Here is a 230686-nt window from a genome sequence, read left to right as displayed (position 1 = left end):
CGCTCGTGCGCCGGCTGGGTTTCGTGGCGGGTCTGCTCACGCGCAACAACGTGGCGGTGCTGGTTCCCTGCGTGAGCCCCTACAAGGCGGCCCGTGAGGAGAATCGCCGGACGATCGGCCGTTACATCGAGGTGTACGTGGACTGCCCGACCGAGAAGCTCATCGAGCGGGACAGCACGGGGCGCTACAAGAAGGCGCTGAGCGGGGAGATCCCCAACTTCATCGGCATCACCGAGCCGTATGAGCCGCCGGCCTCGGCCGAGGTGGTGATCCACTCGGATCAGGAGAGCGTGGAGGAGGGGGCGGGGAAGATCTTCCAGTCGCTGCTGGACCTCGGGTACGTGACGTCCGAGGAGCTGAAGATCATCACGGGCAAGAAGATGAAGGCGCAGCCGCCCACGAAGACGCCGGTGACGCGGGTGTCGTCGGCGAAGCCGGCCAAGGCGGCGAAGACGGCGGCCAAGGCGGGCAAGGGTGCCAAGGCGCGTCCGGCGGCGCGGGCGGCCCGGGTGGCCAAGCCGGCCAAGAAGGCGGCGGCGACCAAGCGCAAGGCCCGCTAGCCGGGCTTGCCTCTTCCTTTCGAGGGAGGGTCGGACCCCCAGGTTGCATGAGCAACCCGGGGGTTCTTCGTTTATAGAGGTGCCCCCATGCTGACGCCCGAGCGGATCCAGGCCCTGTGTGACTCCTCCCGTCCCAAGCTGGAGGCGATGCGTGCGGCGTTGCGCGCGCACGGTTCGGCGCTGGTGGCGTTCTCGGGAGGGGTGGACTCCACGTTCGTCCTGAAGATCGCGGTGGAGGAGCTGGGGGAGCGGGCGTTGGCGCTGACGGCGCTGTCGGCGTCGGTGGCGCCGGAGGAGGAGCGGGAGGCTCGGGAGCTGGCGGCGCGGATGGGGGCGCGGCACGTGGTGGTGTCGAGCGACGAGCTGGCCAACCCGAGCTACGCGGCCAACCCGACGAACCGCTGCTACTTCTGCAAGACGGAGCTGTACGACCTCTGCGAGGCGAAGCGGAAGGAGCTGGGGCTGGAGGTGGTGCTGGACGGCTTCAACGCGGACGACTTCAAGGATCACCGGCCGGGGCACCAGGCGGCGAAGGAGCACGCGGTGCAGTCGCCGCTGGCGAAGGCGGGGCTGACGAAGGAGGAGATCCGGGCGTGGAGCCACGCGCTGGGGCTGCCCACGTGGGACAAGCCGCAGATGGCGTGCCTGGCGTCGCGGATCCCCTACGGGACGTCGGTGACGAGGGAGCGCCTGTTCCAGATCGCGGGGGCGGAGTCGGAGCTGCGCAAGAGGGGCTTCCGTCAGTTCCGGGTGAGGTACCACCAGGAGATCGCGCGCATCGAGCTGTCGGCGGACGAGTACGAGCGCTTCCTGTCGGCGGAGGTGAGGCGCGAGGTGGACGCGGCGCTGAAGGCGCTGGGGTTCAAGTTCGTGGCCCTGGATCTCGAGCCATTCCGTTCGGGACGGATGAACGACGCGGCGGGAATCCAGCGCCCGGCGGCGGACAGCCACCCGCTTCCCGTGGTGAGCTGATCAACCCTCCCTCTCCCCCCCGGGAGAGGGTCGGGGTGAGGGTCTGTCGCCCCCGGGTTCTTCCCATGCGCCACCTCCCGCTATCGCTCCTGTTCGCGATACTCCCCACGCTGGCCCTGGCGGAGACCTGGATCATTCCACGCCGGCCGCTCCGGACACCGGCGCTGCAGGCCGGACCGGTGCTGACGCACACGGAGGGCTTCCAGGGCACGGAACTGAATCGGGGACTCAGCGGCCTGCTGGAGCTCGGGGGCAGCATCCCGGTGGGATACGAGGAGGACGAGCTCTTCCTGCTGGGGCGAGTGGGAGGAGGAGCGCCGGGCTTCAGCCTGTCGGCGCACGGGGGCTGGAGGAGCGTCTTCGAGATCACGGACGTGTGGCGCAGCTACACGGAGGTGGGCGCCGGGGTGCACGTCCGACCGGGCTTCTGGGCGGGTCCGCGGTTGAGCCTGGGGGCCCGGCGCACCCTGACGGAGCGCATTTCCCTCTACGGAGGGCTGGGCGCGCAGCTGGGATTTGGATCCGGACTCCGATTGGACGTAGAGCTGTGCACCGGCGTGCGCTGGGGCCTGTGATCCGTTTCTGATCCACGGGTGATCCAACGGGTCTGATGATTTTCTTGCGATCCGATGCGTCTGTGAGACGTTGTGCGCACCTGTAGGAGACAACGCACATGGACATGAATCCTCGTCTCACCTCGGTGGTGTTCCGTCTCAACCGCGAGAAGCTGGATGCGCTCAAGGAGCTGTCGCGGTCGACGAGGATCCGCCAGAGCGAGTACCTCCGGGAGGCGATCTCGGATCTGCTGACGAAGTACGAGGAGCGGCTGGTCGACTAGGCGGCCTGGGCGTCCGCTTCGGCCGGGAGGCGGAAGGGGGGCGCCGAGGGGAGACCCGGGGCGAGGGCCCGCTCCTCGGGCGGGAAGGGCTCCTTGTCGGACGGGTAGTGCACCTCCCAGAGCAGGAGCCCCTGGGCGGGGGCCTTGAGGCCGGGGATGGTGGTGCCCGAGTCGAGCGCGGCGCGGAAGCGCTCCTCGGAGAGGGCGCCCGAGGCGGTGAGCAGCGTGGAGCCCACCAGGTAGCGGACCTGGTAGCGGCCGAAGCCATCTCCCCGAAGCCGGAACTCGAAGAGACCGCCCCCCAGCTCGTGCAGGGTGGCCGACTCCAGCGTGCGCGGCTTGCGCTGACTGGAGTGCTCGTGGAAGGCGTAGAAGTCGCGGCGGCCCACCATGGCGCCGAGCAACTCCGAGATCCGCTCCGGCTTCAGCACCGCGCCCTCCAACCGGGGCTCGCGCGAGGGCTCCATCACGAAGGGCCGCCACGCCTCGGACGGGGTGCCGCCGAGCTGGACGCGGTAGCGGTACTCCTTGCCGACGGCGCTCCATTGGGAGTGGAAACCATCGGGAGCACGCCTGGCCACGCACAGCCCGAGATCCGGCGGGAGCTGTGGGGGGAGCCGCTCGGCGAGCATCTCCGGGGTGTAGCAGGGAGGAAGCCGGACACTCACCACCTGCATGCGCGCGTGGACGCCGCGGTCGGTGCGGCCGGCGGGCATGATGGGGTAGGGGACCCCGGCCCTGCGCATGGAGTCCTCGAGGGCCTCCTGCACGGTAAGGCCGCCTGGCTGGCGCTGGAAACCGATGAAGCGGGTGCCGCGGTACCAGATCCACAGGGTGGCGGGGGTTCTTTTCACGGAGGGTGGGGGGTTGAGGGGCGTTGTAGTGGCCCGTGTGGCCTGGGATACTTCCCGGCCCATGTCGGCCGCACAAGATCTCCATGACCTCGAGAGGGCGCAGCTCGATTCCCAGTGGCTTTACCGTCAGGGGGACCTCGTCCTCGGACCCCTGACCGGGCACCAGGTGGTGGAGAAGCTGTACACCGGGGAGCTGACCGGTGAGACGGACGTGTCCGCCTCGGGCCCGAGCGGCTTCCGCAAGCTCAAGGACCTGGACGCCTTCAAGCTCCACGTCTCCAAGGCGGCGGTGAAGCTGCGGGTGGAGGCCGAGGCCCGGGCCGCGCGGGCCCGGCGCAACCGCGCGCGACTCATCACCGGCGGCGTGGCGGCGGTGGTGCTCGGAGGGCTGGGGCTGGGCGCGTGGCAGATCGCGCGCTATTCGGTCGTGTACCTGCCGAGCGTGGATCGCGGGGAGCTCGCCATCCAGGTGGACCCGCCCGTCATCACCGTGGCGAAGCGCTCCGTGCCCGAGGAACTGTTCGACTACCCGGGCGGACCGAAGCCGGAGAAGCTCCCCAGCAAGCCCACCGAGACGCCGCCGGACAAGACCGGGAAGACGGAGAAGGTGGCCTCGGCCTCGCTGTCGCAGAAGCCGGATCGCCGTCCCTCGGGAGGGCGTCCGACGGGCAGGGTGACCACGGACGCGGACGGCCTGTCGACGGAGGTCAACTACGATCAGGCGGCCATCAACCGGGTGGTGAAGAAGTCCCAGAGCACGCTCTACCACTGCTTCAAGGAAGAGGCCGAGCGCCGTCCAGGGTTCGCCGCCAAGGTGCCGCTCGAGTTCACCATCGGCAACGATGGCCGGGTGGCGCAGCTCTGGGTGGACCACCCGCAGCTCAAGAAGGGCCCGCTCTTCGACTGCCTGCTGAGCGAGATGAAGAAGTGGCCCTTCAAGCCCTACACGGGGGAGCGCGCCACGGTGAACCTCGCGTTCACCATCGGTAGGAAATAGGCGGAGGATGTTGGGGGGCAGCGGGCCGCTTTTTTGCCCCCTCGGTTTTCCTGCCCGATACAGGGGGCATGGTGACCGCTGCAGAAGTCGACATCGAGAAGAAGGCCGCGTCCGTGCCCCCGGGCACCTTCCGCCACACCGTCCTGGTGGCGGCCAAGCGCTTCAAGTCCACCTGGGCCGAGCTGGGCAAGCTGCTCGTCCAGGTGCGGGACGAGAACCTCTGGGAGCCCTGGGGCTACGCCTCCTTCGAGGCCTACTGCCTCAAGGAGCTCCACATCAAGAAGCAGACGGCCCTGAAGCTGACGCGCTCGTTCAGCTTCCTGGCCAAGCACGAGCCCGCCGAGGATGTGGCCCAGCCGGACTTCCCCCAGAAGGCCCCGGCCTTCGAGGTCATCGAGGTCCTGGCGGACGCCGAGGAGCGTGGCCAGCTCTCGCCGCAGGAGTATCGTTCACTGCGTGACAGTATCTGGGACCCCGAGAAGCCGCCGAACGAGCTCAAGAAGGAGATCGTGGAGCGCTTCCCCCGGCCGCCGCCGGAGCCCCCTCCGGAGAGCTTCCAGGTGCGCAAGCTGGCCCAGATGGCCCGTAAGCTGGCCGCCGAGGTGTCCGGGTGCCGCCGGGTTCCCCATGCCATCGCCGAGCGGGCGGGCGCCCTCGCCCAGGATCTGGAGGAGCTCGCTTCGGGCGTGAATGACGCCTGAACGAGTGTTACTCAACGCTGACCCCGTCCGACGGTGCACAGCCCGTTGGACGACACATTCGGGATGGGCTTCCTGTGGATTCAACCGGGGCCTATATTTTGGCGGAAGGCTGTTCGAGACGTGGGCAGCCAAACGACTTGGGTGTGGTGGTGTCGGCTGATAGGCTCCGGGGAACCGGGGTCGGTGAACTCGGAGGCGGCAGTGAAGAAGGAGCACCACGTCAACCTGTCCTGCTCGTTCTGCGGCAAGTCGCAGCGCGAGGTCCGCAAACTCATCGCGGGCCCCACGGTCTACATCTGCGATGAGTGCATCAAGCTCTGCAACGACATCATCGCGGACGAGAACGAGCGAGAGGAAGGCAAGCCGCAGGTGAGCTTGCCGACGCCGATGGAGATCAAGGCGTTCCTCGATGACTATGTGATCGGCCAGGACCAGGCGAAGAAGGTCCTGTCGGTCGCGGTCTACAACCATTACAAGCGCATCTACCAGAAGAAGCCGACGACACGGCCGCGCCCGGGGATGAAGCCCTCGGGCTCGGAGGACGTGGAGCTGAGCAAGAGCAACATCCTGCTCGTGGGCCCCACGGGAAGTGGCAAGACGCTGCTGGCGCAGTCGCTGGCGCGCTTCCTCAACGTCCCCTTCACCATCGCGGACGCCACCAGCCTCACCGAGGCCGGCTACGTGGGTGAGGACGTGGAGAACATCATCCAGAACCTGCTCCACAACGCCGACTACGACGTGGAGAAGGCGGCGCGGGGCATCGTCTACATCGACGAGATCGACAAGATCGCGCGCAAGGGTGACACGCCGAGCGCCACGCGAGACGTGGGCGGCGAGGGCGTGCAGCAGGCGCTCCTGAAGATCATCGAGGGCACGCGGGCCAACGTCACGCCGAGGGGCGGGAAGAAGTACAACCAGCAGGAGTACGTGCAGGTTGATACGACGAACATCCTGTTCATCTGCGGCGGCGCGTTCCACGGCATCGACGGGGTGATCAAGCGCCGTGTGGGCGAGAAGGGCCTGGGGTTCGGGGCGAAGATCACCCACCGGGAAGACCGGAGCGTGGGCGAGCTGCTGGCCATGGTGGAGCCGGAGGATCTGATGAAGTTCGGGATGATTCCCGAGTTCATCGGGCGTCTGCCGGTGGTGGCGACGCTGAACGATCTGAAGGAAGAGGATCTGATCACGATCCTCACGCAGCCGAAGAACGCGCTGATCAAGCAGTACCAGAAGCTCTTCGAGATGGAGAAGGTGAAGCTGACCTTCACGAAGGAAGCGCTGAAGGCGATCGCGCGGGAGGCGATGCGTCGCAACTCGGGAGCGCGCGGACTGCGTGCGATCCTGGAGGACGCGATGCTGGACATCATGTACGACGTCCCGTACCGGGATGGGGTGAAGGAGTGCAAGATCACCGAGACGGTGGTGACCAAGCACGAGCCGCCCCAGTTGGTGATGGAGAAGGAAAAGAAGTCGGCGTAGAGGCCCACTTCATCTTCCACAGGGGAAACCCCCGTTGCCCGCCGAGGCACGGGGGTTTTTCATTTCAGGGGGTAATCTCCCGGTCCGTGGTACGCACCTCTCCCTCTCCCCTCGGGAGAGGGTCGGGGTGAGGGTACGTGCATCGCGCGTCACACGGTGAACTGAGTCAACTCGGGTTGCTCGATCTGTGTCGGCGGCTCCGGGCGAACACCACGGATGCGGAGTCCCTGCTGTGGAGGCTGCTGAGGGCCCGTCAACTCATGGGCGTGAAGTTCCGGCGCCAGCATCAGTTCGGCCCCTACATCCTCGACTTCTACGCACACGAGGCGAAGCTGGCCCTCGAACTGGACGGGGACGGCCATGCGCGGCCCGAGCAACAGGCCCGAGATGCGGCGCGCACGGAGTTCCTGGAGGCGCACGGCCTCACGGTGTTGCGGTTTTCCAATCGGGAGGTGCTGCAGGAGACCGAGGCCGTGCTCACACGGATCTGGAACCAGATGAGCACGTCCCCTCACCCCGTCCCTCTCCCGGCGGGAGAGGGGAAGTAAAGGTCAGCTGCTCACGCGGACCGTGGTGTTCATCTCCCGGCCGGTGGCCGGATCCCTGGCGCGCATGGTGAGGATGCCTTCCACGTTCACGTCGAAGGTGATCTCCACCTGCACCGAGCCCGCTCGGGCCGGGCGGATCCCCGAGAACGTGAACTCGCCCAGCAGATCGTTCTTCACCACCTGCTCGTGGTCGCCCTGGTAGATGCGCATGGCCAGCTCGGTCTGGTTGTCCATGCTCGTGGTCGCCACCAGCTGCCGGGCGTTGGGGATTGGCGCGTTGCGCGGGAACACCGTGTGGAACGCCCCGCCCGCGCGCTCCAGGCCGATGGCCATCGGGATCACGTCCAGCAGCTGCAGCCGCAGGCTCGAGTTGTCCTCCAGGGACTTCGCGTACAGCGCCGCGCCCACCGCCACCGCCTCGTCCGGGTGCACGCCCTTGCTCGGCGTCTTGCCGAAGAACTTCGTCAACCGGTCCTGGACGATTGGCATGCGCGTCTGCCCGCCCACCAGCAGCACCTCGTCGATGTCCTTGGTGCTCAGCCCCGAGTCCACCAGCACCCGCGCCACCATCTGCAGCGTCCGGTCCACCAGGTGGTTGGTGAGCTGCTGCAGCATCTTGCGCGTGAACTTCATCTCGATGTTCAGCGGCTGGCCCTGCGCCGTCATCGTGATGAAGGGGATGTTGAACTGCACGTCGTCGCGCGCCGACAGATCGATCTTCGTGCGCTCGGCGAGGTCCTTGATGCGCTGCATGGCCACCGGATCCGTGGCCAGGTCGATGCCCGTCTTGGCGGCGAAGTCCTTGAGGACGTGGTGGATGATGGCGTTGTCGAAGTCGATACCGCCCAGGAAGACGTCACCGCCGGTGGCCTTCACCTCGAAGACGCGGTCGCGGATCGCGATGATGGACACGTCGAAGGTGCCGCCGCCCAGGTCGTAGACGAGCACCTTCTTGTTGACGCCCTTGCCCGCTCCATAGGCGAGCGCCGCCGCGGTGGGCTCGTTGATGATGCGCACCACCTCGAGGTCGATGAGCTTGCCAGCCTCCTTGACCGTCTGGCGCTGCCGGTCGTTGAAGTACGCCGGCACCGTCACCACCGCGCGCTTGATGGGCGTCTTCAGGTAGTTGGCGGCGACGTCGCGGATCTTGTTGAGGATCTTGGCGCTGATCTCCTGGAGGGTGAACTCCTTCTTGCCCACATCCAGGACGACGTCGTTCTTCTTGCCGGGGCGCACCGAGTACGCCACGACCTTCTTCATCGCCTCGACGATGTCGCTCTGGAAGGGCCGCCCCACCAGCCGCTTGGCGCCGTAGATGGTGTTCTTCGGGTTGAGCTGCCACTGGCGCTTGGCCTCGTAGCCGATCAGCTCGTTGCCCTTGTCGTCGATCGCGAAGATGGAGGGGATGGTGTACTCGCCGCCCTTGTAGGGGATGAGCTTCACGTTCCCACCGTCCTCGACGATCGCGGCGCACGAGTTGGTCGTGCCGAGGTCGATGCCGATGATGGGATCCTTGTGCATCTTGCGTGGACTCCGAGCGAAGTGGGGCTCGAGGCGACCGGGGCCTACCTCGACCAGGGTCCCGGGAGGTTAGTTCAAGTTCACTGGGGTCGCGAGCGCGAGTAGGTGTCCAGCACGATCAGCGGCTGGCGCAGGTCCGCCCCGGGGGCGTCCAGCCAGCGGATCGCCGAGGGTGGGAAGGCACGGCTCCCGGCCGTGTAGGAGCCAGTGGGCCTGGACGCATGGCGAGGGCCCGCACTCCGGGTGTATCCTGCCTCCACGACCGCGTCGAACCCGGCTGGCAGCAGGGGGAGCGGCACCCTCGTGTGTGCGGAGAGCACTGCCAACGACACAACGGAAACGAGGGCCCTGGACATCCCGCTCCCCGAGGGGAAAGTTCCGGGGGGCCGCGTGTTGCGTGTGCATGGCGGCGGCTGGCCGGCGTGGTTAGTGGGTTCCTGAACTACAGCACAGAGGAGTCATCCCGTGGAAGCCAAGCGATACCTGCAGGAAGTGGGCGCCCAGGTGTCCGACGACTTCGTCAAGAATCGCTCCATCCTCTCCTTCGAGGAGTACCTCACGCTCTTCATGGGGGATCCACGGGGGCAGTCGCGCAACGCCGCCCAGTACCTGCGCGACGTGATGGACCACTTCGGGACGGAGACGGTGCCTCACCCCACCGGGAAGCTGCGTCGCTTCAAGGTCTTCGACGTGCCCGCCACCGACCGGGATGGCCGGGTCGGGGTCGCGGGCCAGGAGGAGGTGCAGAACGCCATCTACCGGCTGCTCGGCAACTTCACGCGCGCCGGCCGCATCAACAAGCTCATCATGCTGCACGGTCCCAACGGCAGCGCGAAGTCGACCCTGGTCAACGCGCTCAAGGCCGGCATGGAGGACTACTCGCGCCAGCCCCAGGGGGCCCTCTACCGCATCAGCTGGATCTTCCCCTCGGAGAAGCTCGTCAAGGGCTCCATCGGCTTCGGTGGCGAGCGCGCGGCGACGGCGGCGGCGACGGCGGCGGCGGGCGGAGAGCTGTCCTCCTACGCGCACCTGGACGCCGAGTCCATCGACGTGCGCATCCCCTGCGAGCTGCGGGATCACCCGCTCTTCGTGATTCCTCCCGCCGAGCGCCAGCGTCTGCTCGAGGGGGCGCTGAAGAAGAAGGGCCTGGGCAACGGGGACGGGCAGGGGGACGGTGACTTCGTCCTCTCCGACTACGTGCTGCACGGAGAGATGTGCCACAAGTGCCGCAGCATCTACACGGCGCTCCTGGCCAACTACAAGGGCGACTACCTCCAGGTGCTGCGCCACGTGCGCGTGGAGCGCTTCTACATCTCGCGCCGCTACCAGGTGGGCTCGGTGACGGTGGAGCCGCAGATGAGCGTGGACGCCATGTACCAGCAGGTGACGGCGGACCGGGCGCAGCTCCTCAACATGCCGCCCTCGCTCCAGAACGTGGCCCTCTTCGAGCCCCATGGCCCGCTGGTGCACGCCAACCGCGGTATCATCGAGTACTCGGATCTGCTCAAGCGCCCGCTGGAGGCCTTCAAGTACCTGCTGGGCTTCAGCGAGACGTCACAGGTGCCCCTCGAGCACTTCGTGCTGCAGCTCGACGAGGTGCTCATCGCCTCGTCCAACGAGAAGCACCTGGGCGCCTTCAAGGAGCTGCCGGACTTCGCCTCCTTCAAGGGCCGCATCGAGCTGGTGCGCGTGCCCTACCTGCGCCGCTACAAGGTGGAGCAGGAGATCTACGACGCGCAGATCACCCCCACCACCGTGGGCAAGCACGTGGCCCCGCACGCCACCGAGGTGGCCGCGATGTGGGCCGTGCTCACGCGCCTCAAGAAGCCCATCCCCGACCGCTACCCGCCCGAGGTGAAGGAGCTCGTGGATCAGGTGACGCCGGTGGAGAAGATGCACCTGTACGAGGAGGGCGTGGTGCCGGATCGGCTCAGCCTCTCCCACGGCAAGGAGCTGCGGAAGCTGCGCACGGACATGTACGAGGAGTCCGACGCCTACCCCAACTACGAGGGCCGCAGCGGCGCCAGCGCCCGGGAGATCAAGACGGCGCTCTTCAACGCCGCGCAGAACCCCGACTACAAGTGCCTCAACGCCCTGGCGGTGCTCGAGGAGCTCGAGGCCATCTGCAAGGACAAGAGCGTCTACGAGTTCCTCCTGCAGGAGGTGGTGGACGGCTACCACGATCACGAGGAGTTCGTGCGCGCGGTGGAGGCCGAGTACCTCGACCGGGTGGACGAGGAGGTGCGTGAGTCCATGGGGCTCGTCTCCGAGGGCCAGTACCGCGAGCTGGTGGAGCGCTACGTCTACAACGTGAGCCACTGGGTGAAGGGCGAGAAGATCCGCAACCGGATCACCGGCGCCATGGAGCGCCCGGACGAGCAGCGCATGGCGGAGATGGAGGCCATCGTCATGCCGCGGGGCGAGGATCCGGGTGAGTTCCGCCGCGGGCTCATCTCGCAGATCGGCGCGCACAAGCTGGACAATCCGGACGCGGAGATGGACTACCCGCGCATCTTCCCGGACATGTTCCGCCGCCTGCGCGACCACTACTTCGAGGAGCGCAAGCGGGTGCTGCGCCGCAACAAGGAGAACGTCCTCAAGTACCTCTCCGAGGAGCGCGCCACGCTGTCCTCGCGCGAGCAGAGCCAGGTGGAGAGCACCTTGAAGACGATGCACGAGCGCTACGGCTACTGCGAGCACTGCGCCAAGGACGCCATCCTCTTCCTCATGAAGAAGCGCTACGGCTGAGCCCGCGAGGGCGGACGAGCGAGCGAGGGCCCTCCAGGTGTGGTGCTTTCCGAAAATGCATCGCAAGTGGAAGATGGGAACTCAATAGAAGTTGAGGGTTTCCGTTCCCCTTCCTCTTCCTCGCTTCGGAGCGTCGATGATCCGTTTCTCCCTGGGCCTGCCCGCTCTCTTCGCCATGCTGTCCTGTGCCGCCGCGCCGAACTCGCAGGTCGTCCCGGAGAGTCCGGGCACCGGCGGAGCCGGCAGTGCGCCGGTGGTGATGCAGCAGGTGGGCGCCCCTACGCCGCGGCTCTCGCGCAAGGAACAGGTGCAGCGGATCCTCCCGCACAACGTCCGGCTCGCCGTCATCGAGGGTGGCAAGGCGAAGCGCACCGCCTCGGGCGTGGTCATCGGTAACGAGAAGACCGCCGGGGGGCTCGTCAGCTACGTGCTCACCAACGCGCACGCGGTGGAGATGGCCGAGCTGAAGGACCCGAGCCTCGTCGTCATCGTGGATGATCGCGCCGACTCCACGGAGTACGGGGCGCAGGTGGTGGCCACGGGCTCGGTCCCGGACATGGACCTGGCGCTCTTGAAGGTGCCCGGCCTGCCGCTCGCGCCCGCGCAGCTCGCCGCGGACTCGGAGCTGGAGCTGGGCGATGACGTGGTGGTGGCCGCCTCGCCCTTCGGCCGGGCCCTGTCGCTCTCCGGCGGCATGCTGTCCCAGGTGGAGTGGGACAAGGAGAGCAAGAAGCCGCGCATGGTGAAGACGGACGCGCCCATCGGTTACGGCGCCTCCGGTGGCGGCATCTTCAGCCTCGAGACGGGCAAGCTGCTCGCCATCGTCGAGGGCTATCGCACCGCCAAGGTGGGCTTCGCCGTGGCCGAGCAGAACTACAGCTTCGACGTGCCCATGCCCGGAGAGACCTTCGCCGCGCCCAGCGGCAAGGTGCGCCAGTTCCTCCAGCAGAAGGGGTTCGCCCGGCTGCTCGGCGGCACCGCCGGAGCGGGCCCGGCCACGGACGGCTCTCAGACGGCCAGCCGCTAGCCGCGCGCTCCCCGGGCGCCTCCGGCTGGAAACTCGACAGCGGTCCCTCTCACGGTACATCCCGGGGAGGGGAGGTACGTATGAGCAACCGGAGCTCCTGGGATCAGTACTTCATGGACATCGCGCGTCAGGTGGCCAGCCGCGCCACGTGCGACAGGAAGCACGTGGGCGCGCTCCTGGTGCGCGACAGGACCATCCTCTCCACCGGCTACAACGGCTCCATCCGCGGCCTGCCCCACTGCAGCGACGTGGGCCACATGATGGAGAACGGACACTGCGTGGCCACCGTCCACGCCGAGGCCAACGCCATCATCCAGGCGGCCAAGAACGGCGTGCGGATCGACAGCGAGCGCGACAAGCCCACCACGCTCTACACCACCGCCAGCCCCTGCTGGCCGTGCTTCAAGCTGATCGCGAACGCGGGCGTGCGCCGCATCGTCTACGGCGAGTTCTATCGTGATCCGCGCATCTTCGAGTTCGCGGCGCGGTTGGACATCGAGCTGGTGGGACCGGGTCCGGAAGAGCAGCCGGCCGAGCGCTGAGCCCCATTTCGATCACATGCTTCCGTGAAGCACTGTTGGCGGGTTCACGAAACGCGCGTGGACTCGTTCTCCAGTACAAGTGAAGCGTCATCTCGGGAACACCTGATGCGCCCGATGGAAGACGCTTCGCTGTGGGAATTCCTCGCAGCCAGCAAGAATTACCGCCCCAGGGTTGACGGTACCTACAGGGCTCCCTAAATCCTCGCAGCGACAGGGCGGCGGGAATGAAGGGCGCCGGTCAAACCTCTAGGAGCATTTGTGATCAACTCCACGGCTGCGAGCAGCAGTGCGCCCCCACTGCGTGAAGGGGCGGATCCGGTAGTGGACGCCGCGCGTTATGGCGCGGTTCCCACGCTGATGGACAGCCTGCTTCACGACGTGCGCAACCCCTTGAACGCGCTCTCCATCCACCTGGAGGTGCTGACGGAGAAGCTGAAGGGCGAGACGGGGCAGGTGCCGCCCTCGCAGGAGAAGAACCTCAAGGCCATGCGCGATCAGATCCAGCGCGTGGACGGCATCATGCGGCGCTTCGCCGAGTTCATCGTGAGCCGCCCGGGCACGCCCGGCGAGGCGGAGCTGTCCGAGACCGTGACGCGCGCCATGGAGGTGCTGGCGCACGAGGGCCGCAAGCGGCGCCTGCAGGTGCGTCAGACGATTGCCCCCGGAGTGCGGGCCCGTCTGTCGGACACCGGCGAGCTGGGCTTCCTGGTGGTGCAGTCCCTGATGAGGGCCTACGGCCGCTCGGAGCAGGGCGCCGAGGTGACCGTGGCGGTGCGGGCCGAGGGCTCGCGAGCGGTGCTCGAGGTGGTGGATGCCACCTCCTCTCCGGCGGAGACCGTCCCGGAAGCGGCGGCGGCGCTGGAGTTGCGGTGTGGGCAGCTCGGCGTGGAGTTGCTGATGCGTGCCGGCACGTGCCGGTTGTCCTTTCCGCTCGTCTGAGTGGGCGAGCGGCTTTCGGAACCCTTTCCCTACCCGAAGTGTCTGAAGTCTGGAGGTTCTCACGTGGGCAGCGCGCGAATTCTGACCGTGGACGACGAGCGCGATACTTGCGAAGCGCTGGCGGAGATGTTGACCGCCTGGGGCCACAAGGTGGAGACCGCGTTCGATGCGCACGACGCCCTGCGCAAGGCCGGCGAGTTCCGGCCGGACGTGGTCCTGTCCGACCTGGCCATGCCGGAGACGGATGGTCTGGGTCTCCTGCGGGCACTGCGTGACGAGTTGCCGGATTGTCCGGTGGTGTTCCTCACGGGCCATGGGACCATCGATGGCGCGGTGGAGGCGATCCGCGAGGGCGCCTATGACTTCATCGTCAAGCCGCTCGACACCGCGCGGTTGAAGGTCTGCATCGACCGGGCGCTGGAGAAGAAGGAGACCATGCGCGAGGTGCAGGGGCTGCGCCGGCGCCTCAAGCAGCTCGGCTCCTCGGACTTCATCGGCCAGTCCTCGGCCATGCGCAAGGTGTTCGAGCTCATCGAGAAGGTGGCCCCCTCCAAGGCGAGCGTGGCCATCACCGGTGAGTCCGGTACGGGCAAGGAGGTGGTGGCGCGCGCCATCCACAACCTGTCGCAGCGCCGCGACAAGCCCTTCATCGCCATCAACTGCGCCTCCATCCCGGCCACGCTGATCGAGTCGGAGATCTTCGGCCACGAGAAGGGCGCCTTCACCGGCGCGGATCAGCGCCGGCCCGGCGTCTTCGAGCTCGCCCACGGCGGCACGCTCTTCCTGGACGAGCTGGGTGAGATTCCCATCGAGCTCCAGGCCAAGCTCCTGCGCGTGCTGGAGGAGAGCAAGCTGCGGCGTCTGGGCGGCAAGGTGGAGCTCGAGGTGGACGTGCGCGTGCTGTGCGCCACCAACCGCGATCTGCGCAAGGAGATCGAGGCCAAGCGCTTCCGCGAGGATCTCTACTTCCGCCTCAACGTCTTCCAGGTGCACCTGCCGCCCCTGCGCGAGCGGCGCGAGGACGTGCCCATCCTGGTGCAGTACTTCGTGGAGAAGTTCCGCGGGGACTCGGCCAAGCGCGTGACGGGCGTGCACCCGGACGCGATGGAGATCCTCAAGAACCACGAGTGGCCGGGCAACATCCGCGAGCTGCGCAACGCCGTGGAGCGCGCCGTGATCCTCTGCGATGGCGAGCTCATCATGCGCGAGCACCTGCCCCCCGACATGGCGGGCAAGAGCCCCGAGCGCCACACCTTCCGCCTGCCCTACGGGCTGTCGCTCGACGCGGTGGAGCGCGAGTACATCCTCGGCAGCCTCCAGCGGAACGGGAACAACAAGGCCCGGACGGCGGAGATCCTCGGCGTGAGCGAGAAGACGCTCTACAACAAGCTCAACCGCTACGCGGCCGAGGCCCGGGGGCAGGCTCCCGGCTCCAAGGGCTCCGAGGGGAACGCTTTATCCAGCCACGCGGGCCCCTCGCTGGGCAACACCCCGGAAATCCGCTGAATCCTCGTCCCACCACGACTCCTGCCTACTCCTGAAGAGTCCCTACCGGAGCCGACCTTCCGAGTTGGCTCCGGTGTGCATTCCCGGTTCACATCTACATACCGGGAGAGCGGATGCTCGTGCGCATGTCGCTCATGAGAGCGAGGCGTGACGCACTGCGCAAACGGGAGGTCGAAGACCCCGTCTTCGCTTGACTCACAGGGTCACTGCGGGCGATCCTGCGGGTCACACACACCCACGGGGCACCCGGTGTTACAAATCCCTACCCAGGGACACTTCCGGTGTGCCCTCTCCGAGGTTGTCCGAAAAAACGGAGACCGGCCACGCCGGGGGGCGTCAAGGAAGGTCACGTTTTCATGAGCGACGCGCGAGTTCTTCACTTCTTCGGCGGCAAGGGCGGGGTGGGCAAGACCACGCTCGCGGCGGCGTACGCGCTGCGGCTCGCGGATGAAGCGCCCAAGGAGAAGGTGCTGCTCGTCTCGTTGGATCCAGTGCGCTCGTTGTCGGATCTCCTGAAGAAGAAGCTGACGGGAAAGCCGACGAAGGTGGAGGAGGAGGGGGAGGCCGCCAAGGAGCCCAAGCCGGAGACGAAGGCCAAGGGCAAGGCGGTGAAGGGCAAGGCGGACGGGGGCGTGTGGGCGATGGAGGTGGAGCCCGCCGCGCTGGCCAAGAGTTTCCTGGCGAAGTACGTGCCCGCGCTGCAGAAGGTGGCGATGAAGGGCACGCATCTGTCGGACGAGGAGCTGGGCAAGCTGTACGGCCAGGCCACGCCGGGGCTGGAGGAGCTGTTGGGGCTCCTGCACGTGTTGGAGCTGCTGGAGAGCGGTGAGTTCGATCGGGTGGTGGTGGACACGGCGCCCACCAGCCACACGCTGCGCCTCTTCGACATGCCGGTGGGGCTGCGCAAGTTCCTGGGCCTGGTGAAGGCGGGGGCGGATCGAGCCGCGGGCGGCAAGGGCAAGAAGGCCCCGGTCGCGGCGGAGGAGCTGGCGTTCCTCGAGGAGTTCGCGGCCCGGGCGGAGAAGCTGCTGGCGGCGCTGAAGGATCCGGCGCGCTTGGCCTTCCACCTGGTGGCGCTGGCGGAGCCGGTGCCCGAGGCCCAGACGCGCATGTACTTCGCGCAGCTGCGCGAGCGCGGCATTCCGGTGGTCGAGGTGGTGGTGAACCAGGTGGAGGACAAGGAAGGCTGTACGGCCTGCCTGGGTCGCCGCGGGCTTCAGGCGCCACACGTGCGCAAGTACCAGGCGATGGACAAGAACGTGCCGGTGCACCTGGTGGGCCGGCGCGAGGTGGCGCCCCGGGGCCTGGAGCTGCTCAAGCCGTTCGCGAAGGAGTGGGCGAGCGGCAAGGAGACGAAGTCGCTGGAGTTCGCCGCGTCCGAGGGCCCGCCGGCCCTGGTGCGCGCCCCGTCCATGCCGCCCATCGCGGCGCCGCCGCTGCCTCCCACGCGGCTCATCTTCTTCGTGGGCCAGGGTGGAGTGGGGAAGAGCTCGTGCGCGGCCGCCGCGGCGGTGACGCTGACGGAGAAGGAGGGGCCGGTGCTCCTCATCTCCACGGATCCGGCGCACTCGCTGTCGGACGTGCTGCAGAGCCGGCTGACGGACGTGGAGACGCAGGTGAAGGGCACCAAGGGCCTGTACGCGCGCGAGCTCGACATGGCCGGCTGGTTCAACAACCTGCGCAAGCGCTGGAAGGAGAAGGCGGAGAAGGCCTTCGAGGGCGCGCCGAAGACGGGCAACGACGTGCCGTTGGATCTGCTGCTGTTCCGCAACCTGCTGGACGCGGCGCCTCCGGGCATCGACGAGCTGGCCGCCATGTCGTGTCTGACGGACGCACTGGTGCAGGAGCGCTTCAAGCGGATCGTGGTGGACTCGGCGCCCATGGTGAGCTCCATGCGCGTGGTGGAGCTGGCGGACACGGCGAAGGCCTGGTTCACGGCGCTGCACGGCGTGCTGTCCAAGCACAAGGCGAAGGGCCTGGGCGAGCTGGCCGACGACATGGCCGCCTTCCTCAAGCACGTGAAGCGCTTCGAGGACGCGCTGGCCTCGCCGAACGAGTCGCGCTTCGTGGTGGTGACGCGGGGTGAGGAGCTGGCGACGGCGCGCTCGGAGCGGCTGGTGGAGTACCTGAAGGAGCGCAAGCTCCAGGTGGAGCGCGTGCTGGTGAACCGGGTGGGTCCGAAGGCGGACTGCCCCAAGTGCGAGAACCGCCGGAAGAACGAGCTCAACGCGGCGAAGGCGATCGAGAAGAAGATCGGTCTGCCCGTGACGGTGGCACCCGCCCTGGGTCGTCACCCAGCGGGTCTGCGCGAGCTGAAGGCCTTCCGCACGGCCTGGTACGCGCTGAGCGCCACCGCGAAGACGAAGGCGGCCTGACCTCCCTCTCCCCCTGGGAGAGGGCCGGGGTGAGGGTATATGCCCCGCCCGGGTTCACCCCCCGTGTCTCCCTTCACCGGGGATTGACCCGGGGCAGGGTCGGGAGCACCCGGGGCAACTGCTGCCGGAGAATGCGCTGCGCCAGCTCGCGAGGTGTGTGGCGCTGCTCCCGGCCAGGCAGCACCGCCGCGCCATGCTCCAGGCGCAGGGCGAGCGCCGGCCCGGCGAGGAGCAGGCAGATCGCGGGGACGATGCACAGCCCCACGGGAACGAGCGACGCGAAGGTCATCCCGAGCACACGGCGGACCGGCGAGGTGGCGAATCCGGGCGAGTGCGCCAGTGTGCTCAATCCGCCCGCGAACAGGGCACCGCCGAGCAGTCCCAGGAGCGCGGCCAGCAGCCAGCTCGCGCCGCCGATCGCCGTTCCGAGCACGGGCTCGACGAGGCCCGGCGATCGGGCCGCCAGCAGGAAGGCGAAGAAGAAGGGGGTCACCGCCACGATCGCGACCAGCCCCCACTGCCGATTCTCGAGTCGCACCATCCCCCGCAACCTCCTGGAGAGGAGGGTGGACAGGGGGGGCTCGGTCGCCAAGTGCCTCGGGGGGAATCCGTCCTACGCCTCGCACTCGGAGGGTGAGTCGAGGAACGTTCCCAGCTCCTCGAATTGCAGCACCCCCTTGGGTGTCATCTTCCCAGCAAGGGGCTTCCTTCCCGGGAAGGTCAGGGTGATGGCGCGCCCCTTGAGGGTGTACGTCCCGGACACCTCCTCGGTGCGGCCCGGGTTGGCGTCGTCGTCGATGATCCTCCGCCACAGGACGACGCGCTGCCCGTCGGAGAAGGTGAGCTTCCGGGTGGAGCCGTAGACGCCCTCGCCGGGGGAGTACCAGGTCACCCGGCGGAGGAGCTCCGGCACATCGCGCTGCTTCGCGGGGGAGCGGCCCAGGAGGCGCTGCCAGCCCACCGTGTCACGGATGGGCTCCAGGTCCGCGTCCTCCTTGGCCCGGGCGAGCCGGCGGGGATCCAACCGGATGGAGGTGTTCAACCGCTCGAGGATCGTCTCCCGGTGAGCGGAGTACTGGCAGATCTCCCCCCTCTTGCGCAGCACGCCCAGGGTGGCGGCCACGTTGTAGTGGGCCAGGGCGTGCTTGGGGTCGGCCCTGGCGGCGGCCTCGAATTTCTCCAGTGCTTCGGGGTACTTACCCTCCTGATAGAGGCGGAACCCCTCGGTGTTGAGGGCACGGGCCGACTGGGCGGACGAGGGGAGGGCGAGGACGAGGGCGAGCAGGAGCAACAGGCGGTGCATGGAACTCCGACGGGCGAGAGAAGTGGGGATTCTACGCACCGCGTAACGGGTTGCGCGTTGTAAAGGCCTGGGGGCAGGTGATAGGGGTCCGGCGCCATGGCGAACGGCATCAACTATCCACTCGATTTCGAGCGACCGCTCATCGAGCTGGAGAAGAAGATCGACGAGCTCAAGGCCCTCTCGGCGAGCGGCTCGGTGGATTTCACCTCGGAGATCTCCAAGCTGGAGAAGAAGGCCAAGAAGCTGCAGACGGAGATCTTCAGCGATCTCTCGCGCTGGCAGGTGGTGCAGCTGTCGCGCCACAGCTCCCGGCCGTACTTCCTGGACTATGTCCAGCACCTCTTCACGGACTTCTTCGAGATGGCGGGGGACCGCCTCTTCGGGGAGGACCCGTCCATCGTGGGCGGCTTCGCGCGCTTCGAGGGACAGGTGGTGATGTTGATTGGTCACCAGAAGGGGAGGAACACCAAGGAGAACATGGCGCGCAACTTCGGCATGCCGCGCCCCGAGGGCTACCGCAAGGCGCTGCGGCTGATGGAGCTGGCCGAGCGCTTCGAGAAGCCCATCCTCACCTTCGTGGACACGCCGGGCGCCTACCCGGGCATCGGCGCCGAGGAGCGCGGCCAGGCGGAGGCCATCGCGTACAACCTGGAGGTGATGAGCCGGCTGAAGGTGCCCATCGTCTCCACGGTGATCGGCGAGGGCGGCTCCGGCGGCGCGCTGGCCATCGGCGTGGGCAACCGGGTGCTGATGATGGAGAACAGCATCTACTCGGTCATCTCGCCCGAGGCCTGCTCGTCCATCCTCTACCGCGACGCCTCCAAGGCGGAGAAGGCGGCGGACGCGCTGAAGCTGACGGCCAGGGATCTCAAGGAGATGAGCGTCATCGACGAGATCATCCCCGAGCCGGCTGGCGGCGCGCACCGCGACTACGCCAAGGCCGCGGAGAACCTGGCCAAGGCGGTCCGCAAGCACCTGTCCGAGCTGTCCGAGCTGACGGGCAACGAGCTGGTCCAGGACCGGTACCAGAAATTCCGCGCGCTCGGCGTGTTCTCCGGGCGCTAGCCGTCAACCAGGAAGCCAGATCCGCATGAGACCGCTCGTTCCGCCCTACATCGAGACGCTCAAGCCCTACGTTCCGGGCAAACCCATCGAGGAGACGGAGCGGGAGTACGGTCTCACGGGGGTCATCAAGCTGGCTTCCAACGAGAACCCGCTGGGGCCCTCGCCCAAGGCCATCGAGGCCATGCGCGAGGCGGCGCAGAAGGTTCATCTGTACCCGGACGCGAGCAGCTTCACGCTCGTGGGCCGGCTGGCCGAGCACCTCGGGGTGAAGCCCGAGGAGGTGGTGCTGGGCAGCGGCTCGAACGAGCTCATCGAGCTGCTCATCCGCACCTTCACCACGCCCGAGGACGAAGTGCTGCTGTGCAAGGGCTCGTTCCCGGCGTACCGGATCTCCGTGCAGGCCCATGGCCGGCCCTTCGCCGAGGTGCCCATGCGCGAGGGGCACCGGTACGATCTGGAGGCGATGGCGAAGGCGATCAACCCGCGCACGCGGATGATCTTCATCGCCAACCCGGACAACCCGACGGGGACGGCGTTCGGCCGCCAGGAGTGGGAGGCCTTCCTGGCGAAGGTTCCGGAGCACGTGCTGGTGGTCCACGACGAGGCCTACTTCGAGTTCGTGGACTGGCCGGAGTACTTCAGCGCGGTGGAGTACTTCCGCGCGCACCCCAACGTGGTGGCGCTGCGCACATTCAGCAAGATCTACGGCCTGGCGGGCATCCGGCTGGGGTACGGGGTGATGGACGCGCGGCTGGTGGCGTACCTGCAGCGCACGCGGATGCCGTTCAACCTGACGATCCCCGCGCAGATGGGCGGGCTGGCGGCGCTGGGTGACGTGGAGCACGTGCGGCGCACGCGCGAGCTCAACGGTGAGGGGCTGCGCTTCTTCGAGGCGGAGCTGCCGAAGCTGGGGGCGCGTCTGACGAAGAGCCACGCGAACTTCGTGCTGGCGGACCTCGGGCAGCCGGCGGTGGAGTTGTACGAGAAGCTGCTGCGCAAGGGCGTCATCGTGCGGCCGGTGGCGGGCAACGGTTACCCCACGTCGCTGCGCATCTCGGTGGGCACGCGCGAGGAGAACGCGCGCTGCGTGACGGCGTTGAGGGAGGTTCTCGCTTCATGAGTCAGCGTCCCTTCATCGTGGCCATCGACGGCCCGGCGGGTGCGGGCAAGTCCACCGTGTCGAAGGTGCTGGCACGGCGGCTGGGCTTCGCGCTGGTGGACACCGGAGCCATCTACCGCTGCGTGGCGCTGAAGGCGCGGCGGGAGGGCATCGCGTTCGACGACGACGTGAAGCTGGGCGAGCTGCTGGCCCGGGTACACGTGTCCTTCCAGGTGGTGGGTGAGGACAACCACGTGTTCCTGGATGGCGAGGACGTGTCGGGGGAGATCCGGACACCGGAGAACTCGATGGCGGCCTCGCAGGTGTCGAGCCGGCCGGTGGTGCGCGCGGGCCTGCTGTCGCTGCAGCGGCGGCTGGCGCTGGAGACGCCCAAGGGCGCCATCCTGGAGGGCCGCGACATCGGGACGGTGGTGTTCCCGGACGCGGACGCGAAGTTCTTCCTGGAGGCCAACCCGGACATCCGGGCCCGGCGCCGGTACGAGGAGCTCTTCCAGAAGGGCGTGGAGCGCTCGCTGGAAGAGGTCCTGGCGGATCAGATCAAGCGGGACGAGGACGATGCATCGCGAGCCGTGGCTCCGCTGAAGCCGGCGGAGGACGCGATGCGGATCGATTCGAGCTCCTTGCCGCTGTCCGAGGTGGTGCACCGGCTGGAGCAGGACATCCTGGCGAGGATGTCCAAGCGGTAACTCGCTCTCCCGGCTACTTGCGCCGGGAGAACCACCCCACCAGCTCTTCCAGGGCGCGGCGGTCCACGTCGTCGAAGGTCGCCTTGTGCTCGGAGTCGATGTCGAGCACGGCGATCAGCTCCCGGTTGGGACCGAACACCGGGACGACGATCTCCGAGACCGAGCGGCCGTCACAGGTGATGTGGCCCGGGAACGCGTGCACGTCCTCGACGACGACGGTCTCCCCCTTGGCGGCGGAGGTGCCGCAGACGCCCTTGCCGAAGCGGATCTCCAGGCACCCGAGGGTCCCCTGATAGGGACCAACTCGCAGCAGCTTGCCGGGCTCCACGACGCGGTAGAAGCCGGTCCACAGGTGCCCGAAGGCGTGGTGGAGCAGGCAGCTCATCGTGGCCATGCCGGCCACGTCGTCGTTGATGCCCTCCAGGACGGCATCGACGTGCTTCTTGAGCTCGGCGTAGGCCTCGGCCTTGGGCCTACCGCGCAGATCCAGGGTGACTTCAGCCATGGTGTGATCCTCGAGTCAGGGGCCGGAGCGAGGTCGCGCCGACATCAGGCGCATCTTTAACCTGAACCCGATTCAGCCGCGACACTCGAGGGGGTGAACTTCGCGAGTCGCCTCCGAGTGAACCCTGGAGCTACTCGAAGATGGGGACGGAGTCGTCCTTCTCCCTTTCCTTGCCCGGCCTGGCGGGGCGCGAGGTCCTGGAGGAGGGCTCGACGGGTGCCGACTTCACGGGCTCCAGCGTCACGCTCACTTCCTGCGGCGCATCCGACGGCACGCCACTGAAGTCCAGCTTGCGCTTCACGTCTTCGTGATTGGCCAGGCGGAAGGTGAGCTCGTGCAGCTCGTTGCGGCGCAACGGGCGATCCTGGGGAGTCGTGCCGAGCTGCACGTCACCATCGAACACGGTGGCTCCGGAAGGCGTCGAGCGGAGCCGCACCAGGATCATGCTGTCCGCGACGGGGGCGGCGGGCTTCTGCACGGGGGCCGAGCTGCTCGCCTCCACGTTGGGAGAAGGGGCCCTGGCCGGAGCAGAAGGGCGCAGCACGACGAACGCGCCTCCCGCGGCGAAGAGTGCCAGCGGGATAGCCACGAGCGCGATCTTCTTGCCCTGGAATTGGCTCTGCGTCGCTTCCAGGAGCTCCTCGGCGCGCGGGGGGACCGCGGGGGCCGAGGGACGCGGAGTCGCCTGGCGCACGGCCGCGCCACCTCCCCGCGCGGGGCTCGGGTTGGATGGCTGGGCACTCCGGGAGCCCGACCGGGCCGCCGGAAGAGCCGAAGTCCGGGAGTTACCGGCACTCGGAGACGAGCGGCCCGGCTTCGACACGCTGCGTTGGCTCGGCTTGCTGCCGCCCCCCGCCTCGGGCGCCGAGTTGGTGGGGAGCGCATCGAGCTCCTCGGACGACAGGTCCGCCACCGCGTCCAGCATGGCGTCGATGAACTCCTGGGCGTTCTGGAAGCGGTCCTCCTGCTCGCGGGCGAGTGCCTTCTCGAAGAACTCCTCCAGGGTCTGGGGCACGGGCGCGCCCTGGCGCTTGGAGGCCACCGTGGGCACGGGCTGCGTCAGCGCGGCGGTGAGCGCCTTGCGCACCGTGTTGGCCCCGTACGGCGAGGTGCCGGTGAGGCAGTAATAGAAGACGCCGCCCATCGAGTAGAGGTCGGAGCGGTGGTCGACGCCCTCTCCGCCGGCCTGCTCGGGCGGCATGTACTGCGGCGTGCCGAGCACCTGACCGGTGGAGGTGAGTTGCTGCTCATCGTCCTGCTCGAGCGCCTTCACCAGCCCGAAGTCCAGCACCTTGACGAAGTCCCGCCCGTCGAGCTGCTGCACCATGATGTTGTGCGGCTTGATGTCGCGGTGGACGGCGCCCTGCTCGTGGGCGTGGGCGAGGCCGCGGCAGGCCTGCTCGATGATGTCCACCGCGCGGCGCAGGGACATGGGCCCGTCGCGCTTGACCTGCTCGCGGAGGCTCTCGCCCTCCAGGAGCTCCATGACGTAGTAGCAGGTGCCGTCCTGGGCGCGACCGAAGTCGTAGATGGTGATGACGTTGGGGTGGCGCAGGCGGCTGGCGATCTCCGCCTCGCGCCGGAAGCGCTCGAAGAACTGGGGTGCTGCCGCCAGCGAGGGGTTGAGCGTCTTGACCGCCACCGGCCGCTGCACGGACGTCTGGGTCGCGCGGAAGACCATGCCCATGCCGCCCTGGCCGAGCACGTCTTCGATCTTGTAGCGGCCGTCGAGCACCTGGCCGATGAGCGCCATCTGGGGGGCGCTGCAGGGATGATCGGGGCCTTCGGCGCTACCGCAGTGCGGGCAGGGGGGAGCCATCGGGGCCCGAGTATACAAACCCAGGAGGTGGGAGGCAGGGGTCCTGACAGGGGGTTGGCCCGGGCTCGGGGGCCGGGGAGGAAGCGGGCGGGCATCTCCGTCGTTCCCGGAAGGCCGCCGGACTGTTACATCCCCGGTCCCGATATGAGCCTCGTCATCGCCCAGGACATCTGCCTCTCCTACGGGAAGAAGGTTCTCTTCGACAACGAAAGCTTCACCATCGGACCGAAGGATCGCATCGGTCTGGTGGGAGCCAACGGTACGGGGAAGAGCTCGTTGATGAAGATCCTGGCCGGGGTACAGCACCCGGACTCGGGGACGCTCACCTACCGCCGCAAGTCACGTATCGGTTACCTGCCCCAGGAACTGGCGGGCCTGCCCGAGGGCTCGGTGGTGGACGCGGTGATGAGCACCGTGCCCGGCCGGGACTCACTGGAGACGCGCCTGCGGGAGACCGAGGAGGCGCTCGGCAACGCGTCCTCCGAGGAGGAGCAGCTCGAGCTGGCGCAGACGCTCGCGGACCTGCACACGGAGCTGGATCACTTCGAGGATCACTACGGACGCCACCACGCCGAGCGCATCCTCAAGGGCCTGGGCTTCCGGGAGGCGGACCTGGCCAAGCCCACCGGGGCACTGAGCGGCGGCTGGCGCATGCGCGCGGCGTTGGCGGGCCTGCTGCTCCAGGATCCGGACCTGCTGCTGATGGACGAGCCCACCAACCACCTGGACGTGCCGACGCTGGCGTGGTTCGACGGCTTCCTCAAGCGCTCGAACAAGTCGCTGGTGCTCATCTCCCACGACCGTGACTTCCTCAACCGGCAGGTGGGCCGCATCCTCTCGCTGGAGATGGAGGGGCTGCGCTCGTACGTGGGCAACTACGACACGTACAAGCGGCAGCGCGCCGAGGAGATGGAGCAGCTCAAGGCCCAGGCCGAGCGCGTCGAGGCGCGCAAGGCGGAGCTGCAGGCCTTCATCGATCGCTTCGGTGCGAAGGCCACCAAGGCCCGGCAGGCGCAGAGCCGCGCGAAGATGCTGGAGAAGATGGAGGACGTGCAGGTGATCGAGGAGCGCGCCACCATGCACTTCCGTTTCCCGGAGGTGGAGCGCTCGGGGCGCGACGTGGTGACGCTGGAGGGCATCCAGAAGCGCTACGGGGACGCGGTGGTGTACTCGGGGCTGGACGCGCGGGTGGAGCGAGGCCAGCGCATCGCCGTGGTGGGCGCCAACGGCGCGGGCAAGACGACGCTGCTGAAGATCATCGCGAGCGAGCTGGTGCCGGATGGGGGCACGGTGAAGCTCGGGCACAACGTGGTGATGGGGTATTACGCGCAGCACCACGCGGACAAGCTGAACAAGCAGAACACCATCATCGAGGAGGTGCGCCCGCTCGCGGCGGACAAGCCGGAGAGCTTCATCCGCGGGGTGCTCGGATCGTTCATGTTCTCGGGGGACGACGTGGACAAGCCCGTGGGCGTGCTCAGCGGTGGAGAGCGGGCGCGCGTGGCGCTGGCGAAGCTGCTGCTGGTGCCCTCGAACCTGCTGCTGATGGACGAGCCGACGAACCACCTGGACCTGGACTCGACGGAGATGCTCATCGAGGCCCTGCAGGGCTACGGCGGCACGCTGGTGTTCGTGTCGCACAACCGGAGCTTCGTGAACGGGCTGGCGACACACGTCTGGGACGTGGTGGGCGGCAAGGTGGAGACGCACCCGGGCAACCTGGACGACTACCTGTACCACCAGGAGCAGCAGCGACTGGCGGCGGAGGCCGCGGGGTTGGGCGAGAAGCTGTCGGAGAAGACGCCGACGGCGGGGATGACGGAGAAGGAGCGCAAGCGGATGGAGGCCGAGGCGCGGCAGAGGCGCAGCGCCGTGGAGGGCCCCATCAAGAAGGAGATCGCGAAGCTGGAGGAGGCGATCTCCAAGCTGGAGGCTGCGCAGAAGGAGCGCGAGGCGCAGCTGGCGGATCCGGTGCTCTACAACGACTTCGCGAAGGCCAAGCCGCTGATGGACACGCACCGAGAGGGCAAGGAGCAACTGGAGCAGCTCTACGCCCAATGGGAGGCGGCACAGGAGAAACTCGCCGAGGCCTCCGCGTCGCTCTGAGTCCGCCCCCTCTCCCTCTGGGAGAGGGCTGGGGTGAGGGTATTCACTTCCGTGCCACTACCTGTGATGCCGGCCGCCCCAGCGGAGCTCTCGGGAGGGGCTTGCGTCATGGTAGCGGGGGCCGCGATGGCGGACGGGAGCTGACCAGCCCCTGTAGTAGTGGTGACGCACCATCGGGTAGCGCCGCCACGTGTGGAAGAAGTAGTGGGGATGCCCCCACCTCACGGTGATGCCCGCGTGCCGGTACTCCGGAACGACGACCCGGACCGAGCCACGCACGGCCCATCCGCCATCGACGAAGACCCACAAGGGCCCACGCCGCACCCATCTCGGGGCAACGAAGACCAGACCTGGCCGGGGCGGCGCGACCCAACTCCCACCCACCCAGGCCCACTGCGTGCCGGACCAGAACCAATAACCGGGCGCCCACGTGAGGTTCGGAGCGGGAGCGGGCGGAGGGGTTTCCACCTGGAGTTGGGGAGGAGCCTGGGTCGTCGTGACCTCTTCGCTCGTCAGATCGATGGGGATTTCCACCTCCATCGAGCCGGGACTCGCCCATCCCCCTGAGATCCAGCGCCAGACATATCCGTCCTGCTGCCAGTAGCCGTTGACGAACTGGTAGCCCGGCATCTTCGCGATCCACGCCCCCGGCTTGAAGCGCCACTGACCGTCATCCCAGTACCAATGGCCCGAGGTCCACACGGCATCGGCGAAGGGACGCGCTGTCGGCGTCTCCTCGGGGAGTGGCGGAGGAGGGGAGGGGGCCGTGGGCGCCAGTTCCACATCCTCTTCCATGTCTCCGGCGAACTCGGAACCTGGCGCGGCGACCGGGGCCGTCTGTGCATGAACGACCGGGGTCGCCAGGCCCAGAACCAAACAGACCAACCATCGAGGACTCATGACGCGTCTCCGTGTCTGCTGCCGAACCATCCACTGACACGCAGGCAAAGGTGTGCCTCGTCGCCAGGGTTTTCACGCATGGACGGTCATGACCCCGATTGATTCATGCCACTTCTCCTCACGGCTTGGGTCCGAGAGGGAGGCCCCGTCTCCTGGTCACCTGGCAGCCAGGCGAACCAGATCCTCTTCCTACCGGCGCCGTCTCGTGGCGAGGTGTGCTCCCAGAAGCATCGCCCACAGCAGGAGATTGCCGGCCGGAAGCCCCGAGGTGCATCCGCACCCTCCGCTCGGTTTTCCCGGGTCCGAGCCCGCATCCGGTTCGGTGCCCGCGTCCAGGGGGCTCCCTGCATCCGGCGCCGAGCCCGCATCCGGTGGGGTGCCGCCATCCGCGGTGCCGGCATCGGCGGGGTCTGGAGCCTCGGTCACTGTGAGCATGAAGCTCTGGGTGGCGGTGCCATGGTCGTTGGTGGCGACCACGGGAATCTCGTAGGTGCCCGGGGTGCTCGGAATCCAGGAGATGACCCCGGTCCTCGGATCGATGCTCATTCCGGAGAGCTCCTCGCTCAAGGAGTAGGTCGGCGGAGGATTGCCGAGGGTCTTCACCTCATAGCGATAGGGTGCTCCGACGACGGCGGCCGTCACGGGCTCGGACAGGATGAGGGGAGGGGCCGTGTCGGTGTTCTGGATGGTGAGCGCGACCGTCCGGGTGAGTGCTCCCGCTCCCTGGAGCTGGAGGGTCCCGGTGGTGTCCTTCGCATCCGGAGCGTAGAGACCCTGGATGACCACGGCTTGCGGCGTGGCATGGTTGGCCGGCGTGAACGTCAGGGTTTCGCCCGAGGCGATGGAGAAGCGCTCTCCCTCCCAACGGGTGGCCTTGAGCACCACGTCTCCCGGGGGCGCGCTGGCGAGAGACACGTACAGCGTGGCGCGTGCGGTTTCCTCCAGGCTCATGGCCGTGCTCGAGAGGACCAGGTCGACTCCGTCATCATCGAGGAGCTGGACATCCACGGACCGAGGCTCCATGCCAGGACCTCCGACGAGAACCGTGACGGTTACGTGGCGCGCATCCTCGTCCGAGCTCGCGAACAGGGTGACGGTCTGGGGCGTAGCGAAGTTGTCCGGCGTGAACGTCAGCGACCCGCCATCGACCACGGACAGGCCCATGCTTTCGGCGCCCAGGAAGGTGGTGGTGAGGGTGATGGGGGCGGTGGGCGCATCCTCCAGGTGGACGGAGAAGGACGTGGTCTGCCCCTCGTCGACGGAGAGGCGCGTCCTGGAGACGCCGACGCGCGGGGCCGGGGCCGACCAGGTCACCCGGTGGATGATGCCGCTGGAGAACTCAGCGTAGTAGAGCGCCCCATCGGGCCCCGTCGCGACGGCCACTGCCTCCGGGACATCGGTGGCGAAGGGATCCACGCGGGTCACGGTACCGTCCGCTCCGAGCGTCGCGCGGATGATCTGCCCGGACACGAAGTCTCCGAAGAAGAAGTTGCCGCGGTACGGGGGCGGGAAGGTGGTGCCCGTGTAGAAGGCTCCGCCCGTGATGGAGCCTCCCAGGTAGTGGGAGGAGACCGTGCCACCGCTACTCCTGACATCCGGACCCTTCTGGGCGACGGTGAACGACGTGGAGCTGGTGACGGAGGCGATGTAGAAGTCTCCGTGGAACGCCACGTCGCCTACGTCGAACACGGAAATCCGCTCTCCCGGGTGGAAGCCGTGGGGCTGTGAGGTCGTGAAGGTCACGACGTTGTCCCGGCGTTCCGCGCCCTGTGGGGTGAGCTGGCGGACGTCATTGCCATGGGTGCGGTAGTTGATGACGGGCGTGAGGAATCCCTCGGGCTGGTAGTTCTCGTAGGTATTCCAGCCCGCATGATCTCCGGCCCGCGGGACGAAGACCTGCTCGTAGGCGTCTCCAGCGACGTTGACCCACAGCCTTCCGGTGCCGGGCTCGAAGGTGAGGCCGAAGGGATTCCGGAAGCCTCGCGCCCAGATGTAGTCGTTGTTGGGTCCTGGGCCGTCGAAGAACGGATTGTCCTCGGGGGCAGTGCCGTCGCGGTTGACCCGTCCGATCTTGGAGCCGAGGGTCGCCAGGTCATCGTTGGCTCCCAGACTGGTCCCCGTATCGCCGACGCCGAAATAGAGCCTTCCATCGGGGCCGAACGCGAGACCTCCGCCGTCATGGTTGGCGCCCCGGGTGGGCAACCCTCCGAGAATGACGGTCTTGTCGGTGCCAATCCCGTCGACGTCGGTGTACCGGATGATCTGCTGCTCGCTCTCGGAGACGGTGACGAAGACGTAGAGGTACCGGTTGCTGGCGAAGGCCGGATCGATGGCGATGCCGACCAGGCCGCACTCGCACCAGTCATGCGTCTGGATGGGGCTCACCTTCGCGAAGAGCGTGGGTTGGAGCACGCCGTCCTTCACCAGATGGATCTCTCCCGACTTGCGCGTCACGTAGAGCCGGTTGGAGCCATCCGTGGCCCAGGCCATGCCCGTGAGTTGGCTCAGGCCGGAGGGGACGAAGACCGTGTCGGTGAAGCCGCGCTCGAGCACGGTCGCTGATTCGGCTCGGGGCGCCAGGGCCAGGAGGCCGAGAAGCAAGAGGATGGATGTTCGCATGGGGCGGAGACTTCATGAGGGCCCTGGGCTTGTCCATTTCGGAGGAGCGCCGCTAATCGATGACGCGTCCGCGCGGGTGCGATAAGCGATCGGCCATGAGACCCACCACCGCGCTTCTCAGCCTCGTCCTGCTCGCGGGTTCGGCGTGCACCCACGGCACGAGCACCCAGCAGGGCACCCCGGCAACCCCTTCGTCCACGGACCTCGCCGAGCGCGCACACGAGCTCGCCAGGCGCGTCATCATCGTCGATGGCCACATCGACGTGCCCTACCGGCTCAAGGCGAAGGCTGGTCCCGATGGGGAGCCCACCGAGGATATCTCGCAGCGCACCACCGAGGGTGACTTCGACTTCCCGCGCGCCGTGGAGGGCGGGCTCGACGTGCCCTTCATGTCCATCTACATCCCCGCCGAGTACCAGGAGAAGGGCGGCGCCAGGGCGCTCGCGGACTCGCTGATCGACATGGTGGAGAAGATCGCCCGGAAGTCCCCCGAGAAGTTCGCCATGGCGTACTCGGTCGAGGAGGCCCGACGCAACTCCCAGGAGGGCAGGGTCTCCTTCGCGTTGGGCATCGAGAACGGTGCCGCCATCGAGGACAAGCTGGAGAACGTCGCGCACTTCCAGCGGCGTGGCGTGCGCTACATCACCCTCACGCACTCCAAGGACAACCTGCTCAGTGATGCCTCCTTCAACACGGGCAAGCGCACCTGGAATGGCCTCAGTCCCTTCGGCAAGCAGGTGGTCGCCGAGATGAACCGGGTGGGCATCATGGTGGATGTCTCGCATCTCTCGGATGACGCCATCCGTCAGGCGGTGGAGACGAGCCAGGTGCCCGTCATCGCCTCGCACTCCTCGTGCCGCCACTTCACGCCCGGCTTCGAGCGCAACATCAGCGATGAGCTCATCCGCGCCGTGGCCGCGAAGGGTGGGGTGGTGATGATCAACTTCGGCTCCGCCTTCCTCACCCAGGCCGCCAACGCGTACCAGGAGCAGTTCCACAAGGACATCACCACCTTCGCCACGACGCGTGGCCTGAAGCAGGACAGCCCCGAGCTGAAGGCGTTCGTCGAGTCCTATCTGCGCGAGCACCCGGCCCCGCTCGCGAAGGTGGAGGACGTGGCCGATCACATCGACCACGTGGTGAAGCTGGTCGGGATCGAGCACGTGGGCCTCGGCTCCGACTTCGATGGCGTGGGCCCCACGCTTCCCATCGGGCTCGAGGACGTGTCCAAATATCCCAACCTCTTCCGCGTGCTCCTCGAACGCGGCTACAGCGAGGCGGATATCGAGAAGATCGCCTCGGGCAACGTCTTCCGCGTGTGGCGGCAGGTCGAGGCCCACGCCGCGAGCCGCTGAGCGCCTCAGGCTCCCGGAAGCGGGTGCGATGACGGGGCCGGGCGTACCTTCCGCCGGGCCAGCAGCGAGGGGCCGAGGAGGAGCACCACGCTCAGCACCAGGGCGGTGGGGCCTGGCCAGTCACCCCAGGCCACCATCAGCGTGGGCAGGTGCGGGGTCTGGGGAACGGTCATGGCCACGCTTCCTCGGTGGTCGTCCGGCACCTCGGTGAGCACCTCGCCCGTGGGGCTGATGAGGGCGGAGATGCCCGAGTTGGTGACGCGCACCTGTGGCAGCCGCGTCTCGATGCTGCGAAACGCCGCGTGCATCAGGTGCAGCTTCGGCGCGGGCGTCCCCGAGAACCACGAGTCGTTGGACAGCGTGACGATGAGCTCGGCGCCCCGGCGGGCCTCCTCGGCGACGTAGCCGGGGAAGATGGACTCGTAGCAGATGAGCGGCGCGATGGTGAGCGTCCGGCCCTCGCGCAGCGGGAGCGCCAGGGCCTGGGGTCCGGGGCCCCGCTTCCAGTAACCCGTCCAGGGCATCCGCTCGCGCAGCCATGGCGAGTCGATTGCCTCGGGGACCCACTCGGTCAGCGGGAAGAGCATCGTCTTGCGGTACGCCGAGCGGGTCAGCGTTCCGTCCCGTCCCGGACCCACGAACATGGCGGCGTTGTACTCGCGCTCCTGCTCCAGGTCGTACGTGCCGAAGAGGAGCGGCACCTGGCGTCGCGAGACGAATTCGGAGATCTCCGCGTCGAACTCGGCGCCCGCCTCGCTCTTCGGTGTGCCGAAGGTCGTCGGGTACACCGTCTCGGGCCAGACGAGCAGATCCACCTTCCGGTCCTGGAGCAGCTCGTCCGAGAGCCGGTAGTGCGTGTCCAGGATCATCCGGACGACGTCGTACATGCCCATCTCCGCCGCGAGCTTCTCGTACTTCGTGATGTTCGCCTGCACGACGCCCACCACGAGGTCTGGCCGCGAGGCCCTGGCGTCGGCTACCTGCCGGTAGCGGAGCTGTCCATACCCGAGCCCGCCCAGCACGATCGCCGCCAGCACCGCCAGGGGCGCCAGCGCGCGCTTCCAGCCCTCCCCGGGCCCGTGAGCCACGAGGGCCTTCCCCGCGGCGAGTACGCACTCGTTGGCGATGATGATCACGAACGTGAGCCCGTGCGCTCCGGCGATGTCCGCGCCCTGGCGCAGGAGCTCGGACGCGTAGAGGCCTTGTCCGAGGGTCTCCGCGAAGAGCTTGGGACACAGCCACTCGGTGCCCACGTACACGAGCGCGCTCGTGAGCGTGACGCGCCAGAAGGCCCACGGGCCTGCTCCCGAGGTGCGCCGCAGGTGGTCGCGCACCAGCGCGAAGGCGATGAACTGGAGCTCCATGAAGGGGGCCAGCACCCACAGGGCGAGCCAGCACACCGCCAGGGGCGCCTGGGAGTAGCTCTGTATCGCCCCGGGGAACCATCCGAAGACCGCCGAGGTGAAGGCGAGGCTCAGGGCCACACCGGCCAGCACGGCCTCGCGCCAGGATCCGGCCCGGTCCAGCACCCACAACCAGGGCACGAGCGACACCCAGACGACCGCCACCCAGCGAGCCTCCAGGCTCGAGAACAGCCACGCGAGGGCCGTGGTGCCCGCGACGCCGAGCAACAGGCCCGCCAGGCGTCGCGCGCGTGCCGCACCCGCGCTCACGGAATGGGCTCCACTCCCTCGGGTCCCGCCGGGACGTCCAGGATGTCGATGGGCATGCCCGGGGGCGCCATCTCGGGCGGGACGACTCGGTTGGAGGGCAGCTCGACGGGGTTGCCGTTCGAGTCGGTCGGCTTGTAGTCCGGATGGAACATGAGGATCGGCTTCACGCGCTCACCGTTGTCCGTGGCCTGGTAGTGGCGCACGTAGCCGGGAGGCAGCTCGAAGTCCTCGGGCACGATGATGCCCTGTTTGATGGGCTTGGTGCCCGGGCGGTACAGGTTGATGCCCTCCGCCGGTCCCGAGGGCGTGGCGTCCTGCGTCATGGGCTCCTGCGCGGGGGCGGGCTCGGATGGGGACGGTGCTCCCGAGAGGGCCACGCTCTGCGCCATGGGCCGTGGGGCCACCTTCGGGGCGGGCCGGTAGGAGATGGAGGAGGTGGGGTTTTCCGCGCGCCTCTCGGGCGCGGCCTCTGGTGTGTCCGGCACGGGCCCTGGTGATGACACGAGCCAGGCACTCAAGAGCAGACACACGACCGTGAAGCCGAGTGCCAGCCCGATGATCCACGTACCACTGCCCGCGCGCTTGCGCTGGATGTGCGTCACGCCGTCACTGTCGACGCGCCGCCGCTCGTCATTGGGAGGCTGCGAACCCATTCTCGCCCCTGTTCTCTGGGCCTCGTATGCTACGGGCCCCCTGCCGCCCGGGCAATCCGTCGAGAGCCCGGTGGATGACTCCTGCTCCAAGTGAATGCCATGCACGCTGCCGATGCGTCCGCCGCGCCCTCCGTCGAGGGTCGAGCCGTTGCCCCGAGCTTCCAGGTCCACGCCTACGCACCGGTGCCGCGAATCCTCGGTGCCGTGCTTCAGGTGCTGATCGTCGCCGATCTCCTCTACCTCTCACAGCTCATCGTCTTCGACACCTTCACCGGGGCGTTGAACCCCACACCGCCCGCCCTGTCGGGCTGGCTCGCCCTGCTCGCGCTCGTCCTGTTCGGCTTCCTCCAACTCCTCCGTTGGTTCTCCGCCGCCACCTTCTCCGTCGAGCCGGAGCGGTTCGTACTGGATCGCCGCGGGGATCGATTCGAGATTCCCCTGAGCTCGGTGGCGTCCCTCCAGATCTGGCGGGTGCCCCTGCCGGGGGCGGGCCTGTCGTTGCGGATGAAATCGGGGCGCACCTTCCAGTACTCCCCGCAGGTGTCGGACCCCCTGCCACTGCTGGAGGCGCTGGGCCGCCACAACCCTGAGCTCTCCGCCACGGCGCATCCTTCGCTCGCCGCGTTCGCGCACGCCCGGGCGGTGATCGTCCGCCGGCGCTGGTACCACCTGGCGTTCAAGTTCGTCCTGTTCCCGCTGCTCCCCGCGGGTGTCATGTTCCGGGCGAACCAATACATCACCTACGGTGGGGCGTTCGGCCAGTACCAGATGTACGGACTCGGGCCCTACCTGCAGAGCCTTGGCACCTATTGGACCGTCTTCACGGCGGTGCTCGTGCTGCTCGCGGCCCTGTGGCGCGTCCCGTCCGAGTTGATTGCCTTCATCGGGGCGTGGCTCTCACCGCCGCGAGCGCGAGGCGTACGGCGGTTCGTGGAAGTGGCCAACGCGGTGCTCTATTACGTGGGCTTTCCCGCGCTCATGGCTGCGCGGTTCTTCCTGTAGGCGTCAGCGGTACGGCGTTGTGGGCTCGAAGTTGGGAGAGGGCTGGCTTCGGCGCTACCGCTCAGGAAGAGACACAATGCGCGAAATCACGGTCGAGACCCAGGGGTCGCGTGGCCCGAGGGAGAGGAGCCGTGCTTGCATGAAGTCATGCGATCGAGCGTGTGGCAGGCTTTGATGTGCACGGGGCTCGTGGGCTGTGCTGGTGGCCAGCAGGTGCTGCGTCAATCCGTGGGACCGGGACCCGGACCGGGCTGTGCGAGCACGATGGATTGTGCATGCAAGAATGGTTCGGCAGCCGCCTGCGAGCAGCTGGGGACGGCGCCCAGGCCCCCCAATCCCCCGGCTCCTGGACCTGTGATGCCACCCGGTACGGGCAAGGTGCTTGACAAAGGCTCCAAGGACAGCTGCGTGGATTACTACGACAGGTGCGTGGACGCAGGCGGTGGAAGTCTACCGGGTCGTATCGAGGGCGAGAGCCGCTGCGCATCTTGCTTGGAGTACTGCACGTCCAATGGTTTCTGGCCACAGGCGCTCTACACATGGAACGGGGTCAGGCTGCCATGCCCGGGCATCTGACAAGGGAAGAGGGCGAGCGGCTGTCTCTCCTGGCTCGAGAGTGGGATCGTCTCTACCTCTCGCTTCGAGAGGCTTCCCTCGCCGAGAAGGTCCAGGCGTTCAAACGACTCGAGCGGCGGTTTCTAAAGGAGATGCGTACCGCGGCCGGGAAACGAGAAGTGCGCAGGCGGATCACCAAGAGCCTGCTCATGGAGAACCGTACCGGTCCCTGGAGGCGGTTCTCGCCGTACCTGCGGCGAATGGAGAAGCTTGGCTACTCCTCGATGGACTGTCGCTTGTTGGTTTGTTGCTGGGCGGCGCAGGCCGCCAGCGGTTCTCGAGTGGGGCTGCGCAGGGCTGCTACGCTCATCGCTGACTTCGAGCGGCGGGCTCGAATTCGGCCACCGCATCCCGCCGCGCGGGAGCAGGTCGAGCTCATGTTGGCGCGAGCCCGGACATTCGCTGGCCTCGACACCGATGGTGTTGCCGCCCAAGAGCGCAAACGCCGCAAGAGGGCGGATGCGCGGAGCTCGCGCTCGGACGAGTAACCGATGACGGCGCTCGCCGGTCCTGGCGGCTTCTTCCTCAGCTCGCGCGGCGCTTCTTCTCTCGCTTCGACTTGCGCTCGGACCTCGGCGGCGGCGTGAGCTCCGGGTTGCTGTTTTCCAGCGACAGGGACTCGGCGGACCTCGTGGCGGGGAAGGGCGTCCCGTCCACGATGAGCCGCTCCGGGTGCTGGGCCGGCTCGGATGGGGGCACGGGCATGCGGATGATGAACGTGGCGCCTTCGCCCGGCTTGCTCTGCACCAACATCGTCCCGCCGTGGTTCTTCACGATGCGCTGGCTGATGGCCAGCCCCAGTCCCGTGCCCTTCTGCTTCGTCGTGTAGAAGGGCACGAAGATGTGCTGCTGTTGATCCTGCGGAATCCCGGGGCCCGTGTCCGACACGTGCAGCTCCACGACCGAGTCCCCCGCCGGGGATCGGAAGTCGTTGAAGCGATCCGGCCGCACCGTCTTCACCGTGATGCTCCCCCCGGCGTCGCCCATGGCCTGCATCGCGTTCTGCACCAGGTTGATCAACACCTGCTTGAGCTGCTCCGCGTCCGCCTCCACCCGCGGCAGGGACTCCTCCTGCTCGACCTTGAGCTCGATGCCCCGCGGAATCTCGTTGTGGATGAGCTTCACCGTCCGAGTCACCACCTCGTTCAGGTCCGTGGGGCCGAAGTTCTGCTTCAGCGGGCGCGAGTAGTCGAGGAACGCCGACACCACGCCGTTGAGCCGGTTCACCTCCTCGACGATGACCTCCACGAACTCGCCTTCCTCGCCCGGCAGCCGCTTGGGATCGAGGCACTGCGCCGCGCCCTTGATGGCGCCCAGCGGGTTGCGGATTTCATGGGCCAGACCCGCGGCCATCTCGCCCAGGGCCGCCAGGCGGTCGCGCTCGCGGATCTTCTCGTACAGCTTCGAGTTCTCCAGGGCCGTCGCCAGCCGCTCGGCCACTTCCAGGATGAGGGCGATCTCATCCGAGGCGTAGGCCTCCGGCACGCGCTCGTCCCACAGGTTGAGGAAGCCGATGACGCGGTCATTTCCCAGCAGCGGCACGGTGATGCCGCCCTTCATCTGCAGGAGCGCCGCGCGCGTGTCGTTGAGCCGCTTGAGCTCGTCGCGGAAGCGCTTGCCCTCCACGGCCTGCTGCCGCAGCACCGCGATGCGCCGCTCCACGTTCTCCAGCAGCACCGCCTTCTGTCCCGAGGCCACCGCGAACAGCACGCCACGCGCCGCGCCCGTGTCCAGGAAGGTCACCGGCGCCGGTCCCCGCGCGTCCAGCAGCCGGTAGCCCGGCCGATCCTCCGCGAGCAGGTACAGCGAGGCATGGGTGATGCGTCCCGATTCGTGCAGCGCATCCAGCACCATGCGCGCCAGCTCGGAGATCTCGATGACGCCCGCCATCCGCGCGCGCACGTTGCTCAGTACCCGCAGCAGTTCGAAGCGCTCGCGGAAGAAGATGGCCACCACCTGCTCCTCCACCTTCACCCGCAGCGGCTCCAGGAGGATGAGCACCACGAAGGCCGCCACCACCGTGTTGAAGAGGAAGAGCGAGGTGTTGTTCTCGTCCACCCACACCGTCAGCACGGTGAAGACCGCGGCCAGGATGCTGGCCAGCACCGTCTGCGAGGCGATCTTCCCCAGCAGCTCGTGCAGGTCCATCAGCCGCAGCCGCAGCAGCGTCTGGGCCAGGAAGAACAGGTAGAGCGTGGTGAAGACCGGGCCCAGGGTGGGGAAGGGCAGCCCGTAGCGCTCCAGCAGGTCCAGCGCGCTGAAGAGGATGGCCGCCCCCGCTCCGATGGCCAGGTACGTCAGCCGCAATCGTTCGATACGTGACTCGGAGGTGCTGACCCGTCGGAGCAGCAACGAGATGGAGGCGAGCAGGGCACCGAGCACCCAGGCGCCCATGGCCACCCGGGCCCACCGGTTCTCGGCGAGGGGAGAGACGGCCACGGCCAGGCCGAAGATGGAGGAGAGGAAAGCGAGCCGCCGGCCGAGCAGATGCGTGCCCTTGCTCACCCCGAGGAATTCGAGGAAGAAAGCCACTGCCGCGCCAGGAACCAGCGAAGCCAGTAGAATGGTGGCACCCACGGTCACCCGCGTCACCCACGGGTACTCCGCGCGCTCGAACAGGCTGTGCAAGAAACTGGACAGGTAGTACCCGCCCACCGTCAACGCGAAGACGGAGTAGAGCGTGAGCACTCGAGGGCGTCCCGCCCGCAACAACATGGAAACGCCAAGCGCCAGCCCGATGATGGATGCGAGAAGAGCGCTCTGTGTCCGGATGTCCATGCGTGGTGGCCAGTCTAACCTCCGTTCGTTCGCGGAAATTTTTTCCCTGCATCCAGTTGTCTCCCGGGCTGCCCAGGCGCATCACCTGAGGGCCCATCCCGTATGAAAGCCTTCGTCCCCCTGCTCGCCGCTGCCGCCGCCGCCACGTCGCTGGCCTTCACCCAGGCGCCTCTCTCCGAGGAGCCCTCCGCGGCTCCCCAGGCCCTCACGGGCAGTGCCCCGTCCGAGGCCCAACTCTCGCCGCCTCCCGACTCGGAGAAGGCCGTCGTGCCTCCCGGCTTCGTGGAGGTACTCAACCCGGCGTTCCCGGATGGACCTCCGCCCGCGCCCGCGCAGCCGAGGATCTTCAAGGGCCGCGCCTACGGCCTGGACGACCTGGCGCCGTACTTCGGCGAGGGCAAGCGCAAGGAGGCCAAGGAGGCCTTCGACAAGGGCTTCTACGTCCGCGCCCGGGAGTTGCTGGAGAAGGAGGGGAGCTCGCTCCCCGTGCGCTACCTGCGCGCCCTGAGCGCCGTGCGTGCCGGGGATGACAAGCGCGCCGCCGAGGAGATGACCGCCCTGGCCGCGGACTACCCCGCGCTGCGCGATCGATGCCTCACCCATGCCGGCGTGGCCCTCGAGTCGCTCGGGCGTTTCGCCGAGGCGGCCGAGCTGCTCGCCCAGGTGCCCGACAGCTCCCGGCTGTACGCCGATGCCCGCCTGGCGCTCGGCCGCGTCCTGCGCAAGGCGAAGGATCCCGAGGCCGCGCTCGCCGCGCTCGCGCCCCTGTCCAGCCGCACCTCGCCCTCGTGGGGCCGTAACGTGGGCGCCGAGGCCCTCATGGCCAGCGCCGACATCGCCGCGGAGAAGAAGGACAAGACCCGCGAGCGCGAGTTCCTCTGGCGCCTGTGGGCCAGCCATCCCCTCACGCCCCTGGCTCAGCAGGCCGAGAAGCGCCTCAAGGGCCAGCAGGCGCCGATGGAGATGAAGGTGCTGCGCGGCGAGCAGCTCATCGAGCTCAACCGCAACCGCCAGGGCCTCGACGTGCTCGAGCCGCTGCTGCCCAAGCTCAAGCTGCCCGACGCGCTCGCCTGCCGCGCGCACTTCGTCTACGGCAAGGGCCTGCGCAAGGAGCGCCAGCACACCCGCGCCATCGCCGCGCTCACCCCCGTGGTGGACAAGTGTCAGGAGCGGGATCTGCTGCCGCGCGCCCTCTACGTGCTCGGCTCGTCGCGCTCCATCGTGGATCAGGTGAAGGGCCCCGATACGTACGAGCGGCTCGCCCGCGAGTACCCGGATCACTCCTTCGCCGACGACGCGCTCTTCTTCGCCGCGGATCTCTACGTGAAGACGGGCCGCCTGGAGCTGGCCTCGCAGCGGCTCAAGGAGCTCGCGAAGCTCTATCCCCAGGGCGACTTCCTGGGCGAGGCGCTCTTCAAGGACTTCTGGATCTCCCGCACGCTGAAGACCGCGGACGGTGGCCTGCCCATGCTCGAGGAGATCGAGAAGCGCTTCGCCGACGCGGACGAGACGTACGACGTGGAGCGCGCGGCGTACTGGCGGGCTCGCACCCTGCAGGACAGGGGTGACACGAAGGCCGCCGCGGACATCTTCGAGAAGCTCGCGGTGGAGCACCCGGCCACCTACTACGGGCTGATGGCGCGCACGGTGCTGGGCGAGCTGGAGCCGGCGCGCATGGAGCGCGTGGCGCCGCGGATCGACTTCACCCAGCAGGAGCGCCGCGGTCCCTGGCCCCTGCACGCGGGGGCGATGGAGAAGGATCCGCACTTCACCGCCGCCGTGGAGCTGCTGCGCCTGGGCTTCCCCGAGGCCGTCTCCTCGGAGCTGCTCGCCGTCAACCGCACGAACCTGCCCGCCGAGAACATCCGGCTGCTCGTCCACCTGCTGGCGCATGCCGGTGACGAGCGCGGGGCCCATGCGGTGGCGCGCGTGGCGCTGCGCCGCGACCTGAGTGGCCGCATCACCCCGGAGACGCGGCCGGTGTGGGAGGTGGCGTACCCCAATGCCTTCCGCGAGCTGATCGAGAAGCACACCCGCACGGCCGGCGTGGAGCCGGATCTGCTCCAGGCGCTGATGCGCGAGGAGAGCGCGTTGGATCCCAAGGCGCTCTCGTGGGCGGGCGCGCTGGGCCTCACCCAGCTCATGCCCTCCACGGCGCAGGCGGTGGCGCGTCAGCTCAAGCTCAAGAAGGTGACGACCCAGGCGCTGCTGGATCCGGACCTCAACATCAAGCTGGGTGCCCACTACCTGGGCTCGCTCGTGAAGCGCTTCTCCGGACACACCCCGTTCGCGGTGGGCAGCTACAACGCCGGTCCGCTGGCCATCGACCGGTGGCGCGCGGATCGCCCGGGCATGCCGCTGGACGCGTGGGTGGAAGAGGTGCCCATCGCGGAGACGCGCGGCTACATCAAGCGTGTGCTGCGCTCCTACAACACCTACCAGCTGCTCTACGGCCGGCCCGCCAAGGCGCCCGTCGTGCAGGCGTCCAGGAAGAAGTGATGTGAACACGGGGTGAAGGGTAGGGGGGCTGGCTGGCGCGAGCGCCCCCGCTCCCTTAAACTTCTGTTCGTGGGTGCACCCTCGGCAGAAGACGGGGGGAAGAACGCGCTGCTGCGCGCGCTCCCCTCCATCGAGCAGCTCCTGCGCCGTCCCTCCCTGGAGGCACGGTTGTCAGGCCTCCCGCGAGCCCGGGTCGTGGCGGCGTTGCGGCTCGCGGTGGAGCGTGTGCGCGGGCGGTTGCTGCGCGGCGAGGCCCGTCCTTTCGAGGACTCGGACGTGGACGAGGCGCTGCGCACCCTGGCCACGCCCAATCTGCGGCCCGTGCTCAATGCCACCGGCGTGGTGCTGCACACCAACCTCGGCCGAGCCCCCCTGGCGCCCGAGGCCGTGGCCCGCGTGGCCGCCGTGTCGCGCGGCTACTCCAACCTCGAGTACGACCTGGACGAGGGTGAGCGTGGCAGCCGCTATGCCCCCGTCGTCGAGCTGCTCACCCAGCTCACCGGCGCCGAGGACGCCCTGGTGGTGAACAACTGCGCGGGTGCGGCGCTGCTGGTGCTCGCCACGCTCGCGGCGGGTCGCGAGGCTGTCGTCTCGCGCGGGGAGTTGGTGGAGATCGGCGGCGGCTTCCGGGTGCCGGACGTGATGAATCAGTCCGGGGCGCGTCTGGTGGAGGTGGGCACCACCAACCGCACCCGGCGCTCGGACTACGAGTCGGCCCTCACGCCGGACACGGGCGTGCTGATGAAGGTGCACCGCTCCAACTTCGCGCTGGTGGGCTTCACGGAAGAGGTGGAGGTGAAGGAGCTGGCCGCGCTCGGCCGCGCGCGCGGGGTGCCCGTGGTCGTGGACCTGGGCTCGGGGGCGCTGGTGCCGCTCACGGGCGAGGGGCTCACCGACGAGCCCACCGTTCCCGCCACGGTGGCCGCGGGCGCCGACGTGGTGGCCTTCTCCGGTGACAAGCTGCTCGGTGGGCCGCAGGCCGGCATCATCGTGGGCCGCGCCGCGCTGATCGCCCGCATCAAGAAGCATCCGCTCACCCGGGCGTTGCGCATCGACAAGATGACGGTGGCGGCGTTGGAGGCCACGCTGGAGCTGTACCGGGATGGGCGTCCGGAGGCGGTGCCCACCTACCGGTTGCTCACCTGGCCCGTGGACGTCCTCCGCGCTCGTGCCGAGCGGCTTCAGGCTCTCCTGGCGGAGAAGGGCCTCCAGGCTCGTGTGTCTCCGACTTCGGGACAGGTAGGCGGGGGAGCGATGCCCTTGGCCCGGTTGCCTTCCTTCGCGTGCATCCTCACTGTTGAAGAGCCAGCCGCCTTCCTGGAATGTCTTCGAGGGGCGGACGTTCCGGTGATCGGGCGGATCTCGGACGGCGAGGTGGTCCTCGACGTCCGATGCCTGGCGGAGGAGGACCTTGGGCCGGTCGCTGATGCCGTTGGTACGGCCATACAGGGAAGACAGCCATGTTGAACAGCGCCGTTCTCGTCCTGAACCGTAATTATCAGCCGGTGCACGTCACCTCGGTGAAGCGCGCCCTCTCGCTCCTCTATCTGGGAGTGGCGAAAGCCATCGACGCGCACTACCGCCTCTATGAATTCGAGGACTGGGCCGCGTTGAGCGCCGCCGCCCCGCACGACAGCATCAACACCATCAACCGGCGCATCCGCGTACCCCGGGTGGTGGTGCTCTCCGCCTACGAGTATCTGCCGCGTGGCCGCGTGCGCTTCTCCCGCCTCAACATCTACGCGCGCGACCACGACACCTGTCAGTACTGCGCCCGGCAACTGCCTCGCTCGGAGCTGAATCTGGACCACGTGGTGCCTCGCTCCCAGAACGGCAAGACGAGCTGGGAGAACGTGGTGTGCTCGTGTGTGCCCTGCAATCTCAAGAAGGGGGGGCGTACGCCGGAGCAGGCGGGGATGAAGCTGCTGCGGACGCCCGTGCGGCCCCGCTGGACGCCCTTGTTCCGAGGTGCCTCCCGCCGCGTCACGTACCGTGAGTGGTTGCCGTTCCTGAACCTGGCGGACGCCTCGTATTGGAACGTGGAGCTTCTCGACGACTGAGTGACCGTTGCCCCGTGAAGGGGGTCTCCCTGAACGCGTGGACCCTGTCCGCGCGTCGACTGTCGAGGGGAGACACATATGAGGGGCAACCGATGGTTGGTCGCGGGCGCGCTCGCACTGCTCATGAGTTTCATGGGCTGCGACTGTGGCAACACCCCGCCCGGTACCAACGATGACGCCGGCGTGGTGGACGGCCGGGACGCGGGGGATGGACAGCCGGATGGCGGGGACGGGACGGTCCTGGATGGTGGCCCGGGCTCCCAGTGCGTGGCGGCGGGGGCGAGCTGCAGCCGGGACCTCGGTGCCCAGTGCTGTACGGGCGTGTGCGGTGAGGATGGCCGCTGTCCGGAGCCCAACCCGCTGTGCCGGAGCGCTGGAGAAGCCTGCACCTCGGGCGTCCAGTGCTGCACCAACGTGTGCTCCAACGGCACGTGCGGCGCCAGCCAGTGCCTCGACATCGGCGGCGCATGCTCCAGCGCCGAGGAGTGCTGCACCAAGACGTGCACCAACGGTACGTGTGCCCAGATTCCGAGTGACACCACCTCGATGTGCAAGGTGGTGGGCCAGGCCTGCGCAGCGGATGGGGACTGCTGCTCCACCAACTGCCAGGCGGGCCTCTGCGCCCGCGCCTACTCGTGTCAGGGTTACGACGACATCTGCACCACCAGCGCGGAGTGCTGTGGAAACGCGTGCTCGGCCAATGGCGACGGCGGCGTGGGCCGGTGCCTGTTCGTCACGGGCGGTGGCGGGGGCGGGTGCATCCAGGACGGCAACCCGTGCAGCGAGGGCTCCACGTGCTGCTCGCGGACGTGTGTGGACCTCGGCTATGGCGCCACGGTCTGCCAGCCGGTGGGCGGTTGCAAGCTGACTGGAAACTTCTGCACGCAGGACAGTGACTGCTGCGGCGGTGGGACGTACCCCGACGGCGGGCCGATCAACCCCAACGGCACCGTCAAGTGCACCAACGGTCGCTGCGACAACGGGCAGTCCTGCAACGGCGTGGGCAACGTTTGCGGCGCCGGCAAGCTGCCGGATGGAGGGGTCACGGACGTCAGCGCGTCGCAGAACTGCTGCGACGGCAAGAAGGCCGTGTGCCATGCGGACTCCACCGGTGTGCCCAGGTGCTTCGGTGGCTCGGCGGTCGATGGCGGCCTGGGGGCCTGCCCGAGCGGCTACACGGGCGAAGCGGGCTGCTGCATCGCGCAGAACGACACCTGCCAGTTCTCCGATCAGTGTTGCGACGGCGCCCTCTGCCTGCCGGCGGGGGATGGCACCGGCCGCCTGTCGTGCCAGAAGCCCACGTGTGCTCCCGTGGGCACGCCCTGCGACGACGCGAGCGTGACGTGCTGCGCGGGCACCCAGTGTCTGCCCAACTCCGAATTGACCAAGGCCTGTCTGGTACCGTACACACAACCTTCCTCTGACGGTGGAACGCCTTCCACCGACGGTGGAACCTCCCCTGCCGACGCGGGGACGGGGGGTGGTACGTGCCAGGCCAATGGCGCCACGTGCTCGGCCGGGTCACAGTGCTGCTCGGGCATCTGCTCGGGAGGGACCTGTCAGGCGCCCCAGGCGTGTCAGCCACAGAACGAGGTGTGCACCTCCGGCTCGGACTGCTGCCAGGGCCTGCTCTGCGACATCCCCCAGGGGTCCGTCACCGGCACCTGCCAGCCCGGGGCTACCTGCTCGACCAGCGGACAGGCGTGCTCGAGCAATGGCGAGTGCTGCACCGGCCTGGCCTGCGCCACCTCGACGGCAGGGGCGTGTGATGGCACTTCGCCCTGTGTCTGCCAGCTGATCCTCAACTAGTTGGCCAGGGAGTCGACGCGGAGCCCGGGACGGGTTTTGATACGGGTGCTTTGAGTCCCCCCAGTCCCTCCTCCGCGTCGCAGCCCGCCCGGTCCCCCTCGCCCGCCCCGTCCGCGGGCGGGGCCTCCGCGCGCCCGGACCCCGATTCTCCGGGGCTCGGCGCGCGGGCTCGTCCCCACCGCATCATCGCGGTGGGAGGGGGCAAGGGTGGTATTGGCAAGTCGCTCGTCTCCGCCAACCTCGGAGTCGCGCTGGCCATGCGAGGCCAACGCGTGCTCCTGGTCGATGCGGACCTGGGTGGCGCCAACCTCCACACCTGCCTGGGCGTGGGCCAGCCCACGGCCACCCTGTCGGACTTCATGTTGCGTCCGAAGGCACGGCTGGAGGACGTCATCGTCCCCACGGGCGTGCCCAACCTGTCGTTGATCGCCGGCGCGCTGGACGTGCTGGACGCGGCCAACATCAAGTACGCCCAGAAGCAGCGGCTGCTGCGCGGCCTCCAGACCCAGACGGTGGACTACCTGATCCTCGATCTGGGCGCGGGCTCCAGCTTCAACACGCTCGACTTCTTCATCATCGCCGATCATGGTGTGCTGGTGCTGCTGCCCGAGCCCACCTCGGTGGAGAACGCCTACCGCTTCGTCAAGGCCGCCTTCTACCGGCGGCTGCAGCAGGTGGAGTCCAACTACGGCATCGAGCGGCTCGTGGAGCGCGCCCTGTCCACCCGCGAGGGCGCCGCGCGCACGCCCTTCGAGATCATCCAGCACGTGCGCCAGCACAACGTCTCGCTCGCCGAGCGGCTCGAGAAGGAACTGACCGCCTTCCGCGTGAAGCTGGTGCTCAACCAGGCGCGCTCCGATGGCGACCTGAACGTGGGCGGCGCGGTGGTGTCCGCGTGGAAGAAGTTCTTCGGCCTGGAGATGGATGACCTGGGGGCCATCCGGTATGACGACGAGGCGTGGCGCGCGGTCCGCAGGCGCCGGCCCATCGTACTCGACAAGCCCGAGTCTCCGGCCGCTGTCGGTATCCAGAGCATCGCCGATCGCCTGTTGGCGCTCGACGGGGTGACGGGGTGATGTCCGCCATGAAGCACTTCGAGCAGCAGTCCTATTACGAGCTCCTGGAGGTGCCTGTCAGCGCCTCGGAGGATCAGATCCTCGACGCCTATGCGCGCGCGATGGAAACGTACTCTCCCGACTCCATCGCCGTGTACACGTTGGTGGAGCCGGAGCAACTCGAGGCCCTGCGACAGCGGCTCACGCAAGCCATGGAGGTGCTCTGCGAGCTGGATATGCGCATCGAGTACGATCGCAAGCTCGGCGTCATGCGCTCGCCCGAGGAGCTGAACCGCCTGCGAGCGGAGTCGCTGAAGCGCGCGGCCGCGTCGGATGGCGGGGAAGCGCCCGCGAACAGGGCAGGGGAGTCGCCGGTCTCCACGGTGGCGGCCCCGGCACAGCCCGTGGCCGAGGTGAAGCCCCAGGAGGTGCATGCGCATCCGGTGGCGCAGGAGCAGCCGGTGGCGCAGGAGCAGCCGGTCGCCCTGGCGCCCTCTTCCGCTGAGTCGGAGCCGCTGGATGCGGTGGTGGTGACCGAGGTGGAGCCGGAGTCCGAGACGGCGCCGGTGGTCGAGGTGAAGCCCCTCAAGCGGCCGGAGGAGCCCGAGGAGGATGCTCCCGTGGCCAGGCCGGAGCCGAAGCCGGTGCTGGGGTCCGGGGGAACCGTGGCGCACGTGGAGGAGGAGAAGACGGAGGTGGAGGTCCCCCCTCCGGCTCCGTCCGTGGCCCCGACGCCGGCCGCCCCCCCGCCCAGGTCCCGCTCCCTCACTCCGATGCCCGGGACCCTACGGTCGGTCGCCCATGCCCGGCCCAGTGCTCCGGTGGCGCGCCCGGGTTCGTCCGTGCCTCCTCCGTTGCCACCACGCAATGGGGCCCGGCAGTCCCCCGCACGCATGCCCAACGGGCAGCAGCTCGGGGATGCGCCCGTGCTGGCCCAGGCCTCGGCCATCGCCACCGCCGAGTCGGCGCTCGCCCAGGTCGCGGTGAAGGCGCGCGACTCCCGTACCCGACTCAAGACGATCGTGGACATTCCCTCTGATGCTGAGTTCAACGGCGAGCTGCTGCGCCGCGTTCGCGAGGGCCGCAACATCTCGCTGCAGATGCTCGCGGACAGGACGCGCATCTCGGTCCGACACGTGGAGAACATCGAGGCCGACCGCTACGGCATCCTCCCCGCGGGGGTCTATCTGCGCGGCATGTTGATGAGCATCGCCCGCGAGCTGGGGTTGGATCCGCTCCGGGTCTCCAGGAGCTACATGGGCCTCGTCGCATCCGGTGAGAAAAACCGGCGATGAGACGGTGCTGAGCGGCCGGGCGTCTCCTGGGTGTTTGCCGCGTGTCAGCGAAGTTGACACCCCGGGGGGGGCTGCTTAGAAAGGTCCAGGATGACTGAAGAAGAAAAGATCAAGGCCATGCGGCTGGCCCGCGCGATTGCCTCGGATATCTCGCTCTACAACGAGCAGAAGATCATCAAGGGCATCGAGCAGGACAACCTCTTCGAGGTCCTCAAGGAGGAGCTCGACGAGGGCCGTGAGCTCTACAAGAGCCGCGTGAGCCCCGAGATCTTCCAGAGGATGAATTTCTTCGAGCGGGCCATCAACGACATCGTCCTGCGCTCCAAGGCGCACGTGAAGTCGAAGATTTGGTAGCCCCCGACGCGCGCGAGCACCGTGCCCCGCCCGAGGCCCGTGGCGAGCGGCTGGATCAAGTTCTCGCGCGTCTTTTTCCCGAGCTCACGCGCTCGCGCATCCAGGGCCTCATCGAGGCCGGTCACGCGCAGGTCGACGGCAAGCCCGTGAAGGCCTCGCTGCGTCTCAAGGGGGGCGAGCTGCTGTCCCTCGTGGTGCCCGCGCCAGTCCCCGCCGTGCCAGTGGCCGAGGAGCTGCCGCTGGCGGTGCTGCACGAGGATCGCGATCTCGTCGTGGTGGACAAGGCGGCGGGGATGGTGGTGCACCCGGGAGCGGGTCACGCCTCGGGGACGCTGGTCAACGCACTGCTGCACCGGGTGAAGGATCTGGCCGGCGTGGGCGGCGAGCTGCGCCCGGGCATCGTCCACCGGCTGGACAAGGACACGACGGGCTGCCTGGTGGTGGCCAAGCACGAGGCGGCGCTGGTGGCGCTGCAGAAGGCCTTCAAGACGCGCGCGGTGGAGAAGACGTACCTGGCGCTCGTGCACGGGGTGCCCAAGGCCGCGGAGGCGCGCATCGAGACGCTCTACGGCCGCCACCCGGTGCACCGCCAGCGCTTCACCGGCAAGGTGAAGGAGGGCAAGCCCGCCATCACCGTGTACCGGGTGCGCGAGGCCTTCGAGGGCGCCGCGTGCGTGGAGGTGGATCTGCTCACGGGCCGCACGCATCAGATTCGCGTGCACCTGGCGGAGGCGGGCCACCCGCTGCTGTGCGACAGCGTGTACGGCGCGGGCCGCAAGGCGAAGGGCAGGGCGGAGGAGGCCCAGGAGGTGCTGGGTCGCCAAGCGCTGCACGCCTGGAAGCTGGCCTTCCCCCATCCGCGCACGGGCAAGGTGTTGCACGTGGAGGCGCCGCTGCCTCCGGACTTCACCGTCGCGCTGAAGGTGCTGCGAGGCCGTTAGCCGTCCCGGGCTCGAGCGAGCAACCCTGGACAGGCGCGAGGGGTGCGGTTAAGCCTTGCCCCGTCACGATGGGCTCATGGGGAGCGCCATCGGGCCCGGACGAGGTGCGCCGTACCCGGTCACGACAAGACGACGCCCGAGAAGGAGTGTGCGTCATGGCGTGGATTCTCCTCGTCGTTGCCGGTCTGCTCGAGGTCTGCTGGGCCATCGGGCTCAAGTACACCGAGGGCTTCACTCGACCCCTGCCCACGGTGCTGACGGTCGCGGCCATCATCGCCAGCATGGTGCTGCTGTCGATGGCGGCCCGGAGCCTGCCCATCGGCACGGCCTACGCGGTGTGGGTGGGCATCGGTGCCTTGGGAGCGGCCATCTTGGGCATCTTCCTGTTCCACGAGCCCGTCACTCCCGCGCGTGCCTTGTTCCTCGCCATGCTCCTGACGTCGATCATCGGCTTGAAGCTCACGAGCGGTGGCGAGCACTGAACTCGGAGTGGGTCCGCCCCGGCGGCCACGAGGGTGACCGGGGCGGGCCGGGCCGCGAGCAGCAGGAGGGATTACTTCGTCCCCGCGGCGTGGACCGGGCACCCGGTCGCGATCTGACTGAGGAAGAGGCTGTTGTCGTAGTAGTGCTCCACCTCGACCAGCCGCAGATCTTCCGCCACGCGCGCCACGCTCATGCCGAAGATCTCCACGCGCTTGCCGGTGGGCTGCTGGCCCTTGTAGGGGCCCGTGAAGTTGCCCCAGTGGCGCCACTTGAAGCTCACCACGGGCGGCGGCGAGTACACCTCGAGCACCTCCCAGAAGAACCCCTCGGGGAAGGCCGTGTGGAAGACCTCATGTGAGGAGTCGAAGGTCTCCTCGCTGGCCTTGTAATACGGCGTGTCCCCGAGGAAGAGGTTGTAGCTGCCCCTCGCGGCGATGTCCTGGCCGGTGTGCCAGGGCCCGCCGTTGGTGCGATTGCGAAACTTGTCGAGCACGACCGAGACCCACTGGGTGGGATCGGCCTTGTGGGAGACCTCCATCTCGAACACCCGCACGAGGTCCTCCACCACCATCTCCAGCGACTTCTCCGGGAAGTGGTGCGTCCGCTCCTTCCCCACGGTGATGCGCGTGAGGTGGTAGTCGGGACGGCCGTGGCGCCACTTCACGCCCTCGTCGTTCTCGACCACCGCATCTCGTCCTTGCAACCAGAGGGGCTCCGCTGCCGGCTTGCCGATGCTCATCTCCGCTCCTTGTGCGTGCAGTGTTCACTGCGGGATGCATCTTGGCGGATTGACGAGAAAATCGCGAATTCCCGAGAGCCTTCGGGGTAGGAGCAGGGCGTGGAAGCAGTCTAGAGGGAGCGCCTGCTGCTGTTGGATCAGAAGTGGATGAGCCTGCCCCCTCGCTTGATGAAGGACGTGACGATGCGCTTGCGGACTTGGAGCGCGCTCCTGGTGCTGCTCACCGCCTGCGCGAGCGCGCCCGCCTCTCAGTCGATGCCACGGCCCCACGCCCTTGCGTCGACTCCCACTTCGGGCCCGCGCATCCGGCTCGTTTCCGCGCCGATGGAGCCAGCGCCGGCTCGGTCGTGGATTGGAAAGGCGGACCTGGACAATGCCAGGGCACTGCTGTCTCGGGCGCGCAAAGACATCGAGCCGCGTCAGTGGGAACAGTTGGACCGCAAGCTCACCGCGGCGGAACGGGCCTTCGAGCGGTTCTCCCGCGCCGCGAGGACGAGCAGGCACGCCGCAGAGGTGGCGAGGGGAGCCGAGGGCCTTGCCCAGGCTGGACGCGCAAGCGAGGCCCCTTTAGCGCTCTCCAGGGTGGGCCCGGTGCTCGTGGCCCTCGTCCTGCTCTGGCCCTCCAGCACCGCCGGGCCGGAGGCTGACAGCCGCCCGCCCTGGGTCGACGCTCAACGGGAGTTCGAGGCCCGGCTGCGGGACGTCTCGGAGTCCTCGCGGCAACTCATGGTGGAACTTGAGGCCCAGCCTCGTGCGACGAAAGCACCGGCCCGGGAGCCGTCGCCGCAGAAGCAGCCCGCGTTCGCCCTCGTGGAGGAAGACGACCCGAGATGCAAGCCCATCCCGGTGCCGCATCGAGGCGGAAACAACGAGCACAATAAGTGCGCCGACAGAATTCCATACAACAGCTTCGCCGGTTGGGATGTGCTCGTTGATGGCAAGCAATTTGACGCGCTGCAACTGGCCACGCGCACGTTGTGGGAGGTAAAGACTGATGATTTTGATATACACTCGCCTCGCTCACAAGCGTTCTTCGCCAAAGTGAAGTTGCCGGAGATACGACGCGAAGCCAGACTCGCCAAGGAGTGTGGCTATAACTTCGCTGTTGGCGTCAAAAGCGCCGCACACAAAGAAGCTCTTGAGAAATTGGATAAAACCCTCACCATTATCGTGATGGAGTGGTGTTGATATGGAGTTTTCTCCAAATGGCATTATCGTCAGCGTGTACGCGCCCGCGCTCGTAGGCGATGATGGGCGCCCGCTTGCTATAGTTCATGGAGTGGAGCGTGCGTTTCCTGGATTGCTCTTGCGGTGGACAACCTCGGAGAAGGACGACCTCATCGCAGTACCCCACCGCGATGCGTGGGTCGCGTCCGACAGGACAGACGGAGGTTTTCCGTTCCTTTGCAACGATGACGACGCCCACCCTGTGACGATTTTTGGGCTCGAAAACCCGAACGGTCTTTCCGCAGAAGGCCCGCCGCATTTTGAAGTGCATGCGTCGCTGCCAGCGCATGCTGCCGGCCTTGCGGCGGCTGCGGATGTGCTGGCGGCCGTAGGGGAAGGCGCACGTGCGTACTGGGGGCACGCCACGCCCTCCAACGCGACCGTGGAGATTTCGCGGCAGACGACCGATCCGGTGCGTAAGCCAGGAGTTCCGCCACGAGGGCTGCCAGCGCTCAGGTTCCCAGACTACATCCTCGCGCCCGAGATTCCGCATAACCTCGGGTGGCTGAACTACTGGTCGGATGCTGCCGCACGGGCCATCGGCTTTCCGGACCCGGCCCGCGATGCGGAGCTGCTTTCGCGCTCACGACGTACCGCGACGGACGGGTGGGTTGTGCAGCTCACGGATGCGCCGCTCGACCTGGATACCCCCGCGCACCTGGACGCGCTCAAACGGGCCTACGAGCGCTTCCCGGAGATCGGAGGGCGCTCCACCCCTTGAGATTGCTGGGCTTCTCTTGGCGAGGAGTACGGGACTTGAACTCGTGGGCAGGACGGTAGGAACTTCTGCCGAAGGTAGCGCTTGGGGCCCGGCCCCTTCCGCCGAGGGGGGCTCAGAGGCCGCCCAGCGACATCGTCTGCTGCCGCCGGCTCAGCACCTTCACCGGCTGGATGGCCATCACGCGCATGAAGACCTGGAGCAGCTCCGGGTCGAACTTGTTGCGCATCTCCGTCCACATCAGCATCAGCGCCACCTCGGGGCCGTACGCCTCCCGGTACGGCCGCCTCGACGTCAGCGCGTCGAAGGTGTCGCAGATGGCGATGATCTTCGCGAACACCCCGAGGTTCGTCTTCGGGATGATCATCTGGATGTTGCCTCGCCCGTCCCGCACCGCCGTGCCGAAGTCCGCCTTGTGCTCGAACGTCGTCACCACGCGCAGCAGCGTCGAGCGCGAGAAGCCCTTCTCCATCAGGATGTTGCGGATGGAGATGAGCGGCGCCTTCTGGATGATCGCCTTCTCCTCCGCGCTCAGCGCGCCCCTCTTGGTGGCCAGCTCCTCGGGGATGGTGCTCATCCCCGCGTCGTGGAAGAGCGCGATGTAGCCCAGGTCCCTCAGCTGCGCCTTGGTCAGCCCCAGCTCCTGCCCGAACACGATGCTCATCAGGCACACGTTCACCTGGTGGTACACGAGGTAGTCCGCCTCGCGCTTCATCGTGGTCATGCCCAGGAAGTGCGTCTTCTGCTCGAAGGAGATGTCCACGAAGTCCTGCACCAGCCGCAGCGCCTTCGACGTGTTCAGCGGCTTGCCCTGCTGCACGGACTCCAGGTACTTCGAGAGGAAGAACACCGCGCGCGCGTAGACCGTCATCGCGTACTTCTTGCGGTCCACCTTCTGATCATCCGGGTTGGCCAGATCGTCCCGGTTCAGCTTCTCCCGGAGCCGGGAGAACCTGGCCACCTTCATGTTGAGCAGCTTGCGGCCCGCCAGCCCGTCCTCCTCGGCCGCCGCCGTCTGCTCCTTGCTGAAGATCCAGATGAAGTTCTTCAGGTCCGGCACCGTGACGGGCTTGTTCAGCGAGATGCCGCCCACGTCCTTGTCGCGCATCTCCCCCAGCAGGTAGCGCTGGTTGTCGATGGAGTTGAGGTCCACCTTCACCAGCATGTTGTTGAGGTAGAACGAGTCCTTGACGCCCACCAGCTCCAGCCGGCCTTCCTTGGAGATGATCTGGTTGATGATGTCCTGGAGCTGGAGCAGCGGCTTCTCGAAGACCGCGTTGTCCGGGTCGTACATCTTCACCGAGCGGATGAGCATGTACAGGCCCGACACGAGCCCTCGCGCCAGGGTCTGCAGCTTCTCCGAATAGGCGCGGCCGAACTCGCCGACGTTCTCGCCCTGGCTCTGGGTGACCTTCAGGTTGTGGGTGTCCAGCATGGCTCCTACTCCTCCTCGGTGGCCGTCTCGCCGAACAGCGTCTTCTTCGTCTGGTACATGGCCTTGCGCGCCGCGGTGAGCACCTCGACGGGTTGGCTCTTGTCCTCCACCACGCCCTGCAGGGCCTTGTAGGAGGGGATGGAGCACGCGCCCGCCAGCCCGGCGATGGCCAGCAGCTTGTCCTCCAGGACCTTCTTCTTGGTGAGCAGGGTGGGCTTCACCGCCAGCATCTGCAGCATCAGCGAGATGGCCCCGGGCAGCGCCGTGGAGCCGAACGCGGTGTAGATGGCCGTGCGCTCCTCGAGGCTCTTCTTCTCGAAGCCCGGGTCCTTCATCAGGCGCACCAGGTCCACGTAGGCCTTGTCGCGATCGAACTCGGGCAGCAGCCGCGCCGCGAGGATGCGCACCTGGGTGACGGAGTCGTTGAGCGCCTCGACGATGAGCTTGCGCGCCTCGGCGGTGCGGCCGCGGGCGATGATGTTCATCACCTCCAGCTTCACCGCGAGGTTCTTGTTGATCATCACCAGGCCGAACATCTTCACCCGGTCCGGGTGGTTGCTCTTCTCCAGGACGTAGACCATGTCGCGCACGGTCTGCGGCCGCTCGGACTCCAGCCGCTGCACGAACGGCTGCGGGTTCTCCTGCGCGAAGCGCGCCAGCACGTCGCACACGAGGATCCGGTTCTCCGGGATCTCGATCGTCTCCAGCGCGTTGAGCATCGTGAACACGGTGGAGGGCTCCAGCACCTGGAGGTAGCGGGTGATGTCCACCGGGTTCTTCGGGCGCGTCGTCTTGAGCACCTCCGCCAGACGCATCACGCGCTGCTCCTCGCCCATCTTCAGGACGAAGTGGGCGAGCAGCCGGGCGCTCGGGCCCTCGGGCTCCCTCTGCGCCATGGCGCGCAGCTTGAGGACCATCTGGTTGATGGTGCCGTAGTCGTCCTGGATGAGCATCGCGTCCAGGAGCTGGACGAAGACCTCCTCGAGCAGCTCCGTGTCATCCACGCCGCCCTCGACCACCTGGAAGATGGCGCTCACCAGCTTGGGGAAGAGCCGGGAGTGTTCCTCCTCGGCGATCTCCCGCTGGAGCCGGGCCTTGAGGTCGTCCGAGGCGTAGTTGCCGGCCACCACCAGGCCGCGCATCTGCTCCACGCCGTCCAGCTTGGAGTCCAGGTCCTCCGCGTTCACGCGGGCGAAGCGCAGGAAGTCCTCCGAGTTCGTCTTGAGGCGCGAGTAGAGGTAGCCCACCACCTTGTCGACCTCGACCTCGACCTCCTGCTCGGAGACCTCGTCCATCTTGAAGCCCTCGACCACCACGTACTCGAGGTGCTCCAGGCCCGCCCGCCACAGCTGGGCCAGCACGTCCTCCGCGCCGCGATCGGGCTCGGACAGGGAGATGAGCGTGAGCGACACCATCTCCTCGAGCGTGAGGCCCGGGCGGAAGATGAGCTGCCGGATGCCGTCCCGGTAGAACTTGTAGGGCAGCGGCGTGTCCTCGGAGAAGACGGCCTCGCCGTGCAGCGTGAAGTTCTGCTGTTCCACCCTGAGCGACAGCGGACCGTACTTGTCCGTATACGCGGCGAGTGCCTCGTGGGCCCGGCCGAGGAACTCGGGGAACCTCGCCTCGTTGTGCCGGTACATGCCGATCTGCTTGATGCCCTTGAGCAGATGGAAGGTGAAGTTGCGCGCCGACTCCACCTTCTCCTGCACGGAGGGATCCATTCCGGATTCCTGGGCAGCGGTGCTCGCGGTCTGTGCGGCCATTGACGTCCTTGGGGGGCGAGTGGGCGATAGGAGAGTTCAGTGTACCCTGATTCTTCTCGTTTCGCTTTCCCTGTAAACTTTCTGTAACACAGGGAATGGATCGGCCCGGCCAACCCCCTGATCAGGGCGGTGCAGCGGCTACTTCGCGGGCCGGGCCTGTGCGCCGCTCTCGCCCTCAAGGCCGGTGCGCAGCAGCAGGACGGCGAGGATGGCGAAGACACCCAGGCCCCAGAGATCCGACTCCTGCAGGAAGCGCGAGAAGGTCGTGTCGCCGAGCCGCTCGGGGATGTCGATGGCGCGCGTCCAGGCCCCGTCGCTGGCGATCTCCAGGAAGGCGATGAGCACGCCCGCGATGGCGCCACCGGCGATGTAGCCCGAGGAGAGCAGGGTGCCGGGGGAGAACTCGGACTCGGCGGCGGTGCCCCCGCGCACCCGGTCCACCACGTAGCGCACCATGCCGCCCACGAAGATGGGGGCGCTGCTGGAGATGGGCAGGTACACGCCCACCGCGAAGGGCAGCGAGGACACGCCGCACAGCTCGAGCATCAACGCGATGAAGACGCCCACCAGCACCAGATCCCACGGCAGCTTGCGCGTGAGGATGCCGTCGATGATGAGGGCGAAGAGCTGCGCCTTGGGGGCGGGGTAGCGGGTGAGCGTCTGCCCCTCGTAGCTGGTGATGCGCCCGCCGATGCCCGGATCCACCAGGTAGTGGATGGCCCCCGCGTCATCCACCAGGTACGTGCCCGTGGGCACCGGGGTGTCCGCGCCCCGGACGTAGCCCACCCGCCAGGTGCGCTCGGGGCCCGGCGTCACCGCGCCCAGCTCGGACACCTTCACCGTCTGCCCCGAGGGCAGCCGCACGTCCGTGCCCGCCACGCGCTCCACCGGCAGCGCGTTCCAGCTGCGCAGCTCGGGAGCGCCGCCCGGCCCCTGCGCCACCTCGAGCCCCTGCCTCCACAGCGGGCCCTCCAGCTCCGCGAGCTTCACGCCCCTCGCCAACAGGGCCTGCTCCGAAACCGCCCAGGGGTACGTGTGCTGCGTGCGCGTCTGGTCGCCGACGACGCTCACCGTCTGGCCCGGGTGCGTCTCGGGGATGATGGTGGTGGCGCCCCGGTTGAGCACCACCAGCACCAGGCCGATGAGCAGCGCGCTGGTGAGCACGCCCACGAAGAGGGCGAGCTGCTGCCGCCGGGGCGTGCCTCCCACCAGGAAGGCCGTCTTCAGGTCCTGCGCCGTGGTGCCTCCGTTGGAGGCCGCGATGCCCACGATGGCCGCCGTGGTGAGCGCCATGAAGCGGTCCTCGGAGCTCGTCCACCCCAGCATCAGGTACACGAGGCAGGTGATGAGCAGCGTGGCCACCACCATGCCGGAGATGGGGTTGGACGAGGAGCCGATCTCCCCCGTGATGCGGGCGCTCACCGTCACGAAGAAGAAGCCGCACACCACGATGAGCAACGAGGACACGAAGTTGACGTGCAGCGGGGGCGCCAGCCAGATGGCCAGCACGAGCAGCGCGCTGCCCACCAGCACCACCGTGATGGGCAGATCCTGCTCGGTGCGCAGCATCACCGGCCCCGCCTCCTTGCGCCGCGAGGCGAGGAGGGTGCCCAGCCCGCGCTGGAAGGCACTGATGATGGTGGGGAGCGAGCGGATGAGGCTGACGAGCCCTCCGGTGGCCACCGCGCCCGCGCCGATGTACAGCACGTACGCGTCGCGCACCGTGTCCGGATCCATGTCCCGGATGAGCATGCCGTCCGGCCGCAGGAGCGGTTGCTCCAGGCCGCTGCCGAAGAAGGTGATGAGGGGAATCAGGATGAGGTAGCTGAGCACGCCGCCCGCGAAGGTGATGGCCGCCACCTTCGGGCCGATGATGTAGCCCACGCCGAGCAGCTCCGGGCTCACCTCCATGGAGATGGAGCCGCCCGCGTAGCCCACCCGCTGCGCCAGCCCGGCCGCCGTCGTCTTCACCTGGCTCAGCGCCGTGCCCACCACCTCCTTGAAGAGGTGCAGGCCCGCGTAGGCGAACTTGTAGAACCCGCCCACCGAGAAGCCGAGGATGACCGTGCGCGCGTTCGTCCCTCCCTCCTCGCCGACGACGAGCACGTCCGCCGCGGCGGTACCTTCCGGGTAGGTGAGCCTGCCGTGCTCCTGGACGATGAGCCCGTCGCGCAGGGGAATCATCATCAGCACACCCAGCACTCCGCCGAGCGACGCCACCAGGAAGGCGTGGAAGAGATCGATGTCGTAGCCGAGCAGCAGCAGGGCGGGCAGCGCCGCGGCCACTCCGAAGGCGAGCGACTCGCCGGCCGAGCCCACCGTCTGGACGATCGTGTTCTCCAGGATGTTGGAGCGGCCCAGCGCCCGGAAGATGGCGATGGACAGCACCGCCACCGGGATGGAGGCGGACACCGTCAGGCCCACCTTCACCGCCAGGTACACCGACGAGGCACCGAAGATGATGCCCAGCACCGAGCCCAGCACCAGCCCGCGCACCGTCAACTCCGGGCGTGACTCGGTCGCGGGCACATAGGGCTTGTGGGGGTGGGGCTGGGAGGCCTGGGCGATGGGGACGCGGTCCTCGGAGATCGGCGGTTGGCCGTGGGACACGGGAACTCCTCACGTGGTGCGGGAACCCGGCCCTTGTAGCAAAAACCAAGGAGCCTCCACTCCTCGCCGGTGTGGAAGCGCCTCGGTGGTGCGTCCCCCCGGACGCGATTCTGGGGACCCGTGTGGCCTACTGCACGGCGGCGGTGGTGTCCGGATCCACCTCGGCCATCAGCGCGGCCAGCTCGGCCTTGAGCTTGTCCTTGGCGCGGATCTCCAGCTGGCGGGCGCGCTCACGCGAGAAGCCGAAGTGCTCGCCCAGCTCCTTGAGCGTCATCGGCCGCTCGTTCATCACGCGCTGCTCGATGATGAAGCGCTCACGCGGATCCAACCGCATGAGGGCCGTGCGCACCCGGGCGTTGATGAGGCCCGCCTCCTCCTTGTCGGCGAACTCGTCGTCCTGCGGCGCGCTCGCGCTCACCACGAAGTCCACGTGGCTGTTGCCCCCGTCCTCGCCCATGGGCGCGTCCAGCGACAAGTCCCGCCCGCCCATGCGCTGCTCCATCTCGCGCACCTCGCCGGGCTTCACGTGCAGCCGCTTGGCGATGTCATCCACGTTCACCACCGAGCCGTCCACGCCGCCGAACTTCTCCAGCTCGCGCCGCGTACGCGCCAGGCTGAAGAACAGCTTGCGCTGCGCCTGCGTGGTCCCGAGCTTCACCAGCGACCAGCTCTTGAGGATGTAGTTCTGGATGTAGGCGCGGATCCACCACACCGCATAGGAGATGAGGCGGATGCCCTTGTCCGGGTCGAACTTCTGCACCGCCTTCATCAGGCCGATGTTCCCCTCCTGGATGAGGTCGGACATCTTGATGCCGTAGGAGCGGTACTCGTACGCCACCTTCACCACGAAACGCAGGTTGGAAGTCACCAGCCGGTGGCCCGCCGCCAGATCGCCCTTGATGTACTTGCGGGCCAGGGCCTGCTCCTCTTCTACCGAGAGCAGGGCGTACTGGTTGATCTCCGAGAGGTACATCGCCAGCGAACCCGAGTTGGACGACTGCTCAGTAGAGAGCTGCATGGGTTCTCCCGAGTGGCCTCGCGCCGAGGCCGGTGAGAAGAGGTTTGAACCTCGTGACAACTAGATGAAGGGTGCCTAGAGCAACCGATGTGCCACGCCCCCTCGCGGGATTTCTCCAGTCGCAACGCATACTTGGCCGATGCGACCGCACGACGGTGGAAGGAAACCCGTAAGGGTTACAGGTCTGGAGCGGCTCCACCGGGGAATTGAGGAAGTAAATAATTCGCCTCTGTCCTCAAATGGCCTCCTGGGGCCCCGATCGCCATTGGACTCGCGGTCAGGGCTTCGTGGGAGGGAGGTGATCGCCTCCCTTCGTCCCAACGGGTAATAAGGAGGCCGCGCATCCCCTGCGAGCGGCACGTTGGCGCACCGCTGGAGGGCTGGCGAAGGGGCGTGGGCTCGTCAGGGCGCTACGCGGCGCGAGTGCCCGAGGCCTGCTGCTTGCGTTGCGAGTCGACGGCCTGTTTGAGGTCCTTCAACAGACGGGAGGCCTCGCCGGGCTGAAGTGGCTGCTGGCCGAAGCGGGCCTCGAGGTAGCGGCGCGTGAGTGGTGACACCGTGGGCGCCAGCGGATGCGCCTCCCGGGTGAGCCGTGCGGACACATCCTCGAGCGTCTCGCCGTCGCGCGAGCCCACGCCCACCGTCGCGAGCTGGCGCTCCATCGCGTCCGCGAAGCGCGTGGCCTCCAGGGCCGGTGTCCGGGGCTTGAGCCGCGAGAGCTTCTTCCACGTCCAGTACACGGCCGCGCCCACCAGCGCCGCCGTCAACCATGCTCGCAGGGGCGGCAGACGGGTTCGCTGCTCCTTGCCCGGCTCGCGCCGCGAACGCGACAGATCGCGCATGAAGTTCATCTGGTCGCGGAAGGAGTAGTCGACCACGGACGCGCGCCACGCCGACTCGATGGCCTCGTAGAGGGAGATGAGCGACTCCAGCAGCTGCAGCGACTGGTTGGCGCGGAACGCCGGCGGAGTGGCGTCCACCGTGACGAAGCCACGTCCGGGCACCAGCACGTGCGTCCATGCGTGGGCGTCTCCGGCGCGGACGATGTACTCGCCTCCCACGCGCTCGCCGCCGAAGAAGCCCGTGGCGAGCCGGGTCTCGAAGCCCAGGGTGCGCAGCATCAGCGTGAGCGCCGAGGCGAAGTGCTCGCAGTGGCCCGCCTTGCGCACGAACAGGAAGTCCACCAGCGGATCCGCCACGTCCCCGCCCAGCTCGAGCGTGTACTGGTACTCGCGCTGCAGCCAGGCCGACAGCTTGTTGGCCGCGGCCAGTGGATCCTTCTCGTCGCCCACCACCTGCCGGGCCAGCGCCTCCACGCGGGGATCCAGGTTGTCCGGCAGGGCCAGGAGCTGGTCCGCCTCCTTCTGGGCCATCTTGCCCGGATCCGCGTCCGTGCCCGGTGGCACGCTGTACACCTCGTAGGCATAGCCGAGCCCCTGCTCCACGAAGCGCAGCTCGTCGCCGCCCAGCTCCTGCAGCTGGGTGCGCTTGTCGCCCGTGACCGTGTGCGTCAGGGCATTGCCCAGCTTGGCGGGCGTCTCCAGGGCGATCAGCGTGCGGCTGCCGTAGGCGGGCAGCAGCTCGATCTTCTGGTACACCTGCTTCTCCGCGCCCCGGCGCAGCGTCACGCGCGTGCGGCTGCGCTTGTTGGGGGCGCCGATCGTCGACCACTCCTGGCCGTCGAAGGTGTCATAGGTGCGGCCCACCCAGTAGGACGCGAGCTGCTCGACGCCGGGATCGGGCGTCAGCTTCGCCCGCAGCACCACGCGGGGGTTGCTCTTGAGGGTGCCCGAGCCGCCCAGGCGCACGGTGTCGGAGAAGCCGGTGGTGGCCGTGCCGAGCCCCGGGGACGCCCGGCGCGCGCCCATGTTCCAGTTGAGGCGCGGGAAGAGGATGAAGAAGGCCACCGCGCCGAGCATCGCGAGGGTGGTGCCCATGGCGAGCGGGCGCATCACCTGGCGTACCGGCACGGGCTCGCCCGGAGGCACGGCCGCCTCCACCACGCCCAGACCCAGCGAGAGGCTCGCCAGCACCGCGAAGGTCAGCAGGCACACCGCGAAGAGCAGCTCACCGGAGAGCGCCGCGCCGCCGGCGATCATCAACAGACCGGCCAGCAGCACCTGTCCGTCCGTGGTGGGGCTGGTGTCCGACAGCAGCCGCTGGGAGGCGACGAGGCCCGCGAAGGAGCAGGCGGCCACCACCAGGTCCATCTGTCCCGAGGCCACGGCCAGGTAGAGCACGCCCCCCACCGGCACCAGCAACACCGCCGTCAGCCGGGGCGCGCGGGCGAAGGGACGCCGGCCCATCAACGCCACGAACAGCGCGAGCACGACGAGCCCGAGCACCCAGATGGGCACCTGGCCGGACACGGCCATGGACGCGAACGCCGCTCCCGTGCCCAGGTCTCGCAGCACCAGCCGCAGCCGGTTGGGCCGTGTCATGCCGCTTCCTCCCGCTGATCCTCGAAGCCCAACCACGCCAGCGCCCGGAGGATGGCGCGCTCCTGCCCGCTGCCCGCGCCCGGACGCAGCCGGTGGCCGGGCAATTCCAGCCCCACCTCGTGGCCCGCTTCGATCAGCCGGTGGGCCTGCTCCGCCACCTCCTCGCAGCGCCGCTCCAGCGCGTCACCCGCGAGCCCCGACGGCACGTCGAGGAAGAACGTGCGGCGCTCCTCGCGCTCGCGCTCCACCTTGAGGAGCTTGCCCACCGAGGCGCTCTTCAGCCAGTGCACGCGCCGGGCGTCCTCGTGCTCGCCGAGCTCGCGCAGTCCCGCCACGTCTCCGGTGCCGTCCAGCCGGTGGGGGTTGTTGGACTCGCCCACGTTGCCCACGGCCACATCGGCGGGAGCCGCGCAGGCGAAGCCCCGCCGCGGGTAGACGAGCAGGGTGGCCTCCAACGGGAAGACGCGCGTCTTGGCGAAGAGGCCCAGCGGCCAGGTGGTGGTGACGCGCACGCCCGTGAGCTTCAGCGGGCCCCGCCGGGGCGCCGTGAGATCGGCCCGCACCACGTGCTCCGCGCCCGCGGGCAGGTAGCCCACGCCGCCTTCACCCGTGAGGGGAGAGTCCACCTCGGACAGGGTGAGGGCGAAGGCGTGCCCCTTGCCACGCGTGACTCCCCAACGGCAGGCGAAGGGCTCTCCCGCGAACGCTCCGTCCGTGCCCACGCGCCGCACCGACAGGTCGCGCAGGCAGCGCTCGGACAGCACGCCGGAGAGGATGATGACGCTGAGCAACAACCCGAGCACCAGGTAGAGGAGGTTGTTGCCGGTGTTGAGCGCGCCCAGGCCCACGCCGAACGTCACCACGAGGTACGTGCGACCCATGCGCGTCACCTTGAGGGTGCGCGGCGGACGGAGGGCGGCCTTGAGGCGCCGCCACCACGAGGCGGGAGGAGGGCTCACCGGGGCGCCGGGACCTTCCGGGCGACCTCCTCGAGGAGGTGGGCCGCCTCATCACGGGTATAGGCCCCCTGGGTGGCGCTGCGCAGCAGGAGCCGGTGGGCCAGGCACGGCCCGAGCACCGCCCGCACGTCCCCGGGCGTCACGAAGGAGCGCTCCTCCCAGAGGGCGTACGCGCGGGCGGCCATGCCCAGCGCGAGCACCGCGCGGGTGGAGGCGCCGCGCTCGATGTCGCCGTGGGCACGCGTGGCCTGGGCCAGCCGCACCACGTAGTCGGCCACGGCGTCGTCCAGGCGCTGCGCGGCCACCTGCGTGCGCAGCTCGCTCAACTCCTCCGGCGACGTCACCGCCGCCAGGTGCTCCACGGGCGAGCTCGTATCCCGCGTGGTGAGCAGACGGGCCTCCACCTCGGGCGAGGGGTGGCCCAGCGACAGGCGCATGAGGAAGCGGTCCAGCTGCGAGTCCGGCAGCGGATAGGTACCGGAGAAGTCCACGGGGTTCTGCGTGGCCACCACCGTGAAGGGGCGGGGCAGGGCGTGGGTGGCGCCGTCCAGGGACACCTGGCCCTGGGCCATGGCCTCCAGCAGCGCGGACTGCGTGCGCGGCGGGGCGCGGTTGAGCTCGTCGGCCAGCACGAGCTGACGGAAGATCGGGCCGGGCCTGAAGGTGAAGGTGGCCGTCTGGGCGTGGAACACCTGCGCGCCGAGGATGTCGGCGGGCATCAGGTCCGCGGTGAACTGGACGCGGGAGAAGGAGAGGGCGAAGGAGCGGGCGAGTGCTTCCACCAGCGTCGTCTTCCCGACTCCGGGGACGTCTTCCAGTAGCAGGTGCCCTCCCGCCACGATGCAGGTGACGGCGAGGCGGAGCTCCTTGTCCTTGCCCTGCACCGCCAGTGACAGGTTCGCGGCCACGCGCTCCAGCGTGGTCCGCGCGCTGGCGGAGGAGGGAAGGGGACTGACGGATCGGGCAGGGGCGTTCATCTGGCCCGCTACTCTACTCCAGTCCCGCTGCCCCAGAACCCAGGGGGTTGGAGATTGCTGACGGGAGCAAGCAGGCAGGGAGGGCTTCCCCCTCCGGTTCTCTCGGGGAGGGTCGTTTGTTGCACACTCCCGGATTGGCGGGGAGGATCGGGCTGCTCAGCCCAGCGTCGTCACCTCGATCCTCCCGCCCATCCTGATACTCACGCCAGGACTTCTTCTGGCGTGTAATACGCGCGCGGCGGCGCAGCGCTGCCCGTGCTCAGTCCGAAGTAGCGGAACATCCGCTCATGGTGCCCCGCCAGCCCGCGCAGCTGGATCTTGCGATCCTTCAGCCCGTGGGTCAGCACGGCCACCGCGGAGTCGCGAAACTCCCGCAGGTGGGTGAAGTCCACCACCACCTCCCGCGAACCCAGCTCGTCCAACGAGCTGCGCAGCAGCGTCGCGGTGCGGCCATCCAGCGTGCCCGTGAGTCGCAGGGTCAACCGCCCCGCGAGTTCTTCCCGGTGAATCTCAAGCCCCGCCATGGTTCGTCTCTCTCCATCGAAGCCGGATGCGTCCATTCCTAGGGAACCGGGATATGTCGGGTAGGCCCGGTCCGGGGAGGAACCACCCACCCCGGCGCACCAGATCGGCGATTCAGAGTGCTTCCGTTTTCGCGAGAAAGGCAGTCATGCCACTGAAAAAACCGTCTCTCTGTCGTACAGCGGGCTCACCAACTGTTTGCCATCCGTCATCCAGGGCCGTCAGACGTCTTCTTCTGAGCTTCCAGCCGTGACAGCTCCTGTGCCTGCTGGGCCTTCAGGCGACGGAACTCGCGCATCACCTTGGCGGGGTAGCCCGCCATGAAGCGCTCACGCACGTCGCGCTTGGCGAGGATCTTCTTCGCCAGCCCCGGTCCCGCGTTGTAGGCCACCAGCGCCCGCTCCGGAGAGCCGAAGCGCTCGATGAGGTTGGCCAGGTAGGCCGTCCCCAGCTCCACGTTCAGTTCCGAGTCGAACAGATTGGTGTGACGTCGCAGTTTGAATCCGGCCTTGTCCGCCAGATAGCTGCCCGTGTCCGGCATCACCTGCATCAGCCCCATCGCGCCGACGTGGGACACCGCATAGTTGTTGAAGGAGCTCTCGCAGCGGATGACCGCCACCACCAACATGGGATCCACGCCGTTGCGCTTGGCCTCGCGGACGATGGCCATGGCCAGCCGCCGCTGCTGCCGCTCGGGCAGTTGTGACGCCTGCACCGCCGCCGTCACCCCCAGCAGCTCCGCCTCCGCGTAGAGCGCCGCCTCCTCCTCGAGCCGCGCCAGGTTGGCCTCATGCTCGGCCAGCTTCGCGCGCAGCTCCGCGACCTCCGCGCTGTTCTGCCCTGGGAAATAGGGCTGGAAGGCCAACGCCGTCGAGCCCACCAGACCTCCCGCCACCACCATCGCCACCGCCCACCCTCTCATCACTCACCCTCCCCACGCGCGCCCGGCGAGCCGCACGTCCCGTGTGGCCGATGCCCGCCGCTCAAAGCAGTCACCGTGCCATCGGGGCAAACGCCCGGAATCACGAGGGAGCCCGTGTGGGTGGGAAAGGGCGCGCCAGAAAAAAAGTCAGATCTGGGAAACGATCTGCCCACGCTGGGACTGTCGAAAGGAGGGGTTGCCGGGACCAACCAGGCGACCCAGCTTTGCGCACGGTCCCCCGCGATATGGGAGAGGAGTGGGCGGCGTGTACTGGACGATGAGTGCGATCCTGTTCGTGCTGTGGGTGCTCGGGTTGATCAGTGGTTCGACCGAGGGACGGTGGGTGCACCTGCTGCTGATCTTCTCGATGGTGACCCTCATCCTGGCGCTGGCGCGCCGGGGCCGAGGCGCTCTGGCATGAGGCGCTACGCCCCCGCGATCATCGATCTGGAGCTACCGCGGGACGCGAGCGGCTTCGTGCGGCGCGAGTGTCCGCAGTGCCAGCGGGACTTCAAGACGCGGCCCTGCCGCCACGACGCGAGCATCCTCCAGCGGAGGTTGGCCTCGCTCTTTCCGTTCGAGAACGCGCACGAGAGCTTCGACGAGGTGCCGGACTGGTGGTGCCTGTACTGTGGACACCGGGCGCCGGGGGACGAGTGGCTCACCCCCGCGCAGCAGGCCCACGTGGAGGCCCTGGCGCGGGCCTGGGCCAACCACGTGCGCTACGAGCAGCTCGCCTATGTGTCGCGCACCCTGTCCCTCAATCCCCGGCCCACCTTCGTCAGCGTGGAGCCGGAGGCGCTTCCCGGGCCCATGCCGCAGGACACGGATGATCTCCGGGTCATCCCCCTGGTGTGCTGCGGCGAGGAGGTGAAGGCCCTCTGGGATTGGGAGGGGCCGCTCTACTGTCCGCGCTGCGGCTCCCGGCACGGGGGCTTGAGTGGCCGGCAGCAGATCCACCTGCAATTCATCGAGGAGTAGACGAAGGCAGGCGACCAGGGGCAGTCTCCTGGCCCATGTGGCTGACGGCCCGACGGCTGGCCTGCCTCGCCCTGCTGCTGCTGGTGGGGAGCGCGGGCGCGCACGACGCGGACATCCTCTACGCGCAGCTCTGGCGCCCCGAGACGGGCAAGCCGGAGGTGCGCGAGCGCCTCACCCTCACGGCGGACACACTCGCCCTGCTCATCCCGGCGGACGCGGATGGGAATGGTGCGCTCTCCCAGGCGGACCTCGACGCACGCGCGCAGGCGCTGGCGGTGGGCATCTGGGACGCCATTCCCCTGAGCGCCCAGGGCCGGCCCTGTACCCGCACCAGCACCACCGCGCGGGTCCGCGAGGCCTTCGTGGAGCTCGGTGCCACCTTCACCTGCGCGCCCGGCGAGCTCCGCCAGCGCTTCACCCTGTTGTCCCTGTTGCCGCCCAACTACAAGGTGGTGCTCGGCAGCTACGTGCAGGGCGAGCAGGGGCAGCGCTTCGCGGACGCCACCCAGCCCACGCTCGTGGTGTCCGAGCCCGGACATCCGGAGCGGCAAGCCGTCTCGGGCCTGCTCGCGTGGATCGGCCTGGGGCTCACGCACATCTTCGAGGGAATCGATCACCTGGCCTTCCTGCTGGCCCTGTTGCTGGTGGGGGGCAGCTGGCGGCGGGTGCTGCTGCTGGTGACGGCGTTCACCGTGGCCCACTCCCTCACCCTGGGGGCTACCGCGCTGGGCTTCATCCTCCTGGATGACACGCGCACGCGCTGGGTGGAGGCGGCCATCGCCGTGTCCATCATCTGGGTGGCCCTGGAGAACCTGCTGCTGCGCGAGCACCGCCACCGGGCCCTGCTCACCTTCCTCTTCGGCCTGGTGCACGGCTTCGGCTTCGCCAGCGTGTTGAGCGGCTACGGCCTGGGCGACTCGATGGTGACGGGCCTGTTCGGTTTCAACCTGGGCGTGGAGCTGGGACAGGCGGCCGTCGTCGCCGTGCTGCTGCCGCTCGTCCGGCTCGTGCAGCGCCGGTCCGTCTTGCACCAGAGGACAGTTCGCGGTCTGTCGCTCCTCATCCTCTCGGCCGGAGGGTATTGGTTCTTGGAGCGCGCGCTGGGGTGATCGGTTGAATCCTGGCGGGTCCGTCCCTAGTTTCGAGCCGGGATTGGGGGCAGGACCTGGGGAGGGCCGATGGGCGCAAGGCATACCCGCTTGGCCGCAGCACTGGCCGCGGCGTGGGAATCCGAGGTTGTTTCGGCACGGCGCATGACGATGCTGGCCGAGCGACTGGGTGACAGCCGCGGACGGGCGCGGCTGATGGTACTCGCCGCTTTTTGTAGGGCACATGCATCGAGGTTGCTGGCCCGGTTGGCGGCACTGGGGCGGGGGCCTCTGCCCGTGCCGCCCGAGGAGATCACTCTCGACGAGGACACGGTGATGGAGCTACGCCGGGAGGGGGCCTTCGCGCGCGCCTCCGCGGCCCGCTACGAGGCCACCGCCGAGCTGGCCCGCCAGCACGCGGACCTGTCCAGCGCCTGGGTCTGTGAGCTCAACCGCACCGAGGAGCAGGACCGCTCCCGGGAGCTCTTCGCCCTGGCCGAGGGGGCCGCCCAGGCCGCCGCCGAGGCGAATGCCCCTCAGGTCGCCGCTCCGGCCGAGAGCTGACAGCCCGCTCGCCTTGGGCGTAAAAAGGGGGGCATGCCCAAGGCGGAGAGCTACAACGATTTGATGTTCCAACTGGGCGATCTCGCGAGGGATCGCCTGGCGGGCAAGCCCAACTGTCCTCGGACCATGGATCGCGTCTACCGCGCCGAAGCGGCGTTGGTGGCCCGGCGGGACGAGTTGGCCGCGCTCGAGCAGCAGATGAACGACGAGGACGCGGCCTGGCAGGACTACCTCGCGCAGTATGAGCAGGAGCGGGCCGTCCAGCTCGACATCGTCAAGAAGTGGAAGAAGGCGGTGGACGCCGTGGAGGGGCAGACGAAGACCCTCCGCAAGACGCTGTCCGCCCGCCGCGCGGACATGCGCTACGCCCAGGACGCGCTCAAGAAGCTGGAGAAGAAGCACGCCGACCTGGAGCTCACCACCCGGGACGAGTCCAAGCTCGCCCTCTCGCGCGACAACCTGAAGAAGAACCGCATCCTCGCCATGCGGCTGGCCCGCGAGGTGGAGGATCTGTCGCATCAGATCGAACTGGTGCTCACGCCCAAGCCCGGCCAGCCCGGCGCGCCCGGCATCCTGGCGCACAAGCGCATGCTCGACCTGGAGGACGAGATGACGGCCCGCAAGGAGACCTTCGACCAGGCGATGGCCGAGCTCGACCAGGCGATCGCCGAGAAGGAGACCGAGGTCCAGGCCGCGGAGGATTATCTGGATCAGGCGTTGTTCCTCCTCGGCGAGGACGTGTACGCGCAGCGGATTCAGGACGCGCAGCTCGCACCGCTCTATCCCCGGTTGGATCGCGCGGAGTGAAGCCGTGCCCTCCCGCCGTGCTTGACGGTGGGGGGCAAGCTGCTACATTGCGCCGCTTCCCGGCGTCCGGGGACTGAAGTCGGACGCAAAGTGCTGAAATCATTGATGTTTTCGTGCAAGACGCACGAGTTGTGAGGACGACGTGAAGGGTCTCATTGGCAAGAAGATTGGAATGACCCAGGTGTTCAACGAGGAGGGCAACCTCGTTCCCGTGACGGTGGTCGACGTCAACACCTGCCAGGTCGTTGGGAAGCGGACTCCGGAGAAGGACAAGTACTCGGCGGTGACGCTGGGCTTCGGGGAGATCCGCGAGAAGAGCCTGACGAAGGCGGATCTGGGCTTCTTCAAGAAGAACAACGCGCCGCTGCGCCGTCACCTGAAGGAGTTCCGGGTGAGCGCGGAGGACGCCGCGGGCTACAGCGTGGGCGACGCCGTGAAGGCGGACCTGTTCACCAAGGGCCAGCTCGTGGACGTCACCGGCATCACCAAGGGCCGTGGCTTCCAGGGCGTCATGAAGCGCTGGAGCTTCAAGGGCTCGCAGACGAAGACGCGTGGTACGCACGAGTACCGCCGTCACCCGGGCGCCATCGGTCAGCGTAAGACGCCCGGCCGCGTGTACCCGAACAAGAAGCTGCCCGGTCACTACGGCGTGGATCAGGTGACCACCCAGAACCTGACCGTGGTGGACGTGGACGTGGAGAAGGGCCTGCTGCTCATCAAGGGCGCGGTCCCCGGCCACAACGACGGCATCATCGTCGTGCGTCCGAGCATCAAGGTGGCCCTGCGCGCGCAGCACAAGGCCGCTCGCGCCAAGTAGGGCCGCAAGCCCTGTGTGTGCTCCCTCCCTCACCCGGGGGAGGGCCGGGTTCATCGTCCTACCGAGCCTCCAGGCACCGCCACAGGGTCCATCCTCGACGCCCCGCTCCGGCTACCCACCGGGCGGGGCGTTCGTGTTTCTGGCCTCCTGATAGGGCCGAAACGTTGGCCAGCATGCGTTGGAGTGGCTTGTGCATGCGATAGCACACTCCCGGTGAGGCCGGTCCCTTGCTCCCGGGTGATCGCGTGCCCACATCGATGCGCCACAAGGCCATGACTGCACGCATCCTTCCCCGTTTCGTTTCGCTGGCACTGCTGCTGACGGCGCTGTCCGCCTCGGCGCAGGAGCAGGTGCTGGACCCGGCCGCCGTTCGCCACCGGCTCTTCTCTCCAGGGGAGCGGCTGGAGGCGTCCATCACGGTGGGCCTGCCCGCGCGCGAGTACCTCACCGCGCACTACAACCTGAACGTCGGCGTTGCCTACAACCTCTTCAATACGTTCGGCCTGGAGGCACGCGCCGGTTACGCGCTCAGCCGCCACACGGGCCTGGCGCGCTCCATCTCCGAGAGCTTCCTCAACCGTGAGGACAAGAAGATCACGGACGAGCTCGAGGACATGTGGGAGATGGGGGCGCACGGCGTGGTGGGGGCCCGCTGGGCGCCCATCTACGGCAAGCTGTCGCTGCTGGCCGACGAGACGGCGCACTTCCAGGCCTACCTCTGGGCGGGCGGTGGGCTGGCCTCGCTGCGGCGCCAGTCGGTGATCCAGTGCACGCAGGTGGTGGATCGCGAGCTGGGCATCTGTGACAACCGGACGAGTCCGGACGACCGGAGCAGCGCGACCGAGTCCTACTGGCGCGTCGACACGCGCATGGCGCCGGTGGTCTCGGGCGCGGTGGGCTTCCGCTTCTTCCTGGCGAGCGGGCACGCGCTGCGCTTCGAGCTGCGCGACTGGATCTTCGCGGACCAGTACCGCGTGAACGTGTCGCGCGAGGACTGGGAGGCGGGGCGGGAGAGTGGTGAGCCCGCGCCCAACCCGGGCCTGACGCACCTGGTGCAGTTCGACATCGGCTACTCCTTCCTCTTCTGAGGCTGACGTCTCACATGCGATCGACCTCGCTCTTCGCGTTCCTCCTGGCCGCGGCCACTCCGGCGGCGGCCCTGGCGCAGGCCCCTGTATCCGAGCGGCCCGTTCCCTCGGAGACGGCGCCCATTCCCGTGAAGCCGGAGCCCCGGCCGGAGCAGCCCGAGCCCGAGCAGCCCGCGGCCGAGCCTCCCGCGTCCCTGGAGTCCCAGACGCCCGTGGCGCCGCCGGACGCGCCGCTCGTCTCGGCCGATCCGGCCGAGCTCCAGCCGGTGGCGGATCCCAACCAGCAGCGTCTGGTGAACGGGGCGCCGCTGCACAACCCGAACGTGGCCGTCCACGTGGTGCAGAAGAAGCGCTTCGCGGACGAGGGCCGGCACGAGCTCACGCTCTACCCGGTGGTGGCGCAGGTGAACGGCCGGTTCACCCAGCATACGGGCAGTGCGTTCCACTACACGTACCACCTGCAGGAGAACTTCGGCCTGCAGCTGTCCACCCAGTACAACTGGTATTCGAACGAGAGCCCCTTCAACCTGGAGCTCATCGACAAGGTGCGCGAGCAGGCGCAGGCGGCTTCGGCGCTGCTGCTGTTGTGGGGCGTGCAGGCGGGCGTGGAGGTGACGCCGCTCTACGGCAAGTTCGCCTTCTACGACAACCACCTCTTGCAGTTCAGCCTCGTGCTCAGCGGCGGAGCGGGCATCGGCTCCACGCGCGTGCTCATCCGCCCCGAGGTCTCCAACCAGGTGGATGGAGAGTCGTTCACCGTCCCGGCCCGCTTCGGCGACACAGGGACGAAGTTCCTCGGCTCGGTGGGCGGTGGCTTCCGCGTGCAGTTCGGCGACTCCATGGCGCTGCGCCTGGAGGTGCGCGATCAGCTCTACACCGCCCGCGTGGATCGCGTGGACGGGTGCAACCAACAGGACTTCCAGAAGCTGGAGGACGCCCGGGGCAGCGGTACGCCCTTCTCCGAGCTGGGATTGAGCGGCAGCTGCCAGTTCCAGAAGTTCGACGGGGTGGATCCGAAGACGCGCAAGAACTACCGCGAGGACATCGTCCTGGGGAAGGACCTGGTCGGCAATCCCTCCTCGGACGTGCTCAACAACCTCAGCTTCTACGCCGGCTTCTCCTACCTCTTCTGAGGCCCGCGCCATGCATCGATTGATCGTCGCTACCTTCCTGGTCCTCGCGCCGCTGGCCGCTTCCGCGCAGGACATGAACGCCTACAATCAGGCGCTCGCATCGTTCAACGCGAGCAAGCTGGAGGACGCGGCGCCGCGCTTCTTCGAGCTGTCCGTCAAGGCCACGGACGCCGACGTGCGCGCCCGCTCCGAGTACTACCTGGCCCAGTCCCTCGCGCGCAAGGGCATGCCCGTCAGCGCGCTCGTGATCTACGCGCGGATCCTCGACACGGGCCCCAGCCACCCGTCCTACCTCCAGGCCGTGGAGGGACTGGTGGACGTGCAGCAGAAGCTCAACGAGCAGAACCTGGTGCCCAACATCCTCGACAAGGCCTACACGCCCGAGGTGCAGGACCAGTGGGTGAAGCTGCCCAAGGAGGTGCTGGCGCGCGTCCACTACCAGGTGGCCACCATCCGCCAGCGCCGTGGCCGCTTCGAGGAAGCCCGCTCGCTGCTCGAGGCGGTGCCGTCCGACAGCCGCGTCTTCGCCCGTGCGAGCTACCTGTTGGGCGTGGTGCTGGCGGATCCCCACTTCCCGGGCCGTCCCACCGAGGCGGACACTCTGGACGCCGCCGCCCTGGCCGCCTTCCGGCGGGCGTTGGATGCCCAGGGTCCGCAGATCGGCCATGACGAGGTGAAGCAGCTCGCGCTGCTGGGCATCGGCCGCGTGCACTACGGCCGCCACGAGTACCCGCAGGCGGTGGCCGCCTACGAGGCCGTGCCACGCTACGCCCGCTTCTGGGAGCAGGCCCTCTTCGAGAACGGCTTCGCCCGCTTCCAGGGCGAGGACTTCGGCGGGGCGCTCGGCAGCCTCCAGGCGCTGCACGCCCCTCAGTTCGAGGGCGCCTTCCAGCCCGAGTCGTGGATCCTCAAGGCGACCGTCTACTACTACAGCTGCCTCTTCGACGAGGTGAAGACCACGCTGGCCGCCTACGATCAGCTCTACGAGCCCATGGCGAAGCAGCTCGAGCCGTTCGTCGGGGAGGAGGTGGATCTCCTGTCCGCCTACAACCTGGTGGCGGCGGAGAACCGGCGGCTGCCGGGCCCCATCTACTTGTGGATCCGCAACAACGAGCGCATCCAGGACGTGATGCGGATGATCTCCCAGGTGGACGCGGAGAAGCGCCTGGCCAACGAGCAGGGCCCGTGGCGTGGCACGGGGCTGGTGCCGGAGCTGGGCTCCTCGCTCGAGGAGGTGCGTGGCACGCTGATGCAGATCGGCGGTCGCTTCGCCAAGAGCCGCCTGCAGGAAGCCGCGCAGAACCTCCGCACCTTCGCGGACCAGTCGGAGATCATCCGGGTCCAGACGGCGCTCGACGAGAAGGATCTGCTGCTCGCGGGGGTGGATCAGAAGGCACTGCTCAAGAAGCAATCCATCTACCGTCCGAAGATGCCGGGCGCCGCGTGGAACTACTGGAAGTTCCAGGGAGAGTTCTGGCGGGACGAGATCGGCTACTACCAGTACACGCTGAAGCGCGGCTGCCCGACGAAGTTGCAGGGCCAGAAGTAACACCGCGAGGTCGGTGAAGGACATGAGGGGCGGGCCCGCGCATCGTTCGCGTCGGGTGCCGCCCCTTCGTGCTGTTCAGCGCTGAAAGCTCACGCCGCCAACACTTCTCATTCCAACACCGCGTTTCTACTTTCCCTTGTCCCTTTCGGTGGGTGGTGAGGGAGGCGATGGGGGCGACCCGGCTTCATCTGGAGCTCGAGGCGGTGCCCTCTTTTTACTCGGACCCACCACAGGAGCTCGCATGAAGGCGGTTCTTCGTTTCGGTGCGCTGGCGGTGGGCGTGGCGCTCACCGCGGGTGGGGCAGGGGAGGCGGCAGAACCCTCGCGGAAACCCTCTCAGGCCGCGGTGTCCCGCAGGGGGGAGTCCCGCAAGAGCGCCGCGCGCCAGCAGTCCTCGAAACAGCAGAAGCAGGAGGCCGCGCGTTCGCAGCCCTCGGAGCGCGAGCCCGAGCGCCAGGGTCCGGCTCGCATGGGGCCCTCGCGCATGGGCCCGGCGTCGATGGACAACGCTCCGCGCATCGCCGACGAGAAGAAGGACGCGCTGGCGGATCGCAAGCGTGACGAGGCCATCGAGGGACTCAAGCGCCTCATCCCCAAGCTACAGGAGGGCTCGCACCGCAGGGCGGACATGCTCTACCGCCTGGCCGAGCTCTACTGGGAGAAGTCCAAGTACCTCTACCAGCAGGAGATGAACCGCTTCCTCGCGGAGGAGAAGGCCTTCGACGCGGCCACCGCCCGGGGCGAGAAGGTGGAGCCGCCCAAGCAGGATCACCGCGACAGCGAGCGCTACCGCGCCGAGACGATGGCCATCTACGAGTCCCTGCTGAGCGACTACAAGGACTGGTCCCAGCGCGACGAGATCCTCTTCTACCTGGGCTACAACCTGCAGGAGCTCGGCCGGCGCGATGACGCGGTGAAGCGCTACCTGCAACTCGTCGAGGAGTTCCCCCAGTCACAGTTCGTCCCGGACACCTACGTCCAGCTGGGCAACCACTACTTCGACAACAACAAGCTGAAGGAGGCGCGCGACTACTACGAGAAGGCACGCGCCTCGAAGGTGCCCAAGGTGTACGCCTATGCCGTCTACAAGCTGGCGTGGTGCGACTACAACGCGGGCGCCTACGACGAGGGCCTCGCCAGGCTGCACGAGGTGGTGGACTACGCCGGGGAGCGGGGCGAGGAGCTGGGTGACCTCAAGACCGAGTCGCTCAACGACGTCATCGTCTTCTACGTCAAGCTGGACAAGGCGAAGGAGGGCATCGCCTACTTCAAGCAGAAGGCTCCCGAGAAGCGTCAGGAGCGGCTGATCTCCAAGATGGCCGCGCAGTTGATCGACGTGGGCCTCTATGACAGCGCCATCGAGACGTACCGCGTCCTCATCAACGACAGGCCGATGGGCTCCGGCGCGCCCGACTATCAGCAGTCCATCGTCCGCGCCTACGAGGGCCTGCGCCAGCGCGACCATGTGCGCGCCGAGATGAAGCGCATGGTGGAGCTGTACCGGCCCGGTGGCGAGTGGTGGCAGGCCAACGCCGGCAACAAGCCCGTGCTGCGCAATGCCTTCAGCGTCACCGAGGAGGCCATGCGCGTGATGGTGACGGACTACCACCAGGAGGCGCAGAAGACGCGCCAGGTGGAGACGTACCGGCTCGCGCGCGACATCTACAAGCAGTACGTCGACACCTTCGCCTCCAGCGAGGATCCCGAGTTCATCTCCGACTCCGCCTTCAACATGCGGTTCTTCTACGCGGAGATCCTCTGGGCCCTCGAGGAGTGGGAGGCCGCCGCCGCCCAGTACGACGCCGTCGTGGCCTTCCAGATTCCGGATCGCGACTCGGCCCGCGAGGTGGCCAACGAGAGCTACCGCAAGAACGCGTCCTTCGCCGCCATCATGGCCTACGACAAGCTCGTGAAGATCGAGCGCGGCCAGCTCGCCAGGAGCGATCTCAAGGACGGCCAGAAGGTCGACGAGAACAAGTCCAAGGGCCAGGTCGAGAAGAAGGGCCGCATCACCAAGAAGGACACGGCTCGGGCCGAGGAGCCGCTCACTCGCTTCGAGGAGCGGCTGGTGGCCGCGTGCGACACCTACAACCGCCTGTACCCGGACAACCCGGATGAGATCGACCTGCGCTACCAGGCGGCCCTCATCGTCTACGACCGGCACCACTACATGGACGCGGCCCGGCGCTTCGGGGAGATCATCAACAAGTTCCCCTCCGAGCGGCGCTCGCGTGACGCGGCCGACCTGACCATGTACGTGCTCGAGTCCCGCGAGGAGTGGTTCGAGCTCAACAAGCTGTCGCGGCAGTTCCTCGCCAACGAGAAGCTGCTCAAGCCCAGCCCCGAGTTCGCCGCGCGCGTGGCTCGCGTGGTGGAGGGCTCGCAGTACAAGTGGATCCACGAGGTCGTCTACCAGAAGGAGAAGAACCCGGCGAAGGCCGCCGAGCTCTTCCTCGACTACGTGAAGGAGTTCCCGAAGTCGGAGAACGCCGATCGCGCGCTGACCTCGGCCATGGTCATCTTTCAGGAGGCCGGGCAGATCGACCGGGGCGTGGCCGCCGGCGAGCGCGTCCTCACCGACTACGCGGGCAGCATGTTCGAGCCCAAGGTGCGCTACACGCTCGCGCGCCTCTACGAGAAGCTCGCCGAGTTCCGCAAGGCCGCCGCCATGTACGCCGCCTTCGTGGACGCCCAGGACGCCGCCACCCGCGCCATCGACGCGAGCAAGGCGAAGCCGGCCAGGGCGGCCGCCGCCAAGAAGGGCAAGAAGGACACGAAGGCCTCCATGTCCAGCGACGCGCCGAACACGGACGAGGCCCGGGCCAGCAAGCTCGAGGAGCGCCGCGCGCTGCTCGCCGAGTCCGAGAAGTGGGTGCCGGATGCCCTCTTCAACGCCGGCCTCTGGTGGGAGGGCGTGGGCGAGTCCGACAAGGCCATCGCCGCCTACCGCGCGTACATGACGCGCTTCAAGGACCGGCCGGACGTGCCGCAGATCGCCTACAACATCGGCCTCATCCTCGAGAAGGATGGCAAGACGGCCGAGGCTGCGCGTGCCTTCGAGTCCTTCGCCGAGGCGTACGGGCGTGACTCGCGCACCTCCGCCGCCCAGCTGTACCTGGCGCGCTACCGGCAGCTGCTCGCCTACCGGAACGTGAAGAACGCGAAAGACGCCGAGCGCGTGCAGGGCGAGCTCGTCCGCGGCTGGGCGAAGCTGTCGCCGCAGGAGAAGCAGCGGCCGGAGCTCCTCAATGCCTACGGCCACGCGCGCTTCCTCGCGGTGGAGGCCGACTGGCAGCGCTACGTGGACATCCGCTTCAAGCGCGTCGCCACCATCCGGAGGGATCTGGCCGCCAAGCAGCAGTCCATCCAGAAGCTGGAGAAGGCCTATACGGACGTGCTGGCCACCGGCTCGGGCGAGTGGGGCATCGCCGCGCTCACCCGCATCGGCCTCGCCTACGCGGACTTCGCGCGCAACATCATCGAGTCGCCGGATCCCGCCGGGCTCGACGAGGAGCAGCTCTCCATGTACCGCGGCGAGCTGGAGAACCTCGCCCTCCCGCTGGAGGACAAGGCCAACGAGGCGCTCGAGAAGGCGCTGGCCAAGGCCTATGAGCTGTCGCTCTACAACGAGTGGACGATCGCCGCGCAGGACCAGGTGAACCGCTTCCACCCGGGCGCCTACGCCCAGGTGCGCCAGGTGCCCTTCCGCGGCAGCGAGTTCTTCGTCACCGCCGACGTGGCCAAGGAGCCGGGCCTGCCCGACACCACCCAGTCCGGTGCCGCGCCGGAGCCCGAGCCCTCGGCGTCCATTCCGTCTACTGCTTCGGGGGAGGTCCGGCCGTGAAGGTGACGCTCATGCATCCGTGTGATTCCTCAGGGAGGACGTTCATGGCGTTCCGCCGCACCCTCGCCGCCGCCACGCTGGCCCTCACGGCCGCGTGCGCCACCACCTCGCAGGTGAAGCCCACCCAGGTGGTCTCCGAGGCACCCGCTCGGGCTCCGGTTCCGGAGCAACAGCAGCCCGCCGCTCCCGAGTCGTCGAAGAAGGACGACCGGGCACGGCAGCTCTTCGCCGAGGCCGTCGCCGCCTTCGACGCGGGCGACTACGAGAAGGCCGAGAAGGGCTTCCGCGAGGTGCTCGAGAAGGCGCCGCAGAGCCTCAACGCCCAGTTCAACCTGGGCGTGATCGCCGAGCGCCAGGGCCGTCTCGCGGACGCCCAGGCCGCCTATGAGAAGGTGCGCTTCCTCGAGCCGGGCCACGTGCCCACGCTGCTCAACCTGGGCCGGCTCTACCGCATGCAGGAGAAGTTCGCGGAGGCCATCGCCCTCTACGAGGCCGGGCTGAAGGCGCCGGGCCGCGAGTATGACTCCTCGCTGCTCAACAACCTCACCGTGGCCTACCGGCTCGCGGGCCAGCACGAGCAGGCCGAGGCCACCGCCCGCCGCGTGCTCGCGCGCAAACCCGACGATGCCGAGGCGTACAAGAACCTCGCGCTCGTCTACTACGATCAGGGCAAGTACCGGCTCGCCGAGCTGGTGCTCGCCAACGCGCGCAAGCTCGATGAGAAGGACCCGGGCATCTACAACAACCTGGGGATGATCTACCTGAAGCTGGAGGACCGTGCCCGCGCGCTCGCCCAGTTCCAGAAGGCGGTGTCGCTCGACGAGCGCTTCGCCCCTGGTTACCTCAACCTGGGCGCCATGGCCCTGGCCTGGCGTGACTACGCTGGCGCCGAGCGCTCCTTCGCGAAGGCCGTCGAGCTGGAGCCCGACTCCCATGAGGCGTGGCTCTATTACGCCTACGCGCTGGACGGACAGAAGGGCAGGGACGCGCAGAAGGGTCTCAAGGCGGGCGAGGCCTTCGAGAAGGTGCTCTCGCTGCGCGCGGATCAACCCGAGGCCCTCTGCGGCGCGGGCTGGGCCTACGCCGTCGAACGCGCGGGTTGGGACAAGGCCGAGGGTTTCCTCCAGAAATGCAAGGAATTGGGCTCCACGAGCGCGCAGGACAAACAGATGATCGACGCGAAGCTCCAGGGGCTCGCGGCCATGCGCAAGAGTGCCCAGCCCCAGCCCGCCCCCGAGGAGAAGGAACAGAATCCGGCGGCGGTCGGAGGCAGTGGTTCGCTGCTCGACAAGGTGAACGACGAGGCGGCGCAGCAGGAGGGCGTGCCTGCTCAGGACGCCGTCCCCGCGCAGGATGCCGCGTCGGGTGCCGCGCCCTCGGGTGAGGCGGTGCCGACGGACCCGGACACCGCGACGAATGAGAGCAATCCAGCGGCCGAGCCTCCGGCCGAGGCCCCGCGGACCGAATAACCTACCGGCCCGGGTGGGAAATTTTTTCCACCCTTCAGGGCCTCGCGTGAGGTGTGTGGGCGCAGAGCGCAGGGATTTCGCGGCATTCCAGCACCCGGGACGTTGGTGCAAGGCATGCAAGGGATTGGAGGGAACCTCACCAGGGACCCGCTGTCCCACCCGACGAGGAGACCTGACATGAGACGACTGGCAGCGGCAGTGGCGGTGGTGGCGTTGTGGGCGGGGCCGGCGCTCGCGGAGGACGAGCAGCAGACTCAGGTGAAGGTGATTCAGGAAGAGGACAAGGTCGTCGTTCGAAAGAGGACGACGATCGACTTCACCGACATGGCGGTGGAGGGCGAGCTCACCAAACCGGAAGGCTCGTATGTCTTGAATCGGAAGAAGACGGACTTTCAGAGCCTCATCCGGGTCCGGGACAACTTCAACCCCGAGCTGCAGAAGTCGGTTGACAACCTCTAGTGGCGGGAATGGGACGGGACGGAAGGGAGGAGGAAGGATCCTCTATGGCGGCGGGGAAGACGAACGGTGTGAAGCTGAGAATCACCGGGCCGGATGGCTCCGTGCACGAGGCTGTCTCCGAATCGGAGAGCATCATCGTGGGCTCGGGGGCTCAGGCGGCGGTGAAGATCCTGGATCCGAGGGTCTCGAACCTTCACGTGATGTTGAAGGTGGAGTCCAGCGGTTCGGTGACGGCCATCGATCTGGGCAGCGAGAATGGCACGCAGGTGGGCGGTCAGCGGGTGGTGGGACCGAAGACGCTCTCGCCCGGTGACGTGCTGGTGGTGGGCGGCTCGCTGGTGGAGGTGCTCTTCGGCGACGCGGAGCTGCCTCCTCCTCCGGCGGGCGCGGAGGTGAACGGCGTGGCGCTACAGGGCTCGGTGCTGCATCCACCCATGCAGGTGGTGGAGCCGGCGCCGAGGGCCCCCGAGGTGATCACCCGGGCGGCGCCGCCGGGTCTGCGCGCTCGGAACGCTCCGGCCGCGGTGGTGAAGAAGGCACGGCCCCGGGTCGCGGCGCACATGCAGGAGCCGCTGCCGCCGGACGCGCTTCCCACCCAGGACGCGAAGGTCCTCCAGGTACAGCTGCTCTGGGGAGATCAGATCCTCGCGGTGCAGCACTTCCGTGACGGCGTGCCGGTCACCATCGGCGAGGCGAAGAAGAACTTCTTCCACGTGTATGACTCCGAGGTGGGGTCGCGTCACGTGCTGGCGGTGGCGCGCGGCGAGCTGTACGAGCTGCACGTCCCCGAGTCCGCGGGCGTCATCGTCACCCGGAAAGGTGACGTGAGGACGAAGGACAGCCTGCGCGCGGAGGGCAAGCTGACGGTGTCGGGCCGGGAGCAGGCGTACACGCTCGGCCTGCACGAGCGGGCGGAGGTGTCGCTCGGGACGCTCACCTTCGTGGTGCGCTACGTGAAGCCCTCGCCGGCCGTGGCGGTGAACACGCTCGAGGAGGCGGACTTCACCTGGTTCAAGATCGTCAGCATCAGCATGCTGGCGGCCGGCGCGGTGGTGGCGGCCATGCTGCTCTCGCCGCGCTCCGAGGCTCCCTCCGACGACGACATCTTCCAGAGCCAGCAGCGGGTGGCGAAGCTCCTGGTGCAGCCCCAGAAGAAGATCGACACCAAGAAGCTGGATCTGAAGGGTGTGGAAGAGGGCGCGAAGGCCAAGGACGAGGAGGGCAAGTTCGGCAAGGAGGAGGCCAAGAAGGCCGAGGCCGATCCCTCCAAGCCGGGCACCCCGGTGGTCGACAAGAGCAAGCGCGAGAAGGATCGCCAGGTGGTGGGCAGGGTGGGCCTGCTCGGCGCGTTCAAGGGTCTGAAGGGTGGGGCATCGGACGTCTTCGGTCCGGGCGGCCTGGGGACGGGCATCAACAACGCGCTGGGCGGCCTCAAGAGCGGTGCGGGCATGGGGGATGCGCAGGGCGTGGGCGGGCTCGGCTCGCGTGGCCAGGGCACCGGTGGTGGCGGAACCGCGCTGGGCCTGGGCGGCCTGGGCACCAAGGGTAAGGGCCGCGGCGCGGGTGACGGCGGCGGCATCGACCTGTCCGGCCGCGGGAAGACGATCACCAAGATCGTCCCCGGAAAGACGACTGTGATTGGCGGCCTCGACAAGGACGTGATCGCCAAGATCATCCGGAGCCACCAGAACGAGATCAAGTACTGCTACGAGACGGAGCTGAACAAGAACCCGAGCCTGGCGGGCAAGGTGGCGGTGGCCTTCACGATCGATCCGGCGGGAGGAGTGTCGGAGGCGAACGTGACGGAGACCACGCTGAACAACTCGGCGGCGGAGAACTGCATGCTCTCGCGCATCCGCCGCTGGAAGTTCCCCGAGCCGAAGGGTGGCGGAGTGGTGGCGGTGACGTACCCGTGGCTGTTCTCGCCGGCGGGTGAGTAACCGCGCGTCTCCAAGGAATTACACCGTGTCGATCCCCTCTCCCTCTGGGAGAGGGTCAGGGTGAGGGTCGTCCCGCTATGAAGAAGCCGCTGTTGGTCGCCATGCTCGCGATGCTGCCCACCACCGCTCTCGCGGCCACACCGCCAGAAGGTGTCCCACTGGAAGTCCGCCGCGGCTTCTTCACGGAGGCGGACATCGGGACGTTCTTCACGCTGGGCGGTGAGAACATCTACTCGAATGCCCAGACGTACCTGCAGCTCGGCGTGGGCTACGATCTGACGGACAAGGTCTCGCTGGGCGTGCACTTCGGGTTGGGCGCGTCGGCGGCGAACTGCTTCGCCGGGTACGTGCCGGACTCGGACGTGTGCAGCATGTCCGACAACTTCACGGTGGCGTTCGCCGACGTGACGGCGGGGTACATGGTGTCGTTGGCGGACCGCCTCTACCTGGTGCCGAAGGTGGCGGCGGGCCTCACGCGGTTGGATCCGGCGCCGGTGGGCAGTGGCGATCCGGGCGTGGCCATGACGGTGCCGAACGCGGGTCTGGGCATTGGCCTCGAGTACGCGACGCCAATGGATCACTTCTCGGTGGGGGCGGACTTCCTGGCCCGCTATCTCATCGGGCCGAACATCCCGACCTTCGCCATCTTCCCGCGGGTGAAGTACACCTTCTGAAATCGACGGGTTCGAATCCCGTCGGGGATACACAAACCGAGGCCGGAAGCCGCTGGAAGCTCAGCGGTTTCCGGCCTTGGTCTTTTCAGGCTCCGACGCGTCTACCGCTTCAAGGCTTGTCGGAAGCCTGTGCCGCCTGCTTCTCGAAGACGTAGCGCTGCTGGGGCAGCTCGAGCACGAGCGTGGTGCTCGCCGCCTCCTGCTTGGGCTGGAACTCGAAGCCGGCCAGGGGCGGGTCCAGCAGGATGAGCGTGCGCGAGCCGTCCTTCTCCTGCTTCTCGCCCACGCTGCTGCGCCACTCGCCCGCGTCGAACACCGCGTCCGAGCCCTCGACGCGCAGGGTGACGCGCCCGAGGCCCTCGTTGTGCCAGGTGCCGGCCAGCGTCTTCATCCACTCCAGGTCCGGCTTCACGCGGATGTCGGTCATCCCCTTCTCGAGCTGCTCGCGCCGGTTCTTCAGAGTGAAGTCGAGCTGGTTGCGCGCCTCGTCGCGCCCGTCGAAGAGGATCTCCAGGAACTTGCGGCGGACGGCGTTGCGGAAGGGGCCATCGCCCTGGACGTTGGTGAGGAGGACGACGCCCACGTTGGCCTCGGGCAGGAAGAACATGTCCGAGCTGAAGCCCAGCGTGTTGCCGCCGTGTTGGATGAGGCGGGCGCCGTGGTCCTCGCCCACCATGAGCCCGAGCCCGTAGCTCTTCTTGTCGGTCATCTTCACCTGGGGCTCGCGGCGTGCGAGCAGGTTGGCCTCGGAGACGAGCTGCTGGCCCTCGGGTGTGCGGCCCTTGGAGAGCTCGAGCATCACGTAGCGCTCCATGTCCCGGAGGTTGGACCAGGCGCCACCGGCGGGGCGGACGGGGACGACGGCCTCTTCGACGGATAGAGGCAAGGGCGCGTATTCGAACGTCGCCGTCATCCCGTGCGGCGAGGCGTGCTCGAGCTTCGCGGCGCGGGCGAAGTCGAAGGTGGTGGACTTCATGCCGAGCGCATCGAAGACGCGCGTCTGCATCACGCGATCATACGCCTGGCCGAGCGGGAGCCTGGGCTCGGCGGCGTGCGCGGCCATGTAGCCACCGGCCGTCACCATGGGGTTGCTGTACTGGTACGTCTCGCCGATGCGGGTGGTGGGCTTCATCCGGCGCATCTCGGCGATGCGCTGCTCGCCGGTGACGCCCGCGTACTCGAAGAGCATCTCCATGTCCTGGCGGGGCATGCCGGTGCACGCGCACACGGTGTTCCGCACGGTGAGCTTCTTCGTCACCTCGGCGTCGGCGAGCGAGAAGCCGGGCAGGAGCTGGGTTGCCGGGGTCTCCCAGGTGAAGTGGCCCTCGTCCACCAGGCGCGCCATCATCAGCGTGGTGAGCGACTTGCTCGTGGAGCCGATGAGGAACAGCGTCTGCGGCGTCACGGGCTCCGGCTTGCCGAGCTCCCGCACCCCGAAGCCCTTCTCGTAGAGGACCTGATTGCCCTGGACGACGGCGACGGCCACTCCCGGAATCTTCATCGTCGCGCGAGCCTGCTCGAGGAAGGACTCGAAGGACCGGAGCCGCTCGGGGGTGAGGGGCAGCGGGGCCTTGCCGGCGAAGGACTCCTCGGCGAGCCGGGTGGACTTGAAGCCGAGGAGGATCTGATTGGCCTGGGCACCGCGGCGTTCCATGGCGGCGGCGGCGCCGTCCAGGAGGATGACGTAGTTGGTGTCACCCTTGCGCCGCGCGAGGCCGACGATGACGCGCTGCTCCCGCGCGGGGGGCTCGTAGGTGGTCTGGAAGACCTCGTCCCAGCCGTCCTGCGCGGGCGGGTGGGCCGCGTGACTCACGGGGAGGGCGAAGCCGGGCTGGGTCTGCTTCCAGGCCTCTGCGAGAGCGCGCTCGGCGGACGGGCCGGGCACTTCCAGCAGGGTGAGACGGAGCTGCCGCTCGGGGTCCTCGAGCAGCAGACGGCCATCATCCTCGGTGACGTACCACCCGGAGGATACGGTGAAGGGCGTGCTCGAGGCCGTCTTCATGGGCGTGGCCGCGTCGAGCTTCCGAGCCTGGACGGTGGTGGGCGAGGGCGCGGGAGCGGTGGTTTGGGGCGTCGGGGCGGAGGAGGGTGAAGCGGAGGTGGTCGTCGCCGCGGTACACGAGGTGAGCAGCAGAAGGGGAAGGGCGCCCAGGCGCATGTGCTGGAATCTCCGGAGGGGAAGACTGCTTCGGCAGCCTCGCCCCGTGAACGAGCGAGCGGAGATCCGATTGCGTCCCGACGTCACGGATCGATCCGACCGAGGAAGCCGGAGATGTCGGCGGCGATCTCGTTGGGATACTCACCGTTGATCGCGTGCGACGCTTCGGGATAGACCTTGACCACACCGGGCTCGAGCAGCCGGCGAGCCGTCTCAGCCCCCTCGGCGGAGTCGTGCATGCCGGAGGCGCCGGCGATGATCGCCAGCACCGGGATGTTCAGCGCGGTGAGTTGAGCTTCGGTGATTCGGACCGGACCCGAGAGCTTCGACACGTACGACTGCATGCCGGCTTCGATCATCACGGCCACCGGTACGTCCTTGACCGGCGCCCCGTTCGCCGTCCAACTGGCGAAGCTGTCGCGCCACGCCTTGGGGAACCAGCGCACGCTCGCCGGGATGCTCCGGACGATCGCTTCCACGGAGAGATTGTTGAAGGTCATGACCGGGTCGAGCACGGTGACACTGGCGATCTTCTCCGGCTGACGGACGGCCAGATTGATCGCCGTCCACCCACCGATCGACATCCCGAGGAGATGGACCTTGCTCTCGGGCAACGCCAGCAGGACTTCGTGCAGCCATCGAGCATGATCATCAGCGGTGGTGATCGGCCGGGACTGAATGCTCATCCCGGGCTCGCCGAGGAGGTCGATCGTGTAGAGGCTGCGAACGCCGAGCAGGGCCGGCATGTTGTCCGCCCAGACAGGTGACGCTGACGCCCTGCCGGGCAACAACAGCAGCGGTACGGCAGCGGGAGCGGCTCCGGCGAAGTAATAGACCCGTACCACCCCGTACGACGTGCGGAGGTCGAGCGTCCGATCCGGTCGAGGCATGTCCGCCATCGCGCGGTTGTACGCCGCGAGAAAGCGGTCCTGGGACGCCGCGGAGGTGAAGTACCCGACCGGAGACGGGCTGCGCAGCGCGAAGAGCATGATCAGTCCGAGGCCGGCGAGGATGCCTCCGGCGGCGAGCCATCGGCGACGTCGCCTGCGCCGGGGGTTCGGGTCTGTTCGAGGTAAAGGTGTTCGCATCGGTCCAGGTACGCCTTGGGACGACGGCGGTCCGCGTTCTAGGTTGGGTGCTGGTGGACGATGGAGAGAGCATAGCCCCAGCCTCGCTTGTCCCAGAAGCCGGGGAGGAAGGGCGACACGGCCTTCTGCCGAGGCGTGATGTGGTCGGTGGTCATGAGCTCGACCGAGCGCTCGGAGAGGAGACGTCTGCCGCCGTGCTCCCCCTTGTTCAGAGTACGCTCCGGCGGCCGACCCTCGCGTGCGCCACGCCATTTCCATGATGTTGCATTGTCCGCTCCTCTTTCATCTCAGGGGTTACGAACTCAGAAGTCAACTCTCGAACGGCTCTCTCATCCAAACGTGCTGATTCGGGCTCTGGCCACCAGGCGTATCGTCCTCGCCCCTCTCGCCGCGGAACGGGGTACGAAGCCCATGCTTGGATTCGAGACCATCGGAAATGCCACCCTCATTGCCATTGACGGCAAGCCCATGTTGGCCACGGATCCGTGGATCAGCGACGCGGCCTATTTCGGGAGCTGGGGGCTGAGCTACTCCATTCCACCGGAGCAACTGAGCCACATCCAGGAGTGTGAATACGTCTGGTTCTCGCACGGTCATCCGGACCACCTGAACGGCGACTCCCTGCCCGCGCTCTCCGGCAAGAAGATCCTCATCGGCGATCATGTGGGCGGCCGGATCCACGAGGAGCTGACGGCTCAGGGATTCAACGTGACCATCCTCGCGGAGCGGACCTGGACGCGCATCTCCGACAATATCGAAGTGATGTGCATGACGGACTACTTCCAGGACTCCATCCTGCTGGTGAAGATTGGCAAGCGGCTCGTCATCAACCTCAATGACGCGGTCGATCGCGGCTGGGGTGCGGAGGTGGCGCGGGTGGCCTCCCAGTACGAGGGGAACTTCCTCCTGAGGCTGAGCGGCTACGGCGACGCGGACATGATCAACCTGTTCGACGAGGACGGGGAACGCATCGAGCCCTGGGCCGCGAAGAAGTACCCGGTGGGCCGGACGCTGATCGCCCCCATGCGGCGGTACAATGCGCGGTACTTCATTCCCTTCAGCTCATTCCACTGCTACCGCCGCCAGGACAGTCTCTGGGGGGAGGCCTACACCACTCCCATCGACGCGTACGCCGAGGGCTTCGAACTGCCTGGCTCCGAGGTGCTGCCGGCCTTCGTTCGGGTGGATTGTGAGACGGGGGAGGTGACCGAGCTCCGACCGCCCCCCGCCGACAGGAGCCCCCGCGATCCGAAGGCGTTCGGCGACGACTGGAGCGAGCCGCTCGACGAGGAAGATCGCAAGAGGCTCGTCGCCTACTTCAAGAACAAGCAGGTCCTGGCGAGCAAGCTCGGCTTCGTGCGCTTGCGAGTGGGTGGGCGCGAGCTCACCATCGATCTGAACAACAAGCGCTCGAAGTACGGTGTCACCTTCGAGGTGCCTCGGGGCTCGTTGATGACCGCGGTCGAGTACGAGATCTTCGACGACCTGCTGATCGGCAACTTCATGAAGACCACGCTGCACGGGCTCGACAGCCTGTACCCGTGGTTCACGCCGATCGTCGCCAAGTACGCCGACAACGGGCGCGCGTATTCGAAGGCCGAGGTCCTGAAGTACTTCACCGAGTACCTCCGGCGGCAGCCCAGGAGCTTCCTGCTGCACCAGCTCGAGGACCATGCGACCGGCTTGTTCCGGGCGATGATCCCCAAGGATGCGAAGTTCCATGGAGTGGCGAAGCGGTTCTACTACGTCCTCAAGGGCAGCCCGCCGCCGCTCGATGTGTAACGGACTGACTCGCCCGACGTGCTGGCGCCAAATCCCACCAACGCCGGGTAAAACATTATTTCCATGTTTAAATCGAACAACATGTTGACACTCTGATTCCGGTGCTCCCAATGTGGACCCATCGCCGAGGCCGGCGACAAGGAGCGCGCGAGCGCGCGCATCGATGCCATCGCGTCCACGACGCTCATTACAGGGGAGCGCACCATGTCGAAGTCGAAGCCACTCTCGTCCCGCCTCCGTCCCTCCCGCCGAGCCTGGCCGGCGCTCGCCGCCCTCGCCCTGACCGCGATCGCGCCGGCGGCCCAGGCCGATTCGGCGATCTACGGCGGCGGTCCGTTCTATTCCGGCGGCACCGCGGTGATGGACGACCTGCGCAACTCGGGCTTCACCACCGTGATCCTGTGGAGCTTCCATATCGAGGACAACGGCGACCTGGTCTACAACGACATCCCGGTGGTCAAGAACGGCGCCTACATCGGTGACTCGGCCTGGCCGACGCGGCTGGCCACGCTCAAGACCGCGCCGACCTCGGTCAATCGCATCGAAGTGTCGATCGGCGCCTGGAGCGTTCCCGATTTCGAGCGCATGGCCAGGCTGGTCAACGGCACCGCCGCCGGCTGCGGCAGCACCATCGTCTGCGGCACCGGCAGCAACAGCATCCTGTACCGCAACTTCCAGGCGCTGAAGAACGCCACCGGCGCCGACGCGGTCAACTTCGACGACGAGAGCGCCTACGACCTCTCCCCGACCACCCAGTTCGGGCAGATGCTGATCGGCCTGGGCTACAAGATCACCTTCGCGCCCTACACCAACCAGAGCTTCTGGAAGAACCTCAAGGACAACCTCGGCAGCGCGGTCGACACCATCTACCTGCAGGTGTACGACGGAGGCGCCGGCAACAATCCGGCCAGCTGGAACACCGCGATGGGCATGACCGTCGATCCGGGCCTGTGGTCGCGCCACGGCACCGGCTGCGGCAGCGGCGACAGTCCGGCCACGGTGCAGAGCAAGATGAGCAACTGGAAGGCCACCGCCGGCATCGGCGGCGGCTTCATGTGGCTGTATGACGATATCCAGAAGTGCTGGTCGCAGGGCACGACCGCGCAGTACGCGGCGGCGATCAACACCGCGGTCAGTGGCAACACCCCGCCGGTGGCCAATTTCGGCGTCAGCGTGAGCGGACTGATCGCGAGCTTCAGCGACTCCTCCAGCGACAGCGACGGCAGCATCGCCTCGCGCAGCTGGAATTTCGGCGACGGCAGCGGCTCGACCGCGACCAATCCCAGCCATGTCTACGCCAGCGCCGGCAACTACGACGTCAGCCTGACCGTGACCGATGACGACGGCGCCAGCCACACCAGGACCCAGACCGTCTCGGTCGGCGCCGGCAACGTCAACCTGGCGCTCAACAAACCGGCGACCGGCTCCAGCGCCTGCAACAGCAGCGAAACGCCCGCCAAGGCGGTCAACGGCAGCGTCTCCGGCGGCAACACCGACAAGTTCTGCTCGTTGGCTTCTTCGTCCTGGCTGCAGGTCGATCTCGGCTCGGTGCAGACGGTCCGCAGCTTCGTGGTCAAGCATGCCGGCGCGGGCGGTGAATCGAGCACCTGGAACACCAGGGCCTTCACCATCCAGACCTCCAGCAACGGTACCAGCTGGAGCACCCCGGTGACCGTGACCAACAACACCGCCAACACCTCGACGCACTCGATCAGCGCCACCTCGGCGCGCTACATCAAGCTCAACGTGACCACCCCGACCCAGAACGGCGACCCGGCGACGCGCATCTACGAATTCGAGGTGCGCTGACCCCGCCGAGTGCGTCCACCGATAACCGGGTTGGCGGTGGCGGCAACGACTCGAAGCGACAAGCCGAGGCCGGAATCCTCTGATCATCAGGGGGTTCCGGCCTTGGCGCGTGTGCCCTCAACGGTCATCAACCGGGTGTCCCTTCGTCGCCCAACGCACCAGCTCAGCGAGCACGGAAGGACACGGACCAGGAGAGCACGGCCCGCGCCAGCCCCCGGATCAGGCAAGCAAGGGAGTCGCTCCTCTGCTGAGATGGGCCCTCATGGCATCATCGCAGGCCGGCAACCCTGGCGGAGAGGCACCGTGAGCGTCGCAACCATCGAAGAAGGCCCGTTGTTGGGTCCGAGCTTCTTCCTGTCGCGTACGGCGCTCCGCTCGCTCGCGCTGGCCCATCGTGACGCCTACGGCGCCGCACGGCCCTATCCTCACGTCGTCATCGATGGCTTCCTGGGAGAGCGGCTCGCGTCCGGACTGGCTGGGGTCTTCCCGGGCGCCTCCGACGCCCACTGGAAGCGGCGCGATCACCAGGAACAGGCGGCGCGCCTGGGGCAACTCCAGCGCAAGGCGTTCGAGGGTGTGCACGGAGCGCTCCGGCACCTGCTCTCGGAGCTCTCGAGCATGTCGTTCCTCGATTTCCTGGAGACGCTCACCGGAGTCCAGGGGCTCATCGCGGATCCTCATTTCCGGGGCGCCGGGCTGCACCTCACTCTGCGGGGGGGCCATCTGGCGCTTCACGCGGACTTCAACCGCGATCGTTTCCGAGCGCTCACGCGGCGGCTCACCGTCCTCTACTACCTGAACCCCGGCTGGGAACCCGCCTGGGGCGGCGACCTCGAGCTGTGGAGTGCCGATCTCTCCAGGTGCGAGACACGAATCGCTCCGCTGCTCGATCGGCTGGTCGTGATGGCTCATGGCGATGACTACTGGCATGGCCACCCATCCCCGCTGGAGTGTCCCGAGGGTCGCGGTCGAGCCGCGATCGCGGCCTACTTCTATACGGCGGAAGTGTCTCCGGACGCGCCGGAGGCCCACAGCGCCATCTGGGCACCAGTGCGTTGACGGGCCGGGTACGGGCCGCTCAGCGCGAACCCGTGAGCCGAGCTGACACGTCAGTTCCCTCCTGACACGTCGATTGACGTGTCACCAGGCCCTCTTCCTGGTGCCACGGATGAATCCAAGGCACCTCCCCTCTGAGTGAAGGCTTCGGGAGGGGCTGGCATGCCAGGTGCTAGTGGTCACCGTCCGTTGCCTACCAGGCACTTCTTGTCCTGTGAGTGCGACGAGGTGCAACCATGACCGCGGCGCCAGTCAAACAACCCTTTGAATTGCCAGACTTCTATGTCCCCTGGCCGGCGCGCCTGAATCCCTCTCTCGAGGGGGCCCGGGTGCACTCCAAGGCGTGGGCGCGTGAGATGGGGATCCTGGATCCGCCGAAGGACGGGAAGACCCCCGATGTCTGGGATGAGGCGAAGTTCGATGCCATGGATTACGCGCTGCTCTGCGCGTACACCCATCCCGAGGCTCCCGGCCCGGAGCTCGACCTGGTGACGGATTGGTATGTCTGGGTCTTCTACTTCGATGATCACTTCCTCGAAGTCTACAAGCGCTCCAAGGATCTGACGGGCGCTAAGGCGTACCTCGACAGGCTTCCCGCGTTCATGCCGGTCGACCTCTCCGTCGCACCGCCAGCGCCCACCAATCCGGTGGAGCGGGGTCTGGCGGATCTGTGGGCTCGCACGGTGCCGAGCAAATCCGTGGAGTGGCGGCGCCGGTTCTTCGAGAGCACCAAGAACCTGCTCGATGAGTCGATGTGGGAGCTGGCCAACATCAGCGAGCGCCGTGTCGCCAACCCCATCGAGTACATCGAGATGCGCCGCAAGGTGGGTGGGGCTCCCTGGTCGGCGGATCTCGTGGAGCACGCCGTCTTCGCCGAGGTCCCGGCCCGCATCGCCGATTCCCGTCCGATGCGCGTCCTCAAGGACACGTTCTCCGATGGAGTGCACCTGCGCAACGACCTGTTCTCCTACGAGCGGGAGATCCTGGAGGAGGGCGAGCTCTCCAACTGTGTCCTGGTCCTCGAGCGCTTCCTGAACGTCGACCCGCCGCGCGCCGCCCATCTGACCAACGAGATCCTCACGTCCCGGCTGCAGCAGTTCGAGAACACCGCGCTGACCGAGCTGCCGTCCCTCTTCGAGGAGTACGGCCTCAACCCGGTCGAGCGGATGCACGTCCTCACCTATATCCGAGGACTCCAGGACTGGCAGTCCGGCGGCCACGAGTGGCACATGCGCTCGAGCCGCTACATGAACAAGTCCGCCGGGAGCGCGGGGCACTCGCCCATCAGCCTTCCCCTCGGCCCCACGGGCCTGGGGACCTCGGCGGCGCGGCTCCACCTGTCACCCGGCGCCCTGGGGTTGGGGCGGTTCAAGAGCTACACCCACGTTCCCTATACGGCCGTGGGTCCGGTCAAGCTGCCCCGGTTCTACATGCCGTACTCGACACGGCAGAACGCCCACCTGGACGCCGCGCGGCGCAGCTCCAAGGAATGGGCGCGCCAGATGGGAATGCTGGACGCCCTGCCTGGCCTCCCGGGTGTCTACATCTGGGATGACCACACGTTCGATGTCGCCGACGTGGCCCTGTGCGGTGCGTTGATCCACCCGGCGGCCTCGGGCCCCCAGCTGGATCTCACGGCCGGCTGGCTCGTCTGGGGAACCTACGCGGACGACTACTTCCCGGCGCTCTACGGCTACACCCGCGACATGGCGGGGGCGAAGGTGTTCAACGCGCGGCTGACGGCGTTCATGCCGGATGATCCCGCCACCCTCACCGCCGTTCCCACCAATCCGGTGGAGCGGGGCCTCGCCGACTTGTGGGCTCGCACGGCGGGCCCCATGTCCGCCGATGCGCGCAATCAGTTCCGCCGGGCCATCCAGGACATGACCGAGAGCTGGTTGTGGGAGCTCGCCAATCAAATCCAGAACCGGGTTCCGGACCCGGTCGACTATGTGGAGATGCGCCGCAAGACGTTTGGCTCGGATCTCACGATGAGCCTGTCGCGACTGGCCCAGGGCCACGGGCTCCCGTCCGGGCTCTTCCGGACCCGGACGATGCGTGCGCTGGAGAACTCCGCCGCCGACTACGCCTGTCTGACCAACGACGTCTTCTCCTACCAGAAGGAGATCGAGTTCGAGGGGGAGATCCACAACGGCGTGCTGGTCGTTCAGCGCTTCCTCGAGCTCGACAAGCAGCGGGGTGTGGAGGTCGTCAACGAGCTGATGACCGCGCGGATGCGCCAGTTCGAGCACATCGTCGCCACCGAGCTGCCAGCCCTCGTTACCCACTGGGGCCTGGACGGGAAGGCCCAGGAGAGACTGCGCGGCTACGTCGAGCAGCTCCAGCAATGGATGGCTGGCGTGCTCATCTGGCACCAGACGGTGGACCGCTACAAGGAATTCGAGTTGCGCAAGAGCCGGACGCCCGGGCGCTACATGCAGCAGCTCAGGGGTCCCACCGGGTTGGGCACCTCGGCGGCGCGCATCGCGTCGCTGCTGTCGGGTGGCAACCGGCCCGGGCCGGCTGGCCGTGAAAAGGATCGTGTTCTTCTGACCGAAGGAAAGAGGTGAGTGTCATGGCGAATTTCGAGAAGCTGATTGAGGAAGCCAGGAAGCAGCAGATGAGCCTCGGGACGGAAGCGGCGCGCCAGCTGGCGACGACGACCAAGTCCGCCCCGCAGATGCAGGGCATCTCCAACCGGTGGCTGCTCAAGCTGCTGCCCTGGGTGCAGGTCAACGGTGGCGTGTTCCGTCTCAACCGGCGCCTGAGCTACAACGTGGGCGATGGCCGCGTGTCCTTCACCAGCACTGGCGCGCGGGTGCAGGTCATCCCCCAGGAACTCCGTGAGCTGCCCCTGCTGCGCGGCTTCGATGACCCCGAGGTTCTGCTCGCCCTGGCCAACCGCTTCGAGCAGAAGGAATACAAGGCCGGTGAGGTCATCACCCAGGCTGGCCAGGAGGCCGACTCGATCGTCCTCATCGCGCACGGCAAGGTGAACAAGATCGGCACCAGCAAGTACGGCGAGCAGACGGTGCTGGAGGTGCTGGCCGATGGCGACCACTACAGCTACGAGGTGCTGCTGGAGTCGAATGACCCGTGGAAGTTCACGGCCAAGGCCGTCACCCCGGTCATCGCGCTGGTCCTCCAGCAGTCCGCGTTCGAGGCGGTGCTCGCCCAGTCTCCGACGTTGCAGAAGCACGTCGAGGACTTCAAGGCGCTCGCCAAGAAGAAGAAGGACCCGTCGGGCCAGGCGGACATCGAGCTGGCCGCCGGCCACCACGGCGAGCCCGTGCTGCCGGGCACCTACGTGGACTACGAGACGTCGCCCCGCGAGTACGAGCTGAGCGTGGCGCAGACGGTGCTTCAGATCCACACGCGCGTCGCCGACCTCTTCAACGATCCGATGAACCAGGTCCAGGAGCAGCTGCGTTTGACCGTCGAGGCGCTGAAGGAGCGCAAGGAGCACGAGCTGATCAACAACCGTGAGTTCGGCCTGCTGCACAACGCCGATCTCAAGCAGCGCATCCACACCCGCAGCGGGCCGCCGACGCCGGATGACATGGACGAGCTGCTGGCCACCGTGTGGAAGGATCCGTCCTTCTTCCTGGCCCACCCGCGGGCCATCGCCGCGTTCGGCCAGGAGTGCAACCGCCGTGGTGTCTACCCGGGCAGCGTCGACGTGAACGGCCGCGCGGTCACCGCCTGGCGCGGCATCCCCATCTTCCCCAGCAACAAGATTCCCATCAGCGAGACGCGGACCAGCTCCATCATGCTGATGCGCGTGGGAGAGGAGAACCAGGGCGTCGTTGGCCTGCACCAGGCCGGCATCCCCGACGAGGTCGAGCCCAGCCTGAACGTGCGGTTCATGGGCATCAACGACAAGGCGGTCATGTCCTACCTCGTCAGCACCTACTTCTCCACGGCGGTGCTCATCCCCGACGCGCTCGGCATCCTCGAGAGCGTGGAGATCGGCCGCGTCTAGCATGCGGGCGGTCTGAGGCAGTCCAGACACAGCTGAGGCACAGCTCATGGCGAATACGATGAACACGGGCAGCGGTGGTGGTGATGTGGAACAGCGGCAGATGAGCCTGGGGACGGACGCGGCCCGTCAGTTGGCGACGACGACGAAGTCGCGGCCGCAGATGTTGGGAATCTCCCCCCGGTGGCTGCTGCGCATGCTGCCCTGGGTCGAGGTGCCGGGTGGCGTGTACCGCGTCAACCGTCGCCTGACCTACTCCGTGGGTGATGGGCGCCTCAGCTTCTCCAACGTCGGCGCCCGGGTGGAGGTCATTCCCCAGGAGCTGCGGGAGCTGCCGCTGCTGCGCGAGGTCGAGGACGCCGAGGTGTTGTCCGCCCTGGCGGCCCGGTTCGTCCAGAGGGAGTTCAAGCCGGGCGAGCGGATCGTCGAGGCGGGTCAGCCCGCCGAGCAGGTGATCCTGCTCGCCCATGGCAAGGCCCAGAAGGTGGGCTGGGGCCAGTATGGCGACGAGGTCCTGCTGGAGACGCTCGCCGATGGCGATCACCTCGGGGACATGTCGGTGGTGGAGTCGAACGACCAGTGGAAGTTCACGGTCAAGGCGCTCACCCCGTGCACGGTGATGATGCTGCCGCAGCGGGTGTTCGAGGAGCTGATCAAACAGTCCGCGGTGCTGTCCGCTCACGTCGATCGGCTCAAGGAGCGGTTGAGCAAGCCCCAGGACAAGGCGGGACAGGCCGCCATCCAGCTCGCGGCGGGACACCACGGCGAGCCGGAGCTCCCGGGGACGTTCGTCGACTATGACCTCGAGCCCCGCGAGTATGAGCTGAGCCTGGCGCAGACCCTGCTCAAGGTGCATACCCGCGTGGCGGACGTGTTCAACGGCCCGATGAACCAGGTCGGGGAGCAGGTCCGGTTGACCATCGAGGCCCTGCGCGAGCGGCAGGAAGACGAGATGATCAACAACCGGGACTTCGGGCTGCTGCACAACGCGGACCTCAAGCAGCGCATCCACGCGCGCAGCGGGCCGCCCACGCCCGATGACCTGGACGATCTGCTCAGCCGGCGCAAGAAGTCACGGTTCTTCCTGGCCCATCCGCGCACCATCTCCGCGTTCGGTCAGGAGTGCACCCGGCGTGGGCTCTACCCGCCCATTGTCGAGGTGGAGGGCCGCAAGTTCATCGGCTGGCGCGGCGTTCCGTTGCTGCCCTGCGACAAGATTCCCATCTCCGAGTACGGCACGACCTCCATCCTCGTGCTCCGGACGGGGAAGGACGATCAAGGCGTCATCGGGCTGAGGCAGACGGGCATCCCGGATGAGGTCGAGCCGGGCCTCTCCGTGCGGCACATGGGCGTCAACGAGAAGGCGGTCTCCTCCTATCTCGTCAGCACCTACTACTCCGCGGCCGTGCTCATCCCCGACGCGCTCGGAGTCCTGGAGAACATTCAACTCGGGCGCTGACGGTTCACCCACACTCACACGCACCTGCTGGCGGGTGGGGTGAGCTCCCAGGCTCCGTCATGCCAGAAGTGGGTGGACCAGCACGTTCTCCACCTCCGGTTCCTCGAGCCCCTCGCGTAGAGGACGCGCTTGTTGACGTCGAGCACCACCGCCGCCGAGCAATCACAGAGGCCATTGAGGCCCAGGCAGCTTCCCACGTGCGTTCCCAGCCGGAGCGCCTCCAGCGTGTCCTGCTCGAGCGACAGCGTGACCTCGCCCATCCCTGGCACCTCGATCGCGGGCTCCTGCCTGACAGGGCATGTCAGTGCGCTTTGCTATGACTCTTCGTGCAGTCCACCCTGATACAGGAGCAACCGTGAAACATCTCAAGTGGACCCTGGCCGCGGCGATCGCGGTCCTGTTGCCCGGCATGAGGAGCGAGGCCGTTCCCATCCGGGTCACCAATGGACTCGTGGGCGAGTGGAAGCAGACCATTCGCCTCCTGACGAACGAGCTCGCACCCGACACGAGTGGTCTGGGGCAGACGGGGAACGTCTCCGGCGGCCGGGCCTCGTCCTACGGTTGGAGCTCCTCGGGAATGGACCTGTCCGGAGACAAATACATCCGGGTGAGCAACTCTCCGTCGCTGAACTTTGGCACGGGAAGCTTCACGCTGTCGGCGTGGATCCGGATGTCCGACACGAGCCGGTCCATCAAGACCCTCATCGACAATCGCGGCTCCGACGGCCGTGGCTACGCGTTCTCGGTCTACCAAGGCAACTCACTCCTTCTCCAGCTGGCCGACGAGACGGGCTGGATCAACTACACCTCCGATGGCACCGTGCCGCTGGTGCCCAATCGCTGGCATCACGTCGCGGTCAGCGTCGATCGCACGTCCTGGCCGGTGCACATCGCCTTCTACATCGACGGGTACCAGGCCGGTCTCCAGACTCCGAAGATGGGGAACATCAACAACACCGACCTGCCGTTCCTGATTGGTGGCCACAAGGACTCGTCCTTCTCCCGGTTCAATGACCGCATCGACGAGGTCCTCGTCTACAACCGCGCGCTGCCCAAGTGGGAGGTGTGGAACGTCCTGAACCCGGGCCGGCCCAGCTTCGAGCCGAGCTACTGGAATGGAAACGACCGGCAGGGCAGCAACAACTGCTACAACTACACCAACAACAAGGCCACCAACACGTTCGCGCAGCCCGGAAAGGCATCGGGAAACCAGGCCACGGTGATGGACTGCGCGGTGGTGCGGCAGGCCGCCATCAACGATGGTCTCGAGCCCATCTCCGACTACCCGAGCACCCTCCTGAACTTCAAGAGTGGCGCCGCCCTGGTGGTCGCGCCGGGGTATGACTATCACTGGTATCGGCTCGACGAGAATGGCACGTGGAGCCACAAGCCCGGTGGCACTCCCGCGACGAACCTCGACAACTCGGGCAATGTGATCACCGATCCGCGGACCGCGAACCGGGGCCCCTACACGCAGTTCTGCGGCTTCTTCATGATCTGGTCGGACATCGCCGAAGGCTACGGCCACGAGAACATCCAGTAGGCCATCCAGGAATCCAGGAGAAAATACATGTCTCGCCATTCATTCAAAGCGGCCTTCCTGTGTGGTGTGCTGAGCCTCTCGCTCGGCGGTGCCACGAACGTCTTCGCGTCGGACACCCGGGCCGAGCAATCGCAGACGGGCCTGCGTGTGACATTCCTCATGTACTCGGGCCGTCCCAACCCGAGCGTGACGGTGACGGACCCCGAGCAGGTGCGCGCCATCGAGGAGCGGCTGGCCCGGGCGTTCTCCGCGGGTCCTCGTGTCGCCACCCGCGCCTCACACGCGGTGCTGGGCTACACGGGCATCAAGGTCGAGCGTCTGGGGGCCGCCACCCGGGACGCGAAGCCGTTCATCGTGAAGCGTGACGTGCTGCGCGTGGAGGACGAGGCCGAGCAGGCGGGTCTGTCCTCCGCGGCCGGGCCCACGGGCTTCGTGTCGCGGGAGGCCATGGACCTCGAGGACTTCCTGCTCGCCCTGGGGCGTGACCAGGGCGTCCTCGACGAGGTCGGGCTGTCGGTCATCCGTAGCTCGAACTGAGCGACCGTATGTCGAGGCTGCCCGCCAGCGGATGGGCGGGCAGCCCACATTCCCGCAGTGCAAGACTTGCATCGCCCCTCGGGCAGGGGTTGCATGGTCCTGCAATGCCGCCCCCGGAATTCAAAGAGACCCTGGATGCCAGGCGCGCTTCGTCCGGCGCCCGCCCGAGCCGTGATGGGCACATGTACCTGCTGGTGCTGGAGGGGAACTCCTCCTCGCTCCGGTCCCTGCCTCGCGCTGGCACCCTGCGCATCGGCCGGGATCCTTCCTCGGACATCCGCTTGGAGGATCCCTCGGTGAGCCGCCGCCACGCGGAGCTGGTGGTGGGCGAGGGGATGGCCCGCCTCAATGATCTCGGCAGCCACAACGGCGCCCGGATCAACGGGGAGCGGGTGGTGGGTGGGCAGGTGCTCTACAGCGGGGACGTGGTGACGCTGGGCAACGTCACCCTCGTGCTTCACGGGGGGGAGGGGGCGCAGCCCGAGCGCCCCTCTTTGGATGAGCCCGCCCTGCGCCTCCGGCTGTCCGAGGAGCTCGAGCGCGTGCTGGACTACGAGCGCGCGGTGAGCGTGGTGGTGCTGGAGCCGGGCTCCTCCCACGCGCCCCTGCCCGAGTTGGTGCGTGCCCTCGGCGCCTCCCTGCGGATGATGGATGTGGTGTGTCAGGCGGGCAGTGCGCTGTGGGTGTTGCTGCCCGAGCTGGAGGAGGAGGCGGCGGAGGACGCGGCCCAGGGGTTCCTGGAGGTGCTCTCCCCGTTGGCTCCCCAGATGCGGGCGGGATTGGCCACCGCGCCCCAGGACGGGCTGAACGCGGACGCGCTCATCGCCGCCGCACGGGCCGTGGCGCTGGCGGCGTCGCCGGGGAGCCTGCGCGTCTCCGATCCCAGGCTCTACCGGCTCGAGCTGGGGGAGCGCTCCCTGGTGGTGGCGGATGCCGCCATGGTGCGCACGTACGAGCTGCTCCGGCGCCTGGCGGCCAGTACGCTCCCCGTCCTCATCCACGGAGAGACGGGCTCGGGCAAGGAGAACGCGGCCTGGGCGGTGCACTACTGGTCGCCGCGCGTGGAGCGGCCCTTCGTGGCGCTCAACTGCTCCGCCATCCCCGAGAGCCTGGCGGAGAGTGAGCTGTTCGGCTACGAGCGGGGCGCCTTCTCCGGCGCGGACAAACCCAAGGCCGGTCTGCTCGAGCGCGCCAATGGTGGCACGCTCTTCCTGGACGAAGTGGCCGAGCTGTCCCTCTCCCTCCAGGCCAAGCTGCTGCGCGCGTTGGAGCAGAAGCGCATCACGCGCCTGGGTGACTCGCGCGAGCGGGAAGTGGACCTGCGGATCGTGGCGGCCACCCACCGGGTGCTCGCGAAGGAGGTGGAGGCGGGCCGCTTCCGAGAGGATCTGTTCTTCCGTCTGTCGGCCGCGGTGGTGATGCTGCCCCCGTTGAGGGATCGGCCCCGGGAGCTGCCCCTGCTGGCGCGCGCGTTCCTCGAGGAGGCGTGTGCCCGGTTGGGGCGCTCGCCCCTGAGCCTCTCCGCGGGCACCATGGGGGTGCTGAGTGCCCATTCCTGGAAGGGAAACGTGCGCGAGCTGAGGAACGTCCTGGAGTACGCGGCCGCCACCGCCCCGGGTCCCATCCTCGAGCCCTCGCACCTGCCGGACTCCCTGCGGGCTCCCAGGCTCGAGGGGGGCGGGACTCCAGCTCCCCCGGCACCACGGTCCACCGCTCCGGTTCCTCACGCCACGCCCGCTGGGGTCTCCCCCCGGGCCTTCCGTCCCATCGCCGAGGAGCTGCGCGAGCTGGAGCGCCAGCGCATGTTGGAGGCGCTGGAGGCGACGGAGGGTGTCCAACGGCACGCGGCCCAGCTCATCGGCATGCCGCTGCGCACCTTTGCCTTCAAGCTCAAGAAGTACAAAATCCAGAGGAAGGTGACTCTGGAATGACGGCCTGGCGGCCGCCCGGCATGTTCGAGGAATACCGTCTGCTCCGGCCGCTCGGCCGGGGTTCCATGGGAGAGGTGTACCTCGCCCAGGACACGGTGCTCGACCGTCCGGTCGCGGTGAAGTTCATCGCCAGTGAGATGCCGGACGAGGCTCAGCGCGAGCGGTTCCGCACCGAGGCGCGCGCCATCGCCCGTGTGCAGCACCCCAATGTGGTGGCGGTCCACCGCGTGGGAGAGGTGCAACGCCACCCCTACCTCGTCTCGGAGTTCGTGCGCGGCGAGAGCCTGGAGCGGTTGCCCCGGCCCTTGTCCTGGCAGCGCGTGCTGGCGATCGGCATCGGCCTGGCGCGCGGGCTGGCGGCGGCCCACCGGCGAGGCGTGCTGCACCGCGACATCAAGCCCGCGAACGTCATGCTGAGCGAGGAGGGGGAGCTCAAGCTGCTCGACTTCGGCGTGGCCAAGCTGCTGGACGTGGCGGGAGGTCTGGCCGAGCCGAGGCTCTCCGCGCCCCTGTCCACCTCTTCGTGGGGCCCTTCAGGGGACTCGGGCACCGGCCAGGACACGGTGGATCTGGAGGAGACGAGCCGTCCGCCCGCGCTCGCGGCCACGGCCCCCAGTGGCCCCCCGCCAGAGAACCTCCCGGCTCCCGTGACGGGGCTGGTTGGCACGCCGCTCTACCTGGCGCCGGAGATATGGCGGGGCGAATCCGCCACCCCGCGCAGCGATCTGTACTCCCTGGGCGTGCTGCTCTACGAGTTGTGCAGCGGCACCCTGCCGCACATGGAGAGCACCCTGCGGGCGCTGAGCGGCGCCGTGCAGCATCAGCCCGCCGCGCCGCTGGTGCAGGTGGCTCCCCAGGTGGAGCCCGCCTTCGCCGCCATCATCGACCGCTGCCTCTCGCGCGAGCCCGCGGATCGCTTCGCCTCGGCCGAGGCGCTCCGGGAGGCACTCGAGGCGCTGCAGGAGAACACCCGGGGACACGAGGACGCGAGCGAGCGTCCCTACCCGGGATTGCACACCTTCAGCGCCCGGGACCGCGCCACCTTCTTCGGCCGAGCCAGCGAAGCGCGGGTCGTGCTGGAGCGGCTGAGGGCCGAACCGCTGGTCGTGGTGGCGGGGGACTCGGGAGCGGGCAAGTCCTCGCTGTGTCGCGCCGGGGTGGTGCCCCGCGTGGCCGAGGGGGCGCTCGGGCCGGGCGGCATGTGGGCGGTATGCGAGCTGCTCCCGGGACGGAGGCCGCTGGCGTCGTTGGCGGCGGTGCTGGCACCGCTCCTGGGCAGCCAGGAGTCGGAGTTGCTGGAGGTGTTGAGGCAGGAGCCCGCGGCGTTGGGGCGGCGGGTCCGCATGCAGGAGGGCCCCCGCGGAGTGCTCGTGTTCGTCGATCAGCTCGAGGAGGTGCTCACCCTGGCGGCGGCCGAGGATGCCGAGTGTTTCGCCCAGGCGTTGGGAGGACTGGCGGGCTGTGGGCCGAGGCTGCGCGTGCTGGCCACCGTGCGAGGGGACTTCCTGGCGCGCATGGCGGCCCTGCCCGGGCTGGGGGAGGCTCTGTCGGGTGGCTTGTACCTGCTGCGGCACCTGGACGAAGCGGGGCTGCGCGAGGCCATCGTCGCTCCCGCGCGCGCCCGGGGCTTTCGCTTCGAGTCGGAGCGGATGGTGGAGGAGTTGGTGGCCGCCGGACGCACCGAGGGGGGGCTGCCGCTGTTGCAGTTCGCCCTGGCGGAGCTGTGGGAGCGGCGCGATCCCGGGCGCCGGGTGGTGCCGGCCGAGGCGCTGGTGGCCTGGGGTGGGGTGGAGGGGGCGCTGGCGCGTCACGCGGATGGGGTGCTGGCGGGATTGAGGCCCGGGCAGCGGGAGGCGGCGCGGAAGTTGCTGTTGCGTCTGGTGCTATCGGAGGGCACGCGGGCCCGGCGTCCTCGTTCCGAGCTGCTGGGGGAGGCGGGGTGGGAGCAGGAGGAGGCGCGCGTGGCGCTGGAGGCGCTGGTGCACGGCCGCCTGGTGGTGGCCCGCGAGGCCGCGGGAGAGCAGGGGACGGCCACCTATGAGCTGGCGCACGAGGCCCTGGTGCGGGGCTGGGACACGCTGCGCGGCTGGCTGGCGGGGAGCGAGGAGCAGCGTGTGTTGCGGCAGCGGCTCGAGCGGGCCTGTGCCGAGTGGCAGCGGCTGGGCGGGACGAACGAGCTGCTGTGGAGCGGGCGTCAGCTCGAGGAGGCGGAGCGGCTGGACGAGGAGTCATTGAGCCCGGCGGAGGCGTCGTTCCTCCGCGACTCGAGGCGCGCGGTGTGGCGGCGGCGCCTGGTACGGATCGGGGCCGCGCTGCTGTTGCCGCTCACCGCGGCGGGCGTCTACGGAGGGCTCGAGCTGAAGTCGTGGCGGGAGCGCGAGCAGGGCGTGACCCGGTCCCTGGCCGCGGCGCGGCTGTCCGTGGCGAAGGCGCGAGAGCGGGGGGGGGCGGCCGAGGAGTCGCGGCGCCAGTCGCTCGAGATCTTCGACACGTACGACTGGGCCGATGCCGAGCCCTCCTGGGCCAGGACGTTGGCGCTCGCGGAGGAGGGGGAGCTCCATTACGCGGAGGCCACCCGGCAGCTCGAGGCGGCACTGCTGCGCGACAGTCACCGTCCCGAGCTGCGCTACCACCTGTCCGAGGTGCTCTACGAGCGCATCCTCCTGGCCGAGCGCCATCGTCACTCGCCCGAGCTGCTCGAGGAGCTGAAGCGGCGCCTGCCGCAGGTGGATGACACCCGGGAGTTCCGCCGACGCCTGGAGGCGCCGGCCCACCTGAACGTGGAGAGCGAGCCGGGAGGCGCACAGGTGCTGCTCGAGAGGGCCGAGGACGAGCAGGGCCGGCTTCGCTGGTCCACGCCGCGGCCCCTGGGGACGACACCGCTCGAGGACGTGGAGCTTCCCGCGGGTTCCTATCGCCTGACGCTCCAGCGGCCGGACCGTCCCCCCGTGCTCTACCCGGTGCTGCTCGGGCGTGACGAGCGCCACACGGCCCGGGTTCCCATGCCCGCCTCCGTCCCCGAGGGGTTCGTGTACGTGCCTCCGGGCCGCTTCCTCCTGGGCAGCGGCGATCCCGAGATCATCCGGCTCAACCTGGTCCCGACGCGGCCCCTCCACGAAGCGGCCACGGAGGGTTTCCTCATCGCGCGCCACGAGGTCACCTACGCCGAGTGGCTGACCTTCCTGCGCACGTTGCCTCCGGCGGAGCGGGCGAGGCATCGGCCTCACGGTACCAACTACTTCGGCACCATCGAGGTGCGCGAACGGCGCGACGGCTCCTGGGAGTTCCTGCTCGAGCACGAGGGGAACACCTACCGCGTGCGCGAGGGGAAGCGGCTGCGCTACCTGGATCGCACCCTCCGGGCCGAGCAGGACTGGCTGCGCTTCCCCGTCTCCGGCATCTCGTGGGAGGACGTCCGAGCCTATCTGGGCTGGCTGGATCGCACCGGCCGGCTGCGCGGCGCGCGCCCGTGCAACGAGCGTGAGTGGGAGCGGGCCGCTCGGGGGGCGGATGGGCGTGACTACCCGCATGGCAACCGGCTCGAGCCCGATGACGCCAACTTCGATGCCACCTACGGGCGTCGTTCGCGCGCCTTCGGTCCGGACGAGGTGGGCTCGCACCCGGCCTCCGACAGCCCCTTCGGGGTGGCGGACCTGGCGGGCAACGTCTGGGAGTGGATGGTCACCCCCACCTCGCCCCCGTTGGCGGCCTATGGGGGCGGCTGCTTCTACCAGGACAAGCTGACCGCCCGCGGCCTCAACCACGGGGACGCGGATCCCCAGATGCGCTGGCCCTTCGTCGGGCTGCGCGTCTGTGCTCCGGCGCCCGCTCCGTGAGGTGCGCCGGGTGTCGGCATGCCCCCTGCAAAGGGCTGCGAGCGGTCCTTCCGGATCCCTACCCAAGGAGACACAGAATGCCTTTCCTCACCTCGAGGTCATGCACGTTGCTGATGGCGCTCGCCTTGCTGCCGCTCGGCTGGGAGGCGGCGGAAGCCTCGGAGCTTTCTCCGCCGCCGACGAACAGTGGCAACGGCGCGCGGCCGCATGGCACTGGCGCCTTCGAAAACCTCAACATCCCGTTCAGCGGAGCCCAGGACATCACGCCCTCGAGCGCTTGCGACTGGAGCACCCTCTCCCTCCACAAAGGCGTCTTCAGGGGGATGCGGCAAGACATGAGTGGGTGCATGCCGACGAAGGAGGACCTCGTGGGCGTGAGGTTCTTCGCGCCCTTTGGGGGGCAGACGGTGGAGCTCACCCTCCAGGAGGTCGCCGTTCACACCAACGTCCTCGATGGGACGATTTCCAGTGAGGTCCCCTTCCGGTTCCGGGTGGGATGGAGGCTGGGGCAGCAATCCGGACAGCTGTGCTCGACGACGAATGGGTTCGCGCTGGCGGTTCCCTACGCCTGGACGAACACGGGCGAGCCGATGCTTCCCACGTACTCCACCCACTTCACCTTCGCCTGCATTCCCGATCCCGGGGACAACTCGACCTATGGGGGGATCCTCGAGAAGGGCGGAGTCATCGCCAAGTGTATCGACTGGGGCTACCCGCCCTGGAGCGTGAACAAGACCGTCATCATCAAGGGGGAGGAGAAACCCTACGCGGGCCAGGATGCGCTCGACTTCCACCAGACGTGCGTGCGCATGGCCATGGCGGACTACTGCTCCGAGGGAGCGCCCAACACCCTCGATGGCTCGCCCATGGCCTTCGCCGACATGAAAGGCGTCCTCTCGTTCTCTCCATCCCCCCTGCTGACCCAAGGGGGGACGCTTCACCCGGAACCCTCCCAGAAGGGCTATTACCTCGAGGCCGTCTGGGGATTCAGGGATGACTATCGCGGGGTCACGCCGCTGTGTCTGGGCAAGAGGCGTTGGGAGACCTTGTCGCTTCGTGGCGCGTGCCTCAACTCCATCGGCCCCATCAAGAAGACGTACGACGCCATTGGGGTCACCCACATCACGCGTCCTCTCGATCTGAGCATCTGCGAGAACTGGGACATCAACAGGCTGAAGGCCAGCGAGGCCCTGCTGTTCTCGTACTCACCGTTCCTCGACAAGGCGCTCGTGCGGTTCCGCCAGAGCTCGAGCTACCCCCTCTTCCTGACGACCTCCTCCGTGGTTCTGGTGAATCCGGGCCCGAGCCATCTTGGCTACAGGCCGAACCTGGATGAGCGGGATGGGGTGCCAGATCCATCGAACTTCGGCATCTACCAGGAAGGCGGCCTGGAACAGAACAAGGTGGAGGGCTCGATCTTCAGCAAGAACATTCCCTCCTCCCTTCTCTGGCAGCTGAAGCTCAAGCCCCTCTACCAATGCACGCTCGGTCCTTCAAGCTTCATCCTCACCGATGACAACCACTGCGAGTTGCCCCTCGACCAATCTCCCCTCTCGGTGCGAGTCGAGGGGTTCATCTACGCCCCGGACGATCCTGTCGTCGACGAGGAGCGGATTCCCCTCTACCTGTGGTGGAACGAGAACAAGAGTGCCTATGTGACCTCGACCGAACAGCCGCCCCAGTTCTACGCTCCCGAGAGGAGAAGACTGCTCGGGTATCTTCCGCCTCTGAGGGTGCTCGCCGACCTGGCCCTGCAGGCCAACCCGTAGGCTTCGTCGCAACCTCTCATCCCGCCCGCGCCAGGCCTCGTGTCTGGCGCGGGCGTTTCATTTTCGGCGGTGAGGGCTCTGGTGACTCCGGCCAGAGCGCCTCGTCCTGCCGGGAAGTGCAAGGGTTGCCAGGCCACCCGCGGCCAGGAGTGCAATCCTTGCACTCCTTCCGCCCCTCCGGGCTGGCATCCCTGTTGCTCATGGGGAGGCTCGGGTTCCCCCGGTGGGGAGCTCTCTCCTGAAAGAAGGACTCCATGCGCAGCGATTCGAAGATTTCCCTCCTCCGTGGCAGGTCGATGATGCGTTGGTTGGGTGCGGCCTCGATGGCGTGCACCCTGTGGGGGTGCGGACCCCAGCCGGAGGAAGCGCTCCCCGGGAGCGAGACGGCCACGGCCCTCGGGCAGACGGGGGACTCCCTGTACGTGGATCGCGGCAGCATCTGGAGCACTCTCTCCATCCCCGTGTGCTGGGAGAACCCGGGGGCGGGGAGCGTGGCCGACCGCGACATCGTCCGCCTGGCCGTGGCCAACACGTGGGAGGCCAACTCCGACGTGGACTTCACGGGTTGGGGGACCTGCGGCTCCAGCTCTGGCGGCATCCGCATCCGCATCAGCGACGAGGGCCCCCACACCAAGGGACTGGGGGATTCGTTGGACGGGGTGACGAACGGAATGGTGCTCAACTTCACCTTCGCCAACTGGAGCCCCAGCTGCCAGCAGGATCGCCAGGGATGCATTCGCAAGATCGCCGTCCATGAGTTCGGCCATGCCCTGGGCTTCGCCCACGAGCAGAACCGGCCGGACACCCCGAGCTGGTGCGACCAGGAGCAGGGCTCGGATGGAGACATCATGATTGGCTCGTGGGACCTGAGCTCGGTGATGAACTACTGCAATCCGCAGTGGAACGGGAACGGCGCGCTCAGCGGCACGGACATCCTCGGCCTGCGCGCCTACTACCTCGGGTGGCAGATGTCCTCCGGGGGCTCGGGCCTCTGGCAGAGCCTCAACGCCTCCGACTACAACCTGCCCGACCTGCGCCTGTATGACTTCAATGGGGATGGGAAGACAGACGTCTTCCGCGCGGACGGCTGGCGCTGGTGGGTGTCCTACTCGGGAACGGGCGCGTGGACGCTGATCAACGCCTCCGAGTACACGCTGGGGAGCCTGGGCTTCGGCGATTTCAACGGGGATGGGAAGACGGACGTCTTCCGCGCGGACGGCTCGAGATTCTGGGTGTCCTACTCGGGGACGGGCACGTGGACGCAGCTCAACGCCTCCGGGTACACGCTGGGCAGCCTGCGCTTCGGCGACTTCAACGGGGATGGCAGGGCGGACATCTTCCGCGCGGACGGCTCGCGATTCTGGGTGTCCTACTCGGGAACGGGCGCGTGGACGCAGCTCAACTCCTCCGAGTACACACTGAGCAGCCTGCGCTTCGGTGACTTCAATGGGGATGGCAGGACGGACATCTTCCGTGCGGACGGCTCGCGATTCTGGGTGTCCTACTCGGGCTCGGGCACGTGGTCCCAGCTCAACGCCTCCGAGTACACGCTGGGGAGTCTGGCCTTCGGCGACTTCAACGGGGACGGTAGGACGGACATCTTCCGCGCCGACGGCGCGCGCTGGTGGGTGTCCTACTCGGGCTCGAGCGGGTGGTCCCAGCTCAACTCCTCCGGGTACTTGCTCTCCCGCCTGGGCTTCGGTGATTTCACCGGGGATGGCCGCACGGACGTGATGCTGACCCGCAACTGAGGGGTCGGGCACGGTGGGGAGCACCCCGGTCGAGGCCCTGGGCCTGTCGGGGTGCTCTCAACGTGCGGCGGAGAAGCCGCCGTGGAACGTGACGGGGATGGCGTGGTCGAAGTGGACGGTCGCCAGGGGGCCGTCCTCGAGGTGCTGCCCGTCCAGGACCGCGACGTAGGAATGGTCGCTCGTCCCATCATAGACGAGGTCGAGCACGAAGGCGTCGTCCTCCGCCTCCCCACGCGGCACGAGCACGGGCTCGCTCGGGACGTGTCCGGTGGGCACGGCCCACTCCGCGGAGCCCCCTCGCTCGAGCTCGATGCGCGTGATCCCCGGGTACTTCCGGTCCGTGCCGCGGCGCTCGGTCTGCGCGAAGAGGGTGCCGTAACGCGCTCCGTGCACCCGTGGGTGCAGCTGCGGGAACTCGCAGGGGACGTCGAAGAGCTTCGTCTCCCGTGTCCTTCCCGTCTTCATGTCGAGGTGCAGGCGCGTCAGCAGCGGGGGCGGTCCGCTCTCCTCGAGCTCGCCGATGTCGCCGAGCGAGAACTCGGGGTAGCGGCACAGGTCGACGCACGGGCCGTCACCCTCCTCGAAGGCGTTCGCGAAGTGCCAGGTCCAGAAGGCATCGAGCTCGAAGGTTCGTGCCGCCTGGATGTCATCCAGCGGGACGACGATGAGCCGCGCCCCGAGCTCGGGCTTCCACTGGAAGAGCTTCGTGAAGTCGGCGAGGCCGAGCATGGCGCGCAGGAGGTTCAGCTTCACCGGCCCCACGAAGAGGATGAGGTGCCGCTCGGTCGCGATGAAGTCGTGCAACATGCTCTGCCAGGGCGCTTCGATGGTACCGAGCTTCGAAGCGGCTCCCTCATCGGGGAGGGCGTAGAGGTCGATGAGCATCTTCGGGCCGTAGCGCACGCCGAAGTTGAAGGTCGTCCGGAGCGAGGCGACGCGGTGCGGGTGCGCGGAGAAGGCGCCCGAAACCACGCCCAGGTCGGTGGCCTCGAGCGTGTCCAGCGTGCCCGGGTCCATCTCCTGCAACAGCCCGCCCTCCATCAGCGCGAAGAGCCGGTCCTGCCACAAGAAGGTCGAGGTGTTCCCGGTGCTCTTCGCCGTTCCCTTACGAGCGGCGCGCATGCGATCGAGCCACGACGCCGCCGAGTTGAAGAGGAACCGTCCCGCGGCCTCCTCCTGGCGGTAGCCGGCGCTCTCGACGATCCGGCAGGCCCCCTGCGCGCCACCGCCATCGAAGCGCACCGCGGTAACCGCACCATCCGCCTCGAAGGCGTGCGAGAGGCTCGCGCCGAAGCGCTCGAAGAGGCCCGGTCCGGCCCGGAAGAGCGTGCCCCGGAGCGACTCGGGAATCCGTCCCTCGACCCGCAGCGGCTCGAAGCCGTGGGGGCGGGAGAGGGACCGCAACAAGGGGCTCACGGCGTTCTGGTTGCTCATCGACTGCACCTCGAAAGGGTGGACCTGCGCCGGAATCCTAAGTAAGTTATTCTCACTTACTTTGCAACGGGCTTCGTTTCCGTTTCAATCCGGTGACCCACATGACCCGAAAGACGCGAACGCGCCCCTACCACCACGGAGACCTCAAGCGCGCACTGGTGGATGCGAGCATCGAGCTCATCCAGGAGGAAGGCGTGGATGCGCTCACCGTGGCCGAGGTGGGCCGCCGCGTGGGTGTGTCCTCCGCCGCCCCCTACAAGCACTTCGCGGACCGGCAGGCGCTGTTACGTGCGATCGCCGAGGAGGGGAACCGGCGACTCGCTGAGGCGCTCGTGGCGGCGGCGGGGGGGAGCAGCGATCCACGCGAGGCGTTCCGTCGCTCGGGAGTGGCCTACATCTGCTGGGCGGCGGAGAACCCGGCGCTCCACCGCGTCGCGACGGATCCCGCGTACATCGACTACACGTCGACGACGTCGGATGCAGAGGCGCCGGAGGCACTCAAGGGCTCGATGGAGACGTTCTGGCCGGAGCTGGCGGCGCTGGTCCGCTCGGGAGCGGCCCTCCCCGCCGCGCATCCGCTGGTGGAGCAACTGCGAGGTCGCGCCCTGGCGCAGGGAGTGGCCAGCCTCTTCGTCAGCGGCGTCTTCGCCTCGCTCGGCATCGCCACCGCGGACGCGGAGCGGATTGCCCGGGCGGTGACGGGGGAGGACGTCCCGGCCACCTCGCGCCGGAGCAAGTCCTCACGCGCCGGCTGAGCCTGGGGCGCATGCCGGGTTGTGCCCGTGTGTCGCCGGGTGATAGGCCGAGGCCGCCGCTATGACCCCGCCGCTCCCTCTGCTCGCCTCCATCTTCGGCCTGTATCTGCTCGCGGTCATCACGCCCGGGCCGAACACGTTCATCGTCACGCGACTGGCGCTGTCCGCCACGCGCCGGCACGCGGCCTGGGCCGTGCTGGGGATTGCCCTGGGGAACGTGGTGTGGCTCTGCGTCACCCTGGGTGGTGTCGCCGTGCTCTTGCAGCAGCTCCCGGGAGGGATGCGTGCCGTGCGCTACGTGGGCGGGCTGTACCTGCTCTACCTGGGCGTGAAGGGACTGCGCTCCGCGCGTGCGGTCGCACGGGCTACCGAGGCTGCTCCGTCCGTGGCTCCGGAGATGGCTTCCGTGGAGCGGGCGTTGGCGGGGGAGGAAGACCGGCCGTTTCGCAGCGGGCTGTTCGCCAGCCTGTCCAATCCGAACACGATGCCGTTCTATCTGAGCATTCTCGCTCCCACCGTGGCGCCGGGCGTTCCCCTGTGGGTGCGCGTGGCGGCAGGGGCGGGCATCGTGACGATCGCCATGGCGTGGTACGGGACGCTGGGGTGGGGCCTGTCCACCGGGCACGTCCGGCGGGCGTACACCCGGAGGGAGCCGCTCATCCGCCGGGTGCTCGCACTGGTGCTGGTGGCTTACGGAATCCGGCTGCTGGTCTCGGGGTAGCGGCCTACGTTTCGTGGTCGCTCACGCCCCGGCCACACTGCCTACAGGGAGTCGCCTCCCTTGATGCAGAGCTGTATTCGCCCTGACGCCTCGCGATGAGGCCCCCCCGAAAAAAGCGAAGGCCCTGGAGCGGTTCGAGCCAGCTCCAGGGCCTTCTTGCCAGGGAGGAGTCACGCTCCCCGGGCTCACTGCGCCGGGGCGGGCGCGATGGGCTCCGGTGGGGGCTCCTCATGCGAGCGCTTCGCCTCACCCCGCAGCCGCTGCATCAGCACGTACAGGCCGGGGATGAAGACGAAGTTGACCACGGTGGACACGAGCATGCCTCCGAAGACGGCCGTGCCCAACGAGTTGCGCGCGGCGGCGCCGGCGCCCTTCGCCAGCATCAGCGGCACCACGCCCAGGAGGAACGCGATGGACGTCATCAGGATGGGCCGCAGGCGCACCTCGGCGGCCTCCACCACCGCGTCCACGGCGCTCTTGCCGCTCTCGCGCAGCTGCTCGGCGAACTCCACGATGAGGATGGCGTTCTTGCTGGCCAGACCCACCAGCATCACCAGTCCGATCTGGCAGAAGACGTCGTTGGCGTAGCCACGGGCCATCTGCAGTCCCAGGGCGCCCATGATGGCCAGCGGCACCGACAGGATGATCACGAAGGGCAGGGTGAAGCTCTCGTACTGGGCCGCGAGCACCAGGAAGACGAACAGCAGGCCCAGGGCGAAGATGATCATCGTCTGGCCGCCGCTCTCCTTCTGCTCGAGGCTGATACCCGTCCACTCCGAGCTCATGCCCTGGGGGAGCACCTGCGCGGCGATCTGCTCCATGGCCTCCAGCGCCTGACCGGAGGAGACACCCGGAGCGGCCTGGCCGTTGACCTCCGCGGCCCGGAAGAGGTTGTAGTGCCGGATGACCTGGGCGGACGCGGTGGGCGTCACCTTCACCAGCGACTCCAGGGGAATCATCGAGCCGCCGTCGCTGCGCACGTAGAAGGCTCCGATGTCCTGCGGGGTGTCGCGGTACTGCTGCTCGGCCTGGACATAGACGCGGTAGGTGCGGTTCGCGTAGTTGAAGTCGTTGACGTACTGGCTGCCCATGTAGAGCTGCATCGTGCCGAACACCTGCTCGATGGGGATGCCCAGCGCCTTGGCCTTCTGGCGATCCACCTCGACGTCCAGTAGCGGCGTGTCCGCGTTGAAGGTGGAGTAGACGCCGCGCAGCCGGCTCTCCTGGTTGCCGTTCGCCACCACCTCCTGGACGGCCGACGCCACCTCGTCCAGGGAGCGGGTACCCGCGATGTCCTCGACGATGAACTGGAAGCCACCCACGCTGCCCACGCCACGGATGGCGGGGGGCTGCAGCGGCATCACCCGGGCGCCACCAATGGCGCCGAGCGGTCCGCGCAGCCGCTCCACCAGCGCCGCCACGGACTGCTCCGGCTTGAGCCGCTCCTCCCACGGCTTGAGGGGCGTGAAGATGGTGGCGTAGTTGGGCCCGGTTCCCTGGAAGGAGAACCCGCCGATGGCGAACATGGTGACCACCTCGGGCTGGGCCTTCAGCACCTCCTCTATCTGGGCGAGCACCTTCTCCGTCTGCGTGAGCGACATGCCCTCGGGCCCCTGCACGGAGATGATGATGTAGCCCTGGTCCTCGTCGGGGATGAAGCCCGTGGGCGCCGCGCGGAAGAGCAGCACCGTTCCACCAATGCACAGGAGGAAGGCCCCGAGGATCACCAGGGGGTACTTCAGCAGCACGCGCAGCCCCCGCCCGTAGGTGTCCTTCGTCCAGTCGATCGCCCGGTCCATCCAGCGGAAGAAGATCCACTTCTCCCCGTGGTGGTGCTTGAGCAGCCGCGCGCTCAGGGCGGGCGTCAGGGTGAGGGCGCAGAAGGTGGACAGGGCCACCGACGCGGCGATGGTCAGCGCGAACTGACGGTAGATGGAGCCCGTGGTCCCGGGGAAGAGCGCCACGGGGATGAACACCGCCACCAGCACGATGGAGATGGCCACCACCGCGCCGGCCACCTCCTTCATGCCCTCGCGCGCCGCCTGCATGGCCGACAGGTGCTTCTCGACCATCAAGCGCTCGATGTTCTCGATGACCACGATGGCGTCGTCCACCACGAGACCCGTGGCCAGTGTCAGGCCGAACAGGGTGAGCGTGTTGATGGAGAAGCCCATCAGGTAGACGAAGGCGAAGGTACCCACCAGCGAGACGGGGAGGGTGAGGGCGGTGATGAGCACGCTGCGCCAGCCGTGCAGGAACAGGAAGATGACGAGGATGACGAGCACGATGGCTTCCACCAGCGTCCGCACCACCTCCTTGACGGAGGCGCGCACCGCGAGCGTGGTGTCATTGCCCAGCGCGTACTCGAGCCCCGGCGGGAACTGCTTGGCGAGCCGGTCCATCTCCTTGATGACGCCGTCACGCACGTCGAGCGCGTTGGCGGTGGGCAGCTGCATGATGGCGAGGCCCACGCCCGTCTTCCCATTGAAGCGCAGCAGCGTTCCGTAGTTCTCCGCGCCGAGCTCCACGCGGCCCACGTCCTTCACACGCACGAGCTTTCCGTCGTTGTTGCGCATCAGGACGATTTCCCCGAACTCCTCGGGCTCGACGAGCCGGCCGCGCGCGCGCACGGCGATCTGGTAGGGCTGCTCGGTGCTCGAGGGGGGCTGGCCCACCTGGCCCGCGGCCACCTGGAGGTTCTGCTCCTGCAGCGCCCGCACCACGTCCTGGGGGGTGAGGTTGCGGCGCGCGAGCTCGGTGGGGTTGAGCCACAGGCGCATGGAGAACTTGCGCTCGCCGAAGATGCGCACGTCACCCACGCCGCGCACGCGCTTGATGGCGTCCTTCAGGTTCACGTCGGCGTAGTTGCTCAGGAACTGCGCGTCGTAGCGGTTGTCGGGGCTGGACAGGCCGAGCGTCAGCAGCATCTGGCTGGAGGCCTTGTTCACGACGATGCCCGTCTGGTTCACCTGGGAGGGCAGGCGCGCGGCGGCACGGCTCACGCGGTTCTGCACGTCCACGGCGGCCACTTCGATGTCGCGCGTGGGCTCGAAGGTGACGGTGATCTGGCTCGTACCGTCGTTGCTGCTGGTGGAGGTGATGTAGCGCATGCCCTCCACGCCGTTGAGCTCCTGCTCGAGCGGGATGGTGACGGCGCTCTCCACGACCTCGGCGCTCGCGCCCACGTAGGTGCCGGTGACGGTCACCTGGGGCGGCGCGAGATCCGGGTACTGGGCAATGGGAAGGGTGGGAATGGCGATCAACCCCACCAGCGTCAGCAAGATGGAGCAGACGGCGGCGAAGACGGGTCTGCGGATGAAGAAATCGACGAACACGGCGTTGGCGCCCTCATTCTCTCTGCTGTGGCCGGGCGCCCACCCCTCCCCGAGGCGCCCGGTTCTGCCAATGGCTAACGGCTACCCCCGGCGGCTCCACCGCCAGCGGTGCCCGCCGCCGCTCCAGCCTGGATGGGAGCGGAAACGGACGAGCCCTTCACCTTCACCGGCGCTCCGTCACGCAGCGCCTGCAGCGACGTGACGGCCACCTGATCGCCCTCCTTCAGTCCGCCCTCCACCACGTAGGCCATCTCTCCGAGCGCCCCGAGCTTGATGGGGCGGCGCTCCACCACCGACTGCCCACTCTTGTCCGTCACCACCAGGGCGAAGGGCTGGCCGCTCTGTCGCACCACCGCGAGCGCGGGGAGCTGCAGCGCGTTGCGCGTGGAGTAGACGAGGCGCGCGCGCACCAGCTCGCTGGGGCGCAGGCCCACGGTGTTGCGGAAGGCGGCCTTGACCTCCACCAGCTGGGTGCGCGGATCCGCCTGGGGCGCGATGAAGAAGACGGGGCTGGTGATGAGCACCTTCCCGTCCGAGTCGAGCACCTCGAGCGGCGTCTCCGGACGCAGCGTGCGGGCGCGCTCGGCGGGCACCGACACGCTCACCTCGAGCACGTCGGCCTGGGCAATGCTGGTCAGCGGCGTGGTGGCGCTCACGAAGTCACCCAGGCGCACCAGCACGTCGCCCACGGTGCCGGCGAAGGGGGCGCGCACCGAGTGGAACTGCAGCATGACCTCGCGCTGGGCCTCCTGGGCGGCGGCGGCGCGCGTGGATGCCTCGAGCGCCTCCACCTGGGCCCGCGACTGCTCCAGCTCCTGGGCGCTCGCCAGACCCTCCTTGTAGAGGGACTCGATGCGGGCCAGCGTGCGGCGCGCCTGCTCCAGGTTCACCTGCGCGGACGTGCGCTGGGCCTTGGCGCTCTCGAGCGCCGCGGTCTCCTCGCGCGAGTCCACGTCGAGGAGCGGAGCTCCCGCCTCCACCTTCTGGCCCGGGCGCACGTGGATGCGGCGCACGTAACCGGCCACCTGGGGCAGCACCGTGACGCTCTGTCGCGACATCAGCGTCCCGAGGTACTCGCCCGTATCACGCACCTCGCCAGGGGCGAGCTGCACCACCTCGATCTCACGAGGAGGCGGAGGCGCCTTGGCCGCCGGCTTGTTCCCACAACCCGAGGCGCCCGCCACCAGCGCTGCGCCCCACAGTCCCACCACAATCGCCTTCAGGGGGCGTACCCTCTTTACCAGTCGCACCGGGCCTCCGTCAGAAATGCGTCCAGGCGCGCCTGGACGAGCTCGAATTCACGCAGCGCCAACGACAACTCGGCCTGCCGCAGGGCCGCACCGCTCTGGACCAACTCGAGGCTGCTGCCGCGGCCCACCTCGAAGGCGCGGCGGGTGAGCTGGTCGGTCTTCGCGGCCAGATCCAGGGACGCGGCCGCCGTCTTCACCAGCGACTCGGCCACGCTCACGTTGCGCTGGGCACGCGCCACTTCCACCGTCACATCACGCCGGGTCCGCTCGAGCGTCTCGGCCGCCTGTTGCTCGATGCCCGCGCGCTCGCGCACCAGTCCTCCCCGAAGGCCTCCCTCCCAGATGGGCACCGACAGCACGGCGGCGATGCTCCAGGTGGAGAACCTCCCGGGGCCGGGCTCGGTGGTGAGGGCATTGAGGGTGCTGTTGAGGCCGAGCGTGGGCAGGTAGCCGGCGGACGCCTGGCGCCTGCTCTCGCGGGCCGACTCCAGTTGGGTGCGCGCGGACTCCAGGTCCGGCCGCTCGCTCAGGGCCTTCAGCGGCGTGCAGGTGGCGCGGGTCTGGTCCACCAGTCCCTGGAGGTTGAAGGACGGACTCACACCGACCTCCTCGGGATGGCCCAGCGACAGGCCCAGGGCCTCGCGAGCGCGGTGCAGTTGCTCGTCACCGGAGACGAGCGACTGCCGGGCGATCTCGACGTCCTGGCGCACGCGCACCACGTCCAGTTGGGTCCCCGCGCCCAGCTCGAAGGAGCGCTGGGCGAGCGCGGCGCGCTCGAGGGCCCGGCGCAGGCCCACGCGGTTGAGCTCCGCGGCCCGCTCGGCCGCCACGGTGGCCACCAGCGTCCGCGCCAGCGACAGGGTGAGGCGGCGCTGGATGTCCTGGAGGTTCGCCCGGGCGCTGTCCTCGGCCGCGGAGGCCGACGACAGCCCGCGCCAGGCGCCGAAGTCCACGATCGACTGCGACAGCGACACCGCCCCGCTGGCCAGCGGCACGGTGGGCTGGCGGGCGGCGCCGGGCTGCGCGGCGATCGGGGCTCCCGTGAGGGTCACGGCGCTGTCGGGATTGAGGAGATCGTAGGCGACACCCGCCGACACGCGGGCGTTGGGCAGCAGCACCGACAGGGCCTGGCGCCACCGGCCCTCGGCGCGTTGGACGTTGGCCTCGGCGATACGGAGATCCGTGGAGCGCTCGCGCACCAGCCCGAGCGCCTCCTCCCAGGTCCCCACCTGCTTGGAGGCGGCGGGGGCGGGAACGAGCATCGGATCCTCCACCTGGGGCTGGAAGGGGGCCGGTGCCGGCACGAGCGGATCCTGGTCGGCCAGGGCGGGAGCCCCGGCGAGCGACAGGAGGAGGAGGGCGAGGCGATGGGTCATAACCAGGTAGGACCAGGAGAATCAGGAGTGACGCGTTGTGCTAACCGGCTGCCCCCCGGTCCGGCCAGCTTATTAAGTGTGATTGACAACCGTTGTCAAACGCAACCATTGTTACGAAAGATGACCCTTCCAGCGCAAGTGGCTTCTGTGCGTCGCGCCATTCGACGGCTCTTGGCCCGTCGTCTCGGCGAGCGGACGAGCCGGCCCTTTACCCAACTCCTGGCCCTCAAGGTTATTGCCGAGGAGCATGTGCAGACCCAGGCGGCGCTCGCCGAGCATCTGCTGATGGATGCGCCAGCGGTGAGCCGGTTGGTGGACCGGTTGGAAAATGACGGGCTGGTGAAGCGCTGCGCGGGGGAGAACCGGCGCTGCGTGCGTCTGCAGGCGACCGAGGCCGCGGAGGCGGAGGTGTCGGTGCTGCGCGAGGCGGTGCAGTGGGTGGACAACGAGGCGGGCCGCTACCTGACGCTCGCTGAGATGCAGGAGCTCAAGCGCCTGCTGGACAAGCTGATAGCCGGGTTGGCGCAGGGCCAGGAAATCCCCGAGACGGGTTTCGCCGAGCCTGAGGGGGAGCCGCGCTAGTCTGGCTGGAGCCCCGTGGTCGCGCCCGCGAGGTGCAGCGGCTCGAAGGCCTGCGTGGGCGCGAAGGCCATGACGCGCAGCAGCTTGTCCCCCGTCCTGTAGAGCGAGACCTCGAACAGGGACGGCCTGCCGTTACGGGTGGCGCTCCCTGAGAGGGTGGCGACGCTCGGAGCCTCGAGCGCGGTGCCATTGTCGGAGCTGTCCGTTTCCTGGAAGTCAGGGTACTGCGCCCTCAGGTTGCCCAGCTCCAGCTCCCTCGCCTCCCGGAGATCCTCCGCCTGCACCTCGCTCCAACCGCGCACGGACACCGTCAGGTGGGCGCCATGGTCCGGTTGGGAGAGCCACAGGTCGATGTGTGCCTCCGAGAGCCGGGCCATGTCCGCCTTGCGGCGGAACCAACCATCCGAGGGCACGCGCAGCGTGTAGGGGTGCCGGACGCCGACGATCGACTCATCCACGCCGAGTTGGCGCCCCTCGAGATCCGGCCGGAGGGAGATCTTCAGCCGCTCGCTCAAGGATTGGGTGGCGGCGAGCCGGGTGAATCCGATGACCTCGACGCCCACGCCGAGCAGCACGGCGGTGAGCCCGGCCCCCGCCAGGAAGGACGAGGGCTTGCCCCAGACGAGCACCAACACGCCGCAGGAGAAGGCGACCACGACGAGCGTGAAGAGGTACTGCGCTTGATACAGGCTCATGCCTCCGAAGAGGAACATGCCGATGACCAGCCGCACGAAGGCGAGGGTGCGGAACCGGATGCTGCCCTGGAGGAAGCTGATGCCGAGCAGGGTGTCGAGCCCCACGCCGACGAGCGTACCCGCGAGCTGCGCCGCCCGGAGCGAGGCATCCGTGGAGAACGCCGGCAGGAACAGGAACTCGAACAGGTGGAGCACCGCGTTCAGCAGCAGGATGGCGCCGCCGAGCGGAAGCGCGGCGCTCGTCCCCGAGGAAGCCGCGGCCTGGGGCGTGGGCTCGGAGTCGGGAGTTCTGTCCGTGACCGGCGTGGGCTCCAGGGACGGGATGTACTCCACGGTGGGGACGTACTCCTGGGCGCGAGCGACCGGGGCGGGCGCGTGGACACGGACCGGCGCGACGCGGGCGACAGGGGCCACGGGTGCGTTGGGGACGGAGGAGGCGGCGACGGCGGCGGTTTCGCGTCCGGCGGCCGAGGTTCGTCCGCAGCGCGGACAGAGCGCTTGGGCCCTGGGCCGATGCTTGAGTCCACAGTGAGGGCAGTTGATCCAGGTGGCGTCCACGGTGTCCCCTCCATCTTCTAACAGAGTGCGACACCCAAGGGGTAGATGCCCCCCGTGTGGGGGGATATCCGCCCGCGGTCCAGGGGCTACGCCGCGTCGACTACTCGTCCAGTTCCTTCAGTTGGATCTGGAGCGCCCGGATGGAGATCTGGATCTCCCAGATGGACAGCGCCAGGGACCCGAGCATCAGCAGGAGGCTGCCGACGAAGACATACTCTCCGGCCCGTTGCATTCCCGCGGAGAGCAGGAGCATGCACACGACGCAGAGGAACAGGCTGGTGACTCCCAGGAACTGCATGTCGCGGATGATCCGGACCCGGACCTTCAGATTCTGGATCTGAGGCAGGAGCACCGGATCCGGGTTGGTCTTGTACTGCGCGAACATGTTCCGGATCAGCGCGGCGATGGCGAGGAAGCGGTTGGTATAGGCGAGCAGGAGCAGCGAGATCGTTGGGAAGAGGAGCCCGGGAGTGGTGAGCGTCAATTCCATTCGTTGACCTGGCGGTCCGTTCAACCCCGTCCGCTGAAGATGGCGACAGCGCGCGTGAAGCCGGCCGAGCCATTCTTGATCTTATAGGGGAAGCAGGCGACGGTGTAGCCGAAGGGCGGCAGCTGCTCGAGATTGGTGAGCTTCTCCATCTGGCCGTAGCCGATGTCGCGGCCGGCCTTGTGGCCCTCCCAGATGATCGACGCGTCGCCGGTCTTCGCGAAGCGCTCCCGCGTGTACTTGAACGGCGCATCCCAGCTCCAGGCGTCGGTGCCGACCACGCGTACGCCTCGCTCCAGCAGGTAGAGGGTGGCCTCGCGACCCATGCCGCAGCCGGCTTCCAGATAGCCGGGCTTGCCGTAGAGCATGGCCGCGGAGGTGTTCACGAGCACGATGTCGAGGGGCTGGAGCGTATGGCCGATGCGCTTCAGCTCCGCCTCGACCTCGGCGGCCGTGACGACATGGCCGTTGGGCTTGTCTCGGAAGTCGAGCTTCACGCCCGGACGGAAGCACCAGTCGAGTGGCAGCGCCTCGATGCCGTAGGCCGGCTTGCCGCCGTCCGTCGTCGAAGCGTAGTGCCAGGGCGCGTCCATGTGCGTGCCGTTGTGCGCGACGAGCTTCATCCGCTCGCCCGCCCAACCCTCACGCCCCGGCAGAGCGTTGGGGTCGAGGCCAGGGAACATCGTGGCCATCTCCTGCGCGCCCTCCACATGATCCGAGTACTCGATGTGCGGCAGGAGCATGGGCGGATCCGTGTATTCGTTGTTCTCGAGCGTGACGGAGAGATCGACGAAACGCAGCCCCTGGGTGTTCATGTCCTGGCCTTTCATGCAGGAGGCTCGCTTCCGAGCCGCATCCGTCCTGGATGATCACGCACCTGGAGCGCGCGAGGGAAAACGCTTTTCGAGATACCAGTCATCGGCGGCGCCGATGGGTGGCATCGATACAACCGGCTTCTCGGACTCCTGGCGACGGTTTATGGAGAACCGTCATGAAGCTGGGAACGCTCAAGAATGGAACCCGGGACGGGATGTTGGTCGTCGTTTCGCGCGACCTGGGCCGGGCGGTGCACGCTCGACCCATCGTGTCCACGATGCAGGACGCCATCGAGAACTGGGCGCAGGTCGAGCCCCCCCTGCGAGCGCTCTACGACGCGCTGAACGCGGGTCACGCGCCCAACGCGTTCGACTTCGACCCCACGGCCGCGGCGGCCCCTCTGCCCCGGGCCTATCAGTGGTGCGATGGCTCGGCCTTCCTGAACCATGGCCGGCTCATGGAGAAGGCATTTGGCATCGCTCCCGTGCCCGACTTCGAGACCGTCCCCTTGATGTACCAGGGTGCGTCGGACGACTTCCTCGGACCCCGGGACGATGTTCCCCTTCCGAGCGAGGCCCACGGCATCGACTTCGAGGGCGAGTTCGCCATCATGGTGGACGATGTGCCCATGGGCTGCACGGCTGAACAGGCAGCGGGCCACATCAAGCTGTTGCTCCAGGTGAACGATGTCAGCCTTCGCGCCTTCACCCCCGTCGAGATGAAGAAGGGCTTTGGCTTCCTCCACGCCAAGCCTTCGTCCAGCTTCGCGCCCGTCGCCGTCACGCCCGATGAGCTCGGGAGTGCCTGGAAGGATGGCCGTGTGCACCTGCCCTTGAACGTGCGCTGGAACGGCGAGTGGTTCGGGCACCCGAATGGCGGGGAGATGAACTTCAACTTCCACCAGCTCATCGCGCATGCGGCGGCGACTCGCCGGCTTCGCGCCGGAACGGTGATTGGCTCGGGGACGGTCTCGAACGCCGATTCCAGCGTCGGCTCCGCCTGCATCGCGGAGCGCCGGGCCCTGGAGATGATCACACACGGAAAGCCGCTCTCCGGCTTCATGCGTTTCGGTGACACCGTGCGCATGGAGGTCCTCGATGCCGAAGGCCGCGGTGTCTTTGGCGCGATCGACCAGAAGGTGGTCTCCGCTCTACCCTGAGCAGGGGTGTTTCAGGGTCCCTGGCGGGATTCCTGCTCGGCCACGCATGCCTGGAAGAGCTCTCGCATCCAGAGCAGGCCGGGGTCGCTCTCGAAATAGCGGCTCCACTGAACCATCTCGATCAGGGTGGGGAATTCGATCGGCAATGGCAGGATGCGCAGCGGCAGGAGTCGCGCATAGAGCCTGGCCAGGCGGGAGTGCATCGTCGCGACCAGGTCCGTGCCGACGAGCAGGTGGGGCACGGAGCAGAAGCTGGGGACGGTCACCTCGATCCGGCGCTCGTGCCCGAAGCGCTCCAGAAACCCCTGATCGGCGGACGGAGCCTGTCTGCTGAGCGCGACGCCGATATGCCCCGACTCCAGGTACTGCTCGAGCGATAGGGCATCGCCGACCCGGGTATTGCCCGTCCAGACGACGCAGCAGTAGGTCTCCTCGAAGAGGATTTCCTTGGGATGGAGGTCCAGCATGTGCGTGTCGGGTGTGATGACGAAGTCGAGCTCCCCCCGTTGGAGGCATTCGCTCGTGGATGTTCCAGGGGGAATGAGCTCCAGCGAAATTCCTGGTGCCACCCGCTTGAGCCGACGCACCACGTCCGCGAGCAACACCTCCGTGATGTAATCGGAGGTGACGATCCTGAACGTGCGCCGGGCCGACGCCGGGTCGAAGCTGGGCTTCGCCTCGACCGCGGACTGGATGCGCAACAAGATGTCCCGGACCTGGTGAGCAAGGCTCTCCGCCCGGGGGGTCGGAACCATCTGGCGCCCGACCTGCACCAGGAGCTCGTCACCGAAGAACTCACGCAGCCGCCCGAGCGCGCCGCTCATGGCCGATTGGCTCAAATGCAACCGGGCAGCCGCCCGAGAGACATTCCGCTCCTCGAGCAGGACGTCGAGAGCCACCAGCAGGTTCAAGTCCAGGTTCTGGAACCTCATGGCTCCATCATGCATCGACGGGACCGATACATCGTATTGGAAAATACGGCTTCTCCGATATCTCGGACATTCTTAAGTAGTGCTCAGGACCCGCCATGTTTCGATACTTCCCCAAGAACTACGTCTGGAATCTGTCGGTCGATCTCGCGCTCGAGAGCGCGCTGGCGGCGGACGACGAGCGCGCCGGCCGGCTGAGCTCCGCTGGCGAAACCCTGGGCGGCCGCACGGCCTGATCCACCCCTTCATCGACAAGGAAACCTCTCATGAACATCATTGGACCCGATGCACTGGTCTTCGGCGTCGACGACGTGGCCGCCTGCAGCCAGTACCTGCTGGACTACGGCCTGCGCGGCGTGGACGTGAACGAGCAGGGCGGCCGCTTCGAGGCCCTCGACGGCACGCACATTGTCATCAAGCATCGCGACGACCCCAGTCTGCCGCCCGCCATGGGCACCGCCAACCAACTGCGCGAAACCGTCTACGGCGTGGCAGATAGCGCTACCCTGGAGAGCATTGCCAACGAGCTCGGCCGTGACCGCGAGGTGCGCCGTGATGCCCATGCCCGCCTGCACACGGTGGACGATCTGGGCTTCGCCCTGGCCTTCCAGGTCACGGTGCGGCGACCGCTGGCGCTGGCCGGCGAAACCGTCAACGCCCCCGGCAGTGCCGCGCAGCGCCCGGTGAACGCGCTCGGTGTGGACCCGACTCGCGAGGCCCTGCCGCGTACCTTGTCGCACGTGGTGTATTTCGTTCCCGACGCCGCCAAGGCCGAGGCCTTCTACGTCCAGCGCCTCGGTTTCGTCTGCACCGACCGCTTCACCGGCGTGGGCCCGTTCCTGCGTCCGGCCGGCACGAGCGACCACCACACGCTGTTCATGATCCAGACCCCGCCGCACATGAAGGGCGTCGAGCACTTCACGTTCCACATGGGCGGCCCGACGGAGGTGATGCTGGCCGGCACCCGCTTCGTCGACAAGGGTTACCAGTCTTTCTGGGGCCCGGGCCGGCACCGGTTCGGCTCCAACTGGTTCTGGTACTTCAACAGCCCGCTCGGCTGCCATGTGGAGTACGACGCCGACATGGACCAGCACGATCAGAGCTGGACCGCACGCGAAGCGCCGATGAGCGCGGATGCCTCGCAGCTGTTCCTGTTCCAGCACCGCGCCAGGTGGGCACCGGGTGGTCCACCGCCGGCCGGCGCTCCCGGTAAGCACTGACACCTCCGGCCATGAGTCGCACGGTCTTCCTGTGCCGGCTCGACGAACTGCCCGATGGGCAGTCACGCGGCTTCGATCCGCTGGGGACCGGTAGCGACACCTTGCTGGTGGTGCGCAAGGGCCGCGACCTGCACGCCTGGCGCAATGACTGTCCGCACCAGGCTGGCACGGCCATGGCCTGGCGCAAGGACGCCTACCTCAACCGGGACGGCAGCCGCATCGTCTGCCATGCCCACGGCGCGCAGTTCGATATCGCCACCGGCGTCTGCACACTCGGACCCTGCCTGGGGCAGGCACTGACCCGCGTGCCCCTGCTGCTGGATTCCGCCGACCACGTCCATGCCGTGATCGACGGCTGACCCAATCCGTTTCAACTGACATGTGGAGGAATGACAATGGGCGACAAGGCTCGCTTTTCAATTGGTACATTCGCGGCTGCGGGAAGTCCCTCCTTCCCCGGCCTTGTCATTGACGAACAGGTCGTCGCGCTCGAGGCGCTCGCGCCACTTGCCGCCAGTCTCGGTCAGCCACTCGTTGGCGCCGCCTCCGTCCAGGAGCTCCTCCAGGAGTGGCCGCGCAACTTCGCGACGCTGAGCCGGATCGCGGAGCTGATCCGCACGGGTGGGGCGCCTCGGGTGGCCTCGCTCCTGGTTCCTGCCGTCAGGCTGCAAGTCCAAGCACCGGTTCCTCAGCCGCGGCAGATCTATTGCTCCGGGGCGAACTACCGCAAGCACGTCGTCGATCTCATCATCGACCAGAAGAGCCATTTCACGGAGAAGATGTCCGCGGAGGAGCGTCGGGCCTACGGTGAGAAGCTCATGGACGAGCGCGCGGCGAAGGGAAAGCCGTTCGTCTTCTTCAAGGCCTCGTCCGCGGTGGTGGGCCCCTATGACTCCGTCGTGTTGCCCCGTGACGTGAGCCAGCCCGACTGGGAGCTCGAGCTGGGTGTGGTGATCGGCCGGCCAGCCCGGCGCGTGCCCCGCGCGGAGGCGCTCGATTACGTCGCTGGCTATGTGGTCGTGAACGACATCACCAGCCGCGAGCTCGTCTACCGCCCGGACGTTCCGCAGATGGGGATGGATTGGATGGCCAGCAAGAGCTCGCCGACCTTCCTGCCCATGGGTCCCTACCTCGTTCCCGCCACCTTCGTGGGCAACCCGCAGGACCTGCGCGTCACGCTCAAGCTCAATGGCGAGACGATGCAGGACGAGAGCACGGCCGACATGATCTTCGACGTCGCGCGCCTCATCGAGTTCATCTCGTCCCACGTCCAGTTGCTGCCGGGAGACGTGATCTGCACGGGCTCTCCCGCTGGCAATGGCACCCACTACAACCGCTTCCTGCGCCCGGGCGATGTCCTGGAGGGCTCCATCACCGGGCTCGGCACCCAGCGCAATCCCTGCATCGCAGAGGAGGGGTGACTCATGGCGAACGTTGGCACCGGCAAGCGGCTCGTGGTGGACCTCCACTGCCATGCCCTGAGCCTTGACGTAGAGAGACTGGTCGCGGACCGGCCAGAGAAGAAGGCGGAGCCTCAGCTCCAGCTCCGAGCCCAGGGTGAGGCGTCCACGGTGCACAACGCCACCGTCATGCTCCCCCAGGCGATGCCCAAGCTGACGTCGATCGAGCTCCGCCTGCGCGACATGGACGCCATGGGCGTGGACGTCCAGGTGGTCAGCCCTTCACCCAACCAGTACTACTACTGGGCGGATGAGGAGCTCGCCCGCGAGGTCGTACGGGTCCAGAACGAGCACATCGCCGCCCTGGCGGACGGCCACCCGCGCCGCATCGTCGGGCTCGGCACGCTCGCCCTGCAGCACCCCAGGCTCGCCGTCGAGCAACTGGAGCACGCGGTCCGTCGCCTCGGGCTGCGAGGCGTCGAGGTGTCCTCCGCCGTGAACGGGCTCGAGCTGTCCGACAGCAGCCTGGAGCCGGTCTGGGCCAAGGCGGAAGAGCTCGGCTGTCTCGTCTTCCTGCACCCGTTGGGCACGTCGCTGGGGGCGCGCCTGGACCGCTACTACCTGTGCAACACCGTGGGCCAGCCGGTCGAGACCACGGTGGCGCTCTCGCACCTCATCTTCGGGGGGGTGCTCGATCGGTACCCGGGGCTCAAGCTCTGCGCGGCTCACGGGGGAGGTTACCTGCCGCACTACCTGGGCCGCTCCGACCACGCGTTCCGGGTCCGCCCCGAAGCTGGCCATATCAAATGCCAGCCTTCCGAGTACCTGAAGCGCATCTGGTTCGACACCGTCGTCCATGATCCCGGGGTCCTGAGGCGCCTCATCGACATCGTCGGGGCCTCCCAGGTGGTGATCGGTACCGACTATCCCTTCGACATGGGTGCATATGACGTCCAGGCCCTGGTGGAGGCCGTGCCGGATCTGAGCGACGCGGAGCGCGCGCGGATCCTCGGCCTCAATGCGGCCGAGCTGCTGGGCCTGGAGCCCTCGTCGTCAACCTGAAGAGCCAAGGAGACATCCAAGATGGCCAGTGTGCGCAAGGTTTTGATTGTGGGTGGTGGAATCGGCGGACTCTCGTTGGCTTCGGGCCTGCGGAACCGTGGCATCGAGGTCGACCTCGTCGAGGTCAAGCAGGAGTGGACGGTCTACGGCGTCGGCATCATCCAGCAATGCAACGTCATCCGGGCCATGGCCCAGCTGGGGCTGGCCGACCGCTTTCTCGGCGCGGGATTCGCCTACGAGAATGTAGGGCTCTACACGGCTGCGGGTGACCTTCTGCAGATGTTGCCCGGAGTGCGCGCGGCGGGGCCGGAGTACCCGGCCAACCTGGGCATTTCCCGGCTGGCCCTCCATCAGGTGCTCAGCTCCACGGCCGCGGAGAGGGGGACCTCCATCCGCCTGGGCCTCACCGTCGAGCACCTGGCTCAAGACCCCGAGGGCGTGTCGGTGACGTTCACCGACGGCACGCGGGGCCGGTACGACCTCGTGGTGGGTGCTGACGGGCTCTTCTCCAAGGTCCGGACCATGGTCTTCGGGAAGGAACTGAAGCCACGCTTCACGGGACAGGCCGTCTTCCGCCACAACTTCCCGCGCGCGCCCGAGATCGACCATCTGGCGGCCTTCTATGGGCGTCATCACAACGCCGGGCTCTGCCCCCTCTCCAACGATCTGATGTATCTGTTCGTGACCTCCTCGGAGCCCGGGAACCCGTGGATGCCGGAGGACAGGCTCGCGGAGCTCATGAGGGATCGCCTGAAGGAGTTCGGCGGGCTCATTGGCCAGCTGCGAGAGCGGATCACCGACCCGAAGCAGGTCGTCTACAAGCCCATGGAGGTGATCTTCGTCCCCGAGCCCTGGTACCGGGGGAGGGTGGTGTTGATTGGTGATGCCGTGCATGCGACGACGCCGCACCTCGGGCAGGGGGCGGGCATGGCCATCGAGGACGCCGTGGTGCTCTCGGAGCTCCTCGCGGAGGACGCACCCGTGGAGGCGCTCCTGTCCCGCTTCGTGCGGCGGCGCTACGAGCGCTGCAAGTTCATCGTGGAGAGCTCGATCCAGATCGGTGACTGGGAGATGCAGGGCGCGTCCAACGCCGACCGGACCGGGATCGTGAAGAAGATGATGGATGTCACGGCCCAGCCCATTTGAAAGGAATTGCCAATGACATTCCCCGTTCGTCGCGTCGTGACCGGTCATGATGCACAGGGAAGGTCGATCGTGGTTTCCGACGGTACCCCTCCCGTCGTTATTCGTGCGAAGGAGATTCCGGGGCTGGCCTTCCATGAGATCTGGGCGACGATGAGCACGCCCGCAGCGCTCGAGGGCGAAGGCGAGCTCCTGCCGGATGGCGTTCATCTTCCTGGGCGCGTTCCACGCCAGGACGAGGGGCGGCGGAAATTTCTCGGACGTACGCATTCTCACCGAGTGAGGATGCTGTTCGTCCTGCCCCAGCCCCCCTGAAGTGCCATGGTGCCTTCGACGAGCAAATGGGGGCACACGCCCTGCTCGACAGGAGGCATCTGAAATGGCCCGTGTACGCAAGGTATTGATTGTGGGTGGTGGTATCGGCGGACTCTCGTTGGCCTCGGGTCTGAGGAACCGTGGCATCGAGGTCGACCTCGTCGAGGTCAAGCAGGAGTGGACCGTCTACGGTGTCGGCATCATCCTGCAATGCAATGCCATCCGGGCCATGGCCCAGCTGGGTCTGGTCGACCGCATTCTCGACGCGGGGTTCGCGTACGAGAGCATGGGCCACTACACGGCGGAGGGTGTGTTTCAGCGGATGCTGCCCGGGGAGCGCGCGGCGGGACCGGAGTACCCGGCCAACCTGGGCATCTCCCGGATCGCCCTCCACCAGGTGCTCAGCGCCACGGCCGCGGAGAAGGGGACCACCATCCGCCTGGGCCTCACCATCGAGCACCTCGAGCAGGACCCCGATGGCGTGTCGGTCATGTTCACCGATGGCACGCGGGGCCGGTACGACCTCGTCGTGGGTGCCGACGGGCTCTACTCCAAGGTCCGGAGCATGGTCTTTGGAAAGGAGCTGAAGCCGCGCTTCACGGGACAGGCCGTCTTCCGCCACAACTTCCCGCGCCCACCCGAGCTCGACCATCTGGCGGTCTACTACGGGCACCATCACAACTCCGGGCTCTGCCCCCTCTCCCAGGAACTGATGTACATGTTCGTGACGTCCTCGGAGCCTGGCAACCCGAGAGTGCCGGAGGAGCAGCTCGCGGAGCTCATGAGGGATCGCCTGAAGGAGTTCGGCGGGCTCATCGGCCAGCTGCGAGAGCGGATCACCGACCCGAAGCAGGTCGTCTACAAGCCCATGGAGGTGATCTTCGTTCCCGAGTCCTGGTACCGGGGCAGGGTGGTGCTGATCGGCGATGCGGCCCATGCGATGACGCCGCACATCTCTCAGGGAGCGGGCATGGCCGTCGAGGATGCCGTGGTGCTCTCGGAGCTCCTCGCGGAGGACGCTCCGGTGGAGGCGCTCCTGTCGCGCTTCATGCAGCGGCGTTACGAGCGCTGCAAGTTCATCGTGGAGAGCGCGATCCAGATCGGCGAATGGGAGATGCAGGGCGCGTCCCACGCCGATCGGAGCGGAATCGTGAAGAAGATGCTGGAAGTCATCGCCCAGCCCATCTGATTCCGCTTCCTACCGGGTGAGGGGGCCGTTCGTCCCCCGGTACGGCCCCCTCAGCCGAGGTTGTGGAAGACGCGCTGCACGTCCTCGTCCTGCTCGAGCGCGTCCACGACCTCGAGGACCTCGTTGGCCTTGTCCTCGGGCAGCTCGATGAGGTTCTGCGCGATGTACTCGGACTCCGAGGAGAGGGGCGTGAGCCCCCGGGCCTCGATGGCGGACTGGAGCTGCCCGAAGTCGTTGAAGGCGCAGCGGATGATGATCTGCTTCTCGCCCTTCTCGCCGGTGCCTTCCCCCATCTCCTGCAGCCCATGGTCGATGAGGTCCAGCTCGAGCGCCTCGAGGTCCAACCCCTCGGGCGCCAGGCGGAAGACGCCCATGCGCTGGAAGAGGTAGTTGACGCTGCCGGTGGTGCCCAGGTTGCCGCCGCCGTCCTTGAAGTGCATGCGGACGTTGGCCACGGTCCGCACCACGTTGTCGGTCGCGGTCTCCACGAGGATGGCGATGCCGTGCGGCCCGTAGCCCTCGTAGAGGACGACGTCGTAGTCCTTCGCGTCCTGGCCGCTGGCGCGCTTGATGGCGGCCTCGACCTTGTCCTTCGGCATGTTCGCGGCGCGGGCGTTCTGCAGCGCTCGGCGGAGGGCCGGGTTGTTGTCCGGGCTGGGGCCGCCGGCCTTCACGGCGATGGCGATGTCCTTGCTGATCCGCGTGAACATCTTCGCCATCTTGTTCCAGCGGGCGAACATCGTGGTCTTGCGGGTTTCGAAAATGCGTCCCATGATCAGTGTCTCTTAGCGCCTGCTCAGGAAGCCTTCCAGCACTCCGGCGACGTTGGTCCCGATGTCGTCCACCGCGTAACCGCCTTCCTGCACGAACACCGTGGGCAGCTTCAGCTCGGCCAGGCGCTGCCCCATCAGCGGGTAGTGCGGGGTGGCGAGCTTGAAGGCGCTGATCGGGTCGTTCTCGTAGGTATCGACGCCGAGCGACACCACCAGGGCGTCGGGCGAGAACCCGCCGATGACATCCATCGCCGCGGACAGGGTGGTGCTGTACTCCTTCCAGGTGGTGCCTCGGGGCAGCGGGAAGTTGCGGGTGTAGCCCTCGCCCGCTCCTGCTCCGCGCTCGTCCGCATAGCCGAGGAAGTAGGGGTACTCGGTCTCCGGGGAGCCGTGGATGGACACGAACAGCACGTCCGAACGCTCCCAGAAGATGTCCTGGGTGCCGTTGCCGTGGTGGTAGTCCACGTCCAGCACCGCCACCCGCGCGAAGCCGTGATCGCGCAGGTACTGCGCCGCCAACGCGGCGTTGTTGAGGAAGCAGTAGCCGCCGTACAGGGCGTGCCCCGCGTGGTGTCCTGGCGGGCGGCACAGGGCATAAGCGCTCTTTTCGCCCTCGGTGACCCAGGCCGCGGCGGTCAGGGCGCACCGGGCGGCGGCGAACGCGGCCTCCCACGTGCCCTCGACGATCGGCGTGCTGGCGTCGAAGGCGTAGTAGCCCATCTTGCCGTTGATGCCGGAGGGGATGTGGTCACGGCGCAGGCTCCGGGCGGGGAAGCCGCTCGGCAGCATGAAGCCTTCCTTGCCGGCCGCCCGCCACTCGTCGTGGGCGGTGCGCAGGAACTCGACGAAGTGGGCGTCGTGGACACGCAGGAGCGACTCGTACGCGAACGGGCGTGGCTCGCTCATGTCGAAGCCCGCGCGTTCCAGCGCCTTCAGGATGTAGTCGGCGCGCACCGGCATCTCGAAGCACGGCACCAGCTCGCCACGGTGGAGTTCCTTGCCACCGTCGTGGCGGGCATGCAGGGGGGAATGAGCGACTTTCACCGAGAGGGCTCCTCCATTCGAAGGCGGACGGGCGGGACTCTGGCAAGCACAGCGTGGGAAGCGCAAGACCGGGCGCCTTCCGGCCGATGGAGGCCTTCGCGGGCGAGCCGCATCCCGTGCTCAGGCTCGACGCAGGGTGATGACCGCCAGCTCCGCCGGAGCACCCAGGCGCGCGGGTGGGCCCGTGGTGCCAGCACCGCGGTTCACATAGAGCCACGAGCGGCCCTTCCGGTACAGCCCCGCCACCCAGACGGTGACGAACCGCCCCAGCGAGAGTCGGGGGACGCCCGGGACGCCGAGCTGGCCGCCATGGGTGTGGCCCGAGAGCGTCAGCTCGACCCCGCGGGCCTCCGCCTCCGGGAAGAGGTCCGGATCATGCGCGAGCAGGACCGTCGGGGCTCCCTCCGGCCGCGCCGCCAGGGCCCGGTCCAGGTCATCGCGCGAGGTCCAGGTGTCGTCGACGCCCGCGACGTAGAGGCGGGCACCGCCCCGCTCGATGACTTCTCCCTCGTTGCGCAGCACGGTGAGGCCGTTGCGCCTCAGCAGCCGCACCAGGTGCTCTCCGTCCGTGAAGTAGTCGTGGTTTCCCATGCAGGCGAAGGCGCCGTCCCTCGCACGCAAGCCGCCGAGCGCCCGAGCGACCGCTTCCACGTGTGATGAGCCGTGGGTGATCAGATCACCCGTGACGGTCACCAGGTCCAGATCGAGCGTGTTGAGGCGCGCCACCCACGAGGTCACCCGTTTCTCGGACGCGTACGGGCCGCAGTGGACGTCGGAGAGCTGGCCGATGCGGTAGCCGTCCAACTCTGGAGGCAGGCCCTCGATGCGCACCACCCGTCGGCGCAGCCTCGGCCGGCCGAGCACCGTGTCCACCCCCATCACCAGCGCGATGGCTCCGGCCAGGCCCCAGGCCGCCCCGAAGGGCACGCCCGCCCGCACCGCCAGCGCGGCGGGAATCATGAGCACGTCGAACACCGCGCACGCCGCCCACCAGCCCAGCGCCAGGTAGGTGGAGAGCGCGGGCTCCGTGGTCGCCCAGGGCGCGTGGAGCTGGCGCAGGTACGGTGGAGAGACCAGCACCGCCACGAGCGCCGGCACGGGCGTGCGGGTGTGCCAACAGAGCCAGAGCACTGCTGGGAGCTGGACCACGGTGACGAGGACGGCCGCGAGCAACTGGAAGCGGCTCCGGAATCGGGCTCGGCTGGACATCGAACCCTTCTTCTAACCGGATCGTCGCCGTTCCGCAGGGGCAGTCCCTCGAACGCCGAGAGGGCCGCGGATGGGGGTCCACAGACCCTCACCCCGGCCCTCTCCCGGAGGGAGAGGGGGGTTGGTTCCCTCTCCCCAGCTGGTTGGTGGACTACGCCTCGCCGCGCTCCTCGCGCTTGCGATCACGCTCGGCCCGGTAACGCTCGCCCGAGCTCAGCGCCTTCTTGCGCATGCGCACCGACTTCGGCGTCACCTCCACCAGCTCGTCGTCGGCGATCCACTCGAGCGCCTTCTCCAACCCCATCTCGCGCGGAGGCGTGAGGATGACGTTCTCGTCGCGGCCCGCGGCGCGGATGTTCGTCAGCTTCTTCTCGCGGCACGCGTTGACGTTCAGCTCCGACGGGTGCACGTGCTCGCCGATGATCATCCCCTCGTAGATCGTCACGCCAGGACCCACGAAGAGGTGGCCACGCTCCTGGATGCTGAAGAGCGCGTAGGGCACCGTCTCGCCCAGGCGGTCCGACACGATCGCGCCGTTGGCCCGCTTGGGGATGTAGCCGAACCACGGCTCGTAGCCGTCGAACTGGCTGCTCATGATGCCCTCACCACGCGTGATGGTGAGGAACTCCGAGCGGAAGCCGATGAGGCCGCGCGCCGGAATGCGGAACACCAGGCGCGTGCGCCCGCCGCCCAGCTGCGACATGTCCGTCATGCGGCCCTTGCGAGGCCCCAGGCGCTCCGTCACCGCGCCCACGCTGCCCTCGGGCACGTCGCAGAACATCAGCTCCATCGGCTCGTGCAGCACGCCGTCGATCGTCTTCGTCACCGGCTCCGGGTTGGAGGCCGTCAGCTCGTAGCCCTCGCGGCGCATCGTCTCGATGATGACCGCCAGCTGGAGCTCGCCACGGCCCACCACGCGGAAGGCGTCCGGCGTCTCCGTGTCCTCCACGCGGATGGACACGTTCCGGTAGGCCTCACGGTACAGGCGCTCGCGCAGGTTGCGGCTGGTGACGTACTTGCCCTCCTTGCCCGCCAGCGGCCCGTCGTTGACCTTGAAGATCATCATCATCGTGGGCTCGTCCACGGTGATGCGCGGCAGCGCCACCGGCTTCTCCACGTCGGCGATGGTGTCGCCGATGGAGATGGCCTCGATGCCCGCGATGGAGACGATCTCTCCGGGGCCGGCGTCCGCGATCTCCGTGCGCTTGAGACCCTGGAAGCCGTAGAGCTTCACGATCTTGCCCTGCTCGATCTTGCCACCGTCACGCATCACCGCCACGGGCATGTTCGGCGCGAGGCGGCCGGCCTGCACGCGGCCCACCGCGAGGCGGCCCACGTAGTCGTCATAGTCCAGGTTGGCCACCAGCAGCTGCAACTGCTCCTGGGTCGGCGCCGGCGGAGGCGAGATGTGCGAGAGGATGGCCTCGAACAGCGGCTCCAGGTTCTTGCCCGGCTGCTCCAGCGAGGTCGAGCTCTGGCCCTGGCGGGCGATCGTGTAGAGCACGGGGAACTCGAGCTGGTGCTCGTCCGCGCCCAGGTCGATGTAGAGCGAGTAGACCTGATCCAGGATCTCCTTGGGGCGGGCGTCCTGGCGGTCGATCTTGTTGATGACGAGCACCGTCTTCAGGCCCATGCCCAGCGCCTTGCTGAGCACGAAGCGCGTCTGGGGCAGGGGACCTTCGGCCGCGTCGACCAGGAGGATGACTCCGTCCACCAGGCGCAGACCGCGCTCCACCTCACCGCCGAAGTCCGCGTGGCCCGGGGTGTCGATGATGTTGATCTGCTTGCCCTTGTAGGTGACGGCGGTGTTCTTCGCGAGAATGGTGATGCCCTTCTCGCGCTCGAGGTCGTTCGAGTCCATCACCCGCTCGGTGACGGCTTCATTGGTGCGGAAGATGCCCGCCTGGCGGAGCATGTGGTCGACGAGGGTGGTCTTGCCGTGGTCGACGTGAGCGACGATGGCGACGTTGCGGATGTTCTCTCGAGCAATCATTAGGCGAGGCGTGCCGGGCTTGAACCGGCGATGAAAATCGTGAAGGGGGCAAAGGCGCCCAGGCCCCGCGTAGGGGACCCTGTGTGAACCTCACAGGAACGCGGAGGGCGGGCGCTTATATGCCGTGGGTCTTCCACCTGCAACGTGGCTGGAAGAAAGGTGCACGGGCGGCCGGCCCAACGCCTCGGGCGGCTCCCCGGAATTCACGCCTTCGTTGCGGGCACAGAAAGGGGCGAGGCCCTGTTTCCCCGCCTACCGGGTGGGCGGAGAGACGACATCCGGCACGCCGAGCCTGTCCTCCCGGTAGGGGGCCGGAGGGGAGGCGGGCAGGTGCTCGCGCAGGAAGCGCTCCACCCGGAGCTCCACCAGGTCGCGGTGCTCGAGGGGGGCGGCGTGGGTGCCCTGGGGCACCATCATGAACTCGGCGTCGGGGATGTGGGCGGCCATGCGCCGCGAGAGCCACGCCGGGGTGAACTTGTCGCGCTCGCCCGCGATGATGAGGGTGGGGACGTCCACGTGGGGCAGGTGATCCCACGCACTGTGGGTGGAGGCGGACTCCAGGGTCCGCACGAAGACCACCGGATCCATGTTGGCCAGGTGGGTGAAGTAGGGGACGAGGTCGCTCTTGGAGAGCAGCGAGCGGTTGAGCTCCACGGAGAGGGCCACCTGCATGGCCAGCTCGGTGCTCAGCAGGGCGCGGGTGAGCCGGGCGACGGGCTGGGGAAAGCGCTCCACGGTGAGGCGGATGAGGGGGAAGAGCCGCTTGAGCCAGTTGGCGTCGTGGAAGGTGTCGAGCGGGTTGCCGTAGCTGCCGCAGATGAGGACGAGCCCCTTCACGCGGTGGGCGTAGCGGCGGTGGAACTCGAGCGCCACCTGCACGCCCATGGAGTGGGCGAAGAGCACGGCCTGGTCGATGCCCGCGGCGTCCATCACCCGGTTGAGATCGTCGCAGGTGTAGAGCATTCCGATGCGCTCGCGATCCCGGGGAAGGCCCGAGCGGCCATGGCCCCGGTAGTGCCAGCGCAGCACGCGGTAGCGCTGCTCCAGATAGGGCGCCAGGTACTTCCAGACGAAGCCGTCGCAGCCCAGGCCGTCGCACAACACCATCCCCGGCTCGCCCTCGCCCTGCACCTGGTAGTACAGCGCCGCCCCATCGGGGACGGTGAGGTAGTCCTGCCGGAAATAGTGGCTCATGCGCTCACGCGTCTGCCTCGGCATCGGGCGGGAGGCCCTTGTCGAGGCCGTACTTGGCGATCTTCAAGATAAGGTTGGACCGGCTGATGCCAAGCTCGCGAGCCAGCCGGCTCTTGTTGTTGCCAGTACGCAACAGACCCTGGTGGATCATCTCTCGTTCCAGCGTCTCCACGGCCTCGTGGAGCTTGCCGGTGGCGCGGGCGGTGAGCACGGAGATGCCCCCGGGGGTCACCGCGTCGCGGATGCGGCTGGAGATGAGCTCGGCGGGTAGGTACTCCAGGTCCCCGCCGAGCACGAGAAGTCGCTCGATTTCGTTCTCCAGCTCGCGCACGTTGCCCGGCCAGGCGTACATGCTGAGCAGGGCCATGGCCTCGGTGGCGAGGCCGCGGGCACGTTGGCCCTCGCGGTGGTGCTTGCGCAGGAAGTGGTCCACCAGCAGGGGCAGATCGTCCCGGCGCTCGCGCAGCGCGGGCAGGTGCACGCGGATGACGTTGATGCGGTAGTAGAGGTCCTCGCGGAACTCGCCGCGCTTGACCATCTCGCCCAGGTCCTTGTGGGTGGCGGCGATGACGCGCACGTCCACCTCGCGCGGCTCGGTGCCACCCACGGGCAGGAAGGTCCCCTCCTGCAGCACGCGCAGCAGCTTCACCTGCAGGGCGGGGGACATGTCCCCCACCTCGTCGAGGAAGAAGGTGCCGCGGTCGGCCACCTCGAAGAGGCCCTTCTTGTCGCGCATGGCGCCGGTGAAGGAGCCGCGCATGTGGCCGAAGAGCGCGCTCTCCAGCAGGTTGTCGTTGAAGGCCGAGCAGTTCTGCACCACGAAGGGTCCGTGCCGCCGCGGGCCGTTGGCGTGGATGGCGCGCGCCACCAACTCCTTGCCCGTGCCCGACTCGCCGTTGATGAGGACGGTGGCCTCCGAGTTGGAAACCTTCTCGAGCAACTTGAAGATCTCCTGCATCGGTCCGGAGCGGCCGATGATGTCCTCGAAGCGGTAGTTCTCGCTGTCCTGCGACAGCGACTGGAGGCTGCGCTCCTCCTTGCGCGTCCGCTCGGCCTCGTAGGCGGCGATCTCGTTGGCGCCGTACTCGAGCAGGTCCGCGAGCTTCTCCAGGTTGTCGTCGCCCAGCACCGGCAGGCGCTCCACCGCGCGATCCACCTCCGGGCTCGTCGGCTGCAACTCGCGCAGCCGCGCCTTGAGCGCCTCGCGCTCCCGCTCCGAGAATGGCTCGCGCAGGAAGCCCTCCACGAACAGGAAACCTTCGTACTCATCGCGGATGTAGAGGGGCGCGCCCACCAGGCTGAACTGGAGATGGCAGGGCTGGGTGAGCGCGCGGCGCAGGCGCCGGTTCGCCCGGAATTGTTCGTGAAGCTGGCGCACCGATTGGTTGCAGCGCCGCAGCCCCTCCCGCGAGTTGAGCGAGAGGCGGCAGCACTCGTTGGGAGTCGGCGGAATATCTCCGCCTCTCAACCAATCCATCACCATTCCGTTGCGGTCCGCGAAGTGGAGCTCCGCCCTCCACCACTTGCGGATGATTTCCCGCAGCATGATGATGGTGTGCAGGTTCTGGTGCCTCTCGAGGTCCATCTGCCGTGCCTTGGGGATGATCAACAGGGGGGAAAAACCTTGAACCTACGAGGTTTTTGGACTCTAGCTTCTTGGCACGCCTCCGTGGAGGAGCGTTCTCACCTGAACTTTTTGTGACCACATCTCCCCACATGCATCGCGAGTCCGACCATGACCATGACCACGCGCACGAGGATGCGTGCGGGGGGCATGGGCACGTGCACGGTCACGGTAAGCCCGTACGGCGCTCGTCTTCTTCCTTGAAGGAGGAGCGGAGGAAGGACCGCACGCGCCTGCTCTTCGCGCTGGCGCTGACGGGCACCATCGCCGTGGCGGAGGCGGTGGGGGGGTACATCACCAACTCCCTGGCCCTCATGTCCGACGCGGGCCACATGCTCACGGACATCAGCGCGCTGGGGCTGAGCCTGCTGGCGCTCTGGTTCGCGGGAAAGCCGGCGGATCTGAAGAAGACGTACGGCTACTACCGCATGGAGATCCTCAGCGCGCTGCTCAACGGCGTGCTGCTGCTGGGCATCACCGGGGTGATCGTGGTGGAGGCCTGGGAGCGCTTCCGCGCGCCGGCCGAGGTGCGTCTGGGGCCCATGGCCGTGGTGGCGACGATCGGCCTGTTGGCGAACCTGGGTGCGCTGGGCTTCCTGCACCAGACGCATTCGATGAACGTGCGCGGGGCCTTCCTGCACGTGCTGGGTGACGCGCTCTCCAGCGTGGGCGTGTTGGTGGGCGCCGCGGTGATGTGGCTGACGGGCTGGTACGTGATCGATCCCATCATCTCGGTGGTCATCTCGGTGGTGATCGTGGTGGGGGCGCTGAGGCTGGTGCGCGACGCCGTGGACGTGCTGCTGGAGGCGGTGCCGTCGCACGTGGACATGTCGGTGGTGAAGGAGCTGCTGCTGAAGGTGCAGGGGGTGCGCGACGTGCACGACCTGCACGTGTGGACCATCGCGAGCGGGATGTACGCGCTCTCGGCCCACCTGGTGGTGGCGGATCCGATGGTCTGCAACAACGACGAGATTCTCTCCGCCGTGAAGCACGAGCTCTTCGATCGGTTCGGCATCGACCACACGACGATCCAGATCGAGAGCGAGACCTACGCCCACCTGGGCGAGGTGCACTGAGGGCTCCGCTCTACGGCTCCGCCGCGTCGCCTTCCACGAAGGCGAGCACCTGTTTGAACGGCACGTCCGATAGCAGTCCGAACATCGGGTGTCGGGTGAGCCGGGCCCGGGTCGCGCTCGGCGAGCTGATGCCGCACAGGAACCTCGCCACCTGCCGGGGAGACGCGAGGGCCGCGTTTCCCTCCGCTCGCAATTGGTTCAGCTTCGCGGCCTCCCTGTCTCCCGGTGGCCGGACCCTGGCGGGAGGGAGCTTGCCGGGGCGCTCGCCCGCGCACCAGCCGCAGTGGCCGCAGTCGGCCTCCAGATCCTCGCCGAAGTAGGTCAGCAGGAAGCGGGTGCGGCAGCCCTCGTGATCGGCGAACCGAAGGACCTGCCCCAGCCGCTGAACGTCCCGGGCCTCGCGCTGACTGAACCGCTCCACCATCGTGCGGGTGAGCCCGTCGACGTCGACGTCCGTGCGCTTCAGTCGGTAGCCCTGGCGCACGCCCGTGACCTGGAGCTTCAGGGCCTCCTTCTCCTCGAGGTAGTTGAGGGCGGCCACAATGCGTTGGCGGGGCTCGCCCAGCTCGCGGGCGATGTCGTCGAGCTTCAGCCGCGACCAGGTCTTCATGGGCTCGGCGTGGGCGAACACGCGGCGCAGGAAGTCGGCGCGGGCCGGGTCGAAACCGGTGAAGACCTCGGCGAGCGGTCTCAGGGCCTGGAACTTGTACTCGGTGTAGAACGGGCCGGTGGACTCGAGCAGCCCGTCGAGCTCGAGGTAGGTCATCATCGTCTCGATGACGAGCGGACGGACATCGTGGGTGGCGGAGAGTTCGTGGAGGGACACGTCGAAGAGCTCGCCCTGTCCGAGCACGTGCCTCAACACGCCGGCCACCGCCTGGGGCGTGGGCGTGTCCCCGTAGGTGAAGTTCTCCAACACCGTCACGTCTTCCAGGGCCGCCAGCAGCTCGCAGGTGGAGGGCTCGCCATCGCGGCCCGCGCGGCCGATCTCCTGGGCGTAGTTCTCCAGGCTCTTGGGCAGGTTGAAGTGGTAGACCGAGCGGATGTCGCGCTTGTCGATGCCCATGCCGAAGGCGATGGTGGCGACCACCACCGCGTCGGCCGAGCCCATGAACCAGTCCTGCACCTGGTGCCGCACCTCGGCGTCCATGCCGGCGTGGTAGGCCCTGGCGGCGAAGCCGTGCTCCTCGAGGAAGCTGGCCGTCTCCTCGGCCGTGCGCTGGAGCGTGACGTAGACGATCGTCGGCCCGCGTGGGCGGGAGCGCAGGCGCGAGAGCAGCAACTCCCGGCGCTCGTCTCCGCCCCGGGTGGGTGTGACGTGCAGCGAGAGGTTGGGCCGGTGGAAGCCGGTCTGGATGATGTTCTCGGGCGTGATGTCGAACGCAGCGGCGATGTCCCGGGCGACCGAGGGCGTGGCGGTCGCGGTCAACGCCAGCACCCGTCCCACTCCCAATGTCCTCGCGAGCGAGGCGAGCTTCATGTAGTCCGGCCGGAAGTTGTGACCCCACTCGCTGATGCAGTGGGCCTCGTCCACCGCGAGCATCGCGATGCGCAGCCGGCGCAGCGTCTGCAGGAAGCGCTCATTCGCCAGTCGCTCCGGCGCGATGTAGAGCAGCCTGAGCGTTCCCGCCCGTAGATCGGAGTAGAGCTGGCGGAGCTCCTCGGGCCCGAGCGTCGAGTCGAGCCGGGCGGCGGGGATTCCTCGGCTCGTGAGGAAGTCGATCTGGTCCTTCATCAACGCGATCAGCGGTGAAACGACCAGGGTGACGCCGTCCAGCATCAGCGCGGGGAGCTGGTAGCAGAGGCTCTTGCCCGCCCCGGTGGGGAAGATGGCGAGGACGGACCTGGAGTGCAGTAGCCGCGAGACGACCGCCTCCTGGCCCTCGCGGAAACCGGAAAAGCCGAAGACGGAACCGAGCAGGTGGGAGGCGGAGGTCATCGTACCGTGGACCATCCGCGCCCCGGGCTTCCCTGGCAAGTGAACGAAATCCCCACATCCAGCTTGCGGCCCTCTGTGGAGCGGATGATCCTCGGCTCCGGATGAACGTGCTCGACAAGGTGCTGACGCTGAGGCCAACGAGCGTGGTGGCTCGGCTGGGGACCGCCTCACGGCTCCCCGTGCTCAATCCCCGCGAGCTGGTGAGAGCGCTCGACAAGGTGCCGACGGCGCTGCCGTGCCTGCCGGTGCCGGTCCGGCCGATGTTGCCGGGGCTGCTGGCGGCGGCACGGGGCGAGGACGCGGTGATGGGGCTGGTGTGCCCGCATCCGCTCGCGGACCGGGGCGCGGCGGATCGCTTCGTCACCGCGGTGCAACAGGTAGCGGAGGCGGATGGTCACACGCGACCCCTCTTCCTGCAGGCGGGGCCGGTGCGCGTGTCGAAGGCGGAGCCGGAGGCGCTGGGGCTGCTCCAGGAGGGCCTCTTCCGCCTGGTGGACGCGGGCTTCTCCCTGGTGTCGCTGGACGTGACCCGGCTGCCCGTGGACGCGGCGGTGGACGCGGTGCGGAGGCTCTCCGGGCCGGTGGTGGAGCGCGAGCTGTCGCTGGAGGTGTCGTTGCCCGCGGGCGCCGAGGGCGACGAGCTGGAAGGGGGCCGCGCGTTGTTGGAGGGGCTCCAGCGGCAGGGCCTGGGCGTGCGCTTCCTGCGGATCTCCGCGGCCCTCCTGGGCGAGGAGGATCAGGACGTGCAGTTCCTCCGGAGCCTGGTGGAGCTGGCGGGGCAGCATGGGGCGGGCGTGTCGGTGGGAGAGGCGGGACGGCGCTCGGCGCGGGTGCTGCCGACGTATGTGGCGGCGGGGGTGAAGAAGGTGGAGTGCGTGGCGCCCTTCGAGCGCCTGGCGCTGGCCTCGTACCCGGACACGGTGCGTGAGAGCCTGGAGCAGAAGGCGGAGAAGGCGGGGCTGGGCGCGGGAGAATTGCTGGGCGTCGTGGGCGAGCAGCTCGCTGCGCTGGAGGCCCAGGATGCGTCGCGGCTGGAGGCGCTGACGTTCGCCGAGGCCTCCGAGGTCCTGGCGGCGCTGGGCGCGTCGCGGACGGGGTGGAAGTCGATGCTCTTCCTGGCGGAGAACCGGGGCGACTGATGCGCATCGTGGCGGGCAGTGCGAGAGGCCGGGCCCTGGCGGGCCCCAAGACGACGTCGAAGCACATCCGCCCCACGGCGGACCGGGTGCGGGAGACGATCTTCAACGTGCTCGGCCAGTGGCTGGAGGGGCAGAAGGTGTTGGACCTCTACGCGGGAACGGGGGCCCTGGGCCTGGAGTCCGTCTCCCGAGGGGCCTCGAGGGCGGTGCTGGTGGACTCGGATCGCGAGGCGCTGTCCCTCTGCCGGGCGAACACGGACGCGCTGGGCTTCGGCTCGAGGGTGGAGATCCTCTCGCAGCCGGTCGAGCGGGCGCTGGAGACGCTCGGACGCCGGGGGGACCGGTTCGAGCTCATCTTCGCGGATCCTCCCTACGCGGCCCGGGTGGTGGAGACGGTGCTGGAGGGGCTGGCGCGGCACGGGGTGCTGGCGCCCGGCGGGACGGTGGTCATCGAGCACGACAAGCGGGAGGCGGCCCCCGACACCCATGAGGGCTTCGCGCGGGTGGATCAGCGCCGGTTCGGGGACACCCTGGTGAGTCTCTTCCGCATTGCTTGACCACATGCCGTGGTGCGTCGAGACTGGGAGTGTATGCGCACTGCCATCTACCCGGGCTCGTTCGATCCGCTCACCAACGGGCACCTCAGCATCATCCAGCGCGCGCTCCAGATGTTCGATCGCGTGATCGTCGCGGTGGCCGTGAACCCGAAGAAGGTGCCGCTCTTCTCCGAGGAGGAGCGCAAGGAGTTCATCCGCGAGGCCTGTCCGGATCCCCGGATGGAGGTGGATGCCTTCCACGGTCTGCTGGTGGAGTACGCGAACCGGCGGGGCGTGAACGTGCTGCTGCGTGGCCTGCGGGCGGTGTCGGACTTCGAGTACGAGTTCCAGCTCGCGAACATGAACCGCAAGCTGGCCCCGGGGATCGAGACCGTCTTCATGATGACGGGCGAGGACTACTTCTACGTCTCGTCGAACCTCGTCCGGGAGGTGGCCTCGTTCGGCGGCAACGTGGAGGGGCTCGTTCCTCCCAACGTGTTGAAGGTGCTGCGCGCCAGGTACGGAAAGCAGGGCTGATCCCCCTGCGTGAAGGCTGTCCGTTGGTGCAGTGAGAGAGTGAAGCGAGCGCCGTACCGTTCCCGGGAGTGTCCGCGTCCGTTCACTCCCGGCTTCGGACTTCTTGTTCGTCCAAAGGGCGCACTACAGGGTACCGACCATGAAACTTGCGAATCGACTCAGTGCCATCAAGCCGTCACCCACGCTCTCGCTCAGCGCGAAGGCGAAGGCACTGGTGGCCCAGGGTATGGACGTGGTGAGTTTCGCGGCGGGCGAGCCCGACTTCGATACGCCGGACTTCATCAAGCAGGCGGCCATCGATGCCCTGAAGCAGGGCTTCACCAAGTACACGCCCACCTCGGGCATCCCGGAGCTGCGCGAGGCCATCTGCGCGAAGTTCGAGCGGGACAACCACCTCACCTTCGCGCCGGATCAGGTGCTGGTGTCGGTGGGAGCCAAGCAGGCCATCTACAACACCTTCCAGGCGCTGCTGAACGAGGGTGACGAGGTCATCATCATCGCGCCGTACTGGGTGAGCTACCCGGACATGGTGCAGCTGGCGGGCGGCAAGCCGGTCATCGTGGAGACGCGCGAGGAGGACGGCTTCGCGCCGGATCCGGAGGCCATCCGCCGGGCGCTCTCGCCGCGCACCAAGGCGCTGATTCTCAACAGCCCGAGCAACCCCTCGGGCGCGGTGTTCTCGCGCGCCACGCTGGAGGGCATTGCCCAGGCGGTGCGGGGGCACGACTGCCTGGTGCTGAGCGACGACATCTACGAGAAGCTGCTGTATCAGGGCGAGTTCCTCAACATCGGCAACGTGGCACCGGACCTGCTGCCGCGGCTGGTGGTCATCAACGGAATGAGCAAGGCCTTCTCCATGACGGGTTGGCGCATGGGGTACGTGGCGGGACCCAAGTGGCTCATCTCGGGCATGCAGATGATCCAGGACCAGTCCACGTCGAACGCGGCGTCCTTCGCGCAGAAGGCGGCGACGGCGGCGCTCAAGGGCCCACCGGACATCTTCGTACCCATGGTGGAGGAGTACCGGGTGCGGCGGGACATGGTCGTGGACGCGCTGAACTCGATGGAGGGCGTGCGCTGCCGCAGCCCCGAGGGCGCCTTCTACGTGTTGCCCAACGTGAGCGGCCTCTTCGGGCGCTCGTACAAGGGCACGCCGGTGACGGGCTCGATCCAGATGTCGGAGATCCTCCTGAACGACTTCCGGATCGCCGCGGTGCCGGGCGCTCCCTTCGGCGCGGAGGGACACATCCGCCTGAGCTTCGCGACCTCGCGCGAGCAGCTGCGCAAGGGGCTGGAGCGCCTCCGGGAGTTCACGACCTCCGTGCGCTGAAGACGCACGGACGACTCACGGCGCGGCCCAGGAGCGCTCCCTCTGGAGGAGGGCACGCAGGTCCGCCACGACGTCGGGGTGCGCGGCGGATACCTCCTCCACGCGCAGGCCCTGGAGCGTGGGCAGCTCGAGCAGCTTCCAGCGTCCGAAGTAGAGGCCGCGGTGCTTGGCCCGTTGCACCTCGTCCTCCCACTCGGGCTCGAGCGCGATGTCTCCCGTGTCCCGGTCCACGGTCACGATTTCGTAGAGCCAGGGATAGGGGAAGAGATCCGTCTCGATGAGCGCGGGCAATGGGTCCATGGTGGCCCCTGGGGTCAACAGGGAGGCCAGGGAGCGGCCCTGGAAGCGCTCTGGGGCCTCGACCCCCAGGAGATCCAGCAGGGTGGGTGCCACGTCGATGGCGCGAGCGCGTGTTGTGAGCTCGCGGCCCTCGGCCACCTTTCCGGGCCATCTCGGGATTGTTCTTGTCGGGCTCCCCCCGCCTTCCGGGCCGCATGGAACATCGCCGTCAATTCATCGAGGCTGGGATGCGCCACGGCTCACCTCACCTTGTCCATCAAGCCTCAATCCGTATAAGCGAACGCCTTCCAGCCCTCTCCGGTCAGCCGGTAGAGGAGGACCGCCGCATGCCCCGAGAGGTTGGCCACGGCGGCGTACACGTCGGTTCCGCGCGGGACGATGGCGCCGAGCCGGGCCGGCGGCTTGCCGTACCTCTTCTCCAGCTCCGCGTAGGGGAGGACCTCGATGTCGTAGAGGGTGACGAGGTCCGTCCGCTTGTTACGGAGCTGTTTCACCCAGCTCACCACCAGGGGCTCGGGCGCGTCGAACCTGCGCTCCTCGAGCTGGAAGGGGAACGTGAGCATGGGCACCGTGCTGCGCACGTCACCCGTGAGCAGATAGCTGAGCAGGTAGCGCGCCTCGTCACGCACCACCTCCTCGATGCTGCCGGGCTGGGGGGCCGCAGCCGGGGCGGAGGGGGCTGGAGCCGGGCCAGGCGCCGCGGCGGTGGGCGCGGGCGCCGGGGCTTCGGGTGCCGGGGCGGGTGCCTCGGCCGCGGCCTCCTGCTTCGCGCGGCGGCGGCGGGACGGCTTCTGCGCCGCGGGCGTCCCTTCGGCGGCGGCGGGAGCCTGCTCGGCGGCCGGAGCAGCCGGAGCGGGAGCCGGCTCGGCCGCTGGAGCGGCGGGGGCTTCCTGGGCCTCCTGGGCGAGGACGGGAGACGCGGTGGCGAGCAGCAGGACCAGAGACCAGCGACGCATGAAACCTCCGGAAAACAGAGCCCAGACTAGCAGAGGACCCGGCGCCCGGGGCCGATACCCCCTCCCGCCGGGCAGGCTCCATTTCCGCCTCTCCGGCTACCGTTTTCACACGGTTGGTGCAAGCGGGGGCGAACGTTGCTATTGGGCCCCCCTTGATGCCTAAGCGAAATGACATCCGGAAGGTTCTCGTTATCGGCTCGGGCCCGATCGTCATCGGGCAGGCGGTCGAGTTCGACTACTCTGGGACGCAGGCCACCAAGGCGCTGCGCGAGGAGGGCGTCGAAGTCGTCCTCTTGAACAGCAACCCGGCGACGGTCATGACCGACCCGGAGTTCGCGCACCGTACGTACATCGAACCCATCACGGTCGAGGTCGCCGAGCGAATCATCGCTCAGGAGCGCCCGGACTCGATCCTGCCCACCATGGGTGGCCAGACGGCGCTCAATCTGGCCAAGGCGCTCGCGGAGCAGGGCATCCTCGAGAAGCACGGCGTCCGGCTCATCGGCGCCTCGCTGGAGGCCATCAACAAGGCCGAGGACCGGCTGCTCTTCAAGCAGGCCATGGAGCGCATCGGCGTGGCCCTGCCCAAGAGCGGCTACGCCACCACCATGGAGCAGGCCCTCGCGCTGTCCGACGAGATCGGCTTCCCCGCCATCATCCGGCCCTCCTTCACCCTGGGCGGCACCGGCGGCGGCATCGCCTACAACCGCGAGGAGTACGAGGCCATCTGCCGCTCCGGTCTCAAGGCCAGCCCCACCTCCACCATCCTCATCGAGGAGAGCGTCCTCGGCTGGAAGGAGTACGAGCTCGAGGTGGTCCGCGACTCGGCGGACAACGTCATCATCGTCTGCTCCATCGAGAACCTGGACCCCATGGGCGTGCACACCGGTGACTCCATCACCGTGGCCCCGGCCCAGACGCTCACGGACCGCGAGTACCAGCGGCTGCGTGAGGCCTCGATGCGCATCATCCGGGAGATCGGCGTCGACACGGGCGGCTCGAACATCCAGTTCGGCGTCAACCCGCGCGACGGGCGCATCGTGGTCATCGAGATGAACCCGCGCGTGTCGCGCTCCAGCGCGCTGGCCTCGAAGGCCACGGGCTACCCCATCGCCAAGGTGGCCGCGAAGCTGGCCCTGGGCTACACGCTGGACGAGCTGCGCAACGACATCACCCGCGACACCCCGGCGTCCTTCGAGCCCACGCTCGACTACGTCGTGGTGAAGGTGCCGCGCTTCAACTTCGAGAAGTTCCCCCACGCCAACCGCACCCTCAACACCAGCATGCGCGCGGTGGGCGAGGTGATGGCCATTGGCCGCACCTTCCGCGAGGCCTACCTCAAGGCGATGCGCTCCATGGAGTCCGGCCGCACGGGCCTGGAGTCGCCCGAGCTGCCCGAGGAGAAGGAGGAGCGGCGCAAGGTGCTGCGCGACTACGTGCGCGTGCCCCGGCCGGAGCGGCCGCAGTACCTGGTGCAGGCCTTCCGCGAGGGCATGACGGTGGAGGATGTCCACGAGCTCTCCGCCATCGATCCCTGGTTCCTCCGCCACATCCAGGCCCTGGTGCACGAGGCGCGGCAGCTCCAGGAGTTCGGCACGCTGGACAAGGTGCCGGACGAGGTGCTGCGCACGGCCAAGGCGGATGGCTTCTCCGACAAGTACCTGGCGCAGCTGCTGGGCTGCACCGAAGCCGACGTGCGCGCGCGCCGGCACGCCAAGGGCATCCGGCCCGTGTACAAGCGGGTGGACACCTGTGCCGCCGAGTTCGAGGCCTACACGCCGTACCTGTACTCCACCTACGAGGAGGAGGACGAGGCGCCACCCACCGAGCGCCAGAAGGTGCTCATCCTGGGCAGCGGCCCCATCCGGATCGGCCAGGGCATCGAGTTCGACTACTGCTGCGTGCACGCGGCCTTCGCGCTGCGCGATGCCGGGTACGAGACGGTGATGGTCAACTGCAACCCGGAGACGGTGTCCACGGACTACGACACGTCGGACCGCCTGTACTTCGAGCCGCTGACCATCGAGGACGTGCTGGAGGTGGCGCAGCGCGAGAAGCCGGTGGGCGCCATCGTCCAGTTCGGTGGGCAGACGCCGCTGCGCCTGTCCGTGCCGCTGGAGAAGGCCGGGCTGCCGATTCTGGGCACGTCGCCGGACGCCATCGACCGGGCCGAGGACCGTGAGCGCTTCGCGCAGCTGATCGAGAAGCTGGGGCTGAAGCAGCCGGAGAACGGCGTGGCGCGCAGCCACGAGGAGGCCTACCGCGTGGCCGAGCGCATCGGCTATCCGGTGATGGTGCGGCCCTCGTACGTGCTGGGCGGCCGGGCGATGGAAGTGGTCTACGACCAGCAGAGCCTGGAGCGCTACATGCGCGAGGCGGTGAGCGCGTCGCCGGAGCACCCGGTGCTGATCGATCGCTTCCTCAAGGACGCCATCGAGGTGGACCTGGACCTGGTGGCGGACAAGACGGGCGCGGTGCTGGTGGGCGGGGTGTTGGAGCACGTGGAGGAGGCGGGTGTGCACTCGGGTGACGCGGCGTGCACGCTGCCGCCGCACTCGCTGTCGCCGGACCTGGTGGAGCGCATGAAGGATCAGGCCATGGCCCTGGCGAAGGAGCTGGGCGTGGTGGGCCTGATGAACGTGCAGTTCGCCATCCAGGGGAAGACGATCTACGTGCTGGAGGTGAACCCGCGCGCGAGCCGCACGGTGCCGTTCATCTCGAAGGCCACGGGCGTGGCGCTGGCGAAGCTGGCGTCGCTGTGCATGGTGGGCAAGACGCTGGCGGAGCTGGGGGCCACGCAGGAGCCCGAGTTCCGGCACGTGGCGGTGAAGGAGTCCGTGTTCCCGTTCGCGCGCTTCGCCGGGGTGGACGTCATCCTCGGGCCCGAGATGAAGTCGACGGGCGAGGTGATGGGCATCGCGGATGACTTCCCGTCGGCCTTCGCCAAGAGCCAGCAGGCGGCGGGCGTGAAGCTGCCGAGGAGCGGCAAGGTCTTCATCTCGGTGAAGAACGACGACAAGCCGGCGGTGGTGGACCTGGCGCGGCGGCTGCGGGCGCTGGGCTTCACCCTGGTGGCGACGAGCGGCACGCACCAGTACCTGACGACGAAGGGCATCCAGACGGAGAAGGTGCTGAAGGTGACCGAGGGCCGTCCGCACATCGTGGACAAGATCGTCGACGGGCAGATCGTGTTGGTGATCAACTCGACGTTCGGCAAGCAGGAGATCGCGGACAGCTTCTCCATCCGGCGCGAGTCGCTGATGCACGGCGTGCCGTACTACACGACGGTGCAGGCGGCGCGGATGGCGGTGGGAGCGCTGGAGGCGCTGCTGCGCAAGGAGCAGACGGTGCGTCCGCTCCAGGACTACCTGGCGAAGAAGTAGGAACCCCCCATCCCTCCCTCTCCCCCTGGGAGAGGGTCGGGGTGAGGGTATGCGGACCCCGGGCTGCCCCAACAGGCAGCTCAGGCCTTGATGGCGGTGCACTCGGTGTCGCTGTATCCCGAGTCACCGCCCACCGAGGCCACACCGGTGCCCACGGCCTTGAGGCAGGTGAGCAGGACGTTGCTGGTGTTCTCCTTGCTGGTGGAGCGCACGTGGACGCCGGGGGACTTCAGGTACCCGCCGGCGCGTCCGGCCACCAGGATGGGATAGTCGGTGGTGGAGTGGGCGTAACCCTCGGCCACGTCCGAGGTGAGGAGCAGACAGCTGTTGTCGAGCAGGTTGCCCCCGGCCTCCGGGGTCGCCTTCAGTCGCTCCAACAGATAGGCGAACTGCTTCACCACCCACACCACCGAAGCATGCACCTGGTCCTGGGCGCTGGGGTCCGGGTCGTGGGTGAGGTCGTGGTTCCCCCGGCTCTGGCCCAGCATGTGGAACACCGTGGCGCAGACTCCGCCGGAGAACATGTAACTGGCCACGCGGGTGAGATCGCACGCCCAGGCCAGGACGAGCAGATCCGACATGGTCTTGGACACCTGCTCCAGTGGCTCCTTCCCGCCCGAGTCCCGATTCGTCTGGGTAACGGGCTGGGGCTGGGTGCAGGCCTGGGTGTATTGCGGAGGCAGGGCGAGGATCTGCTGTCTGAGCTCGCTGATGGAGGTGAGGTGCGCGTCCAGGCGGGCGCGGTCCGTGCTGCCCAGCCTGACCTGGAGCCGTTTCGCGTCCTCGCGCACCGCGTCCAGCACACTGGCGCGCAGGGCGGCGCGCGGATCCACCTGGGGCTCGGGAGCCGGCGAGAAGCCGCTGAAGAGCCGAGTGAAGAGGGCCGCCGGGTTGTACTCCGGCTGCAGCGGCTGGTCCGGCCCCTTGTGGGAGATGTACTGGAGCGTGGGCCCCTCCCCGGTGACGATGCGCTTGGAGACGCCCAGCTCCAGCGAGCGGAAGGCGGTGCCCTGGCCGATGTGCTGGGCCGCGACCTGATCGATGGAGGGCCCACCGAACTTCGAGGCGTAGTTGGCGTTGGGGGCGTACAGCTCGATGAAGGGGTACCCGGAGAGGATGGCGGACTGGCCCGTGTGGTGGCCGCGCCTGTCCGGCGTCTTCACCTGGTGACCCGACACCACATTGACGTAGCTCTTCACGTTGACCAGCGGCGCCAGCGCCGGGCTGAGCTGCCAGTTGGCACCGGTGCTGGTGGGGTTCCATTTGCCGAGGATGACCCCGTCGCCGAAGAAGAACGTGGCGAAGCGCCTGGGCAGTGGTTTTCCCGCGGCCAGGGCGGTTCCTCGCGAGTCCAGCATCGCCTCGAGGGTGGGCAGCGCCACGGCGGCGCCCACGCCCCGCAGCAGGGTCCTGCGGGAAAGACGGAAGGGCTTCACGGCTGGACCTCCTGGGAACGGGCGTAACGGAAGGCATCGCTGGCGACGAGCTCCACCAGCAGCTCCTTCATGCGGTAACCGGATGTGGCGAAGGCCTCGTCGAGCTGGTTCAGCGAGACCTGCTCTCCCGCCTCGTCCACGTGGCCGCTCGCCATGCGGAACAGGTTGCGCACCAGGCAGCGCAGGACCCGATCATCCGCGCGCAGCAGGCCGCCGAGTTGTCGCGGGCCACTGAAGGTGCCGGAGCGATCGAAGGTGCTCACCGGATCGATGGGGGCGTCATTGTCGTTGGTGCGGTAGCGGCCCACCGCGTCGAAGTTCTCCAGGCCCAGGCCCAGCGGATCCATCTTGTCGTGGCAACCGGCGCAGCTCGGGTTGGAGACGTGCTGCTGGAGCCGCTGCCTCATCGTCCTGGGCGGCTCGCCGGGATTCTGGGCGGGCAGGGGAGGGATATTGGTGGGCGGCGCGGCGATGGGCTCGCAGAGCAGTCGCTCGCGGATGAACCGGCCTCGCAGCGTGGGCGAGGTGGTGGTGGTGTGGGCCAGCAGCGACAGGAAGCTGGCGTGGCCGAGCAGGCCGCCGCGTCCCTCCTCCGCTGGCAGCGTGACGCGGGCGAAGCCGGTGGCGGGTGCGCCGGAGATTCCGTAGAGCGCGGCGAGCTGCTTGTCCACGAAGGTGTAGCCCGAGTCGAAGGCGTCGCGGAAGTCGCCCTCCCGCTCCCAGACGATGTCCTCGAGCAACCGCTGCGTCTCCTCGCGCATCGACGCCGCCAGCGAAGGGGTGAAGAAGGGGAAGGTGGTGGCGTCCTTGCTCAGGGTGGAGAGCTCGCGCAGCTGGAGCAGCTCGTCGAAGAAGTGGGCCAGCGCCGTGCGTGCCGTGGGGAGCGCGAGCAACCTCCGGGCCTGGGTGCGCACGCCCTCCGCGGTGTCCAGCTCGCCGCGGGCGGCGGCCGCGAGCAACGTTTCGTCAGGTGAAGTGCCGGCGAGGAAGAAGGCGAGCCGTGTCGCCATCTCATGGCCGGTGAGCGCGAGGCGCCCGGGTTGGGAGGGATCCGGCACGCCCACCTCCACCATGTAGAGGAAGTGGGGGGACTGGAGCAGACCGGCGATGAGCACCTCCACCCCCGAGTAGAAGTCACCGGCGGCGGCCGCCGCGGACATGCCGAGCGCGGTCCACGAGGTCAGCTCGGCATCCGTCAGGGGCCGGCGCCACGCGCGAGCACCGAAGCGGCTGAGGAAGCCGCGCAGGCACTCCTCATCCATGGTGGAGCGGGGCGTACACCCGAGCAGTGCGCCTCGAGCCGAGGTGTTGGCGAGAGCCGCCTGGGCCGCGAGCCAGGCCGAGCTCTCGTACCGGGCAATGGCGCTGGAGGACAGGGCGAGCTGCGATGCGCCGATTCCGTCGAAGCCGTTGAGCGCGGTGTCCGGTGGGGGCTGCACTGCCTGGGCAGCCTCGTTGCCCAGCAGCTCCGAGATGGCGTTGCGGTACTGCCAGCCCAGCAGGATGCGCGGGGAGACGGGCGCGGGCTGGAACGATGGAGCCGTGGTCGGCCCTCCAGAGGGGCCCTGGGCGGGTTGCTCCTGACAGCCCGTGGGCGCCAGGAGAGCCACCAAGGCCATGACCGACAGGCCCCGGAGACATCTGGAAAGAGGGTGGCATCGAGCAGGCATCGTTCTGGCCCTCGGCTTGGGGTGAAACGTTGTCCATTCGACACCAGATGCCGCTCTCGCGTGGGCGTTATTCATGGGCAAGGTGTCTGTTTATTCCCGGCAGGCCGGGGGGCGGACAGCCCGACAGGCCTCTGTCTGTTCATTGCCTGCACGGCCTCCGCCGTGCATCACCCGAGCGTCGACACCCCGGAGTGGGGACGGTACCTTCCGGCCCATGCGACGTTCCCCGTTCGCGACGCTCCTGCTGGCGGCCCTCGTGCTGCCGGCCTGCCTCCCCCGTGCGACGACCCGCCCGCCGTCACCCCCGACGGTGGCCTCGGTGGCGGATGCGCTCTTCGAGTCCGTCGAGGACGAGGGCACGCTCGCGAGCGTCTTCCTGGTGGACGCGACGACGGGCGCGCCGCTCTACGCACGTCACGAGCACGTGCGCCTGCTGCCCGCGTCGACGATGAAGGTGGTGTCCACCTCCGCGGCGCTCTCCGCCTTCGGCCCGGACTTCCGCTTCCACACCCCGGTGCGGCTCGAGGGCTCGCAGCTGGGCAACCTCTTCCTCGGAGATCTCGTGGTGGAGGCGTCGGGAGATCCGTCGCTGGGCTCGTGGCGCTTCCCCGAGACCACCCTGGCTTGCGAGCAGCTCGCCGAGGCGATCCAGGCCCGCGGCATCCGGCAGTGGCTCGGGGCGGTGCGGGTGAGCAACGCCGACGAGGGGCCCCATGGCCTGTTCGGTCCCGGCTGGGCATGGGATGACGCGGCCTACGCGTACAGCGCCGCCCCAACTCCCTTCGTCTTCCGCGAGAACGTGGTGGACCTGTCGCTGGAGCGCCCTGAGGGACAGGACTGTGTGTCCCAGCCGCGGCGGCCCATCACGGTGCGCTACACCCCGTCCTTCAACGAGCTCCCCACCGTCGTGTACCTCGAGGCGAACGCCCAGCGGGCGGGGCTTGGCTGCGTGCGCGAGCGGGGCACCGGGCGCATGCGCTGCGTCTGGCGCTCGACGGCGGAGCAGTGCCCGCGCAAGGCGTCGATGCGCGTCGCGATCGACGAGCCCCAGGCGCTGTTCTCCGCGTGCGTGGAGGACGCCCTGGCCGCGCGTGGCATCTGGCGCGTGCCGGTTCCGCCGCATCTGGCCGCCGTGCCCGCGGCCACCACGAGCGAGCCGCTCCTGGAGTTCGTCAGCCCCTCGCTCGCCGAGCTGGTGAAGGTGACGAACAAGGAGTCTCTCAACCTCTACGCCGAGCGGCTGGGCCTGCGCTTCACCCGCGAGCGCACGGGCACGGAGAGCTACTCCGCGCTGCGTGACGCGATGGCGCAGGAGCTCACCCGCCGGGGCATCTCCACCCGTCTGCTGCGGCCGGTGGATGGCAGCGGACTGTCCCGCTACAACGTGGCCTCCGCGCGCGGGCTGGCGGAGGTCATCTACACCAGCCTGAAGGAGCCGTACGCCCACGCGTTGCTGGAGAGCCTGCCCATCGCGGGAGTGGACGGCACGCTCGCGAGAACCGGACTCTCCAATGGGACGCGGGGGCTCATCCGGGCCAAGACGGGAACGCTCTCGGGGCAGAAGGCGTACGTGGGCATCGCCGAGCGCCCCAATGATCCGGAGCACCCGCGCGTCGTCTTCGCGCTGATGCTGGGCAACATCGACGAGCAACCCGCGCTCACGGCCAGCCAGGTGTTCGAGCGCTTCGCCGAGGCGATGGTGTCGCTCCCCCTGCGTTGATCAGCGCCCGAGCTTGAGACCGACCTGCTCTCCCGGTTGCACCTGGATCTCCTCGCTGACCGACAGCCCCTGCCCGCCGATGGGATCGGCCTGGAAGCCGAGCAGGCTCGTCGAGAGGAGCAGGTGTGGGGGGATGACGAAGGTGCGGGTGCTCGAGCCGGGCACCAGGCCCAATCGGATGCGATTCGTCCTGTTCGTCACATAGAGCGTCATGTCGATGGGGTTTTGATTCCACACCTGCACCGTCGTCTTCGGGGGCGGGGGCTGGGTGGGGTCGAGCGCCGCCGACGCGGTGCACGAAGCGGAGACGACGAGCAGCATGAGCAGCGAGAGAACCTGGACGGCGGGACGCATGGGACCTCCCAGAGCGGTGATGGGGTGGATTAGAGTCGCTAAACGCATTCATGCGCGATACTTGCCTGCCATTCGCATCCGGTGCCTGACGTTCGTGCCCGCGACCACACGGGTCGTGCCGCATCCTACGAATATCGTTACACCAGGAACCGCCATGAAGAGCCCCATCCTCCAGACCCTGCCGCTCGGCTCGCCCCCTTGGGTGACGGCGGACCCTTTCCTGTTTTGCGTCCACCACGACGACAAGTACCCGGCCGGCAACGACCACATGGGGCCGGAGGCCTCGCTGGACGGCCGGAACATCGGCCAGGACTTCGGGGGCAAGGACGGCTGGAGCATGTACCACGGTGAGCAGGTGCCGGGCTTCCCGGGCCACCCGCACCGCGGCTTCGAGACGGTGACGTTGGTGCGCAATGGGCTCATCGATCATTCGGACTCGCTCGGCGCCACCGCGCGCTTCGGCCACGGCGACGTGCAGTGGCTGACCGCGGGCACGGGCATCGTGCACTCGGAGATGTTCCCGCTCGTGAAGAAGGGGGAGCCCAACCCGACCGAGCTGTTCCAGATCTGGCTGAACCTCCCGGCCGAGGACAAGCACGCGCCGCCGCACTTCTCCATGCTCTGGAGCCAGGACATCCCGCGCCTCACGTTCACCGACGCGGCGGGCCGGCGCACCGAGGTGACGGTCGCCGCAGGTGAGCTCGAGGGCCGGCGCGCGCCGCCGCCTCCGCCCCGCTCGTGGGCCTCGCGTCCCGACACCGACGTGGCCATCTGGACCGTCCGCCTGGAGCCCGGCGCGACGTGGACGCTGCCTCCGGCGAAGAACCCCCAGGCCAACCGCACGCTCTACTTCTTCGAGGGCGACGCCCTGAAGGTCGCGGACCATGCCTTCCGTGAGCACCAGATCATGGCCGTGCGGAGCGATGTCGCGTTGCGGCTCGAGGCCACGGGTGGCGCGGTCGAGGTGCTGATGCTGCAGGGGCGCCCCATCGGGCAGCCCGTCGTGCAGTACGGCCCCTTCGTGATGAACACCCGCGCGGAAATCCAGCAGGCGATCAACGACTACCAGCGCACGCGCTTCGGTGGCTGGCCCTACAAGCGGGACGATCCGGTGCACGGGCGCGAGGAGGGCAGGTTCGCGCGGCACGCGGACGGTCGCATCGAGCGGCCGTCTCGCTGAGCCTCGCCTGGCTCCCGGACACGGCCCGGTGAGCCAGATGGCTACGCTCCTGGCGAAGAATCGCCAGGAGCCGTGGACCTGGACGTTGGACTCACGTCTCGAGGTCAGCGGGTCTACTCAGGGAGCACGACTCCCTTGCGGCAGATACCGCCCGGCCCACCGTCGCAGTAGTAACCCTTCGGGCACAGGCCCTCGGTGGTGCACTGATACGGCATCGCCTCCACGGCGCCCGGGCGGCACGTCCCGAACGGACCACCCACACAATAGAAGCCGAGCGGGCACTCGCCATTCTCGTCACATTGCGGCAGCTGCTGCTCGACGTTGCCCTGCTCCAGCGGCATCTCTTCCGTACCACCGCAGGCGCTCACTGCCACTGCCACCGCGAGAACCACCGCGCTCAGCCACGCGTTCTTCATGTCCGGCTCCTTGGTTGGGTGTGACGCACGCCATCCTAGCGTCAGTCACATGAGGAGTGCCCAGAGCCAGCTGAGCGATCCATCGTTATCTCCGGCCCGCAGGGTCTGGAAGGAGACGCCGCTGAGCGCCGAGGGGACGGTCTGAGGTGACGGCGAGAGCAGGACGGCGTAGGAGGTCGTGCCCACCAGGCGGCTGCCCACCACGGTATCCCCGGCCGCCTGTCGCGCCGAGAGGAAGGACTGCACGTCCGAAGCGCTGCCCTTCACCACGTACTCGAAGCGCTGCTGGAAGCCCGAGCCCGAGGGGTTGCGCCGGACGTGAATCCGGTAGAGGCCTCGCTGGTAGGTCGAGGCCACGAAGGACACATCGCGCGTCTTGAGAATGGACGTGTCACGCAGCTTGACGCTCGCCAGCGTCGGCATGGGCGAGGGGAGGGCGTTGACGTCCTGGGACAGCCCGGTGCTCACCACGTCTGTATAGGAGCCCTCCGCGCGGTAGTTCTGGCCGCTCACATTGTTCGCGGAGACATTGTTCGTCAGGCGCAGGTGCGTGAGCGGCTCGGCGTTCGGGTTCTTTCCGCTCACGAGGATGCCCGGATGCCCGATGGAGTGCGCGCTGCGGGTAATCCAGTTGTCGTGGATGGTGATGTTCTGGCTGGAGGCGGTGTTGTATTCGCCGTTGCGGCCGAACTCGGAAGCCACGATGACACCCGCTCCCGCCACCCCGATGCCCCAGTTGTGGTGGATGTCGATGTCATTGCCGCCGATGACCGCATAGCCGCGTCCCCCTCCCGAGCCCAGCAGGGTGTTGTTCCACCACTCCATGTCGCCGCAGCGAGGAGAGTCGGGCCCGTAGGTGACGCAGGCAACCCCGTCATCACCCTTGCTGGGCGCCTCGTTGAAGATGAAGTTGTCCCAGACCCACGACTGGCTCGCGCCGTCCGTGTGGTGGATGTGATCCGCCCAGGTGTGGTGGATGTAGTTGCCCTCGATGTAGCTGCGCTGGGAGCCATACAAGAAGACGCCGGTGGCGGCCGAGTTGGTCACCTCGACGCCCACCACCTCCACGTCACTGCCGTGGTCGATGCTGATCTGGTGGTCCTCGAGGGCGCTGAAGCGCGCCGCCGCATCCGAGCGGAACTTCAGGCCGAAGAAACCGCAGCCGGTGTTGTTGCGGCAGAGGATGGACTGGCGCCGGGGGGTGCCGCTCACCGTGGCGTTGATGTCCGCCTGGCGGTTGGGCGCCCAGAACTTCACGTGGCTCTTGGTGACGACGAGGAGGTTCGTCTTGCGGAAGGACCTGCCCGGGGGCAGGTAGACGATGCCTCCCTTGGTGGGGAGCGCGTTGACGGCGGCCTTCAGGGCATTCAGGTCATCGGTGGTTCCGTTGCCCGCCGCGCCGTGGTTCATCGGGTCCACCACCGTCATCACGCTGAGCGGGGACCACCCCGTATCGTCGACGAGGTTGATCCGCACCGAGGCCGAGCGCCACTCGTTGGCCGGCTGGCCCGCGGGAGCGTCCCAGGCCTTGGCGAAGACATCGATGGCACCTCGCGGCAGGCCGTCGGTGTTCCAGTGGTACGTGCCCACCCCATTGAGCAGGGTGGCTCGGCCGATGAAGGTCCCCGGGGGCGTCCCACGGAAGAACTCGATGTTCTGGATGGGCCCCTCGGCCCGAGCCTGGAGCGTCACCGTGCCCTGCACGCGAGCATTCGCGGGCGGCGAGGTGAGCGTCACCGAGGTCAGGGCGAGGGAGAGGGTGCTCTCCGGCCCCGCGGTTCCGTCGGCGTCATCGGGGCCGAGCTGTGGGCCGCAGGCGCCCAGGACTCCGAGCGCGGAGAGCGGAAGAACGAGACGTAAGACGAGGTGTGCTTTCACGGACGGCTCTCCGGGAGGGGGGGACGACTCCCGGCATGATGCAGAAGCACACCTCGTCTTTCAATTATTGCGGGTTTTAATCAGATCCCTGGAAATTGACATCAGCCCAGGATGAGCTGCTCCAGCAGGGCCTTCTGGACGTGCATGCGGTTCTCCGCCTCGTCCCAGACCGCCGACTGCGCGCCGTCGACGACGCCGTCGGTGATCTCCTCGCCGCGGTGCGCCGGCAGGCAGTGCAGCACGATGGCTCCCGGGTTCGCCTTGGCCAGCAGCGCCTCGTTGAGCTGGTAGTCGTGCAGGTCCTTCTTGCGCTTCGCCGACTCGGCCTCCTGGCCCATGCTCGTCCACACGTCCGTCACCACCACGTCCGCCCCGCGCACCGCCTCGGTGGCGTCCGCCGTCACGAGCACGCGCGCCCCGGCGTCAGCCAGTGCCGACGCGGCCGGCCGGTAGCCCTCGGGGCACCCCAGCCGCAGGCTGAACCCGAAGTACTTCGTGGCCTCCACGAAGGACAGGCCCATGTTGCTCGCGCAGTCGCCCACGAAGGCGACCGTCTTGCCCTTCACGCTCCCCAGCCGCTCCTCCACCGTGAACAGGTCCGTCAGCACCTGCACGGGGTGCCCGCCCTCGGACAGGCCGTTGATCACCGGCACCCGCGACGCCTTGGCGAACGCCGTCAGCCGCTCGTCTCCGAAGGTGCGGAACATGATGCAGTCCGCGTAGCCGGAGATGACCCGCGCCGTGTCCTCGATCGTCTCGCCGCGCGCGATCTGGCTGCTGCCCGCGGTGATCGTCGTCACCGTGCCGCCCAGCTGGTACATGGCCGCCTCGAACGACAGGTGCGTGCGCGTCGAGGACTTCTCGAACACCAGCACCAGGTGCCGCCCGGCCAGCGTCGTCACCACTTCCTTGCGCTTGCGGCTCGCCTTGAGCGCGTGCGCCCGGTCGAAGAGGGCCCGGTACTCGGCCTCGGTGCGGTCCGCCAGGGTGAGGAAATCGCGCTTCACAGTGCTGCCTCCTGCAACGAATCGAAGAGGGCCGCGAGCCGGGGGACGGCATCCGCCATCGTCCGGGCCCGGGCCGCGTGGGACTTCAGCTCGGAAATCTGCTTCTCCACCGACGCCGGTCCGGTGCCTCCGGCGTTGGCCTTGCGCTCCACCGCGCGTCGCGGATCCGCGCTCTTCAGCACCTCGGCGTCGAAGCGGGGATCCACTGACTGTGCCAGCTCCAGCGTCACCTTGGCCAGCGGCAGGCCACGCTCCTGGCATGCCCGCACCAGCGCTCCTGTCGCCTTGTAGGCAGTGCGGAAGGGGATGCCCTTCATCGCCAGTGCCTCGGCCACGTCCGTGGCCTGCATGTAGTCCGACTCCACCGCCGCGAAGCACCGCTCCCGGTCGAAGTGCACCTTGCCCAGCGCCAGGTGCAGCATGGACAGCACGCTCGTCAGCAGCGGCCCCGTCTCCAGCAGCACCTGCCGGTCCTCCTGCAGATCCCGGCTGTACCCGCCCGGCAGGCCCTTCACGAGCACCGCCAGGGTGTTGAGGTTGCCCACCGCCCGTCCGGACTTGCCGCGGATGAGCTCGAAGACGTCCGGGTTGCGCTTCTGCGGCATCATGCTCGAGCCGCAGGCGATCTCCCCGTCCAGTTTCACGAAGCCGAACTCGGGCGAGGCGAAGTCGTAGAAGTCCGTGGCCACCCGGCTGGCGTGCAGCAGCGAGCGCATGGCCGCGTAGGCGAAGTCCATGGCGAAGTCGCGATCGCCCACCGTGTCCAGCCCGTTCATCGTCAGGCGCGGGAAGCGCAGCAGCTCGCGCGTCACCTCGCGGTCGATGGGCAGCGACGTGCCGCCGATGGCGCCCACGCCCAGGGGCAGCGCGGCCACCTGCTCCAGCACGAAGCCGAGCGCGTCCACGTCCCGGGTGAACATGGCCCCGTAGCCGCACAGCAGGTACGCCAGGGAGATGGGCTGCGCCCGCTGACGGTGCGTGTACGAGGGCAGCAGGGTGCCGCGCTCCGCCTCGGCCCGGGCGGCCAGGCCCTCCAGCAGCTTCGCCAGCTCGCCCAGGGCCTCGGCCACCTTCTCACGCACGTGCAGGCGCAGATCCAACGCGACCTGGTCGTTGCGCGAACGAGCGGTGTGCAGGAGGCCCGCGCGCTCCCCGAGGACGCGGGTGATCTCCGCCTCCACGGCCATGTGCACGTCCTCCTCGTCGGCGAGCACGAGCGTACCGGCCCGCGAGCCCTTCCAGATGGCCACGAGCTGCTCGCGGATGGCGCGCGCGTCCTCCGAGGGGATGAGGCGGGTGCGCGACAGCATGGTGAGGTGGGCGAGGCTGCCCACCAGGTCCTCCTTCAAGAGGGCCTTGTCGAGCGCCAGCGAGCTCGTGAACGCCAGCACCTCCGGGTGCAGGCCGGGCCCGCCGGAGGCGGCCGTCTTGGCAATCGTCACGGGGTTTCTTCCTTTCCGAAGAGGGCTTTCAACTTCCTGGACAGCGTACGGGCCGACTTCCCTCGGGCCGGGGCGGCGAAGATGGTGTCATCTCCGGCGATGGTCCCCATGCTCTCCAGAAGCCGGGCGTGATCGATGGCCGATGCCACCAGGGGCGCGGAGCCCGGGCGGGTACGGACCACCACCAACATCTCGTTGTCATCCACCGAGAGGATCATCTCCCCCAGCTCGCGCAGCCGGTCCTCTCCCGTGGGGGGTGGGGCATCCTCCAGCCCGTACACGGTGCCGCCCTCGGGCAGCGACACGCGCATGGCGCCGAGCTGGGCCAGGTCCCTCGAGAGCGTGGCCTGGGTGACGTCGAAGCCCTCGCGGGCCAGGAGCTGTCCCAGCTCCTCCTGCGTGGACACCGCGTGCGCGCGGATGATGCGGCGGATGGCCTCCTGGCGCGCCGCCTTGTCTCCATTGCTTCGATACGGACTCACGTTCAGTGCTCCCACTCAGGGCGGGTCTCAGCGGGTGACGAGCGTCCCGACGCCCTTGTCGGTGAAGAGCTCGGCGATGAGGCTGTGCGGCACGCGCCCATCGATGACGTGGACGCGCTCGACGCCGCCGCCCAGCGCCTTGAGCGCCATCGTCGCGCGCGTCCGCATGCTGCCGCTGAACGCGCCCTCCGCGAGGTGACGCTCCAGCTCCGCGGACGTGAGCTCGTTGAAGAACTCCTCGCCCCGGAGGATGCCCGGCGCGTCGTGCAGGAAGATGAGCTTGTGCGCCTTGAGGGCGTTGGCGATCTCCGCGGCCACCGCGTCCGAGCCGAGGTCGTACGTCTGTCCGTCCTCGCCCAGTCCCATGGGGGAGATGACCGGCACGTAGCCCTGGGCCAGCAGCATCTCCAGGAACTCGTGGTTGACGCGCGTCACCTCGCCGACGTGCTCCCTGGAGCGGCCGTCGTCGCCCGGAATCCGCCGGGCCCGCAGCAGCGCTCCGTCCTTGCCGGACAGGCCCACCGCCCGGTCTCCCATGTTGTTGAGGAGGGTGACGAGCTCCGAGTTGACGGAGCCGGAGATGACCATTTCCACCACCCGGAGACCGGAGTCGTCGGTGATGAGCGCGCCCTCCTGGCGCAGGCCGAGCTTGTCCAGCGTGCGGGTGAGCTCCGGCCCGCCGCCGTGGACGATGATGGGCTGGAGGCCCGCCGAGCGCAGCAGCTCGATGTCTCGGCAGAAGGCCTGCTTGAGGGACTCCTTCACCATGGCCGCGCCGCCGTAGCGGATGACACAGCGCCGGCCTCGGAAGCGGGAGATGTACGAGAGCGCCTCGACGAGCAGCGTCGTCTTGAACGCGGGGCTGTAGTTGGCCAGCCGATCGTCCTTGCCCACGCCGCCGTCCGGCCTCGGCACGATGAGCGAGGTGTAGTCCGCGTTGATCTTCACGTAGTCGTACGAGAGATCGCACCCCCAGGCCACGGACGCGCCCTCGCCGCTGTTGAGGTGCACCTCCACGCGGACCTCGGGCTCGCGCATGCGCGCCTTGAGCAGGACGGGATCATACGGACGCGGCGCGCCCTGGTAGACGGAGGTCCCCTGGATGCGCACGTGGGCCGAGTACGGATCGATGTCGTAGCCCTGGGTACCGGCGCGCGCGCCCACGGTGGCGAGCACGCGGCCCCAGTTGGGATCGGCCCCGAAGACGGCGGCCTTCACCAGGGTGGAGCCCGCCACGGCGCGCGCCAGGTCCTGGGCGATGGCCGTGTCGGGCGCACCCGTCACCTCCACCTCCAGCAGCTTGGTGGCGCCCTCGCCGTCGGAGGCGATCTCCCGCGCCATCTCCAGGCACAGGTCCGACAGCGTGGTGGTGAGCACGCGCAGCTCCGGCCCCGGATCCGTGATGAGCGGGTTGCCGGCCCGGCCGTTGGCCAGCGCGTAGACGGTGTCGTTGGGGCTCATGTCCCCATCCACCGTCAGGCTGTTGAAGGTGGTGGACACCGCCTCGCGCAGGGCGACCGCGAGCGCTCCCGGCTGGATGGCGCAGTCCGTGGTGATGACGGCGATCACCGTGGCCAGCGACGGGTGCATCATCCCCGAGCCCTTGTAGATGGCGGAGACCGTCACGTCCCGGCCGCCGATGCTCACCGAGCGCCATGCCTGCTTGGGGCGCGTGTCGGTGGTCATGATGGCCTCGGCGGCGGCATCGGGCGTGGGGCGCAGGGCGTCCTTGAGCGGTCCGAGCACGGCCAGCACCTTGGGCACGGGCAGCGGGTGGCCGATCACCCCCGTGGAGGCGGCGAGCACGGCGGACGGGGGAATGGAGAGGACGCGGCCCATCTCCTCCCGCACGGTGCGCACGGCTTCCAGTCCGGCGGGGCCGGTGAGGGCGTTGGCGTTGCCCGAGTTGACGACGACGGCCTGGATGCCCGAGGCGGGCAGGCGGTCCTGGGCGTCCTGGACCGGAGCGGCGCGGGCCTTGTTGGCCGTGAAGCAGCCCGCGGCCGAGCAGGGCGTATCGCTGTAGACGAGCGCCACGTCCTTGCGTTGGGGCTTGATGCCAGCGTGGATGCCGGCGAACGAGAAGCCGAGCGGAACCTTCACGGAGAGAACGCCCTCAAGGTGGAGAGGCCGAGCGTCTCCTCCCAACCCATCATGAGGTTGAGGTTCTGGACGGCCTGACCGGCCGCCCCCTTCACGAGGTTGTCGATGGCGGCCGTCACCACCACGCGGCCCGGATCGAAGCCGGAGGTGTCGGCGGCCAGGGCGACCGAGCAGCGGTTGGTGCCCACCACGCTCTTGAGGTTCACCGCGTCCGGCGAGGACTCCACCGTCACGAAGGGGCTGGAGCCATAGGCCTGCTCCAGGGCGGCGCGGGCCTCGGCGGCGGTGGCACCCGGGCGAAGGCGCGCGTAGGCGGTGACGAGGATGCCGCGCTTGAGCGGCAGCAGGTGCGCGGTGAAGGTGAGGGGCACGGTGCGGCCGGCCACGCCCGCGAGCGTCTGGGCGATCTCCGGCGTGTGCTGGTGGCGCAGCACGCGGTAGGCGCGGAAGTCCTCGTCCACCTCGCTGAAGCTCATGTCCTCCGAGCCCTTGCGGCCGGCGCCCGTGGTGCCCGAGGCGGCGTCGAAGATGACCGAGCCCTCGTCCAGCAGTCCGGCCCGCAGCAGCGGCGCCACGGACAGCGCGCAGGCGGTGGCGTAGCAGCCCGGGTTGGCCACGAGCCGCGCGCTGGGAATCCGCTCGCGGAAGAGCTCCGGCAGGCCATAGGCGGCCTGCTCCAGCAGCCCGGGCGCCGAGTGGGTGAAGTTGTAGAAGGCCGGGTAGCTGGCCGTGTCCCGCAGCCGGAACGCTCCCGACAGATCGATCACCCGCACGCCCGCCTCCAGCAGCCCGGGCACCAGGTGCAGGGAGGACTCGGCCGGCGTGGCCAGGAAGACGGCCGCGCACTCGCGGGCCAGCTCGGCGCTCTTGTCCAACGGCGCGTAGCGCAGCTGCCCGGTGGCTCCCGCGATGCCCAGACGGCGGCCCACGGCCTCGCCCTGCCACCTGTCGCTGGTCACCAGCCGCAGCTCCACCTTCTCGTGGGCCGCCAGGATGTGGGTCGCCTCGATGCCGGAGTACCCGGACGCGCCAATGATGCCGATCGCCGTCTTATGCATGGGGGTGCATGAATATTCGCTACCCTGCATACAAGCAAGCGACAAATGTATATTCCCGCCGCCTCCGGAGGGAGGGGCGGGAGCGAGGCCACACCGCGAGCGCGCCTCAGCGCGCGGGCAGGGTGGTGGAGTAGTTGCCGTTCTGGTCCGTCAGCGTCTGCGCGAGCAGCAGGGGGGACGGCTTGCCCTCCACCTCCACCACACGGAAGAAGCGGATGGACGCGTAGGGCGCGGACGAGCGCGCCAGCCTCTCGCCGTTGAAGCTGATCCGCCCGGTGACGCGGCGGCCCTTGGAGAGGGTGAAGGGGGTGAGCTCCAGCGTCCCGGTGGAGAGGGCGTCCTCCTCGGGGCGCACCAGCACGATGCGGCTGACGATCGGGAGATCCTCGGTGGGGATGAAGTCGAAGCGGTACCGGCCCGGATCCAGCGCGAGCTCGAAGTTGCCGTTTTCATCCGTGGGGCGAGGGGCCTCGACGCTGACGGCGGGCCGGGGCCAGCCGGGCAGCGCCTCGATCGGCTCGGCCACCACCCTCACGCCGGCGGCCGGCCGTGAATCACTGGGCTTCAGGAGGGAGCCGCGCACCTTCATCCGCTCCTGGCACACCACGTCCGGCGTCTGGGTCACGCTGACGCGGGGCACGCTGACGTACCTCTGCGTGTAGCCGGCGCTCGAGCCCGACGGCGGGATGACGGAGAGGGTCATCGAGGAGCTGGAGCCGCTCGGGAGGGTGAGGAGCTCGAAGTCGCCCTTGTCGTCGGTGAGCACCGTCTGGGAGCGGTACTGGCCGCCGCCTCCCACTCCGCCCGCCAGGTACACCGTGGCCTGCGGGACGGGCTGTCCGGCCCGGTCCAGCACGCGGCCCTGGAATCGCACCGGCTCGCCGTAGTCCCCCATCGACAGCGTCTGCTGGAGGTCCGGGCGGGGGCTCACGGTGAACAGCTTCTGCGGCACCAGGGACGCCGCGGAGGTGGGCAGCACCTGGAGGATGACCGTGTCCCGCAGCGCGGCCGCGGGCGGGAGCGCCAGGGTGAACATCCCCGCGAGGCGTGTCGCCAGGACGCGCTGGGACAGGGGGCGCAGCTGGTCGTCCAGGGCCTGCACCTCCATGTCGACGTCCATGGGATTCCCCTTCTGGTCCACCACCTTCCCGGAGAGCCGGACGAGCCGGGAGGTGTCGGGCAGGAGGAAGTCCAGCGACACCGCGCGGCCCGGCTGTACGTCACGGGTGCTGGTGAGGGGCGGCTGCTCGGAGTTGGTGGCGAGCAGGGTCACGCTGTAGCGCCCCGAGGCCACCGGCAGCGAGTAGCCGCCGTTCTGGGGCACGAAGGTGCTCTCGTGGTAGCGCATCACGCCGGGGATGAGCAGGCTCTCGCCCGTCATGCGCAGGGTGACGGAGGCCGGATAGCCACTGGTGGAGGAGGTCCCCTGCACGAGCACCTGGCCCTGGAGCGAGGCTGGATCGAGCAGTTCGATGTTCTGCTGGCTCCGCAGGTCGTCCACCCGGAAGTCCTGGGCGTGTTGGCCCGCCTTGGGATTGGGGACCACCTCCACGACGATGTCCTTGCCGGGGTTTCCGCACCCGTCGATGAAGCACACCTCATCCTCGTCGCACTCGCTGTCGCTCCGGCAGCCGATGAAGGTGTCGTTGTCGTAACCCCCGGCGCAGCCCGTGACGAGCGCCGCCAGCAGCACGGACGTGGTGAACCTGGAGGGGCTCTGTCTCATTGGCAATTGACTCCTGTTCCTCCTGCCTCGGTCTTCACGAACCACGCGTAGCTCGCGGTGTAGCCCCGGTCCTCGTAGACGGTGCCGTCCTCCAGGTTGATGCTGCTCTTCCCCTGTGGCTCCCGTCCCGCGAGCAGGGCGGTGTCGGTGACGACCACCTCGACCACGTGGTCTCCCGGGGTGTTCAGGCGGCCGATATCGGCCGAGTTGTATCTCGCGCGGAACACGGCGAACTCGTCGCGCACCGCGTCGATGGCGCCCTTGTCGGGCAGGATGTTGACCACGCTGTCCGCGCCGCGCGGTTGGTTGGGGTCGTAGTCCACGAACCAGTACGCGACGAGCGTGTCCGCCAGGTCGAGATCCTCGACGGGGACCGAGAACTCCAGCTCGCACAGCTCGGGTGTCCCGAAGCCGCGGATGATGCGATTGGAGGGCTTCGCATGTTGCTCCACGATCCGCAGGGGGTGGTTGAGCCGTACGGGGAGCTCGCTGAGGTATTCCTCGTCCTGGGGGATGAGGCAGCCCCCCAGCGCTCCTACGGTGAGTCCAAGCCCCAGCCATTTCATGAGGGGGCTCGATAGCAATTCACTGGCCAGTCGGCGGAGAGCGGATTTCATCGTCGGAACAGAGGTTTGACGAGGGTGCCATAGCTCCGGAGCGCAGGGAACCGCGACAGACCTGTCACGTTGATTCCACCTCGGCTGCACCGGGCCGACACGTGGGGCCTCTACTGTCCATGTCAGGACAGGAGGCGGTATGCGCATCGCGGTGATTTCGGATCTCCACCTGGGCCAGCGGGATGTGGTGGACCACTTCGGTCACGAGGACACGGCGTTCCTGCGCTTCCTGCGCTTCCTCGAGGGAAACTTCGAGCGGATCGTCCTGCTGGGGGACATCTACGAAACGCTGACGTCCCGGATGCCCAGCAGGCAGGCGGCCGAGTTGAGGGCGGCGCGCGAGGCGCATCCGGAGCTGGTGCGCCGCTTCGAGCTGCCCCAGTACCACTACGTGCACGGCAACCACGATCTGATCGCCGGGCGGGTGCTGGCGGCACCGGAGCACCTGATGTTGGAGGCGGATGGGGTGCGGATGCTCTTCACGCACGGCCACCACCACGACTGGATGATCCGCCGGGCGCGCTGGCTGTCGGAGGCGGCGGTGTGGGCCGGGGCGTGGCTGCGGCGCTGGAGCCTGGGCGCGGTGTTCCGGGCCTTCGACGCGTTGGATCAGCGGATGAGGGGCGCGGCGGAGGATCCCTCGCGGTGCACCTTCCAGCGGTGGGCGCTGGGGCGGGCCCACGAGAGCGCGGCGGACATCGTGGTGACGGGGCACACGCACCTGGGCATGCGGGTGCCGCACGGGAACCGGCTCTTCCTCAACAGCGGCACGTGCTCGCAGGGGCGGTTCTCGTTCCTGAGCCTGGACACAAAGGCCGGCGAGTACGCGCACCACGCCTCGTGGTGAAGTGCGCCAGCTCCCGCCCGGCTCAGGCCGCCGCGGGGCTCTGGCGCGGAACCCGGCGGGTGCGCAGCATCAGCAACGCGTAGCCGAGTCCCAGGAAGAACAGCTCCCGAGCGCGCTTGACCAGGGCGAAGGCGGCGGCGAGGTGGAGCGCCTGGGAGCCGGACATGCCGGCGATGAAGGCGGCATAGCCCGCGTCCTGCACGCCGAGCCCGGCGGGGACGAAGAAGGCGAGCACCTTGAGCACGGACATGACGGACTCGATGGCGAGCGCGTCGCTCCAGGCCACGTCGAAGCCGAACAGGCGCAGCAGCAGGAAGGTCTCGGTGGCCTCGCACAACCACATGCCGACGTAGAGCAGCGCGGGGAGCGCGAGCTGGCGGGGCGCCAGGGCACGTCCGAGGTGACCGTCCGCCTGCTCGAAGGCCGTCCGGCGCTCCTCCACCCAGCGCTGGACGGCACGGAGGGGGAAGCGCCCCAGCAGGCGCCCGAGCCAGCCGGCCAGTCCGCCGCGGATGAGCCACCTCGACACCAGGGCGATGGAGAGCAGGGCCACGGAGGCGCCGGCCAGGAGCAGCGGGAGCCCGGAGACGCCGAGCACGCGCTGGGAGCCGTCGGCGAGGAACCGCCAGCCGAACAGCGCGCCGAGGCCCAGGTACAGCCCGTGGGCCAGGATGATGAAGCACTTCCGGGCGGCGATGACGCTCACGCCCTCGTCGAGCGGCACGTGGTGGCGGTTCTTGAGCAGGACGGGCTTGAGCGTCTCGGCGAAGAGGGCGCCCCCAGGGAGGCTGATGCACAGGGCCTCGACGGAGACGCGGATGGCGGCGAGGCGCAGCGGCTCCACCCGGCGTCCGAGCGCGGAGAGGATGCGGCTCCAGCCCAGGCCGTCGAAGCCCAGGGAGAAGAGGAAGGGGAGGAAGGTGAGCGGCAGCCACGGGCCGAGCAGGGCCACCGCCTCCCACGCATGCTTCAGGTCGACCGTGCGGAAGGTCCAGAACAGGCACACTCCGGCGGTGAGCAGTCCCACCCCGTAGAGCGCCATGGCTCGTGGGGTGATGTTCGCACCAGGTGGGGGGGTGGATGAATCGCTCGCCGTGACCCTCAAGAGTCCTCCCGTCGCTACGCGCGAGGGAATCTAGGGGCAGCATGTCACGACACCGCCAAGCGCGTGAGGCGGCGGGTGACATTTCGAGGTCGCCCGTGGAGCAGGCACACGGGGGATGGCTACAGCAGCTCCTCGTCCTCTCCTTCGCCGGGCGGCAGCGGCGCGCCGTTCTTCTCCGCCTCCAGCTTCTCGAAGTGGCGGAAGATGGTGCGCGGATCCACGCCCAGGTCCTTGGCCGTCTTGGTCTTGTTGCGGTTGTTCCGCTCGTAGACCTCCTGGATGTACTGCTTCTGCCAGCGCTCGCGCGCCTCGGCGAGCGGCAGCACCGGCTCCAGGCTCTCCGGCCGGAGATCCAGATCGTCCGGCCCGAGCAGCGGCTTGTCCGCGAGCACCACCGCCTTCTTGATGCGGTTCTCCAGCTCGCGGATGTTGCCCGGCCAGCCGTACTTCTTCATGGCCACCGTGGCCGAGGGCGAGAAGCCCTTCGCCTTCGAGCCGAACTCCCTGGCGTACTTCTGCAGGAAGTACTTGCCCAGGACGAAGAGATCCTCGCCGCGCTCGCGCAGGGGCGGCAGCTTCAGCGTCACCACGTTGAGCCGGTAGTACAGATCCTCGCGGAAGGCGCCCTTGCGCACCTCGTCCTCGAGCACGCGGTTGGTGGCCGCCACCACGCGGATGTCCACCGGCTCGCCGCGGTGGTCGCCCACCTTGTAGACGACCTTCTCCTGCAGCGCGCGCAGGAGCTTCACCTGGAGCTGGAGCGGCATCTCGCCGATCTCGTCCAGGAAGAGCGTGCCGCCGATGGCCGCCTGGAACTTGCCCGCCTTGGTGTTCACCGCGCCGGTGAAGGCGCCGCGCACGTGGCCGAACAGCTCGCTCTCCAGCAGGTTCTCCGGAATGGCCCCGCAGTTGATGGTGACGAAGGGCCCCTTCACCCGAGGCGAGTGCCGGTGGAGCTCCCGGGCGATGAGCTCCTTGCCCGTGCCCGTCTCGCCGGTGATGAGGACGGAGATGTCCGTGGGGGCGATCTTGTCGATGCGCTTGTACACGTCGCGCATGCCCTGGCAGGTGCCGACGATCTCCCCGTAGCGCGTGTCGTCCAGGCGCTTGCGCAGCTCGGTGTTGTCCAGCTTGAGATCGTTCACCAGCAGCGCGTTCTGGATGAGCAGCAGGGCCTGCGCCGCGAAGATGGTGAGCATGTCCAGGCTCTTGGGCTCGAACCGGTTCACCAGCCGGTCATTGCCCACGTAGAGCACGCCGAACAGCTCGTCATCGCGCATCAGGGGCACGCACATGACGGACAGCAGCTTGAGGCTCACCACGGACTTGCTGGACTTGAACTCGGGGTCGTCCAGCGCGTCGCTGAGGATGAGCGGTTTGCGGGAGCGGACCACCTTCTCGATGATGGAGTCGGATACCCGCTCCATGGCGTCCTCGATGTTCTCCCGGGACAGGTTGCGCGCCACCTTCACGCGCAGCTCGCCGTTCTCCCAGAGGATGAGGAAGCCCTTGTCCGCCCGTGTCACCTCGATGGCCTCGTCGAGGAGGCTCTCGAGCAGCTCGTCCCGGCTGGAGCTGCCCAGCAGCCGCTCGCTGAAGGCGGTGAGGCGGCGCAGCAGGACGAGCTCGCGGCCCACCACGCCCGGCATGTCGCGGGTGTGCGAGTCCGGATCCGCGTCATGGGTGATGGAGACGGCCGGAGTGGGCGCTGGCGCCGGCCTGGCCGGCGCGGCGTCCTCGCGAGCGAAGACGAGCTCGGTGCCACCCACGCGGATGACATCGGCGGAGGCGAGCACGTGGTTGTCGCGCTTCTTGCCGTTCACCTGGAAGGTCGCGCCCAGGCTGCCGAGCTGGTAGCGCGTTCCATCGAAGAGCAGGTGCAGGGCGCTGTCCGGGACGGACGGGTCCTCCAGCTGCACATCATTGTCGGCCGAGCGGCCGATGCTGGTGATGCGCTTGTGGAGGGGGACCGTGCGGACCTTGCCATCGGGGGTGCGGACGGTGAGGCTGGCCATGTCGACGCGTTCCTAGAAGGCGAGGGAGAAGCCGGCGCCGGCTCCGCCGGAGGTGGGGAAGAGGTGGAGACTGGCCCGGGGCGCGGCGGGGTCCGGCGTGGACTCCTGGAGCGTGGGCGGGGCGGGAAGGGTCTCGATGTGCGTCCGCACCACCCGGTCCTGGTGGTGCAGCAGGGAGTCGAGCACGCCCACCGCGTACACGATGTAGAAGCCCGCGGCCGAGCCCCACTTGAGCGCCGTCCAGTTGTCGGCCTGCCGCCGGTCGCCGGTGGGGATGTAGCGCACGGGGACGTCCAGGGTGCCGCCGTTGATGTCGTCCACGGTCACCTTCCTCGTCTTGACGAGGGAGTCGTAGGCGAAGAAGGAGATGATGCTGGTGACGGCGAGCGCGCCCTCGGAGGCAGCGAAGAGGGTGCCCAGGCCGGTGCGGCCCTGCTGGAACTGGCCCGCGCCGAAGGGGACGAAGTTCACCAGGAAGCTGCGCGACTCCACCTCCCGCACCGTCACCTGCCGGGACAGCGTCTCCACGCGGCGGCGCTGCTCCTCGGCGGCCAGGCGCTCGCGCTCGCGCCGCTCGGCCGCCGTGCGCTCCCGCTCCATGCGCAGCCGCCGCTCCTGGCGCACCAGCTCCAACTCCGCCGACATCTGCAGGCGGATGTCGTCCAGGTACGTCACCACGGGCGGCGGCGTCGCGAAGGGATCCAGGTTGAAATCCGGCTCCAACCGCAGCAGCGCGCGGAAGTGGCGCACGGCGTCGTCCATGCGGTTGAGGTGGAAGGCGCTCAGCCCGGCCAGCTTGTGCAGCTCCGCCAGATCCTTGTCGGAGAGACTGCCCCGGTCGATGCGGGTCCCCGCGCGCTCCAGCACCTCGGCGTAACGGCCGTACTCGTAGCTGGAGCGCAGGGCGTTCACCTCCACGTCCGCCAGCTCGTCGGCGAGCACGGTCATGGGGGTGAGGAGTCCCAGCAGGAGCAGGAGCAGGCGGGGGCTCATTCGGCGACGAGTGCCCCTCGCAGGGTGGTGGACTTCCCGGGCTCGACGAGCGCCACGCGCTTCTCGGTGAGGTACCCGTTGTGACTCACCTCGTACTCCACCCGGTGCTGGAAGGTCGACGGTCCCTTCGGCGACTGGATTTCGAAGGGACGCTCCTGCGTCTCGCGCACGGTGCGGACCTCGCCCCCCACGCGCACCAGCGCGTCCGCGGGCTCGAACATGAAGGACAGCCGCGAGCTCTTGAGCTGGGCGCGCAGGCGGAAGACGTTCTCCGCTCCGGGTTGCACCTCGATGGTCTCCTGGGTGTCCTCGCAGTAGTCGCAGGTGATGGTGACCGTGTGGGGGCCGGGCTCCAGCTCCAGCGCGTGCTGCGCGAGCGGCTGCCTGCTTCGCACCCCGTCATCCACCCGGATGTAGCCGTAGGGGCGCACCAGGATGGAGATGGGCACCTTCGCCGGACGGGTGGGTTCGGTCCGCGCCGGTTCGGCATGCGCGGGAGGGCGCTTGTCGGGTGGAGGCCTCGAGGGAGCCGTCGGCGTGGGCGGGGCCGGATGCGGCGCGGGTGGCGGCGTCTTCACCGGGGGGCTCACGCGCGCCTGGAGCTCGGAGGGCCGGGGGGACCTCACCGCCACCGGAGCCGGCCGGGATTCAGGCGGAGCCTCCGGGGGACGCCGCTGGAGCTGGTGGAGCCCCACGCCGAGCACCGAGGCCACCAGCAGACCCGCCCCCAGCTTCAGCCCCCGGGAGCGCCACTGCTTCAGGCGGCGCTCCCGCTCCAGGCTCCCGAGCAACGCGAGCGCCCGCGCGTTGGAGTCATCGAGCGCGAGCACCTGGTTGAGGCAGGCGAGCGCCCGGGGCGTGCGCTTGTCCGCGAGCAGCCGCTCCCCGCGCTCGAGCAACGCGGCGATGATCCGCGGGCGCATCAGCCGCTGGTACGAGGCCGGATCCGCGAAGAAGGACGTGAGCTCCTCGCCCACGCGCGCGAAGCCGAGCCCCGCGAGGTAGTCGCCCAGCGCGTCACGCAGCTTGCCCGCGTTCGCGTAGCGCCGGGTTGGCTCCCTCGCCAGGCAGGTGGCGCAGATGTCCGCCAGCTCGTCCGAGAGCGTGGGCACCCGCTGGCGTGGATCCTCGTAGGCGCCGTCGAGGATGCGCTTGAGCGTGGCGGTGGCGTTGGAGGCCGTGAAGGGCAGCCGGCCGACGATGAGGCCGTAGAGGATGGTGCCCAGCGAGAAGATGTCGGTCTCGGGGCTGGCCTCGTGGCCCTCGATGATCTCCGGGGCCATGTGCGCCGGCGAGCCCACCAGCGCACCGGTGACGGTCATCCGCTCCTCGATGTCGAGCAGCTTGGCGATCCCGAAGTCCATCAGCTTGAGGACGCCGTCCTCGCGGACCATCACGTTCTCGGGCTTGAGATCGCGGTGGATGACACCGGCCTCGTGCGCGTGGGCCAGCGCGGCGGCGATCTCGTGCACCACCATGGCGGCCAGCTCGGGCGGCTCCAGCCGGCCCAGCTCGTCCACGTACTCCTTGAGGGTGCGGCCTCGCACGTACTCGGTGACGAGGAAGGCGTCCTGCGCTCCCTCGGCCGAGAAGTCGAAGACCTCGAGGATGTTGGGGTGGTGCAGCCGCGCCACCGCCTTGGCCTCGCGCGCGAGCCGCCGGCGCGACTCGGACTTGTTGGCCAGGTGCGGGTGCAGCACCTTCACCGCCACCTCCCGGTCCAGGGCGGTGTCGAGCCCCTTGTACACGACGCTCATGCCCCCGGAGCCGAGCTCCTCGAGGATTCGGTACCGCCCGATGTTGCGGCCGATGAGCGTCATGGGTGCCGGATCCTCGGAGGAGGACATGATGGCGCGAGTGTCAGGGTGGGGATCTCGGGTATGACAGCGACGTCGGGGTTGGATTCTAGGTTCCGACCCCATGGGGCGCAACGCGTCAGTCGCGCTTGATGCGACGTCGCGCGGCGAGCCGGTCCAACAGGGCGTGCAGGAGCGGCTCGGCCTGCCGGGGCAGCTTGCGGTCCGTGGGCGAGTGGACCGGGAGGGAGCGCGCGAGCCGGTACAGCTCCTCGAGCCGCTCGCGGAAGAGCTCGTTGTCGGGGCGCTCGTGGAGGGCACGGCGGTAGGCGGCGGCGGCGCCGACGTAGTCTCCCAGGGCGAAGAGCCGCTCTCCCTCGGCGGCGGGGGAGGAGGGGCCCAGGGGGATGGGCTCGGCGGGCGGGTCGCTGGTCCGGAGCGCCTGGAGTTCCTCGGGTTGGAGCATCTCGCGCAGGTTGGCCAGTTTGAGGGCCAGGGAGGAGTCCTCGGGGAAGGCCCGACAGAGCGTTTCGTAGAGGCTCAAGGCCTCGCTCAGCTCTCCGCGGCGCAGGGCGCGTTCGGCATGGGCGACCATTTCGGCGCGGGCTTCGGGTTTCATCTCGGTCGCAAGGTTACCGTGCGGGGCGCGGATGTCATCCGGGGACTACGGCGGCCTGCTCGGGAAGGGCCCCTGGCTGCCTGCCCGCCGGAGATCAGATGTTACATCCCTTCCATGTTTTTCCGTGCTAGCTGCCTGCCCGCTCTGGGAGGAATCGGGGGGGCGGTGGCGAGGGTGGGGTGTGTCCGGTGTGGGCGCGCCCCGGTGACAACGAGTTCGGACATCCAGAGGGATGAAGATGCAGGCAAGGGGTCTTGGAGCGGTGGCGGCACTGGTGGTGGGTCTGGCGGCGGGGACGGGAGAGGCGGCGCCGGGCGAGCACCTGTGGAGCCACACCTTCGGCAACGGCACGCGGCAGACGGTGCGGGCCTTCGCGGTGGAGGGGGCGGGCGGCTCGGTGGTGGTGGGTGATTACCTGGGTTCGGTGGACTTCGGGGCCGGCGCGCTGCCGTCGGCCGGGTATTACGACCGGGCCTTCGTGGTGAGGTTCGACGCGTCCGGCAAGGCGGTGTGGAGCCGGAGCTTTGGCGGCGTGAACGAGGACGACATGGGCATGTACCTGCCCGGCCGTGCGGTCGCCTTCGACGCGGCGGGCAACCTCGTCCTCGCGGGCAACTTCGCGGGCACGTTGGACCTCGGCTGTGGGCCGATGACGGGGTATGGCGATCTGTTCGTGGCGAAGCTGGACGCGGCGGGCCGCTGCCTGACCAGCCGGAGCTTCGATGGGCACCTCTTCGTGGAGGAGCCCCAGGTGGCGGTGGACGGCGCGGGCAACGTGGTGGTGGCCGGGCGCTTCAACGGCTCGGTGGACCTGGGCGGTGGCACGCTCTCGAGCAGCGGGCAGTACGATCTGTTCGTGGTGAAGTTCGATGGCGCGCTGCGGCACGTGTGGAGCCGGGCCTTCGTCGAGGGCAGCGGCCAGATGTCGGTGGACGTGGCGGTGGATGGCTCGGGCAACGTGGTGCTGGCGGGCGCCTTCGGGGAGGACGTGAACTTCGGTGGCGCGTGGCTGACGAGCTCGGGGCAGCGGGACATCTTCGTGGCGAAGCTGAGCGGCTCGGGTCAGCACCTGTGGAGCAAGCGGTTCGGCGACGCGGGCGATCAGTTCGCCACCAGCGTCAGCACGGACGGCGCGGGCAACGTCGTCCTCACCGGCGGCTTCGGCGGCAGGGTGGGCTTCGGCGGCGCCACGCTGGCGAGCGTGGGTCCCACCGACATCTTCCTCGCGAAGCTGACGGGCACGGGGAGCCACCTGTGGAGCCAGCGCTTCGGTGACGAGCTCGGCCAGAAGGGCCTCCAGGTCGCCACGGACGCGGCGGGCAACATCGTCACCACGGGCAGCTACGTCGGCTACGTGGACTTCGGCGCCGGCCCCCTGGAGAACGAGGGCGATTACAAGGTCTACGTGGCGAAGTTCGACGCCGCGGGCGCCTTCCTGTGGAGCCAGGCCTTCGTCAACGAGGGGGAGTCGTTCGGCGCGAACCTCGGGCTGGATGGGCGGGGTGACGTGCTGCTCTCGGGCGGCTACGCCGGGTACGGCTGGTTCGGGGGCGAGCTGTTCCTGAGCCAGGGCCTGGACGACGTCTACCTGGCGAAGCTCGGCCGGTAGGCTTCACCGAGGGTAGCGGAGGGGCGGTCGGACACTTCACGGCCGCCCCTCAGGTTGCGCGGGCAATGCGCGGCGGTTCCGCTAGTGTGTGCCCGTATGGTGACGCTTCTCCTCATCGCCGCGCTGGCGCAGCTCCCGGACCTCCCCGAAGAAGAGGAGGAGGTTCCGGACGCGGGCACGGCGGACGTCGTTCCTCCGCTGCCGGTGGCCACGCTGCCCCCGGCCACCCACGAGCTCTTCGAGCGCATCAAGGGGCGCGTGGCCCAGGTGCGCATCATCGAGCGGCGCAGTGGCACCCGGTCGTCCATCGGCTCGGCGTTCTTCGTGAGCGCCGAGGGACACGCCATCACCAACTACCACGTCATCTCCAGCATCGTTCACCACCCGGAGGACTACTCGGCCGAGCTGGTGCGGGACGGGAAGGAACAGGAGGCGGTGCCGGTCCGGGTAGTGGATGTGGACGTGGTGCACGATCTGGCCGTCATCCAGCAGGACGTGCCGGCGAAGGACTGGTTCGAGCTGGCGGCGAAGGAGCCTCCGCAGGGCACGCGGCTGTTCGCCATGGGCAATCCGCATGACCTGGGCACCACCATCGTCGAGGGCACGTACAACGGGCTCGTCCAGGACGCGCTCTACGACAAGGTGCACTTCAGCGGCGCCATCAACCCCGGCATGAGCGGTGGTCCCGCGGTGACGGGCGAGGGCCGGGTGGTGGGCGTCAACGTGGCCACGATGGGCAACCAGCTCGGCTTCCTGGTGCCGGTGGCACATGCCCGCGCGTTGCTGGAGCGGGCGCGCGAGGCGAAGGCCGGCGGTCCTCCGGCGCTCCTGGCGATGGTGGGCGCGCAGTTGCTGGACAACCAGCAGCGCATCACCGAGCGCCTGCTGGCGGCGCCCCTGCCGACCCAGCGGCTCGGGGACTACCAGGTGCCCGGCCGGTGGATGCCGTTCCTCAAGTGCTGGGGTGACACCCCGCACGAGCCGGAGAACCCGTACACCATCACCAGCCACCAGTGCTCGTCCGAGGAGGATCTCTACCTGAGCATGGATCACCGCACGGGCGTGGTGGCCTATGACCATGCCTACGTGTCGAGCGATCAGCTCGGGGCGCTGCGCTTCTCCGCGCTCTACTCGGCCACCTTCGGTAACGAGCCGAGCGGCATGGACGCGGCGAAGGAGGACGTGACGAACTTCCGCTGCCGCGAGGATTTCGTGAAGGTGGGCGGCATGCCGGTGAAGGCGGCGCTGTGCCTGAGGGCCTACAAGAAGTTCCCCGGGCTCTATGATCTGTCGCTCCGGGCGGCGACGCTCAACGCGAGCACCTCGGGAGTGCAGACGGCCCTGGACCTGGCGGGGTTCTCCGCGGACAACGCACGCGCCATCGCGCGCCGCTACCTGGAGGCGCTCGCGTGGACGAAGTGATCTTCCTGGAGGTGCTGGATGGGGACGGGGTGCACGCCCGGCACCGGTTGGAGCGCTTCCCGGTGACGGTGGGGCGCGGGTACACCAACGATGTCATCCTGGATGATCCGAAGGTGTCGGCCGCGCACCTGCGCATCGAGCGCACCGAGGAGGGGAAGCTGGTGCTGCGGGACGTGGGCAGCCAGAATGGCACGTTCCGGGTGGAGCCGTGGGCGCGGCTGGCGGAGCTGGAGCTCTCGGACGACGCAAGGGTGGCGGTGGGCGACACGGTGCTGCGTTTCCGTAGCCGGGCGTACAAGGTGGAGGACACGCTCGTCACGTCGATGCAGATGGCGCCCCGGCGCCGCCTCTTCGAGCGGCCCTTCGCCTTTCCGGCGATGTTGGCGGTGTCGGTGGGGACCTTCCTCTTCTACGAGTACCAGACGAACTACCAGAAGACGGACTGGGGCATGTTGGCGCTGGCGGTGGTGGCGCCGGTGTTCGCGACCTTCCTCTGGGCGGGGCTCTGGTCCGTGGCCAACAAGGTGGCGCGGCGGCAGTTCCACTTCGGGGCGCACGGCACCATCGGGAGCCTCGGGCTGTTGGGGTTGTTGACGCTGCCGCTGCTGCTGGGTCTGGTGAAGTACAGCCTGGGGCTGGGGTCGTGGATGCGGTGGCTGAGCCTGCTGGGGTTCCTGGGGTGGATGGGGTTCGTGCTCTTCTGGCACCTGCGCTACGTGACGCGCGCGGAGCCGAGGCGGCTTGCGACGTTGCTGGCGGTAAGCCTGGTGTGCCTTGGGGCCCTGACGCAGGCGGACTCGCTGCTGGGCGAGGAGGACTTCTCGACCTCGCTGGAGTTCGATCGCACGCTGCTGCCACCGGCGTTCCGGGTGGCGCCCGTGAAGTCGGTGGATGCCTTCTTCGAGGAAACGAAGGAGCTCCAGGAGGACGTGGACGCGCTCGCGAAAGAGAAGTCCTGAAGGAGAGCTCCTAAGAAGGTCTCGTTGGTGTCTGTGGGAGGCCGCCGAGTCTGGTATCCTCCTCGGATTGCGCTGACTGATTGAGGGGGGCAGCAATGGGAGCGCCCACACAACCTGCCTTTTTGCTTCGAATCGGCTCGCAGGAGCCGGAGGTCCTGGTCGTCAGTGGCTTCACGGGACGGGAGGGGCTGAGCAGCCTCTTCGAGTTCCAGGTGGACTTCCACCCGCTGGAAGACGCGCCGCTGGACGCGAAGGAGTTGCTCGGGACCGAGGCGCTGCTGACGGTGCGGTTGCCCGGGGAAAAGACGCGCCACGTGCACGGGCGGGTGCGGGCGCTGGAGTCCCTGGGCAAGGAGGGAGGGCGCTGGCGCTACAGGGCGTGGGTGGTTCCCCATGCGTGGTGGCTGAGCCAGGTGAAGCGCAGCCGCATCTTCCAGGGCAAGACGGCGCCGCAAATCGTCAAAGCGGTGCTGGAGGAGGGGGGCGTGCAGGTGAAGCTGTCGCTGAGCGGCAGCTACGAAGCACGCGAGTACTGCACCCAGTACCGGAAGACGGACTTCGCCTTTGTCAGCCGGTTGATGGAATGGGAAGGCCTCTTCTACTTCTTCGAGCACACCGAGGGCGGGCACGTGATGGTGGTGGGCGACAAGCCCAACGTGCACGAGGCGCTTCCGGGCGGAGCGAAGCTACCGCTGCGCGACAATGACGGGCGGGCGGAGGACGCGGAGTACGTGTCCTCGCTGCGGCGGGTGCACCGGATGAGGCCGGGCAAGGTGCACCTCAAGGACTTCGACTTCGAGAAGCCCGCGCTGGACGTGTCGGGCAGGACGCAGGATTCCATCAACGGCCAGGACGCGCTGGAGGTGTACGACTACCCGGGTGAGTACGTGGCGCCCGCGGTGGGCAAGGGCGCGGCGAAGGTCCGCCTGGAGGAGGCGGTGCAGGCGGCGCGCACGCTGGAGGGAGAGGGCGTGTGCCCCCGACTGACGGCAGGCTACCGCTTCGAGGTGGAGGACGAGGGCACGCACGCCGGAGAGTACGTGGCGGTGGAGGTGGTGCACTGGGGCCGGCAGCCGGAGACCCCCGGACGCAGCGAGGCGCCAGGCAACCTGTACCGCAACCACTTCAAGTGCATGCCGTCCAGCGTCCCCTTCCGGCCGAGGCGGACGACGCGGGTGCCGCACCTCATGGGTTTGCAGACGGCCACGGTGGTGGGGCCCTCGGGAGAGGAGATCCACACGGACGAGCACGGGCGTATCAAGGTGCAGTTCCATTGGGACAGGGAGGGCCAGTGGGACGACAAGGCCTCGTGCTGGGTGCGCGTGAGCCAGACGTGGGGCGGCCCGGCGTGGGGCGCGGTGTACCTGCCGCGCATTGGCCAGGAAGTGGTGGTGCGCTTCCTCGAGGGCAACCCCGACCGGCCCCTCATCGCCGGCACCGTCTACAACGGGGGCAACCCCACGCCCTACGCGCTGCCGGACGACAAGACGAAGTCCACCCTCAAGAGCGCCTCCAGCCTGGGCAGCAACGGCTTCAACGAGTTCCGCATCGAAGACGCGGCGGGTGAGGAGGAGATCTTCACCCATGCCCAGAAGGACGAGGATCTCGTCACCGAAAACGACAAGGACCAGCATGTGCTCGGTTACGAAGACCTCCTGGTGAAGAAGGACCGCTCGCTCGTCATCAAGGGGAATCAGACGCTGAACGTCCACCTGGACGACACGAGCCTCGTCGAGGGCAACCAGTCTCTTCAGGTGCGCGGCGACCGCACCACCAGCACCGCGGGCAGCCACTCCGAGGAGGTGGAGGGCAACCAGTCCATCACCGTGTCAAAGACGTTCACAAGCCTCACCAATCAAACAGCCTCGGAGTCCGTGGGGGCAGCCAAGACACTCACGATTGGTGGGAGTTACGCCATTGATGTGGCATTGGCCTTCAACGAGGCGGTAGGCGGCCTCGAATCTACCCAGATTGGTGCCGCCTACATCGAGGATATCGATGGCAGCCGCCAGGAAGTCATCGCCAAGAACAAGGAGGTGAAGGTTGGCCGCAATTTCCAGGCTGGCATCAAGGGGAATGTCGCGCTGACGATCGGGAAGGACAACAAGGAGGATGTGGGCGCCAACCTGCAGTTCCACGTCAAAGAGGCAGCAGCCTGGCTGGCCAGGTCGTTTGACGTAAGGGCCGACACGTTCTCAATCGTTGTCAATGGCAAGCTGGTGTTGCGTATCGACAAATCTGGCGGGGTCCTGCTTTCCGGCAAGACCATCACCCTCGACGGATAATGAGTCATGCCTGTCAATCTCAAGGGTTCCAAGGTCCAGATGCTGTCCGGGGATACCCAGAAGACGGCCAAGGCTGCTGAGGAGCAGGCTCGTTTGGATGAGCTTGCCGCGGATCCGGCGCGGGGTGGCAAGATCGATGAAAAAACGCAGCGTGAGGCAGAGATTGGTCTCGAACTCGAGAAATCCGGCAAGCTGACTCCCCGTATCACGCGTGACCCAACCGGCCGAGCGGAGTTCATCGATGGCAATGGGACGAAATGGGACATCAAATCCTTCGATTCACGATACCCGCCACGCAAGGGGGGCTTCTCCCTCCAGCGTGACATGGTGAAGATAAGGAAAGAGCTGGACAAGGGAGAGAATGTCATCCTCAACTCGGAGAATCTGAGTGCGCAGCACGTCCAGGAACTCAAAGGGGCCGTCGATGCACTCGAACCCGCACTCAAGTCCCGAATCATGTGGTTCCCGTGAGCGAATCGAGCGAGAAGGACATGCGCATGGATACGGAGCTTGCTGACAAACTGGAACGACATGCCTTGTGGCTTGAGTCACGGGGAAAGCAGGGCGAACGTTTTCTGCTCCAGGATGGAGATCTCTCTGGGCGGGAGTTGTGTGCCGAGAACCTCACGGAGGCCGTTCTCCCTGGCACACGCTTCGATGGGGGGGACCTGGTCATGGCGAAGCTTCATGGCGCCAATCTCGCCTCGGCCTCCTTCGTTCAGGCCAATCTCTCCGGAGTCCAGATGACCAAGGCCAATCTGGATTATGCCTCTCTGAGGGAAGCCAATCTGCGTGAGGCCAATGCCTTACGGGCGAGCTTCTACGAGGCGGATCTCCAAGGCGCGGACCTTTCCGGTGCTGATCTCCGTGGCGCTTTTCTCGTCAACGCCAACCTGGAGTCCACTTGCCTGCGAGGTGCTCAACTGGAAGGGGCCAGTCTTGAGGGTGCCAACCTCACGGGAGCGCAGTTGTACGGTACGGAGCTGAGCGGTGCATTGGATCTCGCCTCCATCCGCGCATCCTGGATTTCGCTGGGCCCTGAGCAGTCCCCTTCCAGGCTCGAAGGTGATGCGTTGCGGAACTGGCTGAATGCAGCAGGTGCCGCGAAGTGAGACCGAGGGCAGAGCCAGCTCCGCCCGGATGCGGCGCGGCGGGGACGTCCTGCCCGCTCCCCTCGAGAGGACGCTACATCCCGCGCACGGCGTGGGGCTGGTAGGGCGCCTCGAGCGCCTTCACCTCGTCCGGGGTGAGCGTCACGTCCACCGAGCGGATGGCCGCGTCCAGGTGCTCCAGCTTCGTGGCGCCGATGATGGGGGCCATCACGGCCGGCTTGGACAGCAGCCACGCCAGGGACACCTCGGCGGGGGTGTGGCCCTTGGCCGAGGCCACCTTCTTCACTGCCTCCACCACGTCCCAGTCGTGTGGGTTGTCGTAGAGCGCCGCCGCGTACGCGTCCGAGCTGGCTCGCGTCGTGGACTGCTTGTCATCCAGCGCCTTGCGCGTGCCCGCGAGCAGCCCGCGTGCCAGCGGGGACCAGGGAATCACGCCGATGCCCTCCGCCTCGCACAGGGGCATCATCTCCCGCTCCTCCTCGCGGTAGACGAGGTTGTAGTGGTTCTGCATCGACACGAAGCGCGCCCAGCCGTTGCGCTCGGAGATGCTCAGCGCCCTGGCGAACTTCCACGCCTGGGACGAGCTCGCGCCGATGTAGCGGACCTTTCCCTGCCGCACGAGCAGATCCAGCGCGGACAGCGTCTCCTCCATCGGCGTCTCCGGATCCATCCGGTGGATCTGGTACAGATCGATCGTCTCCACCCCGAGCCGCCTCAGGCTCGCCTCGCACGCCTGCACCACGTTCTTGCGCGACAGCCCGCCCATGTTGGGCCGGTCGTTCATGGGGAAGTAGACCTTGGTGGCGATCACCACCTCCTCCATCCGCGCGTAGTTGCGCAGCGCGCGGCCGGTGACCTCCTCGCTCACCCCGAGCGAGTACATGTTCGCGGTGTCGAAGAAGTTGATGCCAGCCTCCACCGCCCGGCGGAAGAAGGGCTGCGAGGCCTCCTCGTCCAGCACCCACGGGCGCCACGTGGGGGTGCCGTAGCTCATGCACCCCAGGCAGATGCGAGACACCTTCAATCCGGTATGGCCCAGGTTGGCGTATTTCATCGGGTGGTCACTCCTTTGGTTGGAATGGCGCTTACCCGCGCGGGGGTCAGCGCGTCCACCACTCCTTGCGCCACCGCCGCCGCGAAGGACTCCAGTGTCCGTTCCTCGCGCCAGCGCGCCACCTCCTCGTGGTCCAGCGCGTGGTGCGTCTCGATGATGACCGAGGGCATGGGCGGCTTGCGCAGCACGAAGATGCGCTGCCCCGGCAGATGCCGGCTCACGAACGTCCCCGGTTGCTCGGAATCGGGTGCGTACAGGCCCACGTAGTCCTCGCCTCCGTAGGGGAGGAACCCCGCCTCACCCATGCGCCGGGCCAGCGCCCGGGCCAGTGTCAGCCTCCGGGACAGCAGGGGCTCGTCGATGTCGTCCGCGTAGAGCACGCTGTACCCGGGGGCCGCGTCGTTCCGCGGGCACCACCGGTCCGGCCCCGCCATCCACCAGCTCGTCTCGCCCCGCGCGTCCGAGTGGAGGCTCAGGAAGAGCTCCGCCCGCCAGCGCTTCGCCTCCTCGAGCCGGTCCGGGTAGGCGGTCCGTTGCCCCGCCTTCCGGCTCAGCTTCACCTGGAAGTGCCCCGTGGCCTCCAGCCGCCGCGCCAGATCCTCCGCGACCCGGAGCGTGAAGGACTCCTCCTGCTCGCAGGTGGCCGAGGTGTTCCCCGTGTTCCCCGGCGCGCCGTGCCCCGCGTCCAGGTAGATGCGCTTGCGCCCGAAGCCTCGGGGGAACTCCACCCGCGCCACCGTGAGCGGGGCGCTCGCGGCCGGCCAGACGGGTGGGGCCACCACGGTGGGTTCGCGGAGGGGGAGGGCGGCGGGGGCGGGAGGGGGCTCGGAAGCGAAGGGCTCCGCCCGGGCCTGCTCCTCGCATCCGGCGGCGATCAGGATCAGCGGGAGGAGCAGCGGCCAGGTGGACGTCTTCGACATGTGTCCTCGGACCCCGGCCGACGGCCTGGCGTTCCCAAGGCCCTGGAGGGGGGAGGGGAAATGACAACGGGCAGGTCCCCGCTTGGGAACCTGCCCGCCATCATCCTTCACGTTGCCTCAGCGTGCTAGGCGCGGACCTCGGGGGTCGGCTCGGGCTGGGGAGGAACCGTCTTCTCCCCACCCTCGGGCGGAGCCACCGGCGTCTTGAACGGCGACTTCTCCAGCGCCGCGTCGAGCACCTCGTCCATGCGGGTGGCGAAGATGAACTCGATGTCGTTCTTCGCCTGCTCCGGCACGTCCTGCAGATCCTTCCGGCAGCGCTCCGGGAGGATGACGCGCTTGATGCCCGCGCGGTGAGCCGCCAGCACCTTCTCCTTGATGCCGCCCACCGGCAGCACCAGGCCACGCAGCGTCGCCTCGCCCGTCATCGCCGTGTCACCGCGCACCCGGATGCCCGTCAGCAGGCTGGTGAGCGCCGTGAGGATCGTCACGCCCGCCGAAGGCCCGTCCTTCGGGATGGAGCCCGCGGGGAAGTGCAGGTGCAGGTCCGTCTTCTCGAGGAAGTTCGGGTTGATGCCGAGCGCCTCCGCCTTGCTGCGCAGGTAGCTCAGCGCCGCCGTGGCGCTCTCCTTCATCACGTCGCCGAGCTGGCCGGTGAGCGTCATGCCGCCCTTGCCCGCCATCTTGGTCGCCTCGATGAAGAGCAGGTCGCCGCCCGCCGCGGTCCACGCCAGACCCGTGGCCACGCCCGGAACCTCCGTGCGCTCCGCCACCTCCGAGTAGAACATCTCGGGCCCGAGGATCTCCTTGACCCGGTTTCCATCGATGTTCTGCTTGTCGGTCTTCCCGCCGGCCACCTCGACCGCCACCGCGCGGCAGATGTCCGCGATGCGGCGCTCCAGGTTACGCACACCGGCCTCACGCGTGTACGAGGTCGTCAGCGTCAGCAACGCCTCGTCCGTGATGGTGATGTGGTCCGGGCTCAACCCGTGCTCCTTGAGCTGCTTGGGCACCAGGTGGATGCGCGCGATGCTCTGCTTCTCCTCGAAGGTGTAGCCGGAGAGCTCGATGATCTCCATGCGATCACGGAGCGGGCCAGGGATCGGATCCAGCTGGTTCGCCGTGGCGATGAAGAGCACCTTGGACAGATCGAACGGCACGTCCAGGTAGTGGTCGCTGAACGTGTTGTTCTGCTCCGGATCCAGCACCTCGAGCAGCGCCGCGCTCGGGTCGCCGCGGAAGTCCGCGCCGAGCTTGTCGATCTCATCGAGCATCATCACCGGGTTCTTCGTCCCGGCCTTCTTCATGCTCTGGATGAACCGGCCCGGCAGCGCGCCGACGTAGGTACGCCGGTGGCCACGGATCTCCGCCTCGTCACGCACGCCACCGAGCGACAGGCGCACGAACTTGCGGCCCACCGCCTTGGCGATGCTCTGACCCAGCGACGTCTTACCGACACCCGGCGGCCCCACCAGGCAGAGGATGGGCCCACGCATGTCGTTCTTGAGCTTGCGCACCGCCAGGTACTCCAGGATGCGCTTCTTCACCTTCTTGATGCCGTAGTGGTCCTTGTCGAGCGTCTGCCGCGCGTTCTCGATGTCGAGGTTGTCCTCGCTGAGCTTGGCCCAGGGCAGGTCCGCGATCCAATCGAGGTAGGTGCGCGCGACGGTGTACTCGCTGGAGGCCGCCGGAATCGTCTTCAGGCGGTTGAGCTCCTTGTTGGCCACCTTCTCCACGTCGGGCGGCAGGCCGGCCTTCTTCAGGCGCTCCTGCAGCTCGTCGAGCTCCTCCTCCTCCTCGCCCATCTCGCCGAGCTCTTCCTTGATCGCCTTGAGCTGCTGGCGCAGGTAGTACTCGCGCTGGGTCTTCGACATCTCGCCCTTCACGGCGGAGTCGATCTTGTTGGAGAGCTTGAGGATCTCGCGCTTGCGGTTGAGCAGCTCGAGCACGAGCTTCATCCGCGCCTTGAGGTCCACCGTCTCGAGGACGGCCTGCTTCTCCTCGATGGGCACGTCCACGTTGGCGGCGATGAGGTCCGCCAGGTGGCCGGGGTGGGTGATGGACTCGACCAGCTCGGTCGCGGCGGCCGGCAGCTCCGGCATCAGCTCGATGACCTCGCGGGCCAGCTTCTTGAGGTTGATGCCCAGGGCCTCGACCTCGACGTTCTCCGCGGAGGTCCTGTCCTCCACGGCGTCCACGCGGGCCTTGAGGTAGGGGGCCTCCTGGACCAGGTCGAGCACGCGGAAGCGCGCCAGGCCCTGGACGACGAGCGAGTAGTTGTCCTCGCCCATCTTCAGGAGCTTCACGATACGGGCAACGGTGCCCATGGTGTAGAGGTCGGACGCACCCGGGTCCTCCTCCTCGGCGCGGCGCTGGGTGACGACGCCGATCACCTGGTCGTCACGGACCGCGTCCTTGATGAGGGCGATCGTCTTCTGCCGCCCCACCGCGAGCGGCAGCACGCCACCCGGAAAGAAAACTGAATTGCGCAAGGGGAGAATGGGGAGGACCTGCGGGATGTCCTCCTTGTTGATCATCCCCGGGGGCGCCATGGCCGCCGGCATGGCTGCAGCGGCGGAACCCTTCTTCTTGTCGTCGGACATGTAGTCGGTGCCTCGGTTTCCAGCCCGGCCGGACAGCAGCCGGGCCGGTTGAACTGCGTACCAGTTGTCGATCTTCTGTGGGAGTTGACTCAACGTAGCAACCAAAACGGACATGGCAAACGCGGCCTGCGTTTTTCGTGTTGGCAGTCGGCTGCCGGACGGTTGCTCGCATATCCTACGGGGTGGGGCGTGTTAGATGGGGGCCCCCCCTTTGTCGCGGCGCGGCGCGCTCTCCGCCGGCCGTGTTCCTTCAGGAGACACCCTCGATGCATCCCCTTCGTTCGAGCGCGCTGTTCGCCCTGGCCCTGTGGGGCTCGGCGTGTACTTCACCCGTAGAGAAGCCCGGCTCCACACTCCCTGGCCGTTGCCAGGCCGAGGCGCCCTTGATCTCGGCCCAGAAGACGGACCTGCTCTTCGTCATCGACAATTCGGGGTCGATGGAGGACGAACAGGAGGCCGTCGCCAGGGAGCTCCCCGCCTTCCTGGACGAACTCCGCCAGGGGAACGGCGTGGAGCAGGACTTCCGCGTGGGGGTCATCACCACGACGGTCTACCTGCGCGCGTTACTGGATAACAACGACTACGTGACCAACTATCCCGATCAGTCCGGGCGGTTGCAGCCGGTGAAGGACGCACGGGGCCAGCCCACGGTCGAGCGCTACCTGGACGAGGGGGACCCGGAGCTGTTGGAGAAATTCCGCCGGCTGGTGCGGCAGGACATCAAGGGGAGCGGCCAGGAGACCCCCTTCGAGGCGGTGCGGTTGGCGGTGACGCCTCCCCTGTCCACGACGCCCATCGCGGACGGAGGCAACGGGGGCTTCCTGCGCGACGGCGCCCGGTTGGTGGTGGTGGTGGTCTCGGACGAGGAGGATTGCAGCTCCACCCAGCGGCCGCCGCCGGTCGGGCTGACGGCGGACACCACCCGGGACATCTGCAGCGAGGAGGCGGAGAAGCTGACGCCGGTGCGGGAGTACTTCCGGATCCTGCGCGACCTGCGGGATGGGGAGGGACGGCCGCGCGAGGTCCTGTGGGCGACGATCGGTCCCGTGGGGCTGTCGGACAAGCAGGTCGGGGTGGTGCTGGACACGATGGCGCCAGACGGGCCGGTCGTACGCAACGTGGATTGCCCCACCTCCTATGGGCCCGGGTTCCGCCAGCGGGAGATGGCGTCGCTGTTCGACTCGGGGCTGAAGAACCTGGACTCCATCTGCCGGGCGAGCTTCCGGGACACCCTGGTGTCCATCGCCACGCTGGCCAGGACGTCGCAGAGCATCGAGGTGATGAACCTGCCGGATCCCCGGCTGGTGCAGGTGCAGGTGACGCGGGAGGACGACTCGGTGCAGACGTGCAGCGTGGCGGGGGGCGATCTGACGTACGAGCCGTCCACCGAGCAGCTCCCGGCGCGCCTGTTCTTCCAGTCCTCGTGCGAGAGGCGGCCAACCGACAAGAAGATCGAGGTGAAGGTGCTCTGCGCCAACTGAGCCCCACTCCCTCTCCCGCTGGGAGAGGGTCGGGGTGCGGGTATGTAGCCCCACCTGCGCACCCACCCCGGTTCACTGTCCAAAAGGGCAGCCCGCCCGCCCATCGAGCAACATTTCCTGGCGCATGTCAGACCGCTCGGCATACTGAACCCGTTTTCAGGTCCAGTGTCTGACGAGGGACGTGATGAGTGGGGCGGCTGAGAAGCTGTCGGTGACGGTCGAGGCGCTGAGGGAGCAGATCCGCCGGTTGCAGGCGGCGCCGCGCAAGTACCTGGCGGCGCTGCGCACGGGGGTGGAGGCCTTCGACGCGCTGCTCCCTGGGGGCGGGCTTCCATTGGGACAGGTGGTGGAGCTGTGGGGCGAGGCGGCCTCGGGGCGGACGAGCCTGGCGCTGAGGGCCGTGGCGGCTGCGCACCGGGAAGGCCGGTTGTGCGCGTACGTGGATGGACCGGGGGAGCTCTACCCGCCGGCGGCGGTGGCCGCGGGGGTGGAGCCGTCCCGGCTGCTGATCGTGCGGCCGAAGACGGCGGAGCAGCTGGCGTGGTCGGCGGTGCAGCTCGTGAGGAGCGGGGCGTTCGCGTGCGTGGTGTTGGATCTGACGCGGGGTCCGGGGGGGAGGGCCGAGGGGGGCGTGAGGCTGTCTCCGGCGGAGGGCAAGCGGCTGATGGACGCGGCGGGGCGAGGGGGGAGCCTGCTGCTGCTGCTGACGGCTCCGGAGGCCCCGGGGGACGGGATGATGCGCCTGCGCACGGAGGCGCGCGGTGATTCGGGCCTGTCGGTGGAGGTGGTGCGCAGCCGGCAGGGGGGGATTGGCTCGCGGGCGCTGGTGCCCTGGCGGGCGCTCCATCCGGCGCAGGCCGACGCGGAGTCTCCGTGGGGGCAGGAGCTGCTCCCGACCGAGGACGTGACGGTGCCGGAACTCGAGCGGGAGACGGCCCCGCGCGAGGGGCACCGGGGAATCCTGGGTCAGCGTCCGGGGCGGGACGCGCCGATGCCGTCGCTGCGTCCGAGCCTGGAAGCGGGCTCGGCCCTGCACTGAGGCGAGGGGAGGGGAACGGACATGCGATTGGGGTATCTGCACTTCTCGCGCTTCCCGGTGCAGCGCAAGGTCATCGAGCTGCCGGAACTGGCGGGCAAGCCCTTCGTGCTGGCGGAGGAGGTGCGCGGCCAGCAGCGGGTGGCGTGCGCGTCCACGAGCGCGCTGAAGGCCGGCGTGCGGCCGGGGATGACGCTCACCGCGGCGAACGCGCTGGAGCCGTCGCTGCGGCACTTCCCCTACCGGCCCGAGGAGGAGAGACGGGCGTTGGTGGGGATCGGCGAGATGCTGATGTCGCTGGCCCCGGGCTTCCAGTTGTCGGCGCCGGACGGACTGTGGTTCGACGCGGGGGCGGCGCACCTGGTGAAGGGGGAGGAGGGGCTGTGCGCGAAGGTGCTGGCCCTGTGCTCGGAGCTGGGCTGGCGGGGGCGGGTGGTGGTGGCCTCGGACAAGTTCACCGCGCGGACGTTGGCCCGGTATGGGGCACGGCGGATGGACGTGGTGCCGGAGGGGGAGGGCGCGCAGGCGCTGGCCCCGTTGCCGCTGAGTGCCCTGGAGGGTCCGGAGCAGACGGCGTTCGCGGCGCTCGGGCTGACCACGCTGGGCGAGGTGGCGGCGCTGCCCGTGGGGGCGGTGACGGCTCGAGGTGGCTCCGCCGGCATGCGGGCGCACACGCGCTGCCGGGGCGGGGATGAGACGCCCTTCATCGCCGAGGTGTTGGAGGAGGTGCTGGAGGAGCGGCTGACGCTGGAGTGGCCGGCCGAGTCGTTGGAGCCGCTCCAGTTCGCGCTCAAGACGGTGTTGGATCGGCTCTGTGGGCGACTGGGGGGACGGCGCCGCGCGGCCGTACGGCTGAACCTCACGTTGAAGTTGGATCCGTCGGGCCAGGCGGTGGTGCCGCTCACGCTGGCGAGGCCGACGGCGCAGTCGAAGATGCTGTTGGACCTGACGAGGCACCGGCTGTCGGACGTGCGGCTCGAGGGTCCGGTGGCGGGGCTGATCCTCCGGGTGGAGGAGGACTGCGAGGACCGGGGTCAGCAGCTCTCGCTGGGGGACGCGCCCGAGGGAGACGCGGCGCTGGAGGTGGTGCTCTCCCGGCTGGCGACGGCGCTGGGCGAGGACTCGCTCTTCATGGCGTCGCTGGAGGACACGCACCGCCCCGAGGACGCGTATGCGGCGAAGGCCTTCCGGCCACCGGTCATGCACCGGGGATTGGAGGGCGAGCTGCTCCAGTCGGTGGAGGCGGCGGAGCCCGTGCCCGAGGTGCTGCACGAGCGGCCCTCGCGGATGTTGGGGTCGCCGACGACGATCGACGTGGAGATGACGGCCTCGGGGGAGTTGCTGGCGGCGAGGCTCGGGGGACGCAAGCGCCGGGTGACGGCGCTGGTGGGCCCGGAGCGGCTGAGCGGCGATTGGTGGGACGAGCGCCCGTACAGCCGGGACTACTACCGGGTGCACTTCGAGGGTCTGGGGCAGGCGTGGGTGTTCCGGGACGCGCGGGACGGCCGCTTCTACCTGCAGGGCCTGTTCGATTGAGCGTGTCCAAGGCCGGCTTCAAGTACCTGGTCACGGAGAGCACCTCCGGCCGGGCTTGCGTCATGCAGTGAACACCCTGGCGCCCCTTCGAGGAGCCTTTATTCCACCCCTGCACGCTTGGCCCCACCCGTTCCCGACAGGCGCTCGAGGGAGTGCTGCTCATCTCCTGTCCTGGTCAATATTTGAGAGCACAACTTCGGCGCTTTCAGCAGTGGTTCTTGTCGGGCATCTTGAGACGAGGACCCAGGTATGAGGTGGACTTGAAGCGGTTGGCTCTCAGTGAGTTGCTGGGCGTGGCGGACCAGGTGGCGCGTGAGGTCGTTGCCCCCGAAGTCACCCGGGTCGACGGCGAAGGACGCTGGCCGGAGGCGGGCCTGCGTGCCCTCCAGGCGGCGGGGCTGGGGGGTCTGGTCGTCCCCGCGGCCTTCGGTGGTCAAGGGCAGGGGCTCGTCGCGCTCGCGCGAACCTGCGAGGTGCTCGGCCGCGTCTGTGCCTCGACGGCCATCTGCTTCGGGATGCACTGCGTGGGGTCCGCGGTCCTCGCCGCCAAGGCGACCCCCTTTCAGCAACGGACGTTCCTGGAGCCCATCGCCGCGGGTGAGCACCTCACCACCCTGGCGCTCAGCGAGTCGGGCACCGGGGCTCACTTCTACCTGCCCCAGACGCGGCTCACCGCCGTCCCCGGGGGCTACCGGCTCGAGGGCGCGAAGTCCTTCGTCACCAATGGCGGGCATGCGGACTCCTACGTCGTCTCGACCCTGGCCTCGGGCGCGGCCGCCCAGCCGGGAGACTTCTCCTGCGTCCTCCTTCCCGCCCAGGCGGAGAACCTGGCGTGGGAGGGGTCCTGGGAAGGGGTCGGCATGCGAGGCAACTCGGCTCGGACGCTGCTGCTCCAGGGCGTCTTCGTCCCGGCCACCCACCTGCTCGGCCAGGAGGGGGATGAGATCTGGTACGTCTTCAACGTCGTGGCGCCGTACTTCCTCATCGCCATGGCGGGGACGTACCTGGGAATCGCGAGCAGCGCGCTGGAGGAGGCCACCGCGCACCTGAAGCGCCGGCACTACTCCCACGGGGGCGCGTCTCCTTCCAGCCAGGCCGTGCTCCAGCACCGGCTGGGAACGCTCTGGGCCATCGTCGAGCGCACGCGGCTGCTCATCCACAGCGCCGCCGCGAGGGGAGACGAGGGCGAGGCCACCGCCCTCGCGGCGCTCTGCTCAGCCAAGGCCGAGGTCGCCGACTGCGCCGTCCACGTCGTGAACGAGGCGATGACGCTCGTGGGGGGACGGGGCTACTCCGAGAGTGGCTCGCCCCTCTTCCGCCACCTGCGTGACGCGCGCGCGGCCCACGTCATGTCGCCCACCACCGACATCCTGCGCACCTGGGTGGGACGTGCCCTTCTCGACCTGCCGTTGCTGGGGGAATGAGCGTGGGCACTGCGAGGGCCTTGCTGGTCGCGATGGACACCAACAGTGCGGGTGCGCTCCGCGAGCGGTGTGGGGCGCAGGACGTCACCCTGGAGCAGGTGCCCTCGGCGGACGAGGCCCTGGCGCGCTTCGAGAGCAGCCCGGGGGCCTTCGACGCGCTGGTGATCGGCCCGCTCGAGCGGCAGCCGCTTCCCCTGGCCCAGCGCGTGGTGAGGCTGGATCGCGACGTGAGCGTCCTGGTGCTGGCCGCCCCCGAGCAGCTCGAATCCCTGCGCGCCACCTTCAGGTACACCCCCTTTCTCGGTCAACGCACGAGGCTGCATGGCGCGGAGGGCGTGGCGAAGCTCGCGGGGGAGCTTCAGCGGGCCGTCCAGGAGACGCGGCTGCGGCGCGAGCACCAGCGTACGCTCCAGGCCGTCTCCTCGCGGCTCCTGGCCGTGGAGCCGGTCCGGCCGAGGCCCTCGGTCGTCCTCGATCGCCTGCTGGAGCTCGCGCCCCTGGGCATCCTGGCGCTCGATGCGGAGGGCCACGTGCTGGTGAGCAACCCGGCGGCGCGGCGAATCCTGGGGCAGGCCGAGGAGGGGCTCGCGAGGGCGCCGTTGGTGTGGCTGCTGCCGCCGGGCTTCGAGGCGCTCATGGAGAAGGCGCGGGCGACCGGTGCCCCGGCCCAGGCGCTGCTCGAGTCGGAGGGCCCGAGCGGGCCGCAGTTCCTCGAGGCCTCCCTGGCGCCCCTGCCCGAGGACACGACGGGGCCGGGCGGCTTCCTGCTGGTGCTGCAGGACACCACCGGGCAGGTGAAGCTGCAGCGTGAGCGCGAGGGGTTGCTTCAACAGCTCGAGGCCGCGGTCAGGATGCGCGACGAGTTCCTCTCCGTGACGTCGCACGAGCTGAGGACGCCCCTGACCTCCATGCTGGGCTGGGTGCAGATGCTGCGCAACGGCACGCTCTCCCCCGAGAAACAGTCCCGGGCGCTGGAGATCATCGAGCGCAACGCGAAGTCGCAGGCGCAGCTCATCGAGGATCTGCTGGACGTCAGCCGCATCATCTCCGGCAAGCTGCGTCTGGAGATCGCGTCCCTCCAGCTCGAGGACGTCGTCCGGGCCGCCGTGGAGTCCGTTACGCCCGCGGCCCAGGCCAAGGACATCCGCCTCCAGATGGCGCTGGACGACACCCTGGGCCCGGTGATGGGGGACGCGCAGCGACTGCAGCAGGTCGCCTGGAACCTCCTCACGAACGCGGTGAAGTTCACGCCCAAGGGCGGACGCGTCCACGTCACCTTGCGCCGGGTGAGCTCCTCGGCGGAACTCACGGTGCGCGACACGGGGCAGGGCATTGCCCCGGAGTTCCTGCCCTATGTCTTCGAGCGCTTCCGCCAGGCGGACTCCAGCGCGACCCGGCGCCATGGAGGGCTGGGGCTGGGGCTGTCGATCGTGCGCCACCTGGTCGAGTTGCACGGGGGAAGCGTCTCCGTTGCGAGCGAGGGGACGGGCAAGGGGGCGACGTTCGTCGTGTGCTTGCCCATCTCTCCGCTGCGCGTGACGAATCAAAACGCGAACCCGGCCTCGGCCGAGGCGTCTACCTTCGATTGCCCGGAGGGGATCGCGGGCCTGCGGGTGCTGCTCGTCGAGGACGAGCCGGACGTGCGCGAGATGCTCGTGACCATGCTGGAGCGCTGCGGGCTTCACGTGAAGGCCGCCGGCTCCACCGCCGAGGCCTGGGAGCTCCTGCAGCAGGGCAAGCCGGATGTGCTCATCTCGGACATCGGCATGCCGGGGGAGGATGGCTACACGTTCCTGCGGCGCGTCCGGGCGCTTCCGGTGGAGCGTGGCGGGCGGGTACCCGCCCTGGCCATCACCGCCCACGCGCGTCCGGAGGACCGGCGCAAGGCGCTGCTCGCTGGCTTCCAGATGCATCTGGCCAAGCCCGTGCCTGCCGATGATCTGCTGCTCATGATCGCGACCCTGGCGGGCCGGCTCTGACGTGAGCGCCGGAGCCCAGGGTGTTCGAAAGCACCACCACGCCTCCGCACGAAAGCACCGTCTGGCTTCGAGGCCGGAAGTTGCTGATTCGTCAGGGCGCTTCCGGCCTTGGTGTTTATCCTTGAGCTGTGGTCCGGATACTGTTACCGCGTCCTTGCCCCAATCCGGGAATTGGATGCGCTCCGCGACCTCTGGCGGAGCGACGGGCGCTTTCCGATGGATGTGAATGCATCCGGGTCCGTTCTTCGCCTGGCGTCTGGTGCTGATTCCGCGGGACGTTCGGTTGGTTTTTCATGTAAAATATAGAGAGTCTGTTATTCGCCGCGGTCATCGTCCGTCACCTGCTTGATGGGTGCGAGCTTTCCGCTTTGGAGTTGAAAGACTGTTACATTATCACGAAGCGGGTTGGCGGGTGACAGCGCGGGATGACGGTCTGCGGGGAACTCAAGGGAGGCCACCTTTTGCTGGAGCCACCTCTCTCGATGGCTGTTGTCAGGCCTGTCCGCGCCGTGGGCACGTCGCGGACAGGCGCCAACTGGAGCAGGGCCATCAAGCGCTGCGCGGCGCTGATGAAGGAGATATAGGCGCGCGCAGTTCTGGCACCTCCGCCTCGGTGAAGTGCTCGCGGAGGCGGTTGAATGCCTCGTCGAGGACGGCTCGCGGGTCCACCGCGGCGTGCCGGGTGAAATCCACCGCGGCGGCCGGGCGCGTTCAGCTCTCCTAGGGCGCGTCAACCACGCGTTGGGATGCTACCCCTTGCGTGGCCGAAGGCCGAAGGCCGTTCCGTACGCGACGCCAATCACGCCCAGGAGCACGCCCACGAGTCCCAGCGCCGACAGAGGCTCACCCAGCAGCAGCGCGGCCAACAGGTAGCTGGCCAGGGGGGTGAGTTGCAGCCAGACACTGGCCTCGGGGATGGACAGCTCGCCGTACGCCTCCGTCATCAGCACCTGCGCCACGAAGGCCACCAGCCCCATGAGCAGGGCCAGGCCCCAGAAGCCCACGTGGGCGGGCCAGGGCGCGAGGGCGAAGGGCGCGGCCACCGGTAGCCCCGCCAGGCTGAAGAAGAAGAAGATGGTGGGCGCGTTGTCGGTGGCGCGCATGGCGCGGATGACATTGGCGCTGGCGGCGGCGAAGAAGGCGGCTCCCAGCGCCGCCGCCTCGCCCAGTCCCACCCCCAGCCGCAGCGAGCCACCACCGAGCACCAGTGCCACGCCCGCGGTGGCCAGCAGCACCGCTCCCAGCAGGTGCGCGGTGGGCCGCTCGTCGAAGGTGAAGAAGGACATCACCGTGGCGATGACGGGGAAGAGATTGTAGAGGAGGCTCGCCTCGCCGGTGGGGATGCGCTCGAGCGCACTGAAGTAGAGCACCACCACGACGCCTCCCGACAGGCCGCGCGTGATGAGCAGCCGGTAATTGACGGGACGGTAGAGGCCGGGCCGCAGCCAGAAGACGACGAGGCTCACCAGCGCGCCCACCACGAAGCGCACCACGGTGAGCTGCCCCGCGTCGAAGCCCGCGTCCGGGCGCGACAGCCGTCGCGCCAGCACCGCCATCAGGGCGAAGGCCACGTCCGAGCCGAGCAACTGCAGGCGCGCCGCCCACCTGCGGGCGCTCGTCGAAGCGGAGGCGGGTGTCATGAAGCATCACCGCGCAATCTGCCTGCCAGGTCGATAGTCTCCTCCCTCTACGTGCCAGACGAGGTCCCATCCATGGAAACCGCATCTCTGCAAGAAATCGCCGCGCCAGAAGGCATCTGCTACGGCTGTGGCTGCAACAATCCGCATGGCTTGCACATCAAGAGCTACTGGCATGACGACGGCATCCACGTCATGGCCAGGCACACCCCCGAGGCCAAATACAGTGGTTGGCCCGATCTCGTGTACGGCGGTCTGATCGCGATGCTGGTCGACTGTCACTCGAACTGGACCGCGATGGCCTACCACTTCCGGGCCGAGGGTCGCGAACCCGGCAGTCTGCCGCGGATCGAATGCGTCACCGGCAACCTCGGCGTCAAGTTCATCAAGCCCACGCCCATGGGGGTGCCGCTCACCCTTCGCGCGCGTGTCGAAGGCGAGGTCGGCCGCAAGAGCCGGGTCATCTGCGAGGTCTACGCCGGCGATGTGCTGACCGCGATCGGTGATTCGATCTTCGTCCGCGTCGATACCTCGCAGCTGACAGCGGCGGCGCACGGCCGCGAAGCCTGAATCACCACGACGAGGTGCGCGCCCCGGCCCACGACGGGCCCTCCGTGTCCCCCTCCGGGTGCCGGCCTATGCTCCCGGCCTGCCGTGGGAGCAGGCCGCGCCGTTCTGGCACTCGGGGCCGTGGACGTGCGCCTGGGGGAGCAGGATGAGGGGCGCACGGGCCTCGGAGCTGGAGTGTGAATGGGTGCAGCCCGGCCCGTGCTCGTGGTGGGGGCGCGCATGCGCGGGACCGTGGTGCCCGTGGTCGTGGCCGCATGCCGGCCCGTGAACATGCAGTTCCGACAGCTTGTCGCCGGTGGGCAACGTGCTCTCGCCAGGGTCTCCACCAGGCAGCAGCTGCGCGAGGAAGCCCCGTGGGCCCTGTCGCAGCAGCGAGGCGAGGAAGAGCGCGCCCAGCAGCACCAGCCCCACCCACTCCACCAGCCCCTCGTGTTCCGCGTGCTGCGGTTGGTGGGCGAGGCCCGTCTGCGCCGGGAGCAGCATGTTGAGCGCCAGGCCCAGTCCGACGGAGCTGACCGCCACCACCGCACCGAAGGCCAGCGTCACCTTGCGCCCGTGCAGCCGGGACATCACCGCGAAGGTGGTGACGTTGGTGGCGGGTCCGGTGATGAGGAAGGCCAGCGCGGCACCCGGCGACAGGCCCTTGTGCAGCAGCACCGCCACCAGCGGCGTGGCCCCCGAGGCGCACACGAAGCTGGGCACGCCCAGCAGCGCGAAGAGGGGCACGTCCAGACCCGGAGGCAGGCGCGAGAGCCACTCGGCCGCCAGCAGAGGCTCCACCAGCGCCGCCATCCCCATCCCCACGAGAATCCAGGGCGCCGTGTGGTCCACCGACTCGACGAGCCCCTCGCGCAGCCCGTGGGCCAGCCGCTGGCGCAGGGGCGGGGTGGGGCCCGTTGCCGGGGAGGCCATGGCCACCGCCCGTGAGGCCGGAACCAGGCGGCTCACGAGGACGCCGGAGAGCACGGCCACGACGAAGGCACCTCCCAGGCGTGCCAGCGTGAGGGGCCAGCCAATCAGCGGCACCGAGACGAGGACGGCGCTCACGCCCAGCTCCGGCGCGGCCACCAGGAAGGACAGCGCGGCTGCGATGGGAACGCCCTTGCGGATGAGGCCGCGGTACACGGGCAACACCCCACACGAGCACAGCGCCAGCGGCAGGCCCACCACGGTGCCGCGCAAGGCCCGCGACAGGGAGGAGCCGCGACCGAGCCAGCCCAGCGAGGCCTCACCGAGCAGGGCCTGGAAGAGGCCCGTGAGGACATAGGCGGCCAGCAGGGCGGGTGCTGTCTCCAGCGACAGGTGGAGGAAGGTGGTGCCCGCGCCGAGCTCCCCGGGCTGTGCGCCCAGGAGGGGGTGCGCGTGGGAGACGAGCACCAGCAGCGCCATGGCCGCGACGGCCCCCAGCCCCGCGGCGAGCCTCTGTGCGGGCCCCTCTGCATTGCCCGCGCGTCCCCGGAAGAGGGCGGGGAGGAATGCGCCCGCGGTGAAGGCCTGGAGGAGGGCGGCCACCCGGAGCAGGCCGGGCTCGAGAACGGAGCCGCCCCAGCCCAGACCCACGCCCCCGACGAGCGCCACCGTCACCAGCAGCGCACTGGCGCCCAGGGTGCCCACCACCGGCCGGACGAGCCACCACAGCCCCAGACCCAGCGGCAGCCGGTGCAACACCACCGCGAGCACCGCGAGCGTTCCACTCCCGGCGCCGTGCAGCGATAGGGCTCGCCCCTCGAGTGCCGCGTGCACCGCCAGCCCCACCACCGCCAGCACCAGCCCGGCCGCTGACGGCAGCTTCCGTCCCAGCGCGAGGGCCAGCCCGAGCCCCACTCCGGCCGCCCCCAGCGCTCCCATCCCCGCGAGCGACAGGCTGTGCGGGAGGATGTGCACCAGCACCATGCCGCCCAGCGCCACGAAGACGAGGCCCTCCAGCGCCGCGGTGGCGGGACGTCGTCCCCTCACACACCACCCCACCAGGGGAGCCAGCACCCACGCCGCCAGACTCAGGGGAAGCGCCATCGGTGTCATTCTCTCGCTCCAGGACGAAACCGGGGATTCGTCCCTGGAGTTGTACCTGCAACATGATTGCGATCCAAGTCCCTGACTTCTCGCGGTTCCTGGGTCGAGCACCGGCCTGGCTGCCTGTGCCAGCGCTCAGGGAGTGGGATTCCCCAGGCGCTTCAGCTTCTCCTCCAGCCCGGGGACGGTGCTCGGGCGTGGAGGCTCGTCGGCGGGGCGACGCTACTTCTACCCGGAGGGTGGCTTCGGAGCGCTGGCCGAGGGCCTGATGCTGGAGCGGGGGAGGGTGATGGCCGTGGGGGTGGCGGGACGGGAGTTGGCGGCGGAGTCGGTGGTGGCGACGGTGCCGCTGCCGCTGTTGTGCGGTTGGGTGGGGCGGCACGAGGCGGCCGAGCGCCTGGGTTTCCGCGCGCTGACGCAACGAGTAAGGTGGCGGACTCTACCCATTGGGTCGGAACGCACTGTTCGTCCATGACAACGTGCATCACGCCTGCGCGGCGGGATTGGCGTTGGGGAGACTGATCGCGGAAGGCACGACTTCCCGGGAGTGGCGTGACCGGCAAAAACCCTTCCTCGAAACGCAGATCGAGGACTGACTGGTGCTATGTCCTTCTCCTTCTGAGAAGAGGGAGCGGGTGAGGGTCATCCCCAGGGGGGTGTTCCGGGGTCCTCGCCCGCGATGGGAGTCGAGTCATGAAGGTGCTCGTCACGGGCGCAGCGGGTTTCATCGGATACCACGTGTGTGAGCGGCTGCTCGCGCGCGGGGACACGGTCATCGGCGTGGACAACCTGGACGCGTCGGGAGACGTGACGCTGAAGGCGACGCGGCTGTCGCGGCTGAAGGCGGCGCCGAACTTCGGCTTCCACCGGATGGACATCCGTGACGCGAAGTCCTGCCGGGAGCTCTTCGAGGGAGCGCGACCCGAGCGCGTGGTGCACCTGGCGGCACGGGTGGGCGTGAGGTCGTTGGCCTCGGAGGCGACGGACTACGCGGAGACGAACATCACCGGCTTCCTGCAGGTGTTGGAGCTGAGCCGGCAGGTGGGGGTGGGTCACCTGGTGTTCGCCTCGTCGAGTTCGGTGTACGGCGCGGGGACGCCGTTGCCCTTCTCGGAGCAGGCGGCGGCGGATCGCCCGCTGAGCGTCTACGCGGTGACGAAGCGCGCGGACGAGATGATGGCGCACGTCTTCAGCCACCAGTACGGGCTGCCGGTGACGGGGCTGCGGCTGTTCACGGTGTACGGCCCATGGGGCCGGCCGGACATGGCGCCGATGCTGTTCCTCCGGTTGATGCTGGAGGGCCGTCCCATCGTGCTGCACGCCGAGGGGATGATGCGGCGCGACTTCACGTACGTGGATGACGTCGTGGAGGCGCTGGTTCGGGTGCTGGACAAGCCACCCGCGGGGCCACCGCCGTACCGCGTGCTGAACGTGGGCCGGGGCACGTCGGTGGCGATGGCGCGATTCGTGGACCTGCTGGAGGAGCAGTTGAGGATGAAGGCCTGGGTCGAACTGCGGCCCGCGCAGCCTGGGGAGCTGGAGGTGACGTGCGCGGACGTGACGGCGCTGGAGCGGGAGACGGGCTTCCGTCCCTCGGTGCCGCTGGAGCAGGGGCTCGCCAGGCTGGTGGCGTGGTACAGGGGCCGCGAGGGCTGAGCTACGGGCTCGTGGCGGGGCTCTCGCCGCCTCGGAGTGAGTCCAACTCTCCGCGCTCGTCGAACTCGGCCAACTCGGTGAGGCCGCCGATGTGCCGCCCGGCGATGAAGATCTGCGGCACCGTCGTCCCGCCGCCGGTGCGCTCCACCATCTCGGAGAAGCGCGCCTCGTCTTCCGTTACGTCGATGTCCTCGAAGTCCACGCCCTTGTCGGACAGGAGGGCCTTGGCCCGCTTCGAGTAGCCGCAGTACGTCTTCGTATAGAGAGTCACAGGAGCCATGGGCGACAAGCTATCCACGCGCTCCGGGGGAGCGCGGGGGCCCAGGTCTCCTGCCTGCTCCCGGGACGTGCGGCCCCGCCACTGCCCTAGAAGGTCACCGTGGCGCTCACGGCGAGCGAGGTGTCGGTGGGCACCTTCCCCTCGGCGGGCGCGCTGTCGTACTGGAGGAGGAAGGTGGTGGTGACCGCCAGCGCCTGCGTGAGCTTCACGGAGAGCTGCGTCTGGTTGCCAACGAGCAGACGCGAGCCCTCGATGAGGCTGGGCAGGACGCTGAGCTCTTCCAGCAGGGCGACATCCCGGTTGATGGCGTAGCGGAAGGTCGCGCCGAAGCGGGGGCCGCCGAGCGACACATCCGGCAGATCCACGCGCGTGGGGTAGTACTGGAAGCGCGTCTCACGGGCGTAGCGGAAGGCCAGGTCCGTACGCAGGAAGGAGTCGCCGCCGTCCTTCCGCTTCAAGTCCCACCAGATGAGGCCGATACCCGCCTCGCCGATGCCACGCGCCTCCACGCTCTTCACGTGGTCCGTCTCCGCGCCGGCCAGCAGGTAGCCGCTGAGCTTCTCGTTGAAGCGCCGGTCTCCGCGAAGCTGGAGGGCCGCGTTGAGCGCCACCACCTGGGACGCCTCCGGAGCTCCCGCCAACTCGGGGGGACGGCTCTCGCCGTAAACGCCCGTGGCCTTGACGGAGTAGATCCAGTTCTCAGTCTTGCTCTCCGCAGTGACCAATCCGTTGAACGTGACGGTGGAGGCATTGCCGGTGATGAAGATGAGGCCCAGGCCCACCGTGACATCCCAGACGTCCTTCTTCGCCTCCTCCTTCTTCTCGGCGGGCGGCGCGGGAGGCGGGGGCGGCTCGGCGGGAGCGGCCGTGCCGGCGAGGCCCTTGGCGAGCTGTTCGATGGCCTCCGCCATGCGGGCATTGGCCTCGGCGGCACGCTCGGCGGCGGCGGCGGCACGCTCGGCGGAAGCGGCGGCGCGCTCGGCGGCGACGGCGGACTGCTCGGGCGTGGTGGCCTGCGCCGGGGTGGCGGGCTTCGCGGGAGCGGGTGTCTGGAACGTCAGGAAGGCGGACAGGAGGGTGTGAACAGGAAGCACGTCGGACTCGCGGGATGAATGAAGGGCTTCAGCGATCGCGGGGTCTTCTACCAGGAGCGCCCCGGACGCGATGTTCTGTTTTCATCACTCATTTCTGCACGGGCCGGGCCAGCGCCATCCCACGTGCAACCCCGCGAGAGGACAGGCCTCGGGCCGGGAAACCGGTGCGAGGAGCCCGCGCTGACACTCCGGATGACATGTCAGCCCGGTGTCTTGACGCGTCAACGCGCGGGCCCGCTCAGCGATAGGTGATGAGCGCGCGCCGCGGGCCCTCGAAGTGGCCGTGCTCGTTGAGCGAGGAGAGGTAGCGGCCCCGCTCGCTGTAGATGACCTTGGTGACGCCGCAGTTGGCGAGCGTCCAGTTGAGCCGGAACGCGTGGAGCACGGGGATCTGCAACAACTCCCGGCTGATGGCGGTGATGGGCCCACCGGAGGTGAAGACGATCGCTGTCTTCCCCGGTCCGAGCTGCTGGAGGAGCTCCTCGAGCCCTCGGAGGCAGCGCGCCTGGAAGGTGGGCCAGGGCTCCGTGTAGTCGGCGTCGTGTCCACCGCCGGTCCAGCGCGCGACGGCCTGCGTGAACATCTCCTGGAAGACCCGGCGGGGCTCCGGTGTACCGGCCAGAGCCTCCACCATCCGTGCATGATCCGCGAACCGCGGCTCGAAGCGGGCGATGACCTCGGTGTGGTCGAACTCGTCGAACCCGGCCAGCCGCTGGGGCGAGAGGGAGATGCCCATCGAGGCGAGGCACCCCTCCGCCGTCTGCGCGTGGCGCTTCAGGGTCCCGGTGAAGACCGCGTCCACCTGGGGGATGCGCGCGCGCAACGCCTCGCCGAGCACCCGGGCCTGCTCGATTCCCATGTCCGAGAGCTGGTCGTAGTCCTCCGCACCGAAAGAGGCCTGCCCGTGGCGGACGAGGTACACGGCACCCATCAACGACCTCCCTTCTTCTTGATGATGCTCCGGCAACGCCAGTCGAAGGAGTTGACGAGGATCCAGAAGTTCTTGAACGCCGGGTTGCGGGTCTGCTTGTGGTGGTAGCGGTAGTAGATCTGCTGGGCGATGACGGCGAGGCGGAACAGGCCGTAGACCTCGTAGAAGGCCCAGTTGGCCGGCTTCAACCCGGTGCGCTCGAGGTAGTAGGCAACGACCTCCTCGCGCCGGAGCATGCCGGGCAGGTGCGTCGGCTGACGGCGGGTCATGCGCATCAGCAGGTTGTCGTCGGCGTGCACCCAGTAGGCGAGCGTGTTGCCGAGGTCCATCAGCGGATCGCCGAGCGTGGCCATCTCCCAGTCGAGCACGCCGATGACCTCGGTGGGACGCTCCGGGTGGAGCACCACGTTGTCGAAGCGCCAGTCGTTGTGGATGACGCAGGTGGCGATGTCGTCGGGGATATTGGCCTCGAGCCAATCGCGCACGAACCGGAAGCTGGGGACGTTCCAGGTTCGGGCCTTCTCGTAGCGGTCCGACCAGCCCTCGATCTGCCGCCGGGGGTAGCCGGTGCCCTTGCCGAGCGACTCGAGCCCCGCGGCCCGGTAGTCCACCCGGTGCAGCTCGATGAGCTTGTCGATGACGTTGAGGCACAGCTGCCGGGTCTGCGCCGTGTCCAGATGCAGCCCGGACGGCAGACGCGAGCGGGGGATGAGGCCGGGGATCCGCTCCATCACATAGAACTCGGAGCCGATGACGCTCGTGTCCTGGCAGAGCCCGACCATGGTGGGCACGGTGGGGTAGGCGGGCTTGAGCGCCTTCTGCACCGTGTACTCGCGCGCCATGTCGTGCGCCGATTTGGCCTTGGTGCCCGCGGGAGGGCGACGAAGGATGAGATCGCGGTTGGCGTACTCGAGGCGGTAGGTCCAGTTGGAGGCACCGCCCGCGTACTGGGTGACCCTGGGAGTGCCTTCCAGCGTCGGAACCTGAGACTTGAGCCAGGCGTCCACGGCGGTGACGTCGAGCTCCTCGCCCGCGCGCACCGCCCTGGCCTCATCGAGGGGGGGAGTGGGTGACATGGGTTCTCGCCTCAGGTCCGCGCGGCCTCGGTGCGCCCGCGCAGCCGGCGGGTGCGCTTCTGGATCATCGAGGAGTAGATGTCACGAGGGAGGAGCTTCTTCATCAACCAGGCCCGGCGGCCCTCCTTGTGGGGCAGGACGTAGAAGTCACGCTGCTCGACCGCCCGGAAGATCTGGTCGGCGATGTCGTCCGCGGTGATGGGCGAGCGCTCGAGCAACTTGGTCAGGGCCGTTCGCATCCCGGGATCCGAGGTACGCAGCGAGTCGCCGAGGTTGGTCTTGAAGAAGGACGGGCAGACGAGGCTGACGCCGATGTGGTCATCGGCGAGCTCGTTCTGGAGCGTCTCCGACAGCGAGACGACGGCGGCCTTGGTTGCGTTGTAGCTGCTCATCCTCGGCATATCGAGCAGGCCGGCCATGGAGGCCACGTTGACGAAGTGCCCACGGCCCTGACGCTTGAACAGGGGCGTGAAGACCTTGCAGCCGCGCACGACGCCCAGGAGGTTGATGTCCAGGATCCACTGCCAGTCGGAGAGCGGGACGTCCTCGATGGCGCCGGCCTGGGCGACGCCGGCGTTGTTGACCACCACGTCGACGCCCCCCCAGTTGGCGGTGAGCCACTCGGAGGTGGCGGTCAGATCCTCCTCGCGCGTCACGTCGCAGCGGAGGTAGTGGGCGTGGGAGGTGAGGGGGGCGAGCGCCTGCAGGGTCTCCGCGCCCCGGGCGTCGTTGACGTCGGCGATGCAGACCCGCCAGCCCGCCCGGCCGAAGCGCAGGGCGATGGCCCGTCCGAGCCCACTGGCTCCACCGGTGATGAAGATGCGCTGTGTGCTCATGATTCCCGGCTCTTGGAGAACCCGCGCCTGGCGAGCTCGATGCGGGCGATGAGGCCCTTGTGCACTTCGTCCGGACCGTCCGCCAGCCGCAGGGTACGCGCCTGGGCGAAGAAGCCCGCCAGCTGGGTGTCGTCGTTCGACACCCCGGCTCCGCCGTGGAGCTGGATCGCGTCGTCCACGACCTTCTGCAGCACGTTGGGCGCGACGACCTTGATCGCGGAGATCTCGGTCATGGCTCCCAGGGCGCCCAGCTCGTCCAGCTTCCAGGCGGCGTAGAGCGTGAGCAGACGCGCCTGATCGATGGCGATGCGCGCCTCGGCGACGCGCTCGCGGTTGCCACCGAGGTTGAGCAGCGGCTTGCCGAAGGCGGTGCGATTCATCCCGCGGTGGATCATCAGGTCCAGCGCCTCCTCCGCCGCGCCGATGCAGCGCATGCAGTGGTGGATGCGGCCGGGGCCGAGGCGTCCCTGGGCGATCTCGAAGCCCATCCCCGGTCCCCCGATGATGTTGGCGCGAGGCACCCGCACGTCGCGGAAGTGCACCTCACCATGCCCGTGCGGCGCGTCGTAGTCGCCGAACACCGGGAGCATGCGCTTGATCTCCACGCCCTTCGTATCCAGCGGGACCAGCACCATCGAGTGTTGGTGGTGGCGGTCCGTCCCCGCGTCGGGCGTACGGGCCATGAAGATGGCGATCTTCGCCCGCGGGTCGCCGATGCCGCTCGACCACCACTTCTTCCCGTTGAGCACCACCTCGTCGCCCTCGACGACGGCCGTGGCCTGCATGTTGGTCGCGTCCGAGGAGGCCACGTCGGGCTCGGTCATGCAGAAGACGGAGCGAATCTCCCCGGCGAGCAGGGGCGTGAGCCAGCGCGCCTTCTGCTCCTCGGAGCCGTACCTGTAGAGCACCTCCATGTTGCCGGTGTCCGGGGCGTTGCAGTTGAAGACCTCCGGAGCGATGAAGCTGTGGCCCATCTCCTCGGCGATGGGCGCATATTCCAGGGTGCTGAGGCCGGCGCCGAGCTTCGCGTCCGGAAGGAACAGGTTCCACAGACCCTCGGCCCGAGCGCGCGCCTTGAGCTCCTCCATGATGGGGGGAATCCGCCAGCGCCGCCAGTCGCCGCCGTGGACAGCCGCGCGGGCGTGCGTCCAGTACTGCCCCTCCACCGGGCGGATGTGCTCGCGGATGAAGCGCTGCACTCGCTCGCGGTAGTCCTTGGAACGGTCACTTGGCTCGAAGTTCATGGGAGGCCTCCTCCGGTCAGGGCCGCGATCCTGCGGTGGAGGCCCTTGATGAATCCAGTGAATGTTGGTCATGTGTTGTCATGAAGGCAGCTCATGAATCCGCACGGCTGGCCCAGCTCGACCTGAACCTCTTCCGGGTGTTCGACGTCATCTTCCGGGAGCGGAACCTCACGCGGGCCGCGGAGGTCCTGTTCCTGAGCCAGTCGGCGGTGAGCCACGCCCTGGCCCGCCTGCGCGAGCAGCTCGAGGATCCGCTCTTCGTGCGTCAGGGGCGGGGTGTGACGCCGACCCCGCTCGCCGAGCGCCTGGCGCCTGGAATCCAGGAGGCGCTCGCGCTGCTCCAGCAGGCCGTGCACCGCACCCGCCACTTCGACGCCCGGCGCGACGTGGGCCACGTCACCCTCGCGATGAACGACGTGCTCGAACCGTCGCTCCTGCCGCAGCTCGTCTCGCGACTGGGCGAGCGTGCCCCGAATGTCCGGGTCGCGAGCGTGAGACTCGAGCGGGCCAGGCTCGAGAGGGATCTGTCCTCGGGGAGGCTGGACCTGGCCATCGACGTGGCGCAGCCGACCGGCGCCGACCTGCGCCACACCTTGCTGCTTCGTGACACCTTCTGCGTGGTGAGCGCGCGGCGGCGGAAGCTGGACGTATCGGCCTACCTGGCCGCGCGGCACGTGACCGTGTCCTCCCGGCGCACGGGGCTGACGCTCGAGGACCTGGTGCTCAGCCAGCAGGGTTACCAGCGCGAGGTCGCCGTGCGCTGCCAGCACTACGAAGCGGCGTGCCGGGTCGTCGCGGGCTCCGACCTGCTCCTCACGATGCCCCGGCGCCACGCGGAGGCGCACAAAGCCTCTCTTGGCATCCACCTCCTGCCAATGCCAGTGGTACTCCCTCCCGTGGATCTCCACCTGTACTGGCATCGTCAGGTAGACGGAGATCCACGCAGCCAATGGTTGCGAACAGAACTCCTGGCACTCTCCGGAGGGCTGCTCGGAGGCTCGAAGCAATGAGGCACCAGGCCCCCGCTGGCCTATTCCTCTCCATTCGCCTATAAACTTCATTGTTTTCCTGGGGGGAATCACATGAAGCCGTTGGCCGTCCTCATCATCCATGGTGTGGAGATCCAGGATGAGAACTTCCACCTGACTCCGAAGCGGCTGCTCCAGAAGCACTTCGCCCGGCAGTTCAAGGGCCAGGCCAATGCGCCAGATCCGGAGAAGGCGATCATCGTCGAGCCGGTGCATTGGGCGCCCGTGTTGGAGAACGCGGAGCGCCGGCTCTTCGAGCAGCACTTCGAGGACAAGGCTGGGGGGTTCTTCGAGGAGCTCCGCAGGCTGGTCGTGCGTGTCAATGGAGGCTCGGAGGTGTGGCTCGCGCCCCTGATGGCCTTGCTCTCCCGGCGCAAGGACAAGCGCCTCGGGCGGTTGCACTACCCGGGCGCACGATGGCTGATCATGCACTTCGTGGGGGATGCCATCGCCTACCAGCCCGGCATTGGGAAGAGCGAGGTGTATGACAACATCCATGCCAGTGTGACGGAGGCGCTCGCGCGCCTGCGGCAGCGGGCCGGAGACGATGCGCCGCTGTGCGTGATGGCACACAGTCTGGGGAGTGTCATCGCGAGCAACTACTTCTACGACCTGCAGGTGGCACGGGCCTCGATGTCGGATCAGGAGCAGATCGCGACGCGGCTGCTGGAGAGTCCCGAGGACCCCATGGCACGCTCGCCGCTGGAGCGTGGGGAAACGCTGGCGCACCTGTACACCATGGGCAGTCCGCTGGCGCTCTGGAGCCTGCGCTACCCTCAGCAGAAGGAGCTGGACAGGCCCGTGTGCGTGCCGGCTGCTGAGCTCACGCAGCACCATCCGGGGGCAGGGGGCGAGTGGGTCAACTACTACGATGATGACGATGTCATCGCGTACCCGCTCCAGCCGCTGGGGGAGGCCTACCGGAAGGGCGTTCGGGATGTCTGCGTGAAGCTGAGCGGGCTCTTCACCTGGACACCGATGGTGCATCCCTTCTACTGGGCGGATGACCAGGTGATGGAGCCCATCGCGAAATCGCTGGCGGCGACCTGGCGGCGGGTGAACGCCTCCAGGGGAGAGCCGGAGCGCCGCGAGACGGGTACCTGAGCCCGTACCGCCGCAGGGGAGACCGGCAACGAGGAGGGCTGGACACGCCCCGGGCCTCGCAGCCGTCGGTGGCCTTCAGGCCGTGTCTTGGGAGGCCGCCCGAGCCACGGCGGGCTTCTTCACCTGGATGACGACCTTGCCCACCGCTCGCCCGGACTGGCTGTACTCCAGCGCTTCCTTCGTCTGCTCGAAGGGGAAGACCCGGTCGATGATGGGCTTGATATGGCCATCCGTGAGCAGCCTGCCGATCTCGGCGAGCTGTTGGCCATCCGGGCGCATGAACAGGTATTCGAAGCGCACCTGGTGCTTCCGCGCGAGCGCGGTCGTCTTGCGCGACAGGAGTCCCAACACCATCACCAGCAGGGGATTGAGCCCCCACTTCCGCGCGAACTTCGCATCCGGCTTGCCCGCGATGGAGACCAACACGCCGCCCGGCTTGAGGACGCGGAACGAGCGCTGCTGCGTCTCACCGGCCTGGGTGTCGAAGACCAGGTCGTAGTCATGCAGCACCTCCTCGAAGCGCTGCTTGCGGTAGTCGATGACGACGTCCGCGCCCAGCCGCTTCACGAGCTCGATATTGCGCTCGCTGACGGTGGTCGCCACGGTGGCACCCAGATACTTCGCGAGCTGGATGGCGAAGGTGCCCACGCCACCCGAGCCCGCGTGGATGAGCACCTTCTGGCCCTTCTGGAGCCCACCCAGCTCGAGGAGGGCCTGCCAGGTGGTGGTCCCCACCAAGGGGATGGAGGTCGCCTCCTCGTGGGTGAGGTTCCTGGGCTTGGGGGCCGCTTCGGCCTCGCCGACCACTGCGTACTCCGCGAAGGCGCCGATGCGGCTCTTGTCCAGACGGGCGAAGATTTCATCTCCCGGCTTGAACTTCGTCACCGCCGAGCCCACCTCCACCACCACACCGGACAGATCGCTGCCCAGGATGAGGGGAAAGTCGTTGCGCACCAGTGTCTTCACCGCGCCTTCGCGGATCTTGAAGTCCACCGGGTTGACGCTGGCCGCGTGTACTTCCACCAGCAGATCCTGGGGTCTCAGGGCGGGCTTGGGTTGCTCGCCGAACTGGACCACCTCATTGCCACCATATTTCTTGATGAAGAAGGCCTTCATGATCTTGGGCTCCAGAGCAGCGTATCACGGCGAAGGAGCGAGCCCCCCTGTGTTCGTCGCCACCGCCGCCTGCTTGCGTCGCACGAGACGTACTCCCACGCTCGTCAGCATCGCCACGGTCATGGCGATTCCCAGACCATGGATGACGCCGTGTTTGATGATGGCCGCGGAGACGAAGTGGACCAGATAGGCCAGGAGGCCGGCGCTCCAGCTCAGCGGCCAGTCATTGTTCTTCCGGCGAGGGGCCGTTACCGGCGGCCGTGCCAGAGTTCCTCGTGGCGGGCCTGCGTCTCCGAGTAGCCGTTGGAGAAGAGCTGATCGTAGTAGTCGAGATCCAGGTGGTGCATCTGGATCCAGACGCCCGGCACGAACATCGCGTCCGCATGGGCCGGGAAGCGGTCATACGTGTCGTAGATGTAGTTGCACACGTCCTTGGCGCAGGCGATGACCTCCTCCGAGTAGTGGGGCACCTCGGAGACGAACTTCTGGGCCAGGCCCGGCTTGAAGACCTGCTCGAAGTCCTTGGGGTTGGTGTAGAGCCCGTTGGGTCCGTACTTGTGGGCGATGAGGGCGTCGACCGCCTCGTCCATGCTGCCGTAATAGGGCGGGCAATAACCCTGCATCAGGCCGTCCAGGCCCACCGGGTTGGGCCTCCAGCTGGGCAGCGGGGAGATGAACTTGAGCGCCTGCCGCACCAGGTTGCGTGGGGTGTGGTAGCGGAAACCCAGGCTGTTGCCGGCATTGCGGTACTCGGGGTCTCCCAGCAGCACGGGTCCGATGAACGCCGCGTGGATCCACGCGCCCAACCCCATGGCCTCCGCCACGAGGAAGATGTTCTGCATCAGGAAGTCCGCCTCGTAGGGGATGCGCGCCGTGCCCAGCACCCCGAGGGGGATCTTCTGATCCTTGTTGAGGAAGCCGTTGCGGACCCACTTCTGCACGCCGGCCACGCGGTAGAAGTTCCAGTCGTCGATGAAGGTGGGGCGGTGTCCGGCGTCCTGGGTCAGCAGGAACATGATGCCATTGATGTACTGGCGGGTGAGGTCCACCACCGGTACGAGAATGGTGCTGCCCGGCACGTTGGACATGTACCGGTTGCGACCCATGTAATAGGGATACTGGCGCGGGAATTCGACGCGCTTGTCGGACACCTTGACCTTGCACTTCTCCGCGTAGGCGATGAGCCGGGCGGCCGTCAGCTGCCCCCCGGCCAGCATGAGCGCATCGCCTCCCTGGGGGCGGCGCAGGAAGTAGGTCCCCGAGTCGTTGATGAGGAAGAAGGAGGTGGCCTGGGCATTGTCGGGGCTCCCGGCGGTGCGGCCGATGACGTCCACCATGGGCGAGCCCACCAGGGGCTTTCCATCCTCGGTGAGGAACGGCTGGTCGGGCAGGGTGACGCCTGTGATGCCCGTGGAGGCGATGAGCAACGCCTCCTCCAACGCGGTGAGCGGCTCCGGCTCGTGCTTGGAGGTGTAGCTGAGGCTGCCCGCGGGGATGGATTGGATGCCCTTGGCCACGCGCCGGGTGCGCCGGTTGCGCAGCGCATCGAACAACGGATAGCGCAGGGTTTCCTGAAGCCCCCGCTCCTCGTCATGGACGTGGAGCGACTGGGCGGAGGGATTCTGGGACATGGAAGGTGTCTCCTGATGGATGGGGTGGGGCCGGGTGCGCTTCAGCGGGCCTGCGCCTGCTTCACGAGGAAGTAGGCGTCGCGGACGTTGCTCTCGGACGTGGCCCAGGTGAGCTGGTTGTCATGGAACGAGGGCAGGATGCCCAGCCCCCACTTGGAGATCTCATCGTTGAACTGCTTCGCGAGCTGCTGCTCGGCGAGGCCCTTCTGGAGCCCCTCCTTCACCCGCTCCTGGAGGAACTCGAGGTAGTCGGCGTAGCGGGCCAGGTCGGAGATGCGAGCGATGGGCCCATGGCCGGGCACCACCATCGCGTCCGGGTAGCTCGCCACCAGCTTGCGCGCCGCCCGGATCAGGCCCTCGAGGTTGGCTCCGCCCTGCTTCAGATCGAAGAAGGGGTAGTAGGTGAAGAAGAACAGGTCCCCCGTCATCAGGATCTTCTCCTTGGGGAGCCAGACGCACAGGTCTCCGCCGGTGTGGGCGGTGCCAGGATGGAAGAGCACGACCTCCCGCTCTCCCAGGTCCACGCGCATGGGTTCGTCACCCACGAGCACATTGGCCATGCCCAGCGGATGCAGCTTCGTCTGGAGGACCTCGTTGCGGCGCATCAGGTCCGGTACGGCCTTGTGGGCGATGCGGTTGGCACCCGGGTAGAGGTCGTTCCCCAGGGTGTGATCGTAGTGGTAGTGCGTGCTGACGACGTGCTTCACCGGCTTCTGCACGTTCTCGGAGACCCACTTGCGCAGCTGGTTGGCGCCGGGAGGGAACTTGGTGTCCACCAGCAGTGCCTCGCGGCTGCCCTCCACCACCAATGTGTTGCCCCCGCCTCCCATGACCATCTTCACGCCGGGAGCCAGCTCCACCACCTCCTGGCGGAGGAAGGAGGCATAGAACCAGGTTCCAGCCCCGGCCGCGCCCAGGGCCAGCGACGCGGCCATGGGCATGGCGAGCCCGCGCGCCGTCCGGCCGGGATCTCCGCGCACCGTGGTCTCGTCCAACCTTCCCGTCTCGCGGTAGATGGACTCGAGCGACCTGGCTCCCTCCAGGGAACGGTCCTTCACGAAGGTGAAGTGGGCAATCCAGAAGGACTTCATCAGGTTGAAGCTCCACCCCATGGCCTTCTCATACGAGCCGAAGCGGGTGCGCCCGTTGCCCAGGTCCTCCATGTGGTAGGTGTGCCGCGCGTAGAAGCCGGGCAGCACGGTGACTTCCCATGTCACCTTGCGCTGCGGGCCCTGTGGCTCCAGCTCCACGATCTTGGCCATGGCCGGCATGTAATACGGGTACCACCAGCGGATGGGATGGAAGGCCCAGACGAGCTGGTGGCCCCATTTCAGGTCGCGGTTCTTCGCCCAGAGGAAGCACTCGTTCCATCGGGGCCACAGGTCGGCGCGGGTGAAGAAGCTCCAGAGGACGTCGATGGGAATGTCCACCTCCACCGTGCCCTTCACCGGCTCCATCGAGGGGGCGGCCGCCAGCTCTTCCTTCCGGTCCTTGTCGGTATTCGTTTCAGCCATGGGTGTGGATTCTCGTGGTTGGGTTTGCGGCTCTAGTCCGCGGTGCACAGCGTGTGAGGGGTGTGGTAGGTGCCCGTCAGGGGTTGGCGCGAGTCGCTGCCGTGGTAGTCGTGCCACCACCGCGCGGATTGCCAGATGGCCTCGGGGCTGCTGGAGCGGCTGGCCACGCTCGGGGTGAGCTCGAAGCCCGCGGCGCCCAGGATGACCTCCGCCATGGCGGCACATGGAAGCCCGTGGCCCTCCAGCAGTGGGTTGATGTTGCGGCCGACACCCCAGACGTAGGGGAGCCATTCGGTGACGAGCCCGACCGCGTCCACCACCGCGCGCTGGCGCATGAAGCGCTCCCGGGCGGCCTTCACCTTGTGCAGCTCGAGGGGGACGTGCACCAGCGCCACGTTGGGATAGCGCTCTTCGTTCGCGTAGGCGTTGAGGTCGGCCCGCTGGATGCCATTGGTCCTGGGCGGGTAGCCGAAGCCATTCACGGGGGTGAGGCTGATCTCCCAGGCCTCCACGGAGGACAGGCCGGGTCCGTTGCGCTCCAGGAGCACCACATGGGACCAGTGGCTCGGAGTCAGATCATGCCGGGCATGCGACTGGGCCACCCGGAGCCGGAAGGAGATGGGATCCCGTCCCCCCAGGAGCAGCAGGGAGGGTCCTCCTTGCTGCTTGTCCTCGAGCTGCTCGAGAGCCTGTTCGAGCCAGGCGAGGTTGCTCTGGGCGTGGGCGCGGGACTCCTTGCGGAGCTTGACGTTCGGCGCTTGGGCATTCGAGGTGCGGATTCCAGACATGAGGGCTCACTCTCCGTGGCGCAGGAGGAAGGGCTTGACGGTGACGGGGGCCGCCCCCCGCTCGATCGGGAAGTAGCGAGGAGTGACTTCGACGTCGCCCCCCCGGCGTTGGAAGGACAACAGGCACACCTGGTTGCCGCGCTGGAGATGCTCGGTGTGGACCTGGAAGCGGCTCCTCAGTCCTGGTGGGGCGAAGAGAGGAGGGGCCTCGCTCGCCTTGGGGTGGCGCGCCCAGGCCTCGCCCGAGAAGCGCTGCCGTAGCCAGGCGAATTGGTCCGAGCCGGCCGTCGACACCAGCGAAGAAGGGGAGGAGATGATCTCATAGGCCTGCCGGCCGCTGAGGAGCGAATCCGTTGGCATGAGGCTGGTGACGCGGCCCCAGTGCACATCGCCGGTGAGCAGCAGCAGGTCCCCCGCCTCCCTCATGTGCCGCTCCAACTCCTTCATCAACACGCCGAAGTCCTCGTAGTTGGGGAGCTCCGTGTCCTCCATGGTGCGGCCGAAGAGGCTCGGCTTCTCCATGAGGAGCGACTGTCCGGTGGAGAAGATCCCAATGCGTCCATGCTCGGCGCAGTGGGACACCCAGGCCGCGAGCGCCTGGACGGTCTCCGCCGTCATCATGTGCTTGAGGTCCGGGGTGCGGAAGGTACGGGTATCGGCGATGAAAAAGGAGAGGGGCTCCACGTCGAACTGGAGCGGTGCTCCGAATGGCGTGGAGTCGTAGTGTTGAAATGCCTCGCACATCCGGCGCGCGGCGAGCGCCCACCTGCCGCGTCCCTCCTCGGTCCACGTGTTCTGCAAGTGGGGGGCGGGCAGCGGGTAGTTGTTCCAGTAGTCGTGGTCGTCCGGAACGCAGATCAGGGGGCCCGCCGAGAGCACCCGCGCATAGGTGTTCTCCTCGGTCCAGTTGCGGACGTAGTCCTGCTCGAATTTTTCTGCGAGCCACGGCAGGTCATCGTGAAAGTTCTTCAGCGTGGGCAGATCCAGGTAGACCTGATCGCCCGCGGCCAACACCAGATCCGGCTGGTAGACCTTCCGGATGTCATCGACGATCTCTCCCACGACGCCCCCCGTGTCTTCCTCCCAATGGAAGCAGGAGGTGAGCAGCACGTTGAAGGATGCATCCAGTCCCTCGGGAACCTCCCGAGGCATGATGCGCAGCTCGGTGGATATGGGATTGCCCCCATCGAGCCTGACTTCCACCCGGGCCCTCCGGGAGGCGTTTCCCGCCTGCGGAAGGGGGAGATCGAAGACTCCGCTGAACGCACGCCGGGTATTCGCCTCGAGCATCGGAGGCGTACGCGCGCTCTCCAGGGGACGTACGGTATGGATGGCCTCCGAGGCCAGCGGGACACCATTCAAACGCCAATCAATGGATGGGACCGAGGTCCTACCAAAGGCTCCCAGCCACACTCGCAATCGTCCCGGTGGCGCCGCAGCGCACGACCGCAGGACGGCCTCTGCACTCATGTTTTCCCCCCCCTTGAATGCAACAAGGGTCCTGCCGCGACGCGTAATAACTAACAGAACCCTTCAGTCCTGACAAGTACGCGCCGTCCGTATTCCATCACGGAGGAGCCGGGCTGCTTGAAGAGGTGTGAGGGGCTGGTGTGGCCATGCCGAGTCCTCGTACCCCGGTCTGATGGATGTGTCCGGTACGTCACATTTATGAGATTGCAGCCATGTCATGCCATTGTGGCGGGGGTGAAATGAGTAGGGCTCTACAAAAGACAACCCTGTCGTGATAGATGCGGTGCGGCAGAGAGGCGGCTCGCGGCCGCTGCGTTCCAGGGGGGAACCATCCAGATGAATCGAATCTCGTCTTCTATCGAGGACATCCAGGACCATTACAAGGTCGTGGTGGTGGGCTCGGGTTATGGAGGAGCCATCACGGCTTCTCGCCTGGCCCGAGCGGGACAGAAGGTATGCGTCCTGGAGCGCGGCCGGGAGTTCCAGCCCGGCGAATTCCCAGACACTCCGCTGGAGGCCGCGGCCGAGCTCCAGATCGAGAAGCCCGAGGGCCGCACGGGCCCTCGCACGGCCCTGTTCAATCTCCACATGGGCCATGACATCAACGTGTTCGTGGGCTGTGGATTGGGAGGGACCTCGCTCATCAACGCCAACGTCTCCATCCGTCCAGACCCTCGGGTATTCGAGGATTCGAGCTGGCCGGCGGCCCTGCGCGCCGAGGGCATGAAGAGGTTGGAGCACGGCTTCAACCTCGCGGAGCGGATGCTGGGTGCCAGACCGTACCCCGAGACTCTTCCCACCCTGCCCAAGCTGAAGGCCCTCCAGAAGTCGGCCGAGGCCATGGGACAGAAATTCTATCGCCCCACCATCAACGTCACCTTCCAGGATGGCGTCAACGAAGCGGGCGTGGTGCAGAAGGGTTGCAACCTGTGCGGTGATTGCTGCTCCGGTTGCAACAACGGTTCGAAGAACACCGTGTTGATGAACTACCTGCCGGACGCCAAACGTCACGGGGCGGAGATCTTCACCACGGTGGACGTGCGCTACATCGAGCGTGCCCAGGATGGTCGCTGGCGGATTCACTACCAGGTGCTGGGCACGGGCCGCGAGGCGTTCGAGGCGCCGACCCTGTTCGTCACCGCGGAGCTGGTCATCCTCGCGGCTGGCACGCTCGGGTCCACGGAGATCCTCATGCGCTCGCGAGCCCGCGGTCTGAGGATGTCGGAGCGGCTGGGCCGAGCCTTCAGTGGGAACGGGGACGTGCTCGGGTTCGGCTACAACACCGAGCAGGAGATCCGTGGCGTCGGCTCGGGCAACCTCCCGGCGAAGGAGCTGCCTCCGGTGGGGCCCTGCATCAGCGGCATCATCGACATGCGCGACACCCCCGAGGTTCGCGACGGGATGATCCTCGAGGAGGGCTCCATCCCTGGCGCCCTGGGGGAGATGTTGCCCGCCGCCTTCGAGGCCGTGGCGGATCTGCACGGCCTCAACACCGCGACGGATCAGCTCCTCGCCCAGAAGGCCCGTGAGGCGGACACCCTGGTGCACGGCCCTCGCCACGGCGCCATGCTCAACACCCAGACGTACCTCGTCATGACGCATGATGGGGCGGATGGGCGGCTGGATCTGGTGAACGATCGGATCCAGGTCGTCTGGCCGGGCGTGGGCACCAAGGCCATCTTCCAGCAGGTGGACGCGCGCATGACGGAGGCCACCCGGGCGCTGAAGGGCATCGGGGTGCGCAACCCGCTCTGGAACGAGATGCATGGCAACCGGCTCATCTCCGTCCATCCTCTGGGCGGCTGCGTCATGGCGGACTCGGCGGAGGCCGGCGTGGTGGATCACACCGGCCGCGTGTTCTCATCCGAGCAGGGCTCCGAGGCCTACGACGGACTGTACGTCTGTGATGGCTCCATCGTCCCCACCTCCCTGGGTGTCAACCCGCTGCTGACCATCTCCGCGTTGGCCGAGCGCTGCGCGATGATCATCAGCGAGGAGCGCGGCTGGCGGATCGACTACTCGTTCAAGGGGCCCATCTCCGAGCTGCCCGTTCCGGTGACGCCGGGCATCCGCTTCACCGAGCGGATGAAGGGTCACCTCGCCCTCGAGGGTGGGAAGGCCACCCGGCCCGAGGAGTTCGAGGCCGCGGAGCGGCGGGGAGCGCAGGACGGCTCCACCTTCGAGTTCGTGCTGACCATCGTGTCCAACGACCTGGACAAGTTCATCGAGGAGCCGGAGCACGAGGCCCGCATGATGGGCACGGTGAACGCGCCGGCGCTCTCGCCCCATCCGCTGACGGTGACGGACGGCACGTTCAACCTGTTCGTGGAGGACCGGGAGTCCGTCGAGACGCGGTTGATGAAATACCGCATGCGGCTGACCGCCCAGGACGGACGCACCTTCTTCTTCTACGGCTACAAGGTCGTCCGCGAGGGGCCCATCTGGCAGGTGTGGCACGACACTTCCACCCTCTACGTCACGCTTCACCAGGGCGTGGATGACACGGGGCCGGTGGTGGGCAAGGGCGTGCTGCGGATCGCCCCGGAGGACTTCATCAAGCAGCTGGGCACGCTCGAGGTGTCCAACGCCAGGAGCCCCGAGGAGCGCCTGGCCGCCACGGTGCGCTTCGGCCGCTACTTCGCTGGCGTGGTGTACGACTACTACGGCGGGGCCGTGGCCAAGGGCGCGCTGCTCGATCCCAACGCGCCGCCGCGCAAGAAGCGCCAGTTGCGCGCGCCCGCGCCCAAGCTCTTCCCGTTCAAGACCCGCGACGGAGTGGAGCTGCTGCTCACGCGCTACCAGGCCGGCACCAAGGGGCCCGTCATCCTCTCCCATGGTCTGGGCGTCTCCAGCCGCATCTTCTCCATCGACACCATCGAGACCAACCTGCTCGAGTACCTGTGCGCGAATGGCTACGACGTGTGGTTGCTGGACTACCGCTCCAGCATCCTCGTGCCCGCCGCCAACACCCAGTACTCCGCCGATGATGTGGCGATGAAGGACTACCCGGCGGCGGTGGCCAGGGTGCTCGACGTGACGGGCGCTCCCTCCGTGCAGATGGTGGCCCACTGCTACGGCGCCACCACCTTCAGCATGGCCCTGCTGGGTGGGCTGCAGGGCGTGCGCTCCGCGGTGCTCTCGCAGATCTCCACCGAGTTCGTGGTTCCCAAGCTGGTGGAGCTCAAGGCCGGGCTGCACACGCCCAACCTGCTCGAGAAGCTGGGCATCAAGTCGATGACGGCCTACACGGACTCGAAGGCGGAGTGGATGTCGCGCCTCTACAACCAGGCGGTGGAGCTCTACCCGGTGGATGCGGACGAGGAGTGCGACAACCCGGTGTGCCACCGCATCACCTTCATGTACTCGCTGCTGTACGAGCATGCGCAGCTCAACGAGGCCACGCACGCCGCCCTGCACGAGATGTTCGGCGTGGCCACCATCAAGGCCTTCGATGGGCTGGCGGACATGATCCGCGCGGGTCACATCGTCGATGCCCGGGAGAAGGACACGTACCGCCCCCACCTGAAGCGCATGGCCCTTCCCATCCGCTTCATCCATGGCGAGCGCAACGGGTGCTTCCTGCCGGAGAGCACGCAGCGGACCTACGAGGCGCTCGTCAAGACCAACGGGCCGGCGCTGTACTCCCGCCGGCTCATCCCGGAGTACGGCCACATCGACTGCATCTTCGGCAAGAACGCGGCGAGGGACGTGTTCCCGCACATCCTCGAGCACCTCGAGGCCACGCAGAAGGTGTGAGCCCCTGGCGGGGACTCCGGGCCATTTCCCTCTCCCAAGGGGAGAGGGAGTGTCTCAGTCCGAGGTGATGTCCACGCGTCGCTCCCGCACGCACCAGCGCTCCGTGGTGCACTGCCGCGCGAAGTGGACGTCATGCGTCACCATCAGCAGCGCTCCGGGGTATTCGCGCAGGGCTTCTTCCAGGTGCTCGATGGATGGCAGATCCAGGTGGTTGGTGGGCTCGTCGAGCACCAACGCCCAGGCGTGCTGCCCGAGCCCCCGCGCGATGAGCAGCTTGCGCGCCTCGCCCGGAGAGGGTTGCTCCGAGGCGAGCAGGCGATCCGGATCCACCCCGAGCGCCGCCACCAGGGACAACACGCGGCCCTTCTCCGCGGGAGGTAGCTCGCGCACCGAGTCGAGCGCCTCCTCGGCCTCCTCCGCGCTCACGTCCTGGGGCAGGTACAGCACGCGCTCCAGCGGCACGCGCGCCTGGCCGAGCAGGGCCCGTAGCAGGGTGCTCTTTCCAGCACCGTTGGGACCCTCGATGCGGATACGCGCGTCCCGGTGGACGTCGAGTCGCAACGGTCCGAACAACTCCACCTCGCCCGCGTGCAGTCCGGGCACGTCGAGGCTGAACAGCAGCGGGTTGGGGGGGCGGACGTAGTCGACGAAGATGGAGCGGCCGAGCGTCTTCTCCACTGCGATGGACTCGACGGCGGAGGCGGCGCGCTCGACCTCGCGGCGGGTCTTGGCCACGGAGCGCCCGAGCTTCTCATCCGCCCAGCTCACGAGGTTCTTGGCGCCCAGGGTGCGCGCGTCGCTGTCGTACTTGTCCTTCATGCGGGCGCCTGCGTTGCGCGCCGCGGAGGTGGCCTCCTGCTCCCGTCGCGTCTGAGCGAGCCGCTGCTGGAGCCGGCGGTGCTCCTCCTGGGCCTGCTGCCGGGTAGCGCGGCGGGCGTCCAGCTCCGCCTCCCAGGCCTCGCGGGCAACGGAGTAGGCGCCGGGCCACAGGCGCACCGTTCCCGCGTGCACGCGCAGCGTGGAGGTGGTGAGGGCCTCGAGCAGAGCGCGGTCGTGCGAGACGAGCACCCCCACGCCCCGGAAGCGGCGCAGGGCGGAGATGAGCCAGTCCCGTGCCTCGGCATCGAGGTGGTTGGTGGGCTCGTCGAGCAGCAGCACATCGGGCTCGCGCGAGAGGGCCGCGCCGATCTGCCAGCGCTTGCGCTCACCGGGAGAGAGCGTGCTCCACCGGTCGAGGGCGGTGGGATCCAACCCAAGCTGACCGAGCAGCCGCCGGGAGCGCGAGTCATACGCCTCGGCGAGCGCGGTGATGTCGGGGGTGATCTCCTCCACTCGCTGCGGGCAGAGGTGGACGAGCGCCGAGGGTGGCTCGAAGCGGAGGTGTCCGTCCGAGGGCTGGAGCTCGCCGGAGATCAGCCGCAGCAGGGTGGACTTGCCGGCACCATTGGCGCCGACGAGGCCGGACCAACCTGGTGGCAGGTGGAACTCGGCATCGGAGAAGAGGGGAATGGCGTCGGAGAACGCGAAGGAGACGCGGTGGGCGCGAACGAGTGACACGAGGAACTCCGGAATCGTTCCGGGCACGCACGAGGGGCCCGGTGGGTGGCTGAGAGACAGCGCCGACGATTCAGGAGTGGATCTTCAATGGAGTACGAAGCCTCGTGTACGAAGGGACCCGAAACCCAGGGCTCGGAAGTTCTAACCCCTGACGGGTCCCCGCGCAATCCCTGACAGGTTTTTCCTACCGGGTCGGTACGGTGGCGGACACGGCGGCGGCCCGTGCCTGCCGGGCGAGCCGCCATGCGCCCACGGAGGCGGCGATCGCGGAGACCGTGGTCATCAGGAGCGCCAGGGCGATGTTGTGCAGTGCCTCCTGGACCCCCAGGTACAGGACGGCGGGACCCTCACTGGTCAACGGTCCGGCGTAGGCCCGCAGCAGGTTCATGATGCCGGTGACGAAGCCCAGCCCACCCGCGAAGAGCGTGAAGAGCCCCAGGGTGAGGAGCAACGGCACGTAGCGGGAGTCCGGACGGTTGGCGTACCGAAGGCTGGTGACCAACAGCGCGAGACCCGCGAGGAGCGTGGGGTACATGCCCCAACCACCGGCTTCCAAGGCTTCCAACATGTGTCCTCCAGGAGAGGGTGCCCCCCTCTCGGACAGCACGCTCCGCGAAAGGTTCCCGACGCTTCGTCGATCATTCCTCCGAGGGGAGGACCGGGCGGGTGCGTACCGGTACGGCGGGCGGCGGGTTGGCCACGGTGCGCGAGAGGGCCTGGGCGCTCAGGGCCGCGGCGCTGGGGGCGGGCTGCGCCCGGGGCGTCGTGCTCTCCTTGGTGAACACCTCCTTGAGCGTCGCGATGCTGCCCAGCGCGGCCGTGGCCTCGTAGGGGACGAACATCTTGTTGTCGCCCTTGCCCAGCTCCTGCAGCGTCTCCATGTAGCGCAGCGCCAGCACCTCGGGCGTGGCGCCGCCTCCGGAGTTGATGGCATCGAAGACGAGCCGGGTCGCCTCGGCCTTGGCCTCGGCATCCAGCAGCGTGGCGCGCTTGCGGCCCTCGGCGCGGGCGACTTCCGCGTCGCGCTCGGCCTCGGCGCGCAGGATGCGCGAGATCTTCTCGCCCTCGGCGGAGAGGATGGCCGCGGCCTTGTCTCCCTCGGCCTTGGTGACCTCGGCGCGGCGCTCGCGCTCGGCGGTCATCTGCTTGGCCATGGCGTCCTTGATGGCGTTGGGCGGCTCGATCTCGCGCAGTTCCACGCGCGTCACCTTTACGCCCCACTTCTCCGTGGCCTCGTCCAGCACCGCGCGCAGCTTGCTGTTGACTGTCTCGCGGCTGGTGAGCGTCTGATCCAACGTCAGCCCGCCCATGATGTTGCGCAGGTTCGTCATCGTGAGCTGCTCGATGGCCAGCGCCAGGTTCTCCACGGCGTAGAGCGCCTTCGCCGGATCGACGATCTGGTAGTAGATGACCGAGCCCACCTCCATGGTGACGTTGTCATGGGTGATGACCTGTACGGTGTCGAAGCCCATGACCTGCTCGCGGAGATCCACCAGGTAGGAGCGGAAGATGCGGTTGTCCACGCGCATCTCCATGGCGCGGGGCGAGTCGAAGAATGGGATGAGGATGTTCAACCCGCTGCTGGCCACGTGGTGGAACCTTCCCAGGCGCTCCACGACCATCACCTTGGCCTGAGGCACGATGCGCAGGCCCTTGACGAGGGCGAACCCCACGGCCGCCGCGAGGATGATGAAGATTGCGGTACCCATCTAACGACCTTCTTTCTTCTTCAGGGGAACTTCCAGCGACGCGGAGGGGCGCCGCACCCACAGCTTCAAACCTTCCACCTGCTCGACGATGACGCGCTCGCCCTCGGCCACGGGACCTCCGAGCGGACGCGCCGACCAGAGCTCTCCGTTGATGCGCACCGTGCCCCCGTGCCCCTCGACGAGGGACTCGGTCACCACGGCCTCCTGGCCCACCATCGCCTCCACACCCGTCTTCACGGTGGATGCGTTGCGCATGAAGGCTTTCTTGAAGAGGGTGCGCGACGCGGTGAAGAGCGCCACCGAGACGAGCGTGAAGAGCGCGAGCTGGACGTTGATGTCCAGCCCCAGCGCCGCCGACAGGCTGGCGACCAGCGCCCCCACACAGAACCAGAGCATCACGAAGCCCGGGAGGGCCATCTCCAGCGAACCCGCGATGATCGCGGCGAGGATCCACAATTGCCAGGCATGGATGTCCATGAATGCTCCTGTCCGACCCGGAGCTTGCCACCGTGCCGACGCTCGGCGCCACAACAGTGACCGTGTGACCGACATTCCGGAGTAGAACAGCCCCCAACCCTGGAGCGCAACATGCCCTTCCTGAACGTCAACGGTACCCGCCTCTATTACGAAGACTCGGGCGGCTCGGGAGAGCCCCTCGTGTTCAGCCATGGCCTGCTGTGGAACTGCCGGATGTTCGACAAACAGGTGGCGGCGCTGAAGGACCGCTACCGCTGCATCGCCTTCGATCACCGTGGCCAGGGCCAGAGTGACGTGTGGAAGGTGGACACCGTGGACATGGAGACGGTGTACGCGGACGCGGTGGGCCTCATCGAGAAGCTGGGCGCGGGGCCGTGCCACTTCGCGGGGCTGTCCATGGGCGGCTTCGTGGGAATGCGGATGGCGGCGCGGCGGCCGGACCTGCTGCTCTCGCTGATCCTGATGGAGACTTCGGCGGACCCGGAGCCGGAGGAGAACGTGCCGCGCTACAAGGCTCTCAACTTCACCGCCCGCTGGTTGGGGCTGAGGTTGGTGGCGGACCGGGTGATGCGCATCATGTTCGGCCGCACGTTCCTGGAGGATCCGGCGCGGTCGGTGGAGCGGGCCGAGTGGCGGCGCCGGCTGATGGAGAACCGGCGTGACATCTGGCGCGCGGTGAACGGCGTCATCCGCCGGCGTGGGGTGTACGAGGAGCTGTCTCGCATCAAGACGCCAACGCTGGTGCTGGTGGGCGCGGAGGACGTGGCCACGGTGCCGGCCAAGGCCGAGCGCATCCACGCGGCCATCGCGGGCTCAAGGCTGGTGAAGCTGCCGCGCGGTGGGCACACCTCGTCGGTGGAGGAGCCGGAGTTGGTGAACGCCGCGCTGGTGAGCTTCCTGGAAGAAGTGTCCTCCGGGTCGCGCCAGGTGGGTTGAGCCCGGAGCATCGGGGTCCGAAGAAGGGGAGGGCGCAATGAGCACGCCAGACTGGATGGACCGGACGAGGGCGGTGCGTCCGGGCGAGGAACTGGATGTCTCGTGGCTCCTCAGCGGGCTCCTGCCGGTGTACCCGAAGGTGCCTCGGCCTCTGGTGTTGTGTGGCGAGAACGAGTCACCCATGGGGGTGACCTTCTATGTGATGGAGCGGGTGCGCGGGGTCATCATCCGCGCGAAGCCCCCGAAGGGACTGGAGCTGACGCCGGAGCTGATGCGGAAGCTGTCGGAGAACTTCGTGGACAACCTGGTCGACCTGCACGCGGTGGACTGGCGCGCGGCGGAGCTCGGGAAGCCGGAGGGGTACCTGGGCCGGCAGGTGGCGGGGTGGACGGAGCGCTACGGGGCAAGGCGAAGACGGACGACATCCCCGAGATGGAGCAGGTGGCGAAGTGGCTGGCCGGACACCTCCCGGCGGAGCTGGCGCCGACGCTGATCCACAACGACTACAAATACGACAACCTGGTGTTGGATGCGGAGCGGCTCCCGAGCATCCGGGCGGTGCTGGACTGGGAGATGGCGACGATCGGCGAGCCGCTATCGGACCTGGGGATGGCGCTGGCGTACTGGGCCGAGGCCAAGGATCCCGAGGAGCGGCTCGCGTTGCCGTTCGGACCGACGATGCTGCCGGGCAACCTGGCGCGCGAGGAACTGGTGGCGCGGTACGCACAGAAGAGCGGGCGGGACACGAGTGGAATCGCGTTCCACTACGTGCTGTCACTCTTCTGCACGGGCGATCGAAACGGGAAGCATCCGCTGAGGGCGGGGGGCTACTTCCCGCTCCCCTGACTCTTCGTCTCCCGCCGTCTGCGGCGCACGAAGAAGAAGGCACCCGCCACGGGCAGCAGCATTCCGCCGCCCACCATCGCCAGCGTACTCAGCCGCCGGGCCGGCCACCGCAGGGTGAGCTTCTGGTTTCGAAGCCGCTCGAAGTCCGGCTCCGGGCAGCTCTGGCCGAACTGTGAGACCTCGGGGACGAAGGCCCCCCGCTTCACATAGGTACGCCAGAGCCGCTGGACCCGCTCCGGGTCGGTGCGCGAGACGAACCGCGCGGCATGGCAGAGGAGCGCCGCGTATGCCTGGCTTCGGGGTGGCACCAACTCCGCCGCCTTCTCGGCCAGGTCCGCCGCCGTGGAGCGGTAGTGGAATCTCAGCGGGTGCGGAGGCGCGTGGGCCGAGCAGCGATCCTTCTCGGCCTCCGTGGTGACCGGGACGTCCTTCAGCGCGATTCGTGCCGGGGTCACCTCGATGTGCTGCCGCATCTCTGGGCGCCACGTTCCCGGGTCGAAGAACCCCTTCATGTAGCCCCAGTCCGGTGTGAGCTCGGTGCCCAGGAGCTCGAGGCCCTGGGTGCGCGCGAGCCGCGCCGCGGAATAGAGCGCCTGTGCCTCATCCACGTCGCTCCAGGCGGATTGGGCCTGGTCGAGTGCCTCCACGTACTTGCGCGCGGGCTCCTCCCACCGCGTGCCTCGGAAGAACGCCTGCGCCTCATGGCCACGCCCGCTCCGCAACAAGCGCCGTCCGAGCAGCACCCGCAGGCGCGCGTTCGGGTCCTCGTCCGTCTTGTCGTGGGTCTCGTACTTCAGAAGGGACGAGAGCTCGGGAGCGCACCGGCCCGCCGGATCGGAGGCATGGTCCGCCAGGAACCGCTGGAGCTCCTCCACCGTCAGCACGCGCTCGGCGATGTAGGCGAGGTCCTCCCAGGAACAGCTCGCCAGGGCGTGCTCCGCTGCCTGCTGGAAGTCACCCTGCGCGAGTGCGAGCAGGGTCCGTTCCCCCTCCACCCGCGCCCGTGGCCGCTGGGGATGCTCGTCGAGCTCCTTGCGAGACCAGTCTTCCGCTTCGGGGTACCCCTGTGCGGCTTCCGCGAGGCACTGCTCCGCCAACGGCCGGTCCCCACGCCGCAGCGCCAGCTTCGCCCTGACCCACGCGTCCAGCGCGGTCTTCTCCTGCCCGGCGAAGCGCTCGGCCAGGTCGAAGCGTCCCGCCTGCCAGGCACTCGCCGCGAGCCGGTCCGCCCCCGCCAGTCCAGGCACCGCCGCGAGTGCTTCCAGCAGCCGAGGCATCGGGGAGCTTTGAGCCTCACCGTCCACCCACACCGTCTCCTTCGCGCGCGTCCAGGCGTAGGTCGTGAGCAGGCGCTGCGCCAGGGGATCCCGCAGTGCCTTTCGCAGGCGTGTTTCATCAAGGGCGAGCTTCCGGGCGACGAACAGCAGCGAGGCCTGTCCGCTCACACTTCGGTGGGCCGCTTGCTCCGCGTAGAGCCGGATGGCGCCCGTGTCATCACCCTCATTCAGGAGCACCCGTGCCTCCTCGCCGAGGCTCGCCACCGCCAGGCCGAGTGGATCCTCGAACCCCTGGCGGACCAGCTCACGCACCTGGCTGAAGTGCAGCCGCGCCTCCGGTGCCGAGTGCGCCGTCCGCCCCAACATGAAAGCCGCGAAGGTGGAGAAGCGTCGGCGCTCCTCGGCGGGCAGCGTGAGCACCTCGAGGAAGCGGGCCCGGGCTTCCTCCCAGTCCCCCGCGTGGAAGGCCTTCGCGCCGGCCTCGTACAACGCCGTCTCGCGGGCTCCGCCTCCTGTCCGAGCTCCTTCCGGCTCCGGGTAGCTCTCGACCACGAGGAAGGTATCCGCTGGCTTTGGCAGCAGTCGTGACACCTCGAGCATGAAGAGGCCGTCCGGCAGCTCCGCCAGCGTTCCGAGCCTGTCGCTCAGCAATTCGGGTGGGAAGTCGGGGCCGCAGGCGTGCGCGCGGCGCACGGGCGTCAGCAACATCAAGAGAGCCAGACACGTCGATATGCTACGGAGCAGCAAGGGTCACCTCGGTTCCCCGCACGAAGCCGATGACACGGCGCTCTCCCACGCGCAGGCGGGGAGGCATGCGCGCCACGAGCGAGGTCCCCTGGGGGGAGTAGCCACCCACTCCATCGAGGACCTCGAGATTTCCGGAAAGGGAGAGGCGCGCGGGAGCCTCGGCATCCACGCGGCCCGTGTTCTCGATGACGATGTCCAGAGTGCCTCCCCCTGCATCCACGAGGCGAGGGACGAGCCGCGGGGCGAGAGATTCACCCCGCACCACCGCCGCGAGCGTGGGGAGGCTCCAGGCGTCCGGATCCCCCCGGTGGCCGAGCCGGAACCAGATGATGCCGGCGACACCCTCCACGGGGCGTTCGCGCAGGCCAGCGAGGAAGCGGGCCACGTCTCGCGGCTCCGCGGACAGGCGCGTCCCCTCGCGCAGTCGCACGCGGTAGGTGGGGAGCGCCACGAGGAAGGGGCGGCCGGTGGCGCGGGCCCAGGCCTCGGTGAAGCCCCGGGCCTCCTCGGGCGTGAAGAGCGTGGGCGCGCGCACGGCGTGCACCTGGAGCACGATGCCGTCGGGAACGGAGACCAGCCGGGCGAGCGCTGGCGAGGTGCTCCATGTGGGCAGTGCCGTGATGGAGAGCGCCATCTCCCCGAGTGCCGTTCGCTCGCGCGCCAGCCAATCCGCGTAATCGGCCAGCGCGGCGGTGGCACAGTCATGATCGAGCTCGATGCCTCGGACGCGCACGCCCCTGGCCCGCCAGGCCCGCGCATGCGTGGCGACCTCCTGGAGGGAAATACCCTCGAGCGGCGCCGTGCCATCCACCCGCATCACCGCCACCACCTCGCGGCCGCTGCGTGCCAGGGCCTCCACGTCCACCGCCACATCCACCGGGATCCGCGCCGGCCCCGAGCGTTCGCGCGCCAACACACGGAGCGCACTCAACTCCGAAGGAGCCTCCGCGACGGCCTGGACCAGTTCCGGGCTCCAGTCACGCTGCCAGACGTAGGTTTCGTGGATGAGGGCGCGAGGTAATGACGGGTCTCCCCGCGTGCACGAGAGTCCGAGCACGAGGAGCAGCACGCAGCCCCACCCCCAAGCGCGTCGCCGAATCGAGGACACGGTCGAACCCTATCAACGATCGAACATCCACCCGAGCATCTTCGCATCCACTCCCTCTCCCTCTGGGAGAGGGTCGGGGTGAGGGTCTGGATCAGACGTCTCGGGTTCCCACCCACGCGCTCACTTCACGAGAAGGTCACGCGGTGGGAGCTCACCTCCAAAGTGACGAGACACAGCGGGTAGACAGAACATACCTACCGGGGCGGACCTTCCGCCTGAACGGCTGCTCAGTAGGGTGGCGGACGTGTACGCGGAGCTGGTCTGCCGGTCGAACTTCTCGTTTCTACGCGGGGCCTCGCACCCCGAGGAACTGATCCAGGCCGCCGCGGAGCGGGGACTGGCCGCGGTGGCGCTCGCGGACGGGGACGGGCTGTACGGGGCGGTGAAGGCGCACCTGGCGGCGAGGGACGCGGGCATCAAGTTCCTGCTGGCCAGCGAGCTGACGCTGATGGATGGCCCGAGGGTGGTGGTGTACGCGCAGGACGCGAGGGGCTACGCGAACCTCAGCCGGCTCATCTCGAAGAGCCGGATGCTGCACCCCAAGGGGGAGGCGGGCCTGCCCTGGCGCGAGCTGGCCGAGGGCAACGAGGGCCTCCTGGCATTGCTTCCGCACCCGGTCCCCGTGGAGCGAGTGGCACCGCTGGCGGAGGCCTTCCCGGAGCGCTTCTACGTGGGCGTCTCCCGCTCACTGTCCTCGGGAGACGAGGCGCGGGTGGCGCAGGCGAAGGCCCTGGCGAAGGATCTCGGAGCGCCCCTGTGCGCGCACAACGACGTGCACACGCACGACCGGAGCCGCCAGCCGCTGCAGGACGTGCTCACGGCCATCCGGTACAAGACGACACTGGGGCAGCTCGGGACGCGGCGGCTGCCCAACGCGGAGCGGACGCTGAAGGGGCCGGAGGAGATGGCGCGCCTGTTCGCGGACTGCCCGGAGGCGCTCGAGCGCACGCTGGAGCTGGCGGGCCGCTGCCACGCGACGCTGGACGGGCTGCGCTACCACTTCTCGGAGCAGGACCTGCCGCCGGGACACTCGACGTCGAGCTGGCTGCGCGAGCTGACGTACCAGGGCCTCCAGGTGCGCTACCCGGGAGGCGTTCCGCCCGAGGTGGTGAAGCAGATCGAGCACGAGCTGAAGCTCATCGCGGCCCTGGATTTCGCCGGGTACTTCCTGGCCATCTGGGACATCGTCCGGTTCGCGCGCTCGCGGGGGATTCTGTGCCAGGGGCGGGGAAGCGCGGCGAACTCGGCGGTCTGCTACGCGCTGGGAGTCACGGCGATCGATCCGGTACGGATGGGGCTGCTCTTCGAGCGCTTCCTGAGCATGGAGCGCAAGGAGCCGCCGGACATCGACGTGGACTTCGAGCACGAGCGGCGCGAGGAGGTGCTGCAGTACGTCTACGAGAAGCACGGCCGGCACCGCGCGGGGATGGTGTGCGAGGTCATCTGCTACCGGGGGAGGCTGGCGCTGCGCGAGGTGGGCAAGGCGCTCGGGCTGTCGCTGGACCAGGTGGACCGGCTGGCGAAGACGGCGGGCTCGCATGGCGGCGAGATGGGGCCGGAGCTGCTGAAGGAGGTGGGGCTGTCGGTGGATGACCGGCGGGTGAGGCAGACGCTCGCGCTGGCGACGGAGATCGAGGGCTTTCCGAGGCACCTCTCCATCCACGTGGGCGGCTTCGTGATCACCCGTGAGCCGCTGGTGGAGATGATCCCGGTGGAGAACGCGGCGATGAAGGGCCGCACGGTGGTGCAGTGGGAGAAGGACGACCTGGAGGCGGTGGGAGTCCTGAAGGTGGATCTGCTGGGGCTCGGGATGCTGACGGCGCTGGCGAAGTGCCTGGCGCTGATCAAGGAGCACCACGGGCGCGAGCTGTCGCTGGCCACGATTCCAGCGGAGGACCCGGCGGTCTACGAGATGCTGTGCAACGCGGACTCGATCGGGGTGTTCCAGATCGAGAGCCGGGCGCAGATGAACATGCTGCCGAGGCTGAAGCCTCGGTGCTTCTACGATCTGGTGGTGGAGATCGCCCTCATCCGGCCGGGGCCGATCGTGGGGGACATGGTGCACCCGTACCTGCGAAGGCGCGAGGGGCGGGAGCCGGTGGAGTATCCGTCGGAGGACGTGAAGCGGATTCTGCGGAAGACCCTGGGGGTGCCGCTCTTCCAGGAGCAGGCGATGAAGCTGGCGATGGCGGTGGCGGGCTTCACTCCTGCGGAGGCGGACGGACTGCGGCGGGCGCTGTCACACAAGCGAGCGGAGGAGCGGCTGGGGCCGTTCCACAAGCGCTTCGTGGAGGGCGGAGTGGCGCGGGGGTACACGCCCGAGTACGTGGACACGCTGTTCCGCCAGTTCCGAGGGTTCGCGCACTACGGCTTCCCGGAGAGCCACTCGGCGAGCTTCGCGCTGCTGGCGTACGCCTCGGCGTGGCTGAAGTGCCACTACCCGGCGGCGTTCACGGCGGCGCTGCTGAACTCGCAGCCGATGGGCTTCTACGCACCGCACACGTTGGTGGCGGACGCGCAGCGGCACGGCGTGAAGGTGCTGGGCGTGGACGTGAACCACTCGGGGTGGGACTGCACGATGGAGGAGGGGGGGGCACTGCGGCTGGGCCTGCGAATGGTGCGAGGGCTCCAGGAGGCAGCGGGACGGAGGGTGGAGTCGGCACGGCAGGGCGTGCGCTACGCGAGCATCGGAGAGCTGGCCCGACGGACGAGGACGCCCCGGCACGAGCTGGCTCGTCTGGCGCTGTCGGGGGCACTGGGGAGCCTCAGCGGCTCACGGCGGGACGCGTTGTGGGAGATCCAGGCGCTGGGCCCGCTGGAGGAGACGGACCTGTTCTTCGGGATGGCGATGGACGGGACGCAGGTGGAACTGCCCCAGATGAACGTGGCGGAGCGGGTGAGCAAGGACTTCGAGACGGTGGGCGTGTCGCTGGAGAAGCACCCGCTGGAGCTGCTGCGGCCGGTGCTGCGCAAGCGAGGCGCGGTGACGGCGGCGGGTCTGGAGCGGGTGCGAGCGGGAGCCCGTGTGGCGGTAGGAGGGATGCTCATCTGCCGGCAGATGCCACCGACGGCGAAGGGATTCTGCTTCCTGTCACTCGAGGATGAGACGGGGATCGCGAACCTGGTGGTGCCACCGGATGCGTACGCGCGATTCCGCAAGGACATCCATGGCGCGCTGTTCCTGGTGGGGCAGGGGACGCTGGAGAAGACGGGGAAGGTCACGAATGTGAAGGTGCAGCAGCTGGAGCCGCTCGCCTCCGCGCTTCCGGGTTAGGGTTGGAGAGTGACGTCCGAAGTGCCATGTCGAGAACTGGTCGACGCTTCGCTATGACGCCTGCCGGAGATGCCGTGTCTACCTTTCTGGCACCACTCCAGCGTCGACGGAAGTGAAGGCCGTTGTCGGCCTCGTGAGCATCTTCGCGCCGGTATACGCCATCTACGCATCCCACCAGACCTATAAAGGCCAGCGAGTTACGAACACCCGCGTCTACTTTAGCCGCTCAGTGAACGACGAGCCGGGCGCGCTGGGCGGCCGGGCGCACCCGGGCCGTGGTGCCGGCGTTGAAGGCGAGGAAGTCCTCCTCCACGCCGTCGCTGAAGATGACGCCCCCCGAGGGCATCCTAGACTCCACCTCCAGTTCCTGCTGCGCGCTGACGAAGCCGGCCACCACGCTGGCCGCCGAGTGCCGGCTGATGAAGGGCTCGCGCACCACGAAGGCCAGCCGCGGGTCCTCCCAGGAGAGCCGCCACGGCAGTCCCGGCTGTCCTCCTGTTGCCTCCGTGAGCCCCTGCGCGAGCGTGAACACCGAGGACAGCCAGCCGCTCGAACCCGCACCCGTGGAAACGATGATGCCGCTGGAGGACTGGGACTCGGCGCGGCGCTCGTAGTGCAGGGTGTAGCGGGCGGAGACGTGGGTGCGCGCCCCGAGGAACAGATCATTGAACCCGAGCAGCCGCTGACCATCGCTCAGCACCACCTCGGCGAGCGTTACCTCGCGGAAGCGGGCCTGCTCCTCCAACACGTGGCGCACCGCTACCCGGGCCTTGTCGATGCCGAAGGGCAGGAGCACGCCATCGAAGCGCTCCGGGTCCGGATTGACGCCGACGATCGGCTGGGAGCCCACGTACTTCGCCACGTTGGCGACCAGGCCGTCCTGGCCCACCGTCACCACCAGTTCCTTGCCGGTGAAGAGGAAGGTGGGCACCAGCGATCGGTCCACCTGCTGCACCGGTAGCCCGAGTTCCTGCAGCTTATGGAGCGCATCGAGCGAACGGCGATAGGTGTCGTCCTCCCGCGCGTAGTCCTCGAAGTCCTGGCCGGCGTGCTCCAGGTAGAAGCGCGCCTGCGAACGCGTGTTGAAGCGCTCCACCAACTCGGCGAGCCGCGTCCTGCGGGTGACGAGGACGATCTTCTCGTACTCAGCCATGGCGCGCCTGGCTCCCCGATGGGCCCGAGAGCAGCGAACGCAGCAGATCCGGGGACACGTTCAGCTCGCCGATCTTCCCCGCGTTCTCCGCCATCTCACGGAAGGCGAGCGCGATGTTCAGCTTGGGATCGTTCCCGCCACCGGCCGCCGCCATGAGCACCTTCCAGTCCACATCCCGCACCGGGGCGAGCGTTTTCTCCAGCGCGTAGGCCCTGGCCTCGGCGGCCTTGCGCTCGTTCTCGCTCCAGCGCTCCATGAAGGCGGCGCGCTGCTCCTCCACGGCAATGTCCGCGGCGATCTGCGCCTCGCGGATCTGCCGCTTGCCGGCCTCGACGGACAGCTCGGTGGCGATCTCGCTCTCCTTGATGCGCCGCTCCTGCTCCACGGCGGCGTTGCGGCGGGCGTAGATGGCCTCGTCCGCGCGCCGCTGGAGGGCCTCACGAGCCTCGGCCTCGAGGGCTCGCGCCATCTCCGGGGTGGGGCGCGTCGAGAGGAGCGCGAATCCCTGTACCTCGACGCCGAGCATCCGCACCGCCTCGGTCTCGCGCAGCGCCGCGAGCACCTTGCCCTCGATGGTGGCCGCCTGCACGAGCACCTCGCGCAGGGGCATGGACTGCACCACCGTGCGTGCGCGCACCTGGACGATCTGGACGAGCCGCTCCTCCAGCTTCGAGGGATCTTCCGAGGCGTACTCGCCCGAGGGCTTCACCGAGTAATCGAGCAGCCCGGCGAGCAGCTTGGGATCCGCGACGCGGTAGGTGAGCTGGCCCTGGAGGGTGACGGCCTGGAAGTCCTGGGTGATCTCGTTGAAGACGAAGGGCACGTCCGAGCTGGAGAGCGGCACGGCGACCACGGTGGTGGTGGGAGCCCAGTAGAAGAAGGAGAGGCCGAGCCCCTCGCGCTTCACCCGCCCGTCCTTGAACTGCATGACGTACGTCGTCGGCGGCGCCTTCATGTACCGGATGCTCATGACCCACCCCTCTCGTCTTCGTGTTTAATTGACACCAACATAGTGTCAGAAAAACACGGATGCAACCAGAAGTGGAGCCGTGGACTCCCTCTCCCTCTGGGAGAGGGCCGGGGTGAGGGTATTTCCCACGAGGTGTGTATCGCGTGTAACCAACCAGGCCCCGCGCCGGAATCGGTGTCTTGACAATGGGCCTCCTGGCAACTTGACATCTTGCCTCCACAGCAGCTTGAGCTGGCATCCCCCGCGCTGCTCACCTGGGAGAGGTATGGCAATGTCGAATCGTCAGCTGCCCTCTGCTGGTGAGCGGCAGTGCTCGCGCATGGGGACGTTGGCTCTGGTTGCACTGGTGCTCCTTGGTGCGTGTGTCACGGGGACACCCTCTGACGGCCGGCAGATGGCGTACCTCGATCAGCGGCCAACGCCGCGCCAACCTTCGGAAATGAGGGGGCAGGCGAATGAGGTCCGCGGCGAAGAGGGCAACAGCGCGCTCATCTTCGCCAGGTTGCCGACGGACTTCGCTCCAGTGCGAATAGGGGACGCGGAGTTCAAGGCCGCGCTGGTGAAGCAGGTGCTCGACATGCCGTTGAGGGTGGCTTCCTCCGCCCCTGTACAGCGCGGCGGCGGGTTGGCGCCCGGCTCCGGGGGAGCGGGGGGAGATGCATGGCAAACAGAGCTGGCCCGAGCCTATGAGCGCCACTGTGGGCAACGCCGCACGCCAGGGGACTGCCTCACGCTGTTCGATGACGGGCCCTACCTCCAGGACGACGATAAGCGCAGCATCGCCATGGCCCTGGCGGTGGGCCCGGCCCTGGAGGGAGTGGACGCGGAACTGCGGGCCACGCTCGACCCCACGCGGGTGCTAGCGACCGTGAGCATCTCGCTCACAGCGTACATGGCGCTGTTGGTGGCACCGGAACCCGTATCCAAGGGCGTAGCCGCCGCCTTCACCGTGCTCTTGTGGGGTTATCTCGGGTTTGAGTTCTTTGACCTGATCCGAGCGTACGTGCAGCTCTCCGAGGATGCGGCGCGGGCCACCACGTTCGCGGAGCTGCGCGAGGCGGGCGAGCGGTTCGGCCGTGTCATTGGGCCCAACAGTGTACGCATTCTCGTCCTGGTGGGGACGGCGGCGGTCGGTGGAACAGCGGCACTCGCATCCAAGGCGCCGAAGTTACCGGGCTTCGGGCAGGCCTCGCGAGCCATTGAAGTCAACACCGGCTTGAGCTTTGTGGATGCGGCGGCTGGAGCAGAGCGGATCATTGTCTCCGTACCCGAGGGGACGCTCCGCGTTGTCCTGCCCGTGACTGCCGTGGCCATGACGGCTCAGAGCGGCGGTGGCAAATCCTCTGGAGGAGGGAGCGGGACGCCCAAGGAGGGCAGGCTGCTTCCGAGTGGGCATCGGGCCTTCAAGTCCTTTGATGACTTCAAGGATGTCATGGGGCCAGCGGGGAAGGGTAATCAATGGCACCATATTGTCGAGAAGCGCGAAACCAATCTGAAGCGGTTCGGTTCCGAAGCCCTGCATAACACAGAGAACGTGGTTCCTCTTGATGAGGGAGTGCATATCGATGTGAGCGCATTCTATTCATCGAAACAGGAATTTATCACCGGCTCTCCAGGTTTGACTGTGCGGCAGTGGCTCAACACGCAATCTTATGAGGCCCAGCGTCAATTCGGATTGAGAGCTATCGAAAATATCAGGAGTGGAACCTGGCGACCCCGGAAATGAGTCTCGAAGAGCTTGTTGAGGCATTTGCCCACCACACGGCAGCACAGACCGATGCGATTTTTCGTGGAGATTCAAAAACAGGAAACAAGCACGCCAACAAGCGCCTTGCCGCGTTCAAGAAACTGCGTGCTCGTGGTGATGTCGGGCGGGATGCTCTTGCTGCGCTATTCAAACACCCACGAATGGATGTTCGCGCCATGGCTGCGGCATATCTGCTCAGGCACCGAACAGCAGAGGCTACAGCTGTGCTGATGGAGATCTCCAAGGGAGAAGGCTTGGCTGCATTCGGGGCTTCCGAGGCCTTGAAACGTTGGGAAGAAGGGACCTGGGCCCTGGACCCTGCCGAAGTAGTTACGGGCGAGGACTCTATGCAAAACAAGCTGGAGCCGCCGGACTCCTCCAGCAAGCATTGAAGCGGTTTGGGGTATTGCATGCTTCTGAGGTATTGAAGAATCGGGGGCAAGGCACTTGGCAGATCGCCGGAGTCGTTCTGTGAAGAAGACGCAGTTGAAAAAAACTCCCGACAGAGCAGTTGATTGAACTCACCAGGACCAACTCCGCAGAGAGGTGTCGTGCCATATCGGAGGGCAGACCGAGCGACGGCAACCGCCTGTTCGATCTTCTCGTGGCGATTCATAGGGAGCTGCGGGTGAGAGGTATAGAAGCGCAGCGGCAATTGTTGGTGCTGCTAGATGATCCAGACCTGGGAACTCGTTGTTGGGCTGCAACAGCGGTCATGGAGTTTGCGCCAACAGAGGGGGAGTGGGTGCTTGTTGACCTCGCAAGAAACGCTGGTGGTGTGGTTGGATTCTCGGCGGAGTGGACACTTAAGGAATGGAAGGCAGGCACTCTGAAGCCTCTGTGACTTGTGAGTGCCTGATCGGGCGTGACTCGTGTTGGTTCGGGGGATGCCACGCGCTTCGAGTGCCCTCATTCGGCAGATCCGCAAGCGGCCCGGTATGTACGTGGGAGGTACGGGCGGCTACGGCCTCCACCGGTTGCCGCTGCTCCTGCTGGAAGCGGGGGCCCTCGCCGCGAGCGAAGGTCGCGGTGGCGAAGTGATCCTCCACTTCGGGAGCGACGGCTCCTGCTCGTTCTCCTTCAACGGGCCATTGTGGCCGTCACGGTTCGTGTCCGAGCCTCCTGGGGACTCGCTGGCTCGCCTGTTCACGCCGGCTGACACCGACCATCGTGCTCCCCGTCCGGACGGTGCGCCCGAGACGTCCATCCTGGTGTCGCCCTACGAAGATCTCGCGATCGTCAATGCGCCCGCTTCGGAGCTCGATGTCTCTCTTTGCTCCGGCGGGAGGACCTGGCGGCAGGCCTTTCGGTGCGGAGAGCCGGTGGGCTCGGTCCAAGAAGTTCCCGTCACGGAAGAGGGGCGTCTGTCATCCAGCGGCACGCGCATCCACTTCGTGCAGGATCCCTCCATCTTCGAGCGGCCCCGGTTTTCCCTCCTGGGATTGTCGTTGCGGATGGAGGAGCTGGCCGCTCTGCACGAGCATGTCTCCTTCCGGCTGCGCGACGACGTGCACCAGGCAGAGGCCCACCACCGTTGCGAGCGCGGACTCGTGGACTACGCCGCACGGCTCTCAATGCCGGCCCTCCCACTCCATTCACCCTGGAGCTTCGAGGGGAGCCATGAATCCACCCGGGTGCGGCTCTCGTTCCGGTGGGGTGGGGCATCAGGGAGCCGGGCGGTGTCCCGGGTGAGCCAACCCCGGGCGAGTAGGCGCTACAGGAAGCGCTTCATCACTACGCCGAGTCGGTGGGTCGCACGCAGGGGCTCTCGGCCTACATTCCTTCCGTGCTCCTGGAGGGACTCACGGTGCTGCTCGATGTGACGGTGCTGCGGCCGGTGTGGCTCGGCCCCCGTGAAGGGAGAGCTCGCCGATGAGGACCGTGAGTTCGACGTGGCCTGTCTGGTCGAGGCGTGGCTGAGCAAGCGGTTCGAGGTGGAGCCGGCGGCTGCGGAGCGGATTCTGGAGCACGTCATCGCGCGGTACGTCGGACGCGGGCAGTGCGTTAAGGTTCCGCCATGGGTCGTCTTCGAAGGGCGAGGCGGATGCTGCTCCTGGTGGTGGCCGTACTGGTCATGGCGTACGTGGGACTCTGCGTGCTGGTGTTCGTCAACCAGCGGCGGTTGGTGTTCCCGGTGCCACCGGGGGCTCGCGAGCCGGCGCTGCCCGGAGCCACGCTCCTGCGCATCCCCGGGCCGGAGGGCTCGACGGTGTTCGCGTTGCACGTGTCCGCGCCAGCGGGGGCCCCGACGGTGGTGCACTTCCATGGCAACGGCGAGCAGCTCGCGGACGAGCAGTGGCTGGCGCAGCGCTTCCAGGAGGCGGGGCTCGGCTTCTACGCGGTGGAGTACCCGGGTTACGGGCTCGCGATGGGGCAGGAGCCTTCCGAAACGGGCATCTACGCGGCGGCGGAGGTCGCGTTGGAGCACCTGTATCGAGAACTGGGCGTGCCTCGAGAGCACACGGTGCTCCAGGGACAGTCCCTGGGCTCGGGCGTGGCGGTGGAGATGGCGAAGCGGGGCCACGGTACGCGGCTGGTGCTCATCACGCCCTACACCTCGATCGTGGAAGTGGGAGCGCGGCTCTTCCCGTGGCTCCCCGCGCGCCTGCTCGTGAAGGATCCGTTCGACAGCGCAGCCAAGGCACCTGGATTGAAACAGCCGGTGCTCATCGTTCACGGGACTCGGGATGAGGTCATTCCCGTGGACATGGGGCAGCGGATGGGAACCCTGCTCCCGAATGCCACCACGCGCATCCTCGAGGGAAGGCGTCACAATGACGTGCTCGACCGGCCGGCCATCCTCCAGGAGCTGATGGCTTTCGTGCGAGAGGGAGCACGGCCGGCAGCGGTGTTCCAACCTACGCCTTGAGGGGCGAGCATCAGCTCACCAGCAGCCGTGCGTCGTCCAGGTCCATGTCGGCGATCTGGTCCACGCCGTTGCGCATGAGCCTCCGCGCCGCCGCCATGGCCCTCGGGCCGTGCCCGTTGTCCAGGCACCACTGCGCGTGCTCCACCAACAGCGCCAGCTCGTAGGTGCGGCCCAGCGTCAGTGAG

185 protein-coding genes and 1 riboswitch (2 of these 186 cut by a window edge) are annotated in these 230686 nt (G+C 68.2%); of the genes, 102 read left to right on the top strand and 83 right to left on the bottom strand.

Annotated features, from left to right (window positions below; all coding sequences use genetic code 11):
* The 4 genes from cysC to JQX13_RS43970 all read left to right on the top strand — a co-directional run.
* Positions 1 to 560, top strand: partial view of an adenylyl-sulfate kinase gene (cysC, locus tag JQX13_RS43985; RefSeq protein WP_203405381.1) — the 3' portion only. It extends 184 nt beyond the left edge of the window; the window shows 560 of its 744 coding nt (coding positions 185–744); its start codon lies beyond the left edge, outside the window; it ends in the stop codon at positions 558 to 560.
* Between the two features lie 87 nt (positions 561 to 647).
* Positions 648 to 1532, top strand: a complete 885-nt coding sequence (gene larE, locus JQX13_RS43980) for an ATP-dependent sacrificial sulfur transferase LarE (protein WP_203405380.1) — start codon at positions 648 to 650, stop codon at positions 1530 to 1532.
* Positions 1533 to 1597: 65 nt separating this feature from the next.
* Complete coding sequence (locus JQX13_RS43975) at positions 1598 to 2107, top strand: hypothetical protein (RefSeq protein ID WP_239014219.1); 510 nt, start codon at positions 1598 to 1600, stop codon at positions 2105 to 2107.
* Positions 2108 to 2205: 98 nt separating this feature from the next.
* On the top strand, positions 2206 to 2370 hold the full coding sequence (locus JQX13_RS43970) for a ribbon-helix-helix domain-containing protein (protein WP_095981058.1): 165 nt from the start codon (positions 2206 to 2208) through the stop codon (positions 2368 to 2370).
* Here JQX13_RS43970 and JQX13_RS43965 read toward each other — a convergent pair.
* Entirely contained in the window at positions 2367 to 3224 is an 858-nt protein-coding gene (locus JQX13_RS43965; RefSeq protein WP_239014217.1) for a tRNA pseudouridine synthase A, read from the bottom strand. The two genes, JQX13_RS43970 and JQX13_RS43965, sit on opposite strands and share 4 nt — an antisense overlap.
* A gap of 61 nt (positions 3225 to 3285) precedes the next feature.
* On the opposite strand from JQX13_RS43965, the gene JQX13_RS43960 reads away from it, so the two are divergent.
* The 4 genes from JQX13_RS43960 to JQX13_RS43945 all read left to right on the top strand — a co-directional run bounded on the left by JQX13_RS43960 (position 3286) and on the right by JQX13_RS43945 (position 6949).
* A complete protein-coding gene (locus JQX13_RS43960; protein ID WP_239014216.1) occupies positions 3286 to 4221 on the top strand; it encodes an AgmX/PglI C-terminal domain-containing protein in 936 nt (311 codons plus the stop codon).
* 68 nt (positions 4222 to 4289) lie between these two features.
* Complete coding sequence (locus JQX13_RS43955) at positions 4290 to 4922, top strand: hypothetical protein (protein WP_203405377.1); 633 nt, start codon at positions 4290 to 4292, stop codon at positions 4920 to 4922.
* 201 nt (positions 4923 to 5123) lie between these two features.
* On the top strand, positions 5124 to 6401 hold the full coding sequence (gene clpX, locus JQX13_RS43950) for an ATP-dependent Clp protease ATP-binding subunit ClpX (RefSeq protein WP_203405376.1): 1278 nt from the start codon (positions 5124 to 5126) through the stop codon (positions 6399 to 6401).
* 137 nt (positions 6402 to 6538) lie between these two features.
* Positions 6539 to 6949, top strand: a complete 411-nt coding sequence (locus JQX13_RS43945) for an endonuclease domain-containing protein (RefSeq protein WP_203405375.1) — start codon at positions 6539 to 6541, stop codon at positions 6947 to 6949.
* Positions 6950 to 6952: 3 nt separating this feature from the next.
* On the opposite strand, the gene JQX13_RS43940 is transcribed toward JQX13_RS43945, so the two are convergent.
* Positions 6953 to 8470, bottom strand: coding sequence for an Hsp70 family protein (locus tag JQX13_RS43940; protein WP_203405374.1), 1518 nt, complete (start codon positions 8468 to 8470; stop codon positions 6953 to 6955).
* Between the two features lie 465 nt (positions 8471 to 8935).
* Between JQX13_RS43940 and JQX13_RS43935 the strand changes: the two genes are divergently transcribed.
* From JQX13_RS43935 to JQX13_RS43910, 6 genes are all read left to right on the top strand, one after another.
* Positions 8936 to 11218 carry a PrkA family serine protein kinase gene (locus JQX13_RS43935; protein WP_203405373.1) on the top strand — a complete coding sequence of 761 codons (2283 nt, stop codon included), beginning with the start codon at positions 8936 to 8938 and terminating at the stop codon, positions 11216 to 11218.
* Between the two features lie 136 nt (positions 11219 to 11354).
* Entirely contained in the window at positions 11355 to 12245 is an 891-nt protein-coding gene (locus tag JQX13_RS43930) for a S1 family peptidase (protein WP_203405372.1), read from the top strand.
* An 80-nt stretch (positions 12246 to 12325) separates the two neighbouring features.
* Complete coding sequence (locus JQX13_RS43925; protein ID WP_203405371.1) at positions 12326 to 12787, top strand: deoxycytidylate deaminase; 462 nt, start codon at positions 12326 to 12328, stop codon at positions 12785 to 12787.
* A 258-nt stretch (positions 12788 to 13045) separates the two neighbouring features.
* Positions 13046 to 13726 (top strand): HAMP domain-containing histidine kinase, encoded by a 681-nt coding sequence (locus JQX13_RS43920; RefSeq protein ID WP_203405370.1) that lies wholly within the window; start codon positions 13046 to 13048, stop codon positions 13724 to 13726.
* Between the two features lie 63 nt (positions 13727 to 13789).
* The gene (nla6, locus tag JQX13_RS43915; RefSeq protein WP_203405369.1) at positions 13790 to 15232 is read left to right on the top strand and encodes an enhancer binding protein Nla6; all 1443 of its coding nucleotides are present in this window, start codon (positions 13790 to 13792) and stop codon (positions 15230 to 15232) included.
* Positions 15233 to 15588: 356 nt separating this feature from the next.
* Positions 15589 to 17607, top strand: a complete 2019-nt coding sequence (locus JQX13_RS43910) for an ArsA family ATPase (protein ID WP_203405368.1) — start codon at positions 15589 to 15591, stop codon at positions 17605 to 17607.
* Between the two features lie 73 nt (positions 17608 to 17680).
* Here the strand turns inward: JQX13_RS43910 and JQX13_RS43905 are convergent, their stop codons facing one another.
* Positions 17681 to 18148, bottom strand: coding sequence for a hypothetical protein (locus JQX13_RS43905; RefSeq protein WP_203405367.1), 468 nt, complete (start codon positions 18146 to 18148; stop codon positions 17681 to 17683).
* Positions 18149 to 18220: 72 nt separating this feature from the next.
* On the bottom strand, positions 18221 to 18910 hold the full coding sequence (locus tag JQX13_RS43900; protein ID WP_203405366.1) for a tetratricopeptide repeat protein: 690 nt from the start codon (positions 18908 to 18910) through the stop codon (positions 18221 to 18223).
* A 96-nt stretch (positions 18911 to 19006) separates the two neighbouring features.
* On the opposite strand from JQX13_RS43900, the gene JQX13_RS43895 reads away from it, so the two are divergent.
* The 3 genes from JQX13_RS43895 to cmk are packed head-to-tail and all read left to right on the top strand — an operon-like array spanning position 19007 to position 21781.
* Entirely contained in the window at positions 19007 to 19975 is a 969-nt protein-coding gene (locus tag JQX13_RS43895; protein WP_203405365.1) for an acetyl-CoA carboxylase carboxyltransferase subunit alpha, read from the top strand.
* A 25-nt stretch (positions 19976 to 20000) separates the two neighbouring features.
* Positions 20001 to 21095, top strand: a complete 1095-nt coding sequence (gene hisC, locus JQX13_RS43890; protein WP_203405364.1) for a histidinol-phosphate transaminase — start codon at positions 20001 to 20003, stop codon at positions 21093 to 21095.
* Positions 21092 to 21781, top strand: a complete 690-nt coding sequence (cmk, locus tag JQX13_RS43885) for a (d)CMP kinase (RefSeq protein ID WP_203405363.1) — start codon at positions 21092 to 21094, stop codon at positions 21779 to 21781. Before hisC ends, cmk begins: the two co-directional genes overlap by 4 nt.
* Positions 21782 to 21794: 13 nt before the next feature.
* Here cmk and JQX13_RS43880 read toward each other — a convergent pair whose 3' ends face one another.
* Entirely contained in the window at positions 21795 to 22286 is a 492-nt protein-coding gene (locus JQX13_RS43880) for a GAF domain-containing protein (protein ID WP_203405362.1), read from the bottom strand.
* A gap of 130 nt (positions 22287 to 22416) precedes the next feature.
* Positions 22417 to 24039: a serine/threonine protein kinase gene (locus JQX13_RS43875; protein ID WP_239014215.1), complete on the bottom strand. Its 1623-nt coding sequence runs from the start codon at positions 24037 to 24039 to the stop codon at positions 22417 to 22419.
* A 210-nt stretch (positions 24040 to 24249) separates the two neighbouring features.
* Here JQX13_RS43875 and abc-f point away from each other — a divergent pair, with 210 nt between their 5' ends.
* Positions 24250 to 26211, top strand: coding sequence for a ribosomal protection-like ABC-F family protein (gene abc-f / locus JQX13_RS43870; RefSeq protein WP_203405360.1), 1962 nt, complete (start codon positions 24250 to 24252; stop codon positions 26209 to 26211).
* Positions 26212 to 26268: 57 nt separating this feature from the next.
* On the opposite strand, the gene JQX13_RS43865 is transcribed toward abc-f, so the two are convergent.
* Both JQX13_RS43865 and JQX13_RS43860 read right to left on the bottom strand, forming a co-directional pair.
* Entirely contained in the window at positions 26269 to 27006 is a 738-nt protein-coding gene (locus JQX13_RS43865; protein ID WP_239014214.1) for a hypothetical protein, read from the bottom strand.
* 294 nt (positions 27007 to 27300) lie between these two features.
* On the bottom strand, positions 27301 to 29730 hold the full coding sequence (locus JQX13_RS43860; RefSeq protein WP_203405358.1) for a PQQ-dependent sugar dehydrogenase: 2430 nt from the start codon (positions 29728 to 29730) through the stop codon (positions 27301 to 27303).
* A 95-nt stretch (positions 29731 to 29825) separates the two neighbouring features.
* Between JQX13_RS43860 and JQX13_RS43855 the strand changes: the two genes are divergently transcribed.
* Positions 29826 to 31085, top strand: a complete 1260-nt coding sequence (locus tag JQX13_RS43855; RefSeq protein ID WP_203405357.1) for a dipeptidase — start codon at positions 29826 to 29828, stop codon at positions 31083 to 31085.
* A 5-nt stretch (positions 31086 to 31090) separates the two neighbouring features.
* Here JQX13_RS43855 and lnt read toward each other — a convergent pair whose 3' ends face one another.
* Both lnt and JQX13_RS43845 read right to left on the bottom strand, forming a co-directional pair.
* Positions 31091 to 32758 carry an apolipoprotein N-acyltransferase gene (gene lnt, locus JQX13_RS43850; protein WP_203405356.1) on the bottom strand — a complete coding sequence of 556 codons (1668 nt, stop codon included), beginning with the start codon at positions 32756 to 32758 and terminating at the stop codon, positions 31091 to 31093.
* Positions 32755 to 33411 carry a hypothetical protein gene (locus tag JQX13_RS43845; RefSeq protein ID WP_203405355.1) on the bottom strand — a complete coding sequence of 219 codons (657 nt, stop codon included), beginning with the start codon at positions 33409 to 33411 and terminating at the stop codon, positions 32755 to 32757. The genes lnt and JQX13_RS43845 overlap by 4 nt, the downstream gene beginning before the upstream one ends.
* Before the next feature lie 99 nt (positions 33412 to 33510).
* On the opposite strand from JQX13_RS43845, the gene JQX13_RS43840 reads away from it, so the two are divergent.
* Positions 33511 to 34413: a hypothetical protein gene (locus JQX13_RS43840; RefSeq protein ID WP_203405354.1), complete on the top strand. Its 903-nt coding sequence runs from the start codon at positions 33511 to 33513 to the stop codon at positions 34411 to 34413.
* A gap of 1140 nt (positions 34414 to 35553) precedes the next feature.
* On the opposite strand, the gene JQX13_RS43835 is transcribed toward JQX13_RS43840, so the two are convergent.
* Positions 35554 to 37806, bottom strand: a complete 2253-nt coding sequence (locus JQX13_RS43835; protein ID WP_203405353.1) for a sensor histidine kinase — start codon at positions 37804 to 37806, stop codon at positions 35554 to 35556.
* A gap of 102 nt (positions 37807 to 37908) precedes the next feature.
* Here JQX13_RS43835 and JQX13_RS43830 point away from each other — a divergent pair, with 102 nt between their 5' ends.
* The 9 genes from JQX13_RS43830 to sugE all read left to right on the top strand — a co-directional run bounded on the left by JQX13_RS43830 (position 37909) and on the right by sugE (position 48301).
* Positions 37909 to 40305 (top strand): transglycosylase SLT domain-containing protein, encoded by a 2397-nt coding sequence (locus JQX13_RS43830; protein ID WP_203405352.1) that lies wholly within the window; start codon positions 37909 to 37911, stop codon positions 40303 to 40305.
* 69 nt (positions 40306 to 40374) lie between these two features.
* Positions 40375 to 41772, top strand: a complete 1398-nt coding sequence (gene selA, locus JQX13_RS43825) for an L-seryl-tRNA(Sec) selenium transferase (RefSeq protein ID WP_203405351.1) — start codon at positions 40375 to 40377, stop codon at positions 41770 to 41772.
* Entirely contained in the window at positions 41766 to 42365 is a 600-nt protein-coding gene (locus JQX13_RS43820) for an HNH endonuclease (protein ID WP_203405350.1), read from the top strand. Before selA ends, JQX13_RS43820 begins: the two co-directional genes overlap by 7 nt.
* 78 nt (positions 42366 to 42443) lie before the next feature.
* On the top strand, positions 42444 to 44174 hold the full coding sequence (locus JQX13_RS43815) for a hypothetical protein (protein WP_203405349.1): 1731 nt from the start codon (positions 42444 to 42446) through the stop codon (positions 44172 to 44174).
* 191 nt (positions 44175 to 44365) lie between these two features.
* On the top strand, positions 44366 to 45250 hold the full coding sequence (locus JQX13_RS43810) for a P-loop NTPase (protein WP_430384230.1): 885 nt from the start codon (positions 44366 to 44368) through the stop codon (positions 45248 to 45250).
* Positions 45250 to 46524, top strand: coding sequence for a helix-turn-helix domain-containing protein (locus JQX13_RS55720; protein WP_275424918.1), 1275 nt, complete (start codon positions 45250 to 45252; stop codon positions 46522 to 46524). Before JQX13_RS43810 ends, JQX13_RS55720 begins: the two co-directional genes overlap by 1 nt.
* 90 nt (positions 46525 to 46614) lie before the next feature.
* Complete coding sequence (locus tag JQX13_RS43800; protein WP_203405347.1) at positions 46615 to 46878, top strand: hypothetical protein; 264 nt, start codon at positions 46615 to 46617, stop codon at positions 46876 to 46878.
* A complete protein-coding gene (locus tag JQX13_RS43795; RefSeq protein WP_203405346.1) occupies positions 46872 to 47819 on the top strand; it encodes an RluA family pseudouridine synthase in 948 nt (315 codons plus the stop codon). Before JQX13_RS43800 ends, JQX13_RS43795 begins: the two co-directional genes overlap by 7 nt.
* An 80-nt stretch (positions 47820 to 47899) precedes the next feature.
* Positions 47900 to 47958, top strand: a riboswitch (guanidine-III (ykkC-III) riboswitch).
* Positions 47959 to 47974: 16 nt separating this feature from the next.
* Positions 47975 to 48301 carry a quaternary ammonium compound efflux SMR transporter SugE gene (sugE, locus tag JQX13_RS43790; protein WP_203405345.1) on the top strand — a complete coding sequence of 109 codons (327 nt, stop codon included), beginning with the start codon at positions 47975 to 47977 and terminating at the stop codon, positions 48299 to 48301.
* A 71-nt stretch (positions 48302 to 48372) separates the two neighbouring features.
* Here sugE and JQX13_RS43785 read toward each other — a convergent pair whose 3' ends face one another.
* Positions 48373 to 49041: an ester cyclase gene (locus tag JQX13_RS43785; RefSeq protein WP_203405344.1), complete on the bottom strand. Its 669-nt coding sequence runs from the start codon at positions 49039 to 49041 to the stop codon at positions 48373 to 48375.
* A 132-nt stretch (positions 49042 to 49173) separates the two neighbouring features.
* Here JQX13_RS43785 and JQX13_RS43780 point away from each other — a divergent pair, with 132 nt between their 5' ends.
* Positions 49174 to 50229, top strand: a complete 1056-nt coding sequence (locus JQX13_RS43780; RefSeq protein ID WP_203405343.1) for a DUF6310 domain-containing protein — start codon at positions 49174 to 49176, stop codon at positions 50227 to 50229.
* Between the two features lies 1 nt (position 50230).
* Positions 50231 to 50989: a DUF5953 family protein gene (locus tag JQX13_RS43775; RefSeq protein WP_203405342.1), complete on the top strand. Its 759-nt coding sequence runs from the start codon at positions 50231 to 50233 to the stop codon at positions 50987 to 50989.
* Positions 50990 to 51101: 112 nt separating this feature from the next.
* Here the strand turns inward: JQX13_RS43775 and JQX13_RS43770 are convergent, their stop codons facing one another.
* From JQX13_RS43770 to JQX13_RS43730, 9 genes are all read right to left on the bottom strand, one after another.
* The gene (locus tag JQX13_RS43770) at positions 51102 to 52421 is read right to left on the bottom strand and encodes an HD-GYP domain-containing protein (protein WP_203405341.1); all 1320 of its coding nucleotides are present in this window, start codon (positions 52419 to 52421) and stop codon (positions 51102 to 51104) included.
* A 5-nt stretch (positions 52422 to 52426) separates the two neighbouring features.
* Positions 52427 to 54142 carry a HEAT repeat domain-containing protein gene (locus JQX13_RS43765; RefSeq protein WP_239014213.1) on the bottom strand — a complete coding sequence of 572 codons (1716 nt, stop codon included), beginning with the start codon at positions 54140 to 54142 and terminating at the stop codon, positions 52427 to 52429.
* Between the two features lie 180 nt (positions 54143 to 54322).
* The gene (locus tag JQX13_RS43760; RefSeq protein ID WP_203405339.1) at positions 54323 to 56794 is read right to left on the bottom strand and encodes an OPT family oligopeptide transporter; all 2472 of its coding nucleotides are present in this window, start codon (positions 56792 to 56794) and stop codon (positions 54323 to 54325) included.
* A gap of 127 nt (positions 56795 to 56921) precedes the next feature.
* Positions 56922 to 57812: an RNA polymerase factor sigma-32 gene (locus JQX13_RS43755; protein WP_203405338.1), complete on the bottom strand. Its 891-nt coding sequence runs from the start codon at positions 57810 to 57812 to the stop codon at positions 56922 to 56924.
* Between the two features lie 410 nt (positions 57813 to 58222).
* A complete protein-coding gene (locus tag JQX13_RS43750; RefSeq protein ID WP_203405337.1) occupies positions 58223 to 60253 on the bottom strand; it encodes a transglutaminase TgpA family protein in 2031 nt (676 codons plus the stop codon).
* Positions 60250 to 61134, bottom strand: a complete 885-nt coding sequence (locus JQX13_RS43745) for a DUF58 domain-containing protein (RefSeq protein WP_203412489.1) — start codon at positions 61132 to 61134, stop codon at positions 60250 to 60252. The genes JQX13_RS43750 and JQX13_RS43745 overlap by 4 nt, the downstream gene beginning before the upstream one ends.
* 74 nt (positions 61135 to 61208) lie before the next feature.
* Positions 61209 to 62189 (bottom strand): AAA family ATPase, encoded by a 981-nt coding sequence (locus tag JQX13_RS43740; protein WP_203405336.1) that lies wholly within the window; start codon positions 62187 to 62189, stop codon positions 61209 to 61211.
* Between the two features lie 200 nt (positions 62190 to 62389).
* On the bottom strand, positions 62390 to 62713 hold the full coding sequence (locus tag JQX13_RS43735) for an STAS domain-containing protein (protein WP_203405335.1): 324 nt from the start codon (positions 62711 to 62713) through the stop codon (positions 62390 to 62392).
* Positions 62714 to 62919: 206 nt separating this feature from the next.
* Entirely contained in the window at positions 62920 to 63633 is a 714-nt protein-coding gene (locus JQX13_RS43730) for a lytic transglycosylase domain-containing protein (protein ID WP_203405334.1), read from the bottom strand.
* Positions 63634 to 63910: 277 nt separating this feature from the next.
* Between JQX13_RS43730 and JQX13_RS43725 the strand changes: the two genes are divergently transcribed.
* From JQX13_RS43725 to cglE, 14 genes are all read left to right on the top strand, one after another.
* A complete protein-coding gene (locus tag JQX13_RS43725) occupies positions 63911 to 64054 on the top strand; it encodes a lmo0937 family membrane protein (protein ID WP_430384118.1) in 144 nt (47 codons plus the stop codon).
* Complete coding sequence (locus JQX13_RS43720) at positions 64051 to 64614, top strand: hypothetical protein (protein WP_203405333.1); 564 nt, start codon at positions 64051 to 64053, stop codon at positions 64612 to 64614. The genes JQX13_RS43725 and JQX13_RS43720 overlap by 4 nt, the downstream gene beginning before the upstream one ends.
* Before the next feature lie 35 nt (positions 64615 to 64649).
* On the top strand, positions 64650 to 65723 hold the full coding sequence (locus tag JQX13_RS43715; protein ID WP_203405332.1) for a HupE/UreJ family protein: 1074 nt from the start codon (positions 64650 to 64652) through the stop codon (positions 65721 to 65723).
* Positions 65724 to 65867: 144 nt separating this feature from the next.
* Positions 65868 to 66266, top strand: a complete 399-nt coding sequence (locus JQX13_RS43710) for a hypothetical protein (protein ID WP_239014212.1) — start codon at positions 65868 to 65870, stop codon at positions 66264 to 66266.
* A 33-nt stretch (positions 66267 to 66299) separates the two neighbouring features.
* Positions 66300 to 67073: a hypothetical protein gene (locus JQX13_RS43705; protein ID WP_203405330.1), complete on the top strand. Its 774-nt coding sequence runs from the start codon at positions 66300 to 66302 to the stop codon at positions 67071 to 67073.
* Positions 67074 to 67215: 142 nt separating this feature from the next.
* On the top strand, positions 67216 to 67890 hold the full coding sequence (gene rplC, locus JQX13_RS43700) for a 50S ribosomal protein L3 (protein ID WP_203405329.1): 675 nt from the start codon (positions 67216 to 67218) through the stop codon (positions 67888 to 67890).
* A gap of 272 nt (positions 67891 to 68162) precedes the next feature.
* Entirely contained in the window at positions 68163 to 68978 is an 816-nt protein-coding gene (locus tag JQX13_RS43695; RefSeq protein ID WP_203405328.1) for an outer membrane beta-barrel domain-containing protein, read from the top strand.
* 14 nt (positions 68979 to 68992) lie between these two features.
* Positions 68993 to 70111, top strand: a complete 1119-nt coding sequence (locus tag JQX13_RS43690) for an outer membrane beta-barrel domain-containing protein (protein ID WP_203405327.1) — start codon at positions 68993 to 68995, stop codon at positions 70109 to 70111.
* 10 nt (positions 70112 to 70121) lie between these two features.
* Positions 70122 to 71660: a tetratricopeptide repeat protein gene (locus JQX13_RS43685; protein WP_203405326.1), complete on the top strand. Its 1539-nt coding sequence runs from the start codon at positions 70122 to 70124 to the stop codon at positions 71658 to 71660.
* 241 nt (positions 71661 to 71901) lie between these two features.
* The gene (locus JQX13_RS43680) at positions 71902 to 75504 is read left to right on the top strand and encodes a tetratricopeptide repeat protein (RefSeq protein WP_203405325.1); all 3603 of its coding nucleotides are present in this window, start codon (positions 71902 to 71904) and stop codon (positions 75502 to 75504) included.
* 44 nt (positions 75505 to 75548) lie between these two features.
* The gene (locus tag JQX13_RS43675) at positions 75549 to 76973 is read left to right on the top strand and encodes a tetratricopeptide repeat protein (protein WP_239014211.1); all 1425 of its coding nucleotides are present in this window, start codon (positions 75549 to 75551) and stop codon (positions 76971 to 76973) included.
* Positions 76974 to 77150: 177 nt separating this feature from the next.
* Positions 77151 to 77432, top strand: coding sequence for a hypothetical protein (locus tag JQX13_RS43670; RefSeq protein ID WP_203405324.1), 282 nt, complete (start codon positions 77151 to 77153; stop codon positions 77430 to 77432).
* A 44-nt stretch (positions 77433 to 77476) separates the two neighbouring features.
* Positions 77477 to 79372, top strand: coding sequence for an AgmX/PglI C-terminal domain-containing protein (locus JQX13_RS43665; protein ID WP_203405323.1), 1896 nt, complete (start codon positions 77477 to 77479; stop codon positions 79370 to 79372).
* A gap of 77 nt (positions 79373 to 79449) precedes the next feature.
* On the top strand, positions 79450 to 80046 hold the full coding sequence (gene cglE / locus JQX13_RS43660) for an adventurous gliding motility protein CglE (RefSeq protein WP_203405322.1): 597 nt from the start codon (positions 79450 to 79452) through the stop codon (positions 80044 to 80046).
* Between the two features lie 109 nt (positions 80047 to 80155).
* Here cglE and JQX13_RS43655 read toward each other — a convergent pair whose 3' ends face one another.
* Both JQX13_RS43655 and JQX13_RS43650 read right to left on the bottom strand, forming a co-directional pair.
* Positions 80156 to 82204 (bottom strand): serine hydrolase domain-containing protein, encoded by a 2049-nt coding sequence (locus tag JQX13_RS43655; protein WP_203405321.1) that lies wholly within the window; start codon positions 82202 to 82204, stop codon positions 80156 to 80158.
* Between the two features lie 83 nt (positions 82205 to 82287).
* Positions 82288 to 83193: an alpha/beta fold hydrolase gene (locus JQX13_RS43650; RefSeq protein ID WP_203405320.1), complete on the bottom strand. Its 906-nt coding sequence runs from the start codon at positions 83191 to 83193 to the stop codon at positions 82288 to 82290.
* A gap of 510 nt (positions 83194 to 83703) precedes the next feature.
* On the opposite strand from JQX13_RS43650, the gene JQX13_RS43645 reads away from it, so the two are divergent.
* The 6 genes from JQX13_RS43645 (at position 83704) to JQX13_RS43620 (ending at position 93377) form a co-directional block, all read left to right on the top strand.
* Positions 83704 to 85074, top strand: a complete 1371-nt coding sequence (locus JQX13_RS43645) for an MBL fold metallo-hydrolase (RefSeq protein WP_203405319.1) — start codon at positions 83704 to 83706, stop codon at positions 85072 to 85074.
* Positions 85075 to 85278: 204 nt separating this feature from the next.
* The gene (locus tag JQX13_RS43640; protein WP_203405318.1) at positions 85279 to 86883 is read left to right on the top strand and encodes a PKD domain-containing protein; all 1605 of its coding nucleotides are present in this window, start codon (positions 85279 to 85281) and stop codon (positions 86881 to 86883) included.
* Between the two features lie 303 nt (positions 86884 to 87186).
* Positions 87187 to 87942 carry a 2OG-Fe(II) oxygenase gene (locus JQX13_RS43635; protein WP_203405317.1) on the top strand — a complete coding sequence of 252 codons (756 nt, stop codon included), beginning with the start codon at positions 87187 to 87189 and terminating at the stop codon, positions 87940 to 87942.
* 233 nt (positions 87943 to 88175) lie between these two features.
* Positions 88176 to 90509, top strand: a complete 2334-nt coding sequence (locus tag JQX13_RS43630) for a family 2 encapsulin nanocompartment cargo protein terpene cyclase (protein ID WP_203405316.1) — start codon at positions 88176 to 88178, stop codon at positions 90507 to 90509.
* Between the two features lie 5 nt (positions 90510 to 90514).
* A complete protein-coding gene (locus JQX13_RS43625) occupies positions 90515 to 91921 on the top strand; it encodes a family 2B encapsulin nanocompartment shell protein (protein ID WP_203405315.1) in 1407 nt (468 codons plus the stop codon).
* A gap of 46 nt (positions 91922 to 91967) precedes the next feature.
* Positions 91968 to 93377 carry a family 2B encapsulin nanocompartment shell protein gene (locus tag JQX13_RS43620; RefSeq protein WP_203405314.1) on the top strand — a complete coding sequence of 470 codons (1410 nt, stop codon included), beginning with the start codon at positions 91968 to 91970 and terminating at the stop codon, positions 93375 to 93377.
* A gap of 14 nt (positions 93378 to 93391) precedes the next feature.
* Here JQX13_RS43620 and JQX13_RS43615 read toward each other — a convergent pair whose 3' ends face one another.
* Positions 93392 to 93637, bottom strand: a complete 246-nt coding sequence (locus JQX13_RS43615; RefSeq protein WP_203405313.1) for a hypothetical protein — start codon at positions 93635 to 93637, stop codon at positions 93392 to 93394.
* A 95-nt stretch (positions 93638 to 93732) separates the two neighbouring features.
* Between JQX13_RS43615 and JQX13_RS43610 the strand changes: the two genes are divergently transcribed.
* The 6 genes from JQX13_RS43610 (at position 93733) to JQX13_RS43585 (ending at position 104744) form a co-directional block, all read left to right on the top strand.
* Positions 93733 to 94920: a LamG domain-containing protein gene (locus JQX13_RS43610; RefSeq protein WP_203405312.1), complete on the top strand. Its 1188-nt coding sequence runs from the start codon at positions 93733 to 93735 to the stop codon at positions 94918 to 94920.
* A gap of 27 nt (positions 94921 to 94947) precedes the next feature.
* Positions 94948 to 95457 (top strand): hypothetical protein, encoded by a 510-nt coding sequence (locus JQX13_RS43605; protein ID WP_203405311.1) that lies wholly within the window; start codon positions 94948 to 94950, stop codon positions 95455 to 95457.
* A gap of 182 nt (positions 95458 to 95639) precedes the next feature.
* On the top strand, positions 95640 to 97388 hold the full coding sequence (locus JQX13_RS43600; RefSeq protein ID WP_239014210.1) for a sigma 54-interacting transcriptional regulator: 1749 nt from the start codon (positions 95640 to 95642) through the stop codon (positions 97386 to 97388).
* Positions 97385 to 101224 carry a bifunctional serine/threonine-protein kinase/formylglycine-generating enzyme family protein gene (locus tag JQX13_RS43595; protein WP_203405310.1) on the top strand — a complete coding sequence of 1280 codons (3840 nt, stop codon included), beginning with the start codon at positions 97385 to 97387 and terminating at the stop codon, positions 101222 to 101224. Before JQX13_RS43600 ends, JQX13_RS43595 begins: the two co-directional genes overlap by 4 nt.
* 77 nt (positions 101225 to 101301) lie before the next feature.
* The gene (locus tag JQX13_RS43590; protein ID WP_203405309.1) at positions 101302 to 102993 is read left to right on the top strand and encodes an ADYC domain-containing protein; all 1692 of its coding nucleotides are present in this window, start codon (positions 101302 to 101304) and stop codon (positions 102991 to 102993) included.
* 254 nt (positions 102994 to 103247) lie between these two features.
* Entirely contained in the window at positions 103248 to 104744 is a 1497-nt protein-coding gene (locus JQX13_RS43585) for an FG-GAP-like repeat-containing protein (protein ID WP_203405308.1), read from the top strand.
* Between the two features lie 57 nt (positions 104745 to 104801).
* Here JQX13_RS43585 and JQX13_RS43580 read toward each other — a convergent pair whose 3' ends face one another.
* Positions 104802 to 106178 carry a carotenoid oxygenase family protein gene (locus JQX13_RS43580; protein WP_203405307.1) on the bottom strand — a complete coding sequence of 459 codons (1377 nt, stop codon included), beginning with the start codon at positions 106176 to 106178 and terminating at the stop codon, positions 104802 to 104804.
* A gap of 101 nt (positions 106179 to 106279) precedes the next feature.
* Here JQX13_RS43580 and JQX13_RS43575 point away from each other — a divergent pair, with 101 nt between their 5' ends.
* Together JQX13_RS43575 and JQX13_RS43570 are read left to right on the top strand one after the other, a co-directional pair.
* Complete coding sequence (locus JQX13_RS43575; protein WP_203405306.1) at positions 106280 to 106933, top strand: TetR/AcrR family transcriptional regulator; 654 nt, start codon at positions 106280 to 106282, stop codon at positions 106931 to 106933.
* A 61-nt stretch (positions 106934 to 106994) separates the two neighbouring features.
* Positions 106995 to 107654: a LysE family translocator gene (locus JQX13_RS43570; RefSeq protein WP_203405305.1), complete on the top strand. Its 660-nt coding sequence runs from the start codon at positions 106995 to 106997 to the stop codon at positions 107652 to 107654.
* A gap of 185 nt (positions 107655 to 107839) precedes the next feature.
* Here JQX13_RS43570 and JQX13_RS43565 read toward each other — a convergent pair whose 3' ends face one another.
* The 3 genes from JQX13_RS43565 to JQX13_RS43555 all read right to left on the bottom strand — a co-directional run bounded on the left by JQX13_RS43565 (position 107840) and on the right by JQX13_RS43555 (position 113615).
* Entirely contained in the window at positions 107840 to 110989 is a 3150-nt protein-coding gene (locus tag JQX13_RS43565; protein ID WP_203405304.1) for an efflux RND transporter permease subunit, read from the bottom strand.
* A 74-nt stretch (positions 110990 to 111063) separates the two neighbouring features.
* Positions 111064 to 112239 carry an efflux RND transporter periplasmic adaptor subunit gene (locus tag JQX13_RS43560; RefSeq protein ID WP_203405303.1) on the bottom strand — a complete coding sequence of 392 codons (1176 nt, stop codon included), beginning with the start codon at positions 112237 to 112239 and terminating at the stop codon, positions 111064 to 111066.
* Entirely contained in the window at positions 112227 to 113615 is a 1389-nt protein-coding gene (locus tag JQX13_RS43555) for a TolC family protein (RefSeq protein WP_203405302.1), read from the bottom strand. The genes JQX13_RS43560 and JQX13_RS43555 overlap by 13 nt, the downstream gene beginning before the upstream one ends.
* A gap of 171 nt (positions 113616 to 113786) precedes the next feature.
* Here JQX13_RS43555 and JQX13_RS43550 point away from each other — a divergent pair, with 171 nt between their 5' ends.
* Positions 113787 to 114197 (top strand): MarR family winged helix-turn-helix transcriptional regulator, encoded by a 411-nt coding sequence (locus JQX13_RS43550; protein ID WP_239014209.1) that lies wholly within the window; start codon positions 113787 to 113789, stop codon positions 114195 to 114197.
* On the opposite strand, the gene JQX13_RS43545 is transcribed toward JQX13_RS43550, so the two are convergent.
* From JQX13_RS43545 to JQX13_RS43535, 3 genes are all read right to left on the bottom strand, one after another.
* Entirely contained in the window at positions 114194 to 115450 is a 1257-nt protein-coding gene (locus tag JQX13_RS43545) for a hypothetical protein (protein ID WP_203405300.1), read from the bottom strand. The two genes, JQX13_RS43550 and JQX13_RS43545, sit on opposite strands and share 4 nt — an antisense overlap.
* Before the next feature lie 100 nt (positions 115451 to 115550).
* Positions 115551 to 115940 carry a DUF2721 domain-containing protein gene (locus tag JQX13_RS43540; RefSeq protein ID WP_203405299.1) on the bottom strand — a complete coding sequence of 130 codons (390 nt, stop codon included), beginning with the start codon at positions 115938 to 115940 and terminating at the stop codon, positions 115551 to 115553.
* A 20-nt stretch (positions 115941 to 115960) separates the two neighbouring features.
* Positions 115961 to 116767 carry a cyclase family protein gene (locus JQX13_RS43535; RefSeq protein WP_239014208.1) on the bottom strand — a complete coding sequence of 269 codons (807 nt, stop codon included), beginning with the start codon at positions 116765 to 116767 and terminating at the stop codon, positions 115961 to 115963.
* 161 nt (positions 116768 to 116928) lie between these two features.
* Between JQX13_RS43535 and JQX13_RS43530 the strand changes: the two genes are divergently transcribed.
* Entirely contained in the window at positions 116929 to 117912 is a 984-nt protein-coding gene (locus JQX13_RS43530) for a fumarylacetoacetate hydrolase family protein (protein ID WP_203405298.1), read from the top strand.
* Positions 117913 to 117923: 11 nt separating this feature from the next.
* Here the strand turns inward: JQX13_RS43530 and JQX13_RS43525 are convergent, their stop codons facing one another.
* The gene (locus JQX13_RS43525) at positions 117924 to 118844 is read right to left on the bottom strand and encodes a LysR family transcriptional regulator (RefSeq protein ID WP_203405297.1); all 921 of its coding nucleotides are present in this window, start codon (positions 118842 to 118844) and stop codon (positions 117924 to 117926) included.
* Between the two features lie 95 nt (positions 118845 to 118939).
* On the opposite strand from JQX13_RS43525, the gene JQX13_RS43520 reads away from it, so the two are divergent.
* From JQX13_RS43520 to JQX13_RS43490, 7 genes are all read left to right on the top strand, one after another.
* The gene (locus tag JQX13_RS43520; RefSeq protein WP_203405296.1) at positions 118940 to 119077 is read left to right on the top strand and encodes a hypothetical protein; all 138 of its coding nucleotides are present in this window, start codon (positions 118940 to 118942) and stop codon (positions 119075 to 119077) included.
* Positions 119078 to 119107: 30 nt separating this feature from the next.
* A complete protein-coding gene (locus tag JQX13_RS43515; RefSeq protein ID WP_203405295.1) occupies positions 119108 to 120061 on the top strand; it encodes a VOC family protein in 954 nt (317 codons plus the stop codon).
* Between the two features lie 11 nt (positions 120062 to 120072).
* Positions 120073 to 120420, top strand: a complete 348-nt coding sequence (locus JQX13_RS43510) for a Rieske (2Fe-2S) protein (protein ID WP_203405294.1) — start codon at positions 120073 to 120075, stop codon at positions 120418 to 120420.
* 36 nt (positions 120421 to 120456) lie between these two features.
* Positions 120457 to 121482, top strand: a complete 1026-nt coding sequence (locus JQX13_RS43505) for a fumarylacetoacetate hydrolase family protein (protein ID WP_203405293.1) — start codon at positions 120457 to 120459, stop codon at positions 121480 to 121482.
* Between the two features lie 3 nt (positions 121483 to 121485).
* Entirely contained in the window at positions 121486 to 122523 is a 1038-nt protein-coding gene (locus tag JQX13_RS43500; RefSeq protein WP_203405292.1) for an amidohydrolase family protein, read from the top strand.
* A gap of 21 nt (positions 122524 to 122544) precedes the next feature.
* Positions 122545 to 123669 (top strand): FAD-dependent oxidoreductase, encoded by a 1125-nt coding sequence (locus JQX13_RS43495; RefSeq protein WP_203405291.1) that lies wholly within the window; start codon positions 122545 to 122547, stop codon positions 123667 to 123669.
* A gap of 376 nt (positions 123670 to 124045) precedes the next feature.
* Entirely contained in the window at positions 124046 to 125170 is a 1125-nt protein-coding gene (locus tag JQX13_RS43490; protein ID WP_203405290.1) for an FAD-dependent oxidoreductase, read from the top strand.
* A 50-nt stretch (positions 125171 to 125220) separates the two neighbouring features.
* On the opposite strand, the gene JQX13_RS43485 is transcribed toward JQX13_RS43490, so the two are convergent.
* The 6 genes from JQX13_RS43485 to JQX13_RS43460 all read right to left on the bottom strand — a co-directional run bounded on the left by JQX13_RS43485 (position 125221) and on the right by JQX13_RS43460 (position 132968).
* Positions 125221 to 125943: a YebC/PmpR family DNA-binding transcriptional regulator gene (locus tag JQX13_RS43485; RefSeq protein WP_203405289.1), complete on the bottom strand. Its 723-nt coding sequence runs from the start codon at positions 125941 to 125943 to the stop codon at positions 125221 to 125223.
* A 12-nt stretch (positions 125944 to 125955) separates the two neighbouring features.
* Positions 125956 to 126987, bottom strand: coding sequence for a histone deacetylase family protein (locus tag JQX13_RS43480; RefSeq protein WP_203405288.1), 1032 nt, complete (start codon positions 126985 to 126987; stop codon positions 125956 to 125958).
* Between the two features lie 120 nt (positions 126988 to 127107).
* Entirely contained in the window at positions 127108 to 128196 is a 1089-nt protein-coding gene (locus JQX13_RS43475; RefSeq protein ID WP_203405287.1) for a metallophosphoesterase, read from the bottom strand.
* A gap of 151 nt (positions 128197 to 128347) precedes the next feature.
* Entirely contained in the window at positions 128348 to 130189 is a 1842-nt protein-coding gene (gene typA, locus JQX13_RS43470) for a translational GTPase TypA (RefSeq protein ID WP_203405286.1), read from the bottom strand.
* A gap of 252 nt (positions 130190 to 130441) precedes the next feature.
* Complete coding sequence (locus JQX13_RS43465; protein WP_203405285.1) at positions 130442 to 131383, bottom strand: alpha/beta fold hydrolase; 942 nt, start codon at positions 131381 to 131383, stop codon at positions 130442 to 130444.
* A gap of 4 nt (positions 131384 to 131387) precedes the next feature.
* On the bottom strand, positions 131388 to 132968 hold the full coding sequence (locus JQX13_RS43460) for a sigma 54-interacting transcriptional regulator (RefSeq protein ID WP_203412485.1): 1581 nt from the start codon (positions 132966 to 132968) through the stop codon (positions 131388 to 131390).
* A gap of 113 nt (positions 132969 to 133081) precedes the next feature.
* Here JQX13_RS43460 and JQX13_RS43455 point away from each other — a divergent pair, with 113 nt between their 5' ends.
* On the top strand, positions 133082 to 134083 hold the full coding sequence (locus tag JQX13_RS43455; RefSeq protein ID WP_430384117.1) for a cation diffusion facilitator family transporter: 1002 nt from the start codon (positions 133082 to 133084) through the stop codon (positions 134081 to 134083).
* A gap of 10 nt (positions 134084 to 134093) precedes the next feature.
* Here the strand turns inward: JQX13_RS43455 and JQX13_RS43450 are convergent, their stop codons facing one another.
* Positions 134094 to 136022 carry a RecQ family ATP-dependent DNA helicase gene (locus tag JQX13_RS43450; RefSeq protein WP_203405283.1) on the bottom strand — a complete coding sequence of 643 codons (1929 nt, stop codon included), beginning with the start codon at positions 136020 to 136022 and terminating at the stop codon, positions 134094 to 134096.
* Between the two features lie 101 nt (positions 136023 to 136123).
* On the opposite strand from JQX13_RS43450, the gene JQX13_RS43445 reads away from it, so the two are divergent.
* From JQX13_RS43445 to JQX13_RS43430, 4 genes are all read left to right on the top strand, one after another.
* A complete protein-coding gene (locus JQX13_RS43445; protein ID WP_203405282.1) occupies positions 136124 to 137161 on the top strand; it encodes a hypothetical protein in 1038 nt (345 codons plus the stop codon).
* Positions 137161 to 137718, top strand: coding sequence for a 16S rRNA (guanine(966)-N(2))-methyltransferase RsmD (gene rsmD, locus JQX13_RS43440; protein WP_203405281.1), 558 nt, complete (start codon positions 137161 to 137163; stop codon positions 137716 to 137718). The genes JQX13_RS43445 and rsmD overlap by 1 nt, the downstream gene beginning before the upstream one ends.
* A 33-nt stretch (positions 137719 to 137751) precedes the next feature.
* A complete protein-coding gene (gene coaD, locus JQX13_RS43435) occupies positions 137752 to 138234 on the top strand; it encodes a pantetheine-phosphate adenylyltransferase (RefSeq protein ID WP_203405280.1) in 483 nt (160 codons plus the stop codon).
* Positions 138235 to 138373: 139 nt separating this feature from the next.
* Positions 138374 to 139564 (top strand): pyridoxal phosphate-dependent aminotransferase, encoded by a 1191-nt coding sequence (locus JQX13_RS43430; RefSeq protein ID WP_203405279.1) that lies wholly within the window; start codon positions 138374 to 138376, stop codon positions 139562 to 139564.
* 15 nt (positions 139565 to 139579) lie between these two features.
* On the opposite strand, the gene JQX13_RS43425 is transcribed toward JQX13_RS43430, so the two are convergent.
* Both JQX13_RS43425 and JQX13_RS43420 read right to left on the bottom strand, forming a co-directional pair.
* On the bottom strand, positions 139580 to 140002 hold the full coding sequence (locus tag JQX13_RS43425; protein WP_203405278.1) for a hypothetical protein: 423 nt from the start codon (positions 140000 to 140002) through the stop codon (positions 139580 to 139582).
* A gap of 125 nt (positions 140003 to 140127) precedes the next feature.
* Positions 140128 to 140820, bottom strand: a complete 693-nt coding sequence (locus JQX13_RS43420; RefSeq protein ID WP_203405277.1) for a hypothetical protein — start codon at positions 140818 to 140820, stop codon at positions 140128 to 140130.
* A gap of 155 nt (positions 140821 to 140975) precedes the next feature.
* On the opposite strand from JQX13_RS43420, the gene carB reads away from it, so the two are divergent.
* Positions 140976 to 144203: a carbamoyl-phosphate synthase large subunit gene (carB, locus tag JQX13_RS43415; protein ID WP_203405276.1), complete on the top strand. Its 3228-nt coding sequence runs from the start codon at positions 140976 to 140978 to the stop codon at positions 144201 to 144203.
* A gap of 80 nt (positions 144204 to 144283) precedes the next feature.
* On the opposite strand, the gene JQX13_RS43410 is transcribed toward carB, so the two are convergent.
* Together JQX13_RS43410 and JQX13_RS43405 are read right to left on the bottom strand one after the other, a co-directional pair.
* The gene (locus tag JQX13_RS43410) at positions 144284 to 145639 is read right to left on the bottom strand and encodes a DUF1552 domain-containing protein (protein WP_203405275.1); all 1356 of its coding nucleotides are present in this window, start codon (positions 145637 to 145639) and stop codon (positions 144284 to 144286) included.
* Positions 145636 to 147258, bottom strand: a complete 1623-nt coding sequence (locus JQX13_RS43405; RefSeq protein ID WP_203405274.1) for a DUF1592 domain-containing protein — start codon at positions 147256 to 147258, stop codon at positions 145636 to 145638. Before JQX13_RS43405 ends, JQX13_RS43410 begins: the two co-directional genes overlap by 4 nt.
* Before the next feature lie 265 nt (positions 147259 to 147523).
* Here JQX13_RS43405 and dacB point away from each other — a divergent pair, with 265 nt between their 5' ends.
* Entirely contained in the window at positions 147524 to 149029 is a 1506-nt protein-coding gene (gene dacB, locus JQX13_RS43400) for a D-alanyl-D-alanine carboxypeptidase/D-alanyl-D-alanine endopeptidase (RefSeq protein WP_203405273.1), read from the top strand.
* On the opposite strand, the gene JQX13_RS43395 is transcribed toward dacB, so the two are convergent.
* Entirely contained in the window at positions 149030 to 149383 is a 354-nt protein-coding gene (locus JQX13_RS43395) for a hypothetical protein (protein ID WP_203405272.1), read from the bottom strand.
* A gap of 154 nt (positions 149384 to 149537) precedes the next feature.
* Here JQX13_RS43395 and JQX13_RS43390 point away from each other — a divergent pair, with 154 nt between their 5' ends.
* Entirely contained in the window at positions 149538 to 150563 is a 1026-nt protein-coding gene (locus JQX13_RS43390; RefSeq protein ID WP_203405271.1) for a pirin family protein, read from the top strand.
* Positions 150564 to 150676: 113 nt separating this feature from the next.
* Here JQX13_RS43390 and JQX13_RS43385 read toward each other — a convergent pair whose 3' ends face one another.
* The 9 genes from JQX13_RS43385 to JQX13_RS43345 all read right to left on the bottom strand — a co-directional run bounded on the left by JQX13_RS43385 (position 150677) and on the right by JQX13_RS43345 (position 161241).
* Positions 150677 to 150979, bottom strand: a complete 303-nt coding sequence (locus tag JQX13_RS43385) for a hypothetical protein (RefSeq protein WP_203405270.1) — start codon at positions 150977 to 150979, stop codon at positions 150677 to 150679.
* A gap of 45 nt (positions 150980 to 151024) precedes the next feature.
* Positions 151025 to 152857: an Ig-like domain-containing protein gene (locus JQX13_RS43380; protein ID WP_203405269.1), complete on the bottom strand. Its 1833-nt coding sequence runs from the start codon at positions 152855 to 152857 to the stop codon at positions 151025 to 151027.
* Between the two features lie 101 nt (positions 152858 to 152958).
* Positions 152959 to 153864, bottom strand: coding sequence for an ornithine carbamoyltransferase (gene argF / locus JQX13_RS43375; RefSeq protein ID WP_203405268.1), 906 nt, complete (start codon positions 153862 to 153864; stop codon positions 152959 to 152961).
* On the bottom strand, positions 153861 to 155306 hold the full coding sequence (gene argH / locus JQX13_RS43370; RefSeq protein WP_203405267.1) for an argininosuccinate lyase: 1446 nt from the start codon (positions 155304 to 155306) through the stop codon (positions 153861 to 153863). The genes argF and argH overlap by 4 nt, the downstream gene beginning before the upstream one ends.
* Positions 155303 to 155788, bottom strand: coding sequence for an arginine repressor (gene argR, locus JQX13_RS43365; RefSeq protein ID WP_203405266.1), 486 nt, complete (start codon positions 155786 to 155788; stop codon positions 155303 to 155305). The genes argH and argR overlap by 4 nt, the downstream gene beginning before the upstream one ends.
* A 27-nt stretch (positions 155789 to 155815) precedes the next feature.
* Entirely contained in the window at positions 155816 to 157891 is a 2076-nt protein-coding gene (gene argJ / locus JQX13_RS43360) for a bifunctional glutamate N-acetyltransferase/amino-acid acetyltransferase ArgJ (protein WP_203405265.1), read from the bottom strand.
* A complete protein-coding gene (gene argC / locus JQX13_RS43355; RefSeq protein ID WP_203405264.1) occupies positions 157888 to 158949 on the bottom strand; it encodes an N-acetyl-gamma-glutamyl-phosphate reductase in 1062 nt (353 codons plus the stop codon). Before argC ends, argJ begins: the two co-directional genes overlap by 4 nt.
* Before the next feature lie 106 nt (positions 158950 to 159055).
* A complete protein-coding gene (locus tag JQX13_RS43350) occupies positions 159056 to 160675 on the bottom strand; it encodes a carboxypeptidase-like regulatory domain-containing protein (RefSeq protein WP_203405263.1) in 1620 nt (539 codons plus the stop codon).
* The gene (locus JQX13_RS43345; RefSeq protein WP_203405262.1) at positions 160672 to 161241 is read right to left on the bottom strand and encodes a hypothetical protein; all 570 of its coding nucleotides are present in this window, start codon (positions 161239 to 161241) and stop codon (positions 160672 to 160674) included. Before JQX13_RS43345 ends, JQX13_RS43350 begins: the two co-directional genes overlap by 4 nt.
* A gap of 190 nt (positions 161242 to 161431) precedes the next feature.
* Here JQX13_RS43345 and JQX13_RS43340 point away from each other — a divergent pair, with 190 nt between their 5' ends.
* Positions 161432 to 162139, top strand: coding sequence for a metallophosphoesterase family protein (locus JQX13_RS43340; RefSeq protein ID WP_203405261.1), 708 nt, complete (start codon positions 161432 to 161434; stop codon positions 162137 to 162139).
* A 22-nt stretch (positions 162140 to 162161) separates the two neighbouring features.
* Here the strand turns inward: JQX13_RS43340 and JQX13_RS43335 are convergent, their stop codons facing one another.
* From JQX13_RS43335 to JQX13_RS43315, 5 genes are all read right to left on the bottom strand, one after another.
* Complete coding sequence (locus tag JQX13_RS43335; protein ID WP_203405260.1) at positions 162162 to 163181, bottom strand: lysylphosphatidylglycerol synthase transmembrane domain-containing protein; 1020 nt, start codon at positions 163179 to 163181, stop codon at positions 162162 to 162164.
* Between the two features lie 182 nt (positions 163182 to 163363).
* Positions 163364 to 165259, bottom strand: coding sequence for a sigma 54-interacting transcriptional regulator (locus tag JQX13_RS43330; protein ID WP_203405259.1), 1896 nt, complete (start codon positions 165257 to 165259; stop codon positions 163364 to 163366).
* A gap of 12 nt (positions 165260 to 165271) precedes the next feature.
* On the bottom strand, positions 165272 to 166252 hold the full coding sequence (locus JQX13_RS43325) for a tetratricopeptide repeat protein (protein WP_203405258.1): 981 nt from the start codon (positions 166250 to 166252) through the stop codon (positions 165272 to 165274).
* The gene (locus JQX13_RS43320; protein ID WP_203405257.1) at positions 166249 to 168072 is read right to left on the bottom strand and encodes a serine/threonine-protein kinase; all 1824 of its coding nucleotides are present in this window, start codon (positions 168070 to 168072) and stop codon (positions 166249 to 166251) included. Before JQX13_RS43320 ends, JQX13_RS43325 begins: the two co-directional genes overlap by 4 nt.
* 115 nt (positions 168073 to 168187) lie before the next feature.
* The gene (locus tag JQX13_RS43315) at positions 168188 to 168667 is read right to left on the bottom strand and encodes a hypothetical protein (protein ID WP_203405256.1); all 480 of its coding nucleotides are present in this window, start codon (positions 168665 to 168667) and stop codon (positions 168188 to 168190) included.
* Between the two features lie 232 nt (positions 168668 to 168899).
* Here JQX13_RS43315 and JQX13_RS43310 point away from each other — a divergent pair, with 232 nt between their 5' ends.
* The 6 genes from JQX13_RS43310 to JQX13_RS43285 all read left to right on the top strand — a co-directional run bounded on the left by JQX13_RS43310 (position 168900) and on the right by JQX13_RS43285 (position 176054).
* Entirely contained in the window at positions 168900 to 170276 is a 1377-nt protein-coding gene (locus JQX13_RS43310; protein WP_203405255.1) for a hypothetical protein, read from the top strand.
* Positions 170277 to 170372: 96 nt separating this feature from the next.
* The gene (locus JQX13_RS43305; protein ID WP_203405254.1) at positions 170373 to 171698 is read left to right on the top strand and encodes a S1 family peptidase; all 1326 of its coding nucleotides are present in this window, start codon (positions 170373 to 170375) and stop codon (positions 171696 to 171698) included.
* Entirely contained in the window at positions 171686 to 172657 is a 972-nt protein-coding gene (locus JQX13_RS43300) for an FHA domain-containing protein (RefSeq protein ID WP_203405253.1), read from the top strand. Before JQX13_RS43305 ends, JQX13_RS43300 begins: the two co-directional genes overlap by 13 nt.
* Before the next feature lie 95 nt (positions 172658 to 172752).
* Complete coding sequence (locus JQX13_RS43295; RefSeq protein WP_203405252.1) at positions 172753 to 174942, top strand: type VI secretion system Vgr family protein; 2190 nt, start codon at positions 172753 to 172755, stop codon at positions 174940 to 174942.
* Positions 174943 to 174948: 6 nt separating this feature from the next.
* Positions 174949 to 175413 (top strand): hypothetical protein, encoded by a 465-nt coding sequence (locus JQX13_RS43290; RefSeq protein ID WP_203405251.1) that lies wholly within the window; start codon positions 174949 to 174951, stop codon positions 175411 to 175413.
* Positions 175410 to 176054 (top strand): pentapeptide repeat-containing protein, encoded by a 645-nt coding sequence (locus JQX13_RS43285; protein ID WP_239014207.1) that lies wholly within the window; start codon positions 175410 to 175412, stop codon positions 176052 to 176054. Before JQX13_RS43290 ends, JQX13_RS43285 begins: the two co-directional genes overlap by 4 nt.
* A gap of 73 nt (positions 176055 to 176127) precedes the next feature.
* On the opposite strand, the gene JQX13_RS43280 is transcribed toward JQX13_RS43285, so the two are convergent.
* The 3 genes from JQX13_RS43280 to lon form a co-directional block, all read right to left on the bottom strand.
* Complete coding sequence (locus JQX13_RS43280) at positions 176128 to 177108, bottom strand: aldo/keto reductase (RefSeq protein ID WP_203405250.1); 981 nt, start codon at positions 177106 to 177108, stop codon at positions 176128 to 176130.
* Complete coding sequence (locus JQX13_RS43275) at positions 177105 to 178028, bottom strand: N-acetylmuramoyl-L-alanine amidase family protein (RefSeq protein WP_203405249.1); 924 nt, start codon at positions 178026 to 178028, stop codon at positions 177105 to 177107. The genes JQX13_RS43280 and JQX13_RS43275 overlap by 4 nt, the downstream gene beginning before the upstream one ends.
* A 125-nt stretch (positions 178029 to 178153) precedes the next feature.
* Positions 178154 to 180631, bottom strand: coding sequence for an endopeptidase La (gene lon / locus JQX13_RS43270; protein ID WP_203412483.1), 2478 nt, complete (start codon positions 180629 to 180631; stop codon positions 178154 to 178156).
* Between the two features lie 266 nt (positions 180632 to 180897).
* Between lon and JQX13_RS43265 the strand changes: the two genes are divergently transcribed.
* The 5 genes from JQX13_RS43265 (at position 180898) to JQX13_RS43245 (ending at position 188087) form a co-directional block, all read left to right on the top strand.
* Positions 180898 to 182112 (top strand): VWA domain-containing protein, encoded by a 1215-nt coding sequence (locus tag JQX13_RS43265; RefSeq protein WP_203405248.1) that lies wholly within the window; start codon positions 180898 to 180900, stop codon positions 182110 to 182112.
* Between the two features lie 184 nt (positions 182113 to 182296).
* Positions 182297 to 183151 carry an ImuA family protein gene (locus JQX13_RS43260; protein WP_203405247.1) on the top strand — a complete coding sequence of 285 codons (855 nt, stop codon included), beginning with the start codon at positions 182297 to 182299 and terminating at the stop codon, positions 183149 to 183151.
* Positions 183152 to 183172: 21 nt separating this feature from the next.
* Positions 183173 to 184684 (top strand): Y-family DNA polymerase, encoded by a 1512-nt coding sequence (locus JQX13_RS43255; RefSeq protein WP_203405246.1) that lies wholly within the window; start codon positions 183173 to 183175, stop codon positions 184682 to 184684.
* A 260-nt stretch (positions 184685 to 184944) separates the two neighbouring features.
* Entirely contained in the window at positions 184945 to 186108 is a 1164-nt protein-coding gene (locus tag JQX13_RS43250; RefSeq protein WP_203405245.1) for an acyl-CoA dehydrogenase family protein, read from the top strand.
* Positions 186109 to 186140: 32 nt separating this feature from the next.
* Complete coding sequence (locus tag JQX13_RS43245) at positions 186141 to 188087, top strand: ATP-binding response regulator (protein ID WP_203405244.1); 1947 nt, start codon at positions 186141 to 186143, stop codon at positions 188085 to 188087.
* Positions 188088 to 188836: 749 nt separating this feature from the next.
* Here JQX13_RS43245 and JQX13_RS43240 read toward each other — a convergent pair.
* Entirely contained in the window at positions 188837 to 189727 is an 891-nt protein-coding gene (locus tag JQX13_RS43240; protein WP_203405243.1) for a DMT family transporter, read from the bottom strand.
* Between the two features lie 72 nt (positions 189728 to 189799).
* On the opposite strand from JQX13_RS43240, the gene JQX13_RS43235 reads away from it, so the two are divergent.
* Positions 189800 to 190294 (top strand): PaaI family thioesterase, encoded by a 495-nt coding sequence (locus JQX13_RS43235; protein ID WP_203405242.1) that lies wholly within the window; start codon positions 189800 to 189802, stop codon positions 190292 to 190294.
* A gap of 66 nt (positions 190295 to 190360) precedes the next feature.
* Here the strand turns inward: JQX13_RS43235 and JQX13_RS43230 are convergent, their stop codons facing one another.
* On the bottom strand, positions 190361 to 192307 hold the full coding sequence (locus tag JQX13_RS43230; RefSeq protein ID WP_203405241.1) for a permease: 1947 nt from the start codon (positions 192305 to 192307) through the stop codon (positions 190361 to 190363).
* A gap of 142 nt (positions 192308 to 192449) precedes the next feature.
* On the opposite strand from JQX13_RS43230, the gene JQX13_RS43225 reads away from it, so the two are divergent.
* Entirely contained in the window at positions 192450 to 192782 is a 333-nt protein-coding gene (locus JQX13_RS43225; RefSeq protein WP_203405240.1) for a hypothetical protein, read from the top strand.
* A 218-nt stretch (positions 192783 to 193000) separates the two neighbouring features.
* Positions 193001 to 193963: an SDR family NAD(P)-dependent oxidoreductase gene (locus JQX13_RS43220; RefSeq protein WP_203405239.1), complete on the top strand. Its 963-nt coding sequence runs from the start codon at positions 193001 to 193003 to the stop codon at positions 193961 to 193963.
* 1 nt (position 193964) lies between these two features.
* Here the strand turns inward: JQX13_RS43220 and grxC are convergent, their stop codons facing one another.
* The 6 genes from grxC to JQX13_RS43190 all read right to left on the bottom strand — a co-directional run bounded on the left by grxC (position 193965) and on the right by JQX13_RS43190 (position 199424).
* Positions 193965 to 194243, bottom strand: coding sequence for a glutaredoxin 3 (gene grxC, locus JQX13_RS43215; RefSeq protein WP_203405238.1), 279 nt, complete (start codon positions 194241 to 194243; stop codon positions 193965 to 193967).
* An 86-nt stretch (positions 194244 to 194329) separates the two neighbouring features.
* On the bottom strand, positions 194330 to 195337 hold the full coding sequence (locus JQX13_RS43210) for a DUF481 domain-containing protein (RefSeq protein WP_239014206.1): 1008 nt from the start codon (positions 195335 to 195337) through the stop codon (positions 194330 to 194332).
* Positions 195338 to 195575: 238 nt separating this feature from the next.
* Positions 195576 to 196268, bottom strand: coding sequence for a histidine phosphatase family protein (locus tag JQX13_RS43205; RefSeq protein WP_203405237.1), 693 nt, complete (start codon positions 196266 to 196268; stop codon positions 195576 to 195578).
* Positions 196268 to 197344 (bottom strand): phosphotransferase family protein, encoded by a 1077-nt coding sequence (locus tag JQX13_RS43200; RefSeq protein ID WP_203405236.1) that lies wholly within the window; start codon positions 197342 to 197344, stop codon positions 196268 to 196270. The genes JQX13_RS43205 and JQX13_RS43200 overlap by 1 nt, the downstream gene beginning before the upstream one ends.
* A gap of 11 nt (positions 197345 to 197355) precedes the next feature.
* Positions 197356 to 198180: an SDR family oxidoreductase gene (locus JQX13_RS43195; protein ID WP_203405235.1), complete on the bottom strand. Its 825-nt coding sequence runs from the start codon at positions 198178 to 198180 to the stop codon at positions 197356 to 197358.
* The gene (locus tag JQX13_RS43190) at positions 198177 to 199424 is read right to left on the bottom strand and encodes an acyl-CoA dehydrogenase family protein (RefSeq protein WP_203405234.1); all 1248 of its coding nucleotides are present in this window, start codon (positions 199422 to 199424) and stop codon (positions 198177 to 198179) included. Before JQX13_RS43190 ends, JQX13_RS43195 begins: the two co-directional genes overlap by 4 nt.
* Positions 199425 to 199504: 80 nt before the next feature.
* On the opposite strand from JQX13_RS43190, the gene JQX13_RS43185 reads away from it, so the two are divergent.
* Complete coding sequence (locus tag JQX13_RS43185; RefSeq protein ID WP_203405233.1) at positions 199505 to 200434, top strand: LysR family transcriptional regulator; 930 nt, start codon at positions 199505 to 199507, stop codon at positions 200432 to 200434.
* 72 nt (positions 200435 to 200506) lie between these two features.
* Complete coding sequence (locus tag JQX13_RS43180; RefSeq protein WP_203405232.1) at positions 200507 to 201556, top strand: hypothetical protein; 1050 nt, start codon at positions 200507 to 200509, stop codon at positions 201554 to 201556.
* 75 nt (positions 201557 to 201631) lie between these two features.
* On the opposite strand, the gene JQX13_RS43175 is transcribed toward JQX13_RS43180, so the two are convergent.
* From JQX13_RS43175 to JQX13_RS43155, 5 genes are all read right to left on the bottom strand, one after another.
* Entirely contained in the window at positions 201632 to 202672 is a 1041-nt protein-coding gene (locus JQX13_RS43175; RefSeq protein WP_203405231.1) for an NADP-dependent oxidoreductase, read from the bottom strand.
* 248 nt (positions 202673 to 202920) lie between these two features.
* A complete protein-coding gene (locus JQX13_RS43170; protein ID WP_203405230.1) occupies positions 202921 to 204303 on the bottom strand; it encodes a hypothetical protein in 1383 nt (460 codons plus the stop codon).
* A gap of 41 nt (positions 204304 to 204344) precedes the next feature.
* Positions 204345 to 205817, bottom strand: coding sequence for an MBL fold metallo-hydrolase (locus JQX13_RS43165; protein WP_203405229.1), 1473 nt, complete (start codon positions 205815 to 205817; stop codon positions 204345 to 204347).
* A 32-nt stretch (positions 205818 to 205849) separates the two neighbouring features.
* Positions 205850 to 206605: a hypothetical protein gene (locus JQX13_RS43160; protein ID WP_239014205.1), complete on the bottom strand. Its 756-nt coding sequence runs from the start codon at positions 206603 to 206605 to the stop codon at positions 205850 to 205852.
* Positions 206606 to 206611: 6 nt separating this feature from the next.
* Positions 206612 to 207808, bottom strand: coding sequence for an alkaline phosphatase D family protein (locus JQX13_RS43155; protein WP_203405228.1), 1197 nt, complete (start codon positions 207806 to 207808; stop codon positions 206612 to 206614).
* A gap of 603 nt (positions 207809 to 208411) precedes the next feature.
* Between JQX13_RS43155 and JQX13_RS43150 the strand changes: the two genes are divergently transcribed.
* Positions 208412 to 211831, top strand: a complete 3420-nt coding sequence (locus JQX13_RS43150; protein ID WP_203405227.1) for an alpha/beta fold hydrolase — start codon at positions 208412 to 208414, stop codon at positions 211829 to 211831.
* 54 nt (positions 211832 to 211885) lie between these two features.
* Here JQX13_RS43150 and JQX13_RS43145 read toward each other — a convergent pair whose 3' ends face one another.
* From JQX13_RS43145 to JQX13_RS43130, 4 genes are all read right to left on the bottom strand, one after another.
* Positions 211886 to 213388, bottom strand: a complete 1503-nt coding sequence (locus JQX13_RS43145) for an ATP-binding cassette domain-containing protein (RefSeq protein WP_203405226.1) — start codon at positions 213386 to 213388, stop codon at positions 211886 to 211888.
* Between the two features lie 184 nt (positions 213389 to 213572).
* Complete coding sequence (locus JQX13_RS43140; protein ID WP_203405225.1) at positions 213573 to 213956, bottom strand: hypothetical protein; 384 nt, start codon at positions 213954 to 213956, stop codon at positions 213573 to 213575.
* A 70-nt stretch (positions 213957 to 214026) separates the two neighbouring features.
* Positions 214027 to 215097 (bottom strand): SPFH domain-containing protein, encoded by a 1071-nt coding sequence (locus JQX13_RS43135; protein ID WP_203405224.1) that lies wholly within the window; start codon positions 215095 to 215097, stop codon positions 214027 to 214029.
* A complete protein-coding gene (locus JQX13_RS43130) occupies positions 215098 to 215574 on the bottom strand; it encodes an NfeD family protein (RefSeq protein ID WP_203405223.1) in 477 nt (158 codons plus the stop codon).
* 111 nt (positions 215575 to 215685) lie between these two features.
* Between JQX13_RS43130 and JQX13_RS43125 the strand changes: the two genes are divergently transcribed.
* From JQX13_RS43125 to JQX13_RS43115, 3 genes are read left to right on the top strand one after another with little or no spacing between them, the layout of a single operon-like run.
* Positions 215686 to 216510, top strand: a complete 825-nt coding sequence (locus JQX13_RS43125; RefSeq protein ID WP_203405222.1) for an alpha/beta fold hydrolase — start codon at positions 215686 to 215688, stop codon at positions 216508 to 216510.
* A gap of 37 nt (positions 216511 to 216547) precedes the next feature.
* Positions 216548 to 217003 (top strand): hypothetical protein, encoded by a 456-nt coding sequence (locus JQX13_RS43120; RefSeq protein ID WP_203405221.1) that lies wholly within the window; start codon positions 216548 to 216550, stop codon positions 217001 to 217003.
* The gene (locus JQX13_RS43115; RefSeq protein ID WP_203405220.1) at positions 216895 to 217356 is read left to right on the top strand and encodes a phosphotransferase family protein; all 462 of its coding nucleotides are present in this window, start codon (positions 216895 to 216897) and stop codon (positions 217354 to 217356) included. Before JQX13_RS43120 ends, JQX13_RS43115 begins: the two co-directional genes overlap by 109 nt.
* On the opposite strand, the gene JQX13_RS43110 is transcribed toward JQX13_RS43115, so the two are convergent.
* Positions 217338 to 219341 carry a hypothetical protein gene (locus JQX13_RS43110; RefSeq protein ID WP_239014204.1) on the bottom strand — a complete coding sequence of 668 codons (2004 nt, stop codon included), beginning with the start codon at positions 219339 to 219341 and terminating at the stop codon, positions 217338 to 217340. The genes JQX13_RS43115 and JQX13_RS43110 overlap by 19 nt on opposite strands.
* A gap of 25 nt (positions 219342 to 219366) precedes the next feature.
* Entirely contained in the window at positions 219367 to 220311 is a 945-nt protein-coding gene (locus JQX13_RS43105) for a DUF3142 domain-containing protein (RefSeq protein ID WP_239014203.1), read from the bottom strand.
* A gap of 412 nt (positions 220312 to 220723) precedes the next feature.
* Between JQX13_RS43105 and JQX13_RS43100 the strand changes: the two genes are divergently transcribed.
* A complete protein-coding gene (locus tag JQX13_RS43100) occupies positions 220724 to 223762 on the top strand; it encodes an error-prone DNA polymerase (RefSeq protein WP_203405218.1) in 3039 nt (1012 codons plus the stop codon).
* 226 nt (positions 223763 to 223988) lie between these two features.
* On the opposite strand, the gene JQX13_RS43095 is transcribed toward JQX13_RS43100, so the two are convergent.
* Together JQX13_RS43095 and JQX13_RS43090 are read right to left on the bottom strand one after the other, a co-directional pair.
* Positions 223989 to 224915 (bottom strand): NAD+ kinase, encoded by a 927-nt coding sequence (locus tag JQX13_RS43095; RefSeq protein ID WP_203405217.1) that lies wholly within the window; start codon positions 224913 to 224915, stop codon positions 223989 to 223991.
* Positions 224908 to 225885 (bottom strand): SPFH domain-containing protein, encoded by a 978-nt coding sequence (locus tag JQX13_RS43090; RefSeq protein WP_203405216.1) that lies wholly within the window; start codon positions 225883 to 225885, stop codon positions 224908 to 224910. The genes JQX13_RS43095 and JQX13_RS43090 overlap by 8 nt, the downstream gene beginning before the upstream one ends.
* Before the next feature lie 271 nt (positions 225886 to 226156).
* Between JQX13_RS43090 and sitA5 the strand changes: the two genes are divergently transcribed.
* The 4 genes from sitA5 to JQX13_RS43070 all read left to right on the top strand — a co-directional run bounded on the left by sitA5 (position 226157) and on the right by JQX13_RS43070 (position 230501).
* The gene (sitA5, locus tag JQX13_RS43085; protein ID WP_203405215.1) at positions 226157 to 227611 is read left to right on the top strand and encodes a SitA5 family polymorphic toxin; all 1455 of its coding nucleotides are present in this window, start codon (positions 226157 to 226159) and stop codon (positions 227609 to 227611) included.
* Positions 227608 to 228024 (top strand): DUF2019 domain-containing protein, encoded by a 417-nt coding sequence (locus JQX13_RS43080; RefSeq protein WP_203405214.1) that lies wholly within the window; start codon positions 227608 to 227610, stop codon positions 228022 to 228024. The genes sitA5 and JQX13_RS43080 overlap by 4 nt, the downstream gene beginning before the upstream one ends.
* Positions 228025 to 228143: 119 nt before the next feature.
* The gene (locus JQX13_RS56615) at positions 228144 to 228476 is read left to right on the top strand and encodes a DUF2019 domain-containing protein (protein ID WP_203405213.1); all 333 of its coding nucleotides are present in this window, start codon (positions 228144 to 228146) and stop codon (positions 228474 to 228476) included.
* Positions 228477 to 229649: 1173 nt separating this feature from the next.
* Entirely contained in the window at positions 229650 to 230501 is an 852-nt protein-coding gene (locus JQX13_RS43070; protein ID WP_203405212.1) for an alpha/beta hydrolase, read from the top strand.
* A 10-nt stretch (positions 230502 to 230511) separates the two neighbouring features.
* Here JQX13_RS43070 and JQX13_RS43065 read toward each other — a convergent pair whose 3' ends face one another.
* Positions 230512 to 230686, bottom strand: partial view of an acyl-CoA dehydrogenase family protein gene (locus JQX13_RS43065; RefSeq protein WP_203405211.1) — the 3' portion only. It continues 1487 nt past the right edge of the window; 175 of the gene's 1662 nt are visible here — the last part of the coding sequence; the start codon falls outside the window, past its right edge; the stop codon is at positions 230512 to 230514.

The organism is Archangium violaceum, assembly GCF_016859125.1.
GTDB classification, from domain to species: domain Bacteria; phylum Myxococcota; class Myxococcia; order Myxococcales; family Myxococcaceae; genus Archangium; species Archangium violaceum_A.
This window is presented reverse-complemented; position numbering and strand designations above follow the sequence as displayed.

Coding starts and splice junctions, on each gene's coding strand:
- larE (WP_203405380.1), top strand. CDS start 648: ATGCTGACGCCCGAGCGGATCCAGGCCCTGTGTGACTCCTCCCGTCCC.
- JQX13_RS43975 (WP_239014219.1), top strand. CDS start 1,598: ATGCGCCACCTCCCGCTATCGCTCCTGTTCGCGATACTCCCCACGCTG.
- JQX13_RS43970 (WP_095981058.1), top strand. CDS start 2,206: ATGGACATGAATCCTCGTCTCACCTCGGTGGTGTTCCGTCTCAACCGC.
- JQX13_RS43960 (WP_239014216.1), top strand. CDS start 3,286: ATGTCGGCCGCACAAGATCTCCATGACCTCGAGAGGGCGCAGCTCGAT.
- JQX13_RS43955 (WP_203405377.1), top strand. CDS start 4,290: ATGGTGACCGCTGCAGAAGTCGACATCGAGAAGAAGGCCGCGTCCGTG.
- JQX13_RS43940 (WP_203405374.1), bottom strand. CDS start 8,470: ATGCACAAGGATCCCATCATCGGCATCGACCTCGGCACGACCAACTCG.
- JQX13_RS43930 (WP_203405372.1), top strand. CDS start 11,355: ATGATCCGTTTCTCCCTGGGCCTGCCCGCTCTCTTCGCCATGCTGTCC.
- JQX13_RS43925 (WP_203405371.1), top strand. CDS start 12,326: ATGAGCAACCGGAGCTCCTGGGATCAGTACTTCATGGACATCGCGCGT.
- JQX13_RS43910 (WP_203405368.1), top strand. CDS start 15,589: ATGAGCGACGCGCGAGTTCTTCACTTCTTCGGCGGCAAGGGCGGGGTG.
- JQX13_RS43905 (WP_203405367.1), bottom strand. CDS start 18,148: ATGGTGCGACTCGAGAATCGGCAGTGGGGGCTGGTCGCGATCGTGGCG.
- JQX13_RS43900 (WP_203405366.1), bottom strand. CDS start 18,910: ATGCACCGCCTGTTGCTCCTGCTCGCCCTCGTCCTCGCCCTCCCCTCG.
- JQX13_RS43895 (WP_203405365.1), top strand. CDS start 19,007: ATGGCGAACGGCATCAACTATCCACTCGATTTCGAGCGACCGCTCATC.
- hisC (WP_203405364.1), top strand. CDS start 20,001: ATGAGACCGCTCGTTCCGCCCTACATCGAGACGCTCAAGCCCTACGTT.
- cmk (WP_203405363.1), top strand. CDS start 21,092: ATGAGTCAGCGTCCCTTCATCGTGGCCATCGACGGCCCGGCGGGTGCG.
- JQX13_RS43880 (WP_203405362.1), bottom strand. CDS start 22,286: ATGGCTGAAGTCACCCTGGATCTGCGCGGTAGGCCCAAGGCCGAGGCC.
- JQX13_RS43875 (WP_239014215.1), bottom strand. CDS start 24,039: ATGGCGCTCATCGGCCAGGTGCTCGACGGCCGCTACAAGATCGAAGAC.
- abc-f (WP_203405360.1), top strand. CDS start 24,250: ATGAGCCTCGTCATCGCCCAGGACATCTGCCTCTCCTACGGGAAGAAG.
- JQX13_RS43865 (WP_239014214.1), bottom strand. CDS start 27,006: ATGGAAGAGGATGTGGAACTGGCGCCCACGGCCCCCTCCCCTCCTCCG.
- JQX13_RS43860 (WP_203405358.1), bottom strand. CDS start 29,730: ATGCGAACATCCATCCTCTTGCTTCTCGGCCTCCTGGCCCTGGCGCCC.
- JQX13_RS43855 (WP_203405357.1), top strand. CDS start 29,826: ATGAGACCCACCACCGCGCTTCTCAGCCTCGTCCTGCTCGCGGGTTCG.
- JQX13_RS43845 (WP_203405355.1), bottom strand. CDS start 33,411: ATGGGTTCGCAGCCTCCCAATGACGAGCGGCGGCGCGTCGACAGTGAC.
- JQX13_RS43840 (WP_203405354.1), top strand. CDS start 33,511: ATGCACGCTGCCGATGCGTCCGCCGCGCCCTCCGTCGAGGGTCGAGCC.
- JQX13_RS43835 (WP_203405353.1), bottom strand. CDS start 37,806: ATGGACATCCGGACACAGAGCGCTCTTCTCGCATCCATCATCGGGCTG.
- JQX13_RS43830 (WP_203405352.1), top strand. CDS start 37,909: ATGAAAGCCTTCGTCCCCCTGCTCGCCGCTGCCGCCGCCGCCACGTCG.
- JQX13_RS43820 (WP_203405350.1), top strand. CDS start 41,766: ATGTTGAACAGCGCCGTTCTCGTCCTGAACCGTAATTATCAGCCGGTG.
- JQX13_RS43815 (WP_203405349.1), top strand. CDS start 42,444: ATGAGGGGCAACCGATGGTTGGTCGCGGGCGCGCTCGCACTGCTCATG.
- JQX13_RS55720 (WP_275424918.1), top strand. CDS start 45,250: ATGTCCGCCATGAAGCACTTCGAGCAGCAGTCCTATTACGAGCTCCTG.
- JQX13_RS43800 (WP_203405347.1), top strand. CDS start 46,615: ATGACTGAAGAAGAAAAGATCAAGGCCATGCGGCTGGCCCGCGCGATT.
- sugE (WP_203405345.1), top strand. CDS start 47,975: ATGGCGTGGATTCTCCTCGTCGTTGCCGGTCTGCTCGAGGTCTGCTGG.
- JQX13_RS43785 (WP_203405344.1), bottom strand. CDS start 49,041: ATGAGCATCGGCAAGCCGGCAGCGGAGCCCCTCTGGTTGCAAGGACGA.
- JQX13_RS43775 (WP_203405342.1), top strand. CDS start 50,231: ATGGAGTTTTCTCCAAATGGCATTATCGTCAGCGTGTACGCGCCCGCG.
- JQX13_RS43770 (WP_203405341.1), bottom strand. CDS start 52,421: ATGCTGGACACCCACAACCTGAAGGTCACCCAGAGCCAGGGCGAGAAC.
- JQX13_RS43765 (WP_239014213.1), bottom strand. CDS start 54,142: ATGGATCCCTCCGTGCAGGAGAAGGTGGAGTCGGCGCGCAACTTCACC.
- JQX13_RS43755 (WP_203405338.1), bottom strand. CDS start 57,812: ATGCAGCTCTCTACTGAGCAGTCGTCCAACTCGGGTTCGCTGGCGATG.
- JQX13_RS43750 (WP_203405337.1), bottom strand. CDS start 60,253: ATGACACGGCCCAACCGGCTGCGGCTGGTGCTGCGAGACCTGGGCACG.
- JQX13_RS43745 (WP_203412489.1), bottom strand. CDS start 61,134: ATGGGTCGCACGTACCTCGTGGTGACGTTCGGCGTGGGCCTGGGCGCG.
- JQX13_RS43740 (WP_203405336.1), bottom strand. CDS start 62,189: ATGAACGCCCCTGCCCGATCCGTCAGTCCCCTTCCCTCCTCCGCCAGC.
- JQX13_RS43735 (WP_203405335.1), bottom strand. CDS start 62,713: ATGGCGGGGCTTGAGATTCACCGGGAAGAACTCGCGGGGCGGTTGACC.
- JQX13_RS43730 (WP_203405334.1), bottom strand. CDS start 63,633: ATGAGAGGGTGGGCGGTGGCGATGGTGGTGGCGGGAGGTCTGGTGGGC.
- JQX13_RS43725 (WP_430384118.1), top strand. CDS start 63,911: ATGAGTGCGATCCTGTTCGTGCTGTGGGTGCTCGGGTTGATCAGTGGT.
- JQX13_RS43720 (WP_203405333.1), top strand. CDS start 64,051: ATGAGGCGCTACGCCCCCGCGATCATCGATCTGGAGCTACCGCGGGAC.
- JQX13_RS43715 (WP_203405332.1), top strand. CDS start 64,650: ATGTGGCTGACGGCCCGACGGCTGGCCTGCCTCGCCCTGCTGCTGCTG.
- JQX13_RS43710 (WP_239014212.1), top strand. CDS start 65,868: ATGACGATGCTGGCCGAGCGACTGGGTGACAGCCGCGGACGGGCGCGG.
- JQX13_RS43705 (WP_203405330.1), top strand. CDS start 66,300: ATGCCCAAGGCGGAGAGCTACAACGATTTGATGTTCCAACTGGGCGAT.
- JQX13_RS43695 (WP_203405328.1), top strand. CDS start 68,163: ATGACTGCACGCATCCTTCCCCGTTTCGTTTCGCTGGCACTGCTGCTG.
- JQX13_RS43690 (WP_203405327.1), top strand. CDS start 68,993: ATGCGATCGACCTCGCTCTTCGCGTTCCTCCTGGCCGCGGCCACTCCG.
- JQX13_RS43685 (WP_203405326.1), top strand. CDS start 70,122: ATGCATCGATTGATCGTCGCTACCTTCCTGGTCCTCGCGCCGCTGGCC.
- JQX13_RS43680 (WP_203405325.1), top strand. CDS start 71,902: ATGAAGGCGGTTCTTCGTTTCGGTGCGCTGGCGGTGGGCGTGGCGCTC.
- JQX13_RS43675 (WP_239014211.1), top strand. CDS start 75,549: ATGGCGTTCCGCCGCACCCTCGCCGCCGCCACGCTGGCCCTCACGGCC.
- JQX13_RS43670 (WP_203405324.1), top strand. CDS start 77,151: ATGAGACGACTGGCAGCGGCAGTGGCGGTGGTGGCGTTGTGGGCGGGG.
- JQX13_RS43665 (WP_203405323.1), top strand. CDS start 77,477: ATGGCGGCGGGGAAGACGAACGGTGTGAAGCTGAGAATCACCGGGCCG.
- cglE (WP_203405322.1), top strand. CDS start 79,450: ATGAAGAAGCCGCTGTTGGTCGCCATGCTCGCGATGCTGCCCACCACC.
- JQX13_RS43655 (WP_203405321.1), bottom strand. CDS start 82,204: ATGCGCCTGGGCGCCCTTCCCCTTCTGCTGCTCACCTCGTGTACCGCG.
- JQX13_RS43650 (WP_203405320.1), bottom strand. CDS start 83,193: ATGCTCTTCGCGCTGCGCAGCCCGTCTCCGGTCGGGTACTTCACCTCC.
- JQX13_RS43645 (WP_203405319.1), top strand. CDS start 83,704: ATGCTTGGATTCGAGACCATCGGAAATGCCACCCTCATTGCCATTGAC.
- JQX13_RS43640 (WP_203405318.1), top strand. CDS start 85,279: ATGTCGAAGTCGAAGCCACTCTCGTCCCGCCTCCGTCCCTCCCGCCGA.
- JQX13_RS43630 (WP_203405316.1), top strand. CDS start 88,176: ATGACCGCGGCGCCAGTCAAACAACCCTTTGAATTGCCAGACTTCTAT.
- JQX13_RS43625 (WP_203405315.1), top strand. CDS start 90,515: ATGGCGAATTTCGAGAAGCTGATTGAGGAAGCCAGGAAGCAGCAGATG.
- JQX13_RS43620 (WP_203405314.1), top strand. CDS start 91,968: ATGGCGAATACGATGAACACGGGCAGCGGTGGTGGTGATGTGGAACAG.
- JQX13_RS43615 (WP_203405313.1), bottom strand. CDS start 93,637: ATGGGCGAGGTCACGCTGTCGCTCGAGCAGGACACGCTGGAGGCGCTC.
- JQX13_RS43605 (WP_203405311.1), top strand. CDS start 94,948: ATGTCTCGCCATTCATTCAAAGCGGCCTTCCTGTGTGGTGTGCTGAGC.
- JQX13_RS43600 (WP_239014210.1), top strand. CDS start 95,640: ATGTACCTGCTGGTGCTGGAGGGGAACTCCTCCTCGCTCCGGTCCCTG.
- JQX13_RS43595 (WP_203405310.1), top strand. CDS start 97,385: ATGACGGCCTGGCGGCCGCCCGGCATGTTCGAGGAATACCGTCTGCTC.
- JQX13_RS43590 (WP_203405309.1), top strand. CDS start 101,302: ATGCCTTTCCTCACCTCGAGGTCATGCACGTTGCTGATGGCGCTCGCC.
- JQX13_RS43585 (WP_203405308.1), top strand. CDS start 103,248: ATGCGCAGCGATTCGAAGATTTCCCTCCTCCGTGGCAGGTCGATGATG.
- JQX13_RS43580 (WP_203405307.1), bottom strand. CDS start 106,178: ATGAGCAACCAGAACGCCGTGAGCCCCTTGTTGCGGTCCCTCTCCCGC.
- JQX13_RS43575 (WP_203405306.1), top strand. CDS start 106,280: ATGACCCGAAAGACGCGAACGCGCCCCTACCACCACGGAGACCTCAAG.
- JQX13_RS43570 (WP_203405305.1), top strand. CDS start 106,995: ATGACCCCGCCGCTCCCTCTGCTCGCCTCCATCTTCGGCCTGTATCTG.
- JQX13_RS43555 (WP_203405302.1), bottom strand. CDS start 113,615: ATGACCCATCGCCTCGCCCTCCTCCTCCTGTCGCTCGCCGGGGCTCCC.
- JQX13_RS43540 (WP_203405299.1), bottom strand. CDS start 115,940: ATGGAATTGACGCTCACCACTCCCGGGCTCCTCTTCCCAACGATCTCG.
- JQX13_RS43535 (WP_239014208.1), bottom strand. CDS start 116,767: ATGAAAGGCCAGGACATGAACACCCAGGGGCTGCGTTTCGTCGATCTC.
- JQX13_RS43530 (WP_203405298.1), top strand. CDS start 116,929: ATGAAGCTGGGAACGCTCAAGAATGGAACCCGGGACGGGATGTTGGTC.
- JQX13_RS43525 (WP_203405297.1), bottom strand. CDS start 118,844: ATGAGGTTCCAGAACCTGGACTTGAACCTGCTGGTGGCTCTCGACGTC.
- JQX13_RS43520 (WP_203405296.1), top strand. CDS start 118,940: ATGTTTCGATACTTCCCCAAGAACTACGTCTGGAATCTGTCGGTCGAT.
- JQX13_RS43515 (WP_203405295.1), top strand. CDS start 119,108: ATGAACATCATTGGACCCGATGCACTGGTCTTCGGCGTCGACGACGTG.
- JQX13_RS43510 (WP_203405294.1), top strand. CDS start 120,073: ATGAGTCGCACGGTCTTCCTGTGCCGGCTCGACGAACTGCCCGATGGG.
- JQX13_RS43505 (WP_203405293.1), top strand. CDS start 120,457: ATGGGCGACAAGGCTCGCTTTTCAATTGGTACATTCGCGGCTGCGGGA.
- JQX13_RS43500 (WP_203405292.1), top strand. CDS start 121,486: ATGGCGAACGTTGGCACCGGCAAGCGGCTCGTGGTGGACCTCCACTGC.
- JQX13_RS43495 (WP_203405291.1), top strand. CDS start 122,545: ATGGCCAGTGTGCGCAAGGTTTTGATTGTGGGTGGTGGAATCGGCGGA.
- JQX13_RS43490 (WP_203405290.1), top strand. CDS start 124,046: ATGGCCCGTGTACGCAAGGTATTGATTGTGGGTGGTGGTATCGGCGGA.
- JQX13_RS43485 (WP_203405289.1), bottom strand. CDS start 125,943: ATGGGACGCATTTTCGAAACCCGCAAGACCACGATGTTCGCCCGCTGG.
- JQX13_RS43475 (WP_203405287.1), bottom strand. CDS start 128,196: ATGTCCAGCCGAGCCCGATTCCGGAGCCGCTTCCAGTTGCTCGCGGCC.
- typA (WP_203405286.1), bottom strand. CDS start 130,189: ATGATTGCTCGAGAGAACATCCGCAACGTCGCCATCGTCGCTCACGTC.
- JQX13_RS43465 (WP_203405285.1), bottom strand. CDS start 131,383: ATGAGCCACTATTTCCGGCAGGACTACCTCACCGTCCCCGATGGGGCG.
- JQX13_RS43460 (WP_203412485.1), bottom strand. CDS start 132,968: ATGGACCTCGAGAGGCACCAGAACCTGCACACCATCATCATGCTGCGG.
- JQX13_RS43450 (WP_203405283.1), bottom strand. CDS start 136,022: ATGACCTCCGCCTCCCACCTGCTCGGTTCCGTCTTCGGCTTTTCCGGT.
- JQX13_RS43445 (WP_203405282.1), top strand. CDS start 136,124: ATGAACGTGCTCGACAAGGTGCTGACGCTGAGGCCAACGAGCGTGGTG.
- rsmD (WP_203405281.1), top strand. CDS start 137,161: ATGCGCATCGTGGCGGGCAGTGCGAGAGGCCGGGCCCTGGCGGGCCCC.
- coaD (WP_203405280.1), top strand. CDS start 137,752: ATGCGCACTGCCATCTACCCGGGCTCGTTCGATCCGCTCACCAACGGG.
- JQX13_RS43430 (WP_203405279.1), top strand. CDS start 138,374: ATGAAACTTGCGAATCGACTCAGTGCCATCAAGCCGTCACCCACGCTC.
- JQX13_RS43420 (WP_203405277.1), bottom strand. CDS start 140,820: ATGCGTCGCTGGTCTCTGGTCCTGCTGCTCGCCACCGCGTCTCCCGTC.
- carB (WP_203405276.1), top strand. CDS start 140,976: ATGCCTAAGCGAAATGACATCCGGAAGGTTCTCGTTATCGGCTCGGGC.
- JQX13_RS43405 (WP_203405274.1), bottom strand. CDS start 147,258: ATGGCCTTGGTGGCTCTCCTGGCGCCCACGGGCTGTCAGGAGCAACCC.
- dacB (WP_203405273.1), top strand. CDS start 147,524: ATGCGACGTTCCCCGTTCGCGACGCTCCTGCTGGCGGCCCTCGTGCTG.
- JQX13_RS43395 (WP_203405272.1), bottom strand. CDS start 149,383: ATGCGTCCCGCCGTCCAGGTTCTCTCGCTGCTCATGCTGCTCGTCGTC.
- JQX13_RS43390 (WP_203405271.1), top strand. CDS start 149,538: ATGAAGAGCCCCATCCTCCAGACCCTGCCGCTCGGCTCGCCCCCTTGG.
- JQX13_RS43385 (WP_203405270.1), bottom strand. CDS start 150,979: ATGAAGAACGCGTGGCTGAGCGCGGTGGTTCTCGCGGTGGCAGTGGCA.
- argC (WP_203405264.1), bottom strand. CDS start 158,949: ATGCATAAGACGGCGATCGGCATCATTGGCGCGTCCGGGTACTCCGGC.
- JQX13_RS43350 (WP_203405263.1), bottom strand. CDS start 160,675: ATGAGACAGAGCCCCTCCAGGTTCACCACGTCCGTGCTGCTGGCGGCG.
- JQX13_RS43345 (WP_203405262.1), bottom strand. CDS start 161,241: ATGAAATGGCTGGGGCTTGGACTCACCGTAGGAGCGCTGGGGGGCTGC.
- JQX13_RS43340 (WP_203405261.1), top strand. CDS start 161,432: ATGCGCATCGCGGTGATTTCGGATCTCCACCTGGGCCAGCGGGATGTG.
- JQX13_RS43335 (WP_203405260.1), bottom strand. CDS start 163,181: ATGGCGCTCTACGGGGTGGGACTGCTCACCGCCGGAGTGTGCCTGTTC.
- JQX13_RS43330 (WP_203405259.1), bottom strand. CDS start 165,259: ATGGCCAGCCTCACCGTCCGCACCCCCGATGGCAAGGTCCGCACGGTC.
- JQX13_RS43325 (WP_203405258.1), bottom strand. CDS start 166,252: ATGAGCCCCCGCCTGCTCCTGCTCCTGCTGGGACTCCTCACCCCCATG.
- JQX13_RS43320 (WP_203405257.1), bottom strand. CDS start 168,072: ATGACGCTCATCGGCCGCAACATCGGGCGGTACCGAATCCTCGAGGAG.
- JQX13_RS43315 (WP_203405256.1), bottom strand. CDS start 168,667: ATGAAACCCGAAGCCCGCGCCGAAATGGTCGCCCATGCCGAACGCGCC.
- JQX13_RS43310 (WP_203405255.1), top strand. CDS start 168,900: ATGAAGATGCAGGCAAGGGGTCTTGGAGCGGTGGCGGCACTGGTGGTG.
- JQX13_RS43305 (WP_203405254.1), top strand. CDS start 170,373: ATGGTGACGCTTCTCCTCATCGCCGCGCTGGCGCAGCTCCCGGACCTC.
- JQX13_RS43295 (WP_203405252.1), top strand. CDS start 172,753: ATGGGAGCGCCCACACAACCTGCCTTTTTGCTTCGAATCGGCTCGCAG.
- JQX13_RS43290 (WP_203405251.1), top strand. CDS start 174,949: ATGCCTGTCAATCTCAAGGGTTCCAAGGTCCAGATGCTGTCCGGGGAT.
- JQX13_RS43280 (WP_203405250.1), bottom strand. CDS start 177,108: ATGAAATACGCCAACCTGGGCCATACCGGATTGAAGGTGTCTCGCATC.
- JQX13_RS43275 (WP_203405249.1), bottom strand. CDS start 178,028: ATGTCGAAGACGTCCACCTGGCCGCTGCTCCTCCCGCTGATCCTGATC.
- lon (WP_203412483.1), bottom strand. CDS start 180,631: ATGTCCGACGACAAGAAGAAGGGTTCCGCCGCTGCAGCCATGCCGGCG.
- JQX13_RS43265 (WP_203405248.1), top strand. CDS start 180,898: ATGCATCCCCTTCGTTCGAGCGCGCTGTTCGCCCTGGCCCTGTGGGGC.
- JQX13_RS43260 (WP_203405247.1), top strand. CDS start 182,297: ATGAGTGGGGCGGCTGAGAAGCTGTCGGTGACGGTCGAGGCGCTGAGG.
- JQX13_RS43255 (WP_203405246.1), top strand. CDS start 183,173: ATGCGATTGGGGTATCTGCACTTCTCGCGCTTCCCGGTGCAGCGCAAG.
- JQX13_RS43245 (WP_203405244.1), top strand. CDS start 186,141: ATGGACACCAACAGTGCGGGTGCGCTCCGCGAGCGGTGTGGGGCGCAG.
- JQX13_RS43240 (WP_203405243.1), bottom strand. CDS start 189,727: ATGACACCCGCCTCCGCTTCGACGAGCGCCCGCAGGTGGGCGGCGCGC.
- JQX13_RS43235 (WP_203405242.1), top strand. CDS start 189,800: ATGGAAACCGCATCTCTGCAAGAAATCGCCGCGCCAGAAGGCATCTGC.
- JQX13_RS43230 (WP_203405241.1), bottom strand. CDS start 192,307: ATGGCGCTTCCCCTGAGTCTGGCGGCGTGGGTGCTGGCTCCCCTGGTG.
- JQX13_RS43220 (WP_203405239.1), top strand. CDS start 193,001: ATGAAGGTGCTCGTCACGGGCGCAGCGGGTTTCATCGGATACCACGTG.
- grxC (WP_203405238.1), bottom strand. CDS start 194,243: ATGGCTCCTGTGACTCTCTATACGAAGACGTACTGCGGCTACTCGAAG.
- JQX13_RS43205 (WP_203405237.1), bottom strand. CDS start 196,268: ATGGGTGCCGTGTACCTCGTCCGCCACGGGCAGGCCTCTTTCGGTGCG.
- JQX13_RS43200 (WP_203405236.1), bottom strand. CDS start 197,344: ATGTCACCCACTCCCCCCCTCGATGAGGCCAGGGCGGTGCGCGCGGGC.
- JQX13_RS43195 (WP_203405235.1), bottom strand. CDS start 198,180: ATGAGCACACAGCGCATCTTCATCACCGGTGGAGCCAGTGGGCTCGGA.
- JQX13_RS43190 (WP_203405234.1), bottom strand. CDS start 199,424: ATGAACTTCGAGCCAAGTGACCGTTCCAAGGACTACCGCGAGCGAGTG.
- JQX13_RS43185 (WP_203405233.1), top strand. CDS start 199,505: ATGAAGGCAGCTCATGAATCCGCACGGCTGGCCCAGCTCGACCTGAAC.
- JQX13_RS43180 (WP_203405232.1), top strand. CDS start 200,507: ATGAAGCCGTTGGCCGTCCTCATCATCCATGGTGTGGAGATCCAGGAT.
- JQX13_RS43175 (WP_203405231.1), bottom strand. CDS start 202,672: ATGAAGGCCTTCTTCATCAAGAAATATGGTGGCAATGAGGTGGTCCAG.
- JQX13_RS43170 (WP_203405230.1), bottom strand. CDS start 204,303: ATGTCCCAGAATCCCTCCGCCCAGTCGCTCCACGTCCATGACGAGGAG.
- JQX13_RS43165 (WP_203405229.1), bottom strand. CDS start 205,817: ATGGCTGAAACGAATACCGACAAGGACCGGAAGGAAGAGCTGGCGGCC.
- JQX13_RS43160 (WP_239014205.1), bottom strand. CDS start 206,605: ATGTCTGGAATCCGCACCTCGAATGCCCAAGCGCCGAACGTCAAGCTC.
- JQX13_RS43150 (WP_203405227.1), top strand. CDS start 208,412: ATGAATCGAATCTCGTCTTCTATCGAGGACATCCAGGACCATTACAAG.
- JQX13_RS43140 (WP_203405225.1), bottom strand. CDS start 213,956: ATGTTGGAAGCCTTGGAAGCCGGTGGTTGGGGCATGTACCCCACGCTC.
- JQX13_RS43135 (WP_203405224.1), bottom strand. CDS start 215,097: ATGGGTACCGCAATCTTCATCATCCTCGCGGCGGCCGTGGGGTTCGCC.
- JQX13_RS43130 (WP_203405223.1), bottom strand. CDS start 215,574: ATGGACATCCATGCCTGGCAATTGTGGATCCTCGCCGCGATCATCGCG.
- JQX13_RS43125 (WP_203405222.1), top strand. CDS start 215,686: ATGCCCTTCCTGAACGTCAACGGTACCCGCCTCTATTACGAAGACTCG.
- JQX13_RS43120 (WP_203405221.1), top strand. CDS start 216,548: ATGAGCACGCCAGACTGGATGGACCGGACGAGGGCGGTGCGTCCGGGC.
- JQX13_RS43110 (WP_239014204.1), bottom strand. CDS start 219,341: ATGTTGCTGACGCCCGTGCGCCGCGCGCACGCCTGCGGCCCCGACTTC.
- JQX13_RS43095 (WP_203405217.1), bottom strand. CDS start 224,915: ATGGCTGAGTACGAGAAGATCGTCCTCGTCACCCGCAGGACGCGGCTC.
- JQX13_RS43090 (WP_203405216.1), bottom strand. CDS start 225,885: ATGAGCATCCGGTACATGAAGGCGCCGCCGACGACGTACGTCATGCAG.
- sitA5 (WP_203405215.1), top strand. CDS start 226,157: ATGTCGAATCGTCAGCTGCCCTCTGCTGGTGAGCGGCAGTGCTCGCGC.
- JQX13_RS43080 (WP_203405214.1), top strand. CDS start 227,608: ATGAGTCTCGAAGAGCTTGTTGAGGCATTTGCCCACCACACGGCAGCA.
- JQX13_RS43070 (WP_203405212.1), top strand. CDS start 229,650: ATGGGTCGTCTTCGAAGGGCGAGGCGGATGCTGCTCCTGGTGGTGGCC.